Source organism: Halomonas sp. HNIBRBA4712, assembly GCF_043558675.1.
Lineage (GTDB): Bacteria > Pseudomonadota > Gammaproteobacteria > Pseudomonadales > Halomonadaceae > Vreelandella.
Window position 1 is genome coordinate 113982 of the sequence record NZ_JBIFXR010000004.1, and the last position, 197211, is coordinate 311192.

The window sequence follows — 197211 nt, forward strand, 5'->3', positions numbered from 1 at the left end:
CGGGCCGGCTACCGGGCGGTGGAAACCGTTTATGAGCCCGGTGAGTACGCCATGCGCGGCGCGCTGATCGACCTTTTCCCGATGGGGGTGGATGAGCCCATCCGGATCGACCTGTTCGACGAAGAAATCGACACGCTGCGCCACTTCGACCCGGGCAACCAGCGCTCGACGGAAAAAGTCGAGGCGATCGAGCTGCTGCCCGCCCACGAGTATTCGCTCAGCCGCAGCGCCATCGCCTGCTTTCGCGAACAGTTCGAAACCCTGTTCGACGTCGACCCGCGCCAGTGCCCGCTCTACAACGACGCGCTCAAGGCGATTCCCTCGCCGGGGCTCGAGCACTACCTGCCGCTGTTCTTCGACGAAACTGCCTCGCTTTTCGAGCACGTAACTCGCGATACCCGCGTCGCGCTGCTGCCCGGCGTGTTCGAAGCCGCCGAGCAGCACTGGCGCGCCATCGAGTCGCGCTATGAAAATCTCGGCGTCGATCCGACCCGCCCGCTGTTACCGCCGGGCCGCGCCTTCATTCCCGTCAACGACGTGTTCTCCCAGATCAAGGAGCGTGCGCGGCTGGAGCTTCTCGAAGAGGGCGCGAACCACCGCCACGCCCACACGCCGAGGGCGCGAGCGCTACCTCCGCTTGCGCTCGACGCCCGCGCCAAAAAGCCGCTGGCCGCGCTGGAAGCCTTTCTCGCCGCGCAGCCGCAAACCCGTGTGCTGTTCGTCGCCGAGTCCCGCGGGCGCCGCGAAGCGCTCGAGGAGCTTCTGGCACCGCTGCGCCTGAAGCTCACTCAGGTGGCGGACTTCGGTGCCTTTCTGGCGGGAAGTGAGCGCGCCGCGATCACCGAAAGCCAGGTGGCGAGCGGGCTATGGTTAACCGAGCCGGACGTGGCGGTGATCACCGAAACCGAGCTGTTCGGCGACGTGGTGCGCCAGAGCCGGCGTCAGGAGAAGGCCACCGACGACAACGAGCTGGCGGTGCGCCACCTTTCAGAGCTCAAGGAAGGGGCGCCGGTGGTTCACCAGGCCCACGGCGTGGGGCGCTACCTGGGCCTTCAGGCGCTCGAGGCCGGCGGCCAGGCCAACGAATTTCTAACCCTCGAGTACGACGGCGGCGCCAAGCTTTACGTTCCGGTGGATAGCCTGCATCTCATCTCGCGCTACAACGGCGCCGATGACGAGCACGCGCCGCTGCACAAACTGGGCTCGGATCAGTGGGAGAAAGCGCGGCGCAAGGCCGCTGAGAAGATCCGCGACACCGCCGCCGAGCTTCTTGATATCTACGCCCGGCGCGAGGCCCAGCAGGGTACGGTCTACGAAACGCCGGACGCCGAGTACCACCGCTTCGCCTCGAGCTTCCCTTTCGAGGAGACGCCGGACCAGAAGCTGGCGATCGAATCGGTAATCAACGACATGATCTCGCCCCAGCCGATGGATCGGGTGGTGTGCGGCGACGTTGGCTTTGGCAAGACCGAAGTCGCCATGCGCGCGGCGTTTCTGGCAGTGCAGTCCGGTCGCCAGGTGGTGGTGCTGGTGCCCACTACCCTCCTCGCCCGCCAGCACTTCGAGAACTTCCGCGACCGTTTCGCCGACACCGCCGTCAACATCAGCCTGATTTCACGCTTCACCGGCGGCAAGGAGATGAGCAAGACCCTTGAAAGCATCAAGGAGGGCCAGGCGGACATCGTCATCGGCACCCACAAGCTTTTGTCGAAAAGCGTCGAGCTGCCGAAAATGGGCCTGCTGATCATCGACGAGGAGCACCGCTTCGGCGTGGCGCAGAAGGAGAAGCTCAAGACCCTGCGCGCGGAAATCGACATTCTCACGCTGACTGCCACGCCGATCCCCCGCACGCTCAACATGGCGATGAGCGGCATTCGCGATCTTTCGATCATCGCCACCCCGCCGGCGAAGCGGCTCTCGGTCAAGACCTTCGTCCAGCAGCGCAACGAAAGCCTGATCAAGGAGGCGCTGCTGCGCGAGATTCTGCGCGGCGGCCAGGTCTACTTCCTGCACAACGAGGTCAAGACGATCGAGAATACCGCCGAGGCGCTGCGCGAACTGGTGCCAGAAGCCCGCGTTGGCGTGGCCCACGGCCAGCTCCCGGAGCGAAGCCTCGAGCGGGTGATGTCGGATTTCTACCACCGCCGCTTCAACGTGCTGGTATGCTCGACGATCATCGAAACCGGTATCGATGTCCCGAGCGCCAACACCATTTTGATCGAGCGGGCGGACAAGTTCGGCCTGGCCCAGCTTCACCAGCTGCGCGGGCGCGTCGGGCGCAGCCACCACCAGGCCTACGCCTACCTGCTCACCCCGCCGCCCAAGGCGATGACCCGCGATGCGATCAAGCGCCTCGAGGCGATCAGCGCCTCCATTGATCTGGGCGCGGGCTTTCAGCTCGCCAGTCACGACATGGAGATTCGCGGCGCCGGGGAGCTTCTGGGCGACGAGCAGAGCGGCCAGATGGAGACCATTGGCTACTCACTCTACATGGAGATGCTCGACCGCGCGGTGAAAGCGATTCGCGCCGGCAAGACGCCCAACATCGACGCGCCGTTCAATACCGGTGTCGAAATCAGCCTCAACCTTCCGGCGCTGATTCCCGACGACTATATTCACGACGTGCAGCAGCGGCTGGTGATGTACAAGCGTATCGCCAATACCCAGAGTGACGCCGAGCTCAAGGAGCTGCAGGTCGAGCTGATCGACCGCTTCGGCCTGCTGCCCGCACCGCTCAAGAACCTGATGCGCCAGACCCGGCTACGCCACCGCGCCGAAGCGCTAGGCGTGGCGCGTATCGAGGCTGGCGAAAGCCGCGGGCGAATAATGTTTGGCGGCGAGACCCGGGTCGATCCGCTCACCCTGGTGAAATTGATCCAGACCTCGCCGGAGCACTACCGGCTGGATGGCTCGGACACCTTGAGATTCGAATTCGACATGGCCAAAAGCGAACAGCGCTTCGAGGCCGTTGAAAACCTGCTCGGACTTCTCAACCAAAAAGTAGCGGCGGCGTGAACCTTGATGCAAACTTAACCCCACGCCGCATGGATAAGCGGATTGGACCGATTCAACCCCCGACCCGCAGTGGACCCACTCATCAGGAATGACCATGACTAAACGACGCACTCTCAATCTTTGGGGGTCGACCAGCCTGGCGGTACTGCTGGCGGCCAGCCTCAACGCCCCCGCACTCGCTCAGCCAAGCGGCGAGCAGCCGCCGGTAGCCACGCCTTCGCTTGACAAGGATGCGCTGGCGAGCGCCGACCAGGTCGCCGCCGAGCGCGAGTTGCCCCGCGGCCACTTCCGCCTGCCGGACGAAGGCGATATCGTCGGCCAGTACTATACCGTAACGGTCGAAGACTCGGAGCAGACCCTGCTCGACATCGCACGCCGCCACAACATCGGCTTCGAAGAGATTCGCATGGCCAACCCGGAGGTGAGCATGTGGGTGCCCGGTGAAGGCACCGAGGTCGTGATCCCCGCCCAGTACATCCTGCCGCCGGCAGAGCGCAAGGGCATCGTGGTGAATCTCTCGGAGCTTCGCCTTTACTACTACCCGGCGGACAATCCGGGGATCGTCGAAACCTACCCGGTCAGCGTGGGTCGCGATGAGTTCGCCACTCCGGTCGGCATGACCCAGACCACCGTCAAGGTGAAGGACCCGGCCTGGTCACCCCCCGCCTCCATGCGTCGTGAAGCCGCCGCGCGCGGCGAGCCGGCGCCCTCGGTCGTACCGGCGGGCCCGGACAACCCTCTGGGCCGCCACGCGATCCTGCTGGGCATGCCGAGCTACCTGATTCACGGCACCAACCGTCCTGACGGCGTGGGCATGCGCGTGAGCCGTGGCTGCATCCGTATGTACCCGGAAGACATCGAGTCGCTTTACGAGCGCGTACCCAGCGGCACTCAGGTCAACCTGATGGATGCACCTTTCAAGGCTGGCTGGGGCGCCGACGGCACGCTGTTCGTCCAGTCCTACCCGCAGCTCGAAGAGAACGTGGGCGACTTCGAGCCGCTTCTGAACGCCATCGAGCGGGTCGAGTCGCTGACCGATGAAAACATCGAGATCGACTACGCCCAGGTCAAGCAGGCGGTCGAGTCGCCCAATGGCCGCTTCGTGGCGCTCTACGGCCCCCAGGCACCCGTGGCACAGCCCGAGTCCCCCGCCGAGCAAGCACCCTCCGAGCGCCGTGGCTTGTTCGAGGATATCGAGCTCAGCGCCACCGCCGAGCGTGACAGCGACGCCTGATTGGCGCCCCGCTAGATAAGGGGCTATCCGCAAAGGGGCTATCGTCTGACGGCGATAGCCCTTTTTTTGTACAGGTTCCGCACTTTCGTTTGCGCCTGAGCTGCCATTCAGGCATTAAAAAACCCCGCACGAGGCGGGGTTTTTCACAGCTTACGCAGACCGCTGAGCCAACAATCAACTCAGTGGTCCATGCAGAATTACTTCTGCATGGAGCGCTGGAACTGACGGCTCATTTCTTCACGGCTTTGCTCGGTCATCTGCAGAGCGGCTTGCGCGTCACGCTGAGCCTGGTTTGCAGTGTTCAGAGCCTGTGAAGCCATGCTGCGAGCTTCTGCGGCGTCAGCCTGGGCAGACTCGGCAGTCATGCGAACTTCTTCCAGAGCGCTGGTAGAAGCACAGCCAGCCAGAACGGCCAGAGAAGCAGCAGCAGCGGTCATTTTCAGAGCAGTCTTCAGAGTCATGATGTTCTCCTTGAGTCTTCCTTGGGTACTACGTTGAAGGTATGACAAAAAACAGGCTAGAAGCTAGCTGAAACTTTGTCTACCTGCGGTGCAGGTTCTTTTCGGTGACTGGCACCAATAACTTAGGTCATGCTGCCAAAGTCAAACGCTGTTTTATATTAGTCCACAGCGCTTGTCTATAGCCACCTCTTTAAAACCCGGAACTTCCTTATGGACCATCATCATACTAGCGGATCACGACGCGAGTGCCAACATCCACGAGCGACGCGATGCGCTCGATCTGCTGATTGTTCACGGCGATACAGCCTTGGGTCCAGTGATAACGCCCGTGGATCTCCGGGTCGGAGGTCCCGATACCGTGAATCCCGATAGCGCCCCCCAGCGCAGTATCTTGCGGCGGAAAGCCGTAGCGGCGGTATTCATCGAAATAGGCCTCGTAATCAGCCTGAGAATAAATACCCGTTTCCAGCGCCATACGTGCATGGGGGGGCGTAGGATAATCGATTCCGATGAAGATGTGCCACTTGCTTTGGCGATTGAAGCGGTAAACCCGAAACTCCCCCAGCGGCGTAGTGCTATCGCCGCGAACGCGCTGGGTTCGCGCCCCCCCGGTGCCCAGCGAAATCGGCGCAAAGCGCTCGATCAGGGTATTGCCGCGGAAAATGCTCAGCACCGCCTCCTTGTCGTCGATCAGCACCCAAAGCTCATTGCTATGGCGCGGCGTTGCGGCATGGCTCAAGATCGTTGCGACGATATCGCTGACGGGAGGCGGACTTGCGGGGGCGGTGACGCTTGCACTGGCCACGGCGGGAAACCCCATGGCGAGCGCCAGAAAGCGGCGGCGGTTTACAGGCATCGAACGGCTCTCGGGTACTGGCCAGCGGGCCGGCCAACGGGTATGGGTGATGTATCGCGTACTTGGGACGTTTATACCCTATCGCCCCGGCACCTGTCAGCGCCAGCGCGTTAAAAAGGCGTTTCGCTAGTGATCACCCGCAGCGCCTAGATATCCTCGAACTCGCGGATGCTGGTGACGATCTTTCTAAGCTCGGCCTCGTGACCCTGGGCAAGCGCGTCGAAAAACGTGCGCTCCGCCTCGATTTTGGCACACTCGGCGCGATGGGCGTAGAGCGCGCGCAGGTTCTCCTGGGCTTCCGAGGCGGTTTCGATGACACCGTCGATCGACGTGGACACGTTGCTCTCGACAATGGCATCGAGCTTCGGCGGCTGGGGGAAATCACCGCTCTCGTCGAACCAGAGCTCCATCACTTCACTGTGATCCGAGCCGTCGTGAAACAGCGCCTCGAGACCGCTTCGCATCTTGACCTCGCGGGTTGCAAGGTACGTAAGCGCCATGGAGAGACGCTCGTCATCGGTGCGCTCGGCACCGTCGCTATAGCGTTTGGCCATGCGGGCGTGGTAGCCCGCTGCCCATTTCATCAAATCCTTGACCTGGTTATAGCGCGTATCCATGACATCTCCTTGTGAACCTTGAAAGTGGCAAGCGTCGCTTGCTCGATACACACTCTAGAGCCCTGATCGTAAACAGGGTTCCCGACGAGCGTGTGCACTACCACTCGTGACTGGTTTCGCGCAGCGCCGCCATCTCCTGCTTGGCAGATTGAAGATGCGAGTAAAACTCATCGCCAAGCGAGGCGTTGCTTTCGAGCGCGATCATCGAAGGATTGTAGGCAGGCCGTTTGGCGGCGCCATCATCACCGTGAAGTTTCAACAGCATACCCACTAGCCAGCCAAGCCAGCTCTGTGGCTGCGCAGCCAACTCGCGCAAACGAATGAGTTCGGCAAGCGCAGGGCCGTCGGCGCCCAGAAGCACCTGCCAGCGTCGGGTATCGAGTCGCGCGTGCTCGGTGATCTCGGCCAGAAAGCTTTCCAGCGCCAGTTCGAAAAGCGCAAGCGCACCCTCTTCGATCGCCATCTGGCGCGTCACGGCGTGCTCATCTTCCTGAATCGGCGTTTCGATCAGAAGCTCGGCCTGGTAGAGCAGCTGCGAAGTACGGGTACGGGCACTCACTTGCGCTTATCCTCCACGTGCCATTTACCGGCTTCGAAGGTGGCTTTCCAACCGGTCGCCTTGCCCTCTTCGTCGGTCATCACGTACTGCTCCTTGTTCTTGCGCGAGTAGCGGATCTGCGCCGGACGGCCATCCGGGTCTTCGCTGGGCGCCTTGAGGATGAAGTGGTACTTCTCCGGCAGTTCGTCCTTGTGCGCCTTGAGCTCCTTGACCAGCGGCGGGCGGGTTTCACGGTTCTTGGGGAACTTGCTGGCCGCCAAAAACAGGCCGCTGGCACCGTCGCGCAGCACGTAATGGTCGTCCACCTTCTGGCAAGCGAGCTCCGGCATCGGGATCGGGTCCATTTTCGGCGGCGCCACCTCACCGCTTCTCAACAGTTTGCGGGTGTTCTTGCACTCACTGTTGGTACAACCGAAGTACTTGCCAAAGCGCCCGGATTTGAGCTGCATCTCGGAGCCGCACTTGTCACACTCGATCACCGGGCCGTCGTAGCCCTTGATCTTGAATTTGCCCTGCTCCACGGCGTAGCCGTCGCAGTCCGGGCTCTGGCCACAGATATGCAGCTTGCGCGTCTCGTCGATCAGGTAGCTGTCCATCGCCGTACCGCACTTGTCGCAGCGGCGCTTGGCGCGCAGCGCGTCGGTTTCCGCCTCCTCATTGGCGTCCTCGGCGACCACCTCGTCGCCCGGGATCAAATCGATCGTGGTCTTGCAACGCTCCTTGGGCGGCAGGTTGTAGCCGCTGCAGCCCAGAAAAACCCCGGTCGAGGCGGTGCGAATCTGCATCTTGCGCCCGCAGGCCGGACAATCGATATCCGTCGGTACCGGCTGGTTGGGGCGCATGCCCTCGTCGCTTTCGGCGCGGGATAGCTCCTGGCGAAACTCTTCGTAGAAGCTATCGAGCAGCGCCTGCCAGTTGCGCTCGCCTTCCGCCACCTCATCGAGGCTATCCTCCATACGCGCGGTAAAGGAGAAGTCCATCAGATCCGGGAACGACTCTTTCAAACGCTCGGTGACGATATCGCCGAGTTTCTCGGCGTAGAAACGCCGACTCTCGAGCTTGACGTAGCCGCGGTCCTGAATGGTCGAGATGATCGCCGCGTAGGTCGACGGCCGCCCGATGCCCTGCTTTTCGAGCTCCTTGACCAGGCTCGCCTCGGTGTAGCGCGCCGGCGGCTTGGTGAAGTGCTGCTGAGGGTCGAGCGCCTCCAGGGTCATCGGTGTGTCGATGGGTAGATCCGGCAGGCTTTGATCCTCGTTCTTGCCCGCGGGTTTGATCACCCGGGTGTAACCGTCGAATTTCAGCACGCGGCCCTTGGCGCGCAGCTCAAAGCCGTCGACCTCCACACTCAGGGTGCTGGAGAGATACTCCGCCGGTACCATTTGGCAAGCCACGAACTGACGCCAGATCAGCTCGTAAAGGCGCTCGGCGTCGCGCTCCATCGAGGCCAGATCGCCCGCCTTGCGCTCCACGCTCGATGGGCGAATCGCTTCGTGAGCCTCCTGGGCGCTCTCCTTGCTGGTATAGCGCACCGGGTTGTCGGGCAGATAGCGCTTGCCGTATTCGCTTTCGATATAGTCCCGCGCACTCGCCACCGCATCCTTTGAAAGATTGGTGGAGTCGGTACGCATATAGGTGATGTAGCCCGCCTCATACAGCCGCTGGGCCATGGTCATGGTCTTCTTCACCGAAAAGCCCAGACGGCTGCTGGCCGCCTGCTGCAGCGTCGAGGTGATGAAGGGCGCGCCGGGTTTGGAGCGGGTCGGTTTGTCTTCGCGATGGGTAATCGAAAGCGAGGCGCTTTTGAGTGCCTCGATGCGAGAAAGCGTCTCGTCTTTCGAGGTCGGGCGAAACGCCTGGCCATCCTGGCGAGCCAGGGCGAAGCGCACCGGCACGCCGTCCGGCGAGACCAGATCGGCGTGCACGTCCCAGAACTCCTCGGGGATGAAGGCGCGGATATCGCGCTCGCGCTCAACGATCAGGCGCACCGCCACCGACTGCACGCGCCCGGCGGAGAGCCCGCGAGCGATTTTCGCCCACAACAGCGGCGAGAGCATGAAGCCGACCACTCGGTCGAGAAAGCGCCGCGCTTGCTGAGCTTCGACCCGGGGAATGTTGAGCGCCCCCGGCGCCTTGAACGCATCCTGAATGGCGTTTTTAGTGATCTCGTTGAACACCACGCGCTTGTAGCGGGCGTCGTCACCGCCGATGGTCTCGCGCAGGTGCCAAGCGATCGCCTCCCCTTCGCGGTCCAAATCCGTTGCCAGGTAGACGGCATCGGCCTTCTCGGCGAGCTTCTTGAGCTCGGCGACGACTTTCTCCTTACCGGGCAGTATCTCGTAGTTGGCCTCCCAGCCGTTGGCCGGGTCGATCCCCATGCGGCGAATCAGCTGATCGTGGGATTTCTTCTTTTTATACTCCGCCTTCTCTTCCGGCGAGAGCTTACGGGTCGCCGCGGCCTGTCGCGCGCGCTCCTTGGGGTCGACGGCGGTCTTGCCCGAGCCGCTGGTCGGCAGGTCACGTATGTGACCTACGCTCGACTTAACGATGAAATCGTTGCCGAGGTATTTATTGATCGTCTTCGCCTTGGCGGGCGACTCGACGATGACCAGTGACTTGCCCATAGTGCTCCACTTCCTGTTGCTTAAGCTCTCGAAAACGGCGTTCCAGGACGCTCTCGAACCTACGCTCTGAATACGTACCGCGTTTGAAAACGTGGTGGCGGTGAGAAAAATGCGCCTACCCTACCCCAGCCCTTTGCCAAGCGCCAGTAGCCCGATGGCCGGCGAACGCACTTTATTAAATAGGGGTGACAACCGGGCTTTGCAAATTTTGCGTTGAAAAAAGCCGCCTCCAATGCGCCCCCGAAGCCTTGAACCCAACGACCAAAAACGCCCCCGGCAGAACCGGAGGCGTGGCGTTACCAGGCGCTTACAACGCCCTTTTGACTCGGCTTTAGCGGCGGCTACGTGGCTTCGCCGGTGAGGTCTTGCGTTTGGCGGCGCCGCTTCTGGTCGACCCGGTTTTGGTTGACGCCGTCTCTTTTACACTCGAAGGCGACTGTTCGCTGCTCGAAGCGTTCTGGTTAGTACCGGCACGGGTAGCCTCTTTTTCTTCTTCGCTACCGCTCGATTGGCTCTGGTTTGAAGCCTGCTCGGCGGGTTTTGACGCCGCGGCTTTCGCACTATCCGCTGTGGTGAGCTTTGTTGCGCTGTCGGCTTTCGCCTTCGAAGCGTTCTGAGCGGTGAGCGCTGCAGGCGATGTTGACTCGGCTGTGGGCGCTTGCGTACGCGCCTTGTCGAACAGCGCTCGAATCTGATCGAAGCGCTCGGCGCCGCGCTCGCTGAGCTCACCGCTGGCGCCGAACACCTGCTCGAGCTGCTTCAAGTGCTCGTCGAGGGCGTCGTTGCTCTCTTCTTTTAGCAGAGCCGGCAGCGACTCGAGCGCGGCCTGTCGATCGAGCTTGAGAATGAAGAACTGCTCGCGCACCACGCGTTTGAACTCCTCCAGGGTGGTGCGCGTCTCGAGCTCGGCGCGCGAGGCGCGCAGGCGCTTGAAGTTACGCTCATCGGTGGCAGGTGCGCCGCCGAGCACGTAGATGATCGAACGCAGAATCGCCTCGAGAGCGCCGCCTTCGCTGATCTTGTCACGCAGCTGCTGCTTGCGCGATTCAATGAAACGCAGGTGCTCGGGCTCGGCGCCGGGCCGGCGGCGATGTACGTGGGCATCGCCGTAAAGCCCTACCGCTGCCTGAAGCTGCGGCTGACCGAACAGGGTCAAAAACGCCTTTTCCGTAGCGGCGTCGCGCAGATCGCGAAAGGTGTTGAGACCATCGACGATCTGATCTGAGGCAAAGGATTCGAAGGTCTTGAAGAGGTTGTCCTCCCCTACCTCGACGCGATTCTGACGCACCGCGTCCGCCATCATGGGTAGAAAAAGGGTCAGCGGATTGCGATCGGACATCAAGCGGTAGCCCAACCGAATCGGATGCATCCGGCGAATGAGACGCGCTGACTCCGGGGTGATCATCGAACGAATCAGCGGCTGCAGGCAGAGCCGGTAAAAGCCCAGATTGATTTCGGAAATCCGCGCGACGGTGGCGAAGCGCCGATCGTCCTCGGGGCGATGCTGCACCTCTTCATCGAGCTCGTCGAAATTCCGCGGTGTGAACTCGAGCAGGTAGTCGCGCTCGATCAGCTCGGCATCCTCGCGCTCGCTGGCATGACTGATCGTGGTTTCGTAAAGCCCCGGCGGCATGACGTCGATATAGTCCATGTTCGCCGTGAACTCGGAGTGCTCCTTGCGCGAAACGCTGCCGGAGACGAAGATGCCCAGGTGCCCGGTGGTATCGTGCAGACAGTAGATGATGGTCTGCTCGTTGGCGACGACGTCGTCCTCGCCTTCGTAGAGATCGCGAATCCACCCGAGCGCCTGGGGCGGCGGCGTGATGTCGTCACCGCGCGAGCAGAACACCACCACCGGCGAGCGCACGTTACGCAGATCGATACGCCGCCCATCGCGGGTAACGAGCTGTGCGGTAGAGAGCCGATTACCGACGAACAGATTATCGACGATGTACTGGATTTCCTCGCCGCCCAGCACCACGTGGCCGCCCCACCAGCGCTCGAACTCGAGATAGCGGGTAGTTTCGGTGTCCACGTTGGCGTAAAGGTGGTACTGCTTTTTCCACAAGGTATTGGCCGGGTTCAGCCGCTCGAAATTCTGCACAAGCCAGGCGCCATCGAACTGGCCGTTACCCAGATCGCTTGCCAGCGCCGTGACCCAGCTACCCCCGGCAAGGCCGCCGGTATAGCGCATCGGCGCCTTGCCCCGCTCGCCGGCCCAGTAGGAGAGCGGAGCGCCGGCGATCAGAATGGGGCCGAACACGTCCGGCTCCAGCGCCGCCCCCATCATCAGCTGCCAGCCCGCTTGGCAGTTGCCGACCACCATCGGCTTTTCAGTGACATCCGGATGGCGCGAAATGACGTGACGCAAAAATGCGACTTCCGCCTCGATGACGTCCTCGACGGTCTGCTCCGGCTCCGGGTAAGGTAGAAAGCCGATAAAGTAGCACGGGTGCCCGGCCTTGAGTGCCACACCCAGCTCGCTATCCGGCTTGAAACCACCGATACCCGGGCCGTGACCGGCACGCGGGTCGACCACCACGAAGGGGCGTTTATGCGGGTCAACCTGGGTGCCTTCCGGAGGCAAAACGCGCAGGAGCTCGTAGTTGGTGGGCCGGTCCAACGTACGCCCGTCCATGATCACTTCGGTCTTGAAGCCGAGCACGCTGGGTTTGGTCTGCTCCATGTGCTCGAGATACTGGTTGCCGCGGATGCGCATGACGTCCCAGTAAAGGATGCTGCGCTCGACGCTATCGCGCCAGTAGCTGATCGCTGCACGGCCGAAACCGAAAGGGTCCATCACGCTGGCAAGCGCCTCTTGGCCAGGCAAGGGGGCCCCGGGTTGACCGCGCTCGGGAACACCACTGAGCCAGCGACCCGATAAAAGGGGATTGGCAAGAAAATTCATGGATTCTCCTGATGGATGGGTGCATGACGCACATCCACATCGCGCGTCGGTATGCTGCATCGCAATATAGTCTAGATCAAAGCGCGCTGGGCGTCGATAAAGACGCCGCCTCAGCCAAGTGATAGCATCGTCAAAACGCGGCGCGACATGCCGCTTTCAAGCCCGCGCCTGGCGCCGGCCACCGCTTCCGAGGGCACATGACGCCGACCAGTCTGCTCAATCGTCTGACCTTTCGCCAGCTACAGGTATTTCAGGCGGTGTATCAAAAGCGCTCCTACTCTCGCGCCGCCGAGCAGCTCGGCTTGACCCAGCCAGCGGTGAGTGCTCAGATTCGCCAGCTCGAACAGGCGCTCGGCGCGCCGCTTTTTCACTACGCTGGCAAGACGCTCCACGTGTTACCCGCAGCGGATACGCTAGCGGTGTCGGCACGGGAAATCAGCCATCAGTTGGCCAGGCTCTCGATGAACCTGTCGGATCTTTCCGGCACGCTTAGAGGCGAGCTCAACCTGGCAGCGGTCTCCTCGGCGCAGTATGTAGTGCCCTATATGCTCGCGCGCTTTCGCGCCCACTACCCGGAGATCGACGTTCGGCTCAAGGTGTGCAACCGACGCCAGGCGCTGGAGCGTCTCGCCGAGCAGCGCGACGACCTGGTGATCATGGCCATGGTGCCGCGAAGCGATGCACTATCGGTCACGCCGCTGCTGGATAACGAGCTGATCGCGGTGGTCTGGCCCGACCATCCGCTTTTGAGCATGAAGGAGCCTACTCTCGACGACTTCGCCCGCCACTTCATCCTGATGCGCGAGCCAGGCTCTGGCGTGCGCAACGCCTTCGAGCAGCTGGCCGCCGACCGCGAAGTGGACCTTCCCCACCGCATCGAACTCGGCTCCAACGAGGCGATCAAGCAAGGGGTGATGGCCAAGCTCGGGGTGGCGGTACTGCCCCGGCTAGCGGTTCGCCTGGAGCTCGAGCAGCGCTTGCTGGCAAGCCTTGCGCTGCCCGCTTTCCCCATACGGCGCAGCTGGTGCGCGGTCAACCGTCGCGACCGCTTCCCCACCCCAGTGGCCGAGCTTTTCCTGCGTTTCACCAAAGAGCATCTGCCCGAATATCGGCGCTACTTTCGAGACCCGGCCTCGCCGCTGCCCGGTCACGGCGTCTCATGCCTGCCCTTTGCCATCAGCCCTTGAGCCGACCCGTGCTGTTTTGCGCTTTGGCAAATATGTTACATTAGAGGTACTACCTACGTCGTATCGGGGCGTGAACCAATCCGAGACGGCGTATCTGTATTTAACGAAGTGCCTGGACGTTCAGGGTGCCTTGAAGGGCCTTGAAAATAGCGCTCGAAGCGGCGCAGCCATAGGCTCTGGCGCTCGGCACCTCAGGAGCGCATAGTTCTGGAGTGAATAGCTCTGGAGCGCACAGTTTTAGGGCGCATCGTGTTCCAGCCCGTTGCACAGTAGAGAGGCTCTTTTTTATGAGCAATACCCCCACACAGCGTGTGTCCAGCGGCCAGAAATATCGTAACGAGCACGGCACTTCTGCCATCAAGGATGGCATGAAGCAGCGCCGCGAAGAGCCTCAGTCGCCCGCTCTGGAGCGCAAGCCCAAGTGGCTGCGCGCCCAGATCCCCGGCGGCGAGCGTTTCGAAGCGGTGAAGAAGAACGTGGCCACTCACCGCTTGAGCACTGTGTGCGCGGAGTCGCACTGCCCCAATATGGGCGAGTGCTGGAGCAACGGCACCGCCACCATCATGCTGATGGGCTCGGTGTGCACACGGGCGTGCCGCTTTTGCGCGGTGGATACTGGCAATCCCCAGGGCTGGCTCGACCACGAAGAGCCCGAAAACACCGCCAAGTCCGTCGAGCTGATGGCGCTTCGCTACATCGTGCTGACCTCCGTCGACCGCGACGACCTGGACGATGGAGGCGCCGCCCACTACGCCAGCTGCATTAGGGCGATCAAGGCGCGTACCCCGGAAGTCGTGGTCGAGGCCTTGACCCCGGACTTCGACGGTCGTTTTGACGCCATCGAGCGCGTCGTCGACTCGGGGCTCGAGGTGTTCGCTCAGAACGTCGAAACCGTCGAGCGCCTGACTTCGCGAGTGCGCGACCCGCGCGCCGGCTACCGCAAGACCCTCGACGTGCTGGCCCACGCCAAGAAGCATCGTCCGGACGTGATCACCAAGACCAGCCTGATGCTGGGATTGGGCGAAACCGACGAGGAGATCCTGCAGACCTTCGATGATCTGCGCGAGATCGGCGTCGATATCGTGACGCTGGGTCAGTACCTGCGCCCAACAAAGAACCACCTGCTGGTGGAGCGCTGGGTCACCCCGGAAGAGTTCGACCGCTACCGTGTGCTGGGCCTCGAAAAGGGCTTCATGGAAGTGCCTTCGGGGCCGCTGGTGCGCTCGAGCTACCGCGCCGACAAGGTGTTCGAGAAGAACAATCTGGGGCTCGCCTCCCCCGCCGCGGTGCCGGGGCAGCAGGAAGACGAGAACCGTATTCCGGCGCTCAACGTCGGCTAAATTGCCGCGTTATCCGCATACAAAACGCCTGCCCTTTCGGGGCAGGCGTTTTTTTCGTACCCATCAACGGCTAGAGCGATTTGAAGTGGGCCGGGGCGAGCGAGCGGCCGAGTATCCGCGCAAGCGCAGTGGCGAGCTTCTCACCCACTTCGTTCGGGTCGGAAAGCGCCACCAGATCCTGCAGCTTGGTCACCGCCATACCGGCATAGCCGCAGGGGTTGATGCGCGCAAACGGCGCAAGGTCGGCGCTGACGTTGAGCGCCACGCCGTGATAGCTCCCCCCGCGGCGTATACGAAGCCCAAGCGAGGCGATCTTGGCCTCGCCCAGCGGCGTGGTCACATAGACGCCCGGTGCATCCGGCCGCGCCCGGGCCGCCACACCGTAGCCATCGAGCACGTCGATGACCGCATTCTCCAGCGCGCTGACCAGCTCGCGCACGCCGATTTTCGCCCGGCGCACGTCCAGAAGCGGATAGAGCACCACCTGGCCGGGACCGTGGTAAGTGACCTGGCCGCCGCGGTCGGTTTGCACCACGGGAATGTTGCCGGGCATCAACAGATGCTCCGGCTTGCCCGCCTGACCCTGGGTAAAGACCGGGTCGTGCTCGACGAGCCAGAACTGGTCCGGCGTGGTCGCGTCGCGCTCGTCGGTGAGCGCACGCATCGCTTGCCAGACCGGTTCGTAGGGCTTCTGGCCCAGGGTGTATAACTCGATGGGCGAAAGCGTGCTCATTACACGACCATGTGCACGCGGCCGGTCGCCTTGAGCTCCTCGAACAGTGCCGCCAGCTGTGGTTCGCCGGTGGCCTTGATCGAAACACGTACCGATTGAAAACGGCCGTTGCGGCTGTCCACTACCTGCATGGCACTGGCATCGAAGTCCGGGTCGTACTTCACCAGAATCTGGCATACGCTAGCGGCGAAATCCTCCGCCGCGTCACCCACCACCTTGAGCGGATAGTCGCAGGGAAAGGTAATTTTGGGGGGTTCGGCGGCGCTTTGCGTGCGCATATCGCGAAACCCCTTGTTCGCATCCTTTTTCATGCTCTGCCTTTTTCGAGTTGCGTCATTGACTCTCGCTCTCGCTTCTCGCGGGACCGCTTAGTCGGTGAAACGGCTCAAAAGCCCGCTGAAAAAGCGCTGAACCTGATCGAACAGGCGCTTGAACAGCCCCCCCTCCTCGACGCTCTCCAGCGCTGAAAGCTGGCGCTCTCCGACCATCTCGTCGCCCAGGTACACCTCGAGTGTGCCCACTTCGTCGCCCACGGCGATCGGCGCCTGGATATCCTCGCGCAGGTTGAGGCGCGCGCGCAGCTCTTCGTTACGGTTGCGCGGCAGCGTCATGAACACTTCGTTATCAACGCCGACACGCAGTTCGTTGGCCTCGCCACCCCAGATCCGGGGTGTGGCCAGCACGGCGCCGCGCTCGTAGAGTTTCATGGTTTCATAAAAGCGAAAGCCGTAGCTCAAGAGCTTCTGGGTTTCCTGAGCGCGGGCCTCTTCGGAGTTGGTGCCCATGACCACCGAAATCAAGCGCATGTCATCGCGCTTGGCGGACGACACCAGACAATACCCCGCCGCAGTGGTCCAGCCGGTCTTAAGACCGTCGACGGTCGGGTCACGCCATAGAAGCCGATTGCGGTTGGGCTGGTCGATCCCACCGAAGGAGAAGTTTTTCTGCGAGTAAATCGCGTAGTGCTCCGGGTAGTCATTGATGATGTGCTGAGTCAGAAGCGCCAGATCGTGAGCCGAGGAGTAGTGATTATCGTGGGGCAAGCCGGTGGCGTTTTCGAAGTGCGTGTTGCGCATGCCCAAACGGTCGGCGTGCTGATTCATCAGGTCGGCGAAGGGCGCCTCGCCGCCGGCCAAGTGCTCGGCCATGGCGACGCTGGCGTCGTTGCCCGAAACGATGACGATGCCGTGAAGCAGATCCTCCACCGAGACTCGGTCGCCGACTTCGATGAACATTTTCGAGCCGCCGGTGCGCCAGGCGTTTTCGCTGATGTTGACCATGTCGCTCATGTTGATGGTGCCGCGGTCGAGCTCGCGCTCGACCATGTAGGCGGTCATCAGCTTGGTGATACTCGCCGGCGGTAGGCGCTCGTCGGCGTTGTGCTCGACCAGAATGCGTCCGCTATCGGCGTCCATCAGAATCCAGGAGCTGGCCGCCAGCTGTGGCGCGGCGGGAATAATGGTCTGGGGCTGGGGAATCACCTGGGCCGTGGCGGGGAGCGCCACTGCGGTCACCGTAGCGAACAAGCAGAGTCGGGCGGTACGGCGAAACGCATTCAACATAGTCATCACTCACTTCTCACTTGCATCAATAAAAAACGTCGAAAAAACGAAAGCAATCAGAAAAAACCGATTATCTCACAACGAAGGCCTGGGGGAAGCCCGCCTGATTCAGCGCCGCCCGGGCCTGCTGCTCCTGAGCCGGTGCCATCGGCCCCACCTGGACGCGGTGTACGTTGGCATCGCTCATCACCCGCACCGAGTGTAAAAGCTCGCCGCCCAGGCGCTGTTGAAGCTCGCGCGCGCTCTCTTCACTGCCGAGCGCGGCGATCTGTAAAAATATCTCGTCGCCGCTGGGCCGGGACGCCGGTGCCGGCGCGGCGGCGGGCGCCCGAGGGGCTGGAGCTGGCGCGGCGGCCTGCACCGGCTGGGCGGGCGCTGCGGGGCGTGCCGGTGTCGGGCTCGGCGCGGGCTGCGCCGCCCCGCCACGGTTTGCCAACCACTGCTGGGGGTCGATCGCCTCGACGCGTACCGCGCCGGTACCGTTGTCCAGAATGCCGAGGCGCGCCGCCGCGGCGTAGGAGAGATCGATCTCGCGGTCGCTATGGAAAGGGCCGCGGTCGTTGACCCGCACGATCACCGAGTTGCCGCTATCCATACTCGTGATACGCGCAAAGGTCGGCAGCGGCAGCGAACGGTGCGCTGCCGACATCTTGTACATGTCGTAGATTTCGCCGTTGGAGGTGGCGTAGCCGTGGAACTTCTCGCCATACCAGGAGGCGGTGCCCTGACGGGCGTAGCCTGAAGCACTCGGCAGCACGTGGTAGGTTTCTCCCCACACCTGATAGGTCGACCGATTGCCCGCCCGCGAAGGCTCTTCGATTCGCGGCTGCGCGTCCGGCACCTGGCTCACATCCGGCGGCTCGAGCGGGTAGGCGTCGCCGCTCATGGCGTAGCGCCCGCCGCCGCCGCTCGAGGTGGAGGCCGCCGCCTCGGGCGCCTGGCGTTCGGTATTGACGGTAGGTGGAGCGCTCTGGCTTGCACAGCCGCTGACCAGCGCACACAGCGTGGCCCCGGCGCCGAGCATGCGCGCGTGTTTGAACAGTGCCTTCATCCTTGACCCTCAAGCGTCTTCGCAATGGCGTTGGCAAGCTCGACCACGGCCATCGCGTAAAGGTGGCTATGGTTATAGCGGGTGATCACGTAGAAGTTGTATTCGCCCAGCCCGTAGCGGGTCTGGCCATCGGCGAGCTCGAGAGCCAGCGGCACCACCTTGCGCTCCGGCGCCAGCGGCTCGAGGGATACCAGTCCCGCCTCGGATGCTTCACCGGCGGTGACGCTCGGCGCGCGGGTCTGGTTGAACGAAAGCGCCTGGCGCGCGCTTTCGCTGCCTTCAGCGTCGTGATAAATCGGCGCGCCGGGCTGCCAGCGATGTTCGGCGAAATAGTTGGCGACGCTGCCGATCGCATCGACAGGATTTTCCCATAGATCGCGGCGCCCATCACCATCGAAGTCGACGGCATAGGCCTGATAGCTGGTGGGAATGAACTGCGGATAGCCCATGGCGCCGGCGTAGGAGCCGACCACACTTTCCGGAGCGACCTGCTGCTGGTAGGCGATTTCCAGAAAGGCGGCCAGCTCGCCGCGAAAGAACGCGCCGCGGGTGGGGTGATAAAAGGCGAGCGTAGCAAGCGAGTCGAGCACGCGGTGATCGCCCTTGAAGCGCCCGTAGTAGGTTTCCACGCCGATGATCGCCGCGATCACCTCGGGCGGTACGCCGTAGGTCGCTTCGGCGCGCTCGAAGGCGTCGCGGTGCGCGTCGATGAAGGCAGCGCCTTCTGCCACCCGCTCGTCGCTCATGAAGATGTCACGGTACTCGTGCCAGCGCAGGCGGCGCTCGGCGGCGCCCTCCATCGCATCGAGCACGTTCTGGCGGTAGTGCGCGTGATCGAAGGCATCAATCAACCACGCGCGAGGAATGCCCTGCTCGACGAGCTCGTCGAACAGCTCGCCCGCCCCCGCGTGCTCAGCGGGGTCGAAGGAGGTCGCGCTTGCGACTGCCTCGCTGGGTGCGGCGTCAGTCGACGAGATATCCTCCGCTAGCGCGGGGGTCGCGGCCATCGCAAGCGCCAAAAGCGCGCCGCTGACGCTGTGTCCGGTCCTGCCCATTTACCACCACTCCTTGTTGAATCATTCGCCGCTAGCGCGACAGCAGCCGCCGGTGGGCGTGTATCGACATGAGAATACCGAAGCCGGCCAGCAAGGTCACGCTCGATGTCCCGCCGTAGCTGACCAGCGGCAGCGGCACGCCCACCACGGGCAGAATACCGCTGACCATGCCCACGTTGACGAACACGTAGATGAAAAACGTCAGGATGATACTGCCGGCAAAAAGTCGTCCGAAGGTCGCCTGGGACCCGGCGGCGAGCCACAGCCCGCGGCAAATGATCAGCGTGTAGAGCGCGAGCAGCACCAGCATGCCCACCAGCCCGAACTCCTCGCCGAGAACGGCAATGATGAAGTCGGTATGGCGCTCGGGCAGAAACTCGAGCTGGGATTGGGTGCCCTCGAGCCAGCCCTTGCCCCATACCCCGCCGCTGCCGATCGCCGTGGTCGACTGGATGATGTTCCAGCCCGAGCCCAACGGGTCGCTGTCCGGGTCGAGAAAGGTCAGCACGCGCTGGCGCTGGTAGTTGTGCATGTTGATCCATAAAAGCGGCAGCCCCGCGGCGGCAAGCGCGGCGATGAATGCGATCAGCCGCCAGGAAAGCCCAGCGAGCAGCACCACCAGTACCGCGGCGCTGGCGATCAGAAGCGAGGTGCCAAGATCCGGCTGAATGGCGGTCAGCACTACCGGCACACCGATGATTACCGCGCACACCGCGATATCGCGAAACCGCGGCGGAAGCTGGCAGCGTGTGAGGTAGGCCGCCACCATCAATGGTACGGCGAGCTTCATCATCTCGGAGGGCTGAAAGCGGATCACACCGGGAATCTCGAGCCAGCGCTTGGCCCCCATGCCGATATCGCCGGCAATTTCCACCGCCAGCAGCATGGCAAGCCCTACGCCGTAGACCAGCGGCGCCCAGCGCAAAAAGGTGGTCGGCGAAAGCTGGGCGATAACGAACATGACGGTCAGTGCGATGCCAAAGCGCGTCGCTTGGGCGATCACCACCTCGATACGCTGGCCCGACGCGCTGTAGAGCACCATCAACCCGCCGGCCATTAGCGCCAGCAGCATGATCAGAAGCCAGGGGTCCAGATGCAAGCGCTCCCAGAGGCTCTTGCGTCGAGCGATGCCACTGTCCGGTGGGCGCACCGGGTGGCGGCGAAAGCTTCTGGGAAGTGGCCAGGTCGTCATCAGTTGCCCTCTACGCGTACGCTATCATCGTCCATCTCTTCGAGTATCTCGTCGGCCTTCGGCGCCTGATCGCGCAGAATCCAGGCGTCGGTCATGGCTCGGGCCAGATGTGCGGCGTGGGTACTGCCGCCGCCGGCGTTTTCAACGATTACCGACACCGCGATCTGCGGATCCTCGATCGGTGCGAACGCCATGAACAGCGCATGATCGCGCAGGCGCTCCTCGAGCTCATCGGCGTTGTAGCGCTGATCCTGGCCCAGCGAGAAGACCTGGGCGGTGCCGGACTTGCCGCCCATGCGGTACTCGAGCCCCACACCGGTGCGCCGCGCGGTACCTTCACTGCCGGAAAGCACTTTCTCCATGCCGCTGAAAACCCGATCCCACCAGCTATCGTTGGAAAGCTGAATATCCTCGAGTGTATTCGGCAGCACGTCGGGCATGGGCTCGCCGCCGAGCTGGCGCGCCAAGTGGGGCTTGACCCAGTGGCCGCGGTTGGCAAGCGTGGCGGTAGCGCTGGCGAGCTGCAGCGGCGTGATCTGCAGATACCCCTGGCCGATGCCCACCGATAGTGTCTCCCCCGGATACCAGGACTGGTTGAAGCGCGCGCGCTTCCACTCGCGGGAAGGCAGAAGCCCGGTGCTTTCGCCCTGCACATCAAACGCGACGCGCTGACCGAAGCCGAAGTTGCTCAGCTGCTCGTGGATGCTATCGATCCCCAGATCGTGGGCCAGCGAGTAGAAGTAGGTATTATTGGATACCGCCAGCGCCCGCTCCATGTCTACCCGCCCGTGCCCCCAGCGCAGCCAGTTGCGGTAGCGCCGCGAGTCGTTGGGAAGCTGATAGTAGCCGGGGTCGTTGATCGTGCTGTCCGGGGTGATGACCCCCTCTACCAGCCCGGCCAGCGCCATGAAGGGTTTGATCGTCGAGCCCGCCGGGTAGTGACCGCGAATCGCCCGGTTAAAAAGCGGCAGGTCGATATCTTCCTGGAGCGCACGGTAGGAGGCAACGTCGATGCCGGTCACGAACTGGTTGGTATCGAAGCCCGGCGTCGAGACCATGGCGAGAATTTCGCCGGTGGCGGGGATCACCGCCACGATCGAACCGCGCCGACCATCCATCAGCTCGTAGGCGAGCGCCTGCATCGACTTATCCAGCGTCAGCGTCAGGTTCTGGCCCGGCACCGGGTCGGTGCGGCCAAGCTCTCTAAGCACCCGCCCGCGGGCGTTGGTTTCGACCTTGCGAAACCCCGCCTCGCCATGCAGCTCTTCTTCATAGAAGCGCTCAACCCCGGTCTTGCCGATAAAGTGGGTGCCGGCGTAACGCCCGGTATCCAGCTCCTTGAGCTCTTCGGCGTTGATCCGCCCGACGTAGCCCAGTACGTGGGACATGATCTCGGCGTCCGGGTAGTAGCGCAAAAGCTGCGCCTCGACCTCTACACCGGGCAGGCGGTGGCGGTTGACGGCGAGTCTGGCGATCTGGTCCTCGTTCAGATCGCTCATCAACAGCGCCGGCTGGAAAGGCCGCTGACGCTGACGCGAGCGAACGTTGAAGGCGTCGACCTCCTCTTCGGGCAGCTCGAGCAGCTCGACCAGAAGCGCCAGGGTCTCATCCAGATCGTCGACCCGCTCGCGTACCAGAGTGAGATTGTAGGTAGGCCGATTTTCCGCCAACAGCACCCCGTTACGGTCGAAAATCAGCCCGCGGTTGGGGGGAAGCGGCTCGACGCGGACGCGGTTTTTTTCCGAGCGCGTGGTGTAAAGCTCATGCTGGACGATCTGAAGATAAGCCAGACGACCGGTGAGAAGCCCGGTCAGCAGTATGACGAAGACGATGGCCAGCAGCGCCCGGATCCGGAAGATGCGAAGCTCCTGCTCGGCGTTTTTCAGCGTGTCTCGGCGCTTGCGCATAGCAACACACGACTCTTGAATCTGGCACGGGCGCGAGCGGGCGAGCGCCCGATGGTACGCCTAGCGGTGGTAAGGATGACCGATCTGCAGCGTCCACGCGCGGTAGAGCTGCTCGGCGAGCATGACCCGCACCAGCGGGTGCGGAAGCGTGAGTGCCGAGAGCGACCAGCGCCGGTGGGCCTCGGCCGACACCGCGGGCTCCAGGCCATCCGGGCCGCCCACCAGAATCGCGATGTCGCGGCCCTGCATGCGCCACTCGCCGACTTCACTCGCCAGCGCCTCGGTACTCAGCGACTTGCCGTTGACCTCGAGCGCGATGATCAGTTCATCGCCACGCAGTTTTTCCCGGATGCGTTCGCCTTCCAGCGCTCTGGCCCGCGCGATGTCGGCATTCTTGCCCCGCGCGCCAAGCGCGATCTCCTCTATCTCGAGAGAGAACTCCCGCGGCAAGCGCTTTTGATAGGTGCGAACGCCCTCCTCGACCCAGCCGGGCATTTTGGTGCCCACCGCGAGAAGCCTTACTTTCATGCGCTGGTGCCTACCGCACTCATGACATCGTGATGCGCTGGTCGGGGTTTTGCAGCGCTTCGTTGAGCAGCTCTTCACCGCCGTCGCTCGGTAGATCTGCCCACAGGCGCTCCAGATCGTACAGCGCGCGAGCTTCGGGCATCATGACGTGAACCAGTACGTCACCCAGATCCACCAGCACCCAGTCGGCGTTGTCGCCGCCTTCCACGCCCTGGGGCGCCATACCCGCGGCCTTGGCCTTTTCCACCACGTTCTGCGCCAGCGCCGACACGTGACGGGTCGATGTACCGCTGGCAATCAGCATCAGGTCGGTGACCTGGGTCAGCTGGGAGACATCCAGCTGGGTGATGTCGCGGGCCTTGAGCTCTTCCAGCGCGTCGATCGCCAGATTCTTCAGTGTATCGATGTGCATGACTCCAGAAACAACCTCGTTTGGACACGAAATAGCCGGCCATTGTAACGGCTTCTTTAGCGACTACCAGCGCTATTAGCGACTTTGATAGAGCCCGCGGGCAAAAATTTGCGCTTCGACGGCCTCGGGCAGCAAATAGCGCACGCTTTTGCCCTCGCCAAGGCGCGCGCGAACCTCGGTGGCCGAGATCGCTATGCGGGTGTCGAGCGAAAGTGAAAGAAACCGTCCGGCGGGGGCCGCCATCAGCTCGGCCACGGTGTCGACTTCGCGCTGGCCCACCAGTTCCTCGAGCGCTTTGTAGCGCGGCTGCTCGAAACCGGGCCGCGCGATGACGACCAGATGCGCCAGCTCAAAAAGCCTTTCAGGCTCGCGCCACTCGGCCAGGCGCAGAAAGGTGTCAAAGCCGATCACCATGCAAAGCCGCGCGCTGGGCCCGTACTCGTTTCGAAGTTCGGCAAGCGTATCGACACTGTAGGAGGGACCCGCGCGCTTGAGTTCGCGGTCGTCGGCGATCAGATGCGGCGTATCGCCAACCCCGGCTTTCAACAGTGCAAAGCGCTCCTCGGGAGCCACCGTCGGCTCGCCGCGAAGCGGCGGCCGCGGCGCGGCGACCATGTGCAACCGGTCGAGCCCCAGCGCCTCGCTCACTTCCAGGGCACTTCGCAGGTGCCCCAGGTGGACCGGGTCGAAGGTGCCGCCGAGCATGGCGATTTTCACCGGCTGCTTGTTGAGTGAAGATGCGGCGAGGTCAACGCCGCTCATTGGCGAACCTGCCCCTCGCCGAGCACGATGTATTTTTGCGTGGTCAGCCCCTCGAGCCCTACCGGGCCGCGGGCGTGGAGCTTGTCCGTCGAAATGCCGATCTCGGCGCCCAGTCCGTACTCGAAGCCATCGGCGAAGCGGGTCGAGGCGTTGACGACCACCGAGCTCGAGTCGACCTCGGCCATGAAACGCCGGGCAAGCGAATAGTCTTCGGTAACGATTGCATCGGTATGGCGGGAGCTGTAGCGCTCGATATGGGCGATCGCCTCCTTAATGCCATCGACCACGCGAATGGCGAGAATCGGCGCCAGATACTCGGCCTGCCAATCCTCCTCGGTGGCCTCGAGCGCCTGGGGGAGCAGCGCCCGGGTGCGCTCGCAGCCGCGAAGTTCGACCGAGTGTTCCGCAAACGCGCGAGCAAGCTCCGGCAGCAGGATATCGGCGATGGCGGCGTCGACCAGCAGCGTTTCCATGGTGTTGCAGGTGCCGTAGCGGTGCGTCTTGGCGTTGACAGCGATGGCGAGCGCTTTGGTCGGGTCCGCCGTGGCATCGATGTAGACATGACAGACGCCGTCCAGATGCTTGATCACCGGCACCCGCGCCTCGGCAGCGATGCGCGCGATCAGTGACTTGCCGCCGCGGGGAATGATCACGTCGACGAACTCTGGCATGGTGATCAGCGCACCAACCGCGGCGCGGTCAGTCGTCGCCACCACCTGTACGGTGCTGGCGGGAAGCCCCGCGCTTTCAAGCCCGGCCGCGATACACGCATTAAGCGCAGCGTTGGAGGCCCGGGCCTCGGAGCCGCCGCGCAGAATACACGCGTTGCCGGACTTCAAACAAAGGCTTGCCGCCTCGACGGTGACGTTGGGCCGCGACTCATAAATGATACCGATCACGCCCAGCGGCACGCGCATCTTGCCGACCTGGATGCCAGAGGGGCGGTAGTTCATGGCGCTGATCTCGCCGACCGGGTCGGGCAGCGCTACCACCTGGGTAAGGCCCTCGATCATGGCATCGATACGCGCCTCATCGAGCGCCAGTCGATCGAGCAGCGCCGCGTCGAGGCCGTTTTGTCGGCCGCGTGCCATGTCCTCGGCGTTGGCGCCCAGGAGTGTGGCCCGCGCGGCGTTAAGCTCGCGGGCAATCGCCGTCAGCGCGCGGTTCTTGACCCCGGTATCGGCCAGGCGCAGCGCTTGCGCGGCGGCGCGGGCGTTTCGCCCAAGCTCATTCATGTAGGCAGGCACATCGGTGCTGGCCAGCGTGGTCAGGGCGTTATCAGAATCGGCGCGCGCAACGCTCATGCTCTCTCCCGGAGTCGATCGACTTTTCTGCAAGAAGGCCAGGCGCTTACCATGGACTCGCCTGAGTCCGCGCCGGCCGGGGGTTCAGAAACAACTCATAACATTAACATCCACCCAAAAAATACACTAAACGTTATACTGAATTTTCGTGCGCCGCTGACCTGCGCCGCTGTCGCTATCATTCTGATGCGACGGGCACTATCTCGAACCGGGCCGATAGTCAGTCACTATGGAAAACGAGTACAAGGTACGTTTTTTGCGAATCAACCTGCTGTTGGCGGCGTTGGCTCTCGCACTCTGGGCCTTTGGCGCCCCCTGGCTTGCCGCCACTGCCCTGTGGGTCGGCGCGATCTGGCTTTTCATCACCGCTGCACTGCTCGATTTCACCCTGCGCTATTCGCGTCACGTCTTATGGCAGCTTACGACCAGCGCGCTGCTGCTGGGCTTGATCGCTGCCGCTCCCGAGCGTCACAACACTTTGATCTGGGTGTGGGCGGCGTTTTTCATGCTGCCCCAATCCCGCCGGGTACTCGCCTGCAACGCGCTGGGCGCACTTGCAAGCTGGGCACTGATCGCCATTACCACGCCGTTCGCCCAGGCGCTGATGCTGCTGCTGGCGCTGGGGATCGTATCGCTACTCGCCTATATCCAGAGCCGCCGGCTGATTAACGTCAACGGTGCCATTCGCCAGCGTTTGCGGCTGATCCCCGGACTCAATCTGTGGGCCGGCGAGCAGCTAGTGCGTGACTTGAGCCGTGAGCAGATACGCGCCAGGCGCGAAAGTATCCACGCCGAGGTGGTGATCGTTCACGTCAAACGCCAAAAGCTCTGGAGCTGCGCTCAGGAGCTCTGCGCACTAACCCACGACTTCGAAAGCGTGTACCGCCTCGATGGGTCAAGGCTAGCGGTGCTGCTGCTGTGTCGCGATAGCGAGGGCGCGACCAAACGCCGCCAGGAGATCGAGAGCGCCTTGTACGGCAGTATCCAGTGCCAGCATGTACCGCTTTGCGAGCTCGCGCCCGACGCGTTGAGCCTCGAGTCACTCGCCGAGCGCTTCGGCCTGCCCGGGTACAGCGTATGACCCGCTGGCTACAGCATCCGCGGGCATTGATGAGCCTGACCTACGCCGCCTGTCTGGTGCTCATCGCGCTCTACACGCTGTGGCTCTACGCCATGGGCTACTACCGCGAGCTGATGGTACCCCTGTTCATCACGCTGTTTCTGGTTTCGGCACTGCTGCTTCACTGCGGCCAGGCGTTCTCGCCCTACGGACCCCGAGCGATTCTTTTGAGCAGCGCCTATATCTGTGTCTGTTCGGCGCTCCATTTCGAGCTGACCCACTCCCTGCTCTGGCTCGGCCTGCCCGTGGCCGCCTCGTTCGTTTTACTGCCCCACTGGAGCGCGCTCTGTCTGACGCTGCTGTTCACGCCGCTATGGTGGCTTTTGCCGCCGATCGACAGCGCCATGCTCGAGTTTCCTTTTGGCTACGTTGCGATTCTCCTGATGTTCGCCCTCCCCCCCTGGGAGTTGGCCCGGCGTCACGCGCTCTTGCGCGCCTCGGACCCCAACGACAGCGAATGCGATGCCTACCACATCGACACGCTCAAGGAGCGCCTTTGCAACGAGTTTCAGCGTGCGCGGCTGCTCGACAAGCGCCTTGCGGTGCTGGTCCTGCATCTGCCTCAGCTCGACATGGCCGAAGAGCAGTTCGGCTCGGGTACCAAGCGGGCGCTTCTGGCGGCGCTTTGCAGTGAGGTCAACAGCCGCTGTCGCGATCATGACCTGCTCGGCCGCGCCAGTAGCGCCACCTTCTGGCTTGTTTTGCCCGATACCAGCGAGAGCGGCGCGCTGCTGGTCCGCGAGCGCCTTTACCGGGCGCTGTCGCGGCGCGTCATGATCGAAACCGGCCCCCTGGAGGCGCGCATTGGGGTATGCTTGCCGCGGCCCGAGGAGAGCTTCGAGCCGTTTGTCACCCGCCTGGCGCGTTTCTCAAAGACGCTCAAGGCGCCCACCCCATGAATGAACGGAGTCATTTGTGCCGCTAGCCGAGCAGTTGCTGGACCTTTCGCTTTCCCCTTTTGCCCTGATTTTGATCGTTTTTCTGGTATCCATGCTCGAATCGCTGGCCGTGGTGGGTCTGCTGGTGCCCGGGGTAGTGCTGGTCACCGTGGCCGCATCGATGGCGGGTCATCAGGACGTCGACATGTTCTTGCTCCTGCTGGCTGCGTTTTTCGGCGCAGTGGTGGGCGACGGCGCGAGCTTCAAGCTTGGCTATGACCACCGCGAGCAGGTCACGAGCCGCTGGCCGCTGGCTCAGCATCCGGAGTGGCTGGGTCGCGGGGCGCGGTTTTTCGAGCGCTACGGCATCTACTCGGTGTTCATCGGCCGTTTCGTGGGCCCGGTTCGCCCGATCATTCCACTGGTGGCGGGCATGATGCGTATGCGCCCGCGCACCTTCCTGTGGGCCAACGTGAGCTCTGCGCTGATCTGGGCGCCGGCCTACGTGCTGCCCGGGTATCTGCTCGGCCACACCTGGCAGCGCTATCTCGAGCTTCCCGCCAACGTCGAGACCGCGTTGTTCGTACTCGCCGGTATTTTTGTGGTGCTGGCGCTGTTGTTCTCCTGGGGGCGCGTTCAGGTGGGCCGTCACGGAAGGCTCTATCTCGCCTGCGCTCGCGCCGCGCGGCGCCTGCCTTTCGTGCGCCGCCCCTGGCTTGCGATGAGCCAGAGCGGCGAGGTGCCGCTGGCCTCGCTTTTGCTGCTGGTTCTGAGTCTGACCGGCTTCTGCGCCTGGACGCTTTACGTGCTGGAGTCGCCGGATTCGCTGGCCCTCGACCTGCAGACCCAGCGACTTTTTGACTGGCTGCGCAGCGAGCCGCTTTTGTGGGTGAGCCTTGGTTTTGCCAAGCTCGGCGACAAGCTCGGCATCGTCGTGCTGATATTTCCTTACGGGGCCTGGCTATTGCTCAAGCGGCGCTTCGATGTGCTCTGCTGCTGGGCGGCGGCGCTTGGCGGGGTTGCGCTGCTCAATACCCTCGGCAAGGCAGCGTTCGGCCGCGCCCGGCCCGATACGCCGGACTACCTGACAGGTTCGCTCTCCTACCCCAGTGCCCATACCTCGGGATTTGTCGTGGTCGTAGGCCTGGCCGCCGCCTTCATCGCCGCCGAATGTCCGGCCAGGCGCCGGCTTTGGGTCTACTGGGCGGCGATCATACTGATCATGCCAATGGCGCTTTCGCGCCTGCTGCTCGGGGTGCACTGGCTAAGCGATCTGATCGGCGGGGCGCTTCTGGGGCTTGCGGTTTGCGCCCTGGCGCGCCTTGGCTGGCAAAGCCGGCCGCGCGCACCGCTCTCGCCCTGCCCGTGGGCCTTCTTGCTGGGGGTCACCGTCGTGCTGATGGGCCTGCGCATCGGCTTTTTTCCGCCGGTTTGACCCGTCAGCCCAGCGCCAGCCAGACCCCTACACCAATCATCAGCGTCCCAGCGATGCGGTTCATCAGCCGCACATTATTGCTTTTGCCCAGCGTCTTGCGCAGGGTCTTGCCGCCGGTGGCGTAGACCAGAAGGCTGATGAATTCGATGGTCAGGATCACCACAATCAGCGCCACCAGCTGTTGACCCAAGGGGCGCGTGCTATCGAGAAACGGCGGCAACAGCGCGACGAAAAATGCCCAGCCCTTGGGGTTGGCGATCGCCGTGACGAACCCTTGCGCTGCGAGCTGCGCCCGCCCGGCGGCGGGACCGGTGTCGATGTCCGAAGGGATCGCCATGCGCCCGCGCGAGCGCCACATCATTACGCCCAGGTACGCCAGATACGCCCCGCCGACCCACTTGAACACCGTGAACAGCGCCGGCTGCTTGAGCATCAGCGCCGCCACGCCCGCCCCGGCGGCGGCGGCCACTAGTCCGACGCCGGCAAGCTCTCCGGCCATCATCCAGAGCGTGCGCTTCACGCCCTGGGTCATGCCCAGCACCATCGCCAGCGTCATGCACATGCCCGGCGTCAGCGACACGAACAGAAAGGTCGGTATGAAAACGGAAAGCGTCGCCCAGGAGAGCATACGAATGGGTCCTTAGGTGCGTAAATGATAAATAGCGTATGGATCAGGAATTCGGCGCTTGCTCACCCCAGCGCGGCATCAGGCGGTGATGGATGCCAAGCTGATTGAGAATTCGTGCGACGATGAAGTCGATCAGCGCGTCGACGGAGTCCGGGCGGTGGTAGAAACCGGGCGCGGCGGGCAGAATCACCGCTCCCAGCCGGCTCAACGTCAGCATGTGCTCGAGATGAATCGCGGAAAACGGGGTTTCGCGGGGCACCATGATCAGCGTACGCCGCTCCTTGATTGTCACGTCTGCGGCGCGCTCGATCAGGTTGTTGCTCGCCCCCGTGGCGACCGCCGAGAGCGTGCCGGTGGAGCACGGACAGATCACCATCGCCGAGGGTGCGCCGGAGCCCGAGGCCACCGGGGCCATCCAGTCCTCACGCCCGAAGCAGCGAATCTGCCCGCCCTGCGCCCGGCTAAGCGCCGTTAATGCTTCCTGCAAGCGTTCGGGCTTGGCCGGCAAATCGATATCGGTCTCGGTGGCGATCACCATGTGCGCCGCCTTGGAGATCATGACCCACACTTCGTGGCCCGCCTCCACCAACACCTCGATCAATCGAAGCCCGTACTGGGCGCCGGAAGCGCCAGTGAGCGCCACGCTAACCGGCGCCTTGAACGTATTGCCTTGCTCTAACGGTTGCATTCATCCTCCCGGGCGGTCAGCGCGCCGAGAAGGCGCTCGTGAATACCGGCGAAGCCGCCGTTGGACATCACGACGATCCGATCCTGGGGTAAGGCGCTGGCCACCACCGCTTCGACCAGCGCATCGATATCGCTATAGATCCCGCCCGCCTTGTCAGCGTCGACCAGCGAAGCCATCGACCACCCCAGGCCCTCCGGCTCGAACCAGTACGCCGCGTCGGCATCCTCCACGCAGGTTTTCAAGCGCTCGCGAAGCGCGCCCAGACGCATGGTATTGGAGCGCGGCTCGATCACCGCCAGAAGCCGCCCCCGGGGCGTGGCGGCACGAAGCCCCTTGAGCGTGGCAGCGATCGCCGTGGGATGGTGGGCAAAATCGTCGATCACCTGCACGCCGCCGATTTCACCGCGCACCTCCTGGCGGCGCCTTGGCGTTTGAAAGCGCGAAAGCGCCGCACAGGCCCGGGGCAGGTCCACACCCAGCTGATAGGCGCAGGCGAGTGCGGCGAGCGCGTTGCAAGCGTTATGCTCGCCGGTCAGCTCCCACTCGACCACGCCATCCTCGGCGCGGCCATCCCGCTCGACGATGACCTTGAAACGGCTGGCATCCGGCTGCTCCAGCTGGTAGCGCCAGGGGCTTGCCGGATCGCTGCCGAAAAACGCCGTCGGCGACCAGGCGCCCATGTCGAGCACCCGCGATAGCGCCGGCTGGTGATCCGCCACCAGCAGCAAGCCGTTACCCGGTACGGTACGCACCAGGTGATGAAACTGACGCTCGATCGCGGCCAAGTCCGGGAAGATATCCGCATGGTCGAACTCGAGATTATTGAGCACGGCCAGGCGCGGGCGGTAGTGAACGAACTTGGAACGTTTATCGAAAAACGCCGTGTCGTATTCGTCGGCTTCGACCACGAAGGGCGCTCCCTCCGCACCCAGCCGTGCCGAAACACCGAAATTACGCGGCACGCCACCGATCAAAAAACCGGGCGCTTGACCCGCGCTCTCCAAAAGCCAGGCCAGCAGGCTCGCGGTGGTCGTTTTTCCGTGGGTGCCGGCAATGGCGATCACTTCACGCCCGGGTAGCACGTAGTCGGCGAGCCACTGCGCCCCGGAGGTATAGCGAAGGCCCAGATTCAAGAGCGCCTCGACTTCGGGATTACCCCGCGAAAGCGCGTTGCCCACCACGACCAGATCGATATCCGACGTCAGGTTCTCGGCGCGGTAGCCCTGGATCAGGGCGATACCCGCCTCCTCGAGCTGTGTACTCATGGGTGGATAGACGTTGGCATCCGAGCCGCTCACCCGGTGGCCGAGCTCGCGCGCCAATAGCGCAAGACTGCCCATGAAAGTGCCACAGATACCGATAACGTGCAGACGCATGGGTGCAAACCCTCTTCCCTTGCCGACAGCGCCCTGGCGCGCGCCGATAAAAGTCAAAAAAATCAGTCGACGAGACTAGCACGCCTCGAGGCCGGGCTCACCTTCGCCGGGCAATTTATCCGCCCGCGTGTGACAACGCGCGCGGTTTATTGCACGATGCAGCCACTTCTTTCGCCTACCCCCCTTCATCGGGGCCTGACTGCCCCCTCCGGAGTACACCATGCGCAGTGTGATTCGCACCTTCTTTCGCGGCGTTCGCCTGGTTTTGACCCCCTTCATGCTCGCCTCGGAGAGGCTCTCCACTCCCAAAGCCCAGTTGCGCTCGCCCGAGGCCCAGGCCGAGGTCGACCGGGCCTGCGAAGCCCTTGCGCTTTATCAGTTTCGCGCCTGCCCGTTTTGCATCAAGGTGCGCAAAGAGATCGCGCGGCTCAACCTCTCCATCGAAACTCGCGATGCCCAGCACGACCCGGAGCATCGAAAGGCGCTGGAAGAGGGTGGCGGCCGGGTCAAGGTGCCCTGCCTGCGGATCGAAAAAGAGGGCGAAAGCGAATGGCTTTACGAATCCAACGACATCATTCGCTGGCTCGACCAGCGCTTTAGCACGCCTTCGACGCCTGGTTAAAATTCCACTTCGCGCGCGCGAAGCGCAAAGCGCGCATCCAAATTCAGCGGCTCCGCGCCATCCATCAGTGCCTGGGAAAGATTCAATTCGCCGTCCAACTCGCCTTCGAGCGAGAGCCCGTGGCCGTCACGCTCGACCCGCTCGAGCGTGACGCGAAGCGCTTGACCCTCGGCGGTGTAAACGGGTCCGGTAGGCTCGTCGCCAATGAAGTAAAAAAGCGCCGCGCTTTCGAGCGTGGCCGTCTGCCCCGCCATATCGATATGCAAACGCAGCGCCAGCGAATCCCTGAGCGCCTGGCTATCGGCCTCAGCGAAGCCCGCGATGTCGACCAACAGAATATCGTCGTGCTCGACGAAGGTCGCGCTGGTGTCGCGACCACTTTCCGCGAGATACCACGTTACGGGCTCACCTTCGAGCTCGCCACGAATAGCCGGCGCATTAGCCGCCGCGGCCATCGTGCTCAAGGCAAAACATGCCGCGAGTACGGCACGCTTGAAGGCGTGGAGACCCTTCTTCCGCGAAGGCTCATTGGTCAGTCGTTTACGCGAAATCATGGTTTTCTCCCGCCCGTCAGGCATCGATTCATACGCTGGTTTTATGACGTGAGTGAGTCAGGACGCGGGCTGGCGCCGGTTCATTCGGCAGATGAATGGCGCGTGTCATTTTTTCGATTGTGTCCGGGCATACTCCCTCACTATGTTACCAGCATAGCTTGCGAGCTGACCGTGTCTGCCTGGCCGCCCTTGGAGGCCAAGCGCTGGCGACGTTGTATAGCAATGTTGCATAAACAATAATGTTGGATGGGAACAATCGAAATGGCTAAAAAAACTCTCCTGGCCTCGGCGATCGGCGTGGCCATTGCAAGCGTTGCACTCTCACCGCTGACCGCGAGCGCTGAAACGCTGCGTATCGGCTACGCCGCCGACCCGGAAACGCTCGACATCCACGAACAGCTCTCCGGCGGTATGCTGCGCTTCTCGCACCTCTCCTTTGACCCGCTGGTGCGCTGGACCAAGGATTTCCAGTTCGAGCCGCGCCTGGCAACCGAGTGGGAGCAGGTCGACGAGACGCACCTGCGTATGACGCTGCGTGAAGGCGTTACCTTCCACTCCGGCAACGAGTTCACGGCCAAGGACGTAGTCTGGACCATCGAGCGCCTCAAGGAGAGCCCGGACTACCGCGCGATCTTCGAGCCGGTCGAAAGCGCTGAGGCCATTGACGACTACACCGTCGAAATCACTACCGCCGAGCCCTACCCGCTGCTGCTCAACCTGGCCACCTACATCTTCCCGATGGATAGCGCCTTCTACACCGGCGAAACCGAAGACGGCAGCGACAAGTCCGAAATCGTCAAGGCCGGCGACTCCTTTGCCTCGCGCAATATCTCCGGCACCGGGCCTTTCGAAGTCACCAGCCGCCGCCAGGGCGTGCAGGTGGACTTCGAGCGCTTCGACGGCTATTGGGACACCGAAAGCGAAGGCAACGTCTCCGAGATCATTTTGACGCCGATCTCCGAGAACGCCTCTCGCGTGGCCGCCCTGCTCTCCGGCGGCGTGGACTTCATCGACGCCGTGCCGCCCAACGATTTGGATCGCGTCCGCGAGGCGCAGAACATCAATCTCATCGAGGTGCCCGGTACGCGCATCATTGGCTTCCAGCTCAACGAAGAGCGGGTCGAGGCGTTCCAGGACGCGCGCGTGCGCCAGGCCGTTGACTTGGCCATCAACCAGGAAGGCATCGCCGATCGGTTGATGCGCGGCTTCGCCACGCCCGCCGGCCAGCTCTCTGCCGAAGGCTACGTCGGCCACAACCCGGAGCTGGTGCCGCGCTACGATATCGAACGCGCTCAGGAGCTGATGGCGGAAGCCGGCTATGAAGATGGCTTCACCATCGACATGATCGCGCCGAACAACCGCTACGTGAACGACGCCCAGATCGCCCAGGCCGTCGCCAATATGCTCTCGCGCATCAACATCACCGTGAACCTTCGCACCATGCCGCTGGCCCAGTACTGGCCGGAATACGACGAACGCGCCTCGGACATGGCGATGGTCGGCTGGCACTCAGATACCGAAGACACCGCCAACCTGTTCCAGTACCTGACCTTCTGCCCGGACGAAGAGACCGGCGCTGGCCAGTACAACTACGGCGGCTACTGCAACGAAGAGATCGACGCGCTGGTCACCGAAGCCGACAGCGAAACCGACCTGGAAAAGCGCGCCGAGATGCTGCAAGAAGCCGAAGCCATGCTTTATGAAGACGTGGGCTACATCACGCTTCACTGGCAGAACCTGGCCTACGCCGCCGCCGACGGTGTCGACATCGAGCCGGTCGTCAACGCGATCGACTTCCCCTACCTTGGCGATCTGGTCATCACCCGGTAACTCACGGGATCGTAAGGCCCTTCAAGCTCGACGTTTTAGCACGGATGCTTCGCTCCCCACCTGGTGGGGAGCGAAGCGTTGCGCTGGGCTTTATCCGGCATTGACCAACGATCTTGTTGCCAATGGCCTTTTTGTCAACGAGCTTTTCGCCAACGACCTTCCTGCCAACGTACACACAGGTGGCGTACGCCATGATTGCATTTCTCATCAAGCGGCTGATGCACGCGGTACTGGTGATGTTCGTCATCAGCGTGCTGGCCTTCGCCATTCAGGACAACCTGGGCGACCCGGTACAACAGCTGGTGGGCCAGTCGGTCCCCGAAAGCGAGCGCGAGGCGCTGCGCGAGCGTTTAGGGCTCAACGACCCCTTCCTGGTGCAGTACGCGCGTTTTGCCACCAACGCGCTTCAGGGCGACTTCGGCCAGTCCTATTTCTACCGCGAGCCAGCGCTAGAGGTCATCGCCCGCCATCTACCGGCAACGCTGGAGCTGGTGTTCGCCGCCACGCTGATCATCGTCTTACTGTCGGTGCCGATCGGTGTGTACAGCGCGATCAAGCCGCGCTCGCTCGTGTCCCGTTTTTTCATGGGCGTGTCGATCATCGGTATCTCGGTCCCGGTCTTTTTGACCGCGATCGTGTTGATCCAGATCTTTTCGATCGGCATCACCATCACGCTCTTTCCAGAGCAGACGGGCTGGGGTGCCTGGCTCAACGGGCTGCTCTCGACCTCGGGCAACATGCCCTCCTTCGGGCGCGGGTATGATCTCGTCCACGTGGTCGGCCACTGGGACACCAACCTGGCAAGCCTGAGCGGCTTACAGCATTTGGTGCTGCCCGCCATTTCGCTCGCCTCGATCATGCTGCCGCTGTTCATTCGCCTGATTCGCGCCGAGATGATGGAGGTACTGCAGTCAGAGTACGTGAAGTACGCCCGCGCCAAGGGCATTTCGATGCGCCGCATCTACTTCGTTCACGCGCTCAAGAACACCATGCTGCCGGTCATCACGGTCGGCGGCGTGCAGATCGGCACGATGGTCGCCTACACCATCCTGACCGAAACCGTTTTCCAATGGCCCGGCATGGGACTGATGTTCCTGGAAGCGATCAACCGGGCCGACATTCCGCTGATCGTCAGCTACCTGATGATCGTCGGCGTCATTTTCGTGGTGACGAACACCATCGTGGATTTGATCTACGGCTTCGTTAACCCCACCGTCAAACTGACAGGTAAGCCCGCATGAGTGCCACGACCGCCCCAAGCCGCTGGGAGCGCCTGCGCGACTCCTATCTGTGGTACAGCTTCAAGCGCGACCGCACCGCCCAGCTGTGCCTTTTCGTTTTCATTTGCCTGGTGATCGCCGCCTTCGCCGCGCCGCTGATTGCCCCGACCGATCCTTACGATCTTCGCCAGATTAACATTCTCGACTCGGAACTGCCGCCGTTCTGGATCGACGGCTTCGACGAGCGCTACACCCTGGGCACCGACGCCCAGGGGCGCGATCTCTGGTCGATCATTCTTTATGGCACCCGCGTTTCGCTTTTGATCGGCTTTGGCGCGGTCATTCTGCAGGCGCTGATCGGCGTCACCTTCGGGTTGATGGCGGGTTACCTCGGTGGGCGAGTGGATGCGATTCTCATGCGCCTGGCCGATATCCAGCTGTCGTTTTCGACATTGATGGTCGCCATCGTCGTCGGCGCGGTGGTCAAGGCGACCATGGGCAGCGCCTTTTACAGCCAGTACGCGGTGATCATGCTGATTCTGATCATCGGCCTGGCCGAGTGGCCGCAGTACGCGCGCACCGTGCGCGCCTCGGTGCTCGCCGAGCGCAGCAAGGAGTACGTCGACGCTGCGCGAGTGATGGGGCTCAAAAGCCGCCGCATCATGTTTCGCCATGTGCTGCCCAATACGCTGTCGCCGATTTTCGTCATCTCCACCGTGCAGATCGCCAACGCGATCATTTCCGAGGCCGCGCTTTCGTTTCTGGGTCTTGGCATGCCGGAAACCCATCCGTCGCTGGGTTCGCTGATCAAGGCAGGGTTTGACTATATTCAGTCTGGCTCCTGGTGGATCACACTGATTCCCGGTGCGGTACTGGTCGTACTGGTGCTCTCCATCAACCTGCTGGGCGATTGGCTACGCGACGTCATGAACCCACGACTCTACAAGGGGTGAGACCACCATGGCACTACTCGAAGTTTCGAAGCTGGACGTTCGCTTCGCCCTGCGCCAGGGTGAGGTACGCGCCCTGCGCGATGTCAGTTTCACTCTCGATCGCGGCGAGCGGCTGGGAATCGTGGGTGAATCCGGCGCGGGCAAATCGGTCGCGGCATTTTCGCTTTTGAACCTGATCGCCAAACCCGGCTTCATCGCTGGCGGGCGCGTCTCGTTCGAAGGCCAGACGCTGAACACCATGTCCGAGCGCGGGCTCAGGAAGGTTCGCGGCAACCGCATCTCGATGATTTTCCAGGACCCGATGATGACGCTCAACCCGGTGCTGTCCATCGGCGAGCAGATGGTCGAGTGCCTGAAGGCCCACCGGCGCATTTCCAGCAAAGCCGCTCGGGCCGTCGCCCTGGACAAGCTCAAGCAGGTGCAGATTCCCTCCCCCGAGAAACGTCTGGATCAGTATCCTCACGAGCTTTCCGGCGGCATGCGCCAACGCATCATCATCGCCATTGCCCTGCTGCTGGATCCAGACATCATCATCGCCGACGAGCCCACCACGGCCCTGGATGTCACCATTCAGGCCGAGATCATGGCGCTGTTGCTCGACCTGTGCGAGCAGCACAACGTCGGACTCATTCTGATCACCCACGATTTGGGCGTGGTCAGCCAAGTCACCCAGCGCATGCTGGTGATGTACGCCGGCCGCGTGATCGAGCAAGGCCCGACCCGCGAGATCATCAACGACCCGCAGCACCCCTACACTCAAGGGTTGATCAATGCGTTGCCGCAGATGGCCACGCCTGGCGAAAAGCTCAATCAAATTCGCGGCAGCATGCCGTCGCTTTCCAAACTACCCAGCGGCTGCGCGTTCCATCCGCGCTGCGATTTTCGCATTCGCCAGAGCGGCGAGCCGCGCGCAGCGTGTACCGAACAGGTGCCAGGCTTCGTCGAGTCCGGCAACTGTCGCGTGGCCTGTCACATGGTCGCGGAAATGCTCGAGGACCGCCGCGTCAAGGAGGAGACCCCATGATCCAGCCCGCCGCCAATCGCATCGACGCAGAGGTCATCGAGACACCCGAGGTGAACGCCAGCGCCCAGCGCGGCGAAACGCTGCTCGAGATCCGCAATCTGAAAAAGCGCTTTTCGCTCTCCGGCGATTTTCTCGACCAGCTACGCTTCAAGGGCGGCCGCCTGGTCCGGCATCAGGAGTACGTCCACGCGATCAACGGGGTCGATCTGGATATCCAGCGCGGCGAGGCGCTCTGCGTGGTGGGCGAGTCCGGCTGCGGTAAATCCACCGTGGCGCGCACCGTGATGGGTCTTTTGCACCCTTCGGAAGGCGAAATCCGCTATGATGGCCAGCGCATCGACGATCTGAGCACACGCCAGCTTCTGCCCTACCGCAAGCGCATGCAGATGATCTTCCAGAATCCCTACGCGTCGCTCAACCCGCGCATGACGATCCAGCAGACGTTGGAAGAGCCGCTGCGTTTTCACCACCCGGATTGGAGCCGCGCCGCGGTAGCCGACAAGGTGCATGCGGTCATGGCGTCGGTGGGGATCGACCCGGACTGGGGCAAGCGCTTTGGCCACGAGTTCTCCGGCGGCCAGCGCCAGCGCATCGCCATCGCCCGAGCACTGGCGGTGGACCCGGAGTTCATCGTCGCCGATGAACCGATCTCGGCGCTCGACGTCTCCATTCAGGCTCAGGTCCTGAACCTGCTGATGGATGCTCAGCGCGAGCGCAACCTCACCTACCTGTTCATCACCCACGACCTGGCCGTGGTCGAGCACTTCGGCACGCGGGTGGCGGTCATGTATCTGGGCACGGTGTGCGAGATCGCCCCCACTGCCACGCTTTTCGATAAGCCCCGCCACCCCTACACTCAGGCGCTACTGTCGGCGATACCGCGGCTCAAGGATGACCGGCCTCAGCACATTCGGCTTTCCGGCGAGGTGCCCACCCCGGTGAACCTGCCCAGCGGCTGCGTGTTCCACGGGCGCTGCCCCCACGCCAACGCGCGCTGCAAGGCGGAGATTCCCAAGCTCCAGACCCAGCCCGACGGAGCCCGAGTGGCATGCCACGGCGTCGAGGAAGGCCGCCTATGAGCGCGCGCCAGGCGTTGGTCCTTAAGCTCTTGCCCCAACCGGAGATGGCATGGAAATCCGCTGGCTAGAAGATTTCATCGCCCTGGCCAGAACCCGGCACTTCTCCCGCGCCGCGGAAGAGCAGCACGTGACCCAGCCCACCTTTTCGAGGCGAATCAAGCTGCTCGAGGAGGAGATGGGGGCGACGCTGATCAACCGCCAGACCCTGCCGCTGTCGCTGACGCCGGCGGGCGAGGAGTTTTTGACGCTATGCGAGCAGATTACCGACCGGGTACGTTTGACCCGCGACCGGGTTCAGGAGATCAGCGCCGGCCAGCAGCGGCGGATCATGGTGGCCGCCCCGCAGAGCCTTTTGCCGCAGTTTCTGCCGGATTGGCTTGACCGGATTGGCTGGCAGGAGCGCGTTGCGCCCTACCTGCGCGCCACCGGCTGGGTCGCCAGCGACTATTTCCAGGCGCTCAACCGCGCCGAGTGCGACCTGGCGATCTGCTACTGGCCGACCGGGCGCTTCGATCTGGACCTGGACACCAGCGCCTGTATCTATCGGGTGATCGGTACCGAGCGGCTGATCCCGGTCACGGCGGCCAGCCAACTCGAACGGCCCGACTCACTGCTGCCGGGCACACCTTCGACCCCGGTGCGGCTACTCGCCTACCCCAGGCGCGGGCTTCTGGGCGCGGCGGTGCAGTCCCACCTGGCCCGGCTTTCACAGAGCAGCTACCTGACCGCGCAAAGCGAAAATCTATTCGCCGCGAACCTCAAGGAACTGGTGCTTTTGGGCTATGGTATGGCATGGCTACCCGAGCGCAACGTGACAGCCGAGCTCGAAAGCGGTGCTCTGGTTCGCGCCGGCGACCGCCGCTGGGACGTGCCGGTAGAGCTTCGCCTCTACCGCCACCAGAAACAGCACCACGCCGAACTCGAGAAGCTCTGGAGCGAGCTTCCCGCGCTTCACGCCTGATTCAGCGCGCAGCGCACTCAACGACATCGCGTGGTCAAAAGGATCGCGTTCACAAGGAATGATCATGTCAGAGACCCTGTTTTTCCTTCAACTTGCCCACCTCAAGCAGCTCAAACGCGCCTACGCCGAGATCATGCAGCGCCTGGGCCTTTCACGCGTCGCGATCTACAGCGGCCATAGCGAGCGTTTTTTCGCCGATGACCACGCGCCGGCGTTTCAGGCCTACGGCCACTTCATGCACTGGGTGGGCCTTGACGATACCGAGCGCGGCTGGATCGTGATCGAGCAAGGCGCCACGCCGGTGTTGATGCTCCACGCGCCGAGCGATTTCTGGCACCTGACCCAAACGCTTCCCGACGAGCCCTGGATCGAAGCCTTCGATATCCGCACGAGCAAGGAGCCAGCCATTCCGACGGTCGACGAGCACACCGCGGTGATCGGCGATGTGGCCCGACTCGATGAGCAAAGCCGTCAGGCGCTTGATCAAGCGCAGATCATGCCCGCAGCACTTATCGATGCGCTCGATGAGCTGCGCATGTTCAAGAGCGACTACGAAATCGCCTGCCTGCGCGAAGCCAACCGGCTCGCCAAGGCCGGCCACGAGGCGGCAAAAGCGGCGTTCATCGGCGTCGGCGCCGAGCTCGATGTCCAGCTGGCTTACCTGGGCGCAAGCCGCCAGCGCGAGTCGAAGGTGCCGTATCAGAATATCGTCGGTATCAACGGCCACGCCGGCGTTTTGCACTACCAGCACTACGACGAAACCCCGCCCAAACACCGCCACAGCCTGCTGGTCGACGCCGGCCACCGCTTTCGCGGCTACTGCGCCGATATCACCCGTACCCACGTGGGTCCGGATGCGCCGGAAACCTTCGCCGCGCTGGTAGTCGCCTTGCACGGGCTCAAGAACGAACTGGTGCATAGCGTAGCCCCCAACGTCGAATTCCTGACGCTGCACGAGCAGATGCACCGACGCCTGGCCAACATTCTGGTGAGTTTCGATATTTACCAAAAGAGCGCCGACAGTGCGGTCGAGCTTGGCGTGACCCGTGCCTTCTGCCCTCACGGGTTGGGGCATTCGCTCGGGCTACAGGTCCACGATGTGGCAGGGCTCAAGGCGGAGGACGCAACGCCCCTGCCCGCGCCAAAAGAGCATCCGGCGCTGCGCCTGACGCGCACGCTCAAACCTGGCATGGTGGTCACCATCGAGCCAGGCTTCTACTTCATTCCGATGCTGCTCGCCCCACTCAAGGAGCAGGGTCTCGCGATCAACTGGCCGCTGGTCGAGTCGCTGATCAACTGCGGCGGTATTCGCATCGAGGACAACGTCGTCGTGACCGAGTCCGGCTTCGAAAACCTCACGCCCTAGCTTAGATGCCAAACAGCCGGCGGGTATTGTCGCGAACGGTGTCGGCAATCTCCTCCGGCGACTCCTCGCGGATCTCGCACAGGCTTTGCCAGACCATCGCGATGCGCTCGGGGCGGTTGGGTTCGCCCTGAAACCCGGACACCGGCATGTCCGGCGAGTCGGTTTCCAGTAGCAGCGAGGTGAGCGGCAGGCGCGCCAGAGTGTTGCGCGTTTTGGTGGCGCGCTCGTAGGTCATGGTGCCGCCCACGCCAATGAAATAGCCCGCCTCGATGAACGCCTCAGCCTGCTGCAGGCTTCCGGCAAAGCCGTGCACGACGCCGGTTCGCGGTAGCGCCAGCCGGCGCAGGTGCATGGCCAGTTTGTCGTGGGCGCGCCGCGAATGCAGGATTACCGGAAGCTCGTACTTTCGCGCCAGTTTGAGCTGGGCATCGAGCATTGCTTCCTGCTTTTCGAACTGAGGGTCGTCGATGTATAGATCCAGCCCGATCTCCCCGATCGCCACCAGTTTTTCCGGGCGCTTTTCAAGCCACGCTTCGAGCTGTGTCAGTTGCTCCTCTTCGAACTCGCGCACCGCCATCGGGTGAATGCCCAGTGCCGCGTACACCGGCTCGAAGCGCTCGGCCAGCGCCAGCACGCCGTCGAAGCGACCCGCCGTCACCCCAACCGCAATGAGTTTCTCCACTCCCGCTTGCTCGGCTAGCGCCAAGCTCTGCGCCTCACTACCGCGAAACGGCGGGAAATCGAAATGGCAGTGGGTATCGACGAAGCGCGCGGACATGCGAACCTCCAGGTATCAGCAAAGAGCACAAAGCACAGAACACAAGCAAAAACGCCCGGCATTTGCCGGGCGTTGTGTACGATTGATCGAGCGATCAAAAGGCGTTAGAAGCGCAGCGTTACGCCACCGCCGATGGTGACCGGCTCCATTTCGACCTGGCCGATGGTGTCGCCATTGACGCGAACGTCGGAGTCGACATCGGCGTAGTTGGCGAAGCCGTTGAGCATGACGTTGTCGGTGACCGCCAGGTCAAGGCCGACTTGAGCCGCAGCGCCGTAGCTATCCTTCACATTGACTTCGCTCGGTACGCCGGAAAAACGGGTGTAGTTCAAACCCGCGCCAACGTAGGGCTGAACGCGAGACTCATAGCCGCCCAGCGGATAGTAGTTGACCATCAGGTTGACCGGCAGGCGGTCAGTGGTGCCGATATCGCCGGCAGCACCGGTGTTGAGCTGATGTTCGAACTTTTCAGAACCGTTGAGTTCGATACCTACGTTGTTGGTGAACAGGTAACCCAAACCATAGGTAAAACCGCTTTCGTTTTGAACGTTCAGCGAATCGCCCAGCAGGTTGCCGGTGCTTGAGCCGGTATCGGTCTTGGCGTAGCCACCGCGAACGAAAACATCGCCGGCCTGATACGCCAGTGCCGCCTGGCTTGCCATCATGACGCTGGCGGAAATGACAGCGGCGGAAATCAGTTTTGCTTTGCTCATCACGATCATCCTTCTAGTTGGCTAGTAACCCATGCCGTTGCCTCCGGCTTAGTTATACAATATATACTAATCGAACACTGTTTCCAAATTTTTAGTGAAAGTTCTTTATAATATTTTCATCTAATAAGCACTTTTCTACAGGCATAAAAAAAGGTCCCCCGAAGGGGACCCAGGTGGAGCACGCCAGCTCACTCGGTGTATCGCCCGGCTGAGCGATGTAGCAACGAAGGGAGAATACTGATCCTGCCGATTCTATTCGTTTGCTTCTTGCCCAACATATAGCGAGGAGTGTGCCACTATTTAAAATTATAAATTAAATCAAATATTTAAAAAAATAACGCTCTAACCTGCTGTTTTTGCCGACGTGGCTACCAACCTTGCTGCACCAGCTAAGCGCAGAAATGGACCGCCATGCGTCATTGCGTTGCACTAAAGTCGTAGTCCATGACGCTCAACGTCTCTCGCTATAATCGCGATCGAGCGCCTGTAATGCCAGTCAGTTAGGCTTGGTTAGGGGTTAGGGGTTGTGGGAGGGAGCTTCAGCTCGCGACTGGTAGCGAGGCCAAGGCGCCTGACGGCGCCATTCGCCGAAATGTCGGACCACCGCTAAAGCGGCCTCCCACGATAGACTGGCCAAGCTCAATGGGTAGGTAGATACCTTAACTGAACGGCATTAGATCGAGCGCCTGGCCTGGTCGTCACTTCCGCTCTAACGTAGACTGAAGCTCATTTTCAAACTCTCTGCTTAGAACTCTCTGCTTCAAGCTCTCTATTGCGAGCACGCTCGTTCGAGCTTTGACGACAGACCCCGCCTGCCGAGGAGGCCCCATGGCGTTCGATTCCACCACATCTTATATCGCGACCGAGGCGCTCAAGCAGGCGGTCAACGCGGCGGTGCTACTGGAGCGCCCGCTTCTGATCAAGGGCGAACCGGGTACCGGCAAGACGCTGCTCGCCGAAGAGCTGGCGCGCTCGCTTGATACCGAGCTGATCACCTGGCACGTCAAGTCCAGCACCAAGGCGGCCCAGGGGCTTTACGAGTACGACGCGGTGAGCCGACTGCGCGACTCCCAGCTGGGTATCGAGGGCGTGGAGAACGTGGGCAACTACATTCGCCCCGGCAAGCTCTGGGAGGCGTTCAGCGCCGAAAAGCGCGTGGTGCTACTGATCGACGAGATCGACAAGGCGGACATCGAGTTTCCCAACGACCTGCTCCAGGAGCTGGATCGCATGGAGTTCTTCGTTTACGAGACCGGCGAAACCGTACGCGCCGAGCACCGCCCGATCATCGTCATCACCTCGAACAACGAAAAGGAACTGCCGGATGCGTTTCTGCGCCGCTGCTTCTTTCACTACATCGACTTCCCCGACCGCGAGACGCTCCAGAGCATCGTCGACGTTCACTTTCCGAATATCGCGCCGCGCCTGGTCTCCGAGGCGCTCAACGTCTTTTTCGAGCTGCGCGAAGCGCCGGGGCTGAAGAAAAAGCCCTCGACCTCGGAGCTGGTCGACTGGCTGAAGCTTCTGATGAGCGACGAACTCTCCCGCGAAGCGCTCTACAACCGCGACGCCTCCAGGGCCCTGCCCCCCATGGCCGGCGCGCTGATCAAGAACGAGCAGGATACCCACCTGCTCGAGCGCCTGGCCTTCATGATGCGCCGCGCGGGGCGCTGAGCCATGTTCATCGGTTTGTTCGAGACGCTCAAGCGCGCGGGTGTGCCGGTGTCGCTGCGCGAGCTTCTGGATCTTCACGCCGCCCTCGAGCGCGGCGCGGTATTCGCCGATATGGAGAGCTTCTACCACGTGGCGCGCACCGTCATGGTCAAGGACGAGCGCTACTTCGACCGCTTCGATCGCGCCTTCGCCGCCTGGCACAAGGGGCTCGAAGACGTGGACGCTGGTATCGAAGCGCTGATTCCCGATGAGTGGCTGCGCCGGGAGTTCGAGAAGCAACTTTCAGAGGAGGAGAAAGCCCGCATCGAATCCCTGGGCGGGCTGGAGAAGCTGATCGAGACCTTCAAACAGCGCCTGGAAGAGCAAAAGGAGCGCCACGCCGGCGGCAACAAGTGGATCGGCACCGGCGGCACCAGCCCTTTTGGCGCCTACGGCTACAACCCGGAGGGTATTCGCATCGGTCAGGACGGCTCACGCCACCGCCGCGCCACCAGGGTGTGGGACGAGCGGCGCTTTCGCGACTACGACGATTCGCTGGAGCTGGGCACGCGCAACATCAAGATGGCACTGCGCCGACTCAGGAAGTTCGCCCGCCAGGGCGCGCGTTCGGAGTTCGATATTCAGGGCACCATTCGCGAAACCGCCCGCGATGCGGGGCTTTTGAACGTGCAGATGCGCCCGGAGCGCCACAACGCCGTCAAGGTGCTGCTGTTTCTCGACGTTGGCGGGTCGATGGATGACCACGTACGCGTGTGCGAGGAGCTCTTTTCGGCGGCGCGCTCGGAGTTCAAGCACCTCGAGCAGTACTACTTTCACAACTGCCTTTACGAAGGCGTGTGGAAAAACAACCGCCGGCGCTGCAGCGAGCGCATCCCGACCCTGGAGATTCTGCGTACCTTCAGCTCGGACTACCAGGTCGTGGTGGTGGGCGATGCGGCGATGTCGCCTTATGAGATCACCCACCCGGGTGGGAGCGTCGAGCACTTCAACGAGGAGCCGGGGGGAGTGTGGCTCGAGCGTTTGACGAAGCACTTTCCCAAACTCGTATGGCTCAACCCGGCGCTGCCGAGAACCTGGGAGTACACCTACTCGACGAAACTGATTCAGGAGATCATCGAAAATCGTATGTTCCCGATGACCGTCGAAGGGCTCGAAGCCGCAATGCGCGAGCTCTCCTGAGACCGCTCAAAGCGTGTCCGGCGCGCGCTCGAGGTTTTCGACGAAGTCACGCTTGGCCGTCTCGAACGCTTTGGGGTCGTGCTTGAAGCGGCGCAGAATCAGTGCCTGGTCCAGCGCGATGGTGGGCGCCACGCTCGCCGCATCGAGCGCCGGATGGCGCGCATTGAGCCCCACGCGAACGCCGCTTTCGCCCTCCCCCCAGCGCTTGATACCCAGCGTTTGGTAGAGCGTTTGGTCGGCGTCGCTCTCTACCTCGACCTTGAGCGGCACGTTCAGGCTCAGCTCCTTGATCAGCCTTGCTCTGGCACCCGGCTTTCGCTCCCAGACAAGCCAGGGCGTCATCCCCTCGCCCTTTTCATCCAGCACTAGCAGCGCCAGCGCCAGTATCTCGCCCCCGGTGCCCGTAGCCGCCACCAGCCGAGCCGCTTCCTGCTCGAACAGCACGTTTTGTGTGCCGGTGAATACCACCAGCGGCGTTAGTCCGGCGCTCTGGCCGTATACCTCGGCGCACAGTTTGGCAAGACACGCGCGGCGAACGCCGGGCTCCTTGATCTGGACAATCTTCATTACGCTCTCTCATGACCGACATCGACGGCCCCGTTCGGGGCTCAAGGCGTGCAAGCCTAGAGCAATCCACCGCGTGGCACCAGCGCGATTGGGCGAAGTCCCAGGCCCTGTGCCAGGCTAATCGCGGAAAACGTACTTTCGCCGCCGAAAAGGAGACATCGTGCCCCAGTTCATCAACGACCCGACCCTCCCCAAGCCCACCTTTCCCGGTAGCCACATGGTGGTCGACGACCACTACGTGTTCATTTCCGGGCTGACCATCGCCGATATCGTCGAGGACGACCCGCTGACCGGCGACGTGGCCAAGGAGACGCACCGCATCATGCGCGAGCTCGAGCGGATGCTGCGCCAGGAAGAGCTCGAGTGGCGTGACGTGGTGCGGGTGGATATCCATCTCAAGAATTTGGGCGATATCGCCAGGTTCGACAGCGTTTACGCGGAGTTTTTCGAGGCCGGCCAGTACCCGGCACGCACCTGTACCGAATCCCCCAAACTATGTGGCGGCGCCAGCGTCGAGATCACGCTCATGGCCAGCCGTCGGCGTCTTACGGCCGCCAGGGGCACACCGCAACCCGATGCCGATACCGGCCCGGAATAGGCCGCTACCATTTAAACAACGCTTTTCAGCTACGTACACGATATTCACCCACGCAAAAGCCGGCAGCCGCTTGAAGCGGCTGCCGGCTTTTTTGACGATCGATCAATCGACGCTTATTGGAGCGCTCGCCCACTTACCACTGGTAGCGGTAGTTGAGCACCGCCGCCATATCGTTTGCCGCCTCGGCGTCGTGGCCGGGCTCGAAGGTGTGGAGTAAATTGAGCTGCCACTCGCTGCGCTCGCTGCTGTTGAACGCATAGCCAAGCTCGATATCCACCTGGCGCCCGGAGGGAGAAAGCGAGCCGTCGCGCGCTTCGCGCACGACGCTTCCATCGATACGCCGGCCTACCGGTACATCGAAGTGAGCATCGGCGCTTTCGATGCGCAGCGGCTGGCGAATGGCCAGCGCCAGGCGCTCGTCGGCGCGGTCGCCCTCGCCCTGCCACTGTGCGCCCAGCGCCATCTCCCGCGCGACGATGTTATCCACGTGGGTGAGCAGGCCGCTGCCGCTGGCCTCGCCCTGGCCCTGCTCGAACTCGGCAAAGCCGCTAAAGCCAGCACCGAGGGCCATCTGCAGCCCCACCCCGGCAAAGGTCATCTGGTTGTTCTGGCCAAGCCCCAGCGCGCCGGAACCCTGCGCGCCCAGAAGCCCTTCGCGCTCGGTGAGCTGGCCCACGCGTGTAGCCAGGGTGAGCGCCGGAGTGAGTTTGAGTTCGGCACCGATGTCAGAGCGGCTCGAACGGTAGCGGCTTTGAGTGTCCTCGATGCCTCCCGCCCAGTGCGAGGCGGTCAGCTCCACTCGCTCACTCAAACCGTAACGTGTCTCGACGCCGCTGACGCTATCCATCGCCCGGGTCAGCTCCGAGCCGCCCTGAAAGGAGATCATCGGCATCATGGTGGATTCGGCGTAGGCGCTCATGGGGCTGGCCTGATCCCCGGCAAAGCGGTAAACGCTCATCGACGTATCGCCGTAGCGGCCGTCAAACCGGCTGGCGAGCGGCGTGCCGGCGTTATCCATGCTCGCCGAGAACTGGTAAGCACCGGCTTCGATATGCTGCGTATTGACCGACTGGCTCGTGGCGCCCGCCACGCGCTCCATATTGCTGCGCACCTGTTCGGCGCGCGCTTCGCGCGGCTGGGCGTTCAACCCCACGTTCATGGTGTAGTCGCGGCCCAGCGCATCGAAAACCGTAACGTCGCTCAAGGCCTGGGTATGGGCGAGCGCATCGCCGTAGGCGCCAGAGAGCTGCGCGTAAGAGGCGGTAGCGGACTCACCGCCCTGATCTACGGTGGCGCCGCTTGCGATCACAAGTTCTCCCGCTGGCGCCAGCGCCGCGTCGATATCCGCCGCCCCCTGCCCGAGGTAGAAAAAGCCGCAGTTGGCGGTGCCGGAGGCGCCGCAGGTATTCTGGCCGAACAAGGCGCTGTCGCGGCGCGCCGTTTCCAGCAGGCGCTGGCTCACCTGCTGCGCCGTCAAGTGCGGCCAGCGTGAAATGATGCCAGCGGCGTACTCCGCCACCCGCGGCGCCGAGATCGAGGTGCCTTGGGCCCCCACCTGACGGTTGACGAAGGGCGCGGCCAGGGTGCGCTCCTGAAGACGGGTATCGTCACCCGGGTAGCTGCTCGCCGAGTGCAGGTTGCCCTGGCTGTCGCTGCCTACGGCGATCAGCATCATGTCGAAAATCGCCGGCTGCGTTGCGTAGATCGGGTTGCCGTGGGTGTCGATCGCCTTGCCGCTGTTGCCGGCGCTGACCACGTACACCGCCCCCTTGCCGCCGTTCGAGTCGACCACGCGCTGGTAGGAAGCTTCAGTCGAGACACCGTTGAAGTTCAGCCGCGGGTCGCTCGCCTCCAGCCGGCGTGAAAAGCTGGTGTTGATGACCCGCGCTCCGCGAAGCGCCGCCTCGCCCACAGCGTAATCCAGCGTGCTGCTGAAGGTCTGCCCGTTGGCATCCGCCACCTTGATCAAATCCAGCCGGGCACTATCGAGTTCGCCGCTGGTCACCGTCGAGGCCACCGCGTTGCCATGCCACTCGTCACCGCCGCTGACATCGCTCTGGCCGGTGTGAACGTTCAAACGATCGATCACCCGTTGGCTATCGATGATGGTGTTGACGTCGAACCCGCTGTCGATCACCCCGACCCGTACGCCGAGCGGGTCGCTCCACCGCTTCTCGGTACGCTGCTCATCGAAGGGCGCTGTTTCATCGGGCGCCATTCTCTTCATCGGCTTGTCGACCGGCGGCGGCTCGACCGGGGCCGGCGCAGGGGTATGAACACCGGGAGTGGAATCGTCATCGGGGTTACCGGCACCGCCGCCCCCCCCACCGCCGCCGCCACAGCCGGCAAGCGAAACGGCGGCGAATGCCAGGGCGATGGCCACAGCGAGTTTATGAGGTTTGAGCGGGGCAGAAACCGGCTGGCGAGACGAGGCGTTCATTAATTTTCCCAAGCGAGTGCAAACGTTGATCGGCGTGGATATCACGACTTTATTTAACCGGCTTAATACGAACTCACCGGTTTAGTGATCAGAAATCTAATCCATTTCACTCGCTTCATTTGTAAAAATGACGTCACAAACACGACGCCAACTGCTATATAAAAAATCTATCTCCTTATTAGAATTAAATTATTTATCCATTTAATTCGACAACTTGCGAATTAAGACAAACAAAATAGAGCGTTACGAAAAGTTATACCTATCAAAAACCAACTTTACTTTATCGCTTAACTTCAACCAACAACTTCAGCAATAAAAAATGCCATTCTGATTTAACAAAGTTTTGCATTTTAAAGTGAATGGCATGTTTAAAACGGAGGGAAAAGCGGCGGTTTTTATTTCTCAAGAGGACGATGGCAGACACCCGGAGCGTTTTCGGCTAGGGTGGGCGCCCGCTCATCACCACCGACCGCTTCGTACATGCAAACGATTTTGAACGACATCACCGAGCAGCTCGCCCGCGAAACCGAGCGCGGCAAGGTCGCCGACTATATTCCACAGCTGGCCGAGGTGGACCCCGGCCAGTTCGGGATCAGCCTCGCCACCGTCGAAGGCGAGCGCTTCTCGGCGGGCGCCGCCGCTACGCCCTTTTCGATCCAGAGCATCTCCAAGGTCTTCACCCTGACCATGGCGCTGGGCAAACTCGGCGATGGCCTTTGGGCCAACGTGGGCCGTGAACCCTCGGGGGATGCGTTCAACTCGATCGTTCAGCTCGAGCACGAAAACGGCAAGCCGCGCAATCCATTCATCAATGCCGGCGCCATCGCAGTGGTGGACGCGATCATGATGGGTCACGAGCCGCGGGAGACGCTGGCGGAGATCCTGAGCTTCGTGCGCTATATTACCGACGATTCGAGCGTCTACTTCGACCGTGAGGTGGCCGCCTCGGAAATGGCGCACAAGGATCGCAACGCGTCGCTCGCCCACTTCATGAAGGCTTTCGGGCGCCTTCGCCACGACGTCGACAAGGTGCTGGGCACTTATTTCCATCAGTGCGCAATTGCCATGAGCTGCGAGCAGCTCGCTCACGCTGGGCTCTTTCTCGCCTCGGACGGCGTCAATAAACCGAGCCGCCTGCGGGTGGTATCACCCCAACGGGCGCGGCGTATCAACTCGCTGATGATGATGTGCGGCCACTACGACGCCTCCGGCGAGTTCGCCTTTCGCGTCGGGCTGCCCGGCAAGAGCGGCGTTGGCGGCGGCATACTCGCCATCGCTCCCGGGCGCGGGTCGCTTGCGGTCTGGTCGCCGGGGCTCGACACCTACGGCAACAGCCTGCTCGGCGCCCGGGCGCTGGAGATGTTCGTCCAGCGCACCGGCTGGTCGGTATTCGGCCACTAAAAAGGCCGTTCAGCGTTTCAGCAGCGCATCAAACACCGCCAGATCCCCTTCGGAAAAGCAGCAGAAGGTGACCGCGTCGATACCCGTGCTCGGCAGCGTCTCTTCGACGGTCTTGACCGCGATCTCGGCGGCGCGCTCGATGGGAAAGCGGTAGATACCGGTGCTGATGCTGGGGAAGGCGATGGAGCGGGCGCTGACGGAGTCGGCGAGTTCCAGCGCGCGGCGATAGCAGCCGGCGAGTTTCTCGGCCTCGCCGCGGTGGCCGCCGTTCCATACCGGACCGACGGCGTGAATCACATAGCGCGCCGGCAGCTTGAAGCCCTCGGTGAGCTTGGCGTCGCCGGTTTCGCAGCCGCCAAGCGTACGGCACGCTTCTTTGAGTTCGTACCCGGCGGCGCGGTGGATCGCGCCATCGACCCCACCGCCGCCCATCAGTGAACGGTTGGCGGCGTTGACGATCGCATCGACCTCGAGCGTGGTGATATCGGCTTGTATCGCGTCGATCTTCATGGCTTTCTCCTTTGCAGAGCCATCAGGGTAACGATAGTCGACCCGGTTCGCTTTCACCCTTCTTCGCTTCCTCGCGGCCGCTCTCCCAGGCTTGCACCATCTGCTTGCGCGCCACGCCCCAGCGGTAGCCACCCAGCGCCCCGCTCTGCTGAATCACCCGGTGACAAGGGATCCACAGCGCCACCGGGTTGGCGCCAATGGCGCTGCCAACCGCACGGGACGCGCCGGGTTTTCCGAGTATCCGGGCGATCTGGCCGTAGCTTGCAAGCGTCCCTTCGGGGATCGCCAGCAGCGCCCGCCACACCGCTACCTGGAAGTTGGTTCCCGTCACGTGCAGCGAAAGCGACTTCGCAGCGCTTGCCTCGGCGCCAAATAGCGCCTCGACCGGTGCGCGGGTTGCGCCCTTATCGAGCACCAAACGGCTGCGCGGCCACTGGCGCTCAAGTAGCGCGAGCTGCTCGTCGATGCCGGCAGCGCCGATGAACGCCATGCGGCAGATGCCGCGAGCGGTGGTCGCGACCAGCACCGCGCCGAAGGGGCTTGGGTGAACGCCGTAGGTCAACGTGACCCCCTCACCCCCCTTCTTGAACTCGCCGGGCGACACCGCCTCGAGGGTAACGAAGTGATCGAACAGCCGCGAGCCGCCGCTTAAACCCACCGCGTGTGCGGCCTCCTGAAGCGAGGCGTTCGACGCGATAAGGCACTTGGCGCGCTCCAGCGTCAGCGCCTGTAAAAAACGCTTGGGCGAGACGCCGACGTGTCGGCGAAAGAGGCGCTGAAAATGATACATGCTCAGGTGAACATGCGCGGCGACGCAGGCCAGATTCGGCTGGCACGCGGCGTTCTCCACCATGTAGGCCATCGCCTTCTCGATTCGCCCGTAGTCGTCCATCGCTCGCTCCCTGGGTTGATGCGTTCAAGCTTAAGCGAAGAGCGCAGCACGTGTGACCCGAATCTTGCGCAATTAAAGCGCGTCGATAGACCGGGGCACCCCGTCGGCGAGCTGCGGCATCGAGCGCTTACAGCATTGCCCGAAAGCGAGCAAACTCAAAAAAAAGTGAACGACTCTGCCGTCATCGCTCAAGGCAAGGGTTTCGCCCTCGAACGGCTAGCCTATACTACATCAGCGCCAAGTCAGCGCCCGAGCCTGTTTCGGGCCTTTCGCTTCACAGGGAGTGAGGCCTGCCATTTCACGTCAGGAGGACATCGTGGCTTCCAATACGCCCGACCACAAAGACGCCATTCAACTCTACGCCCGTATGGGCTACGCCTCTCGCGGTATCGTTTATTTATTGGTCGGAGGCCTGGCGGCGCTGGCTGTCCTCGGTCAGGGTGGGCAAGCCGAAGGCAGCCGGGGCGCGCTCGAACGCCTGTTAGTGGCACCGTTCGGCCAGGTGCTACTCGGGCTGGTCGCGCTGGGGCTGCTCGGCTACGCGATGTGGCGCTCGATCCAGGCGATCAAGGATACCGACGGCCACGGCAGCGATGCCAAGGGTATCGCCATTCGCGCCGGGCTTTTAATCAGCGCGGTTACCCATACCCTGCTGGCCTTCTACGCCGCGAGCCTGATCTTTCGCCTGGTCGGCTCTTCCGGCGACTCCGGCGACTCCGGCGGCTCCCAGGGCACGGTGAGCTGGCTTCTCGAGCAGCCCTTCGGCCGCTATCTGGTGGGGGCGGTAGGCGCCTGCATCATTAGCGCGGGCATTGCGCACTGTATCAAGGGCGCCAAGGCCAAGTTCGATAAACACTTCGACATGCCCGAAGCCACCCAGCGCTGGGCGTATCCGGTGTGCCGCTTCGGGCTGATCATTCGTGGCGTCGTGTTCCTTATCGTGGGCGGCTTCTTTATCATTGCGGCGTATCACGTCAACGCCAACGAGGCGGGCGGCACCGAAGAAGTCTTTGACTTCCTACGCCACCAGGCCTTCGGCCAGTGGCTTTTGGCCTTCGTCGCCCTGGGGCTTTTTGCCTTTGGCGGCTACAGCCTGCTGGCGGCGGTGTACCGGCGCATCAATCCGGACCTTTGACATGGCGCTGGCTTCTCACTCCCGAAAGCAGTGGCTCGAGCGCCTCAACCGCTCCAAACGCATGCTCTGGCTCTTAGGAGCGCTCTCGTTTCTGGAAACGCTCATTCTGCCGGTGCCGCTGGAGCTGATCATCATCCCCCTGATGGCCTCCAACCGGGGGCGCATCTGGGCCATGGCGGCGGTGGTCACCGCTGGCTGCCTGCTGGGGTCGCTGGCAGGCTACGGCATCGGGCTTGCGCTCTTTCAGTCGGTCGGTACCTGGCTGATTGGCGTTCTGGGCATCGAGCAGAGCTATCAGAGCTTTCAAACGCTGTTCAGCCAGTACGGGTTCGCGGCGATCGTCGCCATCGGTATCCTACCGATCCCCTACCAGGTGGCGCTGATCACCGCCGGGCTCTCGGGCTACCCCCTAGTGCTGTTTCTGCTCGCTGCCCTGCTCTCTCGCGGTGTTCGCTACTTCGGCATCGCATGGCTCGTGTACCGCTTCGGCCATAAGGTCGAGCGGATGTGGCAGCGCCACGCGCTGGTCACAAGCCTGATAGGCGGCGCCCTGGTGCTAGCGCTGCTGTTGGCGATGCAGCTGCTGGCCAGCCGCCTCTTGTAAAACGATCGCACCAATTACGCCCTGCCTGTCTGCTCAGCCAAGCGCCATTACGATCAACACACTCATCGCGATCATGCAGAGAAGCCCGACCCCATAAGCAATCGTGCGCCAGGGCTGAAGCTTGGCCAGGTAGGCAAGCGTATGGGCGTAGCGCGCGGCGGTGAATGCCATGAACAGCCACCCGGCAAACGCCGGAGAGGCGCCGACCAGCACGTAGGCCACGCCCAACGCCAGAAAAATGGGAATATTCTCGAGGTCGTTCGACCAGGCTTTGCTGGCCTGCTGCACCTGGGGCAGCTCTTCGCTTGCCGGCTCCTTCCCTGCCATGCGCGCGTCTTCCGGCGTCTTGAAGGTCATTTTGGTGATGCGGTGGTAGCCCTGATAAAGCCCGGTCGCCAACATCTTGACAAATAGCAGCACCGTCGCCACGGCGTACCAGTAAACGGCGTCGTCCATGATCACTCCTCGGGTCGATTGGGCTTGTCTTGCTCTCTCACCCAGCATAGTCGACCTGTGATCCGCCGCTTCGCTTTCAAAACGTCGGGGGCGCGTTTACCATGCGCTCCCCATCCCGCGCGAGCCCGACCATGTCCGCCAACGCCCTCTACACCGATCTTTCTCACTACTACGACCTGATGTGCGAGGAGATCGACTACCCGGCGCAGAGTCGCGCCGTGCAGCGCTTGAATCAGCTCTTCGGCAACGGCGGGCGCCGCCATCTGGACCTGGCCTGCGGCACCGGTCCCCACGTACGCCACTTTCTCGATGCGGGTTTCGAAAGCAGCGGGCTCGATATCAACCCGCCGATGCTGGAGCGCGCTGCTCGCCGCTGCCCGGAGGCGACCTTCACTCATCAGGACATGACCGACTTTCGCGTCGAGCGGCTCCAGGATTTGATCACCTGCTTTCTCTACTCGATTCACTACAGCGCGACCATCGAGCGGCTGAAGGCGTGCATCGCGCGCGCCCAGGAGGCGCTTTCGCCCGGCGGGGTGTTCTGCTTCAACGGGGTGGACAAGGAGAAAATCGACAACGCGCGCTCAATGAGGCACCAGACGCGCGTGGGCGAGGAGACGTTCACGTTCAGCTCGGGCTGGCACTACCCGGGAAACGGCGAGCGCCAGTCGCTGCGGCTTTGTATCGAGCGCACCCGCGGCGAGCAGTGCGAGCGCTGGATGGATGAGCACGCCATGGTGGCGGTGAGTTTTTCAGAGCTGATCGCACTGCTCACGCCCTACTTCACCGTCGAGGTGTTCGAGCACGATTTCGAGGCGATCACGCCCTGGAGCGAGCATTCGGGCAACGCCCTGTTCGTCTGCGTCAGGAAGTAGCGGCCCGCCTACTGTACGTAGTAGCCGCTGACCCGCCAGGCGCCATCCTCGAAGTGCGGGGTCACGGTTTCGGTAATCAGGCGGTTGGCGAAGTGGCTTTGAAAGGTGAATATCTTGTAGTCGCCGCGCGGGGCGCCGGGCATCGAGGTGTCGCTGACCACCCGCACGCGGCGGCGCGATTCGAGCTCGCCCAGCCCATCGCGGGCAAGCGTGATAGTGCGCGCCAGCATCGATGGCGAAAGCGGGCGCTGTAACAGTGGCGAGGCCGCCTGCCAGGCCTGGTCGAACTCGCCGCTGTCGACGTTTTCGAGCCACGCCAGGACCGCCGACTCGGCGGCGTCCATATCGGCGTAAGCGCTGGCGGGCAGCACGGTGAAGGCAAGGGCCGCTATCAGGGCGCGGTAGCGTTGAGGCATAAGAGCTCGAAGTAATGAATACGGGTGCGTGGCTAAAAGGCTTACCCGTGTATATCGGACGCGGGCGCGCAAGCTTTAATCGCTTCCTCGCGATTGATGACCATACGCCCGATAAACGTACGTTTGCTTTAGCGATCGCTTATCATTAGGGTAGGCACGAGTGGCCCTCCTACGCCTTCAGGGCCGCGCCGTCCCTGGGACGCCTATCAAAAGCCATCAATCGATAATAATAAAGGCCTATAAAACATCATCATCAAGGATCGAACACCATGACAGACCTACGCGTAGGCCAGTTCAAGCGGCTGGCACTCGGGCTTGGCGTTTCTGCGGCCATGATCTCGAGCGCCCAGGCGCAAACCAGTGACCAGCAAACCATCGACGAGCTGCGCGCTCAGCTCGATCAGATGCAGCAGCGCATCGAGCAGCTCGAACGCGGCCAGTCATCAGGCGCGAGTCAGCCGATGGCTTCGAACCAGAGCGGATGGAATCAGAGCGGTTCGAGCCAGAACGACTCGCCGCAGAATAACGTTAGCCAGGACGCTTACGGTGAAGGCACCGACACCGGCACCTCGGCCAACGGCGACCAGCCGAACTCGAATCAGCAGAGCCTGGCGCAGCAGAACCAGGCCACGCTCGAGGAGATGCAGCAGGTCGAAATCGGCGGGCTTCTGGAGTTCAGCGGCAGCGTCAACGACTGGGACAGCCAGAGCAAGGATACCGCCGGCGATCTGGACTTCGGCAAGTTCATCGTGACCGTTCAGGGCGAGTCCGGTCAGATCGACTACTCGCTGGCATATCGTTTCTACGACGACTACCACTTCCTGCAGCACGGCTGGGTCGGCTACAACCCCACCGAGCAAGACTCTTTCAAGCTGGGCCTGGTACAAACGCCGTTTGGAAACATGGATTACGGCTACCTGGGCTACTACGGCAACCTGGCGTATCTGGCCGGTTTCAACGACAACCAGAACGCCGGTATCAAGTGGGACCACTCCGAAGGGCCCTGGGACACCTCGCTTGCGTTCTTCAAGAGCGACAACCTGGGCAACGGTAACGAGCACTACGGCGCCAACGCCATCGGCGACAGCGCCCAGGGCAACAGCGAAGAGAATCAGGTGGCGGCGCGCGTGGGCTACACCTTCGGCCACGACACCGACTTCGCCACCCAAGTGAACCTCTCGGCGAAAGGCGGCCAGCTCTACAACCGCAATACCGAACGAAGCGGCGACAACTGGTCGGCAGCGCTCGGCGTGGATGGCAGCTACGGCAACTGGCGCACCCTGGCCCAGGCCACCACCTACGAGTACAACGCAAAGAACCCGGCGGAAAGCGAATCCGGCATTTCCGATAACGCCCTGCAAATCGGCGCGTTCAACTTCAACTACCTGATTCCTGCCAAGGGCGAGATCTACTCGGCCAGCGTGGGCTACAACATGGAAGTGGAATGGGGCCCGGTCGACAACCTCTTCTTCTTCAATGACTTCAGCGTCATCGATCCAAGCGGCGATTTCACCGCGATCAACGGCGGCTTCGGTAACCAGAACAACCCGATGGTCAATGACCTGGGCGTGCAGATGACCGCCGGGCCGTTCTTCGCCTGGTTCGATATCGTCTCGAACAAGAACGGGCTCGATTACTTCGGTGCGCCGGTCGACGACGGCTGGAATACCGCGTTTCTGACCAACTTCGGTATCGAGTTCTAAACGAAACGCCACGCAAAAGGCCACCTGTCGAGGTGGCCTTTTTAGTGCGCGACGTTCGTCACATGGCTCAGGCGCCCGGGGGCGTTGGGCGATGCCGATGTTGCAGCGCCATCAGGAAGGTACGCAGAATCTGATCCTTGCACTCGCGATAGTTCTTGTGGCTGGGCTTGCGAAAGAACGCGCTCAGCTCGTGGGCGCTGATCGGCAGCCCCTCGCGCTCGAAGAGCGCCAGAATATCGTCGGCCTGCAGGTTCAGCGCGATGCGCAGCTTCTGAAACACCAGGTTATTGCTAAGCTGGACCTCCGGCGTGGGTGCCGGCCCTTCGCGCTTGCCGCGTTTATGGCTGATGAAGCCGTTCAGAAACCCCGCAAGATCCTTGTCTCGCATTGACTTGAAGGCCTCGTCGTCATCCTTTTTGAGCCAAGCAGTCACCTGCTCTTGCGACACATCGATATCGGCCAGCTTGAAAATGGTCACGATGGCGGGGTCCTTCAAATCGAAGGCGTAGCGTAGGCGGCGGAAAATATCGTTATTGGTCAAGATTGAATCCTAACGGGGGGTCAGCGTGGTTAAAAGCGCGTCGATCTCGGCTTTCAGCTCGTCGTCTTCGATGTGCGCGGCACTGGCCTTGACCTGGCGCAGGCTCTTTAAAGCGGCATCCGGCTCATCGAGCTCCACCTGAAGCGTCGCCATGGAGTAGCCGATCGAGGCAACGTAATCCGGCAGCGGCCGGGCCGCGGCTTTATCCAGCGCTTTCTGGTAAAGCGCTAGCGCCTCGTCGGATTCTTCGGTGAAGTCCGCCAGCGTCTCCCACTGCTCCGGGTGATCCTTCTCGGTGTACTCGTTGTCGATACAGATCGCTTCGAGCTCGCCGTAGAGCGCCTCGAACGCCTCGCGATCCTCCTTGTGAGCCGCGCGCATCAGCTTCTCGGCCAGCTCATACACGGCCTTGTGGATTCTGGTGTTGATCACAGGACTACCTTGAAAATCGAATGAATGGACGCGGCTGTGTTACCGGGCGGCCTTTTCACCATTGTAACGCGCGTGGCCACTGCGGGCTTTGCTATTTATAGTCTCACGCGTTATCGAGGGTGGACCGGGCAGGCCGGATAAACGCCCAGCGGGCTTCATCGATACGGGCACGTAAAAAACACATCTCGGCGTGATCGTTAATGAGCCCCATCGCCTGCATGAAAGCGAACATCGTGGTAGGCCCTACGAATTTCCAGCCCCGTTTCTTGAGATCTTTCGAGAGTGCTACGGAAGTTGGCGAGGTCGAGACGCTCTGCGGCACGGCCACTTCATCGGCCTCGGGCTCGAAGCGCCAAAAGTACGCCGCGAGCGAGCCCTCCTGCTCGACCATCTCGACCGCGCGCCGGGCGTTATTGATCACCGCCTCGATCTTGCCGCGATGGCGAACGATACCGGCGTTCTGGAGCAGGCGCTCGACGTCGCGCTCCTCGAAAGCCGCTACCTTGTAAAAATCGAACCCGGCAAAGGCCGCGCGAAAATTTTCGCGCTTGGCCAGAATCGTGCGCCAGCTCAGCCCCGCTTGAAACCCTTCCAGGCTGATCTTCTCGAACAGGCGCTGATCATCGGCGACAGGGAAGCCCCACTCGCGATCGTGATAAGGCTCGAGCTCGCCGGGCGACACTGCGCACCAAGCGCAGCGGTGGTACCCACCCAGGCTTTGAGTAGTCTTGTCCATCAACTCGGCATCCGATCAAGCGAATTCAGCGCCCATCTTAACAGCCGATGACACGGCACGCGCTGTGCTGCACGCACTATGCCGAGTAGAGATTGGTGTCGGCGAAGGACACTGCAGTGGCCTTACTCTTTTCGGTATCGAACAGCACCAGGCCCGAGGCTCGATCATCGAGTTCTGCCAATGGCTCGCCACGCTCACTCCAGCATTTCGAACCACCGGCACTGATGAATGCACCCGAAGGGCCGATGCCGTTCGCCAGCAGGACGGGCATTCCATGGCGCTTGGCGACTTGCGGGTAGTGGCTCGCTTCCTTGACCTGATCTTCATCAGAGTGAGCGACGCTGGCGAGGTAGACGGTGGCTCTCAAGCTCGCCGCGCTATCGGCGTGGCTCATTTGGAGAGATTCGAAGCAGATGGCCGGCGCCAAACGATGGCCGTCGATGTCGATCAATGGCGGTCGATCACCGGCAATGAAGCAGGAGCGCTCGCTGTCATGGAGCTGTTGCTTGGCATAAAAAAGCCGCTCGCCATTCGGCACGAGCCACGCCATCCCGATTTGCACCCCGCCTTCGACCGCCAACGGTACTCCCAAGCCAATCAGGATATCGTCCTGGTCGCTGAGTTGCTGGAAGACCTCGAGTTGCCACGCCGATTGAGTGCGCGCCTGGGCGGCTGCCATGCTGGGCGAGTAGCCGGTCAGCGACAACTCGGGAAAAAAGATAACGTTTGCCCTGTTGGCAATAGCCTGCTGAGTGAGATAAAGATGCTGCCTTGTATTGGCCTCGATGTTGCCCGCCAGGGAACAGGTTTGCGCAGCCGCGATGATCATACGTCAGCCCTCTACTTTGTTCTGGCCCATGAGTACGAGCTCTTCATTCATGGCGCATCCGTCTTGCCACGATATTTAAAAACTCTACACTGGCCGGTATCCGACCCATTTTTTCCTTAAAGGGAAAAATATAACGCATGAACGCTTCTAAAAATACCGCCGCCGCTATGCCCTTGACCGTTACCCGCGCAGAAGACCTGGGCCGGCTCATACGGCAAACGCGCAAACGCCAGGCGCTGACCCTCGAAACCCTGGCTGGGCTTTGCGGGGTGAGCATGCGCTTTCTGAGCGAGCTGGAAAACGGCCGAGCCTCATGCGGCTTGGGCCGGGTTCTACTGGTACTGGAAACGCTGGGAATCGAGCTTTCGGCACAGCCTACGGATATCGATACATGACGCCTGATCGCTTGAACGTATGGTCCGGCCGAAAGCGGGTTGGCGCGCTGTGGCGCGGTGACGATGGCCGTCTTATTGGGTTCGAATACGATGCAGAGTGGCAAGCCAACGGGCACGCCATCTCCAACAGTTTGCCCCTTGATCAACGCCTCTGGCCGCCCGAGACGCTGACAGCCCACCACTGGTTCGGCAACCTGCTTCCCGAAGAGCAGGCACGGGGCGCGCCCTGATCATTTATAACAAGCTGTATCTCAATACGCTCGCAAGCCTGGTAGGTCTGCCCTGCCCGGCCACGTTCGTGCGCCACACGAGAAAACACGCGCTGCTGATCGTCGAGCGCTTTGATCGCGGAAACGCAAACTGGCAGCACGTGCGAATACATCAGGAAGATTTATGCCAGGCCCCTGGGCCTTGCCCGCACACATCGCATGCCAGTATCCAGCAGCGTCGAGTCAGAACCCCCACTAGACTTGGCTAATACGTACCGATTTTGATAACGACACCAAGGATGGTCATGGCCGCTACTGCTACTTTCTTCACCTCTTTCCGTGTGCCTCGAATGGTGGCGCCGCTGCTGGTGTTACTTGGCATGCTGGTGAGCCTTTCATCTCACGCCAGCGAGGAGACCGCCCCGGCCACCCAGAGCCCCAACGCCGGGCAAATCGAAACCACGCCTTCGCCGCAAAAGGATGCGGAGATCGCCCAGCGCATCAGCGGTATCTTCTCCGAAATCGACGGGCTCTCCGCGGTCGAGGTCAGCGTGAGCAAAGGCATCGTGACGCTGGCCGGGGAAACCGCCAACGAGCGCAAGGCGCAGCAGGCGGTGGGCCTGGCCAACCGGCTCACCGACGTGGTAATGGTCGACGATATGATCGACCGCACGCTGGACGTTCAGGACAACGTCGCTACCGCCTACCAGGGGCTACGCGCGCGGGGCCAAAGCCTTTTACGCGCACTGCCACTCATAGCGGTGGGCTTTCTGCTTTTTGGCGCGGTCGCCTGGTTCGGGGCGTGGCTTTCGAACCGCAAGCACCTGTGGCAGCGGGTGACGCCCAACCCCTTCGTCGCGGGACTCGTTGCGCAAACGATCAAGGTCGTGTTCATCGTGCTGGGGCTGATCATGGCGCTGAGCCTGGTGGGTGCGGAAACGATCATCGGTACGCTGCTGGGCGGCGCCGGGGTGATCGGTATCGCAATCGGCTTTGCGGTCAAGGACACCATCGAGAACTACATCGCCTCACTCATGCTCAGCATCCGCCAGCCCTTTCAGGCCCGCGATCACGTGGTCATCAACGACCGTGAGGGGATCGTTGTCCGCCTGACCTCTCGCGCCACCATCCTGATGACGCTGGAAGGCAACCAGCTGCGCATTCCCAACGCCGACGTGTTCAAGGGCATCATCCTCAACTACACCCAGAACCCGGAGCGCCGCTTCGATTTCGAGCTGGGCGTGGACGCAAGCGACGACCCGCTGGCCGCTATCAAGGTGGGCCTCGATGCCCTGAACGGGCTGCCTTTCGTGCTGGGTGAACCCAAAGCGGTCGGTGTCATCACCAACGTGGGGGATTCCAACATCGTGCTGGCGTTTCAGGGCTGGGTGAACCAATCCGCCACGGATTTCGGCAAGGCGCGCAGTATCGCCATTCGTGAAACCAAGCACGCGCTGGAGCACCAGGGCTTCACCCTGCCCGAGCCGATCTACCGGCTCAGCTTTCGCCCGGAGCTCGAAGAGTCGCTGATGCGTATTCAAAGCGGGAAGTTCACCGAGCGTAATTCGGCCCTACCAGCAGCGGCCGCACCGGCCTTTGATACCGCCGCAGACAAGGAGAAACAGCAGGCGAAAGCGCGCGCTCAGCAAATACTCAAAGGCGAACAGACCGACGGCGTGTTCGACGCGCGGCCCGACGAGAAGCTAATGAAAAAGGTAGAAGAAGAGATCGCGCAGACCTCCAGTGAAACGGATCTGTTGAGCAAACGGCCGGCGAAGGAGTAGCGTTATCGAGTACAGCAAGGCACTGCTCGACGTTTTATCGTTTAATATCGAGAAACCGAGAAATGATAACGCCCCCATCGAAACGAACGCACTCGAAGGACAATGCATGAAGATCGACAAAACCCTGCTCGCCTTACTCGCCCTGCTGCCCGCCGTGGCACTTGCCCAGGACGCCCCCGCCGGTTCGCAGTGGCAAACCGAAGAGCACCACGAAGAGGAGCTCGATCTTCACTTCGTCGTGCTCAAGACCCCCGCGATTGGTCTGGCCCAACCCACGCTCGTGTTTCGCTGTTTTGAGGACACCACCGTCGCCTACTTCAACCTGTTCGATCAGGAGGAAACCGGCACTTTCGAGTTCGGCCCGGCCACCATACAGCTCGACGACCAGGAGGCCGAAACCTTTGAGATGCAGGCGATCGACGACGGCCATGCCCTGGGTTTCTGGGACGGAGCCAGCGCCATTCCCTTTATCGAGCGCCTGTTTGGCGCGCAGACGCTCGAGCTGGCCCTTGCCCCGGTGGAAGGCGAGCCCATCGAGGCAGCATTCAATATCGAAGGACTCGAAGAGAGAATCGAGCCACTGCGTGAGGCCTGCGGCTGGTAGATCTCTCGAGCGCCAGGCGATCGCGCTTAACGCGGTTTCGATCTCGGTAAGCGGGTATGGGATGCCCTGAACGGAAACGGTGGATTCGACCGGGTCCACCTCGATGACGTACTCCCGGTCGCCTTCGGGATAGCACGCGAGGGTCAGGAAAATGCGCCCCTCGCCTTCCGCCACCCGGCGCAGATCCCGAAGGCTGTCCGAAAGATCGAGTACGACTTTTCGCGCATCTTACGGCTGAGCAAGCTTCAGCCCGACCAGCCCCGCGCAAATCAGCGCAAGGCTCACCAGTTTGAGTACCCCCGCGGATTCCCCGAACAGCACGATGCCCATGATCGCCGTGCCCACCGCGCCGATGCCGACCCAAATCGCGTAGGCGGTACCGACCGGCAGGTTTTTAAGCGCCAAACCCAGCAGCAGAAAACTCGTCGCCAGGGCGAACACCGTCCAAACACTGGGCCAGAGTTTGGTAAAGCCCTGGGAGTATTTCAGCCCGACGGCCCAGCCGATCTCCAGAAGACCTGCCACAAACAGGATAAGCCAACTCATGTATTCCTCTTGGCCGATTGCAAAATCTATTCCCGGCTACTCGATGATCTCATAATGGCGCACGGCATTTCGGGTCGGCCTGCCCCATTCGGAATTCGCGACGCGGCGCTGATGGTGGTCAAACGCCGTACGATCAACGAACGTCTCGAACACGTTATAACGGCACGGGTCAGCTTGATCCTGAATGACGTCGAACATGATACAGCCCGGCTCCGCCAGAGTTTGCTGCCTATGCCGCATAAGCGCCTGCAGGAACGTGTCAAGCTCAGCTTCCGGCACTGTAATCGTGCCCTTGAGCATTACCTTTGCCACTTGCATCCCCTTAGTGAAGCACGTTTCTAGATATCGGCTGCCTTGAACTGCGCTTTTATCATGCCATCACAGCCGAGCGTCAACTCATGCGCATGATCCGATTACAGGATCGGCTCACGCAAACTTACAGCCGGCTGAGTTCCCCTATTCTGGCAGCCGCTCATTATCGATCTGGTTTACAAAACCAGCTTCATCTCTGATACCTACCCGATTGCCATCAGGATCAGCGATATTGATCGTTCTGCCCCAAGCGTTTTCGGTAATAGTGGCGTCGATACCCCAGGCTCTGACGCGCGATAACGCGTCCTCCAAATCATTGACGTTGAATCGTAACTTAAAACTGCTTTCCTCGGGCGACTTGGGGCTGCTTTTTGCCTTGCCGCCCTGCTCGACCATCAAGTAACCATTGCCGTACTCCAGACAGGTAAGCTTGAAACCGTCCTCATTTCGCTCGAACATCTGACGCAATCCAAACAGCCCACGGTAGAAAGCGACGCACTCATCATAGTGCTCGGTATTAAGAATCATCCCATAGCGTGCTACGTTTATATTCATGGTTTCCCCTTTGCCCACGAGTAATCGATTAGTGGCGCATCGCGGTTCAGGTTACGCTCCACTGGCATAGCGCCAACATATTCGACAAACTCCATTTCAAATCCGGCCGGGCCATCGCGGCATGCTGGTTGTCGGTCGCGTAGCAAGGTTAAAACCTCAACCCAAGTTGAGGTAAAGCTTTTTTAAAAAATCAGCAGACAAAAGAGATATGAGTGGCGCAGGCGAACGGGATTATCGGGAAGGAATCCAAGGGGCAGGTGCCAAGCACACGCAACGCGGTAAATCAGCGGAGCTACAAGCACTGCGTTATACTGCGGCATATTTTCATTTCGACACACCGTCAGAGCTTCCCATGCCCTTTGCAAAACTCGGCTTATCCAGTCCTCTGGTTCAAGCGATCACCGAACTCGGCTATACAGCGCCCACGCCCATCCAGGAGCAGGCGATTCCCGCCATTCTCGCGGGCAAGGACGTGATCGCCACCGCGCAAACCGGCACCGGCAAAACCGCCGCCTTCGTTCTGCCGCTGCTGGAGCGCTTTGGTCAAGCAGAGACACTTCGCGCCAAGCGCATCCGGGCGCTGATTCTAGTGCCGACCCGTGAGCTCGCGATTCAGGTCGAGGCCAGCGTGGCCGAGTACGCCAAACACCTGCCCTTGACCTCGCTGGCCGTGTACGGCGGCGTGGATACGCAGCCCCAGAAAGAGCGGCTGATCGAAGGGGTCGATATTCTGGTCGCCACACCGGGCCGGCTGCTGGACCTGGCGCATCAACGGGCGCTGCACTTCGACGAGCTGAAAGCGCTGGTGCTGGACGAAGCCGACCGCATGGTCGACATGGGTTTCGTCGACGACATTCACAAGATCATGGTGCGCCTGCCGGAACACCGCCAGAACCTGCTGTTCTCCGCCACCATGAGCCACGAGGTGCGCGCGCTAGCTCACAGTTTTTCTGACAGCAAGAAGAGCGAGTCGGCGGTGGAGATCGCCATTACGCCCAGCGTTCGCGCCGCCGCCACGATCGAGCAGTGGCTGATCACGGTGGATAAGGACAACAAGTCTGCCCTCTTGAGCCACCTGATCAACGAACAGCAGTGGGATCAGGCGCTGATTTTCGTCGAGAAAAAGCACAGCGCGGCGAAGCTGGTAGCGCAGCTGGAAAAACGCGGCATCAAGGCGGACTCCATCCACGGCGGCAGAAGCCAGGCCATGCGCGAAACCGTGCTGGGCCAGTTCAAATCCGGCGAGCTCCAGTACCTGGTCGCCACCGGCGTCGCCGCACGGGGCCTGGATATCGACGAGCTCAGCCGCGTGGTGAACTACGACCTGCCCTTCCCGCCGGAAGAGTACATCCACCGCATCGGCCGAACCGGCCGCGCGAGCGCCTTGGGCGAAGCCATCTCGCTGGTGGACATCAGCGACTTCAAGAACCTTTGTGCCATCGAAAAGCGGCTGAACAGCGTCATCGAACGGCGGGAGATCGAAGGGTTTCCGGTGCGTAAGGAAGTTCCCGTGTCGAAATTGAACCACGTCAAAAAAAGCAAGCGTTAAGGTGTAAGTGAAAGCTCGCTGCTTGAAGGCGTCATCAAGCGGGCTTCTCACAGCGGCATTTTCTCGCCGTCAGGCGGGTGCGAAGGCGGCCAACAGCTCGGCATTGGTCGGGTACTTCTCCAGCAGATCGAATAGCTTCTGCGCGCCATCCACCGGCTTGAGCTGCGTCAGCGCTCGGCGCAGTGTCCGCACCTTTTCGATGTCCCTGGCGTCGATCAGCAGCTCTTCCCGGCGGGTGCCGCTTTTGGCGATATCGATCGCCGGGAAAATCCGCTGGCTTGCTATCTCCCGCGACAGCACGATCTCCATATTGCCCGTGCCCTTGAACTCCTCGAATATCATCTGATCCATCCGGCTGCCCGTATCCACCAGCACGGTGGCCAGAATGGTCAGCGAGCCGCCGTTTTCGATCTTGCGCGCCGCGCCGAACAGCTTTCGCGGTATTTCCATCGCCCGTGCATCCAGCCCGCCGGACATCGTGCGACCACTGCCCCGCTGCTCGGCGTTATGCACGCGAGAAAGCCGCGTAAGGGAGTCGATGACGATCATCACGTCATGCCCCTCGCCGGCCTGCTGGCGGGCGCTGGCCAACAGCCGGTCGGCCAGCTTCACGTGATGGGCGTAGCTTTCGTCACTCGAAGAGGCGTGCACCTCGGCAGACACGCTGCGCTTGAAATCAGTCACCTCTTCCGGGCGCTCGTCGATCAACAATGCGTACAGCTTGATATCCGGGCACGCCTCGGCCACGGCCTGGCAGATGTGTTTGAGCAGCGTCGTTTTGCCGGAACCCGGCGGCGCGACGACGAGCCCGCGCTGGCCCATGCCGATGGGTGTAATCAAATCCATGGCGCGCATGCTACGCTGGCTGGAGCCGGCGTCCAGATGAATGCGGGGGGAAGGATGGATCGCCACGCCATTGAGAAAACGCTTTTCGGGGGTATCCAAAACGGGATCGTCTGCTTTAACGGCGGGCCTGGCGTCTACCGGACGTTTGACCTTCAAGCTGAGTGTTTTGCGCGTCATAAAATCGATGGATCGCCTTGGGTAAGCTGGGTGGATAGAGTAAAGGCTGAACTTCGAAAATGGTATCGCGCTTGAGCAGCACGGTCTCAGCCATTCTCGGTGAACTGCGGTAAGTCGTCAGTAATCTCGAACCACGGCGCCTTGTGGCCCACGAACACATGGCGGTTTGAGCGCACACCGGGATCAGTATCGAGGGTGCCCAGCGGCAGCGCGTAAATCTCCGGCTTTTCCGTAAACCGGGTGTGAATGCTGGAGCCGCAGGTCGAGCAGAATACCTTGAACTCCCCCGGCGACGACTCGTAACGCTTGAGTAGCTCTTCGCCTTTGACAGTTTGCCAATCGCTGGCCTGCACTTTGGCACAGGTTCGAAATGCCGCCGCATGGAGCTTGCGGCACATGGAACAGTGGCAGTGGTAGACGTCGGTAAGGGGGCCGGTTATTTCGTATTGGATGCCGCCGCAGAGGCAGCTGCCTGATAGGGTCATTTTTAACTCAATATCTGATTTTTTTGCAATAAGCGATGCCCTGATAAGGGAGCTCGGTAGAGGTCATAGGCGGGCGCAAATATCATCGAATTGTTATAAGCAAAACCAGCTACCAACCCCACCAGCGCCCGACCCTGACTATCCCATGCCAGACCGCCCCCAAGATGGAGGGAAACAATTTTGGCAGCAGAAACGCCAGCACTGCAAAGAGGATAATACAGGCAATCAGGTAGGTACTGCTAAGAAACCCTCTCCAATGCCAGAGCTGTTTGTTGATCCCGAGCCAAATAAAGACGGCGGTTGGGATCGAGAAAAACAGTGATACGAAAAGACTAGTTAGCCTTGATTCCATTTGCCCACCCTAGCTATTGTTTCTTATTATATAACGCCCGCAACATCGGACAATTTGGAGCGCAGCGGAAAAATTTTTCCAAGTGATTGAGCTTTTATAGTTTTTTTATATTACTGAATTAATTATATTCAAAAAGTAGGAGTATCAAGAAATCTTTTAACATTATTCTCGTAGAATTCACCAATAGCATCCATCGTCTCATAGGATAATTCAGAGTTCTGTGTTGCAGACCTACCTGAGGGATACCAGACGTCCTCTTCAGCCAGATAAGCTGCAACATAACCAAGCTCTTCAGATGGACAATTCGTTTGTAAACGACCAAAAGAGCGGCCTATTAATGCGCTGGGCATCATGTCTCTAAAAATTGGTTTAAGCTCAGAGCATTTACCCGTTTCGTCAAGAATGGTTGCTTCGTATACCTCACGCCAAGCGCTCTCTGGACTCTCATCTGAAACTATCACATGGGCAACACCTGCGTATGGAAACCCACAGGCTAATAAGGCCTGAGCTTGAGAAAAGCCGAATTGGTTGGGTGAACGATCCTGACGAATAAATGTTGCGCGAACAATTTTCAACTCAACGACCAGCGTCTGCGACAGTAATAAATGTTCTTTATCATATGGAATAATAAGTAGATCAATATCACCCGGAAAGAGTACGTTGATCAACACTTTGCTCGTAGGAACGAAAGCAGCTATCATTACCCCGCTATCGGGAGATGCTTCATTAAAAAATTCAGGCATCAATTCTGCGTAAACGGCTCCAAACAATTTTCTTTTGCAAATCAACTGAAGGCCAACTGCTATCTCATCAGCTTTTTCTTGCATAGCTTTCGGCATTACAAAAGCAATATCCCCGCTTTTAATAATAGGAGGCCGATCTATCAGTGGTTTTTTGTAACACATAACAAACTCACCATTTACACCAAAGTTTAAAAGCTACAAAATTTTATCTCTTCATCTCAAACTAGCTCTCTAAACTCTATTAACAGCCTTATTATTGCCATTCCAACTTAAGTTCTCTATGCGATTGCGCGCAGTCACGCAGATAAAGATTAATCAAGCTTTGATACGGCAGATCTTTTTCTTCTGCCAGCTTCTTGAAATACGCAATTGTGTCTTCGTCCAGCCGGATCGTGACCTGCTTCTTGAGTTTTTTGGCGTAGGGGTTTTTGATGGACTCTGAAAAATCGTAGTGATCACGCATATTTGTATCCTTCGTAAGCTTTCCGCTCTCGTTTATTCGCCTTACGCGCTGAAATGATGCGAATGGTCTCACCCTCGCGAATGCAGTGGCATACCACCAATAAACGCGATTGGATGCTGGTTCCAAGCAGTATGAAGCGATCCTCCTCAACAGAATGATCGGGGTCTGATATCAGGCGACCGAACTCGTCCGTAAACGCCGTTTTGGCCTCTTGAAATGAGACGTCGTGCTTTCGGCGATTGGCGGCATCCTTGTGGGGATCCCAGTCAAACGTTAAATGGGCCATGCATTACATTGTAGTTATAGCGTAAGTATTAGCAAGAGTGAGGGTGGCTTTATCGGGGCAGCTGGCGCTGCCCTTCGCGCGCTGAAGCGTGCTCCCACAACACCAGAATGAGGACAATTGTGGGAGGCATTGGAGGATTATTCTTTCAGTACGTACTTCAACGTTTCTACAACCTGCTCAGTCGACGTACACCAAGCTTGTGCTCCAGCATCCACTTCCTTCAACGGATGAACGATATCCTCGCTATGCAGCGTGATATACGGCTTGGCAAGCGCCGAGCAGTAGCCGGCATCAAACGCGGCGTTCCACTGCTTGTACTTGTCGCCGAAGCGTACGACGACCAAGTCAGCCTGTTCGATCAGCGTGCGGGTGCGGATAGCGTTGACTTTCGATGACTGATGGTCGCGCCAGAAGCCGTTTTCGGGCTTGCCCAAGTGGTCGCCGGCGGCGTCGCTGGCGTCGTGGTCGGTGACCGGAGCGGTGAAGACGATGTCCAAGTCGGCGGCTTCGGCGCCGCGTTGGATCTCGTCGCGCCAGTCGGTGTGGATCTCGCCGGAGAGGTAGACGTAAAAGCTCATGATAGGCTCCTCGAAGAAAAGGTCATTCTGTGAGGCGTAGTTTATGGAAAAAGGTTCCATATTCATACCGCATCAAAAACGAGAAATACCCTAACGGGGTACTCTCGAACAAGTGATGTTTCAGACAGCCTTCAATCAGAAGAAGGGCTACCGGTAGGGTGTCGGCTGAAAAACCGCACGAGCCTCAGCTGCACTCGGTGAGGTCTTCCGGCGTATCAACAGGGTGTGCAAGCGGCTGGACCAGGCCGTGGCGCACGTACCAGACGCGCTCGGCGTGGCGGGCGGCGTCCTGGCTGAGCCAGCCATTCAGGTCGAGAAGCCGGTGCTGCGGGGTCTCGGTGGGTAAAAGCCCGCGCCCTACTTCGCTCATGATCAGCACCAGGGTGGCGTTGCAGGCCCTGGCGGCGCGGCAAAGCGTGTTCAAGTCCTCGCGCCAGCGGGCGCGCAGGTGCTCCGGGCTGGTATCGCTGTGGGCGTCGCGGGCTACCCAGTTGAGTACGCCGTTGATGACGAGCGGCGTGTCGTGAACAAGGATCGAGTGGCAGTCCGCCAAGCGTTGGCCGGGGGCGAGCGTCCACCAGGCGGCGTGTTGAAAGCGTTGCCGAACGGCGTCTCGTTTACCCGCGCGGGCACCGCCGATGAAAAGCTGCATGGCCACTCTCCTTCTTCGTCACGCTGGCCGTCCTGGAACGATGGGTCAGTGTCAGGCGCCCCTGGTGGCCTCCTGCAAGGCCTAACCAAGCGGCAAGCGTTTAAAACGCCGCCGGGGATTTTAATCGCTCCAGCGCGATCAATCCAGGCTCATCGCTTGAATGGCCACGGGCCTGGCGGTTCGTGTGGGTCCAGCGCCGAGGGTTTCCACTCGACGGCGCACCCGGCCACCGCTTCGATAACCGAGTCTGCCTCATGGGCAAGCAGCCGATGCAGGCGCTGCAGAAAGGTGACGAAGCGCCAGGCACCCGGGTCGGCGGCCAGGGGCGCTTCGTTGAGATCGCTGGATACGATGATCAGGTGCAGCCGCCGCGCTCGGGCGTCCTCGAGCACCTTTTTTAGCTGCCGCTCGCCTTCGCGCTCGATGCCGCCCGGCGTGTCACTCGCTGAATCGCTTACAAGCAGCTGGCGGGTCCATTGGGTCAGAGAGTGAAAAATGATGGTTTGACCCGCAGGCGTGGCCGCTACCGCTTTGGCGAGCTCGACCGGCGAATCGAGCGGGACCTCAAAGCGCTCGCCAAGTGCGCTGTGCCCGGCCGTAGCGATCACCTGAAAGGGCTTGCCCGTTGCCCGCGCCCGCGCTTCGGCCAGCCGAAGCTTTCCCGACCCGGCACCGCCGCTGATAAAGACGATCATGCACTGACCAAGCGGGAATGGGCATCATCACGCGGCGCGGGCTCGAGGCACGCGCCAGCTAACGGCTTTTTTAGGCCTTGCATAACGCCTCCCTACTTCTTTCGCGCGCGATCATCATGTTTTGCTCAGGCCGCCCAACGTTCACGGCGGCCACAGGGTGTAAGAATGCACCAGGCTCAGCCGATTGAGAAGTCACGTAGCAGGCTAAAAAGCAGGAAAAAGCAGGTGCGGGCCTGGAAAATGAAAGCGCTGACGTTTCGCGCGCTAAAGCGCGGCTCCTACAGCGGGAATCAACGGCATCGGTGAGTGAAGGCGGGGCCGCCAAGGCGGCCCCGGGGTGGGGGTTTATAGCGAAGAGATCGTCGTGCGGCCATCCCAGCCGCCGCCCAGGGCCTTGAACAGCGTGGCCAGGGCGGCGAGGCGTTCGCTTTGTGCGTCGGCGCGGTCGAGGCGAGCGGAAAGCAGCGAGCGTTCGGCGTCGAGGCGTTCGAGCATACTGCTCTGGCCCTCATCATAGGTAAGCACCGCGAGATCCCGGGCGCGCTCGACGGCGGCAATTTGAAGATTGACAGCCTCGACGCGCTCGCCGGTCAGGGCGTAGTTGTTGAGCGCATCGCGTACCTCGTTGAAAGCGGTGAGCACGGTGAGGCGGTACTGGGCGTCGGCCTGCTCGACCTGGGCCTCGGCGCTTTCGATATTGGCGCGGGTGCGGCCGAAATCGAGAAGCGGCCCGACGATGGAAGCGCCAAGCCCCCAGGCACGGGCGTTATCAGTGAACAGATCGCTTGTATCGGCAGCCACACTGGCAAGTGAGGCGTTCAGGTTGATCGAAGGCAAGCGGGCGGCTTCGGCCACGCCGATCTGGGCGTTGGCGGCGATCAGGGTCGCCTCGGCGGCGCGGATATCCGGGCGGCGCTGTAAAAGCTCGGAAGGAAGCAGGTGCGGCAAACGATCGGGCTCGGCAATCTCGACCAGCCGGGTATCGCCGTAGTCGAGCTCGCTCATCAGCTCCCGCGGGGTCAGCCCGACCAGAATGGCCAGCGCGCCTTTCAGGGTCTCCACCTGTTGGCGTACCTGGGGCAGCTCGCTGCGCACACCGCGCCACTGCGCCTCGGCCTGGCGGAACTCGAGCTCGCTGATGTCGCCAACGTCGAAGCGCAGCTTCTGCAGCCGGTAGGTCTCTTCGTAGGTGTCTTCGGTCTGTTCCAGAATGCGCTGCTGGGCCTGGGCGTTCTTGAGGTCGAAGTAGGTGGTGACCACATCGGCGATCACGCCGATTTGTGCAGCGTCGCGGGCGAACACGCTCTCGCTGAAGGTGGCCAGCGCCGCCTCGCGCTGGCGGGCAAGGCGCCCCCAAAGGTCCAGCTCGTACTCGAGGCTGCCGGCAATCGAGAACTGGTTGTTGACCGAGGTAATCAGATCCTGCACCGGGTCGATGTCGATGGGGATCGAAGCGCCCGGCGTGCGCTCGCGGTTGGCCTCGAGCTGATAGCCCACGGTGGGGAAGAACTCGGCGTCGGCCAGCCCCAGCTCGGCGCGCGCCTGCTGAATGCGGCCAAGCTGAACGGCAAGTTCCAGATTGTCCCGAGTGGCGCGCTCGACCAGCGCATCGAGCGCCGGGTCATCGAATCGCTGCCACCAGGTGGACCACTCACCCCGCTCGGCCGTGCTCAGGGCAATGTGCGCGGGCCAGGCGTCGGGCAGCGCAAGCGCCGGCGCCTCGTAGTCCGGGCCCACCGTCGTGCAGCCGGTCACCAGTGCCAGCAACCCGGCGCTCAGCCAGCGCCCCGCGTAGACTCCCTTCTTCATCCATGCTCCTTGCTTGCTCGACGGCGCACGTACGCGGCCATGCCAGGATTTAAACGACTGTTCGCCTTTTTTCGGGCACCCACTATAGTAGGTGCCAAAGATGAATTCATCACGCTTTAAACGACTGCCCGCAAGGAGACGCTTCGCAATGAGGCCGGTTTTGACATGGATATGTTTATTCGCAACGCTTTTGGTCCTCGCCGGCTGTGGTGACGACGAAGAACCCCAGCAGCGCCCCGCCCAGGTGGTGAAGCTCGTCGAAGCATCGGCGCAGTCGGTGTATCCCGGGCGGCGCTTCGTGGGCCGGGTCGATGCCAGAAGCACGGTGAACTACGCCTTCCAGGTCGGCGGGCGGATCAACGCGTTTCCCGCGGTGCAGGGCGCCATTATTCCAGAGGGCGAGCTGATCGCCCAGCTCGACCAGACCGACTACGTTCTACAGCTGCGCGCCGCCGAGGCGGAGTTCGAGCAGGCGCGGCGCAACCTGGAACGCCAGCGTACGCTGCGCGTCCAGGGGGCGGCCTCCCAGGCGGCGCTCGACGCCGCCCAGGCCGAGGCCGAGCGTGCCGAAACCCAGCGCGACAACGCCCGCCAGGAGCTCGACTACACCACGCTCACCGCGCCCTTCGATGCGCTGATCGCCCGCCGGCTGGTGGAGAACTACACCACCGTGCCGCCCAATACCGAGATCGTGCGCATTCAGGATATCTCGGAGCTGCGCATTCGCTTCAACGTGCCCCAGGCGCTGATGCAGCATCTGGAAAACGGCCGCGACTTCACCGCCGAAGCGCAGATCGCCACGCTCCCGGGCCAGCGCATCCCGCTCGAGTACCGCGAGCACGTGACCGAGCCCGACGAGGTCGCTCAAACCTATGAGGTCGAATACGCCCCGGTCAACGACGATCTCGTCGCGCTGCCCGGCACCACGGCGACCGTTTACATCACCCCCACCCGCCAGATCGAAAGCCCGCTGATCGCCCTGCCCGCCAGCGCCCTGGACAGCGATGAAACGGGCGCGTTTCGCGTCTGGGTCTTCGACCCCGATGATGGCGTGGTGCACCCGCAAACAGTGAGCGTGGGCGAGATGGTCGACGACCGCGCGATGATCACCGCCGGGCTCGAACAGGGCGCGCGCGTGGTCGCCACCGGCGCACATCTGCTGCGCGACGGTATGCGCGTCAAGCCGCTCGACGCTGCGCTGTAGGGGGCCACATGGATATCGCAAAGCGCTCGATCGATAAACCGATCAACACCTGGCTGATCGTAGTGATCTGCCTGCTCGGCGGGCTCTGGGGGTTCAACACCGTCGGCAAGCTCGAGGACCCATCGTTCACCATCCCTTACGCCATCATCAACACGCCCTACCCCGGTGCCACCGCCGAGGAGGTCGAAGAAGAAGTAACCGAGCGCCTCGAGCGGGCAATCCAGGACATGCCCCAGCTCGACGTGCTCGACTCCAAATCGCTCCCTAACCGCTCGGAGATCCAGGTCGAAATCCAGGACACCTACGGCAGCGACGAACTGCCGCAAATCTGGGACGAGCTGCGGCGTAAGGTCAACGACGCCCAAGCGGATCTTCCCGAGGGCGCGCTACAGTCCCAGGTCAACGACGATTTCGGCCAGGTGTACGGGCTCTTCTACGCCGTGACCGCCGAGGGCTTCTCGACCCGCGAGATTCGCGACATCTCGACGTTCTTGCAGCGTGAGCTGCTGGCGGTGCCGGGCGTCGCCCGGGTGAGCGCGGCCGGCGAGCGCGAAGAGACGATCTATATCGACATCGCCAACGAGCGCCTGACCACGCTCGGCATCCCGATCGAGCAGGTGATCAACACCATTCAAAGCGAGAACGCCGTCGAGGATGCGGGAAGCCTGCGGGTGGGCGACCGTCAGGTGCGCCTGGTCGCGCGCGCCAATATCGACAGTACCTCGCTTTTAGAGGCGATTCGCATCGGCCGGCCCGGCACCACCGAGCAGGTGGCGCTTTCCGATATCGCCACCATCTACCGCTCGCCCACCGAGATCCCCGATCACGTGGTGCGCTACAACGGCGAGCCCGCCTTCACCCTGGGCATCTCCGGCATTGCGACCGAAAACATCATCGAGATCGGCGAGGCGGTCGAGGCGCGCATGGAGGAGCTTCAAAGCCGCATTCCGCTGGGCGTCGAGCTGCACCCGCTCTACGAGCAGCACAACGTGGTCAATGACGCGATCAACGACTTTCTGATCAACCTGGCGATGTCGGTGGCGATCGTCATCGGCGTGCTCTGCCTGGTCATGGGCTGGAAGATCGGCGTGGTAGTGGGCAGCACCCTGCTGCTCACGGTGCTGGGTACGCTGCTGGTGATGGGTATTTTCAACATCGAGATGGAGCGCATTTCGCTCGGCGCGCTGATCATCGCCATGGGCATGCTGGTGGACAACTCGATCGTGGTCGCCGAGGGGATGGTGACCAACATCCGCGACGGCATGAAAGCCCGCCGCGCGGCCAGCGCCGCCGCCACCCGCGCCCAGGGGCCGCTGTTTGGCGCCACGCTGATCGGCATCATGGCGTTTGCCGGGATCGGCCTTTCCGACGACGTCACCGGCGAGTTCATGTTCTCGCTGTTCGTGGTCATTCTGGTCTCGCTGATGCTGAGCTGGCTGCTCGCGCTGACCGTCACACCGCTGTTCGGCTACTATCTGCTGCGCAAGAAAGGCGAAGAGGACGACGAGAGCGAACAGGACGATGAGCCGGCAAGCGATGAGCAAGCCGGTGACGACGGCGAGAGCGAGAAGAAAGACGACGCCTACGGCGGCATCGTTTATCGCGTCTATCGCAAGCTCTTACTCGCCGCGCTCCGGGTGCGCATTCTTACCGTCTCCGCGCTGGTGCTGATCACCGGGGTGTGCATGTGGGCGTTCACGCTGGTGCCGCAGTCGTTCTTCCCGGACTCCAGCACGCCGCTGTTCTTCATCAATTTTGAACTGCCCCAGGGGACGGACATTCGCGCCACGCTGCGCGATGTCGAAGAGATCGAGGCCTACGTGCTCGGGCACGAGGACGTGGTCTCGGTGGCGAGCTTCGTCGGGCGCGGGGCGACGCGCTTCATGCTGACCTACTCGCCGGAGCAGCCCAACGCCGCCTACGCCCAGTTCATCGTGCGCACCAAAGAACTCGATGCCATCGACGCGCTGGATCGCACCTTCTACAAGGAGCTCAACGAGCGCTTCCCGAACGCTCAGGTGCGCACCCAACGCCTGCAGTTCGGCCCCGGCGACGGCGCCGATATCGAAGCGCGCTTCTCCGGGCCGTCGCCCGAAGTGCTGCGCCAACTCGGCGACGAGGCCAGGCGTCGCATGGCCGCCAACCCGCTTTTGATCGACGAGCGCATCGACTGGCGCCAGCAGGAGCTGGTAGTGGCGCCCATCATTAACGAAGAACGCGCACGCATCGCCGGCGTCACCCGCGACGATATCGCCCAGGCGCTGCAGTTCGCCTCTTCCGGCGTGCGCGCCGGCACCTACCGTGAAGGCGAGCATCTGATTCCGATTACCGCCCGCGCCCCCGCCGAGGAGCGCAACGATGTCGCGCTGCTGCGCGATCGTCAGATTTATAGCGAAGCCCAGGAGCGGTTCGTACCGATCACCCAGGTGGTCGACGACTTCGAAATTCGCGCGGAAGAGTCGCTGATCGAGCGGCGCAACCGGGTACGCACGCTGACCGTGGGCGCCGAGCCGGACAAGGGCTACACCGCCGCCCAGGCCTTCGAGGCGGTGCGCGCCGAAATCGAGGCTATCGAGCTTCCGCCGGGCTACCGCCTGGAGTGGGGCGGCGAGCACGAGGACTCCGGCGATGCCCAGGCCTCGCTCAATCAGCAGCTGCCGGCGAGCTTTCTGATCATGGTGCTGACCTCGATTCTGCTGTTCGGCAAACTGCGCCAGCCCTTGATCGTCTGGCTGGTGGTGCCGATGTCGGTGTGCGGGGTGGTGATCGGGCTTTTGATCACGGGCCTACCCTTCTCTTTCACCGCACTTTTGGGCATGTTAAGCCTCTCGGGTATGCTGATGAAAAACGCCATCGTGCTGGTCGACGAGATCGACAGCCAGATCGATGAGGGCACGGCGCGCTTCACCGCGTTGGTCAAAGCGAGCGTCAGCCGTCTGCGCCCGGTCTTTCTCGCCGCGGGCACGACGATTCTGGGCATGATCCCGCTTCTGTGGGACGCCTTTTTCAACAGCATGGCGATCACCATCATGGGCGGGCTTTTGTTTGCCTCTATACTGACGCTGATCGCGGTGCCCGTGCTCTACGCGCTATTTTTCCGCATCAAGCGTGACGAGGTCGAAGAGCAAAACACTTCCCGCTGAGCCACCGCCCGCCGCCCGGGGTGCGGCGGCGGGCGTTTCAGTAGGAAAGTTACCTAAAGCACGCCAAAAATCCGCTCTCAAAGGTTTAAAGCCGCCCGCCGCGGGCTTAAACTGGCCGAAAAGCATGTAATATAACTACACAACATGCCCTGACTAACGCCTAGCCGAGGTTCCCATGACGTCTACCACTCCCGCCCCGTTGAACGACACCGTCGCCAAGGTGACAAAGCGTATCGCTGAGCGCTCCCGCGAGCGCCGGGCGCTTTACGAGCAGCGCATGGCGGATCAGCACCAGCGCGGCGTGCACCGCGCCGAGCTCTCCTGCGGCAACTTGGCCCACGGCTTCGCCGCCTGCAGCCCGGCGGAGAAGGATTCGCTGAAGCTGATGAACAGTGCCAACCTGGGCATCATCTCGGCTTACAACGATATGCTCTCGGCGCACCAGCCTTTCGAGACCTTCCCTGCCACCATTCGCGAAGCGGCGGGTGCGATGGGCTCGACCGCGCAGTTCGCTGGCGGCGTGCCCGCCATGTGCGACGGCGTCACCCAGGGCCAGCCGGGCATGGAGCTTTCGCTTTTCTCGAGAGATGTAATCGCCATGGCCACCGCCGTGGGGCTATCGCATAACATGTTCGATGCCGCGCTCTATCTTGGCGTGTGCGACAAGATCGTGCCGGGACTTTTCATCGGGGCGGCCCGCTTTGGCCACCTGCCGGCGATGTTCGTACCGGCGGGCCCCATGCCGTCGGGGCTGCCCAACAAGGAGAAGGCGCGGGTGCGTCAGCTCTTCGCCGAGGGCAAGGTGGGCCGCGCGGAGCTTCTGGAAGCGGAGTCCGAGTCCTACCATAGCCCCGGCACCTGCACCTTCTACGGTACCGCCAACTCCAACCAGCTGATGATGGAGGTAATGGGCCTGCACTTGCCGGGCACCTCGTTCGTCAATCCGGGCACCGAAATGCGCGAGGCGCTGACGCGCTTTGCCACCGAGCAGGCGATTCGCAACACCGAGCCCGGCGGCGACTACCGCCCCTTCTACAAACAGATCGACGAGCGCGCCATCGTCAACGCCGTAGTCGGGCTTCTGGCCTCCGGCGGCTCGACCAATCACACCATGCATTTGATCGCCATGGCCGCCGCCGCCGGCGTCACGCTCACTTGGGACGACTTCACCGAGCTCTCCGCGGTGACGCCGAGCCTGATGAAGGTCTACCCCAACGGCCAGGCGGACATCAACCACTTCCAGGCCGCTGGCGGTATGAGCTATCTGTTCCGTGAGCTTCTGGGCGCGGGCCTTCTGCACGGCGACATCCCCACCGTGTTCGGCACTGATCTCACTGCCTACACCCAGGAGCCTTTCCTCGAAGACGGCAAACTCGTCTGGCGCGAAGGCCCGGAAAAAAGCCTCGATGAAGACGTGCTGCGCCCGGTGGCCACGCCCTTCGCCGCAACCGGGGGCTTGACCGTGCTCGACGGCAACCTGGGTCGCGGGGTGATCAAGATCTCCGCCGTGGCCGAGGAGCACCGCGTGCTCGAGGCACCGGTTCGCATCTTCGATGACCAGAACCAGATGAAAGGCGCGTTCGAGGCCGGTGAGCTCGACCGCGATGTGGTCGTGGTGGTGCGCTTCCAGGGGCCGAAGGCCAACGGCATGCCGGAGCTTCACAAACTCACCCCGTATCTGGGCGTGCTGCAGGATCGCGGCTTCAAGGTGGCACTGGTCACCGACGGGCGCATGTCCGGCGCCTCGGGCAAGGTACCGGCGGCGATTCATATAAGCCCCGAAGCGCTCGACGGCGGCCCGCTGGCCAAACTGCGCGACGGCGACGTGGTGGCGCTCGATGCCAACACCGGCGTGCTCGAAGCAAAGGTCGACGCCGCCACCTGGGCCGAGCGGCGTCACGCCCAGGCCGATCTGGATCACTACCACGTGGGCATGGGCCGCGAGCTGTTCGGCGGGTTCCGGCATTTGGCGATGCGCGGCGAGGAAGGCGCCGGCGTATTCGGCGGCTTCGAGGCCGATGATCTGGCGCGCCAGCAGAGCCAGATCAGCGAGGAGGACGCCTGATGCGACCGGCGCTGATCGGCGATATCGGCGGCACGAATGCGCGCCTTGCGCTGGTCATCCCCGGCGACACGGCGCCTTACGATATGCACAACCTGCCCTGCGCCGACTACGCCGGGCCGACCGAAGCGATCAAGGACTACCTTCAGCGCGTCGGCGCCATCGATGAGATGGCACCGCAAGAGGCGTGCCTTGCCTTCGCCTGCCCGGTTCACCATGAGCGGGTGCGCATGACCAACAACCCCTGGGACTTCAACAAAAGCGACGTCCAGGCTGCGCTGGGCTTTTCGGTTTTCAAGGTGATCAACGACTTCACCGCCCAGGCGCTCGGCGTGCCCCACGTCGACGAGGCGCACCTGTTTGAAGTGCAGGCAGGCGCCGCCGAACCCCACGCAGCCCGGCTGATCATCGGCCCCGGTACCGGACTCGGCGTGGCCGGGGTGTTCCCCGGGCGTCACGCCTGGATACCGCTGCCCACGGAAGGCGGGCACGTCAGTTTCGCCCCTACCGACGATCATGAGTTTGCGCTTTTGCGCTTTTTTCAGCGCCGTCACGGCCGGGTAAGCGTCGAGCGCCTGCTCTGCGGCCAGGGGCTTTTCGAGCTCTATCTCGCCTACTGCGAGTTTGAAGGCGCCGCGCCGCGCTTTGATACCCCCGCCGAGGTGAGCGAAGGCGCCGACGCCGGCGATGGTTTGGCCCGCGCTGCCCTGCTGCGCTTTCTGAAAATTCTCGGCGACGTGTGCGGCGACGCCACGCTCACCCTGGGCGCCCGCGGCGGCGTGTATCTGTGCGGCGGCATTCTACCCAGGCTTCTCGACTGGCTGCCCGCAAGCGCGCTGGTCGAGGCCTTCAACGCCAAGGGCCGTATGGCACGCTATAACGCGGAGATCCCGATTCACGTGGTCACCCACCCCTGGACCGGGCTTCTCGGCGCGGCGGAAGCGCTGCATAACGAAGAGGTTTTCTGACGCTCCCTTTTTGACACCGAGCCGCTATCGCGCGGCTCGCTCCTGGACCTTGGTCGGCTTGTTTAAATGTCAGACATTTCCTAGACTCGCTGCATTCAATGCCCGTAAGGAGCTTTTGCGATGTCGCTCGACGCCCTGCCCGCCCACTCCGGCGACGCCGATGATCTTGCTCGGCTGTTGGCGCGCGCGCTGTTCAGCGGCCACTGGCAGCCGGGGCAGGCGTTTCCCAGGGAGCTCGATATCGCCCGCCACTTCGCCATCAGCCGCAACCAGGTGCGCAATGCTCTGGCGCGGCTGACCGCCGCCGGGCTCCTGGAGCGAACCGCCGGGCGCGGAAGCGTAGTGCGCACGCTCGACGAGTGGCATCTGCTCGATCCGATCGTCAGCGACTGGATGAGCGGGCTTACCCGGCTCGACCCGGCGCTGATTCGCGAGGTGTACGCCTTTCGCCTCTCATCAGAGCCGCTGGTGGCCGCGCTTGCCGCCCGCGCCGCCACGCCTTCGGATATTGCGCGGCTCGCGCAAGCGCTCGATGGCATGAAGCAGAGCGCCCGGCAAGCGCGCGAGCGCCACGCCGAGTTCGACGTGCAGTTTCACGACGCCATCTATAGCGCCAGCCACAACCTGGTGTGGCGCCAGATGGGCCATCTGCTGCGCCCGTCGATCATGGCGCTGGTGCAGGGCTCGCAGCAGCGCCTCGAGACGCTGACCGATAGCCTCGATCGCCACGAGCGCCTGTTCGAGGCGATCAAGGCGGGTGAGCCGGACGCGGCAAGCCAGGCGGCGCGCCAGGTGCTGCAGCGCACCGCCCAGGATCTGGGCCTATGCGAATGACATCCCTGCACACTTTTCCCACTATATCCCTCCAGGAGACACGTTCATGAAAATCACCCGACTCAAGACCTGGCAGGTGCCGCCGCGCTGGCTCTTTCTCAAGATCGAGACCGATGAAGGCTGTTACGGCTGGGGCGAGCCGGTCATCGAAGGCCGTGCGGCCACGGTCGAAGCCGCGGTGCACGAGCTTGCCGACTATCTGATCGGCCAGGACCCGCACCGCATCGAACACTTGTGGAACACCCTCTACCGCGCAGGGTTCTACCGCGGCGGGCCGATTCTGATGAGCGCGATTGCCGGTATCGACCAGGCGCTTTGGGATTTGAAGGGGCGCGATCTGGGCGTGCCGGTGCACCAGCTTCTGGGCGGCGCGGTGCGCGACAAGATGCGCATGTACGCCTGGACCGGCGGCGACCGGCCCAGCGATGTCGGCGCTGGCGCCAGGGCGCTGGTCGACAAGGGCTTTACCGCCTTCAAGATGAACGGCACCCCGGAGATGCAGATCGTCGACTCGCACAGAAAAATCGATGAGGCAGTCGCGCGGGTGCGCGAAGCCCGCGAAGCGGTAGGCCCGGACGTCGGCATTGGTATCGATTTTCACGGCCGCGTACATCGGCCCATGGCCAAGGCGCTTTTGCGCGAGCTCGAGCCCTATCACCCGATGTTCGTCGAGGAGCCGGTGGCCCCGGAACATTTGCCGTGCCTGAAAGAGATCGCCGGCGGGCTTGGCTATCCGCTCGCGACCGGCGAACGGCTGCACACCCGCTTCGAATTCCGCGATCTGTTGCAGGACGGCATGATCGACATCGTCCAGCCGGATATCTCCCACTGCGGCGGCATCAGCGAAGGGCTCAAGATCGCCGCGCTCGCCTCGGCCTATGACGTCGCGCTCGCCCCCCACTGCCCGCTCGGCCCGCTGACGCTCGCCGCTTCGCTTCAGCTCGACGCGGTGAGCCACAATGCCTTCATCCAAGAGCAGAGCATGGGCATCCACTACAACCAGGGCAACGACGTGCTCGACTACCTGGTGGATAAAACCGCGCTTTCGATCGAGGACGGCTTCTGCGCCATTCCTCAGGGGCCGGGGCTCGGGGTCGAAATCGACGAGCAGTTCGTCGAGGAGCGCGCCAAAACCGGCCACCGCTGGCGCAACCCGGTGTGGAGCCACGAGGATGGCTCGATCGCCGAGTGGTAAGGAGAGCGACATGACCTTCGACAGCGACAACGTACGCAAGCAACTCGGGTGGATCGCCGCGGACTGGGGCTCCTCCAACCTGCGGCTTTGGGCGATGGACCGGGAAGGCCGCGTCCTTGACGCCGCCAAAAGCGACCGGGGCATGCTTTCGCTCACCCCGCCCGAGTATGAAACTGAGCTCACCCGGTTAGTCGAAGGCTGGCTGCCCGAGCGGCCGGTCGACGTAGTGGTGTGCGGCATGGCCGGCGCCCGCCAGGGCTGGCGCGAAGCCGCCTACCTGAGCACGCCGACGCCGCTTGACGAAATTAGTCAGGGGGCGGTCGCGCCCACGCTTGCAAGCTCGGCGCTGCGGGTTCACCTGCTGCCGGGGGTGAGCCAGCGCGGCGCAGACGCCTTCGACGTGATGCGCGGCGAGGAGACCCAGTTGGCCGGGCTGATCGCCAACGCCCCCGGTTTCACCGGCCTGGCCTGCCTGCCCGGCACCCACTCGAAGTGGGCGCGCCTGAACGACGGCGCCCTCACCCGCTTCGCTACTTATCTCACCGGCGAGCTTTTTGATCTGCTGGCTGGCCACTCGGTGCTACGTCACTCGGTCACGCCGGACCTGGACGACGAGGCCTGCCGCGACGTCTTTCGCCAAGCGGTGCGCGAAAGCGTCGACCAGCCAGAGCGCTTCACCAATGCGCTGTTCACCCTGCGCGCCCGGGATCTGCTCGACACCACGCTGCCTGGCGGCGAGCGGCGCAGGCAGTTGCTCGGTGCACGGCTTTCGGGGCTCGTCATCGGCCAGGAACTGGCCGATGCCACGAAGAACCTGCCCCAGGGCGAGCGCGTGACGCTGATTGGCGGCGTAGCGCTGACCCGGCGCTACACGCAGGCGTTGGAAGCCCTCGAGCGCCCCTGCACGACCCTGGACGGCGACGCCGCCGTGCTCGCCGGGCTCGCCCTCGCCCACCGCACGCTCACCGACTGAAGGAGGTTCCATGACACTTCCCCTGATAGGCATTCTGCGCGGCGTAACCCCCGCCGAGGTCGAAGCCGTCGCCACGGCGCTGCTCGAGGCGGGCATCACCCGTATCGAGGTACCGCTCAACTCCCCACAGCCGCTCGAAAGCATTGCGCTGCTCGCCGAGCGCTTTGGCGACCAGGCGCTGATCGGCGCGGGCACGGTGCTGACTCCCGCCCAGGTCAAGGACGTTCACGCTGCCGGCGGCCGGCTGATCGTCTCGCCCAACGCCCGCCCGGCGGTGATCGAAGCCGCCCAGGCGCTCGACATGCAGAGCTTTCCCGGCATCGTTACGCCCTCCGAGGCCTTCGACGCGCTGGACGCTGGCGCCACCGGGCTCAAGCTCTTCCCTGCGGTGCAGGTCGGCATCGAGGGCATGAAGGCGGTGCGCGCGGTGCTGCCCCAGGGCACGCTGCTCTACGCGGTGGGCGGCATCGGCGAGGATAACTTCGCCCAGTGGCGCGCCGGCGGCGTCGACGGCGCGGGTCTTGGTAGCGCGCTCTACAAGCCCGGCCAGAGCGCCGAGCAGGTAAGCCGCCAAGCCCAGGCGCTGGTGCGCGCCTGGCAGGCGGCGGGAGGTGAGCATGGCTAACGTAACCCAGGCCGAGCTTGCGGTGGATTGCCGCTACGAGCTCGGCGAAGGCCCGCAGTGGCAGGCAGCAAGCGCCCGGCTCTACTGGTGCGACATTCTGGGCAAGCGGCTTCACTGGCTGGAACCCGCCACTCAAACCCACACAAGCCTCGAACTCGAGCGCATGGTCTCCTGCGCCGCCCCGGTCGATGATGGCCGGCTGCTGCTGGTAGGCGAAAACCAGCTGACGCTATTCGACCCCAAAAACCAGGCGCAAACGCCGCTGATGGATTTCGAGGCGGACGACCCGGTGACCCGCTCCAACGACGCCCGGGTCGACCGCCACGGCAGCCTCTGGCTTTCGACCATGGGCAAGAACGCCGAGCCCGGTGCAGGCAGCCTCTACCGCCTCCATCGGGGCAAGCTCCATACCCTGCGCTCGGGGCTGACCATCCCCAACGCGATCTGCTTTTCGCCCCAGGGCGATACCGCCTACTTCACCGATACGCCGAGCGGCATCGTGATGCGCTGGGCGCTGGATGCCGAAGGCTTTCCCATCGGCGAGCCGGAACCCTTTGCGGATTTTTCCGAACACGAAGGCAACCCGGACGGCGCAGTGATCGACGAGGAGGGCGCGATGTGGATTGCACTCTGGGGCGCGGGCAAGGTGGTGCGTCTTGATAAGCACGGGCAGATCAGCCGCGAAATCACGCTCCCGGTCAGCCAGCCCTCCTGCCCCGCCTTCGGCGACCAGGCACTCGATACGCTCTATATCACCACCGCGAGGGAAGGCTTGAGCGAGAAGGCGCTGGCCGATGCGCCGCTGGCCGGCTCGCTTTTCAAGGCCATTCCCGGCGTTAAAGGGCTCGCCGAGCCACCGCTTCGCCTGAATTGAAGGCGCCCCAACGCAAAGAGCCCCGCCAAAGCGGGACTCTTTGCATCGAGTGAATTACACACCGGCAAAACTGATGTACATCACGATCACCAGCACCACCAGCACCGCGCCCACGGGCACCGCGCCTTTCCAGGGGGTGAGGTCGACGTCACCGCTGTGCTCCTGTACCCAGTCGGTTTCGCGCGGGCGCAGTTTGCCGATCACCAGCATGAGAATGACCAGCAGCGCAAAAATGAGCGCGACGAAGTGGAATTCGCTCAGTACGGCGGGCAGCAGCGTAAACGGCGGCACGAAGTAGCCCGCGGCGATCATCAAGCAGCCGCCGACCAGCGCGATCTTCGCCGCCATGGGCGGTACGCGTTTGGTCAGAAGTCCGACGATCACCACGGCAAGAATCGGGATGAAGTAGATCGCGTTCATCTTCTGCAGGTAGCCAAACAGGCTCTCCTGGCCCGCCAGCAGTGGCGCGATGATCATGGTGATCACCGCCATGATCCAGCCGAACACCTTGCCGGATTTCACTACCTGAGCCTCGGTGGCGTGCGGATTGAGCACGCCCTTGTAGATGCCGAGGCTGAAGATCGTCGTGGTGCTGTTGAGCGCCGAGTTGAACGAGGAGAGGATCGCGCCGACCATCACCGCGGCGAAGAAGCCGGTCAAATAAGGCGGCAACACGTTGAAAACGAGATAGCCGTAGGCCTCGTCGGCGCGCACGCCGTCATCGAAGTAGAGGTGGTAGGCGATGATGCCCGGCAGCACCAGATACAGCGGGCCGAGCAGCTTGAAGAAGCCGGTGAGCAGCACGCCCTTCTGCCCTTCGGCGAGGTTTTTCGCCGCGAAGGTACGCTGAATGATCTGCTGGTTGGTGCTCCAGTAGAACAGGTTGATCAGAAACACCCCGGTGAACAGGGTAAAGAACGGCACCTGCTGCTCCGGGCCGCCGATCGAGTTGAGCTTCTCCGGATTGGTCTCTTTCAGAATGCTCCAGCCCTCCATCACCCCGGTGCCGTCGCTGACCGCCTGAAGACCGAAGTAGACGATGACGAAGCCACCGATCAAAAGCCCCGCGCCGTTGAGCGTGTCGGAGACCGCGACGGTGCGCAGCCCGCCGAACAGCGCGTAGACGGCGCCGATGATGCCGACGATCCAGACGGTCAGCCACAGAAGCGTGGTCGAGGATTGAATACCGGTCAGCCCCGGCAGATCGAGCATGCCCTGAAGGCCGATGGCGCCGGAGTAGAGAATGATCGGCAACAGGATCACTGCGTAGGCGATCAGAAAGATCACGTTGGTGATCAGCTGAGTGGTCTTGTCGAAGCGAATTTCCAGAAGCTGCGGCAGCGTGGCGATACCGCTCTTGAGAAAGCGCGGCAGGAAAAAGAGCGCCAGCGCCACCAGCGCGATCACCGCCACGACCTCCCAGGCCATCACGCTCAGGCCGTCGGCAAACGCCGCGCCGTTGAGCCCGACCATCTGCTCGGTGGAGAGGTTGGTCATCAGAAGCGAGCCGGCGATCAGCGGAAACGTCAGGCTACGCCCGGCGAGAAAGTAGCCGCTGGTGCTCGAGTGATCGTCGCGGCGCGTGATGCGCCAGGTAATGAACGCGACCAGTCCTGTAAAAAACAGGAACGACGCCAGGGTCAGCAGATGCACGGCTTTTCTCCTTTAGCGAATGGGAACGTGGGCTTAGCGCGAGATATGTCAGACATATATTCGGCAGTTTAAATTAATCGATTCAGCCGGGTTATCCCCCTTTGGTCTCAGGCTAATGAATGGCAGGCTAATATTTGAGCGAAAAGCTGACACGAAAAAAGCCCGGCCGCATGAGCGGCTCGGGCTTTAAGGTGTTTCGCCGGTGAAACGCTTAGTGGTGGAAGCGCTCTGCGGCTTCGCGTGCAAGCTTCGTGATGCCTGCCCAGTCCTCGGACTCGACCAGCGCCTTCGGTGTCAGCCAGGAGCCGCCGATGCACATCACGTTAGGAAGCGACAAATACTCTTCGGCGTTGTCCAGGGTAATGCCGCCGGTGGGGCAAAAGCGCGCCTCGCCGATCGGGCCACCGAACGCCTTGATCGCCTTGGCGCCGCCGCTCGACTCTGCCGGGAAAAACTTGAAGCGTCGAAAGCCGTACTGCCAGCCGGCCATCAGCTCCGACACCGTGGAGACGCCGGGCAGCATCGGCACCGGGCTCTCCACGCCATAGCGATAGAGCGCCTCGGTGGTGCCGGGGGTGACCACGAAGTCTGCTCCGACCTCTTCGGCCTGGCGGTACTGGGCAGGCGTCAGCACCGTGCCGACGCCGATACTGGCACCCACAAGCTCCTTTTTCATCCGTTTGATGGCTTCGAGCGCGCAGTCGGTGCGCAGCGTCACTTCCAGCACGTTGATACCGCCTTCGACCAGCGCCCGACCCAGCGGCACCGCATCCTCGATACGCTCGATGGTGATCACCGGAATGACCTCGGCCTTGAGGCAGATGCTATCGAGCTCGGCGGTGCGGCTGGAGGGCAGCTGTTTATCGATTGTCATGAAGTCTCCCAACCCGTACGGGCGTGCAGTGAGTGTCAGGGCGCCCAGTAGATCGCCAGCGGGCAGCTCAAAAAGGCGCGAATGGGAAGCTGGCGCACGTCGTCGCCGCCCATGGCGCTACCGAGTACGGCGCGCTTGTCGTCGCCGGTGATGTGTAAAAAGTGGCGCCTCGCCTGGTGCAGGCGGTCGGCGCTCAGGGTAATGCGCGGCTGGGGCTGGCTGGGCGTGCGCACCGCCACCAGTGGCTCGTCGGTGGTCATGGCAAGGCCGAGCTCCGGGCTATCCGGGAACAGCGACGCCGTATGGCCATCGCCGCCCATACCCAGAATCACCACGCTGGCCGGCCAGGCGAGCGGCTCGACACGCCGGGCGACTTCCTCCACGCCCTGCTCCGGCGTCTCGGCCGCAGAGGTAAGCGGGATGAAGTCGGCCCCTTGCGCCTCGCCCACGAGCAGGTGCTCGCGCACCAGCCGGGCGTTGCTGTCATCGCTTTGAGCATCGACCCAGCGCTCGTCGGCAAGCGTGATCTGTACCCGCTCCCAGGGGAGCTTTCTAGCGGCCAGCGCCTTGAAGAAAGGCACCGGGGTCGAGCCGCCGGACACCACCAGCAGCACGTTCTCCTGCCGGGCCAGATCCTCTGAAAGGGCCTGAAAGACCGCTTCCGCCAGCTGCTCGGCCAGCGCGTCTCTTGAGTGGCTCATGTCAATAATCCTCGTACCAGCTGCGCCCGTCCTGGGTGATCATGGCGATCGACGCCACTGGCCCCCAGGAGCCGGCCGGGTAGCGTCTTGGTGGCGTTTCGCGGGTTTTCCAGCCTTCGATCAGCTGGTCGCACCAGCGCCAGGCGAACTCGACCTCGTCGCGGCGCACGAACAGATACTGCTGACCCTTCATTACCTCGAGCAAAAGCCGCTCGTAGGCGTCGGGTATGCGCGACTTGGGAAAGGCGCTGTTGAAATCGAGATGCAGCGGCCCCGGGCGCAGCCGCATTCCCCGGTCCAGGCCGCTGTCCTTGGTCAAGACCTGAAGCGCGATCCCCTCTTCGGGCTGCAGGCGGATGATCAGCTTGTTGGCGGCGATGTCACGCTGGTCCGGGTCGAAGATATAGTGCGGCTGCTGGCGAAAGTGAATGACGATCTGGGAGAGCTTCTCCGGCATGCGTTTGCCGGTGCGCAGATAAAACGGCACGCCGGCCCAGCGCCAGTTGGAAACCTCGGTCTTCATCGCCACAAAGGTTTCGGTGCGGCTTTCGGTATTGGCGTCCTCTTCTTCCAGGTAGCCCGGCACCGCCTGGCCATCGCTGGTGCCGGCGATGTACTGGCCGCGCACCACGTCGCGCCCCAGCGCCTCACCAGTGAACGGCTTGAGCGCCTTGAGCACCTTCACTTTTTCATCGCGAATGGCGTCGGCGTCCAGGTTCGAGGGCGGGTCCATGGCGATCAAACACAAAAGCTGCAACAGGTGGTTTTGCACCATGTCCCTGAGCTGGCCGGCGTCATCGAAGTAGCCCCAGCGCCCTTCTATTCCCACCTTCTCGGCCACGGTGATCTCGACGTGGGAGATGTGGTTCTGGTTCCACTGGGTGCCGAACAAGGGGTTGGCAAAGCGCATGGCGATCAGGTTCTGCACCGTCTCCTTGCCAAGGTAATGGTCGATGCGGTAGACCCGCTCCTCCGGGAATACCGCACCGATGGCGTCGTTGATCGCCTTCGACGACTCGAGATCGTAGCCAATCGGTTTCTCGACCACTACGCGGCTGTCGTCGTCGAGACTGCCGCTTTCAGCCAGGTGGCGGCAGATATCGCCGTAGATACGCGCGGCGACCGACAGGTAGACCACCATCGGCCGATCGGCGCCCTCGCGCCACTCGCGAATCGCGGCGTAGCCCTCGCCGCTTTTGAAGTCGAGCTGCTGATAGTCGAGCCGGTTCAAAAAGCGCGTCAGGCTCTGCTCGTCCAGCTCGTCGGTTTTCAGGCGTTTTTCCAGCGCCTGACGAATCAGCGCGCGAAATTCGTCGAGGCCGTACTCCTGACGCGCCAGGCCCAGAATGCGCGTGGCGTCGGGCATCAGCCCTTCGCGGTCGAGGTGATACAGGGCGACAAAGAGCTTGCGCGTGGCGAGATCCCCCAGTGCGCCGAAAAGCGCCAGATCGATCGCATGGCTCGGATCGCCTAACGGGGATTGGGACTGGCTCATCGTGACTCCTTATCCATGCGCCGCGATACGTTGTTTAATTACCTAAAATCTACCCGAACGCGGCGATACGATGCAATTGAATTGTGTAATTTTACTACTAAACGATCACGTTTCGCTTCAGGATGCGACTGCTCACTTCAAGGGGATAAATGACCGTTTTGATGCGCGCTTCTTTACGGACTTTTTATGCTCGGTCGTGCTCAGATAGCGCTTTACCGCCTGCGAGCCGAGACCCGACATGCTCCTTTCACGCTTGAGCGATATCCGACGCTACGAGCTTGCCCGCCACTGGGCCCCTATTTTAAAGATCGTCGCGGTGCTATGGGTGATCCTTGCGCTGTTCATGTTACTGCCTTTGGTGGTGCTGCTTTTCGAGCGCGACCCGGACGCGCAAGCGTTTGCCTACGCGATGGTGATCGTGCTGGGGCTGGCCGGCGTCTCGCTCGGCATCACCCGGCGCATTCCCCTTGAGCTTAAACCCTGGCAAATGTTTGTGCTAACCGCGGCCAGCTGGGCAAGCGTGAGCCTTCTGGCGAGCCTGCCTTTGATTCTGGGCGCGCCGGCGCTCAGCTTCACCAACGCGGTGTTCGAGTCGGTCTCGGCGATCACCACCACCGGCTCCACGGTGATGGTGGGTATCGAGCACCTTTCCGACGGGCTCAAACTGTGGCGGGGTTTGATGCAGTGGCTGGGCGGCATCGGCATCATCGTCATGGGCATCGCCATCCTGCCGTTTTTGAAAGTCGGCGGCATGCGCCTTTTTCACACCGAATCCTCGGACTGGTCGGAGAAAGTGCTGCCGCGCACCGGCGGCATCGCCAAGGCGACCCTGTGTATCTACGTCACCCTGACGTTTGTGGCCATGGCCAGCTACTGGTTCGGCGGCATGCAGCCACTCGATGCCATCGTGCACGGCATGACGTCGCTTTCCACCGGCGGGTTCGCCAACTCCGACGCCTCCTTCGGGGCCTACGCCGAAAAGCCCTGGCTTTTGTGGCTGGCGAGTCTGTTCATGCTCAGTGGCGCGCTACCCTTCGTGCTCTATATCCGCTTTCTACGCACCTCACGCGCGGCCCTCTGGAAGGATCAACAGGTGCGCGGGCTCTTGAAGCTGCTGCTGGCGGCAATTGTGATACTCAGCGCCTGGCGGGTGCTCCAGGGCGACCCCTGGTTCGCCTCGCTGACCCACGTTACCTTCAACGTGATTTCGGTGGTCACGACCACCGGCTACGCATCGGACGACTATACGCTGTGGGGGGCGCTGCCCGTGGTGGCGTTTTTCTACCTGACCTTCGTCGGCGGCTGCAGCGGCTCGACCAGCGGCGGCATGAAGATGTTTCGCTTTCAGATCGCGCTATTGATGTTGAGAAACCAGCTGCGCTATCTAATTCACGCCAACGGCGTTTTCACCACGCGCTATAACGAGCAGCCGGTCACCAGCGAGATTTCGCGCGGGGTGGTCGCGTTCTCGTTTTTCTTCTTCATTACCGTGGCGCTGTTGGCGCTTTCGCTCTCCGCGCTGGGGCTCGACCTGGTCACCTCGTTGACCGGCGCGGCCACGGCGGTCGCCAACGTCGGCCCGGGCCTTGGCGATGTGATCGGCCCCGCCGGCAACTTCTACACCCTGCCCGCCGCGGCCAAGTGGCTCTTGTGCCTGGGCATGCTGATGGGACGCCTCGAGATCCTCACCGTCGTGGTGCTACTGACGCCTATGTTCTGGAAGCGCTAATTTGAAAACGTTAACCTGGCGACGTTAGCCTGAAATGCAGCCCTGAAACGCTAACGCGCCTCCACCTGCAAACGATAGCCAAGCCCCGCCTCGGTCTGAAGCAGAAACGGCGCCTGGGGGTCATCGCCGAGTTTCTGGCGTAGCCGGCTGACCACGATGCGCAGGTAGTGGGTGTCGTCGACGTGGGTCGGGCCCCACACTTCCTTGAGCAGTTGGCTCTGGGTGACGATACGCCCGGCGTAGCGGCACAGCCGCTCGATCACCGCGAACTCCTTGCGGGTCAGATGCACGAGTTCGCCGCGCAGGGTAACGCGGCGAAGCGCCAGGTCGATCTCGAGCTCATCGCGCCGATAATGACAGGCCAGGCGTTCGCCCCGGCCCTGCTGGGCCTGGCGCAATACCGCACGCACCCGGGCCAGAAGCTCCTGAATACCGAAGGGTTTGGTGACGTAGTCGTTGGCACCGTGATCGAGCGCCGTCACCTTGTCCTCTTCGCGCTCGCGCACCGATACCACGATGACCGGCACCGCACTTTGCTGGCGGATCGCCGACAGCACCTGCTGGCCGTCCATGTCGGGAAGCCCCAGATCCAGCAAAACGAGATCCACCGGACGGGTATAGACCGCCGCCAACGCCTGCTCGCCGCTGCCCGCCTCGATCACGTCATACCCTTGGGAGGCCAGGCTGATACGCAGAAACCGGCGAATCTGCTGCTCGTCGTCGACGATGAGAATGCATTCGCCTTGGGCCCCTTTCATCGCCTCTCCTGTTGTTGCATGGCTCACCTCAATAGATACAAATGATTGACCTTATCATTAACCCGCTGTTATGTTGATCAAGTCAACAAAAGGGTTAATCATGTACCGCCGCTATCTGGCCGACCCGCTGCAGCAGCTGACCCACGCCTACCGGGCGCACATGCGCCGCACCATCGAAGCCGCCGATATCGGCGTGCCCGCCGTTCACGTGCGGGCGCTCAAGGGCATTGCCGACGCCGCCCCGTGCACCGCCCAGGGGTTGGCCACGAGCCTGCGCCGCGACCGCGCCCAGATTACCCGTATGCTCAAGGATCTGCTCGACGCCGGCTTGATCGAAAAGCGCGACCACCCAAGCGACCGGCGAAGCCAGTGGCTCACATTGACCGCCCGCGGTGAAGCGATGCTTACGCAGGTACAGCGCCTGGAAGAAGCCGCCGCCGCGCGAATGACCGAGGGCCTGAGCGCGCGCGAGGTCGAAGACTTCATCCGCCTGGCCCGTCACATGGCCGAACGCCTCGACGCGTGACGCATTCAAGCGCTAGTAATTCCCTTTGCGTTCCGCCTGACCCTTCACCCTTCACTCTTCACTCCTCACCGCCCAGGAGACCCCCATGGCTCGCCCCGCTCCCCGTACCTTGAACGTCGTCGCCTCCACGCCGATTACCCCGCACATGCTGCGCATCACGCTCGGCGGCGCCAGCGTCGATCGTTTCCCCGCCGACCAGCAGAGCGCCTATATCAAACTCATTTTCGAGCATCCCGGCGAAGAGCGCCCCTTGATGCGAACCTACACCGTGCGCCAGCAGCGCGAGGACGAATTCGACGTCGACTTCGTGCTGCACGAACCCGCCGGCCCCGCCGCTCAGTGGGCTAAAAACGCGCGCCCGGGCGATCCCATTCTGATCGGCGGGCCGGGGCCGAAAAAGCTCGTCGACAACAGCGCCGACTGGTTTCTGATCGTCGGCGATATGACCGCCCTGCCCGCGGTCAGCGTCAATCTGGAACAGTTGCCCGACGACGCCAAGGGGTACGCCGTCATCGAGGTGCTCGACGAGCGCGACATTCAACCTCTCGACCGCCCCGCGGGCGTGGAGCTGCACTGGCTGGTCAACCCCCATCCCGGGCAAGCGAGCGTGCTGCTCGACCGGGTACGTGCGCTAACCTGGCTGCCGGGGCGCCCAAGCATCTGGGCCGCCTGCGAGTTCAGCGACATGCGCGCGCTACGCCAGCACTTCAAGAAAGAGCGCCAGGTCGAGCGCGGCGATCTGTATATCTCCAGCTACTGGAAACACGGCAGCAGCGAAGACCAGCACAAACGCGCCAAGAGCGACGACACCGCTGCTTACGAGGCCCAGCCATCGTGATCGAGCGCGTCGTCGGTGCGGGGCAGCGGTAGCGTGACGCGAATCCGCGTACCGCGCCCCTGCTCGCCGGGTAGCGCTTCGATGAACCCGCCGTGGGCGCCGATCATCCCCCGGCAGATGGCGAGCCCCAGGCCGCTGCCGTGGGCGCTGCGATCTCCGTCGCCGCCGCTATAGAACATATCGAACACCCGCTCGCGCAGCGCCGGGTCGATGCCCGGCCCCTCGTCAGCCACGGTGATCTGTAGCCGCTGTGTCCCGGCCTCATCGCTTCGGGCATCCTCGACCCGGGCATCAATGGTCAGCGCGCCGCCCTGGGGTGAGAAGCGCTGGGCGTTGTCGAGAATATTGACCAACGCCTGCTCGATCAGCGCCGGGTGCACGTATAAAAGCGGCAGCGCCGGTGGCCAGTTCTTGTGCACCACTACGTGCTTGAGCGACTGCGCCAGGCGCTTCAAGGCGGCGTTGGTTATGTCATCGAAGGCGGCCCAGTCGCGCTCGAGCTTGAGCGTACCGTGCCCCAGGCGCGTCATGTCCAGCAGGTTCTGAATGTAGCGGTTGAGCCGTTCGCTCTCGGTGAGAATACCGTCCAGCAGCTCGCGCTGGTCGGTCTCGTCGAGTTGCGCTTTTAGTTCGAGGAGCGAGCTCGCCGCACCAATGATCGATGAAAGCGGCGTGCGCAAATCGTGGGACACCGAGGCGAGTAGCGCCGAGCGCAGCCGCTCGTTCTCCTCGGAAACGCGCGTAGCACTCAACTCCGCCACCAGCCGCGTGCGCGCAAGCGCCATGCCTAGCTGGCGCACCAGGGTATCGATCAGCGCCTCATCGTCCAGGGTGAGCGGAGTTGCGCGTTCTGATAGCTTCATGGCCAGCATACCGACCCGCTCGCGATGTTCGATCAAGGGCACCAGGCGCCAGGCCTGCTGGCTCAGCGTCTGCGTGCCAAAGCCGCTGGCCTTGCCGTGCTGCCAGCTCCATACCGCCGCCTGGCGAGCGGCGGTATCCAGCCGCTCGAAGGCCGGCCAGGCGTGACTCACACTGGTCTCGGTCGCCGTTTCGGCCCGGTCGATGAAGGCCACCGGCACCTTGAAGCAGCCGACCAGGGTGTCCACGCCGATGCGCGCCACCTCGAAGGCGTCCGCTGCCGTCGAAAGCTTCTGAGCGTAGCGAAGCAGTAGCTGGGTCTGGTCGCGGCTGGCGCGCAGCTGCACCAGGCGCTGGCGAGCGCGTCCGGCCAGCTGCCCCACTACCGTCGCCACCAGCAGAAAGAAGATCACCGTTACCAGTTGGCCGCGCTGGCTTATGGCAAAGGTCATGCGCGGATCGGTAAAGAAGAAATTGAAGAGCAAAAACCCGACCACCGCGCTGAGCATGGCCATCGAAGTGCCCATCCAGGCAGCGCTGAACAGCACCGCCGAAAGAAACAGAAGCGACAGATTGGCAAGCTCAAGCCAGGGTTCGAGCAGTAGTGCCACTCCCAGCGCCGCCAGGGTGGTCAAAAGCGTCAGCGCCACTCGAGGCAGCGTCACGCCGGAGGGCCGTGGGCGACGGAGGCGCCGTCGCGAACGGCGGGTACGGGCGATGGCCACTACGTCGAACGCCTCGGCGTGATCGAGTAGGCGCTGCGCGAGCGGCCCTGGCCAGTGCCAGAACCGACGCGGCTCGGGCCGCCCTACCACCAGGGTGGTCGCGTTCATCGCCCGGGCGTGATCTAGTACGTCGCTCAAACCGCCGCCCCCCTTTAGCCGCAGCGTTTGCCCGCCCAGCCGCTGGGCCAGGCTGAACGCCTCCTCCACAGCCAAATGGCGCGCGGAAGAAAGCTGACCCTGGTCGACGAACACCACCTGCCAACTGGCCAGCCGCTTCTCCGCCAGCCGATGCGCGGCGCGCACCAGGGCGATATCCTCGTCACCGGCCTCGAGCACCACCAAAAGGCGCGGGCGCACCGGCCAGGGCCCCGCCTGGCCGCCGGCATCCATCGCCAGGCGCAAGTCGGCATCCACCCGCTCGGCCATGGTCTGGATCGCCAGCTCGCGCAGCGCATGGAGGTTGGAAACGTTGAAATAGCCCTCCATGGCAGCGCGGGCCTGCTCCGGCACGTAGACCTTGCCCCGGCGCAAACGCTCGAGCAGCTCTTGCGGCGTCAAATCGACCAGCGATACGTCGCGGGCGCGCTCGATCAGCGTATCCGGCACGGTCTCGCGCATGCGCACGCCGGTGATGCGGGCAACGTCATCGTTGAGGCTTTCCAGGTGCTGGACGTTGACCGTGGTCCAGACATCGATGCCCGCGTCGAGCAGCTCCTCGATATCCTGGTAGCGCCTGGGGTGGCGGCTACCGGGAATGTTGCGGTGCGCCAGCTCGTCGACCAGCAGAATGTCCGGCCGTCGCGCTAGTGCGGCGTCGATATCGAACTCGTGAAAAGCTTGGTCGCGATAGGCCAGTGGCGCCAACGCCAGCCGCTCGAGCCCGTCGCAAAGCGCCTCGGTATCGCGGCGACCGTGGGACTCGACCACCCCGATGACCACGTCCTCGCCCTCCTCGGCGCGCTCCTTGGCCATGCGCAGCATGGTGAAGGTCTTGCCAACGCCAGGGGCGGCCCCCAAAAATACGCGCAAACAGCCGCGCGCCTCTCGGCGCGCGGCATGTAGCAGGGTATCGGGATCCGGGCGTCGATCCGACGAATACATGGGTCACTCCATCGCGGTTGAAGGAGGCGGGAAGCGCTCGTCGAGGCGGGCATTCAGCACCAGCACGTTGACCACCGGCGAGCCGAGCCAGCCGGTATGCTCGAGGGATTCATCCACCAGCGCCATGACGCTAGCTTCCTCGATTCCGCGCGCACGCGCCACCCTGGCCACCTGGATATCCGCCGCTGCGGGCGAGATGTGCGGATCGATGCCCGACCCCGAGGCGGTAATCAGATCCAGCGGCACGCGATCGAGACTCACCCCCTCTCGGGCGGCCACGGCAGCAGTATCAGCGCTTGCACGCTCGAAAAGCGCAGGGCTATCCGGCGCCAAGTTAGAGCCTGCGGCCCCGGCCGCGTCGTTACCCGCCGCTGTTGGCCTGCCAATGAAATACGTCTGGCCGAAGAAGGTTTGCGCCACCAGGCGCGAACCAATGACGCGCCCATCCTCGGCATGGATAAGGCTACCTTTGGCCTGGTCGGGAAACAGCGCCCCGCCAAGCCAGGTGATGGCGAGCGGGTAGGCAAGACCCAGCAGTACGGCCATGACCAGCATGAAGCGCAGCGCCTGAGCCCAGGGGGCATACTTCGCCATTGACTCGTTGGATGAGTGGGCTGTTTGCATCTCGTTTCTCCTCAAAATGGAACGGCGTCGCGGCGTCACACAAACGGCGCAATCAAGGTGTCGAAAAGCTTGATCATGGGAAATGGCAGCAAGAGCCCGCCTACCCCGTAGATCAACAAGTTGCGACGCAGAAGCTCGGTTGCCGACGCCGCCTTGACCGATACCCCGCGCAGAGCAAAGGGGATCAAGGCGGGGATGATCAGTGCGTTGAAGACGACCGCCGCGAGTACGGCGCTGGTCGGCGAGTGCAGGTTCATCACATCGAGCATGCCAAGCGCCGGTACGCTCGCGGCGAACAGCGCCGGTAGAATGACGAAGTATTTGGCCACGTCGTTGGCAAGCGAAAAGGTGGTCAAGGCACCGCGAGTGACCAGCAGCTGCTTGCCGATCTCGACGGCGCTGATCAGCTTGCCGGGGTCGGAATCGAGATCGACCATGTTGGCCGCTTCCCGCGCCGCCTGGGTGCCCGAGTTCATGGCCAAGCCCAGATCCGCCTGAGCGAGCGCCGGGGCATCGTTGGTGCCATCGCCCACCATCGCCACCAGCCGCCCGCTGGCCTGCTCCTCGCGAATCAGCGCCAGCTTGCGCTCCGGCGTTGCCTCGGCGATGTAGTCGTCCACCCCGGCCGTGGCGGCAATGGCCGAGGCGGTGATCGGGTTGTCGCCGGTGATCATCACCGTCTTGATACCCAAAGCCCGCAGCTCGGCAAACTTCTCGGCAATGCCCTCCTTGATCACGTCGGAAAGCGCAATCACGCCCAGCAGCGTCTGGCCTTCGGCCACCGCAATCGGCGTTGCACCATCGCGGGAGATACGCGCGACCAGCGCATCGAAATCCCCCGGCACCACGCCGCCCTGGGCCGCGACCCAGGCCGCCATGGCGTTGGGCGCGCCTTTGCGCAGCTGCTTACCGCTAGTCAAGTCGACGCCTGACAGCCGCGTTTCGGCACTGAAGGCGATAAAGGTCGCACCATCGGCCTCTTCGCTAAGCTGCACGTCGACGCCCCTGGCGCTGGCAAGTGCGACGATCGAACGCCCCTCCGGCGTGGGGTCTTCGAGCGAGGAAAGAAAGGCGACATCGCGCAGAGACTCGAAGCGTACGCGCTGGCAGGCAGTAAATTCGGTGGCCCGACGATCGCCAAGGGTGATGGTGCCGGTCTTGTCGAGCAGCAGGGTATCGATGCTGCCAGCAATCTCCACCGCCTTGCCCGACTTGGCCACCAGGTTGGCGCGCATCGCCCGCGACATACCGGCGATACCGATGGCAGGCAGAAGCCCGCCGATGGTGGTGGGAATCAAGCAGATCAAGAGCGCCACCAGCATGACCGTGGAGGTCTCGACGCCAACGAAACTCGCCATTGGCACCAGCGTGACCACGACCAGCAGGAACACCAGCGTAAGCATGGCAAGCAGGACCGACAGCGCCAGCTCCGATGGCGTTTTCTGGCGGCTCGCCCCCTCCACCAGCGCAATCATGCGATCCAGAAGCGACTCGCCGGGGTTGGCGCTGACCTCGATCACCAGCGTATCGCTGAGCACTTTGGTGCCTGCGCTCACGCCGCTGTTATCGGTGCCCGCTTCGCGCAGCACGGGAGCCGACTCGCCGGTTACCGCCGACTCGTTGATCGAGGCCGCTCCCTTGACGATATCGCCGTCGGCGGGAATCAGCTCCCCGGCCTCGACCTGCACCCGGTCGCCCCGCCTGAGCTCAGTGGCCGCGACGTTTTCGAGCTGGCCATCGGCCCTCAAACGGCGTGCCGTGAGGGCACTTTTGGTCTGCCGCAGCGCGCCCGCCTGGGCCTTGCCACGCGACTCTGCCAGCGCCTCGGCACCGGTGGCAAAAAGCAGCGTTGCCAGGAGTAACAGCGCGATCGTCAGCGCAAAGCCGCCCCCTTCTCCCTCGGAAAAGCCGATAGGCGTCATCAGAAAGCAGACCAGCGTGCCGATGGCTACGACCATCATCACCGGATTGCGCGCCAGCTGGGTCGGCGCCAACCCTTTCACGGCCTGGCCCAGGAGGTTGAATTCTATTTTCGACATCTCGTTTTTCTCCTAAAAACCTGTGCCGCTGGTAACGGCTTCGCCGATCGGCCCGAGCACCAGCGCGGGCAAGAATCCCAACAGGTTGACGATCACGATGACGCCTGCAGTCAATCCCATGAAGGCGGCGCTATCCATCGCCAATGTGCCTCGGCCACTTGGCGCGCTGCGCTTGGTGACAAGCCAACCGGCAACGGCCAGCGGTACCAGCATGGGCACAAAGCGGCCAATCAGAAGCGCCACAACACAGGCCAGGTTCCACCAGGGCGTATCATCCCCCAGGCCTTCGAAGCCCGAGCCGTTATTGGCGAATGCCGAGGTGAACTCATAAAGCACCTGGGAAAGGCCGTGGAAGCCCGCGTTAGAGGTCTGCGAAAGACCAGGCAGCACCACGGTGAGCGCCGTCAGCCCCAGAATCACCAGCGGTTGGGCGAGGATGGCCAGCGAAATCCAGCGCATCTCACGGGTTTCCAACGGCTTACCGAAGAGCTCCGGCGCGCGCCCCACCATGAGCGAGCCGATGAACGCCGCCAGCATCAGGTAGAGCAGAAAACCGATCAGCCCCACGCCGATACCGCCGAAGGTCACGTTCACGAACATGTCCATCAGCAGCATCATGCCGCCCAGGGGGTTGAAGCTATCGTGCATGGCGTTGACCGACCCGTTGGAGGTTTGGGTCGTCCAGCTGCCCCACAGCGCCGAAAGATCGGTGCCAAAACGCAGCTCCTTGCCCTCCAGGTTGCCCTGAAGCCCCGCATCGGTTTGATAGAGCCCGGTAAGGGCCGCGTTGGGCATCCGTTCGGACATCACCACGACCGATGTGGACACCAGCGAAAAGGCCAGCATGACCGCACCGATACCCACCATAAGGCGGCGCCGGTTGGCGATCAGCGCGACTGCGACCAGTAGCGCCACGGGGATCAGCATGATGGAAGCCGTTTCGATCACGTTGGCAAGCGGCGTCGGGTTCTCCAGCGGCACGCTCGAGTTGGGCCCGAACCAGCCCCCGCCGTTGGTGCCCAGCTGCTTGATCGCGACCATGGAAGCGACCGGGCCCAGGGGCACGCTCTGTACGCCCTCGACCTGCGGATCGAGCGGCTCGATCTGGTGCGCCGCCTGATAGCTCGCGGGCACGCCCTGCCAGGTCAACATCAGCGCCACGACCGCCGCCAGCGGCAGCAGTACGCGCACCACCAGCCGGGTCATGTCGTGGTAGTAGTTGCCCACCCCCGGCGCGCCATCGGCACGCTTTTTCAGCAGCGTTCGTGCAATGGCTATGAGCACCGCCGCCCCTGTGGCAGGGGTGACGAACTGAAGTGTCACGATGGCCAGCGTCTGGCTCAGGTGCGAAAGCTGCGACTGTCCCGAGTAGTGCTGTTGGTTGGTATTGGTCGCGAACGAGACCGCCGTGTGCAGCGCGGTATCCCAGGCCATGCCGGGAATGGCATCCGGGTTGAGCGGCAACAGGCCCTGGCCCATGAACAAAAGCCAGGCAAAAACGATCAGGGCACCGTGGAGCTTCACAATCGCCATCGCGTAGGCCTGCCAGCTCATGGCGTGGTCAGGGCGGAGCCCGCTCAAGCGGTAAATCGGCGTTTCGATAACCCCGAACAGCTTATCCAGTCGCCCCCGCCGCTCCCCCACCGCGTTGGCGATATAGGCGCCCAGCGGCACGGCCAGAAGCGCCACCACGGCGTAGATCGCGATCATGTCGTTCATGGCGATCTCCTAGAACCGTTCCGGGTGAACGAGGGCGTAGAATAGATACGCGCCGGTGCCCAGGGCGATAAGTAGTAACAGCAGATTCATTGCGTGCTTCCTCTTGATAGACGTCCGTAGGGACAGAGAAAGCGTAGGGAGGCAGGGCGTAAAAATTCGATGGCGATTTCGCCACCTGGCGTCAAGAAAGCGTAAAAAAACGGCCCCGAGGGGCCGTCGCATGCGTATCGTCGAATCAAGTGACGAGCAAGGCGTTAGATCTCCACCGCCCGGCCGATGTACTCGATTGGCCCGGTGGGAAGCCCGGTGGGCGAGCCGGTGTCGTTCTCGAGTGTGAGTTCGAAAAGCTGGTTGTTCTCGAGCGGCGGCAGCTCGTCGAGGTTCAAGCGGATCGGCTCGCCGGGTTCCACGAGCCCCAGCGATACCGGCCGCTGCCAGTCGTCCGCCTTGGTCCAGAACTCCAGCGCCTTGCCCTCGGGCACTTGGAACCTGCCGAGCGGAATCAGCTCGATCTGGCGGCGGTTGGCGGCCTGCACCACCCAGCCGGCGGACTGGCTTTGCGGGGCGAGCAGCACCACCATGTACTCGGGAGTGGCCGGGCCCGCCGGGCGCATCAAAAGCAGTGCGGCCATAATGACGCTCGCGGCGAGCCCCAGCCCTGCAGCGGCGCGCCAGACGCCGAGGCGCTGCCAGACACTCGTGCGAGGCGCATGGGGGCGCGATTGCCCCAGGCTGCGCTCGATGCGCGGCCACAAAAAATCGCTGGGGGGAAGCGGCTCGGTCAGCGCGTTGTAGGGAAAGAAACGCTCTTCCCAGGCGCTGACCGCGCGAGCGAGCTCCGGGTCGCGCGCCAGGCGCGCCTCGAAGGCCTGGCGCTCTGAAAAGGGCAGCGTGCCCAGCACGTACTCGCCGGCCAGGGCGTGCTTGTCATCGTGTTCATGGGTGTCGGTCATGCCAAACACTCCCGTAAACGCACCAGGCTTCGCTTGATCCAGGCTTTCACCGTGCCCAGCGGCGCGCCGGTGTGGGCGGCGATCTCGGCGTGACTCAGGCCGTTGACATAGGCCTGGAGCACGCAGGTTCGCCGCTCGGCCTCGAGCTCTTTCAGGCAGTCATCCATCCGCTGGCCGGTTTGCCAATCGAACGCCTCGAAGGTTTGGCCTTCCGGGCGCGTGGTGTCTTGCTGCTCGAGCTCGTCCGGCTCAAACGCTGAATCCGGCATCCGCTCGCGGCGGCGGATCGCGTTCAACGCCAGGTGCCGCGCGATGCTGAAAATCCAAGTGCGGGCCGCCCCACGTTCGTTATCGAAGGTCGCGGCGCGCTGCCAGATATTGAGAAAGGCGTCGTGGACGATATCCTCGGCCATACCCCGGTCCTTGACGATACGTTGCACCACGCCGAGCATCCGTGAGCCTTCCTGGCGGTAAAGCGCGTGCAGGGCATCGTGCTCGCCCCGGGCACAGCGTGCCAGCGTATCGTCGTAGTCGAATTCGGTGCTGTGATTGGACACCCGCATGCTCCCTCGTGGCGCGCCGGCTCGTGATGGCGCAGAGGTAGCATAACGAGGAAGGGCCCGCTTAACGAGCCCTTCATTCAACTGTGGCGGGGAGAGCCTCTCCCCCACCACGCTGCCTTGATTTCTACTGCGAGCGGATTACTCGGCCATGTAGAAGTTGTAGTCCGCCTGGTAAGTGACGATGGCAATAGCGCCTTCGTGGTCGGCATCACAGCCCATGCTCGGGGCCACGCCGCCTTCGGTGTTCATGCGTTGAATGTAGCTCACGCCGGTCATGGCGCCTTCACCTTCCGCCGGGTTGGCTTCGACCAGCTGAAGCGGGATGTTGCCTTCACCGTTATCGGCGGTAGCAAGCTGGGTACCGGTCACCTTGGAGCCGTCCATCGCTTCCCAGGTAGCGGGCGGGCCATAGTAGCTGCCGACCTGGTTGCCGTCGCTATCGTTGAGTGCAGCGCTCGGGCCCTTGAAGACCCAAGCGACTTCGCCGGAATCGTTGGTTTCACACATGTACTTGATGGTGCCCACGCCCACGGTTTCGAGCGCGACGGCATGGCCATCCGGGACTTGAACGTCGTCTGACGATTGCGCCAGCGCCGCATGACTGAAGGTTGCCATCAAAGCTGTTGCCAGGGTCGCACGCGTTAGATGTTGAATACTCATTTCAGTCTCCTTAAACGGGTTGTGATCAACCGCTTCTTCCTCGGCGGCTGTAATGGGGATACACCCGAGCCCATCGATTGGATGCACCTTTTTTCGAATTTTTTTAAGATTCTTCAAGGAAGCCTCTTTTTTTTGGCTTTCTGGTCACCGGCGAAGCTTCACTTTTATAGTCAAAACAGCGCCTTGACCGAATAACGAGCGCGCCGTCAAGTCAACGTCATCAAGCCCCGGTACTCTTGATGCGTTACCCACCCTGCCCTTCGATCTCAGGAGCCCTTGAATGCCTTTATCCTCCCCTGAACTGACCCTGACACGCCGCAGGTTTCTGGGCGGTTTGGCCGCATCGACCTCGTTGATCATGCTGCACCCTTTCGCCGCCCACGCCTCCCCCCGCCAGGCGCACCTGCGGCTGATGGAAACCACCGACATCCACGTAAGCGTTCTGCCCTACGACTACTACGCCGACCAGCCCAACGACACCCTCGGGCTTGCCCGCACCGCCTCGCTCATCGACGCGGTGCGCGCGGAGTCCACCAACGCGATGCTGATCGACAACGGTGACTTTTTGCAGGGCAACCCGATGGGCGACTACATCGCCTACGAGCGCGGCATGCGCGAAGGCGACCGCCATCCGGTCATCAACGCCATGAACGTGCTGAATTACGACATCGGCACCCTGGGTAATCACGAGTTCAACTACGGTCTGGATTTCATGTTCAAGGTGCTGGGCGGCGCCAACTTCCCCTACGTTTGCGCCAATCTGACCAAAGGGGCGCTGGCGAGCGACCCGCGCAACGACGACCTTTTCCTGCGCCCCTATATGATCAAGGAGAAGACGATCATCGACGGCGCCGGCAACCCGGATACCGTCAAGGTAGGCTTCATCGGCTTCGTGCCGCCCCAGGTCATGGTGTGGGACGAAAAACATCTGGCCGGGCAAGCCAACACCCGTGACATCGTCGAGGCGGCCAATGCCTGGGTGCCGGTGATGAAAGAAGAAGGCGCCGACATCATCGTGGCGCTCTCCCACTCGGGCATCGATGGCGCTACCCGGACCGAGCGGATGGAGAACGCTTCGCTCTATCTTGCCGGCGTCGAGGGGATCGACGCCATCTTTACCGGCCACCAGCACCTGGTCTTTCCCGGGCCGACGGACTTTCAGGGAATCGAAGGGGTCGACCCGCAGCGCGGCACGCTGATGGGCAAGCCCGCGGTCATGGCAGGGTTCTGGGGATCGCACATGGGCCTGATCGACCTGCTGCTCGAGCGCGACGGCGGCGGCTGGCGCATCGTCGATTTCACCACCGAAGCGCGGCCGATCTACCACCGCAACGAAAGCCGCGAGGTCGTGGCCGACGCGGCCTCTACGGCCGCCGTGGCGGCGTCGGTCGAGGAGGATCACCAGGCGACGCTTGAGTACATTCGCACGCCGGTCGGGCGCAGCGCGGCGCCGCTTCACTCCTACTTCGCGCTGGTGGCGGACGACCCCTCGGTCCAGCTGGTCGCCAACGCCCAGATCTGGTACATCCAGCAGATGCTCAAGAGCGGCGAGTACGCGGATCTGCCGGTGCTGTCTGCCGCCGCGCCGTTCAAGACCGGCGGCCGGGGTGGCCCTACCTACTACACCGACGTGCCGGCCGGGGATCTGGCCATCAAGCACGTAGCGGATCTGTATCTTTACCCCAACACCATTCGCGCCGTGGCGATCAGCGGCGCCCAGGTGCGCGAGTGGCTCGAGATGTCCGCCGGCATGTTCCAGCAGGTGCCGGAAGGCGCCATGGACGCGCCGCTGCTCAATAACGACTTTCCCTCCTACAACTTCGACGTAATCGACGGCGTGAGCTATCGCATCGATCTTTCCCAGCCGTCGCGCTACACCGCCGAGGGCGAGCTCGCCCACCCCGACGCACACCGGATCGTCGACCTGGCGTTCGAGGGCGCCCCGATCGACCCCACACAGACCTTCGTGGTGGCCACCAACAACTACCGGGCCGGCGGCGGCGGCAACTTCCCGGGCATCGACGCCGACGTGGTCATCTTCGTCGGCCCGGACACCAACCGCGACATCATCGTGCGCTACATCGTCGAACAGGGAACCGTCGACCCGGCGGCCGACTTCAACTGGTCCTTCAAGCCGATGCCGGGCACCACGGCAGTGTTCGAAACCGGACCAAAGGCGGTCGAGCATCTGGTGGATCTTGACGCGAGCATTCGCATCGAAGCCGCCGGTGACGGCGACAACGGCTTTGCCCGCTACCGCCTCGCGCTGTAACCCCTTCGGACACCGGGCCTACAAAAAAGAGGCGCGGCACTCAAAGCGCCACGCCTCTTTTGCTACCGCCGTGCACTTTTGATACCGCGGTTCAATAAGGCCCGAGACCGCGTCTCGGGCGGCACGCTTACTGCGCTGCTTTATGCATGGCAAGTGCGGTATCGAGCATCCTTACTGCGCTGCTTTATGCATGGCAAGTGCGGTATCGAGCATCCGGTTGGAGAAGCCCCACTCGTTGTCGTACCAGGCCATGATCTTCACCAGCCGGCCGTTGACCCGGGTGTGGTTGGCGTCGAAGGTCGAGGAGTGGGCATCGTGGTTGAAGTCGATCGATACTAGCGGCTGAGCGTTGACCGCGAGCACTTTAGAGCTTGCTGCGGCCTTCTCGACGATCTCGTTGATCTCTTCCTTTGAGGTATCCCGCGAGGCGGTAAACGTCAGATCGACCAGAGAGACGTTGATCACCGGCACCCGCACTGCCAGGCCATCGAGCTTGCCATCGAGCTCCGGCAGCACCAGGCCCACCGCCGCCGCCGCGCCGGTTTTGGTCGGAATCATCGAGTGGGTGGCGCTGCGCGCGCGGTACGGGTCCGAGTGGTAAACGTCCGACAGATTCTGGTCGTTGGTGTAGGCGTGAACGGTGGTCATCAGCCCGTTTTCGATACCGACGGCGTCGTTGAGCGCCTTTGCTACCGGCGCCAGGCAGTTGGTGGTGCAGGAAGCGTTGGAGACCACGGTGTGATCGGCGGTGAGCGTTTCGTCGTTGACCCCGTAAACGATGGTGGCGTCGGCATCCGGGCTTGGCGCCGAGATCAGTACGCGGCGTGCGCCAGCCTCGATGTGCTTGGCGGCCGCGTCGCGCTTGGAGAAAAGCCCGGTGCACTCCATCACCAGCTCCACTCCCAGCGCTTTCCAGGGGAGATTGGCCGGGTCGCGCTCAGAGGAGATCGCGATGCGATCGCCGTCCACGGTGATGCTCTTTTCATCGTGTTCGACGGAAAACGGGAAGTGGCCGTGAACGGTATCGTGGCGCAGCAGGTGGGCGTTGAGCGACGCCTCGCCCAAATCGTTGATCGCTACGACTTCGAAGCGGTCACGGTAGCCATTTTCATACAGTGCGCGCAGCACGTTGCGGCCGATACGACCAAAACCGTTGATGGCGATTTTAATGCTCATGGGGCACCTCGTTTGGCTGATTAAAACGTGCGTGAAACCGGGCGATATCGAACACCGCTCTTCAAGTGGCGAAACGCCGATTAGTAAAAAAATTACACAATCATGTCAATATGACCATTTTCCACCCTGAGAAACCTTAATTCAGCGCCTCAAGGTAGGCTCAATCCGAATATGTAGTAAAATTACTATAAAAAGAGTACCCTGGTCCAACTCTTAATCGCGGACCAGAACCGCACCCCCGTTTGAACGATGCGCCGCTTTGGCGCCTTGAAAGGAGACGCCTCGATGAGCCAACACGCCAGTGCCCCTCCCCTGCGCCGAACCAAGATCGTGGCCACACTCGGCCCCGCCAGCGACCGCCCCGGCGTGCTCGAGGCGATGATCAAGGCCGGGGTCGACGTGGTGCGGCTCAACTTCTCCCACGGCTCGAAAGAGGATCACCAGCGACGCCTGGAAGACGTGCGTGACATCGCGGCGCGGCTCAACAAGAGCGTGGCGGCGCTGGGCGACCTGCAGGGCCCGAAGATTCGCATCGCCCGCTTTGCCGATGGCCCGGTAACGTTAAAGGTAGGCGATACCTTCGTTCTCGACATGGCGCTGGATAGCCAGAGTGGAAGCGTCGAGCGCGTGGGCTGCGACTACAAGGCGCTGATCGACGACGTCGCCCCCGGCGACCGGCTGCTGCTCGACGACGGCCGCGTGGTGCTCGACGTGACCGCCATCAAAGGGCAGCAGGTGCATACCCGGGTGCACGTAGGCGGCAAGCTTTCCAACAACAAGGGCATCAACAAACAGGGCGGCGGGCTTTCCGCCCCGGCACTCACCGAGAAGGACAAGGAAGATCTCAAGACCGCTGTGGCGATCGGCGTCGACTATTTAGCGGTATCGTTTCCCCGCAGCGCCGCCGACATGCAGGAAGCCCGCACGCTGCTCGGCGAAGAAGGCCGCGAGATCGGCCTGGTCGCCAAGCTCGAGCGCGCCGAGGCGGTAGCCGACGATGCGACGCTCGACGCGATCATCGAAGCGAGTGAGGCGGTCATGGTCGCCCGCGGTGATCTCGGTGTGGAGATTGGCGATGAGGCGCTGATCGGCACGCAAAAGCGCATCATCAAGCACGCCCGCACGCTCAATCGGGCGGTGATCACCGCCACCCAAATGATGGAGTCGATGATCGAGTCCCCGCTGCCCACCCGGGCCGAGGTGTTCGACGTCGCCAACGCCGTGCTCGACGCCACCGACGCGGTGATGCTCTCCGCCGAAACCGCCGCCGGCGAGTTCCCGGTTGAAACCGTCGAGGCGATGGCGCGGGTGTGTCTCGGCGCCGAGCGCGAGCGTATCGCCCAGTCCTCCGGCCACCGCATTCATGAAGGCTTCGAGCGTATCGACGAGACCATCGCGCTCTCGGCGATGTACGCCGCCAACCATCTGGCCGGCGTGCGCGCCATCGCCTGCATGACCTCGACCGGCTATACGCCCCTGATCGCCTCGCGCATCCGCTCGGCGCTACCCATCGTGGGGCTTGCCCACAGCCCCATCGCCCAGCGGCGCATGGCGCTCTACCGCGGTGTGGTATCGATTCCCTTCGACACCACCCACATGGCGGCCGACCAGGTCAACCGCGAGGCGCTGGCGCTGCTCGAAAGCCACGGATTGGCGCGCGCTGGCGAGCATGTCATTCTTACCCGCGGCGATCACATGAACGCCCACGGCGGCACCAATACGATGAAGGTGCTGAAGCTTTAGTTAATGATGCATTGGTTAACAAGGCCAAGCCACGCCCGCTCGCGGCGCAAGCAAAAAAACACAATAACCGAGTCAAAAGGAGTGCCCCATGCTCGATGCGCGCCCACCCCGCCAGGCCTCGCGCCGGCTTGCCGCTAGAAAGCGCATTGCGCTGATCGCCCACGACGGCAAGAAAAGCGAGCTGCTCGAATGGGCGACGCGCTGGCAGCAAACCCTTTGCGAGCACACGCTGATGGGCACCGGCACCACCGCCGGGCGGCTCAAAAAGGCGCTCGGCCTGGAGGTCGAGCCCTTGATGAGCGGCCCGCTCGGCGGCGACCAGCAGATCGGCGCGCGGCTGGCCGAGCAGCGCCTGGACGTACTGATCTTTTTCTGGGACCCCTTCGCCCCGCAGCCCCACGACCCGGACGTAAAAGCGCTTCTGCGCCTGGCCGCGCTCTGGAACGTGCCGGTCGCCTGCAACGCCGCCAGCGCCGATTTCATGCTCTCTTCGCGCTACATCAATGAAGAGTACGCGATGATGATCCCCGACGCCGAGGCCTGGGCCCAGGGACGCACGACGAATACGCCCTGAGCCCATGGACAGCGCGCCGCATTAAAACCGTTCAGTCAGGCTTGATGACGGGTTGTGGGAGGGAGCTTCAGCTCGCGACACCATTGTTCGAAGGTTCCTAACGGGCACTCAGTGGCGGGTACGCAGCACTCTAGGCACCACCTGCAGACCCGTGACGCCGCCGCCACCGATGGCCTCCAGCGCGCAGGCGAGCGTGCGCTGCGCTATCTGCTCGACGTCCTGGGCCACGGTGTTCACCGGCTGGGGAAGAAAATCGAGCAGCCGATGATCGCCGAAGGTGGCCAGGCGCAGCCCGCGCGGCAGGCCGCCGCGGGCCTGAAAGCAGTCGAACACGCCCTCCATCAGCGTATAGGAAGCGGTCACCACCGCATCGATCGCGGCGTCCTCCCGGTAGAGGCTTTCCATCATCGCCCTGCCCTCGCTGCGCTCGTAGCGGCCTGCGCTCAGCACGCGTGGCTGAACGTGCTCGCCAAGCGCCTCCTCGAACCCGGCGCGCCGCTCGCGGCTGATCGAAAGCCCCGGCATCGCCTCGATCCAGGCCACCCGGCGCGTGGCGTCATCGAGTATCGAGCGAGTAAGCGCGCGGGCCGCCTCGAAGTCGTCGCTCACCACGCTTGCAAAGCGCGAGGCACAAAGCCCCCGGTCGACTCCGACGATGCGCAGGCCGGACTCGGCCAGCTCGACGTAAAGCGGGTCGCTCTGCTCGAGGCAGCTGGCGGTGATCAGCACGTCGCAGCGCTGGGCGCGTAGCGACAGCGCCAGGCTGCGCTCACTTTCGGCGCAGTCGTCGGAGCTCACTACCAGCAGCTGATAGCCCTTCTCCCGTGCGCCGCGCTCCAGCCGCTTGGCCAGGCGCGCGTAGCTTGAGTTCTCCAGGTCCGGCACGATCAGCCCGATCAGCCGACTCGCACCGCGCCTCAGCGCCGCCGCCTGAGGGTCGATGTGGTAGCGGTGCTCGCGCACTACCGCCATGACCCGCTCGATGGTGGCCTGGCTGATACGGCGCTGCTCGGCCTGGCCGTTGATCACGTAGCTGGCGGTGGTTCGCGAAACGCCGGCGAGCCGGGCGATGTCGGCAAGTGTCATGTGGTGTCAACTCCTCGCGTTGAGCCGCCGAGTGTATCAGCGCCTTGACTCGGCCCCCACCAAAGTCTAAAAACACACCCCTTGTGCCGCTGGGTGAATCGTTTCAGCATGGCTTCATACAGAATAGCACCTCCCTCGGCAGAATCGGCGAGGCCCTCTACCCTCGCCCATGCTCGGATCGGCGCGATTGACAGGAGAACTACATGCTCACACTTGGCCCTCACGACATTCTGCCGGGCTGTCGCGCCAGCGACTGGCACGCCGCGCTGGACGCCGCCGCCGACGCGCTGATCGAGGCGGGACTGGCCTCACCTGGCTATCGCGACGGGCTGCGCGCGCGCGAAGCCCAGTCGTCCACCTATCTGGGTAACGCCATTGCCATCCCGCACGGCACGCCGGAAAGCCGCGAGCACGTGCTACGCACCGGCGTGCGCGTGCTCCAGTTTCCGGAGGGCGTCGAGTGGCACGACGGCCACCGCGTGAACGTGCTGGTGAGCATTGCCGCGCAAAACGACGAGCACCTGGATATTCTGCGCGCGCTGACCCACGTGCTCGACCGCGACGGCGTGGCCGAGGCGCTGGCCGGGGCGACCAGCCGCGAGGAGATCCTGGCGCTTTTGACTAAACAGGCGCCGACGCCACGCCTGGACCGCGACACGCTGTGCCTGAAGTTCCCTGCACGAAGCCTTCAGGAACTCGCCTTGGCCGGCGCCGCCCGGCTGCATCAGAACGCACTGGTCGACACCCATTTCATTGCCGCGGTGGCGGAAAAACCGCCGGTTTGGCTCGGCGGCGGCTATTGGCTTGCAAGCCACGCCGCCCCCGAGCTGAGCCCGGCGCTGGCGGTGGCCACCCCCGCCGAGCCCCTCGAAGAGGCGGGCAAACCGGTGCATGCGCTTTTTTGTCTGGCGGGTAACGCCGCCACCCACCTGCCGCTTCTGGAGCGCATCGACACTCTGATCGACCAGGTGGAGAGCGTCACCCTTGGCGAGGCGGACGCCCCCGCGATGCTGGCGCTGCTGGCGGGCGAAAACGCCGCCACGCCCACGCGGCGGGTGCGCGTGTTGAACCCCCACGGCCTGCACGCTCGCCCGGCCAAGCAGCTGGTGCAGACGGCCCGCGCCCAAAGCGTGGCGATCAACGTGCGTCTCGAAGAGGGCAGCCCGGCGAGCGTATCCGCGGCGAGCCTGACCAAAGTGATCGGCTTGGGCGCCCGGCGCGGCCAGTGGCTGACGCTTTCCGCCCAGGGCGAAGGCGCCGAGCAGGCGCTCGAGAATCTGGCTCGCGCGATCGAGGGCGGGCTGGGTGAGAAGGTCACGCCGTTTGATACCAGCGCTGAGCCCGCCGTAGAGGCCGCCGCGCCGGCTGCGCCGCCGGCCCTCGAGGCGGACACTCCACACCAGGGCGTGGCCGCCTCGCCGGGGCTCGCCATCGCCCCGGTCTTCGTGCTGCGCGCGCCGCGCTTCGACTACCCCGAACAGGGAGAAAGCCCGACGGCGGAACGCGAGCGGCTCGAGCGCGCCATCGAGCAGGGCAAGTGGCAATTGGGTGAGCTCGTGCGTCACGCCGCCGGCGGCGACGTGGCCGACATTCTTTCGATGCACGCTGAAATGCTCGACGACCCGGAGCTTCACCACGCCGCTAAAGATGCGATCAACGAGGGCCGCTCCGCCGAGGCCGCCTGGTGGGAGGCGATCGACACCGCCGCCCACGCCCAGGAGATGCTCGCCGACCGGCTACTCGCCGAGCGGGCGGCGGATCTGCGCGACGTGGGCCGCCGGGTGCTGAGCGTGCTGTGCAATACCGAGCTGCCCGAGCCGCCGGCGCACCCCTACATTCTGGTGACCGAGGACATCGGCCCCTCTGACGTGGCGCGGCTGGACACCTCGAAAGTGAAAGGCCTTCTGACCGAGCGCGGCGGCGCCACCGCTCACAGCGCGATTCTGGCGCGGGCACTTGGCATTCCCGCCGTAGTGGGCGCCGGGCGCGCGGTGATGGGCCTGACCAACGCCAGCATGATGATTCTCGACGGCGACCGGGGGCGTGTGACGCCCTGGCCTTCCGAGGAACGGCTAAGCCGCGCCGAGCAGCAGCTTCTTGATCTTCAAACTCGCGAAGCGGACGCCTGGGAGCGGCGCTTCGAGCCCGCCACCACCCGCGACGGTCACCCGGTCGAAGTGGCGGCGAACCTGGGCAATACCCTGCACGCAGCGGACGCGGTCGAGCGCGGCGCCGAAGGCGTGGGCCTTTTGCGCACCGAGTTTCTGTTCATGGCGCACGCGAGCGCCCCGGATCTTGCGACCCAAACCGGCGAGTACCGCCAGGCGCTCGAGGCGCTGGCCGGCCGGCCGCTGGTGGCGCGCACGCTGGATGTCGGCGGCGACAAGCCGCTGCCCTACTGGCCGGTGCCCCAGGAGGACAACCCGTTTCTGGGCCTGCGCGGCATTCGCCTGGCGCTGACCGAGCCGCACGTGCTCGAGACCCAGCTCAAAGCGCTATTGATGGCCGGCGCCCCGGACGCCCAGGGTAACGCCCGGCCGCTTCGCATCATGCTGCCGATGGTCAAGGACGTGGCGGAGTTTCGCGCAGTGAAGGCGATCTTCGATCGCTTGCTCGCCGAGCTTCCCGTTTCCGAGCGCGCCAGCGACGTGCAGCTGGGCGTGATGATCGAGATTCCCTCGAGCGCGCTGCTCGCGCCGAGCCTGGCCGCCGAGGTCGACTTCTTCTCGATCGGCACCAACGATTTGACTCAGTACACGCTCGCCATCGACCGCGGCCACCCGGCGCTCTCCGCCCAGGCCGACGGCCTGCACCCGGCGGTGCTGCGCCTGATCCAGATGACAGTGGAGGCCGCCCACGCCCAGGGCAAGTGGGTCGGGGTGTGCGGCGAGCTCGCCTCCAACGCTGCCGCCGTGCCGGTGCTAGTGGGGCTGGGCGTCGACGAGCTGTCGGTCAGCGCCCGCCAGGTGCCGCTGGTGAAAGCGCGGCTGCGCGAGTTCGACCTCGATGATGCCAAACGCTGCGCGGCACTTGCGCTTTCAAAGGCGACGGCGGGTGATGTACGCGACGCGCTGGAGGCCAACTGATGGCGCGGATCATGACGCTGACGCTCAACCCGGCGCTGGATCTCGCCTTCGCCCTCGACGAGCTTGCGCTTGGCGCGGTCAACCGCCCGCATCACGCCCAGCTCGACGCTGCCGGCAAGGGTGTCAACGTGGCCCGGGTGCTGGCCGGGCTCGGCCACGAGGTGATCGTCGGTGGTTTTCTCGGCGCCGACAACGACGGCCCCTTCGAGCGCGCCTTTGCGCAGCTTGGCGTGAGTGACGCCTTCGTGCGGGTGCCCGGCGAGACCCGTATCAACGCCAAGCTTGCCGAAAAAAACGGCCGGGTCACCGACATCAACGGCCCCGGCATCGCGGTCGATATTAGGGCCATCGCCGCGCTGATCGCCACGGTGGAAAACGCGCAAAAGGCCGCACCGCTCGACGCGCTGGTGCTGGCCGGGAGCCTACCGCCGGGTCTCGAGCTGGAGGCGTTCGAGGATCTGTTACACCGGCTCAAGGCCACCGGCGTGCCGCTATGGGTCGATACCAGCAATGAAGCGCTCAGGCGTGCCATCGACATCGCCCCAACCGCGGTCAAGCCCAACGAGCTGGAGCTAGCCGACTGGGCGGGTGAGCCGCTCGACACCGCCGAGCGGCGCCTTGCGGCGACCCAGCGCCTGCACCAGGCGGGTATCGACCACGCGCTTCTATCCGCCGGCGAACACGGCGTGACCTGGGTCAACGCCCAGGGCGCCTGGCGCGCGACGCCGCCGCGCGTTCGCCCGGTCAACACCGTAGGCGCCGGCGATACGTTCGTGGCCGCCATGCTGCACGGTTTGCTCAGCCAGTGGCCGCCGGAGCAGACCCTTCGCTTTGCCACGGCGCTGTCGGCGGAGTCGGTGCGCCACCCAGGCGTTGGCGACCCCAATGCCCGCGACTTTTCAACCCTGGAACAAGAGACTCACGTCGAGCGCCTGCACGCCGGTAGTCCCGAGGGAGCCTTTCAATGAACGTTATTCTGATCACCAACTGCCCCAGCGGCGTGGCGACCACCTTTCTTGCCGCCAGGCGACTGGAGCAGGCGGCCACGCGGCTTGGCTGGCAGGCGCACGTCGAAATGCACGGCGAGCTGGCCCCGGCCGAGGCCGCAAACGCGGAGCAGATCGAGCGCGCCGACCTGATCGTGGTCGCCGGCGACCTTGTGCCGGACCCCGCCCGCTTCGAGGGTAAACGCCTTTACCAGGGCGAGATCGCCGACGCCCTGCCGGCGCCGGACGCCTTTCTGGAAACCGCCAAGCGCGAGGCGCCGCTTTATACCCCGGTTGCGCCCGCAAGCGCCGCACCGGTCGAGGCCGCCGAAAAACGCATCGTGGCGGTCACCGCCTGCCCCACCGGCGTAGCCCACACCTTCATGGCCGCCGAAGCGCTCAGCGAAGCGGGCCGCACTATGGGCCACGCCATTCGCGTCGAGACCCAGGGCTCCGTGGGCGCTCAGGACCAGCTCACCGATCACGAGATCGCTCAGGCGGACGTAGTAGTTCTGGCCTGCGACATCGAGGTCGACCCTACGCGCTTTGCCGGCAAGCGGATCTACCGCACCTCGACCGGCACGGCGCTGAAAAAGCCCCAGGCAACTCTTGAAGCCGCCCTGGCCGAAGCGAGTGTCGAAGAGAGCGGCGCGGCCCCCGCCGCGAATCAGACCAAGAGCCTCAAGGAGAAAGGCGTTTACAAGCACCTGCTCACCGGGGTCTCGTTCATGCTGCCGATGGTCGTGGCGGGCGGGCTGATCATTGCGCTGTCGTTCGTCTTCGGCATCGAGGCGTTCGAGGAGCCGGGCACGCTTGCCGCCGCCTTGATGCAGATCGGCGGCAGCGCCATGGGGCTGATCGTGCCGGTGCTGGCGGGCTATATCGCCTACTCCATCGCCGACCGGCCGGGCATCGCGCCGGGGCTGATTGGCGGCATGCTCGCCGCCGACATTGGCTCCGGCTTCATCGGCGGCATTCTCGCCGGTTTTCTCGCGGGCTACGTGGCGCTGGCTCTCACCCGCGGCGTGAAGCTTCCTTCGAGCGTGGAGTCGCTCAAGCCCATTCTGATCATTCCCTTCGTGGCGAGCCTGGTGACCGGCTTGATCATGGTCTACGTCATCGGCGAGCCGGTGGCGGCGCTGCTGGGCGCGCTCGAAGGCTATCTGGCCTCGCTGGACTCGACCAACGCAGTGATTCTCGGGCTTCTGCTTGGTACCATGATGTGTGTGGATCTCGGCGGGCCGATCAACAAGGCGGCTTACACCTTCGGCGTGGGACTGATCGCCTCCAACACCTACGGGCCAATGGCCGCGGTAATGGCGGCGGGCATGGTGCCGCCGATCGGCATGGGCATTGCCAGTTTTCTGGCGCGCTACAAGTACGCCGCCGCCGAGCGCGAGGCGGGCAAGGCCTCTTTCGTGCTCGGGCTCTGCTTTATCAGCGAAGGCGCGATTCCGTTTGCCGCCAAGGACCCGCTGCGGGTGATCCCCTGCTGCATCGTGGGCGGTGCGGTGACCGGCGCGCTCTCGATGCTGGTCGGCGCCAAGCTGATGGCGCCCCACGGCGGTATCTTCGTGCTGCTGATTCCCGGCGCCATTTCACCGGCGCTGCTCTACCTGGGCGCCATCGTGGTCGGCTCACTGATCACCGGTGTGAGCTACGCCTTCTTGAAGCGCGGCGCCGCTCAGGTGGCCGTGGCCAGCTAAACGCTCGGCCGTTCGCGGCTTCCAACGAAAGCGCCTTCGGCCACGCAACAGTGCGTCGAAGGCGCTTTTTTCATGCCCGGCGTTTGTTCCCCGCAGCGCTTGATGTAGTATTTTTACATAATCAACAAGTTCCAGGCGCGTCGCTTCAACCGCCTCATCGATAAGGACTTTCAGCATGTTCCAGCTCACTCGCAGCGTCACCTGGCAGGCCCTCGAGCGCCTACGCGACAAGACTCAGAATGATCGCATCCGCGACTACTTCCAAAGCGACGCCCAACGCTTCGAGAAGATGAGCCTGCGCGTGGGCGGGCTGTTTCTGGATTACTCCAAGCATCACGTCTCGGACGAGGTGCTGGCGAAACTGCTGGAGCTGGCCGACCACTCGGCGCTGGTGCAGCGCCGGGCGCAGATGTTCTCCGGCGACATCATCAACGTGACCGAAAACCGCCCGGTGCTGCATACCGCGCTGAGAAACCCCGGCGACGAGCCGGTGTACGTGGACGGCGAAGATGTGATGCCGGAGATCACCCGCACCCGCGAGCAGATCAAGGCATTTTCCGAGGCGGTGAGAAGCGGCGAGTGGAAAGGCTACAGCGGCCAGCCGATCAAGGACGTAGTCAACATCGGCATCGGCGGCTCGGATCTCGGCCCCAACATGGCGGTACGGGCGCTTCTGAAGTACCGCCAGCCGGGGCTTCACTTTCACTTCGTTTCCAACGTCGACGGCACCCATATCCAGAAGGTGCTCTCGCGCCTGGACCCGGCCACGACCCTGTTCATCGTCTCGACCAAGACCTTCTCCACGCAGGAGACGCTCTTGAACGCCAAGACCGCGCGGCGCTGGTTTCTGGAGAACGCCGGCGAAGAGGCCGACGTGGGCGCGCACTTCATCGCCGCCTCCACCAACCGCAAGGCGGCGATGGAATTCGGTATTCGCGAAGAGAACGTGTTCGAGTTCTGGGCCTGGGTGGGCGGGCGCTACTCGATGTGGTCGTCGATTGGGCTGCCGATCGCGCTCTCCATAGGCTTCGAGGGCTTCATCGAGCTGCTCGAAGGCGCCCACGAGATGGATCGCCACTTCATCGAAGCGCCGTTTGCCGAGAACATGCCGGTGCTGATGGCGCTGATCGGCATCTGGTACATCAACTTCATCGGCGCCGAGACCCAGGCAATCGTGCCTTATGATCAAGCGCTCAATCAGCTGCCGTCGTTTTTGCAGCAGCTCGACATGGAGTCCAACGGCAAGTCGGTGGACATCTTCGGCCGCTCGGTCAACTACAAGACCGGGCCGATCGTCTGGGGCCAGACCGGCTCCAACGGCCAGCACGCCTTCTTCCAGCTGCTGCACCAGGGCACCCGCTACGTGCCGATCGACTTCATCGCCTCGCTCAAACCCGAACCGGGCATGGAGGAGCACCACTTCGCGCTGCTGACCAACATGCTCGCCCAGGCCAACGCCTTCATGGAAGGCAGCCAGGACGATAACAAGGAGCTCAGCCAGGACCCCTACAGCTGCCCCGGCAACCGCCCCTCCAGCACCCTGCTGCTCGACGAGCTGACGCCGAAAAATCTCGGCGCGCTGATCGCGCTTTACGAACACAAGGTGTTCGTCCAGGGCGTGATCTGGAACATCAACTCGTTCGACCAGTGGGGGGTGCAGCTTGGCAAGCGTATTGCCGGGGAAATCAGCGAGCGTATTGATACCAATGCGGCGGATTTTGATGTGTCTACGCAGGGGCTTTTGGAGTTGGTGCGGGGGCATTTTCCGGCGAGCGGTGCTATGGAGAATGGCCAAGCTGAAAGTGCCAAGAAACCGGCAAAAAAGGAGGATAAGCTGAGCTGACATCACCGGGTCGGCTATGAAACGCCTTGACTCATCTCAGGGCGTTTTTCTTAAGCAGTATCATGGGCCTGAGCCAACTGCAGCGTTAATCCAGCCTCAAGGAATCGAACTCTTATACTCTTTTCAGTATCTTCAGGTAAAATCTGCATATCGCGACGGATACTTTTTCATCAATATTCACCAGCTGAATAAAGCAGATATAATACTGAATATGCCCTCCAAAACGGCCATTACCCCATCAAAAAGGGCTTCGAAAAGCTCCACTAGCATCTCGAAAATACCATCGCCATGCATTATAACTGGCGTAGCAACGGCTGAAAGCGCGATACCGCAAACCACCAGACCCAATGAATTAAACCCCGCGAAAAGCATATATATTACGGTACTCAGTAACGACAGGCTACCCACGCTATTCAGCACGGTCATTTTTCTCGATTTGTTCGCTCTGGCCATACGAACCTCGCTTTATTAAAAATAATCTAACTTAGCGCCTGTCTCTAGATGAAGCAACACTATCTTGCAAACAACTGTCTGGCACTTCATTTGGCCTCTTCAAACGGCTGCCATCCAGTATTGCGTTGGTGTCTCCCCGCACCTCGTAAAACCCAGCCGCTCGTATAGCGCGATGGCACGACTCTGCTTCAAAACATGAAGCCGTAGAGGCATACCCACCGCTCGTGCCTTTTCTAACTCCTCGCGCACAACGTGCGGTCCAATGCCCTGTCCTTGATAAGTACCTGATCTGAAGTTTTCGCGTAATATCCATGTCAGAAACTCTGACACGGATGGAATCATGGCAAGGCGCTTCGTTACCCCTCTCGCTGAATCTGAGCAGCAGACGCTGACCTCGGCCTATCACCATGGTGAGAAGCGTGCCCTGCGTCGACGTGCGCATGCCATCGTGCTGAGTGATCAAGGCCATACCATTGGTCAGATCAGTGAGACACCGCAGGTCCGCCGCGATGCCATATCTCGATGGCTCAAACAGTGGGAGGAGACAGGGCTCGACGGGCTCATCGACAAGCCCTACAGTGGCCGCACGCCCCAATCCTGGATGAGCACGACCACCAGCGATTGCAGGCCATGGTCGTCGAGCAGCCTCACCAGATTCGATCCCTGCAGGCTCGCTTTCAAGAAGAGACCGGCAAAACGGTCAGCACGGAGACCCTTCGCAGGGCATTGAAAAAAAATGACCTCAGCTTCAAGCGCATTCGTCACTCACTGAAGGCACGGCGTGACGAAATGGATTTCCGCAACACTCAGGGACTTCTCAAGGTGCTTCAGGAGCAGGAAGACCAGGGCGAACATGAGCTCTACTACTTTGATGAAGCAGGCTTTTCACAATCGTCATCGGTGCCATACGCGTGGAGTCCCATCGGTCGGCCCTTCGAAGTGACTGCCTACTCCCATAGCCGAAGGCTAAACGTGTTGGGATTCCTCAGCCGAGCCGGAAAGCTGGTCTACCACACCACCACAGAACCGGTAACGACCGAGACTGTCATCGAAACATTTGACCAATTTGTGACCCGGAAAGATCCTGATACCTTCGCCATCGTGGTGCTCGACAATACCAGCATGCATCGCTCCAGGGCCTTCAGGCGAAAGATCGTGGAGTGGATGTCGCATCGTGTGCACCTGGTCTATATATCGGCGTACTCGCCGGAACTGAACCTGATTGAGATTCTGTGGCGGCGGATGAAATACGCGTGGCTGCCGTTGAGTGCCTACCTCTCGTTTGATCGCCTCTGCAACGAGGTCTATCGCCTACTCGATAGCTACGGAGCTGAGCACGCGATTAATTTTGAATAAGCACTTAGTTGATTAAATTCTTGATTGTCGTTCATCCACGTCCCTTAGATGTTTAATTCTTATCCTGCGAGGTCCATAGAGGCATAGATTTAATACCCATCCAGCTTTTGATAAAAAGCGGCAAAGCCAAAATGCATACTATTGCCAACTTCCAGTCAGGTTTTAAATATGTATTTTCTTTTAAGCGGAACGGTATCCAATTATCCGAGACCACAACCTCTTGAATAGGAAATGCATGCGGAAGAAACATCCCAATAAATATAATAATGAAACTACCAACGAGCCAAGCTTCATTCTTCCAACCCATAAAGTTTCTCCCTTTCAATCCTAACGCATAGTTAAAGGTCAGAATTGCAACCACATAGCCAAACAGTATGGCCAAGGTTCTAGACGTACTTGGAGGAAGCAACTTTCCCAACTCCTCGTTTTGAATGACCACTATGCCTGCAAACAAAACCATGCATGAGAACGCCGCGAGGGAGAACAACCGCAGTATAAAACCCGCCTTTTTCGTGCTATTCAAACTCATTTCTTGATCCTGTTTTTTATCTCTTTATTACGAACTTTCAGCCATGCTCTTATAAACTCTTTGGCCAAAAAGAAAAAACTAGCCAATGCCAATAAAGGCCAGAGACTCAGTGCAGTTTCTCCTGCTTGACGCATCATTCCCATGATTGTGAAGCCAGAGGCCACAATCAAGCCGGTCACCGCGAGCACATTGGGCCATCGTCTCATCAGTTGTAGCAAAGAACGTCCCGCCAAACTCAATAATGGAAGAATTATATGTACTGCCATTTTCAATATTCCTCGTTCAATATGCTAAAAACTTCCCAGCCATCCGATAATCCTCCTCACTGTCCGACCTGAAGAACGATGCTTTGTATTCCACTGCCTGCTCCGTTGGCGCGCTGGGGCAGGATGGAGAAACTCTACGCGCTTTAACGTCATGGGGTGTGGCGGATAGCATGATGAACGTGTCTAATCGTCCCATCAGCAGTCTAGTGTGCAGGACAGTAAAGCGGTTCCACACTTCTTTCTGGAACTGCGCCATCATGCTTTTGAGGGTAGGCACGAGGATGCGATTGCCCCGGCCACGGCTCACGAGTTCCATCATCAGTACGCCGACTCCCAAAATTTTACTCAGGACTACAGCATCTGCAATCAGGATGCGTTGGCGATGCTGTTTTATGGCCTGACTGGCTAGGTCCAACTGGTAAGACACCGGATCCATAGCCGCTTTGTGGCCTAGATAGATATGCTCATCTGCCGGGGGGATCTGACAAAGCTGGGTTTCAATAAACAGACGGCTTTTTTCGCAGCCAGGGGACAGGTCTTGCTCGAAGCGAATTTTGGCTGGGTCTGGCAAACGTATAGCATCAGCATGTTCTTCCAGCTTGGTGAGAAAGCGGGTACTTTTACCACTCACCAATTCAGAAAGGCCATCGACGGCGAGGATGGAACCACCACCATCGCTGGCATCCGCCCGGCGGACGATCCATTCACAGTCGCGAATGACTTCACGCGCACCAAGTGCGTAGAGAGCTGACATGCTTCCATCCTTGTTTCAGCCATGGACGACAAATGGACTTGTAGACGACATCTGACATACGCGACACTTGGTGTCGCATCGTATTTGCAGCGCTTATTAGCGAATAAAGATTAATGATAGTGAGATTACCACCACCCTGAACGTGCGAATAGAGCGAGTAATCGATACTTTTTTAAAATTCACGCATTAGAAAAATAATACTTTCGAGTTCTTGCTGACATGGATCCTTTGGGCAGAGTTATCGCCAAATCTGGTGGATGGCAGTCAGGCGGCCATCCTATCTGACTGATCGGTTACCTGCTCCCCATCCTGAAACCGGACGTTGTTCACAACCAGTTCCAGCTTGCTGACTCCCTTGATGCGTTTCCAGCGCTTCTCGGCGCTCTGGAGCAACTTGAAGACCATCGCCAGAGTCGTCGCCCTGGAGCCGCAGTTCCGGCTGCGCTTGGTCCTCAAGCGGACTGTGGCGATCGGGTTGGTGGTGCGAATATGCACCCAATGCTCTGCCGGATAGTCGTAGAACGCCAGCAGTTCCTCCCGAACCTTGGCCAGGCACTCCATCGCTTGGGGGTACTTGGCCTCGAAGCGTTTCAGGGTGCGATCGAAGGCTTTTTGAGCCTCGTAGCGGGTCCCGGCCATCCAGATGTCATGGAGCTTGGCCTTGACCTTGTGCTGCACGGACTTAGGCAGCTTGTTCAATACGCTAGCCGTCTTGTGAACCCAGCAGCGCTGATAGTCAGTCTCCGGATAGACCTTGCTCAGGGTCGCCCACCACCAGCCTAGGGGCTTGGAACAGGCCGCGCTCTCGCAGGCCTGTCAGCAAGGTCTCCCAGCTATCCGCCGACTTGCGGAAGCCGTCCTCGACGGCCACCGGCTCCTTCGTTCACGCCGATGATCACCAGCAGGCATAGACGGTCATCCAGGCGCACATTGCTGTAGATGCCGTCAGCCCACCAGTAGATGTAGCGTTGGTCTGACAGATCTCGCTGCCGCCACTCGGTATACTCGTCTTCCCACGGCCTCTTGAGCCGTGACACCATGTTGGCCGACAGTCCCTTGGCTTGGCCGCCCAGCAGCGCCGCCAGGGCCTACTGGTAGTCGCCGGTGGAGATCCCTTCAGATAGAGCCAAGGGATCAGTTCCTCGATGCTGCGAGCTCGCTTCAAGTAGAGTGGCAGCAGGCTGCTGTTGAAGCGGGCGCCACCACCGCTGCGGTCACGCACCGTGGGCACCTGCACGCTGATATCCCCGATCCCGGTCTGGACCGTGCGCTCGGGCAGGTAGCCGTTGCGGACCACAGCCTGGCGGCCATCGCCGAGCCGCTGATCGACATACTGCGCCAAAAAGGTGGCCAGCTCGGCCTCGACGGCCTTGGTGATCAGGTCACGGGCGCCTTGGCGCAGCGACTCGTGCAGCGGGTCAGCGACCTGGGGTTCTGGTTATGAAAGAGCCCGAAGGGTAGAATTGGTCATGGCGTATCCACTCTGTTGGTTGAGATCCTGGTCGTGATCAATCAAAAAGATACGACACCCTACCTACCTCCCCCTATACAACAGACTTGAGCTTCACTCATGCCCCGTGATGGCAGAAACCATGGCACCCACCACCTCAGCGATCGCGAATCGGAATCGGGCCGATGGGGGCGACGTTGGGCATGAAGATCGTCACCTCGTTGACATCGTGCAGCGGTGCGACGAAGTCGGCCTTCCAGCTGCCGACCCGGGGGTTGTGCTCCGGGTCGTAGTTGAAGCTCAGGCGAAGGCTGTCCGGGGCGACGACCTCGCCGTTCTCGCGCAGCAGCGAGAAGGATTGGTCGCCGAACTCGGCGTAGATCAGCCCGTCGATGCGATCGGCGGGGATGTCGCCTAGATCAGCTCGCCGGAGTAGCCGGGGTAGTCGGTCAGAAAGCGCACTTCGACATGCAGCACGCCCTCCTTGCGAATCGCGCGGTAGGGTTCGGCGTAGGCGTGGCCGCCGGCGGTCAGGGCGCGCTCGTCATCCAAAGCGAACGTGGGAGTCGTCGAAAGCAGCAATAAAAGAAGCGAGAAAAACAGGCGAAGCATCATGGGGCACTCGTAACGGGAAGGGTAAAGAACCACGCAAGGAGCCGCCCGCAGGCGGCTCCGGGGTAAGTGCAGGGTTACTCGGCGGTAAGACCGAAGGCGTTCATGCTGGCACGGAACACATCGGTGTTATCGACCCAGTAGTGGCTCTCATCGTCGCCTTCGTAGATCGCAAGCCCCTCCTCGGCCTCGGCGATGTCGAAGAAGTAGTCGGCACCGGCGCCCTGGGCGTAGAGCGGTACCAGTTCGCGCGTGTGGGTGTCGGTGTGCCAGCGCACCAGCGGCAGCGCCCCGGCGCCCTGGTTGACGATCGGGCTGTAGGCCTCGACATCGGAGTTCGGGCCTTCCAGCAGGCCGTTGCCGTGGTCGGTGGTGACGATGATCAGGGTGTCGTCCCAGGAGCTTTCGTTCTCGACCCATTCGACTGCCGCCTCAACGGCTTCGTTGAAGTCGATCTGCTCTTCGATGATGCGCGGCAGGTTGTTCGCGTGGGCAGCCCAGTCGATGGCGCCGCCTTCGACCATCAGGAAAAAGCCGTTGTCGCGGCCGTCGTCACTGGCGCTCAGTACGTTGAGCGCGGCACCGGTCAAGGTGGCCAGGCTCGGAGAGGTGTCGAGGAAGTTGCCGGCACCGACGCCCGGGCGGTTGAACTGCAGGGTCTGGATGTTCTGCACTAGGCCCAGCACCTTGTCCTTGGGCAGGTCGAGTTCGCCGGCCGCCAGGGCTTCGAAATCTTCCTTGCTTTCGATAAAGGCGTAGTCCGTCTCGCCGTCGATCAGGCGCTGGTAGGTCTCTTCTCCGCCGATGAAACGGAAGTCGCTCTCGCGCGGCTCGTCGATGCGCTGGCCGGCGGCGTCGTAATAGGGGTTGCCGGTGCCGATAGCGACGGTGGCGAGCCCCGAGTCGACGATCTCGCGGCCGATGGCTACGTAGTCGTTACGGCTGACGTTATGGGCCAGAAAGCCCGCCGGGGTCGCGTGTGAAACCTGTACCGAGGAGACCACGCCGAGTGCCCGGCCGCTCTCGACGGTGTACTCGCCGATATGCTTGATCGACTGGTCGTCGTTGGACCAGTTGATGGCGTTGTTGTAGCTCTTCTGGCCGGAGGCCAAGGCGGTGGCGGCGGCGGCGCTGTCGGTGTAGTCGGCGCGGGCGTAGTCGTAGCCGGCGAAGTAGCCCTTGTAGTTGCCGAGGTTACCTTTATAGACGGTATTCACGGCTTCTTCGTTCCAGAGCTCTTTGGGGTCGAAGGTGACCTGATTGTCGTCGCTGTGGGTCGGGGCGTTCGCCGTGTTGAGCGGGTGGGTGGCCATGAACAGCTGGGTATCGAAGTCGTCGTAGACTTCGTGGCCCAGCGCCCCGTGGCGGTAGTAGCTCGCCGCGCGGAAGGTCTCGATACCCGCGCCGTCGGTGATCATCAAAATGACGTTCTTGGCCGGGCCCTGTTGTCCCGCAGCGCTGCCCATGGTGGCGCCCGTCACGGCAGCGGTGACGAAAAGTGCCAGCATTGAGCGTTTGAATAGTGTTTTCATCGTTATTCCCCCTCGTGAACAAACCAGACTTGGTTAGCGCAGAGAAGCTTAACGATGAAAGATGACAATATGATGATTTGCTTGATTAAAGGGAACTAAATAAAAAACGGCGAGGCCAAAGTGCCTCGCCGCCGGGTCGCGCGCTTAGAGCATGCGCGGGATCTGGGAAGAGTGGTGGTGCAAAATCGGCGCGTCTTTCGAGAGATCGACCACATAGCTGAAGCGCGCCTCGAAGTTGAGAAGCTCGCCATCGACTTCGAAACGCCAGTTGTAGAGGCCGGTCAGCGCGGCGATGGTCTCGGAGACTTCCTGAACGATCACGGTCTTTTCGTGAAGCGTAATGCTCAGGCCCGGACGCGCGCCCAAGCGCTCGAAATAGTCGCGATGCTTCTCGCGGGTGTTGGAAATACGGTTGGAAAAGGTGGGAATCAGTACGGCGTTCTCATCGTAGAGCGACAGCAGCGCTTCGACGTCGGCGTTGTTGATTGCCTGCATCCACTCGTTGAGCACGTCATGGGGAGTTCTCATATGACTAACGACCTCTTTAACCAATGTCGGTGACCTGATGCCGCGGGCTCAAACGGCGGTTACCTTTTACGACGGTGACTGTGCAAGCCCATCATTCTTATACCAAAGATGTAGCGAGTACCATCTTACCCAAATCGACACCCGAGCGCATGGTGAGTTCCGTTTTACTCAAAAGCGCCGAAAACGATCAAAGAGTTTTGCCATCGCTTTAGCCCCGAGCATCAGCAAAAGCCCCATCGCGAGTGCCACGAGCGAGCCGGCGTCCAGGCCCCCGCCCCAGTGCCAGCGCGAGATGACGCCGCCCAGATGCTGCGCAATGAGATAGATGCCGATCAGAAAGCTTCCCGCGCGCACAAGCCCGGTTTCGGTCACCGCAGTATCTGCCGGTTCGTTGCGGTGGAGCTTACGTGCCAACCCCGGCGCCTTGAACCACAAAAGCGCACCGAGGATCAGCGGCACGAGAAGGCTTGCCGTGAACAGCATCCGCCAGCGCTCGAGTTCATCCGGCGTTTCAAAAAACGCGGGAAGCGTCGAGCCAAGCGCCATTAGCGGGCTGAGCACGAGGTATACGGCTAGAAGGCGCATCGAAATGATCGAAAAGGCGTGCATAAGCGCTCCTAGCAAAACCTTCAGCATATACGATTATTAGTGGGCCACAAATCCAATGTGGGAGGCCGCCTCAGCGTGGTCCGACAACTCGGCGAATGGCGCCGTCAGGCGCCTTGGCTTGGCCATCGGTCGCGAGCTGAAGCTCCCTCCCACAACCTCTTGCAAGCCTGACTGAATGGCATTGCAGACGCCGCCACGGTTGTGTTTATCAAAGGGCAAGGATACTGTATTTATATACATATCTATTACCACCGACGGGAGCGCCCCATGGCAGACTCTTCCGCCCTACCCTTTTTCAAGGGCCGCGGAGCCACCTTCGATCCCCCCAACCGCTTCGCGCAAAGCGTGAGTGTCAGCGAGCCCGACGGCTGGTGGCAGGATGAAGCCCCTACCTCGCTTGCCACCGAGATACGCGAAGAGCCGAGCAAGAGTGCGCTTAGCTTCAACGATTCGCCGGATCTCTCCTTTGATCGCTCACTGAACCCTTACCGCGGCTGCGAGCACGGCTGCATCTACTGCTTCGCTCGGCCCTCGCACGCCTACTGGGACATGTCGCCGGGGCTCGATTTCGAAACCCGGCTGATCGCCCGCACCGGCATGCTCGAGCACCTGCGCGAGGAGCTTGCGAAACCCGGCTACATCTGCCGACCGATCAACCTGTCCGGCAACACCGACTGCTACCAGCCGATCGAGGCGAAATACCGCACTACCCGACGCCTGCTCGCGTTTTTGCTCGAATGCCGCCACCCGGTCACGCTGGTGACCAAGGGAAGCCTCGTACTGCGCGATCTGGATCTTTTGAAACAGATGGCCGAGCACCGGCTGGTGCGGGTGCTGGTGAGTCTGACGAGTCTGGATAGTGACCTGAAGCGCACCCTGGAGCCACGTGCGGCCTCGCCCCAAGCGCGGCTGAAGGTGATTCGCAAACTCAGCGCCGCCGGGGTGCCGGTAGGGGTGTTGATCTCGCCGGTGATACCGGGGCTGACCGACCACGAAATCGAGCGGCTGATCGAGACGGCCCGCGACGCCGGCGCGCGCACTGCGAGCTGGATGCTTTTACGCCTGCCCCGCGAGGTCGCGCCGCTGTTTGAAGAGTGGCTGGTGGCCCACTACCCCGAGCGCGCCGACAAGGTGATGAGCCTGATTCGCCAGTGCCGGGGCGGCAAGACCAACGAGGCGGCGTTCGGCAAGCGCTTTCGCGGTGAAGGCGTGTTCGTCGACATGATCGAGCAGCGCTTCAAGCGCGCCAGCCGCCAATGGGGCATGCAGCCCCGCGCCGAGCAGGGCCTCAATACCCGCGACTTCAGGCCACCCCGCGCTCAGGGCGACCTGTTCGACTAGCCAACGCTAACGGTGCGGGCCGCGCCGCGCCTTGAGCTCCTCGAGCACCAGCGCGAAGAAGCCGCGAATCTCCTGCAACCTGGGCCGCGCCTCGACCATCAGCGTATCGAGTTTTTCGATCTCCCTGGACTGCGCATCGCGCGTGTCGAGCTCGATGCGAATCTCCTCGATGAGCGCCATGGAGTCGTTCAGCATGGCCTTGAGTTCCGCGGTAGAGGTGGTATGGATGCTGTGTTCGATGCTCATGGCGTTACCCCAGAATGACGGAGAGGGTGATCAGCAAGGCCGGCAGCGCAAGAAACACGGCCAGCACCCACCCGGCGGCCAGCGCTTTCTGCTCGGCGGCGACCCGCCCCAGCCACTGCGCCCCCTTGACCGGCAGCAGGCGTAAAAACGGCAGGCCGCCGATGATCAGGACGGCAAACAGGTTGAACAGCAGGTGCACCACGGCGATTTCCAGCGCCAACAGCGCGTTGGGGCCACTGATTGCCGTGGCCGCGAGCAGCGCGGTCATGGTGGTGCCCAGGTTGCTGCCGATGGTGAACGGATAGATCTGGCGCAGGGTAAAGGCGCCGGAGCCCGCCATGGGCACCATCAGGCTGGTCGTGGTCGAGGAGGATTGCACCAGCACCGTGACCAGCGCACCAGAGGCGACCCCGGTGATCGGGCCACGGCCGATAGCGCTGAGCATGATCTGGCGAGCGCGGCCGACCATCAGCGTTTTCAACAGCTTGCCGATATAGCGAATCGACAGGAAGATCATCGCGATACCGATCACGATCAGCGCCATACCCCCCAGCACCGCCGGCAACCCGCCAACGAGCTGCCCGAGCGCGCCGGTGATCGGCTGGGTGGCCTGGCCAATGATATTGACGTTATCCATCGACAGGTTGGCGTCACCGTAGAAGAGCTCGGCGATGGCCAGCGCCAAGCGCTCGAGCGGGCTGAACAGGATCTCGATGGGCAGCAGGATCACCACCGCGATCAGGTTGAAGAAGTCGTGCACCGTAGCGGCGGCGAAGGCGCGGCGAAACTCGTCCTTGTTTCTGACGTGGCCCAGGCTCACCAGCGTATTGGTCACCGTGGTTCCGACGTTGGCCCCCATGACCATGGGTACCGCCACCGCGACCGGCAGCCCCCCGGCTACCATGCCGACGATCACCGAGGTCACCGTCGAGGAGGATTGAATCAGGGCGGTGGCGACGATCCCGACCATCAGACCAACGAAGGGATTGGTGGCGAATTCAAACAGCCGCTCGGCCTGGTCGCCGGTGGCGAGCTTGAAGCCGTCGCCGACCACGGAGACCGCGCAGATCAGAAAGTAAACCAGCAGTACCAGCGTCATCCACTGATGCAGCCGGCCCTGCTTCGCCTGCTGCCCCGGGTGCGCATACCCATCCCGCGCTGCGCGACTGGTGGTGTCCACCATGGCGATACCCTCCAACGGTATTGAACGTTTTAAAGGCTTGCCACTTCAGGTTGGGCGACACAGGTGACAGCGTGATGACAGCGGCGCATACACTGTTTGTAAGGGGCTCTGATGGGCGAAGATTGTAATAAGCGCCCGCCCACGTATGCTGAGGCGATCGATTCATCCATGGATGCTTTCATGACCCACGCCTTGAGCAAGACCCGATCGAGCTTTTATCGCCGCCTGTATGTTGCCTACCTGATCGATCAGGGCACGCACAGCGTTCCCATGCTGATGGAGGCGACGGGGATGCCCCGGCGCACCGCCCAGGACACCATCGCCACGCTTGCCGAGCTCGATATCGAGTGCGTTTTCGAGCCCACCGAAGGCGAGCGCCACAACAGCGGGCGCTACGTGATCAAGCAGTGGGGGGCGATCGACCGCGACTGGGTGGCCGCCCACGCCGAGCGGCTGGGGAAAGCGCTCGGCTATCGCTAAGTCGATCAAGCGTCGCGGCCCTGCGGATCAAGGTGCTGGCGCCGGGTTAACAAGCGCACCGCCAGCGGCGAGGTGATCATCTGGATCACGGCGAAGAATACCGCGGGAACGGCGATCTCCGCCGGAAGCTTTGATGCAGCCACGAACGCCGCGGCGATGCCGAACTCCTTTTTGCTGGCGGTGAACAAGAACGCAATCAGCTCCTCGCGGTCGCGGGTGATCAGCCGGGCGCTCATGCCCACGGCGTAGCCCGCCAGGTTCAGGCATAGCGCCGCGGCGGCGACCACCAGCGCGTAGGCGCCATAACCGAGTAGAGTCGCCGCGTTGGCGCCGACCACGCCGAGCAGAATCAAAAGGTAGATCACTGAGCCTGCCCCGGCGTAGTCGCCATCGAAGCGGGCGAAAAAGCGCGAAAAGCGGGTGCGCAGCGCCACGCCCAGAAGCGTCGGCAGCAGCACGATCAGCACCAGCTGGCCGACGACGGCGCCCAGCGGTGTTGCAAGCTCGATACCGGTCAGCCAGAGGAAAAGAAACGGCACGATGAACGGCGAAAGCGCGGTGTTGATCGCGTTGAAGACCGCCGCCATGGCCACGTTGCCGCGGGCCATCATCACTAAAAGCGGCGAGGAGACATCCGTTGGCAGCGCTCCCAGCAGCGTCTGGCCGGCGGCCAGCGGGCTAGCGCCAAAAAACGCCCGCCCGGTCAGCCAGCCGAGCAGCGACATCGGCCCAAACACCAGCACCGCCGCCAGCAAGGGGCGCGTAGGCCGCTTGAGTACCTCTTTCACCGCGTGAGCGTCGAAGGTCAGGCTAACGAGCAGCATCAAAAGCGCCAGCAGCGGCCCGATGGCGGGCGCAAGCCACAGGCCAGGGGCAGGTGAGCAAAGGCCCAGCAGCGTTACTCCGACCACCCACCAGAGCAGATGAGCTTCGATGAAAGAGAGCCATCGGCGCATAAGAAAAACTCGCGGTTACCGGGAAAGGGTGGGATTTGCGTCAGGACCGCCTTCGAGCGGCTCGGCCCAGGCCAAGCGCGCGGCGTTGAGCGTGACGCTGAGAGAACTGGCCGCCATGGCCAGCACCGCCGCCAGCGGCGGCACCGCCATGATCACCACCAGCGTCAGCGCCAGGGTATTGTAGAGCGCGGAGAAGACCAGGTTCTGAGTCATCACCCGCCGGGTGCGCTTGGCAACGGCCAAAAGCCGCACCACGGCGCCGATGCCCGGCGTGAGAAGCGTTGCAGCGGCGGCCTCCCGCGCCGCTTCGCTTGCATTCATGGGCGCCACGCCCACGCCCGCTGCCGCCAAGCTGAGCGTATCGTTGATGCCGTCACCCACATAAAGCGCAGGCGCGGGAAGCCCGCCCAGAAGCCTCGCCTTCGCCTCCGGCGAGCGCTCTGCGTAGCAGGCGTTTGCCGCCAGGCCGACCTCCCCCGCAAGCCAGGCCACCGCTTCCTGGCGGTCGCCGCTGATCAGCGCCGTCACGTAGCCCAAGCGGGAAAGCTCGGCCAGGCTCGCTTGGGCGTCCGCTACCGGCGGGTCGGCAAGGTAGAACGTGGCCAGCCACCCCTGGTCATCGGCAAGCACCACCTGAGAGGCGAAGGCGTAACCGGTGTGATCAAAGCGCTTGGGCAATGCCACGTCCTGCTCAACCAGCCAGGCCGCGCTGCCCATGCGCCAGCGCTCCCCGCTTTCGAAGGTTACCTCCCGGCCGGCGCCGGCGACCTCCTCGGCGCGCAGGACGTGGATGCCAGACGCGGATTCTGCACTCTCATCGCTCGCCTCGGCCCAGCGCAGTAGCCCCAAACTCAAAGGGTGCTCGCTCGAACGGGCAGCGTGGGCCAGCTTTTGCGCAAACGCCTCGGGAAGCACGTCGCGCCGCTCGACGTGCACCACGCGGTGCTGGCCGGCGGTGAGCGTGCCGGTCTTGTCGAAGGCAACGGCGCGGGCGGCGGCGAGCGGCTCGAACGCCGCCGGGTCGCGAAGCGCCACGCCGTTTTGAACCATCTGCTGACTACCAGCCAGGCTCGCCAGCGGCACAGCTAGCCCCACCGCGCAGGGGCAGGCTACCACCAGCACCGACAGCGCCCGCACCACCGCCTCCTCCAAGGACGCCCCCAGGATGAGCGCTACCGGTAGCGCCATCAGCGAAAGCGCCAGCGCCGCCGGGCTAAGCCAAGCGGCGAAGCGGTCGGCGAGTTTGGCAAGCTCGCCCTTTTGAGTCTGCAAAAGGCGCATCTGCTCGCAGAGCCGGTCCATGCGTCGCGCGCCGGGGGTAGCGCTAACGGTGAGGCGAATGGATTCGCCTGCACCGTTCAGGCAGCGGTAGCCAGCGTACACCGCCTGCCCCGCATGAAGGTAGCGCGGCACGCTTTCTCCCGAGAGCGTAGCGGTATCGAACCAGCCGGGTGTTTCGAGGATCGCGTCGAGCAGCAGCGTCTCATCATGACCCAGCCACAGGGTGTCGCCGATGGCGGCCTCGCTGGGGGGAAGCGTTACGCGCTCGCCGCCGCGCTCGAGAAGCACATCCGCCTGGGGCAGCGCCAGCGCATCGAACGCTTTAAGCCCCCGCTGGCGGCAGAGCGTTTCGGCCAACCGCCCTACCAGCAGCAGCGCGATCAGCATGACGGCGGTATCGAAATAGACCTCCGCCGAGCCGCGCGCGAGTAGCCAAAGCGACACCGCGACCGCCCCCAGCACGCCCAAACTCACGAGCACGTCCATGCCCGGGCGAGTTGCCCGCAGCGTGCGCCAGCCGGCGCGGTAGAACGGCACGCCGGCGTAAAGCACGACGGGCAGAGAGAAGGCGCCGGAGAGCCAGGCCATGATCAGCTCGATGCGCCCGCTGGGTACAGCGCCAGCGTAAATCAGAAGCGAGGCGAGCATCGTCCACATGCCGAATACCGCCGCCACCATCAGGCGCAGGCTCAGGTAGCGGCTCTCCTTTTCGAGGCGCTCGGCGGCGTCCTCGACCGCTTCCAGCGGCCCGAGCCGGTAGCCGATGCGCGCCACCCGGCTTTTCAAGGCGTCGAGCGCTACCGCTTCGCTGCCGCCCGCGACCCACACCGTGGCACTCGGGTAGTGGACGCTGGCCGCCGTGACGCCTTTTGCGTCTCGCAATACGCCTTCGACGGCGAGCGCGCAGCTGGTGCACCACATGCCGTGCAGGCTAAAGAGCGCGCCGCTGCCGGCGTTTACCTCACCCTGGGGCGCATCAAAAGCCAAGGCGGCGAATCACATGCAGGGCGGCACGCCGATGATCGGCATGCCGGTGAAGATGACCCCAATGGCGGAGAAGAGATAAAGCCCGGCGGAGACCAGCGCGTTGAAGCGCGGACGCCCGGTGAGCTCGCGCCCCACCTTCCAGCCGGCCCAGGTCAGCCAGCCAAGCAAGGCGGTAGTGAGCACGCTGAATAGCCCAAGCCCAAAATTGAGCCCGGTAAGCGCCCCTTGCGCCGGGGCTGGTGGCGCCACGGCGCAGGCCACCGAAAGCCCGCCGTACACGCCCACGAACCAGATACTCCAGAGCGTGAGGCCTACCACCAGATGCGCCGGGTGGGCAAGATGCAGGCGCCTGTAGACGGTTTCCATGGATTAGCCTCCCATCACGCGGGGCAGCACGCCAATTGCCGCGACCAGTACCCAGAACGTGATCACGTTATAGCGCCAGAGGATGACCACTACCGCTGGCTCGAAGGGCGCGTGCAGCCCGACATAGCCAAAGCGCACGCGAAGCCCCTGCATGGCCGAGAGAATCATCGCAAGCGCCCCGTGGAACAGCGCGTAAACGAGCCCCACCAGCAGCACCGCGTCGTGGCTGGTTTGGGTAGGCTCGAGCCCCGCGGTCAGCAGCGACCAGAGCACCAGCACCACCTGAGCGGCACCAAACAGCGCGCTCAGGTAAAAGCCGCCCATGAGGCCACGATCCCGGTTGACGCGAAGCCCGCGCACCAGCTTTTCCATCACGCCAGCGCCCAGGGTCACCGCCACGCCGGCCACGATCAGCACCACCAGCGACAGCGGCGACACCTCGGGCATGCGCCACTCCGGCGAGACCGTCCACAAATAGAACCAGCCGAACAGGTAAGAGAGGAAGAACGAGCCGTTGGCCAGGGTAAAGGTCGCCATCGCCCAGACGCCGGGGCCGCTCATGGTACGTGAGTGCAGCGGCGGGTCACCCTCCTGCACTTCGGCGTCCGGCGCGGCTTTCGGGTGAGCGCCGTTCTCCCAGGCCCAGCGCAGCAGAAACACCGCCGCCACGATCACGAAGCCGGCGGCCACCCAATAAAAGCGCGTCAAGAGGCTGATACACACTACCGCCAGCGCTAGCGCGGCGAGAAACGGCCACCAGGAGTTGCCGGGAAGGTGAACGATTTCGCGCACCTTGCCGGTGATCGAGTCACTGCCCCACATTTCTCGGCGCCCGTGGTTCGCCACCGCCAGGCCGTGCTGGCCTTCGGCCATGGTGCGCGGCAAATCCGGGTTGTCCCACAGCGGGTGGCGGGTGTCGATTTTGGGCAGGCTGACGAAGTTGTAGGCACTTGGTGGCATGGCGTTGGCCCACTCTAGCGTATCCGCGCCCCAGGGGTTATGCTTGGCCGGCTTGCCGAAGCGAAAGTGCAGCGCGATATCGATCAGCACCATGGCGATGCCCGCCGACATCACGAAGCTCGCCACCGACGACAGCAGATTGAAGATCTCCCAGCCGTTACCCGCTTCATAGGTGTAGATACGCCGCGGCATCCCCAGAAGCCCGGTCCAGTGCATGATCAAGAACGTGCCGTTGAAGCCCAGAAAGGTCAGCCAGAAGCCCCACCGGCCGATGGTTTCCGACGGCATGCGCCCGGAGAAGAGCGGCAGCCAGTAGTAGAAGCCCGCCATCAGCGGGAACAGCATGCCGCCGACCAGCACGTAGTGCATGTGAGCGACGACGAAGTGGGTGTCGTGCACCTGCCAGTTGAACGGCACCAGCGCGAGCATCACCCCGGTCAAACCGCCGCAGACGAAGATGATCAGAAAGCCGAGCACCCAGAGCATCGGCAGCTTGAACCTGGGCTTGCCAAGCCAGAGCGTAGCCAACCACACGAAGACCTGAATGGCGGTAGGCACTGCCACCAGCATACTCGCCGCCGAGAAGAACGCCTGGGCAAGCTGGGGAATCCCCACGGTGAACATGTGGTGTACCCAGAGCCCGAAGCTGATGAAGCCGGTGACGATGATCGCGAACACCACCCAGCCGTAGCCAACGATCGGCCGCCCGGCGAACACCGGAATCAGCGTCGAGATCACTCCGGCGGCGGGCAGGAAGATGATATACACCTCGGGATGGCCAAAGAGCCAGAACAGGTGCTGCCACAGGAGCGGATCGCCGCCGCCGGCCACTTCGAAAAACGGCATGCCCACGGCGCGCTCGAGCTCGAGCAAAATACTGCCCAGAATCAGCGGCGGAAAGCCCACCACGATCATCAGCGCCATGGCCAGAATGTACCAGGCGAACAGCGGCATCTTGTGCAGCGCCATGCCCTGGGTGCGGGTGCGCAGAATCGACACCACGATCTCGACCCCGGCGGAAAGCGCCGAGATTTCGACGAAGGTGATCCCCAGAAGCCAGAAGTCCGACCCGAGCCCCGGCGAGTACTCGCTGCTCGAAAGCGGCGTGTACATGAACCAGCCGGCGTTGGGCGCCATTTCGATCACCAGGCTCGAGGCCAGAATGATGCCGCCGAACAGGTAGCAGAAGTAGCCCAGCGAGGTCAGCCGCGGGCAGACCAGGTCGCGGGCGCCGATCATCTTGGGGATCATGTAGATCGCCAGGCCCTCGAGCACCGGAATGGCGAACAGAAACATCATCACCGTACCGTGCATGGTGGTGACCTGGCTGTAGATGTCCGGCGTCATGAAGTTCTGATCGGGCGTGGCCAGCTGCGTGCGGATCAGCATCGAGAGGATGCCGCCGATCAGAAAGAACACCATGCCGGTGATCATGAAGCGAAGACCGAGCGTGGTGTGGTTGACGATGGTCAGCGCCTTGATGCCGCGCGGGTTGCCCCAAATCTCGTGCAGGTCGTCGTGCAGCGTGCGGCCGTTCTCGGGCTCTTGCGGGTCCTGAGGCGTCGCTTGACGATTGATGGTTGTCATGGGGTTAAAGTCTCCAGCCAGGCACCCAGGTCTTGCAGCATGTCGTTATCCAGATCGTCGTGGCGCGGCATCAGGTTGTCGGGCTTGAGCGTTTGATGGTTGCGCAACCACTGGTAAACCGCGCCCTCCTCCATCGCCATCACCCCGGCGCCGAGCATTTCGCGCCCGCCCACGTCGGATAAATTCGGCCCGATGTTGGCGCTGCTGATGCCCGCCACCTGGTGGCAGCCAGAGCAGAATCGGGTGAAGTTCTCGCGGGCCTCATCGAAGGCCGCATTTTGCGCGGCAAGCTCGGCCAGCGCCTCTTGCTGGCGCGCGGCGAGCCAGGCTTCGTACTCTTCGCGCGGCAGCGCTTCGACGTGCAGGTGCATATGGGCGTGGCCCACGCCGCAAAGTTCGGCGCACTGAGCGCCGAATACGCCGGGTTCGTCCGCCTCGAGGCGAATACGGTTGACGCGCCCGGGCAGCATGTCGATCTTGCCGCCCAGGCGCGGAATCCAGAAGCCGTGGATGACGTCGGCGGCGGTGACGTGAAAATCCACCGGCTCACCGGCGGGCATCACCAGCTGATTGGCGGTGACGACTTCGCCGCCTTCGGCGCCCGGGTAGCGCACCTCCCACCACCACTGGTGGCCCACGACCTCGATCACCTCCGGCGGCTCGTCCAGCGGCAGCGTCAGCATGCGCTGCCCCGTCGGCACGCCGAAGGTCAAAAGCGCAATCACCGTGAGCGTGGGCAGCACGATACCGCCGCCGATGATCCAGCGCCGGCCGATGCGGCGCTCCTGAGCCGGCGTGCGGGTCACTTCGCGGGCCTTGAAGGTGTAAAGCCAAAGCGCCACCACTGCAATCAACACCACGGTGGCGAAGCCGAGCATCACGAACCAGATCATGCGAATGTCGCGCGCCGCAGGCCCCGCCGGGTCGAGAATGGAGTGGTCGCCAGCGCAGCCCGCGAGTAGCCAGGGGGCGGTCAGCCAAAGCGTTAACATGCCCAGGTTGACCCGCCGACGCGATGCGCGTTGAATATCTCCCGTGGCCCTCGCGCCCTTTCGTTCCCTCATCGCTTTTATCCCTTTGTCTGCCCACAGGAAGTGTCCATGGCATCCACCCCGCAACGTTCCATCAGAAGCCGCGCCTCGCTGGCCGGGCATCCGCTTCACCCCGTGATGATCCACTTTCCGGTCGCGGCGCTGATGGCGCTGGTCGCAAGCGATCTGGGCTACTGGTACACCGGTGACCCCTTCTGGGAGCGAACCGGGCTGTGGCTGGCCGGCGTCGGCGCCTTTGGCGGCTGGATCGCCTCGATCGCCGGCATTATCGATCTGGTCACGGTGTCGCGCATTCGGCGTTTGATCACCGGCTGGAGCCACGCCATCGTGGCGGTGGTGATGCTGTCGCTTGCCTCGCTGAACTGGCTTTTGCGGCTCAACTCGCCAGAGGCCATCCTGCCCTGGGGCTTGGCGGTATCCCTGGTCACCGGCGCGCTGATTGCGCTGGCCGGTTGGCTGGGCGGTCAGCTCGTGTACGAGCACGCGGTGGGGGTCGACGTCGACGAGTAAGCGGCGGCGGTGGGCAGGTCGCTGGATGGGCATGGATCAGCCCCAATCCAGCGGCTTTGCCAGTACGAAGCCGAGCACGCCGAGAATACCCAGCACGCTCAGTATCAGCCCAAGGAGCGTGGCGATCCTTACACCGCTATAAATGCCCATCTCCAGGCGCAGAATCAGCCAGCCGAAGGCGCCGTGAGCGGCCACCATCACCACCACCGCACCAAGCTTCAAAATCAGCCAGCCGCCCATCAAACCGTGCAGTAGAAACAGCAGCGTGCCCGAGCCGATCGCCAGGAGCGCGGCGGGGGTTGCGACGGTATTGTAGAAAAAGCGCGGCATGGGCGGCGTGCCCTGAGCGAAGCCCGCGTCCCGGCGCAGCACCAGTGCGTGGTTCAAAAGCGCGGGAAGATACAAAAGCGAGCCACACCAGATGACAAGCGCAGCGATATGTAGAAGTTTTAGCCAGGGCATCACGGCGTCCTTGCAATGCAAAATGCGCTTGGGAAATCAAAAGCGCGTTTAGTGTGATCAGCGTCAACCCTGTGAGGGCCGAGCCAGCCAGGCGTTTTTAACTGCTCCGTTGCCACAGAGCGACCCGCTGGCCTCTTGAGGGCGAGTCGGGTCAGGCACTCCTTACCTTAGCCAACTCGCTTGAGACTGGCTAGCCGGGCGAATCAACGCTCACGCGGTAGCCGGTAAACTTGCGTAGATTGATCACGCCGCTATCGAGCATCAGGTACTGCCCCTTGATGCCCTGCAAGACGCCTTCCACGGTGGGGTTCTTGTCGAAGTTGTGCGAGACGATCTTGCGCGGAAAGGCCTCGACCGGATAACGAATCGAAAGCGGGGTTTCGTCGAGCGCGCGAATCGAGGCGTCGCCGTGCTGCGCGCGAAGCGCCTCCAGGCCGTCATTCACCGCCTCGAACAAGCGGTCGCGCTCCTGGGTCAAATCGAGCGGTTCGACCTCGCCCTTGAGCATGGCGCGCCAGTTGGTGCGATCCGAGACGTGCTCCTTGAACAGCACCTCGACCAGCCCCGACTGCTGGCGCGTGGCGACTTCGAGAATCGGCAGCGCCTGGATCGCGCCCTGGTCGATCCAGCGCGTGGGCATGTTGGTCTTGCGGGTGATACCGACCTTGAGCCCGGAGGAATTGGCAAGATAGACGATATGCGGGGTGAAGCAGTGGGCCTCGCCCCACTCCGGCTCCCGGCAGGTGCCCTGGAAGTAGTGGCAGGTTTCCGGTTTCATGATGCAGGTATCGCACTGCGCCAAGCGCTTGAAGCACGGGTAGCAGTAACCCTGGCCGAAGCTCTTGTTGGTCTTGCGCCCGCAGTGGGTACAGGCGATGTGGCCCTCGAAGCGTAGCCGCAAAGGGCTACCAAGGCGCTCGTTGAGCGCCAAACGCTCTTCACCGGCGCGCAGGTAATAGCGCACCTCGTGGCTTTTTGCGTCGAGCGTGCCCGCCATCTTGCTCAAATGACCGGTCACGTCAAAGGTCGCGTTCTCAGTAGCGCCGCAATCGCTTGCGAACAGATCAGTCACCCGAGGCGTCCCGAGCCAGGCCCGCCATTTCCGGCGACACGCCGGCTCCGGTGGCGCCGGCGCCGCAGGTGCGTCGCTCGAGATAGCCCACGCGGTTTTCGTCGGGCACGTTGTTCTCGATCTCGTAGCGAATCACCGCCTCCAGGCAAAGCTCGGTCTGCTCTTCGCTCAAAAAGCGCCCGTCCGGCCATTTGCGCAGCGCCACCGCCTGCTTGAGGCTTTCATAAATGCTCGGGGTCATCTGGCCGATCATGCGCTCGAAGCTCATATCGCTCATGGCAAACTCCTGTCGAGTGGAATCAGAGGGAAGATCAGCGCGCGCGGTCGCGGCGTTTGGCGCAATGATACCAGCCCGTTGCCAGGCCCACGAGTAGCCCGCCCAGGTGCGCCTCGTTGGCGACGTTACCAAAGCCCACGCGCTCGGCAAGCGAGGTCATGGTGAAGACCATCCACCCGAGCATGAACACCACCAGCATGTTCGGCACGAAAAAGCCGCTTTGCGGGCGCTTGCGGGACACAAGCCATACATGCCCCAAAAGCGCGTACACCACGCCGGACATGCCGCCGAACAGCACCGTGCCGGTGGCGTACTGCGCGAGATTCGAACCAACGCCTGCAAGCAGCAAAAGCATCAGCATCGCCCGACTGCCCTGCAAAAGCTCGACCTGGCGGCCGAAGTACCAGACCCACATCAGATTGAAGATCAAATGCATCAGCCCGAAGTGCAAAAACGCCGGGCTCAGAAGGCGCCACAGCTGGCCGCTGGCCAGCGTCTCGGAAAGCCCCGCTGCCACTAGAGAGCCGTTGACCGAGCCGACCGGAACGATGGTCAGCGCGATCAATATAGCGTCGCCCAGGGTGTTCATGAGCATAAACACCAGAACGCTCAGCCCGATGATCAACGCGGTCACCGGTACCCGGCGCAAAAGCTCGACGCCCTGGCCACGCCGGGCGCTGGGGCGCGGGCCGTCGATCAGCACCTCGCCCTGTTGCCAGCGGCGCACCAGCGCGGTGAGCTCGGCCTTCTGGCGCGGGTCGGCCACCCACAGCGTCAGCCCTTCGGGCTCCTCGGTAATGCGGTGGCCGATGCGATAGTGCCAAAGCGCCTGGCGTAGCTCCCCGGTGTCGGTGTCGGCGGGTAACAGCATGACAGGGTGCATAACATCTCCCTTGGGCGAAACGTTCGGTGGGCTGCCCGCCGCGGGCGGTCGCTTTCATTCAAGCATAAAAAAACCGGCGGAGGGGGCCGCCGGCTTAAAGCAAGGGATCATTCAAGGGAACACTTACTCTGATAGCCGGTAGCGGGGTTAGTTCAGCGATTTTCAAAAAAAGATGTTTCCTAATGTATCCACTCATAGCGTGAATTAAATACTAGCCGCTAATGCCTTGAAGAGGCGCGATTCTCCTCGCGGTGAACATCGACCCAAACGAAGCGGTCGGCGCTGAGCTCGGCCTCGCCGTCGAAACGGTAGGCCACCAGCCGGCCATATTTCACCGCGCTGTAGTCCAGGCAGGCAATGTTGCGCGCGGGCAGCGCCGGCACGCCTTCGCACCAGTAGTGGCCGATGAACAGCGCCGGCTCCTCTGGCCCGTAATGGGGGAGCCCTTCGCGCTCGCGCTCGGTCAATTCACGGCTTTCCAGATGATCCGGCAGGTTGTCCGGCTGAAACACCACGTCGCCCCAGCGTTTGGGATTCGTCGCCCAGAAGTGGGCGCGAAAGCTCCTGCGCGTAAAGCCGTCGCCGGAGTGGATGGCTACGCCCTCGGGCAGCGAAATGCTGGGCCCGCGGGTCAGCCGGTCGACGATAGCGAAGGCCTCGGTCGAAGGGTCGGCGGACTCCACCAGCATTTGATCATTCAGGCGGCAGCTCGGCGAGCGCGCCTTGAGCGCCTCGATCAGCGCTGCATCCCAGCAGGCGTGAACCACGCGAAAGTCGTCGATTTCGAGCACCAGAGGCAGCGTCTTGAACCAGGCGAGGGTATCTTCCCACTCGTTGGTGTGATCGCGGTACTGATAGAGCGTATCGGCGATGATCCGGTTATGGCGCGGCGTATGCTCTCGAAGCCAGCGTTTGGCGCTACCCCTGGGCGCCGGATGGGTGTAGGCCAGGGCGTGATACTCGTGATTGCCCATGACGATTTGCGCCTGGCCTTCGTCGACCATGCGCCTGGCGATCTGCACCGCCAGGCGAATGCGCGGGCCGCGGTCGATCAGATCGCCAAGAAAGATCACCTTGCGCGTAGGGTGACGATAGACGCCGCCGCGATTCTCGTAGCCGAGCTTTTCCAGCAGCGCGGCAAGCGTGGCGCCGCAGCCGTGAACATCGCCGATCAGATCGAACCCTTGCCTCATCAATCCCCCAGCCGATGACTCCAGCCCAGCTTGCTGCGCAGGATGTCGTAGAAATCATGGCCCAGCGGGTGGACCAGCTGAACGCGAGCGGGCTTGCGCGTGATGACCAGCACGTCGTCGGGCTTGGCCACCGCCCGGGTCTGGCCGTCGCAGCTGATGTGCGGATAGGCGTGGTTGGTATCGCCCAGGTGAATGCGGATTTCGCTGGCCGCATCGATGACGATCGGTCGGCTGGAGAGCGTGTGCGGAAACATCGGCACCAGCGTGATCACCTCGAGCTTTGGATGCATGATCGGCCCACCGCCGGAGAGCGCGTAGGCGGTCGAGCCGGTAGGCGTGGCCACGATCAGCCCGTCGCTTCGCTGGCTGTAGACGAAACGGCCGTCGACGAACAGCTCGAACTCGATCATGCGCACCGCCTTGCCCGGGTGCACTACTACCTCGTTGAGCGCGTCGCCGCTGCCTACCGCTACGCCGTCGCGGTACAGCACGGCATCGAGCAGAAAGCGCTGTTCGACCTCGTATTGGCCCGCCAGCACCTCACCGACCCGGGTTTCGAGCTCGTCCGGCGAGATATCGGTGAGAAAACCGAGCCGCCCGCGGTTGACGCCGAGAATCAACGTGCCGCTTTGGCACAGCGTGCGCGCCGCGCCCAGCAGGCTGCCGTCGCCGCCCACCACGATCACCAGATCGCACAGCTCACCGAGCATGCGCCGGCTGGTTTCCGGCTGGCCGTGGTGAGGGATCATCGTGGCGGTGCGATCCTCGACCAGCACGTGGTAATCGTGGCCGCGCAAATAGCTGACCAGCCGCGTGAGCGAGTCGACCACCTTATCGCTACCGAGCCGGCCGATCAGACCGATCGTCTTGAACGGTCGGTCGGCGCGGGGCATGTCAGCAGTGTTGTCGGGCGTGGTCGGCATGGGCGGCTCTCGCAGTCATTGGCCTCCATTATGAAGTCCACCTGCCCCCCGGGCAAACCCCGGGCCTTGTTTTTACTGCACTTGTCGAGCCGTCACCGGCAAGACTCAAGGGGGGGCCAGGCCGGCGCGTTGGCTCGCGCGGCGCTCGAGCCACCACTGGTTGAGCCACAGCGAGGCCAGAATGATCGCCCCGCCCAGCGCCAGCCGCCCAAGGTCGGCGTCGCGGTTCCAGATCACCACGTTGACGATCAGCCCCGCGGGTACCAGCACGTTGTTCATGACGGCAAGCGTTCCCGCATCGACACGGGTGGCGCCCTGGTTCCAGGCGAAGTAGCCAATTCCCGAGGAGACCAGTCCAAGCCAGGCGAGGACGCCCCACTGCGTAGGTGTGGTGGGCAGCGCCTGGGCGTTGCCCATCAGCAGAAACGCCGGCAGCGCCACCAGCAGCGCGCCGACGAAGAACCAGCCGAACACGTTGTGCCAGGGCAAATCGCCCGGATGGTTTGCCGCCAGCCGCCGATAGCCCACCTGACCGATGGCGAAGCAGAGATTCGCCCCCTGTACCACCAGAAAACCGAGCCAAAAGCCGCTGTCCACACCTTCGAAACGGATCACCGCCGCCCCCAGCACCGCCAGTACCGCGGTCACCAGGTAAATTGGAGTAAAGCGCTTGAACAGCAGGTCATCGAGCAACGCGATATAGACCGGCGTGAAGATGGTGAACAGCACCACTTCCGGCACCGAAAGCAACAGGTAGGCGTGGTAGATGAAAAGATACATCACCCCAAGCTGCACCGCGCCGAGCGTCGTCAGCGCAACGATCGCGCGTTTGGTCAAAAGCTTTAAACGCATGAACGGCAGAAAGACCAGCAGTGCCAAACTGATTCGCAGCAGCACGGCAAAGTAGTTGTCCACCTGCCCGGCGATGTAGACCCCGATCAGCGAGAAAGAAAACGCCCAGAGGGCGGTAACGGCCACCAGATAACCCATGTAAACCCCATCAATATTAAAAGTTGACGGGATTATAGAGAGAATGGCGCAAAGGTAAACCCTGCCCCTTGGAAAGGTTAACGACGCAGCGTAATCGCCAGCGCGTAGATAACGCCGGGAATCCAGCCCAACAGCGTCAGCACCAGCGCGATCGCCACCTGTTTACCCTTGCCGCCGGCCAAACCTACGCCCAGCGGCGGCAGCAGCACGCAGAGTGCGGCGTAGGCGGCTTTCAGCCCGGCGGGCTCATCGGGCACGCTAGCCGGCGCGCGCTCTTGCACGGTTTTGTTGGACGCTGCTGAAGCCTCTTTAGGCGCGGGGGTGAAGTGCTCCACCGCCGCCGTCGAGCCCGGCGCGGGATCGGCCTTGCCAGTTTCGCCTTCGCGAGGTTTGCCTTCGCGAGATTCGCCTCCGCGAGAAACCGGTTCGGCGCGGGCCCTCTCCTCGCGGCGCTCGCGCTCTACCGCCTTGCGGTGAGCCTCTTTATCGATCTTCTGCTCCAGCGTCGCGGCGTCGTCGGCAAGCTCGGCGTGAAAACGCTCCCAATCCTCCCAATCGTGGGGCGTGCCGGATTTGGGTCGCTCACCGCCGGAGCCGCGGGCGCGCTCCCAGGCTTTCTCTTCCAGGGTATTGGGCCGGTCCGGGTCGCGCTCGACGCCAACGCCTTTACGGTTCAAATACTCGCGGGCATCCATTGTCGGCTCCTACTAGATGGTCAGCGCAGCCCTTCATCGCCTACGCTCAGGATACGATTGATCGCTTTTTAGTATAGATGTGGGCGCCGGTCGAATTATCAAAGCCGTGCACGCGATGCGCCCAAACGAAAATATCAGTACTATAGTCAGAGAAAAAAACAGGCAGAGAAAAAACAGGCAGAGCAAAAAACAGGCAGAGCAAAAAAAACGCTGCCCGAAGGCAGCGTAAGCAAGGGATCGAAAAAGAAGCCAGTACAACACTTCTAGCGGCTGCTGTCGCAGTGACTCCTACAGGAGTGTGCGGTTGCAGCGAAGGCTATCATGCGTTGCCTGTACACTATCTGACAGTGAATTGGCAAAAAGTTCTCGACCGGGCGAAGTTTTCGCCATTTTTGTGTTACAGGTTGTCAAACCCTGTAGCAAAGCGGGTAAGGAGCACGAATATGGCGCTTTATCTACTGGTGCTTGGCGTGTGCCTACTGGTGATCGGTTCGGTGCTGGTCATTTTGATGACCGCGAGCACGCCGCGTTACCGTACCGAGCCGAAGGATTTGCTGGCGCTTTTCGATAAAGCGCTGGAGAGCCGGGTAGGTGAAACCGAATGGAATGCCATGATTGGCTACCCGATCCGCCACGACGAGTATCTCGATGGCGTACGCCGGCGCGCCTCGCAGCTGATGGATGAGTATGGTCGGCGCTGGAAGCTCGCTCAGGGCAAGCCGCTTTTGAGTGACGCTGGCCAACAGGAGCTCAAGGCGCTGCGCGATCATCTGGCGGCGCGCACTGCGCTGCGCGAGCAGTAAGGCGTCAAGTCTTCAACCCGGGAGCCGCCCATGCCGAGTACCATCCGCCAGCTACCGCTGGAAAGCGCCGTCAAACACCACGCCCACGATTTCCATCAGATCGTGATCACGCTATGCGGCTCCTCGGAATTCGAAATCGAAGGCCTTGGCGGGCGGGTCAACGCCTTTTCCGGCTGTATCGTGCCGGCCAATCACGAGCACTACTACTCCGGCCTGGGCTACAACCGCCAGCTGATCTTCGATCTGCCGATCGATGCGCCGGCGCTGACCGGCGAGCACCGCGAGCTGATTGCGCTGTTCGACGCGCCGCGCTTTTTCGCCCTCGACGGCCCGCTTCGCCACTATCTTGCCTTCGTCGAAAGCGAGCTGTTGCAAGCACGCCAGGGGTTCGCCGACGCCCAATCGGACCGGCTCGCCGCCACACTTCTGGGCGCGCTCAAGGCGCGCCTTCAGGCAGAGCCCCCGGCCGCCAGGCGCCGCCTAGACTTGGCCCCGATCGATCGCTTCATCGCCGCCCACCTGGCCGAAGAGCTTCGCGTGGCGGATCTGGCGCGCATTGCGTGTCTTTCCGAGGCGCACTTTTCCGAGCGCTTTCGCGGCCAGACCGGCCTTTCACCCTGGCAGTACGTGCGCCGCCAGCGGCTGTGTGCAGCGCGCGAGCTGGTCACCCAGAGCAGCTTGCCGCTGACCGATATCGCCATTCAGACCGGGTTCGCCAATCAGAGCGCGCTTTCCCACGCCTTTCGCCGCCGCTTTGGGCTTTCGCCACGCTCGCTTAGAAAAGAGGGTGACAACGCCCCCGCCTTCGAGGCACCGACGCCGGAGCCTCGCCGGGCGCTGGGCAAACGTCGCGGCAGCGGCTCGACGCTTCTACCCTGAGCATGAAAATGTGACAGAAAGTCACGCTTGCCGTGAAATTGACACGTTTTGCCACGAAACCGACATACAACCGGACGCCAGCCGCTCTACATTCGTCCGTTATCGGGCCGACCGCCCAGTCAGCTTCGTTCCATCAGAACCCGGGGGCCACAATGCTCAATGCCAAGAAAATGCGTGATCCTGCCGTCTGGCAAACCGATCTTGACACCCTTCTGAACACCGTCAGCGACCACTACATCGTCGACGAAGATAGCTACGTCAACGAGCTGATCAAGGTGCTCGACGTCGGCCGCGAGGACTTCGAGCGTATCGGCGAGCGTACCGCCGAACTCGTGCGCGACGTGCGCCAGATGGATACCGCGGTGGACACCATCGACGAGCTGTTGCAGCAGTACAGCCTCGATACCCACGAAGGCCTGATGCTGATGTGTCTGGCCGAGGCGATGCTGCGTATTCCCGATAAGGCCACGGCGGACGCGCTGATCGAGGACAAGCTCGGCCCGGCGGACTGGCAGTCTCACGTCGGCAAGAGTGACGCCTGGATGGTCAACGCCTCGACCTGGGGACTTTTGATGACCGGGCGCGTGCTCAAGCTCGACCACCCCAAAGAGGGTCAGCCGGCCAACTTCATCAACCGCCTGGTCAACCGCATGGGCGAGCCGGTGATTCGCCGCGCCATGGTCGAGGCGATGAAGATCATGGGCAAGCAGTTCGTGCTCGGGCGCGACATCAATGAGGCGCTCAAGCGCTCGAAGCCGCTGTTCAACAAGGGCTACACCTACTCCTACGACATGCTCGGCGAAGCCGCGCGCACCCGCGGTGACGCCAAGCGCTACTTCGACGACTACGCCCGCGCCATCGAGGCGGTCGGCAACACCTCCCAGCGCTTGAGCGACAAGACGCCCAAGCCGTCGGTGTCGATCAAACTCTCGGCGCTGCATCCGCGCTACGAGTTCGGCCGCCGCGAGCAGGTGCTCGCCGAGCTTGTCGACACCGTGATCAAGCTGGTACGCCGTGCCCGCGAGCTCGACGTGGCGCTGACCGTCGACGCCGAGGAAGTCGACCGCCTGGAACTTTCGCTCGAGGTGTTCCGCGCCATTTACGAAAGCGACGCCGCCCGCGGCTGGGGCCACTTCGGCCTCGTGGTCCAGGCTTACTCCAAGCGTGCGCTGCCGGTGCTGCACTACATCAACCGGCTGGCGAACCAACAAGGCGACGAGATTCCGCTTCGTTTGGTGAAGGGCGCCTACTGGGACAGCGAGATCAAGGAGTCCCAGCAACTTGGCGTCGACGGCTACCCGGTCTACACCCGCAAGGCGTGTACTGACGTGGCGTATCTTGCCTGCGCCCAGTTTCTGCTCTCGGAAGATACCCGCGGGTGCATTTTCCCGCAGTTCGCGACCCACAACGCGCATACCGTCACCGCTATCGTCGAACTCGCCAACCACCATCGCCGGGCGTTCGAATTCCAGCGCCTGCACGGCATGGGCGAAGCGCTCTACGACGCCGCGCTGACTCGCTCCCCGGAAGGTACCTACTGCCGGATCTACGCCCCGGTCGGCGCCCACAAGGATCTGCTGCCTTATCTCGTGCGCCGGCTGCTGGAAAACGGCGCCAACTCGTCGTTCGTGCACCAGCTGGTCGACCCGGACGTGCCGGTCGAGTGGCTCTGCCAGCACCCGGTCGAGACGCTCAAGCAGCACAAGACCTTCGCCAACACGCGCATTCCGCTGCCCCGCGATATTTACGGGCCCAGGCGCAAGAATTCGCGCGGGGTGAACCTGAACATCAGAAGCCACTTCGATCCGCTGATGGAGCAGATGGCCTCGTTCATGGACAAGCAGTACCCGGTCAAGCCGCTGCTCGCCGTCGAGGTGGCCGACGATGAGGCCAACACCCATCGGGTGACCTCGCCCTTCGATCGCGGCCAGAGCGTAGGCACGGTGCAGTGGACCAGCCAGGAGCAGGCCAAACAGGCCGTTGACGCTGCCTGGCAAGCCTTCCCACGCTGGGACGACACGCCGGTCGCCGAGCGCGCCGCGATCCTGCGCCGCATGGGCGATTTGATGGAAGAGCACATGGCGGAGCTGATGACGCTCTGCTCCCGCGAAGGCGGCAAGCTTCTGACCGACGGCGTCGACGAGATCAAGGAAGCGGTGGACTTCTGCCGCTACTACGCGATGCGCGCCGAGGAGTCGTTCGGTGAGGTGATCGAACTGCCCGGCCCGACCGGTGAGTCGAATCGCCTGACCATGGGTGGAAAGGGCGTGTTCGCCGCGATCAGCCCGTGGAACTTCCCGGTAGCGATCTTCTGCGGCCAGATCGTCGCCGCGGCGGTGGCCGGCAACACCGTGCTCGCCAAACCTGCGGAGCAGACCTCGATCATCGCCCACCGGGTCATCGAGCTTCTTCATGAAGCCGGCATGCCGCGGGACGTGGTGCAGCTGCTGCCCGGCGACGGCCCGACCGTAGGCAGCGTGCTGAGCTCGGACCCGCGCATCACCGGCGTGGTGTTCACCGGCGGCACCGATACCGCGCAGATCATCAATCGCGCGCTCGCCGCCCGCGAGAACGCGCCGCTGCCGACCCTGATCGCCGAAACCGGCGGCATGAACGCCATGATCGTCGACTCCACCGCCCTGCCCGAGCAGGTGGTGGTCGACGTGATCCAGTCGGCGTTCCAGAGCGCCGGCCAGCGCTGCTCGGCGCTACGCGTGCTCTACCTGCAGGAGGACGTGGCCGACCGGGTGATCGAGATTCTCCAAGGCGCGATGAACGAGCTGCGCATCGGCGACCCGCGGGATCTGGGCACCGACGTTGGCCCGGTCATCGACGAGGATGCACGCAAGGGGCTTCTGGCGCACATCAAGAAGCTCAAGGACGAGGGCCGGCTCGCCTGCGAGGCGCCGATGGCCGCCGAGCATACCCAAAACGGTACCTTCATCGCCCCGGTGGCCTTCACCATCGACGGCATCGACTCACTCGAGCGCGAGCAGTTCGGCCCAGTACTGCATATCGTGCGCTACAAATCCCGCGACATCGACAAGGTCGTGGATTCGATCAACGCCCGCGGCTACGGGCTCACCTTCGGCGTGCATAGCCGCAACGAATCCTTTGCCGCCAACATCGCCAAGCGGATTCGCGTGGGTAACGTCTATATCAACCGTAACATCATCGGCGCGGTGGTCGGCGTGCAGCCCTTCGGCGGCCAGGGCCTTTCAGGCACCGGCCCCAAGGCGGGCGGGCCGCACTACCTGCAGCGCTTCGTTACCGAAAAAACCGTCACCAACAACACCGCAGCCCTCGGCGGCAACGCCTCGCTGCTGGCCATGGGTGACGAATAAAAAATCCTTGACCTCACCCCCCAAGGGGGGTGAAGTAAATTTCACGCCCTGGCCGGTGTGACGCCATCGCGTCAATAACAAGAAACCGGCCGGGAATCCGGTAGATAAAAAAGGGGAACTTCCATGGAAATTGGCGTCTGGATCAGTCTTTTCGCTTACTTCGCGCTAATGGTCGGCATCGGGCTCTACGCCATGCGCACCTCGACCTCGACCTCCGAGGACTACGTGCTCGGCGGGCGCACCCTGAGCCCGAAAGTGGCCGCGCTCTCCGCCGGCGCATCGGACATGAGCGGCTGGCTGCTGCTCGGCCTGCCCGGGGCGATGTTCGTCTCCGGGCTCGGCTCGGCGTGGATCGGCATCGGCCTGTTCGTCGGTGCTTTCTTCAACTGGCTGCTGGTTGCGCCGCGCCTGCGCGAGCAGACGGTGCACTACGGTAACGCCATCACCATTCCGGCGTTTCTGGCCAACCGCTTCCCGACCCGGGCGCTGTCGCTGCGTACGGTCTCGGCGATCGTCATCGTGATCTTCTTCGCCGTCTACACCGCTTCCGGCCTGGTCGCCGGCGGGCGACTTTTTGAGAGCGCCTTTGCCGGGGTGATCAACATCGGCGGTCTGAGCGACTACGCCACTGGTATCATCATCACTCTCGGCGTGGTATTGATCTACACCGTAGTAGGCGGCTTTCTGGCGGTCAGCCTGACCGACTTCGTTCAGGGCTGCATCATGATGCTCGCGCTGATCATCATGCCCGCCGTGGTGCTCTTCGGCGAAGGCGGTGGCGGCTTCACCCAGGCCTCGGAAACTCTGAATAGCGTAGACCCGACCTTGCTCTCCTGGACCGCGGGGCTAACCTTCATCGGCTGGCTCTCGGCGGTGACCTGGGGGCTTGGCTACTTTGGCCAACCCCACATCATCGTGCGTTTCATGGCCATTCGCAGCCTCAAGGACGTGCCCACGGCGCGTAACATCGGCATGAGCTGGATGGCGATTTCGCTGATCGGCGCGGTATCGCTGGGTATCTTCGGGCGTGCTTACGCCGTGCGCAACGGCATGGATGTCGAAAACCCCGAGACGATCTTCATCATTCTCGCTGACCTGCTGTTCCATCCGCTGATCACGGGCTTTTTGTACGCGGCGCTGCTGGCGGCGGTGATGAGTACCATTTCGAGCCAGCTGCTGGTGGCCTCCTCCTCGCTGACCGAGGACTTCTACCGGCTCTTCTTGAACAAGAACGCCTCCGAGAAGCAGACCGTGACCGTGGGCCGGATCAGCGTGGCGCTGGTGGGCATCGTTGCGGCGATTATCGCCTCCGACCCGGAATCCCAGGTATTGGGGCTGGTCAGCAACGCCTGGGCGGGCTTCGGCGCGGCCTTCGGCCCCTTGATTCTGCTGTCGCTGATGTGGAAGCGTACCAACGGCGCCGGCGCGATCGCCGGAATGATCGTCGGTGCGGTGACCGTGATGCTCTGGATCACGCTGGGCTTCAACGCCGAGTTCCTCGGTGGCCCGGGTGTCTACGAGATCATCCCGGGCTTCATCGCCTCGTTCATCGCCATCATGGTGGTGAGCAGCGCGACCCGCGATGCCGGCGAATACCGCCATATCGACCGCTAGGTGTCGAGAATCGTTGCCAGGCCGCCTTCGGGCGGCCTTTTTCATGGGCGATGCTCGGGTCGTTGAGCCAGGTCAAAAACCTTATTATGCGCTGGCGTTAGGCTTTGTAAACGCAATCAACGCTGAACGTCATGCTATCAAGAGGAAAGCGCCATGGGTCGACTCTGGACACCCAATGCCGCCGCCTGGTATCTGGATATCGAAAGCGACGCCACCGTGGCGGGAAGCGCGGCGGGCAGCGTCGACATCGACCCGGCGGTGGTCATGGCGGGGATTGGCTACCGCTTCCAGGCGGCCCTGGATACCAAGCGGCCCGGCACCTGGTAAGGTGACGGGCCGCTCTGGTTTGGCGCGGGGTTAGTTTTCGGTGACCAGCTTGTCGACGCGCTCCACGGCCTGGACCACCAGCAGCTGATCGCTGGCGCGCACCTTCTCCTTTTGCAGGTAGGCGGCCATGGCCGGAGCGACCTCGCACTTGGCGGGCAGCGGGCCGCTTGCATCGACCAGCGCGTCGAGCCGGGCGATGAACACGAAGCGCAGCCACTGGGGTAGCGACATGGTGTCGACACAAAACGGTTGCTGACTCTCGAAGGCCGACGCTTCGGGAGCGGGCATACGCCAGAGATCCGCCGCTTTCATCGCGGCTTCAAGCTCACGCAGCGCCTGGTCAAGCGATAGATGTACGCTCATGGGTTCCTTGGGGTCGGTGCATGAGCGCCCTATTATCGCGCGTGTGAACACAACTTGCCATCCAGCGCCGCCGTGAAAAGTTATTCACGGATTCACAGAAAACCTGCAAGAGGCTGTGGATAAACTATGGAAAGATCACGCCTGCCCAAGTGCGGCGGGCGGTGCGTAAAACTGCTCAATTTTTGATCACTCGATTTTTCAATCACTTGATGATGCAAACCCTTGAATGCTGGCTGACACCGCGCCCCGCTCAAGGTAGAGTGCGCGTTCGCGAAGGGGATAAACGATATGCAAGCACTGGATACTCTGAACGCATTCTTCGAGCGAAGCGGCGCCGACGTCAGCCTCTACCACATGGGGCGGCGCGTGACGCCCTGCGCGCGGGACACCTTCGCCGCCTTCGAGCGCGGTGAAACGCCCTGGCCGGAGCCCTGGCAGGGCCAGGCACGAGTGGCAATCGTGTTTCGCCTGGGGGATATGCCGGAGCCGGCGATCTGGTTTCTGGCCTTCGCGCTCGATGAGCAGAGCATGCTGTCGCCGGCCTCCCGCGACGGCTTTCTGAATCGGCTGATCGAAACCCTGGGGCGCAACGTGGCGCGTCTTGGCGATGCGAGCGCGCAGCCGGAGCACTTCATGGAGAACAATCCGCTGGCGTTTACTCCGAGTCTACCCTTTCAGGCAGTGCTCAACGCGCGCGCTAGCGCCGAGCAGGGCCTTGCCGCCAGTCAGCACTTCGAGCCGGTGGAGGCCTATTTAAGCGGCCAGCAAAGCATCGATTGGCAGGCCCTCGGCCTTCAGGGCATCGCCGACTTCGCGGCGCGCAGCGACGCTCAGGGCCAGCGAGTGCTTGCGCAAACCCTCGCCCAGTCGGCGCTTGAAACCGAGGTGGTGCGCGCGCTGTGTCTGTGCCTTGAACACTTCGCTCTCGAAGAAACGCTCGTAAAGGCGCTGATTGATCGCGGCGAGCAGGCGGCCGGCCAGGGCGATCTCGAAACGCTGTGCGCCTGCGTGCGCGCCGTGGGTGCCAGCGAAAGCGACACCGTGGGCCGCTGGTATCAGGCGCTGCTCGAGGACCCGGCGGCCTGCGGGCCGGATCTGCTCGCCGCTATCGCCGGGCGCGGCTGGGCCTGGCTTGAGGATGAAACGCGGCTACCGCTGTTTCTCGAGCGCCTGGCGCGCCGTGAGGAGAGCGATTTCAACGCCCTGGTGCGGGACATCGCGCTGGTTCCGCGGCTGCGGCTGCTGGTGTTGATGACACTGCGCGACGCCCCGCAAGGCAGCGCCATTCAAATGCGGCTGGCGAAGTTGACGCCACGCCACTAACGTTACTAAGGCTCGAACGTTTTCGTAACAATACCGAGACGTTGGCGAAAGGCCAATGCCGGGGTTTTACGCCCTAAACGCGTGTAAGGAGTCACCGTGAAGGAACTACCCTATCAGGCCAAGGCCGTTATCGGACGTCGCGAAATGGTGACGCTTCCCGAGCTTGGGCTACATCTTTGCTGCAAGGCCGATACCGGCGCGCGGACCTCGGCGCTGCACGCCGAAGAGATCACGACCGAAGAGGACGAACACGGCCAGCTCTGGATCAGCTTTATCACTCACAGCGGCGGGCCCGACACGCCCTCGCACCGCTACAAGCTCCATTTGCACGACCGGCGTCGAGTGACCAGCTCCAACGGCCATAGCGAGTGGCGCTACGTGATTCGTACCGCCGTTTTGCTTGGCGAGCTCAACTTCCCCGTCGAGCTGACGCTGACCGACCGAAGCAATATGCGCCATCCCATGCTGTTGGGAAGACGCGCCATGCGCCGCCTGCTGGTGGCGCCGGGCGCGGCCTTCCTGCACGGCGAACCCTGAACCCGCAACACGCTCATCCCCGGAGTCCTGTATGCATATTGCCCTGCTTTCGCGTAACCGCAACCTCTACTCGACTCGTCGGTTGATCGAGGCCGCCGAAGCGCGCGGCCATACCGCCCGCGTGGTCGATACGCTGCGCTGCTACATGAGCATTGCCGCTCACCACCCCTCCATCCATTACAAGGGCCAGGAGATCGAGCGCTTCGACGCGGTCATTCCGCGCATCGGCGCCTCCGTGACCTTCTACGGCTGCGCGGTGCTGCGCCAGTTCGAAATGATGGGTACCTACGTGGTCAACGACTCGGTCGCCATCACCCGCTCCCGCGACAAGCTGCGCTCGCTGCAGCTTCTCTCACGAAAGGGGCTCGGGCTTCCGATCACCGGCTTCGCCCACTCGCCGGACGACATCCCCGACCTGATCACCATGGTTAAGGGCGCGCCGCTGGTGATCAAGCTGCTCGAGGGCACCCAGGGGATCGGCGTGGTGCTCGCCGAAACCAATCAGGCCGCCGAATCCGTGGTGCAGGCGTTCATGGGCATGAAGGCCAACATCATGGTGCAGGAGTACATCAAGGAGGCGAAAGGTGCCGATATTCGCTGCTTCGTGATCGGCGACAAGGTGGTCGCGGCGATGAAGCGCCAGGCCGCCGAAGGCGAGTTTCGCTCCAACCTGCACCGCGGCGGCACCGCCAGCGTCATCCGCATCACCCCCGAGGAGCGCTCGACGGCAATCCGCGCCGCCAAGGCGATGGGACTACAGGTCGCAGGCGTCGATCTGCTGCGCGCCAACCATGGCCCGGTGATCATGGAGGTCAACTCCTCGCCCGGTCTTCAAGGTATCGAAACCGCCACCGGCAAGGATATCGCCGGGCTGATCATCGAGCAGATCGAGAAGAACGCGGTATCAAACCGCAAGGCGCCGCCCAAGCCGAAAGGCTAATGGTTCGAAAGGCTAACGCTTCGAAGGGCCAAGGGTTCGAAGGACCAAGTGTTCGAAAGACCAAGTGTTCGAAGGGCTAACTAGCCGAAAGACCAGGGCAAAAGCGCGAAAATAATCCGCTCAGGGGGTGGCAAATCGCCGCCACCCCCGCCACAATTTGCGTCACCGAAGGAGGTAGACGCTCATGTTTCTCGATAATCGCCAGGTGGCGATGGACAGCGTACTGGAAGCGCTGGCCGACAGTATTGACTATTTCCAGGATAACCTTGAACGCCTGCGTCCCTCGCTGCGCGACACCCTGAAGCCCTACTACGCCGCCCGGCTCAAGCAGATGCGCAAACTGCAGGCGCTGGCGCGCACCCACCTCAAGATGTTGCCCCGGGACGCCGACGTCGAGCGTGACGACTTCCTTTGGCTCTGGAGCCGTTTGAAAAGTTTCGTGGGTAACGATAGCCAGGTCCTGATCAACGAGCTTCTCGAGCAGGAGCGCGTGCTGATGCAGGCGCTTTCCACGCTCTTTACCCATCCGCTGCCCGACCCCATCGAGCCGGTGATCGACGAGGCGATGAAGGCGTGCCGGGAGCTGATTCGCGAGCTCTATAGCCTGCAAAAACAGCGCACCAGGCGTTGAGCCGTCACTGCGCCTCAACGGGCGCTTGGGGCGCTGGCGGCGTCAGCTCGACAGGCAGTTGCAGCACCAGCGGTACGCGCAAAGGCGCATCGCCAATGAGCTCGATCGGTTCGACCGGGCCGAGAAAGTGCGGCTCCCGCTTCCAGAGGTAGAGATCGCCCAGCGTCGCCACGCGTGCAGCCACCTCGCGCAGGCGCAGGCGCCACTCCCCCGCCGCCCGACGCTGTTCGGCCACGCACCCGGTAACCTCCATGCCCAGCGAGCGCGCGATATAGATCGCCCGCGGCAGGTGCCAGCTTTGCGTCACCAGCACCGCCTCATCGAGCTTGAAGACGTCGCGCGCGCGCGCCAGGGTGTCGTAGGTACTGAACCCGGCGAAATCGAGCGTCATGCGCGCCGAGGGTACGCCGCGCCGGTTCAGATCGCGCCACATGACTCGTGGCTCGTTGTAGGATTGGGTGCGATTGTCGCCGGAGAGCAGCAGGTGCTCGACGGTTCTGCGTTCGAGCAGGCGGGCGGACGTACGCATACGGGCATTGAAGTGCGGATTTCGCAGGCCGCTGCGGGTCCAGTTCGAGGTGCCGAACACCACCGCCACATCGCCCGGGCGGCACTGCTCCACAGGCCGGTCGATATAGGCAGCGGTACTCGCCAGCACCCAGAAATTACCGGCCACCAATACCAGTGCCGCCAGCAGCGCGAGCGCTGCCAGCGACATCAGCAGGGTCTTGATCATCCACCTCAAGCGGTTAGCCATCCGGCGCCTCGGTCGCGTCAGAACATGCCAAGCTCAAGTTTGGCCTCGTCGCTCATCATGTCCCGACTCCAGGGCGGGCTGAACACGATCTCGGTGTGCACTTTTGAGATCTGCGGCGCACCGAGAATCTTGTTGCGTGCGTCGGCGGCGATCACCTCGCCCATGCCACAGCCGGGGGCGGTCAGCGTCATACGGATGGTCACCATGAGTTCGCCGCTGATCAAGCGATCGAAGCGGCAGCCGTAGACGAGCCCCAGATCGACAATATTGACCGGAATCTCCGGGTCGAAGCAGGTCCTGAGCTGGTCCCAGACGAACGCCTCGACCTCCTCTTCACCGGCCGACTCGGGAAGCGTCGGCGTGGGCAGCGACTCGAGCCCCAGCGCGTCCAGGTGGCGCCCTTCGATCAGATAGAGCCGCCCTTCGAAGCCGACGCTGACCGTGCTGCCCTTGGCCTGCATGACGCTGACCACGCTATCCTCGGCCAGCGTCTGGGTGGTGCCGAAGGGAATGGCGATCGCCTCGACGTCGCGCTGTAGCGGCAGTGTCTGGCCGCGGGTCAAGCTCGCGACTTGCTCGATATCCATAGTGCGTTATCTCACCATTTTAATGACCCGGTGGAGCGCCGCCACGAACGTGTCGACCTCCTCCAGCGTATTATACGCGGCAAAGGAGGCGCGGCACGTCGCTTCGACACCGAAGTGATGCAAAAGCGGCTGCGCGCAGTGGTGGCCGGTGCGAATGGCAACGCCCAGCTGATCGATCAGAAGCCCGATATCCTGAGCGTGGGCGCCCTCGACCACGAACGACAGCACGCCCGCCTTGTGCGGGGCGGTTCCGATGACCTTGAGCCCGTCGATGGCGCACACCTGGCGCGTGGCGTGCTCGAGCAGCACGCTCTCCCACTGGCCGATGGCCTCGACCCCGACGCCGTCGACCCATGCCAGCGCCTCGCCCAGCGCGATCACCTCGGCAATCGCCGGGGTGCCCGCCTCGAACTTGTGCGGCGTCTCGGCGAAGGTGGTGCCGGAAGGCTCAAACGAGACGGTCCTGATCATCTCGCCGCCGCCCTGCCAGGGCGGCATGGCATCCAGCAGCGCCCTTTTGCCGTAGAGCGCGCCAACGCCGGTGGGCCCGTATACCTTGTGGCCGGAAAAGGCGTAGAAGTCGGCGTCCAGATCCTGCACGTCAATGGCCTGGTGGGGGGCGGCCTGGGCACCGTCGACCAGTATCAATGCGCCCTGCTGGTGGGCGAGGCGCGAAAGCTCCTTGACCGGGTTGATCGTGCCCAGGGCGTTCGAGACGTGGTTGACCGCCACCAGCTTCGTGCGCTCGCTTAGAAGTTCACGGTAGGCGCGAAGATCGAGCGCGCCGCGCTCGTCGACCGGAATCACCTTGATGACAAAACCGAGATCAGAGGCCAACAGCTGCCAGGGCACGATGTTGGAGTGGTGCTCCAGCATCGAAATCAGCACCTCGTCGCCCGGCCCCAGATTCTGGCGCCCCCAGCTCTGGGCCACCAGGTTGATCGCCTCGGTGGTGCCGCGGGTGAAGACGATCTGGCGGCTATCCTCGGCGTTCAAAAACGCCTGAACGCGAGCGCGGGTGCCCTCAAACGCCGCCGTCGCCTCGTCGGCCAGGGTGTGCAGGCCGCGGTGAATGTTGGCGTTGTAGCGCGCGTAGTAGTCGCTCAGTGCGTCGATCACCCGCGAAGGCGTCTGGCTGGTCGCCGCGTTGTCCAGATACACCAGCGGCTTGCCGTGCACCTCGCGCGCCAGGATCGGAAACTCGGCGCGCAGCGCCTTCAGATCGAAAGGCGCCTGGGCAGCTGGGCGCGCATCGATGGCGATGTCGGACATGGCTCGCTCCTTGTGAAATCCAGCGCTTTGAGAGCGCCTACTCGTTGAGCGCGGCGGCGATTTCGACGAGCCCCGCGAGATTGAAGCGCTCGGGCAGCTTGCCCGCCACCGCGAGCTCGACCCGCTCGCTGATTTCGTCGAGGCCGACCTGTTCGAGCACCTCACCGGCGAAGGCCAGGGTCAGAAGGCCCCGCGCGGTGGCTTCATCGATGCCGCGCGTGCGCAGCGCATAGACCGCCTCTTCATCGAGCTGGCCGGTGGTGGTGCCGTGGGAGCACTTGACGTCGTCGGCGTAGATCTCGAGCTCCGGCTTGGCGTCGATATGAGCGCGATCCGAGAGCAGCAAGTTCTGGTTGCTCTGAAAGCCCTCGATCTTCTGGCTATCGCGCTTCACATACACGCGGCCATTGAACACGCCGTGGGCGCGGTCGCCAAGAATGCCCTTGTAGTTCTCGTTGGAGAACGTCAGCGGCGCGTTGTGGTTCACCTTGGTGTGGTTGTCCACGTGCTGGCGACCCTGGCCGAAGAACAGCCCGTACAGGTTGGTGTAGGCGTTTTCACCGTTGAGATCAGCGATGATGTCGTTACGCGCAAGCCCACCGCCCAGGTTCAGGTTGTAGGAGGTGTAGACGCTGTCACGGCTCTGCTCCACGTGAATGCTCGCCACGTGGAAGTCGCCAAGCGGCGCTTCCTGAAGCTTGTAGTGGTGCAGAATCGCGCCGCGGTCGAGCATCAGCTCCGCCACCACGTTGGTGAAGTTTGTGGCACTGGCTTCACCGGCGTAGTGCTCGATCACGGTGGCTTCACAGCGGCTGCCGGCCTCGACGAGAATGCGCGGGTGGCACATTTTGGCCTCGCCCTCGCGGGAGAGAAACTGCAGCACGATCGGCTTTTCGACCACGGTGCCCTGAGCGATGCGTATTACCGCGCCCTCTTCCATGAACGCAGTGTTGAGCGCCGCGAACGCCGAGAAGTCGACGCTGATCAGCCGACCCAGCGGCCCGCCAACGGCCTCGTGGTTCTTTTCAAGCGCTTTGGAAAGCGGCAGTACCTGCACGCCCTGGGGCAGCGCGTCGATATCGGAAAGCGCGGGGGCGAAGACGCCGTCGACGAAAGAGAGCCGATGCGCTTCGACGGGCAACGACAGCGTCGCCGCCTGCGCCTTGGAGAAATCAACGTCATCGGCAAGCCCGAAGTGGCCCCGGGCAATGGCGCGCACGTCGGTGTACTTCCACTCCTCGTCGCGCCGGGTGGGAAAGCCCATCGCCTCGAAGCGGGCCGCCCCCGCCTGGCGGCGCGCGGCAATCCAGCTCGGCTCGCCGCTGTACTGCGCGCTGCGCGCTTTCAACGTGTCCAGAAACGTTTGGGTGTCGCTCATGCCGCCGACTCCTCGATACCTTCGTATCCGTTCGCCTCGAGCGCCTTGGCAAGCTCGGCATCGCCGGTCTTGACGATGCGGCCATTGACCAGCACGTGCACCTTGTCCGGCACGATGTAGTCCAGAAGGCGCTGATAGTGGGTGACCAGCAGAATCGCCCGCTCCTGATCGCGCAGGCTATTAACGCCGTCGGCCACGACCTTCATGGCGTCGATGTCGAGGCCCGAATCGATCTCGTCGAGCATCGCAAGCTTCGGCTGGAGTACCAGCATCTGCAGGATCTCGTTACGCTTTTTCTCGCCGCCGGAGAAGCCTTCATTGACCGCGCGCTGTAGAAAGCTCGCGTCCATCTTCATGAAACCAAGCTTCTCCTTGACCAGCTTCATGAACTCCGGCGCAGGCATTTCGCCTTCACCGCGCGCAGCGCGCTGGGCGTTGAGCGCGGATTTCAGCAGATAGATGTTCTTGACGCCCGGAATCTCGACCGGGTACTGGAAACCGAGCAGCAGGCCCGCCTGGGCGCGCTCTTCGATCTCCATCTCCAGCACGTCCTTGCCCTCGAAGGTGATACTGCCCTGGGTCACTTCGTAGCCGTCCTTGCCGGCGATCACGGCGGAGAGGGTCGATTTGCCCGCGCCGTTGGGGCCCATAATGGCGTGGACTTCGCCGGCCTTGATGGTCAGCGTCAGGCCCTTGAGGATTTCGTTGCCTTCGACGGTAACGTGCAGATCGTTAACTTCCAACATGGTGTTTGCCCTTCAAAATCCAGCGGGTCGCGAGTGCGACGCTTAACAATAAATGGTGGCGCGGGCGCTTAGCCCACCGCGCCTTCCAGAGTCACGTTCAAAAGCGCCTCGGCTTCGACGGCGAACTCCATCGGCAGCTCCTGGAAAACATCCTTGCAGAAGCCGTTGACGATCATGCTCACCGCGTCCTCCTCGGAGATACCGCGGCTCTGGCAGTAGAAGAGCTGATCCTCACCGATCTTGGAGGTGGTCGCTTCGTGCTCGATCTTCGCGGTGGAGTTACCGATCTCCTGGTACGGGAAGGTGTGCGCCCCGCAGGTATCGCCGATCAAGAGCGAGTCGCACTGAGTGAAATTGCGCGCGCCCTTCGCCCGCGGGCCGATCTTGACCAGGCCCCGGTAGGATTGATCGCTCCTGCCGGCCGAAATGCCCTTGGCGACGATATAGGAGCGCGTGCCCTCGCCCACGTGGATCATCTTGGTACCGGTATCCGCCTGCTGGCGACCGTTGGTGACCGCTACGGAGTAGAACTCGCCGATGCTCTCCTTGCCGCGCAGCACACACGATGGATACTTCCAGGTGATCGCCGAGCCGGTTTCGACCTGGGTCCAGCTGATGCGCGAACGATCGCCGCGGCACTCGCCGCGCTTGGTGACGAAGTTGTAGATACCGCCCTTGCCGTTCTCGTCACCCGGATACCAGTTCTGCACCGTGGAGTACTTGATGTAGGCGTCATCGAGGGCGACCAGCTCGACCACCGCAGCGTGAAGCTGGTTCTCGTCGCGCATCGGCGCGGTGCAGCCCTCGAGATACGACACCGTCGCGCGACTTTCGCAGACGATCAGCGTGCGCTCGAACTGGCCGGTATTAGCGGCGTTGATACGGAAATAGGTGGAGAGCTCCATCGGGCAGGTCACGCCTTCCGGCACGAACACGAAGGAGCCATCGGTGAACACCGCTGAGTTGAGCGCGGCGAAGTAGTTGTCCGCCTTGGGAACCACAGTGCCCAGATACTGCTGAACCAGCTCCGGGTAATCGCGGATCGCTTCGGAAATCGAGCAGAAGATCACGCCGGCTTCAGCGAGCTGCTTCTTGAAGGTAGTAGCGACCGATACCGAGTCGAACACCGCATCAACGGCGACACCGGCGAGTGCGGCGCGCTCGTGCAGCGGAATGCCGAGCTTCTCGTAGGTTTCCAGCAGCTTCGGGTCGACTTCGTCGAGACTCTGGGGGCGGTCTTCCGGGCGCTTGGGCGCGCTGAAGTAAGAGATCGCCTGGTAGTCGATCGGCGGGTAGTCCAAGTGCGCCCAGGAAGGCTCTTTCATCTTGAGCCACTGGCGGTAGGCGTCCAAGCGCCACTCGAGCATCCACTCCGGCTCGCCCTTCTTGTTGGAGATGAAGGCGATGGTGTTTTCATCCAGGCCAGGCGGCAGCGTGTCGCTTTCGATGTCGGTGACGAAGCCGTCCTTATACTCGCGACGAACCAGCTGTTCCATTTCTTCGCTTGCCATGGTCGTACCCTCCAGGCAGTTGGGTGGCGAGCAGGCTCGCCGTCCATAAAGTTGAGGCCCTTGCGTGCCCGCTAGGCGGACGCCGCCGACAGGCTGATCGTTTGAATCGGTAGCGCGATCGGCAGTTTGATCGGCGCGCTGTCCGCCAGATGCGAGAGCGTCACGCTCTCCAACAGCGTGCGTAGCGCGACGGACACCCGCTGCCAGTTGTCCGAGACCCCGCAGCTGCCGGCAAGCTCGCACTCGCCTTCGGCGTGGCTGCACTCGGTCATGGCCACAGGCCCTTCGATGGCGGCTATGATGTCCGCCGCGGTAATGTGAGACGCCGGACGAGCGAGCCGATAGCCGCCCTGGGCACCGCGCTGCGAGGTCAGAAGGCCCGCCTTGACCAGCATCTTGAGGGTCTTGCTCACCGTGGGGTGAGGCAGCTTGACGGCGCCGGCCAGGTCCGCCGCCGCGTGGGCGGTGTCCGGGTGGCGGGCGATTTGCGCCATGACCACCGCGGCGTAATCTGTCAGTCGCGAAAGCTTGAGCATTGGGGCTCCCGATCAGGTCGCTTTCAATTGAGGACCATTTTAGTCCTCTATGAAATCGATGTGAAGCCCTGCGCGCGAAAGCGACCCCAAAAGCACATTATTCGCGCAAGATCGACGCCGTTCGCGAAATAAAAGCCAATCATTCTCATTTATAAATGCAATTGGACGACAACAAAAAGCCCGCCGAGCGGCGGGCTAAAGCGTCAAGCGCGCTTGACGAACTGTGACTTGAGCTTCATGGGGCCGATGCCATCGACCTTGCAGTCGATATCGTGATCACCCTCGACCAGGCGGATGTTCTTCACCCGCGTACCGACCTTGACCACCGAAGAGCTGCCCTTGACCTTCAAATCCTTGATCACCGTGACCGTATCGCCATCGGCGAGCGGGTTACCGTTGGCGTCACGCACCACGGTTTCCGCCTCAGCCGACGCTGCGGCCTCCTTGGACCACTCGTGACCGCACTCGGGGCAAACGAATTGCAGCCCGTCGTCGTAGGTATAGCCGGATTGGCAGGCGGGACAGGGGGGCAAACCGCTCATCTAAGGCTCCTTCGCGATTGAATAAAGCGAAGGAGCCTACACAAATCGAGCCAAGGGCACCAGCGCTCAGCGCTGGTAGGTGCCGACCAAGCGGTTCATGCCCAGAAGATGGGGCTCGATCTCACGCAGAAGCTCGCTCATGGTCAGCCCTTCGGGCAGCGAGGTCTGGCGATCCAGCGCCAGTACCCAGAAGTAGTAAAGGTGCTTGCCGTGGTTCTCCGGCGGCATGGGCCCGGCGTAGCCGATCTTGTCGAAGTCGTTGTTGCCAGCGGTGCCCACCTCGCTCTGTTGATCGAGCGCGCTCACATCGCCCGGCAGGTTGTACACCAGCCAGTGAATGAAGCCGTAGCCGCCATTCTTGACCAGCGGCGCGTCCGGGTCGTGGCAGATCACGGCGAAACCTTTCGTGCCTTCCGGCACATCCTGCCAGGCAAGCGGCGGCGAAACGTCGTCGCCGACCCCGGTGTACTGATCGGGAATGGCCTGATGGTCCTTGAAGGCGGTGCTGGTAACCTGCATCGACGATAGCGCAAAGGGCATAAAACGGCTCCTTTTAGCAATGAATGAAAAAGTAATGGTGAATGAAAAAGTAACGGTGAATGAAACATTGAACGTGCATGAAACCTGCCAAGCTCAGGCGCCGATCGATCACGGCATCAGCGCGCCCTGGTGGCGCTGCTGCCACTCGCGTACGGCGGCCACGTTCTGACTATTGGTCTGCGGATTGAGGGTATCGTTCAACATGATCGGGTCACTGCCGGTTCGCGCCATCAGCAGCGGATCGCGGGAGGCGAGCTCGAGCGCGTAAAGCGTGAGCATAAGCTCGTACTCGTTTTGCGTGTCCAGCCGCGTCAGCAAAAGCGGCACCGCCGGCAGCCCAATGGTGCCAAGCTGCTCCGCGGCGACGTAGTGCACGCCGTTGGCCCCTGGGGCGATAAAGCGCGGGTCGGCCAAGCGGCTCAGGTAGTAGGCGGCGCGCTCTTCCGGGCTCGTCGCCAGCGGCGGCTCCCAGTAGATATCGGTCATGCCGTAGCGCGGCACGGCAGTTTGGGCCGGCACGCTTATCGGCTCGGCGACCTCGGCCGCCGGCGGCGGCTCGCGCCCGGCACAGCCGGCCAGCAGCAGCGCCAGTAGTAGCGCGCCGGGCGCGCTCCAAAAATGTCCCTTGTTCATGACGACTCCCTATATTCGCTGTGGCGTTATCGGCGCGCCGCTCTCACTGCGACCAGCGCCCCTGGCGTTTGAGGCGCTTTTCGACCCAATGATCGTAGTAGCGGCGAAGGCCCTGCTTGATGCCGGGCAGGCCGATAATATACGCCCCGGGCACAAGCCAGGGAATACGCTTCATCAGCAGCCGGTAGGCGTCGATGCCCTCGATCAGCCGCCCATTTTCGAGCTCGATATGCAGCGAGCGCAGCGCGGTGTCGCGACTGACCCCGCGGGCCGCGAGCGTTTGCTCGTGCTCGGTAACGTCGCACCACGCAATATCATCGCCGCGACGGCCCGCCAGGCGCTCGAAACGGCGCCGCTCGCGGCGACACAGCGGGCACCGGGCGTCATAAAACACCCGGATAGGCTCGCGCTGGTTTTCCTGCACTGCACTCATGAGAGGCCTCGCCTGATGTTGAGTCATCAGTGTGGCACTCCCGTACAACTACGCAAGCCTACCGCTTGCCCCTACGAAAAAGCCCGCGCTCCATGCGGGCGCGGGCGTTAATCCTGCTCGCCGGGCTCGTTCGCCCGGCGGGTAACGACTTATATCGAACGCATCAGCTCCATCCGCTCTCCTCCTGCAAGCCGCCCAGGCTGACATCGCTGCTGAAGGGCACCACGTCGTCGACCGGTGTGGCCACCTGATCAGCATCGAAGGCCAGCGTTCGAGCGCTGAAGGCTTGGGCGCCCTGCCCGGCGTCGCGGGTGATCTGGAACGAGGCCAGATCCATCGAGCCGCCGTTGAAGGTCACGCGCAGCACCTGCACGCCCTCAGCCAGATCCAGCGTCAGCGTCGCGCCTTCGACGTAAACGCCCCAGTTGCCGGAGTTGGGCACCGCGGTGGTCGCCTGCTCGTAGAATTCGCCGTTCTGCTCCACCGCCGCGGTGATTGTACGCCCGTTGCTGGGGTTGGCAGTCAAAAACGATAGCGTATGGGTACCGGCCTGCTCGACGTTGATGGTGTACTCGAGCCATTCGCCTTCGTCCACCCAGCCGACCGCCTCACCGTCACCGACCACATCCACGCCGTCGCCCGGGCGGTAGTCGGTGCCGATTTGGAAGTCGTCGGCGTCATTGTAGGAGATGCCCTGTCCGCCTTCGTCGTAGTCCACCGCCTGGAGTGTAAGACCCTCGTCGGCATCCACCGCCCAGGGCACGCCACCGGCGTTGAAGGCCTGCTGGCCATCGCGCGCCAGGGTGAACGACGCCAGGTCCTGAGAGCCGCCGTTAAAGGTCAGGCGGAGTACCTGTTCACCGGCCTCGAGCGCTACCTGAGCGAGATCGGTGCGCTGGAAGTTACCCCAGCCGCCGGTCGGCGAGACCACCACCGCTTCGCTGGTGACGTAGGGCGCCCCATTACCCTGGGTAAAAGTCGCGGTGATACTGCGCTGCGGGCCGCTGCCATCGCCCAGCGCCGAGAGAAACGACAGGTCATACACCCCGGCCTGCTGAATATCGAGGGTGTACTCGACCCACTCACCCTCGTCTACCCAGCCGATCGCGTCGCCGTCGCCGACGATATCCACACCGTCGCCGGGGCGGAATTCCGAGCCGATCTGATCGGCTTCGGCGTCGTTATAGGCCACGTCCTGGCCGCCCTCGTCGTAGTTCACCGCGTCCAGGGTGAATCGGCTGCCCACCTGCCAGGGGCCACCGTCGGCGGTGAAGGCCCGCTGGCCATCGTCCACCGGCGCAACCGGCGTCAGATCGAAGGAGGCCAGATCCATCGAGCCGCCGTTGAAGGTCAGCCGCAGTACCTGCTCGCCGGCCTCGAGCGCCACCTGGGTGGTGTCGGTGCGGGTGAAGCTGGTCCAGCTGCCGGTGGGCGCCACGCCTACTGAAGAGGCGGTAACGTAGGGAGTGTCGCCCTTGGCGAAGCTCGCGGTGATCGAGCGCGCCGCGCCGCCAGTGGCACCGAGCGAGGTAAGAAAATCAAGATCATAAACGCCGCTTTCGCTGACGTTGATGGTGTACTCGACCCACTCGCCGTTCTCGATGAAACCGATCGCCTGGGATGGCGTTGAGATGTCCACTCCTTCGTCACTGCGGAAGGCGCTGCCGAAGTGCTGCGCCGTAGTGTCGTTATAGGCCACGCCCTGACCGCCGTTATCATAAAGCCGCGCTTCGAGGCTCAGCCCCTCCTCGCCGACCGCCCAGGGCGTCTGGGTGGCGTTATAGGCGCTCTGTCCTTCCACGGCCGGGGCCTCGAAGTCCAGCGTAAAGGAGGCCAAGTCGAGCTGGCCGCCGTTGAAGGTGAGCCTTAATACCTGCTCGCCCTTTTCGAGCTCGAAGGTCAGCGGCCCCACGGTCTGGAAGCTGCCGAAGCTGCCGGTATTGGGCAGGCTCTGGGTCTGCGCCGGGGTGTAGAAGCCGCCATTTTGCTCGAAGGCCGCGCTAATGCTCTTGCCGGTGGTGGTCGCAGAGGTCGAGAAGCTCAGCGTGTAGGTGCCGGCGGTTTCGACGTTCAGGGTGTACTCGACCCACTCGCCGTTGGCGACGTAGCCGATCGCTTCGCTGCCGTTGGAGATGTCCACCGCTTCATTGGCGCGGAATGCGGCGCCCTGGTGGGCGGTGGTGGTGTCGTTGTAGGCCACGCCCTGGCCGCCGTTGTCGTAGAACTTCGCTGCCAGAGTCAGGCCGTCGCTACCCACTGCCCAAGGCGTTTCGGTCGCGTTATAGGCGGTCTGCTCGCTTGGGGTCGGCGCCTCGAGGAAGTTCGGCACGCCGTCGTTGTCGTCGTCATCATAGAGATCCACCCGGCCGTTGCCGTCGGCATCCTCGGCCCCGGTGGGGTCGTAGGTCGCCACGTTCTCGACGAGGAAGATGTTGTCGTTGTAGTCGTAGTTCACCCCGGCGTAGTCCTGGATCACGATATAGGTATCCGGGATCACGTTGCCCGCCGCGTCTCTGGCGATATACACCCGAATCAGGTGGCCGTCGCCCTGGTCCCAGTTGAGATTATTGCCGGGGGTGCCGATGGCGTCGATGGTGTCCTCGTAGAGGTTGGCGTCCGGGTCCGACCAGGAAATGTAGCCCTGGCGGCCGGAGATCTCGGCGAAGAAACCAAACGGCGCGTCGCGATCGAGCGTCGTGACGGTCAGGCCGCTGCCGCCCAGGGTGCGCGGTAGGAGCGTCTGCCCATCGGCGCCGTCGTGGGCGAGGATCTCGTCACGCTCACGGCTATCCACGTCGTGAACGAAGAGCCGCGCCACGTCGCCCTGGGTGTGGTAGGCCGCCAGCTGGGTGATCTTGATCGGCGCGTTCGACTCGGCGCGCTGGAAGTAGGGCGAAAGAATCTCGTCGCCGTTGGCTTCCACCAGCCCGCCGCGGTTCATCTGGCCCTCCGCCACGTTGGTGGAGTAGCCAAAGGCGTTGACGATTTCCTGGACCAGCGGCTCCTGGCCGCTTTCCGAGCGGTTCTGCGCCAGCCCCGCCAGCGCGATGGTCTTTTGCGTCGCATCGGCGTCGCTGGAGCTGATGACCAGGCTCGACTCGTAGAGGCTCGCATCGTCCGGGTCGTCGGCGATGAAGCGCACGGTGACATCGAGCGACTGGCCCGGCTGCAAACTCGCCGCCGCAAAGGGCGCGGTGAGTTCGAACAGCGTCGTATCGCTGACCGTTACACTTGCGATATCGAGCACCTCGATGCCGTCGTTGCGAAGCGTAATGGTGACTTCGTCGTGCACCACTTGGGCGGCGTTGGCCGGGTTTTCGATGCGCGACATCACCAGCCGGTCGTTGGAGGGCACGCCGTCGTTGTTGATCACGGTCAGCTGCCCACCGGTTACCGGCGAGACGCCTTCGATCACGAACATGTTGTCGTTGTAGTCGTAGTTGATGCCGGTGTAATCCATGACGCCCAGGTAGGTATTGGGAATCACGTTGCCGTCGCTATCCAGCGCCCGGAACATGCGCACGGTGTAGCCGCGCTCGATGCCCGCCGCATCCGCCGGCGGGGTGCCGCCGCCTTGCGGGTTGAGCGACGGGTCGGTGGAGAGATTCGCCACCTCGATGCCGAAGATACCCTGCCCGGTCCAGCCGCCGGGGATGTCGGCGCGGGTGAAGGTCGCCGTGGCGAAGTCGCCATTGCTCTTGATCGGCAGCAGGCTCTGGTTGTTGTTGCCGGCGTGGTTGCTGAAGATGATGTCCTGGTTCTTGTTGCCGGGGTTGTGAATACCGATCGTCGCCCCGCCATCGCCGTGGTAGGCGGCAAGCTGCGTGATCTTCGCCTGGCTTACGCCGTCGGCCAGCGACCAGTAGCGTGAGAGTACCTCGTCGTCGTTGACCGGCCGGTACAAGTCGAAGTCGTTGAGCACCGAGTTCTCGCCGCCGCCGACGGTGGTCAGGCCCTCTATCCGGTTACCGAAACCGAACACCTCCCACACCTCGTTGACGTTGGGCTCCCAGCCGCCTTCATCGCGGGCCTGCCAGAAACCGGCCATGTGGATTTCGGCCACCGGCGTCTCGGCGTCGTTGGTGATCAGGCGGATGCGCCCTTCGAACACGCCGTCGCCAGCGTCATTGGTGGGCGGCGTGTAGTTTGCCCGGTCGAACAGTACGGCCACCTCGAGCGACTGGCCAGCGGCCAGGGTCAAGCCTTCGAAGATCGACGGATTGGCGAGGACGAACGGCCCGTCGATATCCGCGTCGAGAATCACCAGCTCCTCGCTTCCGGTATTGGAGAGCGTGACCGTCGCGCTCTCCTTGAAGTCGCGGTTCGGGTTCGAGGCGCTGTTGTTCTCCAGGTAGCTGAAGTGCAGCCGGTCGGAGTAGTAGGCCGCATCACCGCTTTGAATCACGAGATCAGCATTGTCGTTGACCGCCACCGGCGCGACGTCGAGATAGTCCAGATCGTCAGCGCCGTTGGCACTCGAGACCACGCGCAGGTTGTAGTTCACCCCTGCGCTCAGCGAGACGTAGGTGCCCTGCTCGCCGGCATCGCCCACGCCCGGGTAGCTCAGCACGTCCACCGGGCGGCCGTTCAGGGTCAGCGTCAAGCCCTGGCCATTGTCGGCGCCGGCGTTGGCCGCCAGATCCAGCCGGTAGAGCCCATCCGCCGCCACGGAGAAGTAGAAATCCGCGGTCAGATCGTTGATGGTGCGCGCGCTGTCGCCGCTTTCAAGCTCGATGCGCGCGCCGTTTGATACGTCGGCGTAGACCGGCATGAAGGTGTCCGCCGGCGCATCAGGGACGCGCAGGAAGTCGACGTTGGGGCCGTTGGCGCCGGGCGCAGTTACGCTAACGGTATTGCTTCCCGCCTGCAGGTTGATCAGCGCGTTCTGGAAGAACCAGTTGCTTTCACTGGCGTTGCTCTGCCCGGTGAAATTGACCTGGCCCAGATTCACGCCGTTGACGGTGAGCGCAAGCGGCCGGTCGGCCTTGGTCGCGGCCAGCGCGTAGCGAAAGCCCACGTCGTAGTTGCCGGTGGTATCGACGTTCACCGTCCACGTGATGGTCTGGTCGCTGGTGCCGTTGAAGTCGACGTAGCCGGTGCCGGAGGCGTTGCGGTCATCGACACTTTCCGGGACGACCACCGCCCCGTCGAGCGCGGCGTTCTCGGCCTCGTAGTCGGTGTAGCCAAGCGAGGTGTCGTCAGGGACGCGCAGCACCTCGAGCTGGTCGATGTTAGGTCCGGTGTTGGCCACCGCCTGGAGGCGCACGGTGTTCTGACCGCTGACCAGGCTGGCGGCCACGTCCTCGGTGAGCCACTCGGCCCAGGCCGCATCGCCGGTCAAGCCGACCGGCGGGCTGAAATCAAACACGCCGACGCTGACATTGTTGACGAACACCTCCAGCGGCCGGTCGGCGCCGCCGCCGTTGGCGTAGCGCAGGCGCAGCACCGACTCGCCGGCATCCGCAGCATCGAGATCGAAGGTGAAGGTCAGGAAATCCACGTTGGTAGAGCCGAAGTCGGCGTAGCCGCCGAGTACGCCGTCATTGTCGTTAGTGTTGCCATCGACGCCAAAGGAGCCAGGGCGCAGGCCGTTGGGCAGGCCCTGGGTGGTTTCCGGGTTGAGCGCGTCGCGAATCTGGATCTGGGCGCCGGCACCGGTAGCAATGGTCACTGCGGTGCCGTCCTCCGGCGTTCTATCCTCGGCCTGGATCACCAGCAGTGACTCGAGCTCGTCACCGGGGGTCGGATCGACCGGGTCGACCACGCCGCCGGGCGCCGGGTCGAGGCGGATGATCTGGCTCTGCCCGTTGGCGCGGTTCAGCGTCAGGAGGTAGAGCTGGCCGGTGATCGGGTTCTCGATGATATCGAGCGGGTCGACGTAGCTGATGACGTTGCCCTGGGGGTCGCGCAGCACGTCGTCGCCGATCACGTTGCCGCTGGCATCGAGCGTGATACTACGCACGTCGTCGCCGCCGGAGTACTCGGTGAACAGCACGTTGCCCTGCAGGTTGCCGCCGAATACGCCGCTCTTGTACTCCACCGCGCCGTTGGGCGAGCGGTTTTCGCCCAGCGAATAGACCCCACCGATGTCGTAGGTGCCCTCCGGGTTGGTGCCGACCGGGTAGCGATCCACCTGATTGGGGTCGACGCCGCCGGTCGGGTTTCCGCCGTTCATGATGTACTCGTCGCGCAGCGGGTTGGGATGACCGTAATAGCCGCCCTCGACCACCTTGAACAGGTAGTCGTCCTGCTTCTCGACGTTGGTGTAGCGCTCGTTCACCGGGGTCGAGGGGTCGTCGGGGATGTTGCCGCCTGCCGCAGAGCCGTTGGTCGGCACGTACAAGAAGCCATTGGAGTGCCAGACCAGGTCATAAGCGTTACGCGCGCCGGTGGCGAAGATGGTCAGCACCGCGTCTTCAGCGAAGGGGTCGTAGTAGCTTTGCAGCACGTTGCCGCTGGCATCCTGCACCGTGGCCACACCGCGGGCGTCGAAGACCAAAAACTGCCCGTTCCCCATCGGGATCGGGTCATCCTTGGGATGGCCGTCCGGGTCGTTGTAGCGGGTGTTCTGGCCGTTGTTCGGCACCGGCTCGGTGGAGACGTCGAAGCCTCCGGGCGGCGCGTCGCGGGTCGGGTCGATCTCCATGACCGAGGCGCTCAGAAGGCGCTCTGGGCGGTTACCCCAGGCACTATCCGGCTCGCCCATCGCCGAGTTGGAGCCCTGGATCAGGTACAGAAGGTGCGAGGGTACGTCCGGATTGGCGGTGGCGTCGTACTCCGGATTGGCGCGGAACTCGAGGCTGTTGGTGACGTGGTCGCCGTTGGAGCGCGGAAGCCCGGTGATGTAGGGCTCCGCGGTGCCGGAGAAGCCGCTGCCGCCGTCGAGGGTGATCTTGGTGATCCGCCCGCTGAACTCCGGCACACCGTTATCGCGCCCGTTGAGCGGGATCGGGTAGTTGTCGGTGATCCAGAGTACGTTCGAGTCGGTGGGGTCGACCACCAGACCAATGATGCCGCGCCGGTCGTTGCCGCTCTCAGCCCCCGCCTCGAAGAAGTAGTCGCTGGGAAGCGACAGCTCCTGACGGTTGCCGAGCGAGCCGGTATTGGGGTCGACATCGTAGCGCAGGATCTGACCGCCGATGGTGGCGATGTACATGGTCGAGCCGTCGGCGGTGATCTCCAGCGAAGTGAAGCCGAAGGCGCTGTCGGCTGCGCCGTTGAGCTCGATCACGTCGTTGAAGGCCACGTCCCGCGCGACCACCTCAGGTGCGGCGCCGGTAACGAAGGTGTTGGTGTATTTCTGGAACTCGCGGGTCGGCGCAGTCAGATCGTCGTTGGCGCCGCGGTCCTGGAAGCCGTCGATCACCAGGGTGTAGCTGGTAAACGGCTTGAGCATCTGACTCGGCGAGATGGTCAGCGAGTCGAAGCCGCCGGTGGTGTTGACGTTGAACGACACCTGCTGGCCGCTGACGGTTTCGAACAGTTTCACCGAGCCGTCGGTCAGGCTTTCGAGCAGCGCGCCGCCGCGGCCGTCGACCACCGAGATACCGACGAAGATGTCGGACGTCGGGTCCACCCCGGTGGGGAAGCTGCCGTCGGTCGGCTCGAGATTGACCTCGACTTCGTTCTCCCCCACCCCGGCGATGGCGCGGGCATCGGTGAAGAAGGCGTAATCATCAAACGCCGGGCGGTCGTCGTCCGGGGTCAGATCCGGCAACGCCTGGATCTCGATGTACTGGATTTCGGTGTTCTCGTTATCGAGCCCCAGCGAGTCCAGGGTCAAGCGGCCATCGGACACCTGCACGATGCGGGTCACCAGATCCGAGCGCACGCCTTCGGTGTCGTTGGCCGGGTTGGTGTCCGCCGGGAAGTCGGCGGGGCGGAAGGGGGTGAACGGCGTGTTGAACAGCTCACCCTCGGCGTTGAGCACGTTACGGCTATCGTAAGGCCCGAAGGTGTCGCCAATCGACACGGTCACCTCGTAGTAGCCATCCGCAAGCTCGATTTCCCAGCCGGCGCGCACGTAGGCGCTTCCGGGCTGGTCGAAGTGGGCGTAGGTGCCCTGGCGGGGGTCGAGCCCGGCGATGTCGTCGGTGCGGTCGTTGACCGCCACGCTGGTCAAACTCGAAATATCCAGCGGCGTGGTGCCGGGCTCGCCATCGTAGATCGACGCCTCGGTGACCCAGCCGTAGCGGTAGGTTTGCCCATCGACGGTCACCGACTGGGTGCCAAAGCCCTTGCCGACATCGGCAATATAGCCCTCGGGAATCGCCACCCCTTCTGGCTGGAAGTTGATCTTGACGGTGAAGCGCTCGCCGGGCTCGACTTCTCTAGGCGGCTCGACCCCTTCCCGGGTAATGCTCAGGCGGTCGATGTTGGGGCCGGCGTTGGTCAGGTTCGCCAAGCGCACGGTGTTGCTACCCGCGGCGAGCTCGACATCGATGGTGGTCTCGGTCCAGTTCTGCCAGTCGGTGGCGCTCACGCCGGTCGAGGCGAAGGCAAGACTACCCTGGGAGGCCCCGCCCACCAGCACGTCCATCGGCCGGTCCGCGCCGTTGGTACCGGCGTTGGCGTAGCGTACCGTCAGCTGGTAGGTGCCCGCCTGGTCGACCACCACGTTGAAGAAGGCGGCGTCGCCGATGTTGCTCCCCATGTCCAGGTAGCCGCTGCCGGTGAAGCCGTCCCACAAGCCGTCGGCGCCGGCGTCGGCATTGGATTCCGGGTTGGCGGCGTTGCGCACCTGGGTATCGCGAGTGGTACCCACGTTGCTCGGGTCGTCGATGGAAAGCGCTTCGCCTTCGATGGTGAACTCAAATGGCGCGGTGGGCGGCGTTTCGCCCTCTTCCGCCAAAGCAAACGTGATCTGGTCGATATTGGGGCCGTTGGCCACGCCGCCGTTCGCCGCGGTGGGAAGGGTCAGCGAGAGCGTGTTGGCGCCAGCGTTGAGCGTGACCTCGACGGTCTGCTCGAGCCAGGCATTCCAGGGGTCGTTGACGCCGTCGTTCGGGGCGTTGGTGAACGCAAGCTGGGGCTTGGCCGCGCCGTTGACCGCCAGATCCAGCGGGCGCGGCGCGGCGCCGCCGTTGGCGTAGCGGATCGTGGCCGTATAGGTGCCCGCCGCCGGCGCGTCGATATTGAAGGTGATCCGGTCGCCGGCATCGGTACCAAAATCCAGGTACGCCCCGCCTACCGCCCCTTCGCGGTAGTTGCCGAAGTCGTCCGGATTGGCGGCGTCGACCACCCGGGTGACCGCGCCCTGAGCGGTGCCGCCCACATCAGTAATGGTCGCCGCTTCGGCCTGAAGCGTGAAGGGTTCGACCACCGGCGTTTCGCCGCCGCCTTCATCGACATCGTTGACCGTGATCAACGTGCTTTGCGCGATGCTCGTCTTGCCGTCAGAGACCGTGACGGTTAGCTCGTAAACGCCGTCCTCGTTGGTATCCGCGGGAAGCTCCGCGTCCGGCGCGTTGATGAACGACAGCGCCCCGGTGGTGGCATCGAAGCGAAACAGCGCCGCGTCGCTACCGGAAAGCGTCACCGACAGCGCGTCGCCGTCGGCATCTGCCAGGCTAAGGTTGGCCACCAAAGTGGCGTTTTCATCGACGGCGACGTTCGCCGCCAGCCCCTCAAGGGTAGGTGCGGCGTTAGTGGGCGCCTCGATACGCTCGAACACCAGCGAGTCGATACGCATCAGCTCGCCGCCGGCACCGCGAAGCGCAAGGCTTGCGATGTCGCCAGCGGTCACTTCAAAGGGTGTTTCGAACACGATCTCCTTGCGGTTGCCGCTCTGGCCGGCGTTGCCGCGGGGGCCAGACCCGACCAGGGTGCCGAAAGCGTCGCTAAGCACTACGTTATCGCTCAGGCTGTCGCTTTGAGCGTTGCGTGCCTGCAGTACGGTGTCACCGACGGTGAGCGTAAGCGACCCTTCGCCGTCGTTTTCGTCGAACACGTAGAGTTTCGCAACGTACCAGCCAGGCTCCACCCCGCCGGCGGCGAGATCGGTGCCGATCGTGGCCGGGGCGTTACTGGTCAAGCGGATCAGCTGCTCGTTGGAGGCGCTGGCGTTACCGGTGACGATCAGATTGGACGCCGCGAGATCGGTGAAATTCTCCGCCTCGATGGTGACCGCCCCGCCGACCTCGACACCTTCGATGACAAAGCTCAGCGTTTGGGTAGCAGAAAGCCCCGCCGGGTCGGTGGCGCGGATGACGATGTCGAAGGCGCCGCTCATGGTCGGGGTGCCCTGGATGACGCCGTCGACCACCTCGAGCCCATCGGGCAGGTTCTCGGCGGAAAGCGTCAGGCTGTCGCCATCCGGGTCGCTGAAGAGCGCGGCCAGATCATCGAGCGTAATGGCGGTGAAGCTCTCCCCCACCTCGCCGAAGTAGGGCTCGAGGGCGGCGGGCGCGGCAACCGGCGCCTGGTTGACGTTTTCGATGGTGAGCGCGAAATCCGTCGAGGCGGTGGCGGCGCCATCGTCGGCGGTGATCGACACGGTATAGGTGCCCGGCGCCAGGCCGTCGAGGCTTCCCACAAGCGCCTGATCGACGATGCTCAAACCGGCCACGGTGGCCGGCTGGCCGGCGCTATCGACGATCTCGAAGCGGTAGCTGAGCGTATCGCCATCGTCATCGACGAAGGGCAGATCCATCTCGAGTGTGGCACCTTCCTCCAGACTCAGATCGGCGATGCCGCCGCCGACCACGCGCGGGGCGCTGTTGGTGTCGGGCTCGGCGGCGTCTGAAAGGCGCACGCCGCTGAAGCGGGTGCTGCCCTTGGGGCCGATGTCGTCGTCGTTGATAAACACCAGCGAGTCGATCGTGGTGCCGGCATGGTTGGCCAGATCGATGGTGAAACGCAGCGTGCCGTTACCGGTGTCCACGCCCTGGCCGCGCAGGTCGACGAAGCCGCCCTGAGACTGGGTGCCACCCAACTGGTAGACGCTGTTGCCGCCGTTGAAGGGGTTGGCATCGTTGTCAAAACCCACCGCGACGATCTCAGGCACCGGCGACTCGGAGATTGCGATCTCCAGGGTCAGCCGGGTCTGGTCGGTAATGGTGTAACTCTCTCCAAGCCCTGCCCGCTTCCAGACGTTATCCGTCAGCGTAAGCGTCGACCCTTCATCGGATACCGTCGCGCCGGTGCCGCTGGGCGGATTATCCTGGGCATCGTTGTAGGCGCTGATGGTCGCCGCGTCGAAAAGCACGTCGAGTGCGGTGGGTGTCGGCTCTTCTTCCACGGTTTCAAGGGTCAATGCCAGGGTGCGCTCGGCGCGGTTGCCGAAGGCGTCGCGTACCAGAAGGGTCGCGTCAATCGCGCCCTCCTCGAAGCGCGAGAGATCCAGCAGGAAGCGGCCACTCTCGTCCGGGGTGACCACCTCGACGCTCGCGCCGCCGTCGAAGCTGACGCCAACGAAGGTCACATCGTCATCGAGCCCGGTCACGCTGAAGCCGGCGGTGGCGGCATCAGCCGTGTCGATGACGAGCGTGTCGGCGCTGAAAGCGAGCGGTGTGGCGTCGGCATCGGCGCTGACATCGCCGACCGGCCCACTGCCGGCGGTGGTGACCTCGAGCCGGTCCAGGTTCGGGCCGCTGGAGGCGCCGGCGGGGATGCTCAGAGTGATCTCGTTGTCGCCGGCGATGAGCGCAGTGGTCAAGCTCTGATAGCCCCACACGTCGAAGCCTTCCGGCGCCAGGTTGGTGGCGTTGGGGTCGGTGGTGACGAAGGGCTGGTTACCCAGCGCAGCGCCATTGACGGAAAGCACCATGGGCCGGTTGCCGTTGCTGGCGTAGCGGAAGTTCAGATCGTACTCGCCGGCCTCCATAACGTTGATGGTGAAGGTGAGGCTGTCGCCGGGCTGGCTGCCGTAGTCGACGTAGCCGGTGCCGGAGTAGTCCGGGCGCAGGCCTGAAAACGCCGCGCCGCTTTCGGGGTTGTTGGCATCGCGTATCAGCGTCGCCGCGCCGTTGGTGGCGCCGAGCGTGGCATCCTCGGCCTGAATGACGACCGGCTCGATGACCGGATTGACCGGGGTTTCGGGGTCGACCGTCGCAGGGGCAGTCAACGCGACTTCGATCCTGTCGATATTGGGGCCGTTGGCGGCGCCGCCCAGGCGCAGGGTATTGCTGCCGGCGGCAAGCGTTACTTCCAGGGTCTCCGTCGACCAGCCTTCCCACTGGCTGGCCATCAGGTTCCCCGGGCGGTTGGCTTGCGGGACGTCGGACACGTCGTCCGGGTAGTAAGCCGGCGCATTGGTCGGCGCGAAGGCGAACGTGCCAAGCGGGCTGACCACACCTTCCTCGACAAGGCCCAGATTGAGCGGGCGTGCGGAGCTCGTCGCGTAGGTGATCGTGACGTTGTAGGTGCCCGCCGTTGCCACCTCCAGGGTGAACTCACCATAGGCGCTGGCGTTGCCGAACGCCCAGTCCAGGTAGCTTGCGCCTTCGGCGCCGACGCGGAAGGTTTCGTTACCGGTGGTGAAATCGGCAATGCTATCCACCGTGGCCACGCGGTTGGTGGCGCTCTGTTTCACATCGGCGCTGGGCGAGACCACCAGGTCCTCGCCCTGGACCACGTAAACATCCGGGTTCGGCGCGCGCACCTCGAGAAAATCGAGGTTGGGGCCGCTGGCACCGTTGGAGGTGAAACTGACGCTGTTCTCCCCGGCCTTGAGCTGCACGCGCACGGTGCGCTCGCCGAAATCGCTGAAATCCGTCGGCTCAGAGGTCAAGGTGGTGCTGGGCAAATCGAACATGCGATCAAAAAGCTCGCCGTTGACATCGAGGCGCAGCGGGCGGTTGCGCTCGCTGCCGTCGGCGTTCTGGCTCAGCGCGTAGCTCAGCGCCAGCTCGTACTCACCGTCCTGCTCGACGCTGAACGTAAACGTGACGCTTTCGCCTCCGGCCACGCCGTCGCCGTAATCGACGTAGGCTTGACCGTCGGCGTTGACCGCGTTGGGCACCTCCGGCCCGCTAATCACGTTGATGCCAGGCCCGGTCAGGGTCGCGTAGGCACCGCTGGAAACATCCTGGTTTTCGGCCTGGATACGAATTGGGGTAAAACCGGACATGGCATTGATCATGGCATCAAACTCCATCGAGTCTCGGGGTCGATCATCGGGACTTGTTATTGACATTATCCAGAGCACTTCAACCAGAGCACTTCGGCGTGCATGCAGGCATCGTTCGACGTTGTTATTGGAAGAGCTCGTCGATACCGCGAGGTGCGCTTTATCCACCGCGCCTGAGCTCAAACGCTCGAGGCATGGCTATCGAGGAGTTTAATCAGACTTTAAAAGCAAGAGAAAGCTGACAGGAAAAGAGGCAAAAAACCTACACGGCTAAGCAATTTTTCAGGCTTTCGATAAATATCGCGTTAATTCAGCGCGCTTAAAACGCTAACTAAAAACGGTTTTTAACAAAAGACTTGAAACTTCAAAAAACCGTACTAACGAAAATAATGTTTTTTGATTACGAAATTAATAGCGCTAAAGAACATTAACTATTAACTCCATCTACTCTTCCCACTGATTAATTAAAGCGTGGGAAATTAAAAAAAACGGCCATGACCAAAATAGAGAACCTGATACGCTAAGCGGAACAACAATAAGACATGACGTAAAAGCGAGAGAACCTGAAAGCGAGAGTAAACGGGCTTCTCATGGCGCACTTTAGTCTTGCGAGATCATCAAAGCGAACCGTCTTTGCCGCGAGGTGCGACGAAGCCGGGCGGCCAACAATAACGATAACGCTGCCAGGAGCGTGCCATGGCTAAATCCAGAGAAGCGTCGGATCTTGCGAAGGTGCTCGGCACCTGCCGACGCAGCTTCCTCTACGTGGGCCTTTTCAGCCTCTTCATCAACCTTCTGATGCTGGTGCCGCCGCTCTACATGCTTCAGGTGTACGACCGGGTCATCACGACACGCAGTCTCGAAACGCTGCTCATGCTGACGCTGGTGACGGTGTTTTTCTTTCTGGTCATGGGCGGGCTCGAGCTGATGCGCTCGCGCATTCTGGTGCGAGTGGGCAACAAGCTCGATGCGCGTATAAGCCAGCGCCTCTACGCGGCGATGTTCCAGCGCTCGCTGATGACGCCGGGCAAACCCTCGGCCCAGCCGCTCAATGATTTAACCACGCTGCGTCAATTTCTCACCGGCAATGCGCTGTTCGCTTTCTTCGATGCGCCCTGGGTGCCGGTTTACATCGCCGTGCTGGCGCTGTTTCACCCCTGGTTCGGGCTCTTCGCGCTGGCCGCCGGCGTAATACTGGCAAGCCTTGCGATCGCCAACGAGCTCTCGACCAAATCGCTTTTGAACGACGCCAACGGCCAGCACGTGATGTCCCAGGACTTGACCAACAGCAACCTTCGAAACGCCGAGGTACTTCACGCGATGGGTATGCTGCCCGGCATCATGGGCCGCTGGAGCGCGCGCCATCACGACTACCTGCTGCTGCAGTCCCGCGCCAGCGACCGCGCCGGGCTTTTCACCAACACCTCCAAGGTGCTGCGACTGATGTTCCAGTCGTTGATTCTGGGCCTGGGCGCGTATTTGGTACTGGCTGGGGACTTGACCCCAGGCATGATGATCGCAGGCTCGATTCTAATGGGCCGGGCGCTGGCACCGATCGATCAGATGATCAACGGCTGGAAAGGCTTCGCCGGCGCGCGCACCGCAAAAGCCCGCCTCGAGGAGCTACTGGTGGCGATTCCGGCCCCGCCGCCGCGCATGCCGCTACCTGCACCCAAAGGGCGTCTGGTACTCGAAGGGGTGAGTGCGGCGCCCCCCGGCGAGAAGCTTGCCACCCTGCGCGATATCAACCTCAAGGTGGCGCGCGGCGAGCATATCGCCATCGTCGGGCCGAGCGCGGCGGGTAAGTCGACGCTCGCCCGGGTGGTGCTCGGTATCTGGCCGAGCCAACACGGCAGCGTGCGTCTGGACGGTGCGGACATCACCCAGTGGAGCCGCGCCGCGCTAGGCCCGCACCTGGGCTATCTGCCTCAGGACATCGAACTTTTCGACGGCACGATCTCCGAGAACATCGCTCGCTTTGGCGAGGTCGACCCGGACGCGGTCGTGCGCGCGGCGCAAAAGGCCGGCGTGCACGAGATGATCCTGGCGCTCGAAAACGGCTACGACACCTGGATCGCCCACGGCGGCAACGCTCTCTCCGCGGGCCAGCGCCAGCGGATCGGGCTTGCCCGCGCACTCTACGGCAAGCCGGTGCTGGTCGTACTGGACGAGCCGGACGCAAGCCTTGACGAGGCCGGCGAAGTGTCACTTGCAAAATGTCTGACCGAACTGCGCCAGGAGGGCGTCACGGCGCTGGTAATCACCCACCGCACGCGGCTCTTACGCAACGTCGATAAAGTGCTGGTGCTTAGAGACGGCAGCATCGCTTCCTTGAGCCCGGCCACCCGCGTCGAGCCCGCCCCTCGCATGACCGCCGACGGCACGCTACCACCGCCCGTCACCACGCTTCGCCCCAGCGCCCGTGGCCGTCACCCGCAGGAGAACCAGCCATGAACATGCAGCCCGGATTCCCCACAACCGCCGCCAACGATGAGCTGCCTCTCGAGGACACGCGCTACCGGCGCATCGGCGTTATCATTCTGGCAGTCGCGATCGGCGGCTTCGGCAGCTGGTCGGTATTCGCCAACCTGGCGGTATCGGTAGTCGCCCCCGGCTCAGTGTCGGTCGAGAACTTCACCAAGACCGTCCAGCACCTGGAAGGCGGGATCGTCGAGCGCATCCTGGTGGAGGATGGCGATCACGTCGACGCCGGCGACGTGCTGATGGTGCTCGACGACACCCAGGCGCGCTCGCAGCTCGAGGTGACCCGCGCCAACTACCTCATTAGCCGCGCCACGGAAGTGCGGCTACTGGCCGAGCTCAGCGAAGCCGACACCCTCGATTTCCCCGCCGAACTGACCGACTCGGACAGCCCCCGGGTGCAGGAGGTGCTCGACGTGCAGCGCCGGCTCTTCGACTCTCGCCGCGCGTCGCTCGAAAGCACTCTGGCCTCGCTCGACGAGCAAATCACTCAAATGAACGAGCAGATCCAGGGGCTGACCAATACCCAGGCAATCAATCAGCGGCGCATCGGCTCGCTCGATAGTGACGCGGCGAACCACCGCCAGCTCTTTCAGCGCGGCATGATCAGCAGCCAGCGCCTGCACGAGCTCGAGCGTGAAAGCCTCGAGTACCAGAGTGTCAACGCCCAGCACGCCGCCGAAGTCGCCCGGCTCAACTCCCAATTAAGCGAAAACACGCTGCAAAAGCAGGTTCGCCTGCAGGAGTTCCAGCAGCAGGTAGGCGAGGCGCTGCGCCTGACTCAGGCCGAAGTGGCGGACGCCGAAGAGCGTCTGACCGCGCTCAACGACAACGTCGACCGCACCCAGGTGCTGGCGCCGGTGGCGGGCACCGTGGTCGGGCTTCAAGTACACACCACCGGCGGGGTGATTCGCTCCGGCGAGGCGCTGATGGATATCGTACCGTCGAATGTCGGCTTCATCGTCGAGGCGCGGGTGCCGGATCACGACATCGACCATCTCTATATCGGCCAGCCTGCGGAGATTCGCTTCAGCGCCTTCAACCAGCGCCTCTCCAACGTCATCGAAGGTGAGGTCATTCACGTCAGCGCCAATAGCTTCGAGGACGAGGCGACGCGAGCGCGCTACTACAAGGCGCGGCTGCGGGTCACGCCCCAGGGCGAGGAGAACATGACCGAGAGCATGAAGCTGCTGGCCGGCATGCCTGCCGAAGTGATGCTCAAGACCGGCGATCGCAGCTTTGCAAGCTATATCGCCAAGCCGATCACCGATATGCTGGCGCGCTCCATGCGCGAGGATTGAGCGTCAACCGAGCGCGAGGATGGCATGTCGGCGGATCGCGGTGTAGCGTGGCGGGATTCCCCCCGCACGCTCACCGTAAGAGAGACCCGCCATGGCCAAACGGCTGCTGATCATCGCCCATGCGCCCTCCCCCAACACCCGCCGTCTGCGCGACGCCGTAGTCGAAGGCGCCGGCGATGACGCGATCGACGATATTGAAGTCCGCACGCTCGCCCCGCTCGAGGTCACCCCGGAGGAGATCATCGCCGCCGACGCGGTCATCATCGGCACCACGGAAAACCTGGGCTATATGGCCGGGCTGACCAAGGATCTGTTCGACCGCTGCTACTACCCGTGCCTTGAGCATACCGAAGGCCTTGCGTTTGCCTTCTACGTCAGGGCCGGGCTCGACGGCACCGGCACGCGCCGGGCGATCGAGCAGATCACCGGCGGGCTTCGCTGGCGTCTGGTACAGCCGCCGCTGATTTGCCGGGGCGGCTTCGACGAGGCCTTTATCGAGCAGTGCCGCGAGCTTGGACTGACCATGGCGGCGAGCCTGGAGGCGGGCATCGTCTAAAATGAAAAACGGCACCCGAGGATGCCGTTTCGCCGTGAGCGCGATGGACGCTGCGCTTATTTCAGCCGCTCGAACACAGTAGCCACGCCCTGGCCCATGCCGATACACATGGTGGCAAGGCCAAGCGTGGTGTCCTGCTGGCGCATCACATTCAAGAGCGTGGTGCAGATGCGCGAGCCGGAGCAGCCGAGCGGGTGGCCGAGCGCAATGGCGCCGCCGTGGAGGTTGACTTTCTGGTCGAGGTCGTCGAGAAAGCCGAGATCCTTCAATACCGGAATCCCCTGAGCGGCGAAGGCCTCGTTGAGTTCGACGGTCTCGATCTCCCTGGCGGTCAGGCCCGCAGCCTTGAGCGCTTTTTTCGAGGCCGGCACCGGGCCGTAGCCCATGATCGAGGCATCGCAGCCGGCCACACCGGTCGAGAGCACCCGAGCGATCGGCGAAAGGCCCAGGGCCTGAGCACGCTCATAGCTCATGATCGCCATCGCCGAGGCGCCGACGGACAGCGCCGAGGAGGTGCCGGCGGTGACGGTGCCGTTCTTCGGGTCGAACACCGGCTTGAGGTCTGCCATGGACTCGAGGCTGGCATCCGCACGCACGACTTCGTCGTGCTTGACGTTGACCCGAAAGCCCTGGCTGTCGTGGCCTTCGACGCCGATGATCTCGTTGTCGAAGTAACCCTTCTCATTGGCGGCCTGGGCGCGTTGGTGAGAACGCACGCCGAATTTGTCCTGCTCCTCGCGGGTAACGCCGTGCATCTTGCCCAGAAGCTCGGCGGTCAGGCCCATCATCATCGCGGCCTTGGCGGCGTACTTGCTCGCCGCCGGGTTGACGTCGACGCCGTGGGCCATGGGCACGTGCTCCATGTGCTCGACACCGCCGATGACGTACATGTCGCCCATGCCCGCCTTGATGTTGGCCGCGGCGATGTGCAGCGCAGTCATCGAGGAGCCGCACAGGCGGTTCACGGTTTGCGCCGGTACGGTGCGCGGGATGCCGGTCATGATCGCCGCGTTGCGGGCGATGTTCATCGACTGCTCCAGGGTCTGGTTGACGCAGCCCCAGATCACGTCGTCGACCTCCGCCGGGTCCATGTTCGGGTTGCGATCAAAAAGCGCCTGCATCACCGCGGCGGACAGATTCTCGGCGCGCACGTTGCGAAAGGCGCCGTTCTTGGCCTTGGCCATGGCGGTGCGAACGCCGTCGACCACCACGATATCTCTCGGATTCAAACTCATCTCATCTCTCTCCTGTACGCGGTGACTCAGGACTTGGCCTGGTAGAAGCGTTCGCCGTTTTGCGCCATCTGCTTGAGCTTCTCGGTGGGCGCGTAGAGCGGGCCGAGCTCATCGGCAAGCTTTTCGGCCTGGGCGACGAAGGTGTCGAGCCCCATGGCGTCGATGTAGCGCAGCGCCCCGCCGCGGAAAGGAGGAAAGCCGATACCGTAGATCAGCGCCATATCGGCCTCGGCGGGGGTATCGACGATGCCGTCCTCCAGGCAGCGCACGGTTTCAAGACACAGCGGCGTCATCATCCGCGCGATGATCTCCTCGTCCGTGAACTCCTTGCGCTCACCGGCGACTTCCTCGATCAGCGCGTAGGCTTTCTCGTCGGTGACCTTTTTCGGCTTGCCCTTCTTGTCTTCCTCGTAGGCGTAGAAGCCCTTGTCATTCTTCTGACCCAAGCGGTCGTTTTCATACATCACCTGAATCGCGGTCTTGCCCTCGCGCGCCATGCGCTCCGGGAAGCCTTCCGCCATCACCTCGTTGGCGTGCACCGCGGTGTCCATGCCGACCACGTCGAGCAGGTACGCCGGGCCCATCGGCCAGCCGAACTTCTCCATCACCTTGTCGACGCGCTGGAAGTCGGCACCCTGCTCGACCAGAAAGCTGAAGCCGCCAAAGTAGGGAAACAGCACGCGGTTGACCAGAAAACCGGGGCAGTCGTTGACCACGATCGGCGTCTTACCCATGGCGCGGGCGTAGGCGACGGTGGCCGCCACGGCTTCATCCGAGGTCTTCTCGCCGCGGATGACCTCCACCAGCGGCATGCGGTGCACCGGGTTGAAGAAGTGCATACCGCAGAAGTTCTGCGGGCGCTCGAGATTCTGCGCCAGCCGGTTGATCGAAATCGTCGAGGTGTTGGAGGTAAGAATGGTGTTCTCACCGACACTCTTCTCGACCTCGGCCAGCACCCCCGCCTTCACCTTCGGATTCTCGACCACCGCCTCGACCACCAGATCGACGTTCTCGAAGTCGCCATAGGAGAGCGTCGGGCGAATGTTGGTGAGCTTCTGAGCCATTTCGTCCGTGGTGAACTTCTTGCGCTCGACCTGCTTGCCGAAGAGCTTGCGCGCCTCTTTCAAACCAAGCTCGATGGCCTCCGGTTTGATGTCCTTCATCAGGATCGGCGTGCCCTTCGACGCACTCTGATAGGCGATACCGCCGCCCATGATGCCCGCGCCCAGCACCGCGGTCTGCTCGACCGGGCGAGCCTGTTTTTCGTATTTGCCGGCCTTTTTCTTGACCACCTGGTCGTTCATGAATAGGCCGACCAGGTTGAAGGCCACCGGGCTCATGGCGAGTTTGGCGAACGCCTTGGCTTCGATCGCCTGGGCGCGGCCGCGCTCTTCGCCGGCGCCCTTCTGGATCACCTTGATCGCCTCGATGGGAGCGGGATAGTGCGGGCCCGCCTTGCCGGCCACGTACCCCTTGGCGGTCTCGAAAGCCATCATCTGTTCGATGGCGTTGAGTTTCAGAGGCCCCTTCTTCTCGTCGCGGCGGCGCTGGTAGTCGAGCTCGCCGGCGTTGGCGCGGTCGAGCAGATCCAGCGCGGCGGCCTCGAGCTGGTCATGAGCCACCACCGCGTCGACCGCGCCGACCTTCAGTGCGGCGTCGGGGCGGTTTTCGCTGCCGCCGGCGATCCATTCGATGGCGTTGTCGGCGCCGATCAAGCGCGGCAGGCGCACGCAGCCGCCCCAGCCCGGCAGGATCCCCAGCCTGGTTTCCGGCAGCCCCATCTTGCCCTTCTCGCTCATCACGCGGAAATCGCAGGTCAAGAGCACCTCGCAGCCGCCGCCGAGCGCCAGCCCGTTGACCGCGGCCACGGTGGGAAACGGCAAGTCCTCGATGGCGTTGAAGATGTCGTGAACCTTGAGGTTCATCTGCTCGAGGTACTCTTCGCCCTTGTCGAACAGCGCGTGGAACTCGGTGATGTCGGCGCCAACGATGAAGACGTCCTTACCGCTTTTGATCAGAAGGCCTTTCAAATCGCGCTCGCTTTCGATCGCGCTGACCGCCTCACCCAGCTCCTTGGCCACGGCGCTGGAAAGCTTGTTGATGGACTCGTCCTTCAGATCGAAGGTGAGCGTTGCGATGCTGTTGCCACCTTGGGTGTCACGACGCTCCACCGTGATGGCGTTGCCTTGATAGATCATCCGCGCTATCTCCACAGGGTCGGGCTCTACAGGTTCGAGCAGGCGCCCGGATGGGCCCCGCCGCACATTTCATACGGTCGTTTGATCGCCTTAGCCTGGTGGAGTTGGCAGTTGACGTCAAGCCTCCTCACGGGCGTTTGGCGCGCCGGCGCAGCACTTTTTCCGGCAGATGCAGGTTGAGCCCTTGCACTACAAGGCTCGCCGCGGCTCTATCGACTTTCGTTGCAATCCCTGGGATTATAGGCGTTTTCTCAACGAGTGAACCGCCATGGGCGCTTTTCTGACTCCATCCCGCATGGCCAGGTGGCAGTCACTTGCCGAACGCATCGTCATTCGGCTCAAACCCTGGGCCTTTCTGTGGCCCCCCGTCGCCTTCGCCGCCGGGCTCGGCAGTTTTTTCCTGGTCGACCGCCAGCAGTGGCTGGGCGCGGCGCTGGCGCTCGGGCTTTTGCTGGCCTGGGCGCTGATGCTGTCGGAAGGCGTGCTGTCGCGGGTGCTGCGAAAGCGCGGTCAGCCGGAGCTTCCGCGCATGGTGACCACTTTCATTGCGCAGATGATTCACCAGGAAACGCTCTTTTTTACCCTGCCGTTCGTGCTGATCACCACGGTATGGAACAGCGGCCAGCTTTTATTCGCGCTTTTGGTGGTGGCGATGGCGATTCTCTCGATCGTCGACCCGCTCTACTACAAGCTCGCTGGGCGCTCGCGAAGCCTCTACTTTCTGTTTCACGCCCAGTGCGTCTTTCTGGTGCTGCTGGTGATTCTACCGATCATGCTGCACCTGAGCACCGGCGAGAGTCTGCTGCTGGCGCTTTGCCTGACCGTGCTGATTGCGCTGCCAAGCTTCTGGCATCTTGTAAAGGTGCGCACGCTTAAGCGCTGGTGTCTGTTTCTGGGGCTTCTCTCGGGACTGGCGTTGGTCGGCTGGATGGGGCGGGTGTGGGTGCCCCCGGCCACGCTCTGGATGACCGCCAGCGCACTTTCGCCAGGCTTCGATAGCGCCAATCGCTCCCCGCTGGGTGAAATGACGCTTACTCCGGCGGCGCTGAGCGAAAGCGGCCTTTACGTCTATACTGCCATTCGCGCACCCCGAGGCTTGAGCGAAACCATACACCACGTTTGGCATCACAACGGCCAGGCGCTCGACAACGTCGAGCTTTCGATCAGCGGCGGACGTGAACAGGGCTACCGCGCCTGGAGTCACAAGACCAACTTCCCTGCCGAGCCCGAGGGTGATTGGCGGGTCGATATCATGACCGACGGCGGCCAGCGTTTGGGCCTGATTCGCTTTACGGTGGACGAAAATTCAACGCAGGCGAGCGTCGCCGATGGGCAGGTCCGCGCCAGCGGCTTGAGCCGGCTGCATATGGACCGTTTCGTCGCCGGGCGTGGAGAGAGCGCTGAAAGCGAGCCGCGCTGATGTTGGACCCGCGCTTGCATTCAGCGCCCGGGCTCACGACAATCCGGTTAACACACTAACGGACCGTATCATGGCTTCATCAATCGGTTTTCGACTTTCGCGTTTGCCCCACCTCTGGCGCTCCATTCTGGACCGGCGGCTGGCACCGCTGGGATTGACCCAAACGCGCTGGGTTACTCTTTACCATCTATGGCGGATGGGCGAGGGCCACCCCCAGTGCGATCTGGCCAAGGCGATCGGCGTCGAGGCGCCGTCACTTGTGCGCACCCTGGGCCAGCTTGAAGAGCAGGGGCTGATCGAGCGGCGCGCCTGCGACAACGACCGGCGCAGCAAGCGCATTTTCCTGACCCCAAAAGCGACGCCGCTACTCGAGCAGATCGACAGCGTCGCAAGCCAGGCGCGCACGGAAATTTTCGAAGGCCTCGACGAGGAGCAGCTCGAAAAGCTCAACGAATGGCTCGGCATCATCGAAGCCAACGGCCTGGCCATTCAGGCACGGGACCAACAGGGTTCGAACGCTTGATTAACGCGACAGCGCCAGGTGGTCGGCCTGACCGCCGAGCGCCTTGCAAAGCGCCTCGAACTCTTCGCGGTAGCGCTCGAAGCGCTCTGCTCCCTGGGACTCCCACCACCAGAGCGTGAGCGTGTGGGCGTTGGATTCGACCACCAGCGCATCCGTGGGCAGGCGCTCGAGCAGCGCCTTGAATACCGCCTCGGCGTTTTCCGGCATCGGCATGAGCGGCGCGATACGCCAGCGCCAGCCGGCGTGATAGGCCTCGAGCGCGTCACTCGCCTGCTCGTCGCGTACGAGTAGAAAGTCCGGCCCCGGCGCGTTCTGGGCAAACGCCCAGCGGTAGGCGGGCATCACGCCCTTGAAGCCGTGTAGCGGCGGCGTTTCCAGGCTCACCCTCACGCCCGCGCGGCGGGCGTGAGCGCGCAGCGCGTTCTGGCGCGTTTGACGCGGGCTTGGCTTGAGCCACATGACCGGCGCGAACACGAAAAGCACTACGCCCACTACGATCAACCATCCCATTGTGTCTCTCTCTTTTGGCTTTCATCGGCGCTTTCGCCCTGCCGACGATGAGCGTTTAAAAAAACCCTGATCTGAATCGTTGTTAAGACCAGGGACACCGCTTAAAGTAATAATGACCCGACGACAAAGGTGGTCTTTGTTGCTGATTGCGAAGGAGATGGGCCATGAGCTATCACCACATTCTGGTCGCGGTTGACCTGACCAAGGACTCCCACCGGGTGCTCGAGCGCGCGATTGCCGTCTCACAGCGAAACGAGCACGCCAAAATTTCCATCATGCACACCCTGGAACCTTTGGGCTTCGCCTACGGTGGCGACATCCCGATGGATTTGACCAGCATTCAGGACCAGCTGGACGATCACGCTAAAAAGCGTCTGGCCGAGATCGCAACACCCCACGTCAAGCCGGAAGACCAGCACGTGGTGGTGGGCATGCCGGACACCGAGATCCACCGCTTCGCCAACGACCACGGCGTCGACTTGATCGTCGTCGGCTCCCACGGGCGCCACGGCTTCGCGCTGCTTTTGGGTTCCACCTCCACCGGGGTACTGCACGGCGCGCCCTGCGACGTACTCGCGGTGCGCGTAGGTCAGAAAGGCGAACAGGCCGCCGAGTAATCGTTCCCACTGCCCGAAAGGCGCCCCGCGGGGCGCCTTTTTAACGGGATCTCGCTTACTTTCTCGTCCTTACTCTCCCGCCATCGCCTCGAGCTCCATCCAGCGCTCCATCGCCGCGTCGAGGCGCTCCTGAACGCCCTGAAGCTCTTCGAGCTTGGCGGTCACCTCGGTGGCGGGCTTTTGGTAGAACGACGGCTCGCCGATCACCTGCTCGAGCGCAGCGACCTCCCCTTCCAGAGTTTCGATCTCACCGGGCAGCGCCTCGAGCTCGCGGCGCAGGTGGTAGGAGAGCTTGGGTGACTTTTTCGCCGGCGCGCTTTTGGGCCTGGCCTCGCTTTTGGGTTCGGCTGTTGCGGTCGGCTCGGTATTCTGGCGCGCCGCGCCCTCCCAGGGCGCCGGGGGGAGCTTGCCGCCCTGACGGATCCAGTCGGTATAGCCGCCCACGTACTCGCGCACCGCGCCGTTACCCTCAAAGGCCAGCATGCTGGTGACCACGTTATCCATGAAGGTCCGGTCGTGGGAGACCAGCAGCAGCGTACCGTCGAAATCGAGCAGCAGCTCCTCGAGAAGCTCGAGGGTCTCCATGTCGAGATCGTTGGTCGGCTCGTCGAGCACCAGCACGTTGGCAGGCTGGGTAAAGAGCTTGGCGAGCAGCAGCCGGTTGGACTCGCCGCCGGAGAGCGCCTTGACCGGTTGGCGCACCCGATCCGGGGTGAACAGGAAATCCTGCAGGTAGCTCATCACGTGGCGGTCGCGCCCACCCACGCTCACCCGGTCGCTGCCTTGGGCGACGTTGTCGTAGACGGTCTTTTCGGGCTCGAGCCCGGCGCGCAGCTGGTCGAAGTAGGCCACCTTCAGGTTGGTGCCAAGCTGCACGCTGCCCTCGGTGGGTTCGAGCTCGCCCAGCAGAATCTTCAAAAGCGTGGTCTTACCGGCGCCGTTACGGCCCAGAAAGCCGATGCGGTCACCGCGCATGATTTCGAGATTGAGGTTATCGAGAATCCTGTCGGCGCCGAAGCGCTGGGTGACGTTCTTGAGCTCGACCACCCGCTTGCCGGTGCGCTCGCCGCTATCCACCGACAAATTGGCGCTGCCCTGACGTTCGCGGCGCTGACTGCGCTCGGCGCGCATCGCCTCGAGCGCGCGTACACGGCCTTCGTTGCGGGTACGCCGCGCCTTGATGCCCTGGCGAATCCAGGTCTCTTCCTGGGCGAGCTTCTTGTCGAATTCGGCGTTCTCCCGCGCCTCCACTTCCAACTCGTGCTGCTTGCGCGCCTGGTACTCCTCGTACTTGCCCGGGTAGCGGCCGAGCTTGCCGCGGTCGAGCTCGAGGATGTTGGTCGCCAGTTTCGAAAGAAACGCCCGGTCGTGGGTAATCAGGAGCACCGCGCCGTTGAAGGCAAGAAGCTGCTCCTCCAACCAAGCGATGGTATCGAGATCCAGGTGGTTGGTGGGCTCGTCGAGCAGCAAAAGATCCGGCTCTGAGACCAGCGCGCGCGCCAGTGCCACGCGCCGGCGCCAGCCGCCGGAGAGCGCGTTCATCTCCGCCTCCGGCGGCAGCCCCAGACGCGTCAGCACGACATCGATGCGCTGGTGAAACGACCAGCCGTCGATCGCCTCGATACGCGTTTGAAGCGTCGCCATCCGGTTCATGTCCGGGTTGGGGTCGTTGATCAGATGCTGGTATTCGGATAGAAGCTCGCCAGCTTCCGGCAGGCCCATCGCGACCACGTCGAATATCGTCATGCCGGAGGACTCCGGCAGCTCCTGGGCGAGCACGCCCACCTTCAAGCCCGGCGCGCGCCAGATCGCACCGTCGTCGGCCTGGAACTCGCCGGCGACCAGCTTCAAAAGCGTCGACTTGCCGGTGCCGTTGCGACCCACCAGCGCCAGCCGCTCGCCCTTCTCCAACGTCAGCTCCGCACGGTCCAGCAGGATGTGGGTGCCGTAGGCCAACTGTAGCTGTTCGAGTCGTAACAGGGTCACGCGGTATCCTCCATCGTCGTCGGGCGCACAGTGTAACGCATGGCCCGGGGGAACGGTGAACTCGAATCCGCGCTGCCAAAGCCATCCGGCTCCGACGGCTCAGAGCCCGCTTCGAATACGCTTTTTATTCAGCTTGCCAACGCTGGTCTTGGGTATCTCGTCGACAATCCGAATATCTCGCGGCACGCCCCAGCGATTGAGTTTGCCCTCATCGACGAAACGCTCCATAAAGGCAGTCAGCGCTTGGGCCGAAGGCGGCTCAAAGAGGTTGCCGGGCACCACCCAGGCCACCGGGCGCTCGCCCCACTTTTCATCAAACACGCCCACCACCGCCACTTCCATTACCTCCGGGTGCTGGCTCAACAGGCTTTCAAGCTCAAGCGACGAAAGCCACTCGCCGCCGGTCTTGATCACGTCCTTGATGCGGTCGCTGATGGTCAAAAACCCCGCCTCGTCGATCGAGCCCACATCGCCGGTGTGCAGCCAACCATCCCGCCAGAGCTCTTCGCTGCGCGTCTCTTCCTTGAAATAGGCCTGAGTCAGCCAGGGCGCTTTCATACGCACTTCACCCACGCTTTGGCCATCGTTGGGTAGCGGCTGACCGTCGGTATCGACCACCTCTAGATCGACGAAGGGCGCGGGAAGCCCCGCCTTGCAGCGCCAGGGGATATGAGTCTCGTAGTCGGCCTGTTCCACGTGGCGCGGTAGAACGTCGATCGTCACCACCGGGCAGGTCTCCGACATGCCGTAGGCAGTGCGGGTATCGACACCCAGCGCCCAGGCGCGCCGGCAAAGCGTTTGAGTCAGGGCACTGCCGCCGAGCAGCACTTTCCAGCCGGTGAGATCAACCCGCCTGGAGGCCACGGCGTCGGTGCTCAGCACCATGTTGAGCAGCGTTGGGACACAGTGGGAAAAATCGACCCGCTCCTCGACGAGCAGTTTGACCAGCATGTCGGCGTCGTAGCGACCGGGATACACTTGGGTGGCGCCGAGCAGCGTGGCGGTATAGGGCACGCCCCAAGCGTGTACGTGAAACATCGGCGTGATCGGCATGTACACCTTGTCGCGGCTGAGCAGCTCGACGCCCCTGGCCTGGAACAGGTTGGCCTCGCTCAAGGTGTGCAGCACCAACTGGCGATGTGTGAAGAACACGCCCTTCGGGTTACCGGTGGTGCCGGTCGTGTAGAACAGCGTGGCCACGGCGTTTTCATCGAAGGTGGGAAAGTCAAAATGCGTCGGCTGCTCGGCGAGAAGCGCCTCGTACTCGCCAAGCAGGTCAAGCGATGACGTCACCGTTTGGGGTGTCTCCTGGCAGAGCACGTAGCCGCGCACCCGATCGAGTTTTGGCGCCAGCGGCTCGAGCAGCGGCAAAAAATCCTCGTGGGTCAGCACGAAGACATCCTCGGCGTGGTCCATGGTGTAGAGAATCTGCTCCGGCGCCAGGCGCACGTTCACGGTATGCAACACCGCGCCGATCATGGGAATGGCAAAAAAGCACTCCAGGTAGCGCTGGCTGTCCCAATCGAGCACCGCGACCACGTCGCCGGCGGAGACACCCATGGTGGTCAGCATCTGCGCGAGCTGATGCACACGCTCTTCGAAACGCCGATAGTCATGACGCGAGTGATCGCGGTAGACGATCGGGTTGTCGCCGGCAACGCGTACCCCGGCGGTAAGAAGATCACGAATCAACAGCGGCGGATTGGTCGCCGAGGCGGTGGCGGGCAAAATTTTGGGAGTGGCGTTTTGCATGGGCGGCTCGCTTTTTTATTGGCGTGTTAAACGGCTGTTTGATCGCCTTCAGTGTTCACCGCCCGTCGGCGCGGCGCAATCCGTCACCCTTCTGCTTTGGTATTAGCCGGGCGTCCCCCTCACCCGTTACAATGGCGCGATTCAATTTTTGCCGATAAGGCGCCCACCTGCAGGAGCCGGGTTTGACCACAACCGACACGCCATCCTTTTTACCCGAAGCGCTTTGTTTTCGCCCGCGCGAGGCGCTGGTGGATATCGGCGCCAACCTGACCCACGAAAGCTTTACGCGCGATCTGGATGCGGTGATTGAGCGCGCACAAAAAGCCAACGTGACGACGATGATCGTCACCGGCACCGATCTCGCCCACGCCGAGCAGGCCGTGGCAATGGCCGAGCGCTTTCCCGGCCTTTACGCCACCGCCGGCGTTCACCCCCACGACGCCAGCCGCTGGAGTGATGAGCTCGCGCGCCAGATGGCAGCGCTTCACAGGGAGAGCGCCGTGGTAGCGGTCGGCGAGTGCGGGCTCGACTTCAACCGCAACTTCTCCACCTCCGCCGAGCAGGAGAAGGCGTTCGAGGCGCAGCTCGCGCTTGCCGCCGAGAGCGGATTGCCGCTGTTTCTACACGAGCGCGACGCGGGCACCAGGATGCAGGAGATCCTCAAGGCCTGGCGCGACGATATCTCAAGGGCGGTGATTCACTGCTTCACCGGCGAGGCGAAAACGCTCTACGGCTATCTCGATCTCGACCTGCATATCGGCCTGACCGGCTGGATCTGCGACGAGCGCCGCGGCCATCATTTACGCCCGCTGGTGAAAGAGATACCGCTGAACCGGCTGATGCTCGAAACCGACTGCCCGTATCTCTTGCCGCGCAACCTGCCGGCGAAGCTCAAGGGGCGGCGCCACGAGCCGGCGCTGCTGCCCTGGATCAACCGCGAGATCGCCCACTGGATGGGCCTCGAGGAAGGTGCGCTGGCGCTTGAAACCACGCGCACCGCTCGGGACTTTTTCAATCTCGATACCGCTTCACAGGAGAGTTAATGTGGCCGACACCCCCGGATTTATCGCCATCGAAACCGGCGAAGAGGATGGCCTGCCGCTGGCGATCGCCTGGTCGCTGCCGGATGGGCGTATCAAGCAGACGCTGATTCAACCCGACGACAGCTGGATCGAGGAGGACACCAACGTCTCCGGCGCCTACAGCATCGAAGAGCTCGAAAGCCTTGGCGTTAGCCCGCTGGACGTGATCCGCGAGCTCGAAACCGACCACTTCTCGGCCACGCTCTACACCAGCGACAACGGCGAGGACGAAGCGGCGCTGGCCAGGCTTTTCGATACTTACGGACTCGACCCCTTCATCGAACTTGCCCCGGCGCACGTGCTCTACGAGCATCTGGGCAGCGGCGAATGGCACCGCTTGCGCGGCGACACCTTCAGCGATCGGGGCCTTGAGCCCATGCGTGCCGAGCACGAGGTCGAAGTGATGCTCGCCGTGCACCAGCGCTTGAGCGAGGGCGAGGACTAACCCAACGTTTTAATACCCGCCTCGATGGCGCGCTCAAGCGTCTCGCCCCGTTGATAAAAGCGAAGCAGCGCTTGGCGGAATGCCCGAGCGCGTTCGGGTAACCCTTCGCGCTCGAAGCGCGCGGCGCGTTCGAACACTTGCGCCTCGAACGCGCTGCGGTCAACCTCCACCGCGCCGCCCAGGTTATCGACGCTGACATTAAAGGGGCGCTCGCAGGCGCAGGTAAAAAGATACTCCAGCGCCTGGGGAGCCACTTCGGCCTTTTCGAACGCCGCCTGCTGCGCGCTGTCGCGCCCGTCCGGCAGATACCAGTAGCCATAATCCTCGAGCTCGCGACGCTGGGCGCCGGCAATGCACCAGTGGCTGATCTCGTGCAGGGCGCTGGCGAAAAAGCCATTCGCGAAAATGACCTGGCAGTATGCCGTCTCGCTCGTGGCCGGCAGGTACAAGGGCTCGTTGCCGCCCTTGATCAAACGGGTGTTGAACGTGTCGGCGAACACGCCGTCGAATAGCGCCGTAATATCGGCAAGCGTCCAGCGCTCGAGGGTTTCTGTCACTATCGTTTCGCTTTTAACAATTAAAAAAGGTGAGTGCGCATAAGCGGCGCCATTCCCGGTGCCCAAAGGCGCTTTCGAGCGAAAACGGCGGTGAAATTTGCTACGCTAGCGCCCTTTCCCGGATCCTCATACGTTACAGGAGCCACTCCTTGGGCGCCGTTTCACATCGTATCAAAACCACCTATTGGCCTGAAACGCGAACCCTGATCGCGTTGGCGCTGCCGATCTGCGGCGCGCAGCTCGCCCAAGCCGCCATCGGCGTCGTGGACACCATGATGGCCGGTCGCTTCGGCGCCACGACGCTTGCTGCGGTATCGGTAGGTAACAGCCTTTGGGCGCCGTTGATGCTGTTCATGACCGGCACCCTGATGGGGCTGACGCCGATCGTGGCGCACCTGCTCGGTGGGCAGCGCAACGGCGACATTCCGCGCGCCGTTCATCAGGCGCTCTGGGTGGCCCTGGCGTTGGGCCTGGTCGCGGCGCTGCTTTTGCATACCGTGGTCGCGCCGATCTTCGAGTTAATGAACGTGCCCCAAAGCACCGCGCAGGAGTCGCGCGCCTACCTGGCCGCCGTCGCCTTCGGCATGCCGGGTATCGCGCTGTTTCAGGCGCTGCGCGCATTTTCCGATGGCATGAACCATACCCGCCCAGCGCTCTGGATCAGCCTCATCGGATTGGCCGTCAACATTCCCAGCAACTACGTGCTGATTTACGGCGGTGATGGGCTAACCGCGCTATTCGGCGATTCCCTACCGGCTTTCGTCCGCGAGCTACCGGCGCTCGGCGCGTTGGGCTGCGGTATCGCCACGGCCATATCCATGTGGACGATGGCGCTGGCCATGGCCTGCTATACCGCGCGTGGCCGTAGCTACGAGAGCGTGACGCTCTGGCAGCGCCTTCACCTTCCAGGCGTTGCGGGTATTCGCGAACTCGTGGTGGTGGGCATGCCGATCGGCGTGGCCATTTTCGTCGAGGTAACACTATTCACACTGATCGCGCTGTTCATCGCAAGTCTTGGCGAGGTAACCGTTGGTGCCCACCAGATCGCGTTGAGCTACACGTCACTTCTGTTCATGCTACCGCTGTCATTAAGCATGGCGCTCACCGTACGGGTCGGCAATACGCTGGGGCAACAGCGCCCGGCGCACGCCAGACACGTGGCCTGGAACGGCATCGCTATCAGCGTCATCATCGCTGCGATCAACAGCGCGTTTTTATGGCTCAGCGCAAAGCCGGTGATCGCGCTCTATACTGCCAATCCAGAGATTCAAGCACTTACGCTGACCATCATTGCGCTGGCGGTCATTTTCCAGCTATCCGATTCGCTGCAGGTCAACCTCGCCGGTGCGCTACGCGGCTACAAGGATACGCGTATCGTCATGGTGATCACGGTGCTTTCCTACTGGATCGTGGGGCTCGGCGGCGGCTACTGGCTGGGCACCCGAGGGCTGGCCGGTTTGACCGAGCCGCTGGGCGTGCACGGCTACTGGATCGGCCTGATCGCGGGGCTGAGTACCGCCGCCCTTCTTCTGGGCTGGCGTTTGAAGTGGATCAGCCGTCAGGGGGTCACCGCCGTCAAGGAGCCTGCATGAAACGGCTGCTCGGTGCCGTCGTCGCTGCGTTCTTACTGACCGGCTGCCAAAGCGCCGACGACCCGGTGTGGCAGCGCTATCACCAGGCGCTTTCCGAGGCGCTCGACACACCGGCGATCGAGCAGCGAGCGCCGGGCAACATCGGCGCGTTTCCCGAGCGGCGCGAGCGCCTGATCACGGTGCCGGAGATGCGCGAAAGCATGCTCAACGTCTACGCGCTGCGCGAATGCGATATCACCTCGCTGGTAGCGGCGCGCAACAACCAGCTCGGGCGCGTGGCGCCCCCCAGCCAGCACTGGCTTTACGAGCGTACGCTGTGGCAGCGGCTCGAGCGCTGTCAACGCGGTGAGGTGGGTAAGTCGCTGGCTGACAGCGACCGGGAGCGGCTCGACACCTTGACCCAACTCAAGACCACGCAGCTTCCGGCAGTGGGCTTTAACGCGCTGTTCGAATCCGAGGAGTGGGAGAAAAACTTCGCCCGGGCGAGCCAGCCGCTGGAGTTGGCAGCGCTGCCCGATATTACCCGCGAGCTCGAGGCGCTTTACTATCTCGAGACCATGGTGGACAACACCTACAGCCTCGATTGGCAGGCCGACTCGGCAACGCTGGAAAATCACCTGAAAACCCTTCAGTCGCGGCCGCTAACCGCTGAGATACTGCGCACGCTTCTGCTGGCAGCCACGCGGCTTGACGAGGCCAACCGATTGCTCGCGCTCGACTCGCCGGAAGCCGTCTGCCTACCTCGCTGGCCGGATGAGCTTGCGCCGCTTTCGAGTATGGCTCGGCGCTGGCTCACGGCGGTCAACGCGCTGTTTCAAGCCCACGATGTCACTCCGCCCGTGGCGGTCGCCGAGTATCAAAGCCGCTGGCTGTCGCTGGACGATCCGAATACCCCCTGGTCTCGTTATCAGGTGGCGCTTGCCGAACACCTGGCTCTTCGCATGGCCTACCCTGCCTGCGAGGCCAGCGCCGGCGTTGACTAAAAAGTAATGCCCCGCCCTTAACCTGGTGGCCAACCTGTGCTATTGGTTGATTCAAGAGGCAGGCAAATGCCGCCTGCCAACGTCGTGACCACGCAGCACCAGGAGGGACACTATGGGCATACCCCATTCACCCCACTCTGCCCAGGTCATCGACCTGGAAACCGCGCGCCAACGTCAGCAGGCGCGAAAGTGCGTGATCCGTCTGGCTCCGGAGCTCGACGGTCTCGAAATGGTTTACCAGCTCGCTGCGAGTCCCGACACCTATTACGGCCTGCCGATACTGGCCTGGGGACTGCGCGACGACGGCGACGTGGTGGGATTGGTGCCCTGGATGGACGGCCTCAGCCCGTGCAGTGAACTCGAAAGCCATGAAAACGGCCGCTTCTTCGGCTATCGGGACCCTGAAACCGAAGAGATTTTCGACGCTCCTCCCGAACACAAGTACGCCGAGCTGACCGCGGCAGCCGATTACTTCGAGTACGAAGCCTCGAAGGACGTCGCGCTGATTCAGCAGATTCCCGACGTGCTTGGCACCCACGCGCTCTGCATGAATAGGGAAGATGCCCCCTGGCACATGAAGCCGGTCTTCGGCTGGCGCCTTTACAGCAACGGCACCATGGAAGCGCTTCTCGCCGATGAGGAGAAGGCCCACTTGACACCGATCATTCTGGGTGACGCCTGCCTGTTTGATGCTCATGCGCGCTACCAGACCGTCTACTTCTTTCAACGCCATATCGCCAACCGGATCCTCGAAGAGGATCCGGCGACGCTCGAAGCGCTTTCGATGATGGTGGTACCCGACGACGAGTAGCGCATCAGGCCAGGCGAATGAAGTAGCGGTATTCGCCTTCACTCTCTTGCTGCTCTAACAGCTCGTGCCCCAGAAACTGGCAGAACTTGGGCACATCGCGCGTAGTGGCCGGGTCGGTAGCGACGACCTGAAGCGTTTGGCCAGAGCCCATGTCCCGAACCTTGTTGTGCATCAGCATGATGGGTTCGGGGCAGTAAAGGCCGGTGGTATCCAGGGTCGCATCGCAGGAAGGGGTCGCGTCAGTCATCTCGGGTCTCGGTAAGGAAATGGCACATGGTTAAAGTTATCATCGAACGACGCATCATGCCCGGTCTGGAAGAGGAGTATGAGCAGGCCGCGCGCGAGGCGATGCGCGCTTCGCTCGGCGCGCGCGGCTTCATTGGCGGTGAAACCCTGGTCAAGGTAGGCCAACCGGATCGGCGGCTGATGATCACCCGATGGCGTGATGCGCGCGCCTGGAAAAAGTGGTACCAAAGCGAGGAGCGGGCCAACGCCATGGCGCATATTCTGCCGCTTCTTACCGAAGAGGAAAGCGTGGAGATCTTCGAACCGGTCCTCTAACTTGGCCAAGTGTTTCGTCAGGTCAATAGCCGTACGTGCACCGTGACCTCTTCACGATCGTGATAAAGATGCCGGCAGCGCATCTCGAAGCGCACGCCGGCTGCAGTCATCGCTTCATCAAGGGTTTGAAGACACCGCGTTACCTCGTCCCAGCGCTTTTTCATCGGCAGCTTGAGGTTGAACACCGCCTCGCGGCACCAGCGCCTCGTCAGCCAGCGCTCGACCATGGCGATCACCCGTACCGGTTTGTCGACGATATCGCACACCAGCCAATCCAGTCGCTTGGCCGGCGCCCAGACAAAACCATCCTCTTTCAAATGATCGACCTGACCGGTGCTCATCAATGCCTTGTCCATCGGTCCGTTGTCGATGGCGTAGACGTACATACCGCGCTGAACGAGCTGCCAGGTCCAGCCGCCGGGCGCGGCGCCCAGATCCGCTGCCTGCATGTGCTCGGCTAGTCGCTCGTCCCACTCATCGCGGGGAATGAACGCGTGCCACGCCTCTTCGAGCTTGAGCGTCGAACGGCTTGGCGCCCGCGAAGGAAAGCGCAGCCGCTGGATGCCGTTTCTGAGTTCGCTGCGATTGCCCGGAAAGCTGATGCCGAGCTGAACGCGGTCGCCGCCGCTCCAGAACAGGTGCAGGCGGCGCCCGCCGGCCTTGCGCCGCAGCGCGCCGCGCTTTTTCAGCAGGCTCTCGAGCGGTTTGGTCAGCGCCTTGATCAAACCTGCCAGCGCCTTGCCGTCGTTGGTATCCGGTGTCTCGTGCCAGATCTCCTCGAAGCTCCAGCGGCTCTGCTTGACCTGCTCGAGAATCGGCGAAAGGCGGTCATCGCGGGAGAGCGTCAGCGGCGCCAGGGCGGCCAGGCTCTGGCGGGCAAAGATGAGTGACGAAAAATGCGCCTCGCGGTGCAGCGCATTGATGGGCTCGTGATCCTGACGTGAAAGACTTGCCCAGCCCTCCCCCAGGGTTGGCGTGCAGGCCACGCCCGAAAGCGCCGCGTGATGCTGCATCTCCGCCAGCACATCGGGCTCGAAACCGGGGCGGCAGTACACCAGCCACGTTGAGGGCGCTATTTCACTCAAAGTTGACTCCATTTCAAATTACTTCGATGTTCTGCCCCATGATACCACCACCTGAAACGCTTATTGGGCAGGCTCTGGCGCAGAAATATAAAACAGCCGCCCGATAGAGGCGGCTGTGCTTGTTATTCCCGGGCTGCGGTCGCGGTATCAATCTTCTGCGGCTTCTTCGATGCTCTGACCGGCTTCCTCGATGCTCTCACCAGCGCTTTCGATACCATCGTCGAGACTCTCGCCAGCCTCTTCCGCTGGGCCTTGACTATCGTTGTTATCACAGGCCGCCAAGCCACCCGCTAATAAAGCGATGAGCGCGGCCATCCACACCTTTTTCATCCACGTCTCATTCACTTTATTCTCTCCCTGAATACGATTTCGACGGTTTATTCTGCGGCGTTTGCCCAATCAAGTGTAGCGTGAAAAGAGTCAACGAGGCGCATATCGCTTTTCACGTGCACATGAAAAAGCCCCGGACACACTGTGCCCGGGGCTTTC

At 62.8% G+C, this 197211-nt stretch carries 181 protein-coding genes and 1 pseudogene (1 of these 182 cut by a window edge); 75 read left to right on the forward strand and 107 right to left on the reverse strand.

The window, feature by feature from the left end; all coding sequences use genetic code 11:
- Positions 1-3015, forward strand: partial view of a transcription-repair coupling factor gene (gene mfd / locus ACGK9R_RS09980; RefSeq protein ID WP_394580755.1) — the 3' portion only. Its footprint begins 438 nt before the window's first position; 3015 of the gene's 3453 nt are visible here — the last part of the coding sequence; the start codon falls outside the window, past its left edge; the stop codon is at positions 3013-3015.
- Between the two features lie 94 nt (positions 3016-3109).
- The gene (locus tag ACGK9R_RS09985; RefSeq protein WP_394580757.1) at positions 3110-4249 is read left to right on the forward strand and encodes a L,D-transpeptidase family protein; all 1140 of its coding nucleotides are present in this window, start codon (positions 3110-3112) and stop codon (positions 4247-4249) included.
- Between the two features lie 197 nt (positions 4250-4446).
- On the opposite strand, the gene ACGK9R_RS09990 is transcribed toward ACGK9R_RS09985, so the two are convergent.
- The 6 genes from ACGK9R_RS09990 to ACGK9R_RS10015 all read right to left on the reverse strand — a co-directional run bounded on the left by ACGK9R_RS09990 (position 4447) and on the right by ACGK9R_RS10015 (position 12274).
- Positions 4447-4710: an Lpp/OprI family alanine-zipper lipoprotein gene (locus ACGK9R_RS09990; protein ID WP_394580759.1), complete on the reverse strand. Its 264-nt coding sequence runs from the start codon at positions 4708-4710 to the stop codon at positions 4447-4449.
- A 226-nt stretch (positions 4711-4936) separates the two neighbouring features.
- On the reverse strand, positions 4937-5566 hold the full coding sequence (locus tag ACGK9R_RS09995; RefSeq protein ID WP_394580761.1) for a murein L,D-transpeptidase family protein: 630 nt from the start codon (positions 5564-5566) through the stop codon (positions 4937-4939).
- 146 nt (positions 5567-5712) lie between these two features.
- Positions 5713-6183: a 2-hydroxyacyl-CoA dehydratase gene (locus ACGK9R_RS10000; protein WP_394580763.1), complete on the reverse strand. Its 471-nt coding sequence runs from the start codon at positions 6181-6183 to the stop codon at positions 5713-5715.
- A 97-nt stretch (positions 6184-6280) separates the two neighbouring features.
- Positions 6281-6742 carry a DUF6586 family protein gene (locus ACGK9R_RS10005; RefSeq protein WP_394580765.1) on the reverse strand — a complete coding sequence of 154 codons (462 nt, stop codon included), beginning with the start codon at positions 6740-6742 and terminating at the stop codon, positions 6281-6283.
- Positions 6739-9366, reverse strand: a complete 2628-nt coding sequence (topA, locus tag ACGK9R_RS10010) for a type I DNA topoisomerase (protein ID WP_394580767.1) — start codon at positions 9364-9366, stop codon at positions 6739-6741. Before topA ends, ACGK9R_RS10005 begins: the two co-directional genes overlap by 4 nt.
- Positions 9367-9697: 331 nt before the next feature.
- On the reverse strand, positions 9698-12274 hold the full coding sequence (locus ACGK9R_RS10015; protein ID WP_394580769.1) for a DUF3141 domain-containing protein: 2577 nt from the start codon (positions 12272-12274) through the stop codon (positions 9698-9700).
- A gap of 197 nt (positions 12275-12471) precedes the next feature.
- On the opposite strand from ACGK9R_RS10015, the gene ACGK9R_RS10020 reads away from it, so the two are divergent.
- Both ACGK9R_RS10020 and lipA read left to right on the forward strand, forming a co-directional pair.
- A complete protein-coding gene (locus ACGK9R_RS10020) occupies positions 12472-13461 on the forward strand; it encodes a LysR family transcriptional regulator (RefSeq protein WP_394580771.1) in 990 nt (329 codons plus the stop codon).
- Positions 13462-13748: 287 nt separating this feature from the next.
- On the forward strand, positions 13749-14801 hold the full coding sequence (gene lipA / locus ACGK9R_RS10025) for a lipoyl synthase (RefSeq protein WP_394580773.1): 1053 nt from the start codon (positions 13749-13751) through the stop codon (positions 14799-14801).
- Positions 14802-14871: 70 nt separating this feature from the next.
- Here the strand turns inward: lipA and lipB are convergent, their stop codons facing one another.
- The 11 genes from lipB to ACGK9R_RS10080 all read right to left on the reverse strand — a co-directional run bounded on the left by lipB (position 14872) and on the right by ACGK9R_RS10080 (position 25307).
- Positions 14872-15534, reverse strand: a complete 663-nt coding sequence (lipB, locus tag ACGK9R_RS10030) for a lipoyl(octanoyl) transferase LipB (RefSeq protein WP_394580775.1) — start codon at positions 15532-15534, stop codon at positions 14872-14874.
- Positions 15534-15845 carry a YbeD family protein gene (locus ACGK9R_RS10035; RefSeq protein WP_394580777.1) on the reverse strand — a complete coding sequence of 104 codons (312 nt, stop codon included), beginning with the start codon at positions 15843-15845 and terminating at the stop codon, positions 15534-15536. Before ACGK9R_RS10035 ends, lipB begins: the two co-directional genes overlap by 1 nt.
- Positions 15846-15902: 57 nt before the next feature.
- A complete protein-coding gene (locus tag ACGK9R_RS10040; RefSeq protein WP_394580779.1) occupies positions 15903-17102 on the reverse strand; it encodes a D-alanyl-D-alanine carboxypeptidase family protein in 1200 nt (399 codons plus the stop codon).
- Positions 17103-17166: 64 nt separating this feature from the next.
- The gene (locus ACGK9R_RS10045) at positions 17167-18147 is read right to left on the reverse strand and encodes a septal ring lytic transglycosylase RlpA family protein (protein ID WP_394580780.1); all 981 of its coding nucleotides are present in this window, start codon (positions 18145-18147) and stop codon (positions 17167-17169) included.
- Positions 18144-19202, reverse strand: coding sequence for a lytic murein transglycosylase B (gene mltB, locus ACGK9R_RS10050; protein WP_394580782.1), 1059 nt, complete (start codon positions 19200-19202; stop codon positions 18144-18146). The genes ACGK9R_RS10045 and mltB overlap by 4 nt, the downstream gene beginning before the upstream one ends.
- Positions 19203-19233: 31 nt before the next feature.
- A complete protein-coding gene (gene rodA / locus ACGK9R_RS10055) occupies positions 19234-20394 on the reverse strand; it encodes a rod shape-determining protein RodA (protein ID WP_394580783.1) in 1161 nt (386 codons plus the stop codon).
- Positions 20394-22301 carry a penicillin-binding protein 2 gene (mrdA, locus tag ACGK9R_RS10060; protein WP_394580785.1) on the reverse strand — a complete coding sequence of 636 codons (1908 nt, stop codon included), beginning with the start codon at positions 22299-22301 and terminating at the stop codon, positions 20394-20396. The genes rodA and mrdA overlap by 1 nt, the downstream gene beginning before the upstream one ends.
- Before the next feature lie 60 nt (positions 22302-22361).
- Positions 22362-22829 (reverse strand): 23S rRNA (pseudouridine(1915)-N(3))-methyltransferase RlmH, encoded by a 468-nt coding sequence (rlmH, locus tag ACGK9R_RS10065; protein ID WP_394580787.1) that lies wholly within the window; start codon positions 22827-22829, stop codon positions 22362-22364.
- A 19-nt stretch (positions 22830-22848) separates the two neighbouring features.
- The gene (gene rsfS / locus ACGK9R_RS10070; RefSeq protein ID WP_394580789.1) at positions 22849-23241 is read right to left on the reverse strand and encodes a ribosome silencing factor; all 393 of its coding nucleotides are present in this window, start codon (positions 23239-23241) and stop codon (positions 22849-22851) included.
- Positions 23242-23316: 75 nt separating this feature from the next.
- Entirely contained in the window at positions 23317-24003 is a 687-nt protein-coding gene (gene nadD / locus ACGK9R_RS10075) for a nicotinate-nucleotide adenylyltransferase (RefSeq protein WP_394580791.1), read from the reverse strand.
- The gene (locus tag ACGK9R_RS10080; RefSeq protein WP_394580792.1) at positions 24000-25307 is read right to left on the reverse strand and encodes a glutamate-5-semialdehyde dehydrogenase; all 1308 of its coding nucleotides are present in this window, start codon (positions 25305-25307) and stop codon (positions 24000-24002) included. Before ACGK9R_RS10080 ends, nadD begins: the two co-directional genes overlap by 4 nt.
- Positions 25308-25563: 256 nt before the next feature.
- On the opposite strand from ACGK9R_RS10080, the gene ACGK9R_RS10085 reads away from it, so the two are divergent.
- The 3 genes from ACGK9R_RS10085 to ACGK9R_RS10095 are packed head-to-tail and all read left to right on the forward strand — an operon-like array spanning position 25564 to position 28740.
- On the forward strand, positions 25564-26388 hold the full coding sequence (locus tag ACGK9R_RS10085; RefSeq protein WP_394580794.1) for a hypothetical protein: 825 nt from the start codon (positions 25564-25566) through the stop codon (positions 26386-26388).
- A complete protein-coding gene (locus ACGK9R_RS10090) occupies positions 26385-27326 on the forward strand; it encodes a diguanylate cyclase domain-containing protein (RefSeq protein ID WP_394580796.1) in 942 nt (313 codons plus the stop codon). Before ACGK9R_RS10085 ends, ACGK9R_RS10090 begins: the two co-directional genes overlap by 4 nt.
- A gap of 16 nt (positions 27327-27342) precedes the next feature.
- Positions 27343-28740, forward strand: a complete 1398-nt coding sequence (locus ACGK9R_RS10095; protein ID WP_394580798.1) for a bifunctional DedA family/phosphatase PAP2 family protein — start codon at positions 27343-27345, stop codon at positions 28738-28740.
- Between the two features lie 4 nt (positions 28741-28744).
- Here the strand turns inward: ACGK9R_RS10095 and ACGK9R_RS10100 are convergent, their stop codons facing one another.
- From ACGK9R_RS10100 to mpl, 3 genes are read right to left on the reverse strand one after another with little or no spacing between them, the layout of a single operon-like run.
- A complete protein-coding gene (locus tag ACGK9R_RS10100; RefSeq protein WP_394580800.1) occupies positions 28745-29368 on the reverse strand; it encodes a LysE family translocator in 624 nt (207 codons plus the stop codon).
- A 43-nt stretch (positions 29369-29411) separates the two neighbouring features.
- Positions 29412-30056, reverse strand: coding sequence for a flavin prenyltransferase UbiX (locus ACGK9R_RS10105; RefSeq protein WP_394580802.1), 645 nt, complete (start codon positions 30054-30056; stop codon positions 29412-29414).
- On the reverse strand, positions 30044-31432 hold the full coding sequence (gene mpl / locus ACGK9R_RS10110) for a UDP-N-acetylmuramate:L-alanyl-gamma-D-glutamyl-meso-diaminopimelate ligase (RefSeq protein ID WP_394580804.1): 1389 nt from the start codon (positions 31430-31432) through the stop codon (positions 30044-30046). The genes ACGK9R_RS10105 and mpl overlap by 13 nt, the downstream gene beginning before the upstream one ends.
- A gap of 220 nt (positions 31433-31652) precedes the next feature.
- Here mpl and ACGK9R_RS10115 point away from each other — a divergent pair, with 220 nt between their 5' ends.
- Positions 31653-32054 (forward strand): glutaredoxin family protein, encoded by a 402-nt coding sequence (locus tag ACGK9R_RS10115; RefSeq protein WP_394580806.1) that lies wholly within the window; start codon positions 31653-31655, stop codon positions 32052-32054.
- Here ACGK9R_RS10115 and ACGK9R_RS10120 read toward each other — a convergent pair.
- Positions 32051-32608 (reverse strand): hypothetical protein, encoded by a 558-nt coding sequence (locus ACGK9R_RS10120; protein ID WP_394580808.1) that lies wholly within the window; start codon positions 32606-32608, stop codon positions 32051-32053. The two genes, ACGK9R_RS10115 and ACGK9R_RS10120, sit on opposite strands and share 4 nt — an antisense overlap.
- A 261-nt stretch (positions 32609-32869) precedes the next feature.
- Here ACGK9R_RS10120 and ACGK9R_RS10125 point away from each other — a divergent pair, with 261 nt between their 5' ends.
- From ACGK9R_RS10125 to pepQ, 7 genes are all read left to right on the forward strand, one after another.
- The gene (locus tag ACGK9R_RS10125; RefSeq protein WP_394580810.1) at positions 32870-34438 is read left to right on the forward strand and encodes an ABC transporter substrate-binding protein; all 1569 of its coding nucleotides are present in this window, start codon (positions 32870-32872) and stop codon (positions 34436-34438) included.
- Positions 34439-34629: 191 nt separating this feature from the next.
- Positions 34630-35679 (forward strand): ABC transporter permease, encoded by a 1050-nt coding sequence (locus ACGK9R_RS10130; protein ID WP_394580812.1) that lies wholly within the window; start codon positions 34630-34632, stop codon positions 35677-35679.
- Positions 35676-36611 (forward strand): ABC transporter permease, encoded by a 936-nt coding sequence (locus ACGK9R_RS10135; protein ID WP_394580814.1) that lies wholly within the window; start codon positions 35676-35678, stop codon positions 36609-36611. Before ACGK9R_RS10130 ends, ACGK9R_RS10135 begins: the two co-directional genes overlap by 4 nt.
- A gap of 7 nt (positions 36612-36618) precedes the next feature.
- Positions 36619-37635 carry an ABC transporter ATP-binding protein gene (locus ACGK9R_RS10140; RefSeq protein ID WP_394580816.1) on the forward strand — a complete coding sequence of 339 codons (1017 nt, stop codon included), beginning with the start codon at positions 36619-36621 and terminating at the stop codon, positions 37633-37635.
- Positions 37632-38714, forward strand: a complete 1083-nt coding sequence (locus tag ACGK9R_RS10145; RefSeq protein WP_394580818.1) for an ABC transporter ATP-binding protein — start codon at positions 37632-37634, stop codon at positions 38712-38714. The genes ACGK9R_RS10140 and ACGK9R_RS10145 overlap by 4 nt, the downstream gene beginning before the upstream one ends.
- Before the next feature lie 49 nt (positions 38715-38763).
- A complete protein-coding gene (locus tag ACGK9R_RS10150) occupies positions 38764-39675 on the forward strand; it encodes a LysR family transcriptional regulator (RefSeq protein ID WP_394580820.1) in 912 nt (303 codons plus the stop codon).
- Between the two features lie 64 nt (positions 39676-39739).
- A complete protein-coding gene (gene pepQ, locus ACGK9R_RS10155; RefSeq protein ID WP_394580822.1) occupies positions 39740-41041 on the forward strand; it encodes a Xaa-Pro dipeptidase in 1302 nt (433 codons plus the stop codon).
- Between the two features lies 1 nt (position 41042).
- On the opposite strand, the gene ACGK9R_RS10160 is transcribed toward pepQ, so the two are convergent.
- Together ACGK9R_RS10160 and ACGK9R_RS10165 are read right to left on the reverse strand one after the other, a co-directional pair.
- Positions 41043-41819, reverse strand: a complete 777-nt coding sequence (locus ACGK9R_RS10160) for a TatD family hydrolase (protein WP_394580824.1) — start codon at positions 41817-41819, stop codon at positions 41043-41045.
- Positions 41820-41923: 104 nt separating this feature from the next.
- Positions 41924-42532, reverse strand: a complete 609-nt coding sequence (locus ACGK9R_RS10165; RefSeq protein ID WP_394580826.1) for an OmpW family protein — start codon at positions 42530-42532, stop codon at positions 41924-41926.
- Between the two features lie 828 nt (positions 42533-43360).
- Between ACGK9R_RS10165 and ACGK9R_RS10170 the strand changes: the two genes are divergently transcribed.
- On the forward strand, positions 43361-44206 hold the full coding sequence (locus ACGK9R_RS10170; protein WP_394580828.1) for an AAA family ATPase: 846 nt from the start codon (positions 43361-43363) through the stop codon (positions 44204-44206).
- Positions 44207-44209: 3 nt separating this feature from the next.
- Positions 44210-45385 (forward strand): VWA domain-containing protein, encoded by a 1176-nt coding sequence (locus ACGK9R_RS10175; protein ID WP_394580829.1) that lies wholly within the window; start codon positions 44210-44212, stop codon positions 45383-45385.
- A gap of 6 nt (positions 45386-45391) precedes the next feature.
- Here the strand turns inward: ACGK9R_RS10175 and ACGK9R_RS10180 are convergent, their stop codons facing one another.
- Positions 45392-45952 carry a hypothetical protein gene (locus tag ACGK9R_RS10180; protein ID WP_394580831.1) on the reverse strand — a complete coding sequence of 187 codons (561 nt, stop codon included), beginning with the start codon at positions 45950-45952 and terminating at the stop codon, positions 45392-45394.
- Between the two features lie 160 nt (positions 45953-46112).
- On the opposite strand from ACGK9R_RS10180, the gene ACGK9R_RS10185 reads away from it, so the two are divergent.
- A complete protein-coding gene (locus ACGK9R_RS10185) occupies positions 46113-46550 on the forward strand; it encodes a RidA family protein (RefSeq protein WP_394580833.1) in 438 nt (145 codons plus the stop codon).
- Positions 46551-46683: 133 nt separating this feature from the next.
- On the opposite strand, the gene ACGK9R_RS10190 is transcribed toward ACGK9R_RS10185, so the two are convergent.
- Complete coding sequence (locus ACGK9R_RS10190; protein WP_394580835.1) at positions 46684-48990, reverse strand: S8 family peptidase; 2307 nt, start codon at positions 48988-48990, stop codon at positions 46684-46686.
- Positions 48991-49470: 480 nt separating this feature from the next.
- Here ACGK9R_RS10190 and ACGK9R_RS10195 point away from each other — a divergent pair, with 480 nt between their 5' ends.
- A complete protein-coding gene (locus tag ACGK9R_RS10195; protein WP_394580837.1) occupies positions 49471-50391 on the forward strand; it encodes a glutaminase in 921 nt (306 codons plus the stop codon).
- 9 nt (positions 50392-50400) lie between these two features.
- Here ACGK9R_RS10195 and ACGK9R_RS10200 read toward each other — a convergent pair whose 3' ends face one another.
- Both ACGK9R_RS10200 and ACGK9R_RS10205 read right to left on the reverse strand, forming a co-directional pair.
- On the reverse strand, positions 50401-50901 hold the full coding sequence (locus tag ACGK9R_RS10200) for an O-acetyl-ADP-ribose deacetylase (RefSeq protein WP_394580839.1): 501 nt from the start codon (positions 50899-50901) through the stop codon (positions 50401-50403).
- A gap of 22 nt (positions 50902-50923) precedes the next feature.
- Positions 50924-51793: a bifunctional transcriptional activator/DNA repair enzyme AdaA gene (locus ACGK9R_RS10205; RefSeq protein WP_394580841.1), complete on the reverse strand. Its 870-nt coding sequence runs from the start codon at positions 51791-51793 to the stop codon at positions 50924-50926.
- Positions 51794-52109: 316 nt separating this feature from the next.
- Between ACGK9R_RS10205 and ACGK9R_RS10210 the strand changes: the two genes are divergently transcribed.
- Together ACGK9R_RS10210 and ACGK9R_RS10215 are read left to right on the forward strand one after the other, a co-directional pair.
- Entirely contained in the window at positions 52110-52928 is an 819-nt protein-coding gene (locus ACGK9R_RS10210) for a DUF1206 domain-containing protein (RefSeq protein ID WP_394580843.1), read from the forward strand.
- Between the two features lies 1 nt (position 52929).
- Complete coding sequence (locus tag ACGK9R_RS10215) at positions 52930-53532, forward strand: YqaA family protein (protein WP_394580845.1); 603 nt, start codon at positions 52930-52932, stop codon at positions 53530-53532.
- A gap of 33 nt (positions 53533-53565) precedes the next feature.
- Here the strand turns inward: ACGK9R_RS10215 and ACGK9R_RS10220 are convergent, their stop codons facing one another.
- The gene (locus tag ACGK9R_RS10220) at positions 53566-53988 is read right to left on the reverse strand and encodes an MAPEG family protein (RefSeq protein WP_394580847.1); all 423 of its coding nucleotides are present in this window, start codon (positions 53986-53988) and stop codon (positions 53566-53568) included.
- 131 nt (positions 53989-54119) lie between these two features.
- On the opposite strand from ACGK9R_RS10220, the gene ACGK9R_RS10225 reads away from it, so the two are divergent.
- Positions 54120-54863, forward strand: coding sequence for a class I SAM-dependent DNA methyltransferase (locus tag ACGK9R_RS10225; protein WP_394580849.1), 744 nt, complete (start codon positions 54120-54122; stop codon positions 54861-54863).
- An 8-nt stretch (positions 54864-54871) separates the two neighbouring features.
- Here the strand turns inward: ACGK9R_RS10225 and ACGK9R_RS10230 are convergent, their stop codons facing one another.
- Positions 54872-55279 carry a DUF4019 domain-containing protein gene (locus tag ACGK9R_RS10230; RefSeq protein ID WP_394580851.1) on the reverse strand — a complete coding sequence of 136 codons (408 nt, stop codon included), beginning with the start codon at positions 55277-55279 and terminating at the stop codon, positions 54872-54874.
- Between the two features lie 269 nt (positions 55280-55548).
- On the opposite strand from ACGK9R_RS10230, the gene ACGK9R_RS10235 reads away from it, so the two are divergent.
- Positions 55549-56982 (forward strand): hypothetical protein, encoded by a 1434-nt coding sequence (locus ACGK9R_RS10235; protein ID WP_394580853.1) that lies wholly within the window; start codon positions 55549-55551, stop codon positions 56980-56982.
- Positions 56983-57049: 67 nt separating this feature from the next.
- Here the strand turns inward: ACGK9R_RS10235 and ACGK9R_RS10240 are convergent, their stop codons facing one another.
- The 4 genes from ACGK9R_RS10240 to ACGK9R_RS10255 all read right to left on the reverse strand — a co-directional run bounded on the left by ACGK9R_RS10240 (position 57050) and on the right by ACGK9R_RS10255 (position 59520).
- Entirely contained in the window at positions 57050-57523 is a 474-nt protein-coding gene (locus ACGK9R_RS10240) for a DUF1456 family protein (RefSeq protein ID WP_394580855.1), read from the reverse strand.
- 9 nt (positions 57524-57532) lie between these two features.
- Complete coding sequence (locus ACGK9R_RS10245) at positions 57533-57955, reverse strand: tetratricopeptide repeat protein (protein ID WP_394580857.1); 423 nt, start codon at positions 57953-57955, stop codon at positions 57533-57535.
- A gap of 103 nt (positions 57956-58058) precedes the next feature.
- Positions 58059-58691 (reverse strand): DNA-3-methyladenine glycosylase I, encoded by a 633-nt coding sequence (locus tag ACGK9R_RS10250; protein WP_394580859.1) that lies wholly within the window; start codon positions 58689-58691, stop codon positions 58059-58061.
- 76 nt (positions 58692-58767) lie between these two features.
- Entirely contained in the window at positions 58768-59520 is a 753-nt protein-coding gene (locus ACGK9R_RS10255; protein WP_394580861.1) for a carbon-nitrogen hydrolase family protein, read from the reverse strand.
- Positions 59521-59657: 137 nt separating this feature from the next.
- On the opposite strand from ACGK9R_RS10255, the gene ACGK9R_RS10260 reads away from it, so the two are divergent.
- The 5 genes from ACGK9R_RS10260 (at position 59658) to ACGK9R_RS10280 (ending at position 62512) form a co-directional block, all read left to right on the forward strand.
- Positions 59658-59915: a helix-turn-helix domain-containing protein gene (locus ACGK9R_RS10260; protein WP_394580863.1), complete on the forward strand. Its 258-nt coding sequence runs from the start codon at positions 59658-59660 to the stop codon at positions 59913-59915.
- The gene (locus tag ACGK9R_RS10265) at positions 59912-60145 is read left to right on the forward strand and encodes a HipA N-terminal domain-containing protein (protein ID WP_394580865.1); all 234 of its coding nucleotides are present in this window, start codon (positions 59912-59914) and stop codon (positions 60143-60145) included. The genes ACGK9R_RS10260 and ACGK9R_RS10265 overlap by 4 nt, the downstream gene beginning before the upstream one ends.
- Before the next feature lie 38 nt (positions 60146-60183).
- Complete coding sequence (locus tag ACGK9R_RS10270; RefSeq protein ID WP_394581118.1) at positions 60184-60393, forward strand: HipA domain-containing protein; 210 nt, start codon at positions 60184-60186, stop codon at positions 60391-60393.
- Between the two features lie 36 nt (positions 60394-60429).
- Positions 60430-61908, forward strand: coding sequence for a mechanosensitive ion channel domain-containing protein (locus ACGK9R_RS10275; protein ID WP_394580867.1), 1479 nt, complete (start codon positions 60430-60432; stop codon positions 61906-61908).
- Positions 61909-62014: 106 nt separating this feature from the next.
- Positions 62015-62512 (forward strand): type VI secretion system-associated protein TagO, encoded by a 498-nt coding sequence (locus ACGK9R_RS10280; RefSeq protein ID WP_394580869.1) that lies wholly within the window; start codon positions 62015-62017, stop codon positions 62510-62512.
- 228 nt (positions 62513-62740) lie between these two features.
- Here the strand turns inward: ACGK9R_RS10280 and sugE are convergent, their stop codons facing one another.
- The 3 genes from sugE to ACGK9R_RS10295 form a co-directional block, all read right to left on the reverse strand.
- Positions 62741-63058 carry a quaternary ammonium compound efflux SMR transporter SugE gene (gene sugE, locus ACGK9R_RS10285; protein WP_394580871.1) on the reverse strand — a complete coding sequence of 106 codons (318 nt, stop codon included), beginning with the start codon at positions 63056-63058 and terminating at the stop codon, positions 62741-62743.
- Positions 63059-63094: 36 nt separating this feature from the next.
- The gene (locus tag ACGK9R_RS10290; RefSeq protein WP_394580873.1) at positions 63095-63370 is read right to left on the reverse strand and encodes a putative quinol monooxygenase; all 276 of its coding nucleotides are present in this window, start codon (positions 63368-63370) and stop codon (positions 63095-63097) included.
- Positions 63371-63514: 144 nt separating this feature from the next.
- Positions 63515-63925 (reverse strand): VOC family protein, encoded by a 411-nt coding sequence (locus ACGK9R_RS10295; RefSeq protein WP_394580875.1) that lies wholly within the window; start codon positions 63923-63925, stop codon positions 63515-63517.
- 352 nt (positions 63926-64277) lie between these two features.
- On the opposite strand from ACGK9R_RS10295, the gene ACGK9R_RS10300 reads away from it, so the two are divergent.
- Positions 64278-65474 (forward strand): DEAD/DEAH box helicase, encoded by a 1197-nt coding sequence (locus tag ACGK9R_RS10300; protein ID WP_394580877.1) that lies wholly within the window; start codon positions 64278-64280, stop codon positions 65472-65474.
- A gap of 69 nt (positions 65475-65543) precedes the next feature.
- Here the strand turns inward: ACGK9R_RS10300 and rho are convergent, their stop codons facing one another.
- Together rho and ACGK9R_RS10310 are read right to left on the reverse strand one after the other, a co-directional pair.
- Complete coding sequence (gene rho, locus ACGK9R_RS10305; protein ID WP_394580879.1) at positions 65544-66497, reverse strand: transcription termination factor Rho; 954 nt, start codon at positions 66495-66497, stop codon at positions 65544-65546.
- Between the two features lie 86 nt (positions 66498-66583).
- On the reverse strand, positions 66584-66982 hold the full coding sequence (locus ACGK9R_RS10310; RefSeq protein WP_394580881.1) for a GFA family protein: 399 nt from the start codon (positions 66980-66982) through the stop codon (positions 66584-66586).
- 145 nt (positions 66983-67127) lie between these two features.
- Between ACGK9R_RS10310 and ACGK9R_RS10315 the strand changes: the two genes are divergently transcribed.
- The gene (locus ACGK9R_RS10315) at positions 67128-67304 is read left to right on the forward strand and encodes a hypothetical protein (protein WP_394580883.1); all 177 of its coding nucleotides are present in this window, start codon (positions 67128-67130) and stop codon (positions 67302-67304) included.
- Positions 67305-67462: 158 nt separating this feature from the next.
- Here the strand turns inward: ACGK9R_RS10315 and ACGK9R_RS10320 are convergent, their stop codons facing one another.
- From ACGK9R_RS10320 to ACGK9R_RS10350, 7 genes are all read right to left on the reverse strand, one after another.
- Entirely contained in the window at positions 67463-68239 is a 777-nt protein-coding gene (locus ACGK9R_RS10320; RefSeq protein ID WP_394580885.1) for a hypothetical protein, read from the reverse strand.
- Between the two features lie 91 nt (positions 68240-68330).
- Entirely contained in the window at positions 68331-68612 is a 282-nt protein-coding gene (locus ACGK9R_RS10325; RefSeq protein WP_394581120.1) for a BrnA antitoxin family protein, read from the reverse strand.
- The gene (locus tag ACGK9R_RS10330; RefSeq protein ID WP_394580887.1) at positions 68533-68826 is read right to left on the reverse strand and encodes a BrnT family toxin; all 294 of its coding nucleotides are present in this window, start codon (positions 68824-68826) and stop codon (positions 68533-68535) included. Before ACGK9R_RS10330 ends, ACGK9R_RS10325 begins: the two co-directional genes overlap by 80 nt.
- 137 nt (positions 68827-68963) lie before the next feature.
- Positions 68964-69404, reverse strand: a complete 441-nt coding sequence (locus ACGK9R_RS10335) for a YtoQ family protein (protein WP_394580889.1) — start codon at positions 69402-69404, stop codon at positions 68964-68966.
- A 184-nt stretch (positions 69405-69588) separates the two neighbouring features.
- Positions 69589-70056, reverse strand: a complete 468-nt coding sequence (locus ACGK9R_RS10340) for a bifunctional adenosylcobinamide kinase/adenosylcobinamide-phosphate guanylyltransferase (protein WP_394580891.1) — start codon at positions 70054-70056, stop codon at positions 69589-69591.
- A gap of 149 nt (positions 70057-70205) precedes the next feature.
- Positions 70206-70751, reverse strand: coding sequence for a bifunctional adenosylcobinamide kinase/adenosylcobinamide-phosphate guanylyltransferase (locus ACGK9R_RS10345; RefSeq protein ID WP_394580893.1), 546 nt, complete (start codon positions 70749-70751; stop codon positions 70206-70208).
- 345 nt (positions 70752-71096) lie between these two features.
- On the reverse strand, positions 71097-72560 hold the full coding sequence (locus tag ACGK9R_RS10350) for an efflux transporter outer membrane subunit (protein ID WP_394580895.1): 1464 nt from the start codon (positions 72558-72560) through the stop codon (positions 71097-71099).
- 160 nt (positions 72561-72720) lie between these two features.
- Between ACGK9R_RS10350 and ACGK9R_RS10355 the strand changes: the two genes are divergently transcribed.
- The 9 genes from ACGK9R_RS10355 to ACGK9R_RS10395 all read left to right on the forward strand — a co-directional run bounded on the left by ACGK9R_RS10355 (position 72721) and on the right by ACGK9R_RS10395 (position 84438).
- Positions 72721-73764, forward strand: coding sequence for an efflux RND transporter periplasmic adaptor subunit (locus ACGK9R_RS10355; protein WP_394580897.1), 1044 nt, complete (start codon positions 72721-72723; stop codon positions 73762-73764).
- Between the two features lie 8 nt (positions 73765-73772).
- A complete protein-coding gene (locus ACGK9R_RS10360) occupies positions 73773-76907 on the forward strand; it encodes an efflux RND transporter permease subunit (protein ID WP_394580899.1) in 3135 nt (1044 codons plus the stop codon).
- Between the two features lie 175 nt (positions 76908-77082).
- Entirely contained in the window at positions 77083-78972 is a 1890-nt protein-coding gene (gene edd, locus ACGK9R_RS10365) for a phosphogluconate dehydratase (protein ID WP_394580901.1), read from the forward strand.
- On the forward strand, positions 78972-79937 hold the full coding sequence (glk, locus tag ACGK9R_RS10370; RefSeq protein ID WP_394580903.1) for a glucokinase: 966 nt from the start codon (positions 78972-78974) through the stop codon (positions 79935-79937). Before edd ends, glk begins: the two co-directional genes overlap by 1 nt.
- A gap of 120 nt (positions 79938-80057) precedes the next feature.
- Positions 80058-80771, forward strand: coding sequence for a FadR/GntR family transcriptional regulator (locus ACGK9R_RS10375; protein ID WP_394580905.1), 714 nt, complete (start codon positions 80058-80060; stop codon positions 80769-80771).
- Positions 80772-80817: 46 nt separating this feature from the next.
- Positions 80818-81966, forward strand: coding sequence for a galactonate dehydratase (gene dgoD, locus ACGK9R_RS10380; protein WP_394580907.1), 1149 nt, complete (start codon positions 80818-80820; stop codon positions 81964-81966).
- Between the two features lie 10 nt (positions 81967-81976).
- Positions 81977-82939, forward strand: a complete 963-nt coding sequence (locus ACGK9R_RS10385) for a 2-dehydro-3-deoxygalactonokinase (RefSeq protein ID WP_394580909.1) — start codon at positions 81977-81979, stop codon at positions 82937-82939.
- 10 nt (positions 82940-82949) lie between these two features.
- Entirely contained in the window at positions 82950-83564 is a 615-nt protein-coding gene (locus ACGK9R_RS10390) for a 2-dehydro-3-deoxy-6-phosphogalactonate aldolase (RefSeq protein WP_394580911.1), read from the forward strand.
- Positions 83557-84438, forward strand: coding sequence for an SMP-30/gluconolactonase/LRE family protein (locus ACGK9R_RS10395; protein WP_394580913.1), 882 nt, complete (start codon positions 83557-83559; stop codon positions 84436-84438). Before ACGK9R_RS10390 ends, ACGK9R_RS10395 begins: the two co-directional genes overlap by 8 nt.
- Positions 84439-84492: 54 nt before the next feature.
- On the opposite strand, the gene ACGK9R_RS10400 is transcribed toward ACGK9R_RS10395, so the two are convergent.
- From ACGK9R_RS10400 to zwf, 4 genes are all read right to left on the reverse strand, one after another.
- Complete coding sequence (locus tag ACGK9R_RS10400) at positions 84493-86091, reverse strand: solute:sodium symporter family transporter (RefSeq protein WP_394580915.1); 1599 nt, start codon at positions 86089-86091, stop codon at positions 84493-84495.
- A 211-nt stretch (positions 86092-86302) separates the two neighbouring features.
- Positions 86303-86965, reverse strand: a complete 663-nt coding sequence (locus tag ACGK9R_RS10405; protein WP_394580917.1) for a bifunctional 4-hydroxy-2-oxoglutarate aldolase/2-dehydro-3-deoxy-phosphogluconate aldolase — start codon at positions 86963-86965, stop codon at positions 86303-86305.
- Positions 86966-87000: 35 nt separating this feature from the next.
- Positions 87001-87666 carry a 6-phosphogluconolactonase gene (pgl, locus tag ACGK9R_RS10410; RefSeq protein WP_394580919.1) on the reverse strand — a complete coding sequence of 222 codons (666 nt, stop codon included), beginning with the start codon at positions 87664-87666 and terminating at the stop codon, positions 87001-87003.
- A gap of 1 nt (position 87667) precedes the next feature.
- Positions 87668-89161: a glucose-6-phosphate dehydrogenase gene (gene zwf, locus ACGK9R_RS10415; protein WP_394580921.1), complete on the reverse strand. Its 1494-nt coding sequence runs from the start codon at positions 89159-89161 to the stop codon at positions 87668-87670.
- Between the two features lie 238 nt (positions 89162-89399).
- Here zwf and ACGK9R_RS10420 point away from each other — a divergent pair, with 238 nt between their 5' ends.
- Positions 89400-90890, forward strand: a complete 1491-nt coding sequence (locus ACGK9R_RS10420) for a TrkH family potassium uptake protein (protein WP_394580923.1) — start codon at positions 89400-89402, stop codon at positions 90888-90890.
- A 50-nt stretch (positions 90891-90940) separates the two neighbouring features.
- Here ACGK9R_RS10420 and ACGK9R_RS10425 read toward each other — a convergent pair whose 3' ends face one another.
- Positions 90941-91648, reverse strand: coding sequence for a response regulator (locus ACGK9R_RS10425; RefSeq protein ID WP_394580925.1), 708 nt, complete (start codon positions 91646-91648; stop codon positions 90941-90943).
- Positions 91649-91748: 100 nt separating this feature from the next.
- On the opposite strand from ACGK9R_RS10425, the gene ACGK9R_RS10430 reads away from it, so the two are divergent.
- Positions 91749-92174, forward strand: coding sequence for a MarR family winged helix-turn-helix transcriptional regulator (locus ACGK9R_RS10430; RefSeq protein WP_394580927.1), 426 nt, complete (start codon positions 91749-91751; stop codon positions 92172-92174).
- A gap of 85 nt (positions 92175-92259) precedes the next feature.
- Positions 92260-93012, forward strand: coding sequence for a siderophore-interacting protein (locus tag ACGK9R_RS10435; protein WP_394580929.1), 753 nt, complete (start codon positions 92260-92262; stop codon positions 93010-93012).
- Here ACGK9R_RS10435 and ACGK9R_RS10440 read toward each other — a convergent pair.
- The 8 genes from ACGK9R_RS10440 to ACGK9R_RS10475 all read right to left on the reverse strand — a co-directional run bounded on the left by ACGK9R_RS10440 (position 92991) and on the right by ACGK9R_RS10475 (position 102257).
- Positions 92991-95699 (reverse strand): DUF4118 domain-containing protein, encoded by a 2709-nt coding sequence (locus ACGK9R_RS10440; RefSeq protein ID WP_394580931.1) that lies wholly within the window; start codon positions 95697-95699, stop codon positions 92991-92993. The two genes, ACGK9R_RS10435 and ACGK9R_RS10440, sit on opposite strands and share 22 nt — an antisense overlap.
- A gap of 3 nt (positions 95700-95702) precedes the next feature.
- Positions 95703-96323 carry a potassium-transporting ATPase subunit KdpC gene (gene kdpC / locus ACGK9R_RS10445; RefSeq protein WP_394580933.1) on the reverse strand — a complete coding sequence of 207 codons (621 nt, stop codon included), beginning with the start codon at positions 96321-96323 and terminating at the stop codon, positions 95703-95705.
- Positions 96324-96358: 35 nt separating this feature from the next.
- Positions 96359-98362 carry a potassium-transporting ATPase subunit KdpB gene (gene kdpB, locus ACGK9R_RS10450; RefSeq protein WP_394580936.1) on the reverse strand — a complete coding sequence of 668 codons (2004 nt, stop codon included), beginning with the start codon at positions 98360-98362 and terminating at the stop codon, positions 96359-96361.
- 12 nt (positions 98363-98374) lie between these two features.
- On the reverse strand, positions 98375-100081 hold the full coding sequence (kdpA, locus tag ACGK9R_RS10455; RefSeq protein ID WP_394580938.1) for a potassium-transporting ATPase subunit KdpA: 1707 nt from the start codon (positions 100079-100081) through the stop codon (positions 98375-98377).
- 9 nt (positions 100082-100090) lie between these two features.
- Positions 100091-100303, reverse strand: coding sequence for a potassium-transporting ATPase subunit F (locus tag ACGK9R_RS10460; RefSeq protein WP_394580940.1), 213 nt, complete (start codon positions 100301-100303; stop codon positions 100091-100093).
- Between the two features lie 32 nt (positions 100304-100335).
- Complete coding sequence (locus ACGK9R_RS10465; protein ID WP_394580942.1) at positions 100336-101034, reverse strand: anti-sigma factor domain-containing protein; 699 nt, start codon at positions 101032-101034, stop codon at positions 100336-100338.
- The gene (locus tag ACGK9R_RS10470) at positions 101031-101591 is read right to left on the reverse strand and encodes a sigma-70 family RNA polymerase sigma factor (protein ID WP_394580944.1); all 561 of its coding nucleotides are present in this window, start codon (positions 101589-101591) and stop codon (positions 101031-101033) included. Before ACGK9R_RS10470 ends, ACGK9R_RS10465 begins: the two co-directional genes overlap by 4 nt.
- A gap of 144 nt (positions 101592-101735) precedes the next feature.
- Positions 101736-102257 (reverse strand): DUF3455 domain-containing protein, encoded by a 522-nt coding sequence (locus ACGK9R_RS10475; RefSeq protein WP_394580946.1) that lies wholly within the window; start codon positions 102255-102257, stop codon positions 101736-101738.
- A 280-nt stretch (positions 102258-102537) separates the two neighbouring features.
- On the opposite strand from ACGK9R_RS10475, the gene ACGK9R_RS10480 reads away from it, so the two are divergent.
- The gene (locus ACGK9R_RS10480) at positions 102538-104529 is read left to right on the forward strand and encodes a bifunctional 2',3'-cyclic-nucleotide 2'-phosphodiesterase/3'-nucleotidase (RefSeq protein WP_394580948.1); all 1992 of its coding nucleotides are present in this window, start codon (positions 102538-102540) and stop codon (positions 104527-104529) included.
- A 171-nt stretch (positions 104530-104700) separates the two neighbouring features.
- Here the strand turns inward: ACGK9R_RS10480 and gap are convergent, their stop codons facing one another.
- The gene (gap, locus tag ACGK9R_RS10485; protein WP_394580951.1) at positions 104701-105705 is read right to left on the reverse strand and encodes a type I glyceraldehyde-3-phosphate dehydrogenase; all 1005 of its coding nucleotides are present in this window, start codon (positions 105703-105705) and stop codon (positions 104701-104703) included.
- A 285-nt stretch (positions 105706-105990) separates the two neighbouring features.
- On the opposite strand from gap, the gene pyk reads away from it, so the two are divergent.
- Both pyk and ACGK9R_RS10495 read left to right on the forward strand, forming a co-directional pair.
- Positions 105991-107448, forward strand: coding sequence for a pyruvate kinase (gene pyk, locus ACGK9R_RS10490; protein WP_394580953.1), 1458 nt, complete (start codon positions 105991-105993; stop codon positions 107446-107448).
- Positions 107449-107536: 88 nt separating this feature from the next.
- Positions 107537-108022, forward strand: a complete 486-nt coding sequence (locus ACGK9R_RS10495; protein WP_394580955.1) for a methylglyoxal synthase — start codon at positions 107537-107539, stop codon at positions 108020-108022.
- Positions 108023-108130: 108 nt separating this feature from the next.
- On the opposite strand, the gene cra is transcribed toward ACGK9R_RS10495, so the two are convergent.
- Complete coding sequence (gene cra, locus ACGK9R_RS10500) at positions 108131-109108, reverse strand: catabolite repressor/activator (RefSeq protein WP_394580957.1); 978 nt, start codon at positions 109106-109108, stop codon at positions 108131-108133.
- A gap of 203 nt (positions 109109-109311) precedes the next feature.
- On the opposite strand from cra, the gene ptsP reads away from it, so the two are divergent.
- From ptsP to pgi, 4 genes are all read left to right on the forward strand, one after another.
- Entirely contained in the window at positions 109312-112194 is a 2883-nt protein-coding gene (gene ptsP / locus ACGK9R_RS10505) for a phosphoenolpyruvate--protein phosphotransferase (protein ID WP_394580959.1), read from the forward strand.
- Positions 112194-113162: a 1-phosphofructokinase gene (pfkB, locus tag ACGK9R_RS10510; protein WP_394580961.1), complete on the forward strand. Its 969-nt coding sequence runs from the start codon at positions 112194-112196 to the stop codon at positions 113160-113162. Before ptsP ends, pfkB begins: the two co-directional genes overlap by 1 nt.
- The gene (locus ACGK9R_RS10515; protein WP_394580963.1) at positions 113159-114886 is read left to right on the forward strand and encodes a PTS fructose-like transporter subunit IIB; all 1728 of its coding nucleotides are present in this window, start codon (positions 113159-113161) and stop codon (positions 114884-114886) included. Before pfkB ends, ACGK9R_RS10515 begins: the two co-directional genes overlap by 4 nt.
- 175 nt (positions 114887-115061) lie before the next feature.
- Positions 115062-116729 carry a glucose-6-phosphate isomerase gene (gene pgi / locus ACGK9R_RS10520; protein ID WP_394580965.1) on the forward strand — a complete coding sequence of 556 codons (1668 nt, stop codon included), beginning with the start codon at positions 115062-115064 and terminating at the stop codon, positions 116727-116729.
- A gap of 177 nt (positions 116730-116906) precedes the next feature.
- Here pgi and ACGK9R_RS10525 read toward each other — a convergent pair whose 3' ends face one another.
- Both ACGK9R_RS10525 and ACGK9R_RS10530 read right to left on the reverse strand, forming a co-directional pair.
- The gene (locus ACGK9R_RS10525) at positions 116907-117182 is read right to left on the reverse strand and encodes a hypothetical protein (RefSeq protein WP_394580967.1); all 276 of its coding nucleotides are present in this window, start codon (positions 117180-117182) and stop codon (positions 116907-116909) included.
- Between the two features lie 99 nt (positions 117183-117281).
- Positions 117282-117524, reverse strand: a complete 243-nt coding sequence (locus ACGK9R_RS10530) for a GNAT family N-acetyltransferase (protein ID WP_394580969.1) — start codon at positions 117522-117524, stop codon at positions 117282-117284.
- On the opposite strand from ACGK9R_RS10530, the gene ACGK9R_RS10535 reads away from it, so the two are divergent.
- Positions 117523-118538, forward strand: a protein-coding gene (locus tag ACGK9R_RS10535; RefSeq protein ID WP_394580971.1) for an IS630 family transposase whose coding sequence is annotated in 2 segments (ribosomal slippage) — positions 117523-117771 and positions 117774-118538 — 1014 coding nt in all. Because the reading frame shifts where the segments join, the coding sequence is not laid out codon by codon here. The two genes, ACGK9R_RS10530 and ACGK9R_RS10535, sit on opposite strands and share 2 nt — an antisense overlap.
- Positions 118539-118590: 52 nt before the next feature.
- Here ACGK9R_RS10535 and ACGK9R_RS10540 read toward each other — a convergent pair.
- The 4 genes and pseudogenes from ACGK9R_RS10540 to ACGK9R_RS10555 all read right to left on the reverse strand — a co-directional run bounded on the left by ACGK9R_RS10540 (position 118591) and on the right by ACGK9R_RS10555 (position 121501).
- Positions 118591-119067 (reverse strand): hypothetical protein, encoded by a 477-nt coding sequence (locus ACGK9R_RS10540; protein WP_394580973.1) that lies wholly within the window; start codon positions 119065-119067, stop codon positions 118591-118593.
- Positions 119064-119333, reverse strand: a complete 270-nt coding sequence (locus tag ACGK9R_RS10545) for a hypothetical protein (RefSeq protein ID WP_394580975.1) — start codon at positions 119331-119333, stop codon at positions 119064-119066. Before ACGK9R_RS10545 ends, ACGK9R_RS10540 begins: the two co-directional genes overlap by 4 nt.
- A gap of 16 nt (positions 119334-119349) precedes the next feature.
- Entirely contained in the window at positions 119350-120087 is a 738-nt protein-coding gene (locus ACGK9R_RS10550) for a hypothetical protein (RefSeq protein ID WP_394580977.1), read from the reverse strand.
- A 264-nt stretch (positions 120088-120351) separates the two neighbouring features.
- Positions 120352-121501 (reverse strand): annotated as a pseudogene (locus ACGK9R_RS10555) (IS256 family transposase).
- Positions 121502-121679: 178 nt separating this feature from the next.
- Here ACGK9R_RS10555 and ACGK9R_RS10560 point away from each other — a divergent pair.
- Positions 121680-121955, forward strand: a complete 276-nt coding sequence (locus tag ACGK9R_RS10560; protein WP_394580979.1) for a hypothetical protein — start codon at positions 121680-121682, stop codon at positions 121953-121955.
- Here the strand turns inward: ACGK9R_RS10560 and ACGK9R_RS10565 are convergent.
- The 4 genes from ACGK9R_RS10565 to ACGK9R_RS10580 form a co-directional block, all read right to left on the reverse strand.
- Positions 121952-122152, reverse strand: coding sequence for a hypothetical protein (locus ACGK9R_RS10565; protein ID WP_394580981.1), 201 nt, complete (start codon positions 122150-122152; stop codon positions 121952-121954). The genes ACGK9R_RS10560 and ACGK9R_RS10565 overlap by 4 nt on opposite strands.
- Before the next feature lie 74 nt (positions 122153-122226).
- Positions 122227-123681, reverse strand: a complete 1455-nt coding sequence (locus tag ACGK9R_RS10570) for an alkaline phosphatase (protein WP_394580983.1) — start codon at positions 123679-123681, stop codon at positions 122227-122229.
- A gap of 144 nt (positions 123682-123825) precedes the next feature.
- Positions 123826-124209, reverse strand: coding sequence for a nuclear transport factor 2 family protein (locus tag ACGK9R_RS10575; protein ID WP_394580985.1), 384 nt, complete (start codon positions 124207-124209; stop codon positions 123826-123828).
- Between the two features lie 168 nt (positions 124210-124377).
- Positions 124378-124818: a hypothetical protein gene (locus tag ACGK9R_RS10580; RefSeq protein ID WP_394580987.1), complete on the reverse strand. Its 441-nt coding sequence runs from the start codon at positions 124816-124818 to the stop codon at positions 124378-124380.
- Between the two features lie 267 nt (positions 124819-125085).
- Here ACGK9R_RS10580 and ACGK9R_RS10585 point away from each other — a divergent pair, with 267 nt between their 5' ends.
- Positions 125086-126159 (forward strand): PA0069 family radical SAM protein, encoded by a 1074-nt coding sequence (locus ACGK9R_RS10585; protein WP_394580989.1) that lies wholly within the window; start codon positions 125086-125088, stop codon positions 126157-126159.
- A gap of 6 nt (positions 126160-126165) precedes the next feature.
- Here the strand turns inward: ACGK9R_RS10585 and ACGK9R_RS10590 are convergent, their stop codons facing one another.
- Together ACGK9R_RS10590 and ACGK9R_RS10595 are read right to left on the reverse strand one after the other, a co-directional pair.
- Entirely contained in the window at positions 126166-126405 is a 240-nt protein-coding gene (locus ACGK9R_RS10590; RefSeq protein WP_394580991.1) for a hypothetical protein, read from the reverse strand.
- A 4-nt stretch (positions 126406-126409) separates the two neighbouring features.
- A complete protein-coding gene (locus ACGK9R_RS10595) occupies positions 126410-127588 on the reverse strand; it encodes a Na/Pi symporter (protein WP_394580993.1) in 1179 nt (392 codons plus the stop codon).
- Positions 127589-127768: 180 nt separating this feature from the next.
- On the opposite strand from ACGK9R_RS10595, the gene ACGK9R_RS10600 reads away from it, so the two are divergent.
- Complete coding sequence (locus tag ACGK9R_RS10600) at positions 127769-128068, forward strand: helix-turn-helix domain-containing protein (protein WP_394580995.1); 300 nt, start codon at positions 127769-127771, stop codon at positions 128066-128068.
- Between the two features lie 5 nt (positions 128069-128073).
- Here ACGK9R_RS10600 and ACGK9R_RS10605 read toward each other — a convergent pair whose 3' ends face one another.
- Genes ACGK9R_RS10605 through coxB form a run of 5 tightly spaced genes read right to left on the reverse strand, consistent with a single transcriptional unit; the run spans position 128074 to position 135269 of the window.
- Positions 128074-129024 carry a bile acid:sodium symporter family protein gene (locus ACGK9R_RS10605; RefSeq protein WP_394580997.1) on the reverse strand — a complete coding sequence of 317 codons (951 nt, stop codon included), beginning with the start codon at positions 129022-129024 and terminating at the stop codon, positions 128074-128076.
- Between the two features lie 15 nt (positions 129025-129039).
- The gene (locus ACGK9R_RS10610) at positions 129040-131292 is read right to left on the reverse strand and encodes a heavy metal translocating P-type ATPase (RefSeq protein WP_394580999.1); all 2253 of its coding nucleotides are present in this window, start codon (positions 131290-131292) and stop codon (positions 129040-129042) included.
- A 9-nt stretch (positions 131293-131301) separates the two neighbouring features.
- Positions 131302-131658: a hypothetical protein gene (locus ACGK9R_RS10615; protein WP_394581001.1), complete on the reverse strand. Its 357-nt coding sequence runs from the start codon at positions 131656-131658 to the stop codon at positions 131302-131304.
- A 3-nt stretch (positions 131659-131661) separates the two neighbouring features.
- Positions 131662-134205, reverse strand: a complete 2544-nt coding sequence (gene ctaD, locus ACGK9R_RS10620; protein WP_394581003.1) for a cytochrome c oxidase subunit I — start codon at positions 134203-134205, stop codon at positions 131662-131664.
- Complete coding sequence (gene coxB, locus ACGK9R_RS10625) at positions 134202-135269, reverse strand: cytochrome c oxidase subunit II (RefSeq protein WP_394581005.1); 1068 nt, start codon at positions 135267-135269, stop codon at positions 134202-134204. The genes ctaD and coxB overlap by 4 nt, the downstream gene beginning before the upstream one ends.
- 36 nt (positions 135270-135305) lie before the next feature.
- On the opposite strand from coxB, the gene ACGK9R_RS10630 reads away from it, so the two are divergent.
- A complete protein-coding gene (locus ACGK9R_RS10630; protein ID WP_394581007.1) occupies positions 135306-135767 on the forward strand; it encodes a DUF2231 domain-containing protein in 462 nt (153 codons plus the stop codon).
- A 36-nt stretch (positions 135768-135803) separates the two neighbouring features.
- Here the strand turns inward: ACGK9R_RS10630 and ACGK9R_RS10635 are convergent, their stop codons facing one another.
- From ACGK9R_RS10635 to ACGK9R_RS10670, 8 genes are all read right to left on the reverse strand, one after another.
- Complete coding sequence (locus ACGK9R_RS10635) at positions 135804-136229, reverse strand: CopD family protein (protein ID WP_394581009.1); 426 nt, start codon at positions 136227-136229, stop codon at positions 135804-135806.
- Between the two features lie 190 nt (positions 136230-136419).
- Entirely contained in the window at positions 136420-137226 is an 807-nt protein-coding gene (locus ACGK9R_RS10640) for a DUF2797 domain-containing protein (RefSeq protein WP_394581123.1), read from the reverse strand.
- 67 nt (positions 137227-137293) lie between these two features.
- Positions 137294-137578 (reverse strand): YeaC family protein, encoded by a 285-nt coding sequence (locus ACGK9R_RS10645; RefSeq protein WP_394581011.1) that lies wholly within the window; start codon positions 137576-137578, stop codon positions 137294-137296.
- Positions 137579-137612: 34 nt separating this feature from the next.
- Positions 137613-138461, reverse strand: a complete 849-nt coding sequence (locus ACGK9R_RS10650; protein WP_394581013.1) for a rhomboid family intramembrane serine protease — start codon at positions 138459-138461, stop codon at positions 137613-137615.
- 218 nt (positions 138462-138679) lie between these two features.
- Positions 138680-139654, reverse strand: coding sequence for a metallophosphoesterase (locus ACGK9R_RS10655; protein ID WP_394581015.1), 975 nt, complete (start codon positions 139652-139654; stop codon positions 138680-138682).
- Positions 139654-140577, reverse strand: a complete 924-nt coding sequence (locus ACGK9R_RS10660) for an NAD(+) kinase (protein ID WP_394581017.1) — start codon at positions 140575-140577, stop codon at positions 139654-139656. The genes ACGK9R_RS10655 and ACGK9R_RS10660 overlap by 1 nt, the downstream gene beginning before the upstream one ends.
- Before the next feature lie 105 nt (positions 140578-140682).
- On the reverse strand, positions 140683-141567 hold the full coding sequence (locus tag ACGK9R_RS10665; RefSeq protein WP_394581019.1) for a carboxylate/amino acid/amine transporter: 885 nt from the start codon (positions 141565-141567) through the stop codon (positions 140683-140685).
- A 77-nt stretch (positions 141568-141644) separates the two neighbouring features.
- Positions 141645-142262, reverse strand: a complete 618-nt coding sequence (locus ACGK9R_RS10670) for a YqaE/Pmp3 family membrane protein (RefSeq protein ID WP_394581021.1) — start codon at positions 142260-142262, stop codon at positions 141645-141647.
- 443 nt (positions 142263-142705) lie between these two features.
- Here ACGK9R_RS10670 and ACGK9R_RS10675 point away from each other — a divergent pair, with 443 nt between their 5' ends.
- The 5 genes from ACGK9R_RS10675 to ACGK9R_RS10695 all read left to right on the forward strand — a co-directional run bounded on the left by ACGK9R_RS10675 (position 142706) and on the right by ACGK9R_RS10695 (position 149229).
- A complete protein-coding gene (locus ACGK9R_RS10675) occupies positions 142706-143065 on the forward strand; it encodes a hypothetical protein (RefSeq protein WP_394581023.1) in 360 nt (119 codons plus the stop codon).
- Positions 143066-143095: 30 nt separating this feature from the next.
- Positions 143096-143944, forward strand: coding sequence for a helix-turn-helix domain-containing protein (locus ACGK9R_RS10680; RefSeq protein WP_394581025.1), 849 nt, complete (start codon positions 143096-143098; stop codon positions 143942-143944).
- 152 nt (positions 143945-144096) lie between these two features.
- Positions 144097-147288: a bifunctional proline dehydrogenase/L-glutamate gamma-semialdehyde dehydrogenase PutA gene (putA, locus tag ACGK9R_RS10685; RefSeq protein WP_394581027.1), complete on the forward strand. Its 3192-nt coding sequence runs from the start codon at positions 144097-144099 to the stop codon at positions 147286-147288.
- Between the two features lie 123 nt (positions 147289-147411).
- Positions 147412-148902, forward strand: a complete 1491-nt coding sequence (gene putP / locus ACGK9R_RS10690; RefSeq protein ID WP_394581029.1) for a sodium/proline symporter PutP — start codon at positions 147412-147414, stop codon at positions 148900-148902.
- Between the two features lie 153 nt (positions 148903-149055).
- Entirely contained in the window at positions 149056-149229 is a 174-nt protein-coding gene (locus ACGK9R_RS10695; protein ID WP_394581031.1) for an OmpW family outer membrane protein, read from the forward strand.
- A gap of 30 nt (positions 149230-149259) precedes the next feature.
- Here the strand turns inward: ACGK9R_RS10695 and ACGK9R_RS10700 are convergent, their stop codons facing one another.
- Entirely contained in the window at positions 149260-149592 is a 333-nt protein-coding gene (locus tag ACGK9R_RS10700; protein ID WP_394581033.1) for a YqcC family protein, read from the reverse strand.
- Positions 149593-149880: 288 nt separating this feature from the next.
- Here ACGK9R_RS10700 and ACGK9R_RS10705 point away from each other — a divergent pair, with 288 nt between their 5' ends.
- The 4 genes from ACGK9R_RS10705 to ACGK9R_RS10720 all read left to right on the forward strand — a co-directional run bounded on the left by ACGK9R_RS10705 (position 149881) and on the right by ACGK9R_RS10720 (position 153023).
- On the forward strand, positions 149881-150915 hold the full coding sequence (locus tag ACGK9R_RS10705; RefSeq protein WP_394581035.1) for a DUF3549 family protein: 1035 nt from the start codon (positions 149881-149883) through the stop codon (positions 150913-150915).
- Positions 150916-151011: 96 nt separating this feature from the next.
- Positions 151012-151452 (forward strand): ATP-dependent zinc protease, encoded by a 441-nt coding sequence (locus ACGK9R_RS10710; protein ID WP_394581038.1) that lies wholly within the window; start codon positions 151012-151014, stop codon positions 151450-151452.
- A 31-nt stretch (positions 151453-151483) separates the two neighbouring features.
- A complete protein-coding gene (gene rimK, locus ACGK9R_RS10715) occupies positions 151484-152392 on the forward strand; it encodes a 30S ribosomal protein S6--L-glutamate ligase (RefSeq protein ID WP_394581040.1) in 909 nt (302 codons plus the stop codon).
- Positions 152393-152576: 184 nt separating this feature from the next.
- The gene (locus ACGK9R_RS10720) at positions 152577-153023 is read left to right on the forward strand and encodes a hypothetical protein (RefSeq protein WP_394581042.1); all 447 of its coding nucleotides are present in this window, start codon (positions 152577-152579) and stop codon (positions 153021-153023) included.
- A gap of 4 nt (positions 153024-153027) precedes the next feature.
- Here ACGK9R_RS10720 and ACGK9R_RS10725 read toward each other — a convergent pair whose 3' ends face one another.
- The 12 genes from ACGK9R_RS10725 to ACGK9R_RS10780 all read right to left on the reverse strand — a co-directional run bounded on the left by ACGK9R_RS10725 (position 153028) and on the right by ACGK9R_RS10780 (position 175054).
- The gene (locus ACGK9R_RS10725; protein ID WP_394581044.1) at positions 153028-153780 is read right to left on the reverse strand and encodes a vancomycin high temperature exclusion protein; all 753 of its coding nucleotides are present in this window, start codon (positions 153778-153780) and stop codon (positions 153028-153030) included.
- Positions 153781-153797: 17 nt separating this feature from the next.
- Complete coding sequence (gene sufT / locus ACGK9R_RS10730; RefSeq protein ID WP_394581046.1) at positions 153798-154367, reverse strand: putative Fe-S cluster assembly protein SufT; 570 nt, start codon at positions 154365-154367, stop codon at positions 153798-153800.
- Between the two features lie 6 nt (positions 154368-154373).
- Entirely contained in the window at positions 154374-155639 is a 1266-nt protein-coding gene (locus ACGK9R_RS10735) for a SufS family cysteine desulfurase (protein WP_394581048.1), read from the reverse strand.
- Positions 155640-155676: 37 nt separating this feature from the next.
- Positions 155677-157017, reverse strand: coding sequence for a Fe-S cluster assembly protein SufD (sufD, locus tag ACGK9R_RS10740; RefSeq protein ID WP_394581050.1), 1341 nt, complete (start codon positions 157015-157017; stop codon positions 155677-155679).
- Complete coding sequence (gene sufC, locus ACGK9R_RS10745; RefSeq protein ID WP_394581052.1) at positions 157014-157763, reverse strand: Fe-S cluster assembly ATPase SufC; 750 nt, start codon at positions 157761-157763, stop codon at positions 157014-157016. Before sufC ends, sufD begins: the two co-directional genes overlap by 4 nt.
- Before the next feature lie 68 nt (positions 157764-157831).
- Positions 157832-159274, reverse strand: a complete 1443-nt coding sequence (gene sufB, locus ACGK9R_RS10750) for a Fe-S cluster assembly protein SufB (RefSeq protein ID WP_394581054.1) — start codon at positions 159272-159274, stop codon at positions 157832-157834.
- A gap of 71 nt (positions 159275-159345) precedes the next feature.
- Positions 159346-159810: an SUF system Fe-S cluster assembly regulator gene (locus ACGK9R_RS10755; RefSeq protein WP_394581056.1), complete on the reverse strand. Its 465-nt coding sequence runs from the start codon at positions 159808-159810 to the stop codon at positions 159346-159348.
- A 203-nt stretch (positions 159811-160013) separates the two neighbouring features.
- Entirely contained in the window at positions 160014-160352 is a 339-nt protein-coding gene (locus ACGK9R_RS10760; RefSeq protein ID WP_394581058.1) for a zinc ribbon domain-containing protein YjdM, read from the reverse strand.
- A gap of 66 nt (positions 160353-160418) precedes the next feature.
- Positions 160419-160892, reverse strand: coding sequence for a YbhB/YbcL family Raf kinase inhibitor-like protein (locus tag ACGK9R_RS10765; protein ID WP_394581060.1), 474 nt, complete (start codon positions 160890-160892; stop codon positions 160419-160421).
- A 108-nt stretch (positions 160893-161000) separates the two neighbouring features.
- The gene (locus tag ACGK9R_RS10770) at positions 161001-161525 is read right to left on the reverse strand and encodes a hypothetical protein (RefSeq protein WP_394581062.1); all 525 of its coding nucleotides are present in this window, start codon (positions 161523-161525) and stop codon (positions 161001-161003) included.
- 43 nt (positions 161526-161568) lie between these two features.
- Complete coding sequence (locus ACGK9R_RS10775) at positions 161569-161958, reverse strand: thiol-disulfide oxidoreductase DCC family protein (RefSeq protein WP_394581064.1); 390 nt, start codon at positions 161956-161958, stop codon at positions 161569-161571.
- A 163-nt stretch (positions 161959-162121) separates the two neighbouring features.
- Entirely contained in the window at positions 162122-175054 is a 12933-nt protein-coding gene (locus ACGK9R_RS10780; protein WP_394581066.1) for a carbohydrate-binding protein, read from the reverse strand.
- Between the two features lie 669 nt (positions 175055-175723).
- Between ACGK9R_RS10780 and ACGK9R_RS10785 the strand changes: the two genes are divergently transcribed.
- The 3 genes from ACGK9R_RS10785 to ACGK9R_RS10795 all read left to right on the forward strand — a co-directional run bounded on the left by ACGK9R_RS10785 (position 175724) and on the right by ACGK9R_RS10795 (position 179365).
- Positions 175724-177481, forward strand: a complete 1758-nt coding sequence (locus ACGK9R_RS10785; protein WP_394581068.1) for a type I secretion system permease/ATPase — start codon at positions 175724-175726, stop codon at positions 177479-177481.
- Positions 177478-178809, forward strand: coding sequence for an HlyD family type I secretion periplasmic adaptor subunit (locus tag ACGK9R_RS10790; RefSeq protein WP_394581070.1), 1332 nt, complete (start codon positions 177478-177480; stop codon positions 178807-178809). Before ACGK9R_RS10785 ends, ACGK9R_RS10790 begins: the two co-directional genes overlap by 4 nt.
- 91 nt (positions 178810-178900) lie before the next feature.
- A complete protein-coding gene (locus ACGK9R_RS10795) occupies positions 178901-179365 on the forward strand; it encodes a flavodoxin family protein (protein WP_394581072.1) in 465 nt (154 codons plus the stop codon).
- A gap of 56 nt (positions 179366-179421) precedes the next feature.
- Here the strand turns inward: ACGK9R_RS10795 and fadA are convergent, their stop codons facing one another.
- On the reverse strand, positions 179422-180600 hold the full coding sequence (gene fadA / locus ACGK9R_RS10800) for an acetyl-CoA C-acyltransferase FadA (protein WP_394581074.1): 1179 nt from the start codon (positions 180598-180600) through the stop codon (positions 179422-179424).
- A 26-nt stretch (positions 180601-180626) separates the two neighbouring features.
- Positions 180627-182798 (reverse strand): fatty acid oxidation complex subunit alpha FadB, encoded by a 2172-nt coding sequence (fadB, locus tag ACGK9R_RS10805; RefSeq protein WP_394581076.1) that lies wholly within the window; start codon positions 182796-182798, stop codon positions 180627-180629.
- Between the two features lie 268 nt (positions 182799-183066).
- Here fadB and ACGK9R_RS10810 point away from each other — a divergent pair, with 268 nt between their 5' ends.
- On the forward strand, positions 183067-184218 hold the full coding sequence (locus tag ACGK9R_RS10810) for a DUF5924 family protein (RefSeq protein WP_394581078.1): 1152 nt from the start codon (positions 183067-183069) through the stop codon (positions 184216-184218).
- A 70-nt stretch (positions 184219-184288) separates the two neighbouring features.
- Positions 184289-184741 carry a transcriptional regulator SlyA gene (gene slyA, locus ACGK9R_RS10815; RefSeq protein ID WP_394581080.1) on the forward strand — a complete coding sequence of 151 codons (453 nt, stop codon included), beginning with the start codon at positions 184289-184291 and terminating at the stop codon, positions 184739-184741.
- Here the strand turns inward: slyA and ACGK9R_RS10820 are convergent, their stop codons facing one another.
- Positions 184742-185251 (reverse strand): preprotein translocase subunit YajC, encoded by a 510-nt coding sequence (locus tag ACGK9R_RS10820; protein ID WP_394581082.1) that lies wholly within the window; start codon positions 185249-185251, stop codon positions 184742-184744.
- 164 nt (positions 185252-185415) lie between these two features.
- On the opposite strand from ACGK9R_RS10820, the gene ACGK9R_RS10825 reads away from it, so the two are divergent.
- Positions 185416-185868 carry a universal stress protein gene (locus ACGK9R_RS10825; protein ID WP_394581084.1) on the forward strand — a complete coding sequence of 151 codons (453 nt, stop codon included), beginning with the start codon at positions 185416-185418 and terminating at the stop codon, positions 185866-185868.
- Between the two features lie 69 nt (positions 185869-185937).
- Here ACGK9R_RS10825 and ACGK9R_RS10830 read toward each other — a convergent pair whose 3' ends face one another.
- Entirely contained in the window at positions 185938-187854 is a 1917-nt protein-coding gene (locus ACGK9R_RS10830) for an ATP-binding cassette domain-containing protein (RefSeq protein ID WP_394581086.1), read from the reverse strand.
- Positions 187855-187953: 99 nt separating this feature from the next.
- Entirely contained in the window at positions 187954-189606 is a 1653-nt protein-coding gene (locus ACGK9R_RS10835; RefSeq protein ID WP_394581088.1) for a fatty acid--CoA ligase, read from the reverse strand.
- Between the two features lie 182 nt (positions 189607-189788).
- On the opposite strand from ACGK9R_RS10835, the gene ACGK9R_RS10840 reads away from it, so the two are divergent.
- Positions 189789-190649 (forward strand): TatD family hydrolase, encoded by an 861-nt coding sequence (locus ACGK9R_RS10840; RefSeq protein ID WP_394581090.1) that lies wholly within the window; start codon positions 189789-189791, stop codon positions 190647-190649.
- A 1-nt stretch (position 190650) separates the two neighbouring features.
- A complete protein-coding gene (locus ACGK9R_RS10845; RefSeq protein ID WP_394581092.1) occupies positions 190651-191133 on the forward strand; it encodes a hypothetical protein in 483 nt (160 codons plus the stop codon).
- Here the strand turns inward: ACGK9R_RS10845 and ACGK9R_RS10850 are convergent.
- On the reverse strand, positions 191130-191690 hold the full coding sequence (locus tag ACGK9R_RS10850; RefSeq protein ID WP_394581094.1) for an elongation factor P hydroxylase: 561 nt from the start codon (positions 191688-191690) through the stop codon (positions 191130-191132). The two genes, ACGK9R_RS10845 and ACGK9R_RS10850, sit on opposite strands and share 4 nt — an antisense overlap.
- A 149-nt stretch (positions 191691-191839) precedes the next feature.
- Here ACGK9R_RS10850 and ACGK9R_RS10855 point away from each other — a divergent pair, with 149 nt between their 5' ends.
- From ACGK9R_RS10855 to ACGK9R_RS10865, 3 genes are all read left to right on the forward strand, one after another.
- Positions 191840-193282 carry an MATE family efflux transporter gene (locus ACGK9R_RS10855; RefSeq protein ID WP_394581096.1) on the forward strand — a complete coding sequence of 481 codons (1443 nt, stop codon included), beginning with the start codon at positions 191840-191842 and terminating at the stop codon, positions 193280-193282.
- A complete protein-coding gene (locus ACGK9R_RS10860; protein WP_394581098.1) occupies positions 193279-194265 on the forward strand; it encodes a DUF3080 family protein in 987 nt (328 codons plus the stop codon). Before ACGK9R_RS10855 ends, ACGK9R_RS10860 begins: the two co-directional genes overlap by 4 nt.
- 112 nt (positions 194266-194377) lie before the next feature.
- Entirely contained in the window at positions 194378-195076 is a 699-nt protein-coding gene (locus ACGK9R_RS10865) for a hypothetical protein (RefSeq protein WP_394581100.1), read from the forward strand.
- A gap of 4 nt (positions 195077-195080) precedes the next feature.
- Here the strand turns inward: ACGK9R_RS10865 and tusA are convergent, their stop codons facing one another.
- Positions 195081-195323: a sulfurtransferase TusA gene (gene tusA, locus ACGK9R_RS10870; protein ID WP_394581102.1), complete on the reverse strand. Its 243-nt coding sequence runs from the start codon at positions 195321-195323 to the stop codon at positions 195081-195083.
- A gap of 26 nt (positions 195324-195349) precedes the next feature.
- On the opposite strand from tusA, the gene ACGK9R_RS10875 reads away from it, so the two are divergent.
- Complete coding sequence (locus ACGK9R_RS10875) at positions 195350-195637, forward strand: antibiotic biosynthesis monooxygenase family protein (protein ID WP_394581104.1); 288 nt, start codon at positions 195350-195352, stop codon at positions 195635-195637.
- Between the two features lie 17 nt (positions 195638-195654).
- Here ACGK9R_RS10875 and rlmM read toward each other — a convergent pair whose 3' ends face one another.
- Both rlmM and ACGK9R_RS10885 read right to left on the reverse strand, forming a co-directional pair.
- Complete coding sequence (gene rlmM / locus ACGK9R_RS10880) at positions 195655-196722, reverse strand: 23S rRNA (cytidine(2498)-2'-O)-methyltransferase RlmM (RefSeq protein ID WP_394581106.1); 1068 nt, start codon at positions 196720-196722, stop codon at positions 195655-195657.
- Positions 196723-196869: 147 nt separating this feature from the next.
- Positions 196870-197052: a hypothetical protein gene (locus ACGK9R_RS10885; RefSeq protein ID WP_394581108.1), complete on the reverse strand. Its 183-nt coding sequence runs from the start codon at positions 197050-197052 to the stop codon at positions 196870-196872.
- Positions 197053-197211: the final 159 nt, after the last annotated feature.

Bases quoted from the DNA above. Each gene is read 5' to 3' on its own strand.
- ACGK9R_RS10180 (WP_394580831.1), bottom strand. From the start codon at position 45,952: ATGAAGATTGTCCAGATCAAGGAGCCCGGCGTTCGCCGCGCGTGTCTT.
- ACGK9R_RS10115 (WP_394580806.1), top strand. From the start codon at position 31,653: ATGCGCAGTGTGATTCGCACCTTCTTTCGCGGCGTTCGCCTGGTTTTG.
- sufB (WP_394581054.1), bottom strand. From the start codon at position 159,274: ATGGCAAGCGAAGAAATGGAACAGCTGGTTCGTCGCGAGTATAAGGAC.
- pyk (WP_394580953.1), top strand. From the start codon at position 105,991: ATGAGCCAACACGCCAGTGCCCCTCCCCTGCGCCGAACCAAGATCGTG.
- ACGK9R_RS10360 (WP_394580899.1), top strand. From the start codon at position 73,773: ATGGATATCGCAAAGCGCTCGATCGATAAACCGATCAACACCTGGCTG.
- fadB (WP_394581076.1), bottom strand. From the start codon at position 182,798: ATGATCTATCAAGGCAACGCCATCACGGTGGAGCGTCGTGACACCCAA.
- ACGK9R_RS10000 (WP_394580763.1), bottom strand. From the start codon at position 6,183: ATGGATACGCGCTATAACCAGGTCAAGGATTTGATGAAATGGGCAGCG.
- ACGK9R_RS10460 (WP_394580940.1), bottom strand. From the start codon at position 100,303: ATGCGACGGCCCCTCGGGGCCGTTTTTTTACGCTTTCTTGACGCCAGG.
- fadA (WP_394581074.1), bottom strand. From the start codon at position 180,600: ATGAGTTTGAATCCGAGAGATATCGTGGTGGTCGACGGCGTTCGCACC.
- ACGK9R_RS10675 (WP_394581023.1), top strand. From the start codon at position 142,706: ATGGCGCTTTATCTACTGGTGCTTGGCGTGTGCCTACTGGTGATCGGT.
- cra (WP_394580957.1), bottom strand. From the start codon at position 109,108: ATGACACTTGCCGACATCGCCCGGCTCGCCGGCGTTTCGCGAACCACC.
- ACGK9R_RS09990 (WP_394580759.1), bottom strand. From the start codon at position 4,710: ATGACTCTGAAGACTGCTCTGAAAATGACCGCTGCTGCTGCTTCTCTG.
- ACGK9R_RS10875 (WP_394581104.1), top strand. From the start codon at position 195,350: ATGGTTAAAGTTATCATCGAACGACGCATCATGCCCGGTCTGGAAGAG.
- ACGK9R_RS10775 (WP_394581064.1), bottom strand. From the start codon at position 161,958: ATGAGTGCAGTGCAGGAAAACCAGCGCGAGCCTATCCGGGTGTTTTAT.
- sugE (WP_394580871.1), bottom strand. From the start codon at position 63,058: ATGAGTTGGCTTATCCTGTTTGTGGCAGGTCTTCTGGAGATCGGCTGG.
- ACGK9R_RS10420 (WP_394580923.1), top strand. From the start codon at position 89,400: ATGCTCCTTTCACGCTTGAGCGATATCCGACGCTACGAGCTTGCCCGC.
- ACGK9R_RS10275 (WP_394580867.1), top strand. From the start codon at position 60,430: ATGGCCGCTACTGCTACTTTCTTCACCTCTTTCCGTGTGCCTCGAATG.
- slyA (WP_394581080.1), top strand. From the start codon at position 184,289: ATGGCTTCATCAATCGGTTTTCGACTTTCGCGTTTGCCCCACCTCTGG.
- ACGK9R_RS10020 (WP_394580771.1), top strand. From the start codon at position 12,472: ATGACGCCGACCAGTCTGCTCAATCGTCTGACCTTTCGCCAGCTACAG.
- ACGK9R_RS10090 (WP_394580796.1), top strand. From the start codon at position 26,385: ATGACCCGCTGGCTACAGCATCCGCGGGCATTGATGAGCCTGACCTAC.
- ACGK9R_RS10495 (WP_394580955.1), top strand. From the start codon at position 107,537: ATGCTCGATGCGCGCCCACCCCGCCAGGCCTCGCGCCGGCTTGCCGCT.
- ACGK9R_RS10770 (WP_394581062.1), bottom strand. From the start codon at position 161,525: ATGAACAAGGGACATTTTTGGAGCGCGCCCGGCGCGCTACTACTGGCG.
- pgi (WP_394580965.1), top strand. From the start codon at position 115,062: ATGTTCCAGCTCACTCGCAGCGTCACCTGGCAGGCCCTCGAGCGCCTA.
- edd (WP_394580901.1), top strand. From the start codon at position 77,083: ATGACGTCTACCACTCCCGCCCCGTTGAACGACACCGTCGCCAAGGTG.
- ACGK9R_RS10720 (WP_394581042.1), top strand. From the start codon at position 152,577: ATGTTTCTCGATAATCGCCAGGTGGCGATGGACAGCGTACTGGAAGCG.
- ACGK9R_RS10860 (WP_394581098.1), top strand. From the start codon at position 193,279: ATGAAACGGCTGCTCGGTGCCGTCGTCGCTGCGTTCTTACTGACCGGC.
- ACGK9R_RS10220 (WP_394580847.1), bottom strand. From the start codon at position 53,988: ATGGACGACGCCGTTTACTGGTACGCCGTGGCGACGGTGCTGCTATTT.
- kdpB (WP_394580936.1), bottom strand. From the start codon at position 98,362: ATGTCGAAAATAGAATTCAACCTCCTGGGCCAGGCCGTGAAAGGGTTG.
- ACGK9R_RS10575 (WP_394580985.1), bottom strand. From the start codon at position 124,209: ATGAGAACTCCCCATGACGTGCTCAACGAGTGGATGCAGGCAATCAAC.
- ACGK9R_RS10790 (WP_394581070.1), top strand. From the start codon at position 177,478: ATGAACATGCAGCCCGGATTCCCCACAACCGCCGCCAACGATGAGCTG.
- rodA (WP_394580783.1), bottom strand. From the start codon at position 20,394: ATGACGACCTGGCCACTTCCCAGAAGCTTTCGCCGCCACCCGGTGCGC.
- tusA (WP_394581102.1), bottom strand. From the start codon at position 195,323: ATGACTGACGCGACCCCTTCCTGCGATGCGACCCTGGATACCACCGGC.
- ACGK9R_RS09985 (WP_394580757.1), top strand. From the start codon at position 3,110: ATGACTAAACGACGCACTCTCAATCTTTGGGGGTCGACCAGCCTGGCG.
- ACGK9R_RS10590 (WP_394580991.1), bottom strand. From the start codon at position 126,405: ATGAGCATCGAACACAGCATCCATACCACCTCTACCGCGGAACTCAAG.
- topA (WP_394580767.1), bottom strand. From the start codon at position 9,366: ATGGGCAAGTCACTGGTCATCGTCGAGTCGCCCGCCAAGGCGAAGACG.
- ACGK9R_RS10515 (WP_394580963.1), top strand. From the start codon at position 113,159: ATGAACGTTATTCTGATCACCAACTGCCCCAGCGGCGTGGCGACCACC.
- ACGK9R_RS10660 (WP_394581017.1), bottom strand. From the start codon at position 140,577: ATGCCGACCACGCCCGACAACACTGCTGACATGCCCCGCGCCGACCGA.
- sufD (WP_394581050.1), bottom strand. From the start codon at position 157,017: ATGAGCGACACCCAAACGTTTCTGGACACGTTGAAAGCGCGCAGCGCG.
- ACGK9R_RS10640 (WP_394581123.1), bottom strand. From the start codon at position 137,226: ATGGCGGGCACGCTCGACGCAAAAAGCCACGAGGTGCGCTATTACCTG.
- ACGK9R_RS10645 (WP_394581011.1), bottom strand. From the start codon at position 137,578: ATGAGCGATATGAGCTTCGAGCGCATGATCGGCCAGATGACCCCGAGC.
- ACGK9R_RS10040 (WP_394580779.1), bottom strand. From the start codon at position 17,102: ATGACTATGTTGAATGCGTTTCGCCGTACCGCCCGACTCTGCTTGTTC.
- ptsP (WP_394580959.1), top strand. From the start codon at position 109,312: ATGCTCACACTTGGCCCTCACGACATTCTGCCGGGCTGTCGCGCCAGC.
- sufT (WP_394581046.1), bottom strand. From the start codon at position 154,367: ATGGATATCGAGCAAGTCGCGAGCTTGACCCGCGGCCAGACACTGCCG.
- ACGK9R_RS10705 (WP_394581035.1), top strand. From the start codon at position 149,881: ATGCAAGCACTGGATACTCTGAACGCATTCTTCGAGCGAAGCGGCGCC.
- nadD (WP_394580791.1), bottom strand. From the start codon at position 24,003: ATGAGCGGCGTTGACCTCGCCGCATCTTCACTCAACAAGCAGCCGGTG.
- ACGK9R_RS10540 (WP_394580973.1), bottom strand. From the start codon at position 119,067: ATGAGTTTGAATAGCACGAAAAAGGCGGGTTTTATACTGCGGTTGTTC.
- ACGK9R_RS10015 (WP_394580769.1), bottom strand. From the start codon at position 12,274: ATGAATTTTCTTGCCAATCCCCTTTTATCGGGTCGCTGGCTCAGTGGT.
- ACGK9R_RS10440 (WP_394580931.1), bottom strand. From the start codon at position 95,699: ATGTATTCGTCGGATCGACGCCCGGATCCCGATACCCTGCTACATGCC.
- ACGK9R_RS10130 (WP_394580812.1), top strand. From the start codon at position 34,630: ATGATTGCATTTCTCATCAAGCGGCTGATGCACGCGGTACTGGTGATG.
- ctaD (WP_394581003.1), bottom strand. From the start codon at position 134,205: ATGACAACCATCAATCGTCAAGCGACGCCTCAGGACCCGCAAGAGCCC.
- rho (WP_394580879.1), bottom strand. From the start codon at position 66,497: ATGACGCGCAAAACACTCAGCTTGAAGGTCAAACGTCCGGTAGACGCC.
- ACGK9R_RS10820 (WP_394581082.1), bottom strand. From the start codon at position 185,251: ATGGGATGGTTGATCGTAGTGGGCGTAGTGCTTTTCGTGTTCGCGCCG.
- ACGK9R_RS10475 (WP_394580946.1), bottom strand. From the start codon at position 102,257: ATGAGTATTCAACATCTAACGCGTGCGACCCTGGCAACAGCTTTGATG.
- ACGK9R_RS10310 (WP_394580881.1), bottom strand. From the start codon at position 66,982: ATGACCCTATCAGGCAGCTGCCTCTGCGGCGGCATCCAATACGAAATA.
- ACGK9R_RS10785 (WP_394581068.1), top strand. From the start codon at position 175,724: ATGGCTAAATCCAGAGAAGCGTCGGATCTTGCGAAGGTGCTCGGCACC.
- ACGK9R_RS10865 (WP_394581100.1), top strand. From the start codon at position 194,378: ATGGGCATACCCCATTCACCCCACTCTGCCCAGGTCATCGACCTGGAA.
- ACGK9R_RS10330 (WP_394580887.1), bottom strand. From the start codon at position 68,826: ATGGCCCATTTAACGTTTGACTGGGATCCCCACAAGGATGCCGCCAAT.
- ACGK9R_RS10835 (WP_394581088.1), bottom strand. From the start codon at position 189,606: ATGCAAAACGCCACTCCCAAAATTTTGCCCGCCACCGCCTCGGCGACC.
- mltB (WP_394580782.1), bottom strand. From the start codon at position 19,202: ATGGGCAGGACCGGACACAGCGTCAGCGGCGCGCTTTTGGCGCTTGCG.
- mpl (WP_394580804.1), bottom strand. From the start codon at position 31,432: ATGCGTCTGCACGTTATCGGTATCTGTGGCACTTTCATGGGCAGTCTT.
- ACGK9R_RS10635 (WP_394581009.1), bottom strand. From the start codon at position 136,229: ATGCCCTGGCTAAAACTTCTACATATCGCTGCGCTTGTCATCTGGTGT.
- ACGK9R_RS10375 (WP_394580905.1), top strand. From the start codon at position 80,058: ATGTCGCTCGACGCCCTGCCCGCCCACTCCGGCGACGCCGATGATCTT.
- ACGK9R_RS10795 (WP_394581072.1), top strand. From the start codon at position 178,901: ATGGCCAAACGGCTGCTGATCATCGCCCATGCGCCCTCCCCCAACACC.
- ACGK9R_RS10585 (WP_394580989.1), top strand. From the start codon at position 125,086: ATGGCAGACTCTTCCGCCCTACCCTTTTTCAAGGGCCGCGGAGCCACC.
- ACGK9R_RS10600 (WP_394580995.1), top strand. From the start codon at position 127,769: ATGACCCACGCCTTGAGCAAGACCCGATCGAGCTTTTATCGCCGCCTG.
- ACGK9R_RS10550 (WP_394580977.1), bottom strand. From the start codon at position 120,087: ATGTCAGCTCTCTACGCACTTGGTGCGCGTGAAGTCATTCGCGACTGT.
- ACGK9R_RS10395 (WP_394580913.1), top strand. From the start codon at position 83,557: ATGGCTAACGTAACCCAGGCCGAGCTTGCGGTGGATTGCCGCTACGAG.
- ACGK9R_RS10150 (WP_394580820.1), top strand. From the start codon at position 38,764: ATGGAAATCCGCTGGCTAGAAGATTTCATCGCCCTGGCCAGAACCCGG.
- lipA (WP_394580773.1), top strand. From the start codon at position 13,749: ATGAGCAATACCCCCACACAGCGTGTGTCCAGCGGCCAGAAATATCGT.
- sufC (WP_394581052.1), bottom strand. From the start codon at position 157,763: ATGTTGGAAGTTAACGATCTGCACGTTACCGTCGAAGGCAACGAAATC.
- ACGK9R_RS10405 (WP_394580917.1), bottom strand. From the start codon at position 86,965: ATGACAATCGATAAACAGCTGCCCTCCAGCCGCACCGCCGAGCTCGAT.
- kdpA (WP_394580938.1), bottom strand. From the start codon at position 100,081: ATGAACGACATGATCGCGATCTACGCCGTGGTGGCGCTTCTGGCCGTG.
- ACGK9R_RS10230 (WP_394580851.1), bottom strand. From the start codon at position 55,279: ATGCCTCAACGCTACCGCGCCCTGATAGCGGCCCTTGCCTTCACCGTG.
- ACGK9R_RS10320 (WP_394580885.1), bottom strand. From the start codon at position 68,239: ATGTGTTACAAAAAACCACTGATAGATCGGCCTCCTATTATTAAAAGC.
- coxB (WP_394581005.1), bottom strand. From the start codon at position 135,269: ATGAGGGAACGAAAGGGCGCGAGGGCCACGGGAGATATTCAACGCGCA.
- ACGK9R_RS10755 (WP_394581056.1), bottom strand. From the start codon at position 159,810: ATGCTCAAGCTTTCGCGACTGACAGATTACGCCGCGGTGGTCATGGCG.
- ACGK9R_RS10385 (WP_394580909.1), top strand. From the start codon at position 81,977: ATGACCTTCGACAGCGACAACGTACGCAAGCAACTCGGGTGGATCGCC.
- ACGK9R_RS10735 (WP_394581048.1), bottom strand. From the start codon at position 155,639: ATGTCCGACATCGCCATCGATGCGCGCCCAGCTGCCCAGGCGCCTTTC.
- ACGK9R_RS10545 (WP_394580975.1), bottom strand. From the start codon at position 119,333: ATGGCAGTACATATAATTCTTCCATTATTGAGTTTGGCGGGACGTTCT.
- putP (WP_394581029.1), top strand. From the start codon at position 147,412: ATGGAAATTGGCGTCTGGATCAGTCTTTTCGCTTACTTCGCGCTAATG.
- pgl (WP_394580919.1), bottom strand. From the start codon at position 87,666: ATGAGCCACTCAAGAGACGCGCTGGCCGAGCAGCTGGCGGAAGCGGTC.
- ACGK9R_RS10175 (WP_394580829.1), top strand. From the start codon at position 44,210: ATGTTCATCGGTTTGTTCGAGACGCTCAAGCGCGCGGGTGTGCCGGTG.
- ACGK9R_RS10465 (WP_394580942.1), bottom strand. From the start codon at position 101,034: ATGACCGACACCCATGAACACGATGACAAGCACGCCCTGGCCGGCGAG.
- ACGK9R_RS10885 (WP_394581108.1), bottom strand. From the start codon at position 197,052: ATGAAAAAGGTGTGGATGGCCGCGCTCATCGCTTTATTAGCGGGTGGC.
- ACGK9R_RS10335 (WP_394580889.1), bottom strand. From the start codon at position 69,404: ATGAGCTTTTACGTCTACCTCTCCGGCGAGATCCACACCGACTGGCGC.
- ACGK9R_RS10430 (WP_394580927.1), top strand. From the start codon at position 91,749: ATGTACCGCCGCTATCTGGCCGACCCGCTGCAGCAGCTGACCCACGCC.
- ACGK9R_RS10525 (WP_394580967.1), bottom strand. From the start codon at position 117,182: ATGGCCAGAGCGAACAAATCGAGAAAAATGACCGTGCTGAATAGCGTG.
- ACGK9R_RS10565 (WP_394580981.1), bottom strand. From the start codon at position 122,152: ATGATGCTTCGCCTGTTTTTCTCGCTTCTTTTATTGCTGCTTTCGACG.
- ACGK9R_RS10655 (WP_394581015.1), bottom strand. From the start codon at position 139,654: ATGAGGCAAGGGTTCGATCTGATCGGCGATGTTCACGGCTGCGGCGCC.
- ACGK9R_RS10105 (WP_394580802.1), bottom strand. From the start codon at position 30,056: ATGCAACCGTTAGAGCAAGGCAATACGTTCAAGGCGCCGGTTAGCGTG.
- ACGK9R_RS10170 (WP_394580828.1), top strand. From the start codon at position 43,361: ATGGCGTTCGATTCCACCACATCTTATATCGCGACCGAGGCGCTCAAG.
- glk (WP_394580903.1), top strand. From the start codon at position 78,972: ATGCGACCGGCGCTGATCGGCGATATCGGCGGCACGAATGCGCGCCTT.
- ACGK9R_RS10160 (WP_394580824.1), bottom strand. From the start codon at position 41,819: ATGTCCGCGCGCTTCGTCGATACCCACTGCCATTTCGATTTCCCGCCG.
- ACGK9R_RS10670 (WP_394581021.1), bottom strand. From the start codon at position 142,262: ATGGATGCCCGCGAGTATTTGAACCGTAAAGGCGTTGGCGTCGAGCGC.
- rimK (WP_394581040.1), top strand. From the start codon at position 151,484: ATGCATATTGCCCTGCTTTCGCGTAACCGCAACCTCTACTCGACTCGT.
- ACGK9R_RS10100 (WP_394580800.1), bottom strand. From the start codon at position 29,368: ATGCTCTCCTGGGCGACGCTTTCCGTTTTCATACCGACCTTTCTGTTC.
- ACGK9R_RS10765 (WP_394581060.1), bottom strand. From the start codon at position 160,892: ATGCCCTTTGCGCTATCGTCGATGCAGGTTACCAGCACCGCCTTCAAG.
- ACGK9R_RS10570 (WP_394580983.1), bottom strand. From the start codon at position 123,681: ATGAAAACACTATTCAAACGCTCAATGCTGGCACTTTTCGTCACCGCT.
- ACGK9R_RS10530 (WP_394580969.1), bottom strand. From the start codon at position 117,524: ATGATTCCATCCGTGTCAGAGTTTCTGACATGGATATTACGCGAAAAC.
- ACGK9R_RS10615 (WP_394581001.1), bottom strand. From the start codon at position 131,658: ATGGAAACCGTCTACAGGCGCCTGCATCTTGCCCACCCGGCGCATCTG.
- ACGK9R_RS10595 (WP_394580993.1), bottom strand. From the start codon at position 127,588: ATGGTGGACACCACCAGTCGCGCAGCGCGGGATGGGTATGCGCACCCG.
- ACGK9R_RS10480 (WP_394580948.1), top strand. From the start codon at position 102,538: ATGCCTTTATCCTCCCCTGAACTGACCCTGACACGCCGCAGGTTTCTG.
- ACGK9R_RS10605 (WP_394580997.1), bottom strand. From the start codon at position 129,024: ATGCGCCGATGGCTCTCTTTCATCGAAGCTCATCTGCTCTGGTGGGTG.
- ACGK9R_RS10255 (WP_394580861.1), bottom strand. From the start codon at position 59,520: ATGATCATCGCGGCTGCGCAAACCTGTTCCCTGGCGGGCAACATCGAG.
- ACGK9R_RS10345 (WP_394580893.1), bottom strand. From the start codon at position 70,751: ATGATCGTCTTTATCAGCGGCGGTGCCGGGTCGGGAAAGCTTCGGCTG.
- ACGK9R_RS10680 (WP_394581025.1), top strand. From the start codon at position 143,096: ATGCCGAGTACCATCCGCCAGCTACCGCTGGAAAGCGCCGTCAAACAC.
- putA (WP_394581027.1), top strand. From the start codon at position 144,097: ATGCTCAATGCCAAGAAAATGCGTGATCCTGCCGTCTGGCAAACCGAT.
- ACGK9R_RS10700 (WP_394581033.1), bottom strand. From the start codon at position 149,592: ATGAGCGTACATCTATCGCTTGACCAGGCGCTGCGTGAGCTTGAAGCC.
- ACGK9R_RS10205 (WP_394580841.1), bottom strand. From the start codon at position 51,793: ATGGACGACTACGGGCGAATCGAGAAGGCGATGGCCTACATGGTGGAG.
- ACGK9R_RS10165 (WP_394580826.1), bottom strand. From the start codon at position 42,532: ATGAGCAAAGCAAAACTGATTTCCGCCGCTGTCATTTCCGCCAGCGTC.
- ACGK9R_RS10260 (WP_394580863.1), top strand. From the start codon at position 59,658: ATGAACGCTTCTAAAAATACCGCCGCCGCTATGCCCTTGACCGTTACC.
- ACGK9R_RS10080 (WP_394580792.1), bottom strand. From the start codon at position 25,307: ATGAGCGTTGCGCGCGCCGATTCTGATAACGCCCTGACCACGCTGGCC.
- ACGK9R_RS10665 (WP_394581019.1), bottom strand. From the start codon at position 141,567: ATGGGTTATCTGGTGGCCGTTACCGCCCTCTGGGCGTTTTCTTTCTCG.
- ACGK9R_RS10725 (WP_394581044.1), bottom strand. From the start codon at position 153,780: ATGGCTAACCGCTTGAGGTGGATGATCAAGACCCTGCTGATGTCGCTG.
- ACGK9R_RS09995 (WP_394580761.1), bottom strand. From the start codon at position 5,566: ATGCCTGTAAACCGCCGCCGCTTTCTGGCGCTCGCCATGGGGTTTCCC.
- ACGK9R_RS10560 (WP_394580979.1), top strand. From the start codon at position 121,680: ATGGCACCCACCACCTCAGCGATCGCGAATCGGAATCGGGCCGATGGG.
- gap (WP_394580951.1), bottom strand. From the start codon at position 105,705: ATGAGCATTAAAATCGCCATCAACGGTTTTGGTCGTATCGGCCGCAAC.
- ACGK9R_RS10135 (WP_394580814.1), top strand. From the start codon at position 35,676: ATGAGTGCCACGACCGCCCCAAGCCGCTGGGAGCGCCTGCGCGACTCC.
- rsfS (WP_394580789.1), bottom strand. From the start codon at position 23,241: ATGCACATCGATACACTGAAGAATCTGGCGATCGACGCGCTGGAAGAG.
- ACGK9R_RS10435 (WP_394580929.1), top strand. From the start codon at position 92,260: ATGGCTCGCCCCGCTCCCCGTACCTTGAACGTCGTCGCCTCCACGCCG.
- ACGK9R_RS10190 (WP_394580835.1), bottom strand. From the start codon at position 48,990: ATGAACGCCTCGTCTCGCCAGCCGGTTTCTGCCCCGCTCAAACCTCAT.
- ACGK9R_RS10215 (WP_394580845.1), top strand. From the start codon at position 52,930: ATGGCGCTGGCTTCTCACTCCCGAAAGCAGTGGCTCGAGCGCCTCAAC.
- mrdA (WP_394580785.1), bottom strand. From the start codon at position 22,301: ATGCGCAAGCGCCGAGACACGCTGAAAAACGCCGAGCAGGAGCTTCGC.
- ACGK9R_RS10295 (WP_394580875.1), bottom strand. From the start codon at position 63,925: ATGAATATAAACGTAGCACGCTATGGGATGATTCTTAATACCGAGCAC.
- ACGK9R_RS10225 (WP_394580849.1), top strand. From the start codon at position 54,120: ATGTCCGCCAACGCCCTCTACACCGATCTTTCTCACTACTACGACCTG.
- zwf (WP_394580921.1), bottom strand. From the start codon at position 89,161: ATGAGCCAGTCCCAATCCCCGTTAGGCGATCCGAGCCATGCGATCGAT.
- ACGK9R_RS10200 (WP_394580839.1), bottom strand. From the start codon at position 50,901: ATGAAGATCGACGCGATACAAGCCGATATCACCACGCTCGAGGTCGAT.
- ACGK9R_RS10120 (WP_394580808.1), bottom strand. From the start codon at position 32,608: ATGATTTCGCGTAAACGACTGACCAATGAGCCTTCGCGGAAGAAGGGT.
- ACGK9R_RS10810 (WP_394581078.1), top strand. From the start codon at position 183,067: ATGGGCGCTTTTCTGACTCCATCCCGCATGGCCAGGTGGCAGTCACTT.
- ACGK9R_RS10145 (WP_394580818.1), top strand. From the start codon at position 37,632: ATGATCCAGCCCGCCGCCAATCGCATCGACGCAGAGGTCATCGAGACA.
- ACGK9R_RS10760 (WP_394581058.1), bottom strand. From the start codon at position 160,352: ATGAGCGGTTTGCCCCCCTGTCCCGCCTGCCAATCCGGCTATACCTAC.
- ACGK9R_RS10265 (WP_394580865.1), top strand. From the start codon at position 59,912: ATGACGCCTGATCGCTTGAACGTATGGTCCGGCCGAAAGCGGGTTGGC.
- ACGK9R_RS10045 (WP_394580780.1), bottom strand. From the start codon at position 18,147: ATGAAGGCACTGTTCAAACACGCGCGCATGCTCGGCGCCGGGGCCACG.
- rlmH (WP_394580787.1), bottom strand. From the start codon at position 22,829: ATGAAAGTAAGGCTTCTCGCGGTGGGCACCAAAATGCCCGGCTGGGTC.
- lipB (WP_394580775.1), bottom strand. From the start codon at position 15,534: ATGAGCACGCTTTCGCCCATCGAGTTATACACCCTGGGCCAGAAGCCC.
- pfkB (WP_394580961.1), top strand. From the start codon at position 112,194: ATGGCGCGGATCATGACGCTGACGCTCAACCCGGCGCTGGATCTCGCC.
- ACGK9R_RS10300 (WP_394580877.1), top strand. From the start codon at position 64,278: ATGCCCTTTGCAAAACTCGGCTTATCCAGTCCTCTGGTTCAAGCGATC.
- ACGK9R_RS10235 (WP_394580853.1), top strand. From the start codon at position 55,549: ATGACAGACCTACGCGTAGGCCAGTTCAAGCGGCTGGCACTCGGGCTT.
- kdpC (WP_394580933.1), bottom strand. From the start codon at position 96,323: ATGCAAACAGCCCACTCATCCAACGAGTCAATGGCGAAGTATGCCCCC.
- ACGK9R_RS10580 (WP_394580987.1), bottom strand. From the start codon at position 124,818: ATGCACGCCTTTTCGATCATTTCGATGCGCCTTCTAGCCGTATACCTC.
- ACGK9R_RS10035 (WP_394580777.1), bottom strand. From the start codon at position 15,845: ATGAAAAAGGATGCGAACAAGGGGTTTCGCGATATGCGCACGCAAAGC.
- dgoD (WP_394580907.1), top strand. From the start codon at position 80,818: ATGAAAATCACCCGACTCAAGACCTGGCAGGTGCCGCCGCGCTGGCTC.
- ACGK9R_RS10780 (WP_394581066.1), bottom strand. From the start codon at position 175,054: ATGGAGTTTGATGCCATGATCAATGCCATGTCCGGTTTTACCCCAATT.
- ACGK9R_RS10390 (WP_394580911.1), top strand. From the start codon at position 82,950: ATGACACTTCCCCTGATAGGCATTCTGCGCGGCGTAACCCCCGCCGAG.
- ACGK9R_RS10340 (WP_394580891.1), bottom strand. From the start codon at position 70,056: ATGCAGCTTTTCATCGGCGGTGCCCGCGCGGGTAAACGAGACGCCGTT.
- ACGK9R_RS10695 (WP_394581031.1), top strand. From the start codon at position 149,056: ATGGGTCGACTCTGGACACCCAATGCCGCCGCCTGGTATCTGGATATC.
- ACGK9R_RS10125 (WP_394580810.1), top strand. From the start codon at position 32,870: ATGGCTAAAAAAACTCTCCTGGCCTCGGCGATCGGCGTGGCCATTGCA.
- ACGK9R_RS10650 (WP_394581013.1), bottom strand. From the start codon at position 138,461: ATGCACCCTGTCATGCTGTTACCCGCCGACACCGACACCGGGGAGCTA.
- ACGK9R_RS10250 (WP_394580859.1), bottom strand. From the start codon at position 58,691: ATGGACAAGACTACTCAAAGCCTGGGTGGGTACCACCGCTGCGCTTGG.
- ACGK9R_RS10140 (WP_394580816.1), top strand. From the start codon at position 36,619: ATGGCACTACTCGAAGTTTCGAAGCTGGACGTTCGCTTCGCCCTGCGC.
- ACGK9R_RS10350 (WP_394580895.1), bottom strand. From the start codon at position 72,560: ATGAAGAAGGGAGTCTACGCGGGGCGCTGGCTGAGCGCCGGGTTGCTG.
- ACGK9R_RS10825 (WP_394581084.1), top strand. From the start codon at position 185,416: ATGAGCTATCACCACATTCTGGTCGCGGTTGACCTGACCAAGGACTCC.
- ACGK9R_RS10630 (WP_394581007.1), top strand. From the start codon at position 135,306: ATGGCATCCACCCCGCAACGTTCCATCAGAAGCCGCGCCTCGCTGGCC.
- ACGK9R_RS10425 (WP_394580925.1), bottom strand. From the start codon at position 91,648: ATGAAAGGGGCCCAAGGCGAATGCATTCTCATCGTCGACGACGAGCAG.
- pepQ (WP_394580822.1), top strand. From the start codon at position 39,740: ATGTCAGAGACCCTGTTTTTCCTTCAACTTGCCCACCTCAAGCAGCTC.
- ACGK9R_RS10315 (WP_394580883.1), top strand. From the start codon at position 67,128: ATGCCAGACCGCCCCCAAGATGGAGGGAAACAATTTTGGCAGCAGAAA.
- ACGK9R_RS10280 (WP_394580869.1), top strand. From the start codon at position 62,015: ATGAAGATCGACAAAACCCTGCTCGCCTTACTCGCCCTGCTGCCCGCC.
- ACGK9R_RS10195 (WP_394580837.1), top strand. From the start codon at position 49,471: ATGCAAACGATTTTGAACGACATCACCGAGCAGCTCGCCCGCGAAACC.